This is a genomic window from Candidatus Shapirobacteria bacterium (genome assembly GCA_041659325.1).
In the GTDB taxonomy this organism is placed as follows: domain Bacteria; phylum Patescibacteriota; class Microgenomatia; order UBA12405; family UBA12405; genus JBAZYN01.
Genome location: JBAZYN010000002.1, coordinates 113911 through 335373, shown reverse-complemented (window position 1 = coordinate 335373; position 221463 = coordinate 113911). Strand labels below are relative to the sequence as shown.

Annotated in this window: 197 protein-coding genes, 4 tRNA genes, 2 rRNA genes and 1 other annotated feature (1 of these 204 only partly in view); of the genes, 87 read left to right on the top strand and 116 right to left on the bottom strand. The window is 43.9% G+C overall.

Annotated features, from left to right (window positions below):
• Positions 1-588 (top strand): amino acid--tRNA ligase-related protein (locus WC841_04800; GenBank protein MFA5828644.1); only part of this gene is annotated, 588 nt, incomplete at its 5' end.
• 9 nt (positions 589-597) lie between these two features.
• On the top strand, positions 598-765 hold the full coding sequence (locus WC841_04795; GenBank protein MFA5828643.1) for a hypothetical protein: 168 nt from the start codon (positions 598-600) through the stop codon (positions 763-765).
• 2 nt (positions 766-767) lie between these two features.
• On the opposite strand, the gene WC841_04790 is transcribed toward WC841_04795, so the two are convergent.
• The gene (locus tag WC841_04790; GenBank protein MFA5828642.1) at positions 768-2015 is read right to left on the bottom strand and encodes a S41 family peptidase; all 1248 of its coding nucleotides are present in this window, start codon (positions 2013-2015) and stop codon (positions 768-770) included.
• A gap of 9 nt (positions 2016-2024) precedes the next feature.
• The gene (locus WC841_04785) at positions 2025-2939 is read right to left on the bottom strand and encodes a hypothetical protein (protein MFA5828641.1); all 915 of its coding nucleotides are present in this window, start codon (positions 2937-2939) and stop codon (positions 2025-2027) included.
• Between the two features lie 128 nt (positions 2940-3067).
• On the opposite strand from WC841_04785, the gene WC841_04780 reads away from it, so the two are divergent.
• From WC841_04780 to WC841_04740, 9 genes are all read left to right on the top strand, one after another.
• Entirely contained in the window at positions 3068-3949 is an 882-nt protein-coding gene (locus WC841_04780) for a sugar phosphate nucleotidyltransferase (GenBank protein MFA5828640.1), read from the top strand.
• Positions 3950-3964: 15 nt separating this feature from the next.
• The gene (locus tag WC841_04775; protein MFA5828639.1) at positions 3965-4846 is read left to right on the top strand and encodes a sugar phosphate nucleotidyltransferase; all 882 of its coding nucleotides are present in this window, start codon (positions 3965-3967) and stop codon (positions 4844-4846) included.
• Between the two features lie 216 nt (positions 4847-5062).
• On the top strand, positions 5063-5662 hold the full coding sequence (locus WC841_04770; GenBank protein ID MFA5828638.1) for an LPXTG cell wall anchor domain-containing protein: 600 nt from the start codon (positions 5063-5065) through the stop codon (positions 5660-5662).
• Positions 5663-5829: 167 nt separating this feature from the next.
• Positions 5830-6081: a hypothetical protein gene (locus tag WC841_04765; GenBank protein ID MFA5828637.1), complete on the top strand. Its 252-nt coding sequence runs from the start codon at positions 5830-5832 to the stop codon at positions 6079-6081.
• 486 nt (positions 6082-6567) lie between these two features.
• A complete protein-coding gene (locus WC841_04760) occupies positions 6568-7242 on the top strand; it encodes a hypothetical protein (protein MFA5828636.1) in 675 nt (224 codons plus the stop codon).
• Positions 7243-7439: 197 nt separating this feature from the next.
• The gene (locus tag WC841_04755) at positions 7440-8222 is read left to right on the top strand and encodes a glycosyltransferase (GenBank protein MFA5828635.1); all 783 of its coding nucleotides are present in this window, start codon (positions 7440-7442) and stop codon (positions 8220-8222) included.
• Complete coding sequence (locus WC841_04750; GenBank protein MFA5828634.1) at positions 8152-10182, top strand: hypothetical protein; 2031 nt, start codon at positions 8152-8154, stop codon at positions 10180-10182. The genes WC841_04755 and WC841_04750 overlap by 71 nt, the downstream gene beginning before the upstream one ends.
• A 14-nt stretch (positions 10183-10196) precedes the next feature.
• Positions 10197-11429 carry a glycosyltransferase gene (locus tag WC841_04745; GenBank protein ID MFA5828633.1) on the top strand — a complete coding sequence of 411 codons (1233 nt, stop codon included), beginning with the start codon at positions 10197-10199 and terminating at the stop codon, positions 11427-11429.
• Positions 11429-14158 (top strand): hypothetical protein, encoded by a 2730-nt coding sequence (locus tag WC841_04740; GenBank protein ID MFA5828632.1) that lies wholly within the window; start codon positions 11429-11431, stop codon positions 14156-14158. Before WC841_04745 ends, WC841_04740 begins: the two co-directional genes overlap by 1 nt.
• A gap of 3 nt (positions 14159-14161) precedes the next feature.
• On the opposite strand, the gene glyA is transcribed toward WC841_04740, so the two are convergent.
• From glyA to dcd, 3 genes are read right to left on the bottom strand one after another with little or no spacing between them, the layout of a single operon-like run.
• A complete protein-coding gene (gene glyA / locus WC841_04735) occupies positions 14162-15409 on the bottom strand; it encodes a serine hydroxymethyltransferase (GenBank protein MFA5828631.1) in 1248 nt (415 codons plus the stop codon).
• A 20-nt stretch (positions 15410-15429) separates the two neighbouring features.
• Positions 15430-16200, bottom strand: a complete 771-nt coding sequence (locus WC841_04730) for a hypothetical protein (GenBank protein ID MFA5828630.1) — start codon at positions 16198-16200, stop codon at positions 15430-15432.
• Entirely contained in the window at positions 16197-16838 is a 642-nt protein-coding gene (dcd, locus tag WC841_04725; protein ID MFA5828629.1) for a dCTP deaminase, read from the bottom strand. The genes WC841_04730 and dcd overlap by 4 nt, the downstream gene beginning before the upstream one ends.
• Positions 16839-16862: 24 nt before the next feature.
• Here dcd and WC841_04720 point away from each other — a divergent pair, with 24 nt between their 5' ends.
• On the top strand, positions 16863-17306 hold the full coding sequence (locus WC841_04720; GenBank protein MFA5828628.1) for a deaminase: 444 nt from the start codon (positions 16863-16865) through the stop codon (positions 17304-17306).
• On the opposite strand, the gene WC841_04715 is transcribed toward WC841_04720, so the two are convergent.
• Together WC841_04715 and WC841_04710 are read right to left on the bottom strand one after the other, a co-directional pair.
• The gene (locus tag WC841_04715) at positions 17294-17812 is read right to left on the bottom strand and encodes a dihydrofolate reductase family protein (protein MFA5828627.1); all 519 of its coding nucleotides are present in this window, start codon (positions 17810-17812) and stop codon (positions 17294-17296) included. The genes WC841_04720 and WC841_04715 overlap by 13 nt on opposite strands.
• Positions 17809-18648 carry a thymidylate synthase gene (locus WC841_04710; GenBank protein MFA5828626.1) on the bottom strand — a complete coding sequence of 280 codons (840 nt, stop codon included), beginning with the start codon at positions 18646-18648 and terminating at the stop codon, positions 17809-17811. Before WC841_04710 ends, WC841_04715 begins: the two co-directional genes overlap by 4 nt.
• Before the next feature lie 70 nt (positions 18649-18718).
• Here WC841_04710 and WC841_04705 point away from each other — a divergent pair, with 70 nt between their 5' ends.
• Positions 18719-19363 (top strand): VTT domain-containing protein, encoded by a 645-nt coding sequence (locus tag WC841_04705; protein MFA5828625.1) that lies wholly within the window; start codon positions 18719-18721, stop codon positions 19361-19363.
• A gap of 5 nt (positions 19364-19368) precedes the next feature.
• Here WC841_04705 and WC841_04700 read toward each other — a convergent pair whose 3' ends face one another.
• A complete protein-coding gene (locus WC841_04700) occupies positions 19369-19557 on the bottom strand; it encodes a hypothetical protein (GenBank protein MFA5828624.1) in 189 nt (62 codons plus the stop codon).
• Positions 19558-19636: 79 nt separating this feature from the next.
• Here WC841_04700 and WC841_04695 point away from each other — a divergent pair, with 79 nt between their 5' ends.
• Together WC841_04695 and WC841_04690 are read left to right on the top strand one after the other, a co-directional pair.
• Complete coding sequence (locus WC841_04695; GenBank protein ID MFA5828623.1) at positions 19637-20380, top strand: SPFH domain-containing protein; 744 nt, start codon at positions 19637-19639, stop codon at positions 20378-20380.
• A gap of 48 nt (positions 20381-20428) precedes the next feature.
• Positions 20429-20938: a transposase gene (locus WC841_04690; protein MFA5828622.1), complete on the top strand. Its 510-nt coding sequence runs from the start codon at positions 20429-20431 to the stop codon at positions 20936-20938.
• 114 nt (positions 20939-21052) lie between these two features.
• On the opposite strand, the gene WC841_04685 is transcribed toward WC841_04690, so the two are convergent.
• Positions 21053-21265: a hypothetical protein gene (locus tag WC841_04685; protein ID MFA5828621.1), complete on the bottom strand. Its 213-nt coding sequence runs from the start codon at positions 21263-21265 to the stop codon at positions 21053-21055.
• A gap of 196 nt (positions 21266-21461) precedes the next feature.
• Here WC841_04685 and WC841_04680 point away from each other — a divergent pair, with 196 nt between their 5' ends.
• Complete coding sequence (locus WC841_04680; protein MFA5828620.1) at positions 21462-21716, top strand: hypothetical protein; 255 nt, start codon at positions 21462-21464, stop codon at positions 21714-21716.
• Between the two features lie 234 nt (positions 21717-21950).
• On the opposite strand, the gene WC841_04675 is transcribed toward WC841_04680, so the two are convergent.
• Positions 21951-22775, bottom strand: a complete 825-nt coding sequence (locus WC841_04675; protein MFA5828619.1) for a helix-turn-helix domain-containing protein — start codon at positions 22773-22775, stop codon at positions 21951-21953.
• Positions 22776-22813: 38 nt separating this feature from the next.
• On the opposite strand from WC841_04675, the gene WC841_04670 reads away from it, so the two are divergent.
• A complete protein-coding gene (locus WC841_04670; protein ID MFA5828618.1) occupies positions 22814-23695 on the top strand; it encodes a DMT family transporter in 882 nt (293 codons plus the stop codon).
• A 15-nt stretch (positions 23696-23710) separates the two neighbouring features.
• On the opposite strand, the gene WC841_04665 is transcribed toward WC841_04670, so the two are convergent.
• The 8 genes from WC841_04665 to nrdR all read right to left on the bottom strand — a co-directional run bounded on the left by WC841_04665 (position 23711) and on the right by nrdR (position 30222).
• Complete coding sequence (locus WC841_04665; GenBank protein ID MFA5828617.1) at positions 23711-24094, bottom strand: hypothetical protein; 384 nt, start codon at positions 24092-24094, stop codon at positions 23711-23713.
• 182 nt (positions 24095-24276) lie between these two features.
• A complete protein-coding gene (locus WC841_04660) occupies positions 24277-24543 on the bottom strand; it encodes a hypothetical protein (protein MFA5828616.1) in 267 nt (88 codons plus the stop codon).
• Between the two features lie 49 nt (positions 24544-24592).
• Entirely contained in the window at positions 24593-25246 is a 654-nt protein-coding gene (locus tag WC841_04655; protein MFA5828615.1) for an orotidine 5'-phosphate decarboxylase / HUMPS family protein, read from the bottom strand.
• 20 nt (positions 25247-25266) lie between these two features.
• Positions 25267-26199 carry a hypothetical protein gene (locus WC841_04650; GenBank protein MFA5828614.1) on the bottom strand — a complete coding sequence of 311 codons (933 nt, stop codon included), beginning with the start codon at positions 26197-26199 and terminating at the stop codon, positions 25267-25269.
• 118 nt (positions 26200-26317) lie between these two features.
• Positions 26318-26779 (bottom strand): ATP:cob(I)alamin adenosyltransferase, encoded by a 462-nt coding sequence (locus WC841_04645; protein ID MFA5828613.1) that lies wholly within the window; start codon positions 26777-26779, stop codon positions 26318-26320.
• Positions 26757-27020, bottom strand: a complete 264-nt coding sequence (locus tag WC841_04640; GenBank protein ID MFA5828612.1) for a DUF1653 domain-containing protein — start codon at positions 27018-27020, stop codon at positions 26757-26759. Before WC841_04640 ends, WC841_04645 begins: the two co-directional genes overlap by 23 nt.
• Before the next feature lie 228 nt (positions 27021-27248).
• Positions 27249-29726: an adenosylcobalamin-dependent ribonucleoside-diphosphate reductase gene (locus tag WC841_04635; GenBank protein MFA5828611.1), complete on the bottom strand. Its 2478-nt coding sequence runs from the start codon at positions 29724-29726 to the stop codon at positions 27249-27251.
• A complete protein-coding gene (gene nrdR, locus WC841_04630) occupies positions 29719-30222 on the bottom strand; it encodes a transcriptional regulator NrdR (GenBank protein ID MFA5828610.1) in 504 nt (167 codons plus the stop codon). Before nrdR ends, WC841_04635 begins: the two co-directional genes overlap by 8 nt.
• Before the next feature lie 93 nt (positions 30223-30315).
• Between nrdR and WC841_04625 the strand changes: the two genes are divergently transcribed.
• Positions 30316-31014, top strand: coding sequence for a hypothetical protein (locus WC841_04625; protein MFA5828609.1), 699 nt, complete (start codon positions 30316-30318; stop codon positions 31012-31014).
• 66 nt (positions 31015-31080) lie between these two features.
• Here WC841_04625 and WC841_04620 read toward each other — a convergent pair whose 3' ends face one another.
• The gene (locus WC841_04620; protein ID MFA5828608.1) at positions 31081-31881 is read right to left on the bottom strand and encodes a DUF459 domain-containing protein; all 801 of its coding nucleotides are present in this window, start codon (positions 31879-31881) and stop codon (positions 31081-31083) included.
• Positions 31882-31912: 31 nt separating this feature from the next.
• Complete coding sequence (locus WC841_04615) at positions 31913-33325, bottom strand: MBOAT family O-acyltransferase (protein ID MFA5828607.1); 1413 nt, start codon at positions 33323-33325, stop codon at positions 31913-31915.
• 77 nt (positions 33326-33402) lie between these two features.
• Here WC841_04615 and secE point away from each other — a divergent pair, with 77 nt between their 5' ends.
• The 6 genes from secE to WC841_04585 all read left to right on the top strand — a co-directional run bounded on the left by secE (position 33403) and on the right by WC841_04585 (position 38219).
• On the top strand, positions 33403-33705 hold the full coding sequence (gene secE / locus WC841_04610; GenBank protein MFA5828606.1) for a preprotein translocase subunit SecE: 303 nt from the start codon (positions 33403-33405) through the stop codon (positions 33703-33705).
• A gap of 1 nt (position 33706) precedes the next feature.
• On the top strand, positions 33707-34303 hold the full coding sequence (gene nusG / locus WC841_04605; GenBank protein ID MFA5828605.1) for a transcription termination/antitermination protein NusG: 597 nt from the start codon (positions 33707-33709) through the stop codon (positions 34301-34303).
• Between the two features lie 248 nt (positions 34304-34551).
• Positions 34552-34977: a 50S ribosomal protein L11 gene (rplK, locus tag WC841_04600; protein ID MFA5828604.1), complete on the top strand. Its 426-nt coding sequence runs from the start codon at positions 34552-34554 to the stop codon at positions 34975-34977.
• Between the two features lie 353 nt (positions 34978-35330).
• Positions 35331-35540: a hypothetical protein gene (locus WC841_04595; protein ID MFA5828603.1), complete on the top strand. Its 210-nt coding sequence runs from the start codon at positions 35331-35333 to the stop codon at positions 35538-35540.
• Between the two features lie 22 nt (positions 35541-35562).
• Positions 35563-36357, top strand: a complete 795-nt coding sequence (locus WC841_04590) for a hypothetical protein (protein MFA5828602.1) — start codon at positions 35563-35565, stop codon at positions 36355-36357.
• Between the two features lie 80 nt (positions 36358-36437).
• Positions 36438-38219: an ABC transporter ATP-binding protein gene (locus tag WC841_04585; protein ID MFA5828601.1), complete on the top strand. Its 1782-nt coding sequence runs from the start codon at positions 36438-36440 to the stop codon at positions 38217-38219.
• Here WC841_04585 and alr read toward each other — a convergent pair.
• Positions 38216-39307 carry an alanine racemase gene (alr, locus tag WC841_04580; GenBank protein ID MFA5828600.1) on the bottom strand — a complete coding sequence of 364 codons (1092 nt, stop codon included), beginning with the start codon at positions 39305-39307 and terminating at the stop codon, positions 38216-38218. The two genes, WC841_04585 and alr, sit on opposite strands and share 4 nt — an antisense overlap.
• Before the next feature lie 27 nt (positions 39308-39334).
• On the opposite strand from alr, the gene WC841_04575 reads away from it, so the two are divergent.
• Together WC841_04575 and murF are read left to right on the top strand one after the other, a co-directional pair.
• Positions 39335-40084 carry an alpha/beta fold hydrolase gene (locus WC841_04575; protein ID MFA5828599.1) on the top strand — a complete coding sequence of 250 codons (750 nt, stop codon included), beginning with the start codon at positions 39335-39337 and terminating at the stop codon, positions 40082-40084.
• Complete coding sequence (murF, locus tag WC841_04570; GenBank protein ID MFA5828598.1) at positions 40081-41475, top strand: UDP-N-acetylmuramoyl-tripeptide--D-alanyl-D-alanine ligase; 1395 nt, start codon at positions 40081-40083, stop codon at positions 41473-41475. The genes WC841_04575 and murF overlap by 4 nt, the downstream gene beginning before the upstream one ends.
• Here murF and WC841_04565 read toward each other — a convergent pair.
• From WC841_04565 to WC841_04550, 4 genes are all read right to left on the bottom strand, one after another.
• Entirely contained in the window at positions 41472-42644 is a 1173-nt protein-coding gene (locus WC841_04565) for a D-alanine--D-alanine ligase (GenBank protein ID MFA5828597.1), read from the bottom strand. The two genes, murF and WC841_04565, sit on opposite strands and share 4 nt — an antisense overlap.
• Before the next feature lie 373 nt (positions 42645-43017).
• A complete protein-coding gene (locus tag WC841_04560) occupies positions 43018-43587 on the bottom strand; it encodes a hypothetical protein (GenBank protein ID MFA5828596.1) in 570 nt (189 codons plus the stop codon).
• A 49-nt stretch (positions 43588-43636) separates the two neighbouring features.
• Positions 43637-44497, bottom strand: a complete 861-nt coding sequence (locus WC841_04555; protein ID MFA5828595.1) for a radical SAM protein — start codon at positions 44495-44497, stop codon at positions 43637-43639.
• Positions 44498-44572: 75 nt separating this feature from the next.
• Positions 44573-45637, bottom strand: coding sequence for a prolyl oligopeptidase family serine peptidase (locus tag WC841_04550; protein ID MFA5828594.1), 1065 nt, complete (start codon positions 45635-45637; stop codon positions 44573-44575).
• Between the two features lie 33 nt (positions 45638-45670).
• Positions 45671-45784: a sequence feature (ribosomal protein L10 leader region), on the top strand.
• A gap of 2 nt (positions 45785-45786) precedes the next feature.
• Here WC841_04550 and rplJ point away from each other — a divergent pair.
• On the top strand, positions 45787-46317 hold the full coding sequence (gene rplJ, locus WC841_04545; protein ID MFA5828593.1) for a 50S ribosomal protein L10: 531 nt from the start codon (positions 45787-45789) through the stop codon (positions 46315-46317).
• Between the two features lie 97 nt (positions 46318-46414).
• Positions 46415-46822: a 50S ribosomal protein L7/L12 gene (gene rplL / locus WC841_04540; GenBank protein MFA5828592.1), complete on the top strand. Its 408-nt coding sequence runs from the start codon at positions 46415-46417 to the stop codon at positions 46820-46822.
• Between the two features lie 86 nt (positions 46823-46908).
• Here rplL and WC841_04535 read toward each other — a convergent pair whose 3' ends face one another.
• From WC841_04535 to WC841_04520, 4 genes are all read right to left on the bottom strand, one after another.
• Positions 46909-48543, bottom strand: a complete 1635-nt coding sequence (locus WC841_04535; protein ID MFA5828591.1) for a CTP synthase — start codon at positions 48541-48543, stop codon at positions 46909-46911.
• 90 nt (positions 48544-48633) lie between these two features.
• A complete protein-coding gene (locus WC841_04530; protein MFA5828590.1) occupies positions 48634-49698 on the bottom strand; it encodes a sugar phosphate nucleotidyltransferase in 1065 nt (354 codons plus the stop codon).
• Between the two features lie 41 nt (positions 49699-49739).
• Entirely contained in the window at positions 49740-50105 is a 366-nt protein-coding gene (locus WC841_04525) for a four helix bundle protein (GenBank protein MFA5828589.1), read from the bottom strand.
• Between the two features lie 70 nt (positions 50106-50175).
• Complete coding sequence (locus tag WC841_04520; protein MFA5828588.1) at positions 50176-51192, bottom strand: NAD(P)-dependent oxidoreductase; 1017 nt, start codon at positions 51190-51192, stop codon at positions 50176-50178.
• Positions 51193-51454: 262 nt separating this feature from the next.
• On the opposite strand from WC841_04520, the gene WC841_04515 reads away from it, so the two are divergent.
• The gene (locus tag WC841_04515; protein MFA5828587.1) at positions 51455-51679 is read left to right on the top strand and encodes a helix-turn-helix domain-containing protein; all 225 of its coding nucleotides are present in this window, start codon (positions 51455-51457) and stop codon (positions 51677-51679) included.
• Between the two features lie 39 nt (positions 51680-51718).
• Here WC841_04515 and ruvB read toward each other — a convergent pair whose 3' ends face one another.
• The 4 genes from ruvB to WC841_04495 form a co-directional block, all read right to left on the bottom strand.
• Complete coding sequence (gene ruvB, locus WC841_04510; protein ID MFA5828586.1) at positions 51719-52687, bottom strand: Holliday junction branch migration DNA helicase RuvB; 969 nt, start codon at positions 52685-52687, stop codon at positions 51719-51721.
• Positions 52688-52726: 39 nt separating this feature from the next.
• Positions 52727-53299, bottom strand: coding sequence for a Holliday junction branch migration protein RuvA (gene ruvA, locus WC841_04505; GenBank protein ID MFA5828585.1), 573 nt, complete (start codon positions 53297-53299; stop codon positions 52727-52729).
• 147 nt (positions 53300-53446) lie between these two features.
• A complete protein-coding gene (gene ruvC / locus WC841_04500) occupies positions 53447-53911 on the bottom strand; it encodes a crossover junction endodeoxyribonuclease RuvC (protein ID MFA5828584.1) in 465 nt (154 codons plus the stop codon).
• A gap of 19 nt (positions 53912-53930) precedes the next feature.
• On the bottom strand, positions 53931-54656 hold the full coding sequence (locus tag WC841_04495; GenBank protein ID MFA5828583.1) for an alpha/beta hydrolase: 726 nt from the start codon (positions 54654-54656) through the stop codon (positions 53931-53933).
• Positions 54657-54834: 178 nt separating this feature from the next.
• On the opposite strand from WC841_04495, the gene WC841_04490 reads away from it, so the two are divergent.
• Entirely contained in the window at positions 54835-55986 is a 1152-nt protein-coding gene (locus WC841_04490; GenBank protein MFA5828582.1) for an FAD-binding protein, read from the top strand.
• Here the strand turns inward: WC841_04490 and WC841_04485 are convergent.
• The 4 genes from WC841_04485 to WC841_04470 all read right to left on the bottom strand — a co-directional run bounded on the left by WC841_04485 (position 55975) and on the right by WC841_04470 (position 58713).
• Positions 55975-56169, bottom strand: coding sequence for a hypothetical protein (locus WC841_04485; GenBank protein MFA5828581.1), 195 nt, complete (start codon positions 56167-56169; stop codon positions 55975-55977). The two genes, WC841_04490 and WC841_04485, sit on opposite strands and share 12 nt — an antisense overlap.
• 38 nt (positions 56170-56207) lie before the next feature.
• Positions 56208-56477 carry a hypothetical protein gene (locus WC841_04480; protein ID MFA5828580.1) on the bottom strand — a complete coding sequence of 90 codons (270 nt, stop codon included), beginning with the start codon at positions 56475-56477 and terminating at the stop codon, positions 56208-56210.
• Between the two features lie 8 nt (positions 56478-56485).
• Positions 56486-57343 (bottom strand): WecB/TagA/CpsF family glycosyltransferase, encoded by an 858-nt coding sequence (locus WC841_04475; protein ID MFA5828579.1) that lies wholly within the window; start codon positions 57341-57343, stop codon positions 56486-56488.
• Positions 57344-57711: 368 nt separating this feature from the next.
• Entirely contained in the window at positions 57712-58713 is a 1002-nt protein-coding gene (locus tag WC841_04470) for a rod shape-determining protein (protein MFA5828578.1), read from the bottom strand.
• Between the two features lie 108 nt (positions 58714-58821).
• Here WC841_04470 and WC841_04465 point away from each other — a divergent pair, with 108 nt between their 5' ends.
• Entirely contained in the window at positions 58822-60030 is a 1209-nt protein-coding gene (locus tag WC841_04465) for a PEGA domain-containing protein (GenBank protein ID MFA5828577.1), read from the top strand.
• A gap of 10 nt (positions 60031-60040) precedes the next feature.
• On the opposite strand, the gene WC841_04460 is transcribed toward WC841_04465, so the two are convergent.
• Together WC841_04460 and WC841_04455 are read right to left on the bottom strand one after the other, a co-directional pair.
• Complete coding sequence (locus WC841_04460; protein MFA5828576.1) at positions 60041-60436, bottom strand: hypothetical protein; 396 nt, start codon at positions 60434-60436, stop codon at positions 60041-60043.
• Positions 60437-60725: 289 nt separating this feature from the next.
• Entirely contained in the window at positions 60726-61982 is a 1257-nt protein-coding gene (locus WC841_04455) for a hypothetical protein (protein MFA5828575.1), read from the bottom strand.
• A gap of 314 nt (positions 61983-62296) precedes the next feature.
• On the opposite strand from WC841_04455, the gene WC841_04450 reads away from it, so the two are divergent.
• Positions 62297-62704 (top strand): hypothetical protein, encoded by a 408-nt coding sequence (locus WC841_04450; GenBank protein ID MFA5828574.1) that lies wholly within the window; start codon positions 62297-62299, stop codon positions 62702-62704.
• 151 nt (positions 62705-62855) lie between these two features.
• Here the strand turns inward: WC841_04450 and WC841_04445 are convergent, their stop codons facing one another.
• On the bottom strand, positions 62856-63389 hold the full coding sequence (locus WC841_04445; protein ID MFA5828573.1) for an NUDIX domain-containing protein: 534 nt from the start codon (positions 63387-63389) through the stop codon (positions 62856-62858).
• A 123-nt stretch (positions 63390-63512) separates the two neighbouring features.
• On the opposite strand from WC841_04445, the gene WC841_04440 reads away from it, so the two are divergent.
• The 3 genes from WC841_04440 to WC841_04430 all read left to right on the top strand — a co-directional run bounded on the left by WC841_04440 (position 63513) and on the right by WC841_04430 (position 65638).
• Entirely contained in the window at positions 63513-63995 is a 483-nt protein-coding gene (locus tag WC841_04440) for a GNAT family N-acetyltransferase (GenBank protein ID MFA5828572.1), read from the top strand.
• 28 nt (positions 63996-64023) lie between these two features.
• Positions 64024-64608, top strand: a complete 585-nt coding sequence (locus tag WC841_04435) for an NUDIX hydrolase (GenBank protein MFA5828571.1) — start codon at positions 64024-64026, stop codon at positions 64606-64608.
• Between the two features lie 256 nt (positions 64609-64864).
• The gene (locus tag WC841_04430; GenBank protein ID MFA5828570.1) at positions 64865-65638 is read left to right on the top strand and encodes a hypothetical protein; all 774 of its coding nucleotides are present in this window, start codon (positions 64865-64867) and stop codon (positions 65636-65638) included.
• A gap of 189 nt (positions 65639-65827) precedes the next feature.
• Here the strand turns inward: WC841_04430 and WC841_04425 are convergent, their stop codons facing one another.
• Complete coding sequence (locus tag WC841_04425; GenBank protein ID MFA5828569.1) at positions 65828-66460, bottom strand: HAD family phosphatase; 633 nt, start codon at positions 66458-66460, stop codon at positions 65828-65830.
• 83 nt (positions 66461-66543) lie between these two features.
• Between WC841_04425 and WC841_04420 the strand changes: the two genes are divergently transcribed.
• The 6 genes from WC841_04420 (at position 66544) to WC841_04395 (ending at position 69532) form a co-directional block, all read left to right on the top strand.
• Entirely contained in the window at positions 66544-67152 is a 609-nt protein-coding gene (locus tag WC841_04420; GenBank protein ID MFA5828568.1) for a non-canonical purine NTP pyrophosphatase, read from the top strand.
• A gap of 159 nt (positions 67153-67311) precedes the next feature.
• On the top strand, positions 67312-67902 hold the full coding sequence (locus WC841_04415; protein MFA5828567.1) for a hypothetical protein: 591 nt from the start codon (positions 67312-67314) through the stop codon (positions 67900-67902).
• 164 nt (positions 67903-68066) lie between these two features.
• A complete protein-coding gene (locus WC841_04410) occupies positions 68067-68660 on the top strand; it encodes a hypothetical protein (protein MFA5828566.1) in 594 nt (197 codons plus the stop codon).
• 14 nt (positions 68661-68674) lie between these two features.
• On the top strand, positions 68675-68809 hold the full coding sequence (locus tag WC841_04405) for a hypothetical protein (GenBank protein MFA5828565.1): 135 nt from the start codon (positions 68675-68677) through the stop codon (positions 68807-68809).
• Between the two features lie 340 nt (positions 68810-69149).
• Positions 69150-69226 (top strand) — tRNA-Pro (locus WC841_04400).
• Positions 69227-69460: 234 nt separating this feature from the next.
• A tRNA-Arg gene (locus WC841_04395) sits at positions 69461-69532 on the top strand.
• Between the two features lie 567 nt (positions 69533-70099).
• On the opposite strand, the gene WC841_04390 is transcribed toward WC841_04395, so the two are convergent.
• The 8 genes from WC841_04390 to WC841_04355 all read right to left on the bottom strand — a co-directional run bounded on the left by WC841_04390 (position 70100) and on the right by WC841_04355 (position 85588).
• The gene (locus tag WC841_04390; GenBank protein ID MFA5828564.1) at positions 70100-71344 is read right to left on the bottom strand and encodes a pitrilysin family protein; all 1245 of its coding nucleotides are present in this window, start codon (positions 71342-71344) and stop codon (positions 70100-70102) included.
• A complete protein-coding gene (locus tag WC841_04385; GenBank protein ID MFA5828563.1) occupies positions 71337-71906 on the bottom strand; it encodes a hypothetical protein in 570 nt (189 codons plus the stop codon). Before WC841_04385 ends, WC841_04390 begins: the two co-directional genes overlap by 8 nt.
• Before the next feature lie 3 nt (positions 71907-71909).
• Positions 71910-74612, bottom strand: coding sequence for a leucine--tRNA ligase (leuS, locus tag WC841_04380; protein ID MFA5828562.1), 2703 nt, complete (start codon positions 74610-74612; stop codon positions 71910-71912).
• Positions 74613-74634: 22 nt separating this feature from the next.
• The gene (locus WC841_04375; GenBank protein MFA5828561.1) at positions 74635-74907 is read right to left on the bottom strand and encodes a hypothetical protein; all 273 of its coding nucleotides are present in this window, start codon (positions 74905-74907) and stop codon (positions 74635-74637) included.
• Positions 74908-75112: 205 nt separating this feature from the next.
• Entirely contained in the window at positions 75113-77242 is a 2130-nt protein-coding gene (locus WC841_04370) for an FtsX-like permease family protein (GenBank protein MFA5828560.1), read from the bottom strand.
• On the bottom strand, positions 77229-78050 hold the full coding sequence (locus WC841_04365) for an ABC transporter ATP-binding protein (protein ID MFA5828559.1): 822 nt from the start codon (positions 78048-78050) through the stop codon (positions 77229-77231). The genes WC841_04370 and WC841_04365 overlap by 14 nt, the downstream gene beginning before the upstream one ends.
• Before the next feature lie 45 nt (positions 78051-78095).
• The gene (locus WC841_04360) at positions 78096-85328 is read right to left on the bottom strand and encodes a fibronectin type III domain-containing protein (GenBank protein ID MFA5828558.1); all 7233 of its coding nucleotides are present in this window, start codon (positions 85326-85328) and stop codon (positions 78096-78098) included.
• Positions 85325-85588, bottom strand: coding sequence for a hypothetical protein (locus WC841_04355; GenBank protein ID MFA5828557.1), 264 nt, complete (start codon positions 85586-85588; stop codon positions 85325-85327). The genes WC841_04360 and WC841_04355 overlap by 4 nt, the downstream gene beginning before the upstream one ends.
• 189 nt (positions 85589-85777) lie before the next feature.
• On the opposite strand from WC841_04355, the gene WC841_04350 reads away from it, so the two are divergent.
• Entirely contained in the window at positions 85778-86761 is a 984-nt protein-coding gene (locus tag WC841_04350) for a serine hydrolase (GenBank protein ID MFA5828556.1), read from the top strand.
• A gap of 81 nt (positions 86762-86842) precedes the next feature.
• Here the strand turns inward: WC841_04350 and WC841_04345 are convergent, their stop codons facing one another.
• The 4 genes from WC841_04345 to WC841_04330 form a co-directional block, all read right to left on the bottom strand.
• Positions 86843-87661 (bottom strand): MBL fold metallo-hydrolase, encoded by an 819-nt coding sequence (locus WC841_04345; protein ID MFA5828555.1) that lies wholly within the window; start codon positions 87659-87661, stop codon positions 86843-86845.
• A gap of 76 nt (positions 87662-87737) precedes the next feature.
• A complete protein-coding gene (locus WC841_04340; GenBank protein MFA5828554.1) occupies positions 87738-88325 on the bottom strand; it encodes a transposase in 588 nt (195 codons plus the stop codon).
• Positions 88326-88378: 53 nt separating this feature from the next.
• Positions 88379-89446: a ComEC/Rec2 family competence protein gene (locus WC841_04335; GenBank protein MFA5828553.1), complete on the bottom strand. Its 1068-nt coding sequence runs from the start codon at positions 89444-89446 to the stop codon at positions 88379-88381.
• Positions 89415-89708, bottom strand: a complete 294-nt coding sequence (locus WC841_04330) for a helix-hairpin-helix domain-containing protein (protein MFA5828552.1) — start codon at positions 89706-89708, stop codon at positions 89415-89417. The genes WC841_04335 and WC841_04330 overlap by 32 nt, the downstream gene beginning before the upstream one ends.
• Positions 89709-89817: 109 nt before the next feature.
• Here WC841_04330 and WC841_04325 point away from each other — a divergent pair, with 109 nt between their 5' ends.
• From WC841_04325 to WC841_04315, 3 genes are read left to right on the top strand one after another with little or no spacing between them, the layout of a single operon-like run.
• Positions 89818-90468, top strand: a complete 651-nt coding sequence (locus WC841_04325; GenBank protein ID MFA5828551.1) for a hypothetical protein — start codon at positions 89818-89820, stop codon at positions 90466-90468.
• Positions 90434-91183, top strand: a complete 750-nt coding sequence (locus tag WC841_04320) for a hypothetical protein (protein ID MFA5828550.1) — start codon at positions 90434-90436, stop codon at positions 91181-91183. Before WC841_04325 ends, WC841_04320 begins: the two co-directional genes overlap by 35 nt.
• A gap of 2 nt (positions 91184-91185) precedes the next feature.
• Positions 91186-92043 carry a hypothetical protein gene (locus WC841_04315; GenBank protein MFA5828549.1) on the top strand — a complete coding sequence of 286 codons (858 nt, stop codon included), beginning with the start codon at positions 91186-91188 and terminating at the stop codon, positions 92041-92043.
• 76 nt (positions 92044-92119) lie between these two features.
• Here WC841_04315 and WC841_04310 read toward each other — a convergent pair whose 3' ends face one another.
• The 4 genes from WC841_04310 to WC841_04295 all read right to left on the bottom strand — a co-directional run bounded on the left by WC841_04310 (position 92120) and on the right by WC841_04295 (position 97027).
• Positions 92120-92668: an endonuclease domain-containing protein gene (locus WC841_04310; protein MFA5828548.1), complete on the bottom strand. Its 549-nt coding sequence runs from the start codon at positions 92666-92668 to the stop codon at positions 92120-92122.
• 247 nt (positions 92669-92915) lie between these two features.
• Complete coding sequence (locus WC841_04305; GenBank protein MFA5828547.1) at positions 92916-93497, bottom strand: hypothetical protein; 582 nt, start codon at positions 93495-93497, stop codon at positions 92916-92918.
• A 198-nt stretch (positions 93498-93695) separates the two neighbouring features.
• Positions 93696-96443 carry a pyruvate, phosphate dikinase gene (gene ppdK / locus WC841_04300; protein MFA5828546.1) on the bottom strand — a complete coding sequence of 916 codons (2748 nt, stop codon included), beginning with the start codon at positions 96441-96443 and terminating at the stop codon, positions 93696-93698.
• Positions 96444-96772: 329 nt separating this feature from the next.
• Positions 96773-97027 (bottom strand): hypothetical protein, encoded by a 255-nt coding sequence (locus WC841_04295; protein ID MFA5828545.1) that lies wholly within the window; start codon positions 97025-97027, stop codon positions 96773-96775.
• 164 nt (positions 97028-97191) lie between these two features.
• Here WC841_04295 and WC841_04290 point away from each other — a divergent pair, with 164 nt between their 5' ends.
• From WC841_04290 to WC841_04270, 5 genes are all read left to right on the top strand, one after another.
• A complete protein-coding gene (locus tag WC841_04290) occupies positions 97192-98685 on the top strand; it encodes a hypothetical protein (protein MFA5828544.1) in 1494 nt (497 codons plus the stop codon).
• A 41-nt stretch (positions 98686-98726) separates the two neighbouring features.
• Positions 98727-99722: a hypothetical protein gene (locus tag WC841_04285; protein ID MFA5828543.1), complete on the top strand. Its 996-nt coding sequence runs from the start codon at positions 98727-98729 to the stop codon at positions 99720-99722.
• A 4-nt stretch (positions 99723-99726) separates the two neighbouring features.
• Positions 99727-100554, top strand: a complete 828-nt coding sequence (locus WC841_04280) for a hypothetical protein (GenBank protein ID MFA5828542.1) — start codon at positions 99727-99729, stop codon at positions 100552-100554.
• Between the two features lie 90 nt (positions 100555-100644).
• Positions 100645-108444, top strand: a complete 7800-nt coding sequence (locus WC841_04275) for a LamG-like jellyroll fold domain-containing protein (GenBank protein ID MFA5828541.1) — start codon at positions 100645-100647, stop codon at positions 108442-108444.
• A gap of 43 nt (positions 108445-108487) precedes the next feature.
• Positions 108488-108907 (top strand): invasin domain 3-containing protein, encoded by a 420-nt coding sequence (locus WC841_04270; GenBank protein ID MFA5828540.1) that lies wholly within the window; start codon positions 108488-108490, stop codon positions 108905-108907.
• Here the strand turns inward: WC841_04270 and WC841_04265 are convergent, their stop codons facing one another.
• Positions 108908-109342 (bottom strand): Ig-like domain-containing protein, encoded by a 435-nt coding sequence (locus tag WC841_04265; GenBank protein ID MFA5828539.1) that lies wholly within the window; start codon positions 109340-109342, stop codon positions 108908-108910.
• Between the two features lie 837 nt (positions 109343-110179).
• Between WC841_04265 and WC841_04260 the strand changes: the two genes are divergently transcribed.
• The 4 genes from WC841_04260 to WC841_04245 all read left to right on the top strand — a co-directional run bounded on the left by WC841_04260 (position 110180) and on the right by WC841_04245 (position 121236).
• A complete protein-coding gene (locus tag WC841_04260; GenBank protein ID MFA5828538.1) occupies positions 110180-117934 on the top strand; it encodes a hypothetical protein in 7755 nt (2584 codons plus the stop codon).
• 75 nt (positions 117935-118009) lie between these two features.
• The gene (locus WC841_04255) at positions 118010-118579 is read left to right on the top strand and encodes a hypothetical protein (protein ID MFA5828537.1); all 570 of its coding nucleotides are present in this window, start codon (positions 118010-118012) and stop codon (positions 118577-118579) included.
• The gene (locus WC841_04250) at positions 118560-119996 is read left to right on the top strand and encodes a hypothetical protein (protein MFA5828536.1); all 1437 of its coding nucleotides are present in this window, start codon (positions 118560-118562) and stop codon (positions 119994-119996) included. The genes WC841_04255 and WC841_04250 overlap by 20 nt, the downstream gene beginning before the upstream one ends.
• 37 nt (positions 119997-120033) lie before the next feature.
• On the top strand, positions 120034-121236 hold the full coding sequence (locus WC841_04245; GenBank protein ID MFA5828535.1) for a hypothetical protein: 1203 nt from the start codon (positions 120034-120036) through the stop codon (positions 121234-121236).
• 73 nt (positions 121237-121309) lie between these two features.
• Here WC841_04245 and WC841_04240 read toward each other — a convergent pair whose 3' ends face one another.
• From WC841_04240 to WC841_04190, 11 genes are all read right to left on the bottom strand, one after another.
• Entirely contained in the window at positions 121310-123340 is a 2031-nt protein-coding gene (locus WC841_04240) for a hypothetical protein (GenBank protein MFA5828534.1), read from the bottom strand.
• A gap of 68 nt (positions 123341-123408) precedes the next feature.
• Positions 123409-124725 (bottom strand): type II secretion system protein, encoded by a 1317-nt coding sequence (locus WC841_04235; protein MFA5828533.1) that lies wholly within the window; start codon positions 124723-124725, stop codon positions 123409-123411.
• A 27-nt stretch (positions 124726-124752) separates the two neighbouring features.
• A complete protein-coding gene (locus WC841_04230; protein ID MFA5828532.1) occupies positions 124753-125853 on the bottom strand; it encodes a M23 family metallopeptidase in 1101 nt (366 codons plus the stop codon).
• A gap of 196 nt (positions 125854-126049) precedes the next feature.
• The gene (rho, locus tag WC841_04225) at positions 126050-127396 is read right to left on the bottom strand and encodes a transcription termination factor Rho (protein ID MFA5828531.1); all 1347 of its coding nucleotides are present in this window, start codon (positions 127394-127396) and stop codon (positions 126050-126052) included.
• A 144-nt stretch (positions 127397-127540) separates the two neighbouring features.
• Positions 127541-130723 (bottom strand): hypothetical protein, encoded by a 3183-nt coding sequence (locus WC841_04220; GenBank protein MFA5828530.1) that lies wholly within the window; start codon positions 130721-130723, stop codon positions 127541-127543.
• Positions 130702-131358: a hypothetical protein gene (locus WC841_04215; GenBank protein ID MFA5828529.1), complete on the bottom strand. Its 657-nt coding sequence runs from the start codon at positions 131356-131358 to the stop codon at positions 130702-130704. The genes WC841_04220 and WC841_04215 overlap by 22 nt, the downstream gene beginning before the upstream one ends.
• 19 nt (positions 131359-131377) lie before the next feature.
• The gene (locus WC841_04210) at positions 131378-133210 is read right to left on the bottom strand and encodes a dockerin type I domain-containing protein (protein MFA5828528.1); all 1833 of its coding nucleotides are present in this window, start codon (positions 133208-133210) and stop codon (positions 131378-131380) included.
• 52 nt (positions 133211-133262) lie between these two features.
• Positions 133263-135041: a hypothetical protein gene (locus WC841_04205; protein MFA5828527.1), complete on the bottom strand. Its 1779-nt coding sequence runs from the start codon at positions 135039-135041 to the stop codon at positions 133263-133265.
• Positions 135042-135087: 46 nt separating this feature from the next.
• Positions 135088-136512, bottom strand: a complete 1425-nt coding sequence (locus WC841_04200; protein ID MFA5828526.1) for a dockerin type I repeat-containing protein — start codon at positions 136510-136512, stop codon at positions 135088-135090.
• Positions 136513-136531: 19 nt separating this feature from the next.
• On the bottom strand, positions 136532-138757 hold the full coding sequence (locus WC841_04195; GenBank protein MFA5828525.1) for a dockerin type I domain-containing protein: 2226 nt from the start codon (positions 138755-138757) through the stop codon (positions 136532-136534).
• Between the two features lie 211 nt (positions 138758-138968).
• Positions 138969-139106 (bottom strand): hypothetical protein, encoded by a 138-nt coding sequence (locus WC841_04190; GenBank protein MFA5828524.1) that lies wholly within the window; start codon positions 139104-139106, stop codon positions 138969-138971.
• Between the two features lie 173 nt (positions 139107-139279).
• Between WC841_04190 and WC841_04185 the strand changes: the two genes are divergently transcribed.
• Positions 139280-139627 carry a hypothetical protein gene (locus WC841_04185; GenBank protein ID MFA5828523.1) on the top strand — a complete coding sequence of 116 codons (348 nt, stop codon included), beginning with the start codon at positions 139280-139282 and terminating at the stop codon, positions 139625-139627.
• Here the strand turns inward: WC841_04185 and radA are convergent.
• The 13 genes from radA to WC841_04120 all read right to left on the bottom strand — a co-directional run bounded on the left by radA (position 139624) and on the right by WC841_04120 (position 153201).
• Positions 139624-140994: a DNA repair protein RadA gene (gene radA, locus WC841_04180; GenBank protein ID MFA5828522.1), complete on the bottom strand. Its 1371-nt coding sequence runs from the start codon at positions 140992-140994 to the stop codon at positions 139624-139626. The genes WC841_04185 and radA overlap by 4 nt on opposite strands.
• Positions 140995-141106: 112 nt before the next feature.
• Positions 141107-142579, bottom strand: coding sequence for a glycosyltransferase family 39 protein (locus WC841_04175; GenBank protein ID MFA5828521.1), 1473 nt, complete (start codon positions 142577-142579; stop codon positions 141107-141109).
• Between the two features lie 180 nt (positions 142580-142759).
• Complete coding sequence (locus WC841_04170) at positions 142760-142981, bottom strand: hypothetical protein (protein ID MFA5828520.1); 222 nt, start codon at positions 142979-142981, stop codon at positions 142760-142762.
• Between the two features lie 124 nt (positions 142982-143105).
• Entirely contained in the window at positions 143106-143552 is a 447-nt protein-coding gene (locus tag WC841_04165; GenBank protein MFA5828519.1) for a hypothetical protein, read from the bottom strand.
• Between the two features lie 107 nt (positions 143553-143659).
• Complete coding sequence (locus WC841_04160; GenBank protein MFA5828518.1) at positions 143660-144838, bottom strand: S1 RNA-binding domain-containing protein; 1179 nt, start codon at positions 144836-144838, stop codon at positions 143660-143662.
• Between the two features lie 207 nt (positions 144839-145045).
• Positions 145046-145162: ribosomal RNA gene (rrf, locus tag WC841_04155) — 5S ribosomal RNA — on the bottom strand.
• Between the two features lie 647 nt (positions 145163-145809).
• Positions 145810-146394: an LAGLIDADG endonuclease gene (locus tag WC841_04150; GenBank protein ID MFA5828517.1), complete on the bottom strand. Its 585-nt coding sequence runs from the start codon at positions 146392-146394 to the stop codon at positions 145810-145812.
• Between the two features lie 90 nt (positions 146395-146484).
• Positions 146485-149393: ribosomal RNA gene (locus WC841_04145) — 23S ribosomal RNA — on the bottom strand.
• Between the two features lie 237 nt (positions 149394-149630).
• Positions 149631-149704, bottom strand: a tRNA-Ala gene (locus WC841_04140).
• Positions 149705-149868: 164 nt separating this feature from the next.
• On the bottom strand, positions 149869-149991 hold the full coding sequence (locus WC841_04135) for a hypothetical protein (protein ID MFA5828516.1): 123 nt from the start codon (positions 149989-149991) through the stop codon (positions 149869-149871).
• Between the two features lie 66 nt (positions 149992-150057).
• A tRNA-Ile gene (locus tag WC841_04130) sits at positions 150058-150131 on the bottom strand.
• 35 nt (positions 150132-150166) lie between these two features.
• Entirely contained in the window at positions 150167-152632 is a 2466-nt protein-coding gene (locus tag WC841_04125) for a hypothetical protein (GenBank protein MFA5828515.1), read from the bottom strand.
• Positions 152633-152721: 89 nt separating this feature from the next.
• Positions 152722-153201 carry a GNAT family N-acetyltransferase gene (locus WC841_04120; protein MFA5828514.1) on the bottom strand — a complete coding sequence of 160 codons (480 nt, stop codon included), beginning with the start codon at positions 153199-153201 and terminating at the stop codon, positions 152722-152724.
• Between the two features lie 25 nt (positions 153202-153226).
• On the opposite strand from WC841_04120, the gene WC841_04115 reads away from it, so the two are divergent.
• Positions 153227-153913 carry a PHP domain-containing protein gene (locus tag WC841_04115; protein ID MFA5828513.1) on the top strand — a complete coding sequence of 229 codons (687 nt, stop codon included), beginning with the start codon at positions 153227-153229 and terminating at the stop codon, positions 153911-153913.
• Here WC841_04115 and WC841_04110 read toward each other — a convergent pair.
• The 4 genes from WC841_04110 to WC841_04095 all read right to left on the bottom strand — a co-directional run bounded on the left by WC841_04110 (position 153905) and on the right by WC841_04095 (position 158396).
• Entirely contained in the window at positions 153905-154897 is a 993-nt protein-coding gene (locus tag WC841_04110) for a hypothetical protein (GenBank protein ID MFA5828512.1), read from the bottom strand. The two genes, WC841_04115 and WC841_04110, sit on opposite strands and share 9 nt — an antisense overlap.
• 134 nt (positions 154898-155031) lie before the next feature.
• Positions 155032-156156, bottom strand: a complete 1125-nt coding sequence (locus WC841_04105; GenBank protein ID MFA5828511.1) for a hypothetical protein — start codon at positions 156154-156156, stop codon at positions 155032-155034.
• Positions 156157-156256: 100 nt separating this feature from the next.
• Positions 156257-157585: a sugar-transfer associated ATP-grasp domain-containing protein gene (locus WC841_04100; GenBank protein MFA5828510.1), complete on the bottom strand. Its 1329-nt coding sequence runs from the start codon at positions 157583-157585 to the stop codon at positions 156257-156259.
• A 1-nt stretch (position 157586) separates the two neighbouring features.
• Positions 157587-158396 (bottom strand): 7TM domain-containing protein, encoded by an 810-nt coding sequence (locus tag WC841_04095; protein ID MFA5828509.1) that lies wholly within the window; start codon positions 158394-158396, stop codon positions 157587-157589.
• A gap of 133 nt (positions 158397-158529) precedes the next feature.
• On the opposite strand from WC841_04095, the gene WC841_04090 reads away from it, so the two are divergent.
• The 8 genes from WC841_04090 to WC841_04055 all read left to right on the top strand — a co-directional run bounded on the left by WC841_04090 (position 158530) and on the right by WC841_04055 (position 164758).
• Entirely contained in the window at positions 158530-158862 is a 333-nt protein-coding gene (locus WC841_04090; GenBank protein ID MFA5828508.1) for a hypothetical protein, read from the top strand.
• Positions 158837-159229 (top strand): pilin, encoded by a 393-nt coding sequence (locus WC841_04085; protein MFA5828507.1) that lies wholly within the window; start codon positions 158837-158839, stop codon positions 159227-159229. Before WC841_04090 ends, WC841_04085 begins: the two co-directional genes overlap by 26 nt.
• Complete coding sequence (locus WC841_04080) at positions 159222-159575, top strand: hypothetical protein (protein MFA5828506.1); 354 nt, start codon at positions 159222-159224, stop codon at positions 159573-159575. The genes WC841_04085 and WC841_04080 overlap by 8 nt, the downstream gene beginning before the upstream one ends.
• Positions 159576-159580: 5 nt before the next feature.
• Entirely contained in the window at positions 159581-159949 is a 369-nt protein-coding gene (locus WC841_04075; protein MFA5828505.1) for a hypothetical protein, read from the top strand.
• 69 nt (positions 159950-160018) lie between these two features.
• The gene (locus WC841_04070; protein MFA5828504.1) at positions 160019-160402 is read left to right on the top strand and encodes a hypothetical protein; all 384 of its coding nucleotides are present in this window, start codon (positions 160019-160021) and stop codon (positions 160400-160402) included.
• Between the two features lie 91 nt (positions 160403-160493).
• On the top strand, positions 160494-160880 hold the full coding sequence (locus tag WC841_04065) for a hypothetical protein (protein MFA5828503.1): 387 nt from the start codon (positions 160494-160496) through the stop codon (positions 160878-160880).
• 22 nt (positions 160881-160902) lie between these two features.
• Positions 160903-163134, top strand: coding sequence for a hypothetical protein (locus tag WC841_04060; GenBank protein MFA5828502.1), 2232 nt, complete (start codon positions 160903-160905; stop codon positions 163132-163134).
• A 19-nt stretch (positions 163135-163153) separates the two neighbouring features.
• Positions 163154-164758 (top strand): hypothetical protein, encoded by a 1605-nt coding sequence (locus WC841_04055; GenBank protein ID MFA5828501.1) that lies wholly within the window; start codon positions 163154-163156, stop codon positions 164756-164758.
• A gap of 10 nt (positions 164759-164768) precedes the next feature.
• On the opposite strand, the gene WC841_04050 is transcribed toward WC841_04055, so the two are convergent.
• A complete protein-coding gene (locus WC841_04050; GenBank protein MFA5828500.1) occupies positions 164769-167000 on the bottom strand; it encodes a hypothetical protein in 2232 nt (743 codons plus the stop codon).
• A 62-nt stretch (positions 167001-167062) separates the two neighbouring features.
• On the opposite strand from WC841_04050, the gene WC841_04045 reads away from it, so the two are divergent.
• Positions 167063-168760 carry a hypothetical protein gene (locus WC841_04045; protein ID MFA5828499.1) on the top strand — a complete coding sequence of 566 codons (1698 nt, stop codon included), beginning with the start codon at positions 167063-167065 and terminating at the stop codon, positions 168758-168760.
• A 12-nt stretch (positions 168761-168772) separates the two neighbouring features.
• Entirely contained in the window at positions 168773-169348 is a 576-nt protein-coding gene (locus tag WC841_04040; protein MFA5828498.1) for a 50S ribosomal protein L11 methyltransferase, read from the top strand.
• On the opposite strand, the gene ftsH is transcribed toward WC841_04040, so the two are convergent.
• Complete coding sequence (gene ftsH, locus WC841_04035) at positions 169335-171338, bottom strand: ATP-dependent zinc metalloprotease FtsH (protein MFA5828497.1); 2004 nt, start codon at positions 171336-171338, stop codon at positions 169335-169337. The two genes, WC841_04040 and ftsH, sit on opposite strands and share 14 nt — an antisense overlap.
• Before the next feature lie 75 nt (positions 171339-171413).
• Positions 171414-171746, bottom strand: coding sequence for an RNHCP domain-containing protein (locus WC841_04030; GenBank protein MFA5828496.1), 333 nt, complete (start codon positions 171744-171746; stop codon positions 171414-171416).
• A 63-nt stretch (positions 171747-171809) separates the two neighbouring features.
• Here WC841_04030 and WC841_04025 point away from each other — a divergent pair, with 63 nt between their 5' ends.
• On the top strand, positions 171810-172226 hold the full coding sequence (locus tag WC841_04025; protein MFA5828495.1) for an endonuclease domain-containing protein: 417 nt from the start codon (positions 171810-171812) through the stop codon (positions 172224-172226).
• Between the two features lie 84 nt (positions 172227-172310).
• On the opposite strand, the gene WC841_04020 is transcribed toward WC841_04025, so the two are convergent.
• From WC841_04020 to WC841_03985, 8 genes are all read right to left on the bottom strand, one after another.
• Positions 172311-175463, bottom strand: coding sequence for a DUF4012 domain-containing protein (locus tag WC841_04020; GenBank protein MFA5828494.1), 3153 nt, complete (start codon positions 175461-175463; stop codon positions 172311-172313).
• Positions 175464-175858: 395 nt separating this feature from the next.
• Complete coding sequence (locus WC841_04015) at positions 175859-177085, bottom strand: oligosaccharide flippase family protein (protein MFA5828493.1); 1227 nt, start codon at positions 177083-177085, stop codon at positions 175859-175861.
• Positions 177086-177098: 13 nt separating this feature from the next.
• Positions 177099-178319: an O-antigen ligase family protein gene (locus WC841_04010; protein ID MFA5828492.1), complete on the bottom strand. Its 1221-nt coding sequence runs from the start codon at positions 178317-178319 to the stop codon at positions 177099-177101.
• 36 nt (positions 178320-178355) lie between these two features.
• The gene (locus tag WC841_04005) at positions 178356-178823 is read right to left on the bottom strand and encodes a R3H domain-containing nucleic acid-binding protein (GenBank protein MFA5828491.1); all 468 of its coding nucleotides are present in this window, start codon (positions 178821-178823) and stop codon (positions 178356-178358) included.
• A gap of 13 nt (positions 178824-178836) precedes the next feature.
• Complete coding sequence (locus WC841_04000; GenBank protein ID MFA5828490.1) at positions 178837-179613, bottom strand: YidC/Oxa1 family membrane protein insertase; 777 nt, start codon at positions 179611-179613, stop codon at positions 178837-178839.
• Between the two features lie 7 nt (positions 179614-179620).
• Positions 179621-179824, bottom strand: a complete 204-nt coding sequence (gene yidD / locus WC841_03995) for a membrane protein insertion efficiency factor YidD (GenBank protein ID MFA5828489.1) — start codon at positions 179822-179824, stop codon at positions 179621-179623.
• A gap of 72 nt (positions 179825-179896) precedes the next feature.
• Positions 179897-180223, bottom strand: a complete 327-nt coding sequence (gene rnpA, locus WC841_03990) for a ribonuclease P protein component (protein ID MFA5828488.1) — start codon at positions 180221-180223, stop codon at positions 179897-179899.
• Between the two features lie 13 nt (positions 180224-180236).
• A complete protein-coding gene (locus WC841_03985) occupies positions 180237-180368 on the bottom strand; it encodes a bL34 family ribosomal protein (GenBank protein MFA5828487.1) in 132 nt (43 codons plus the stop codon).
• A 217-nt stretch (positions 180369-180585) separates the two neighbouring features.
• Here WC841_03985 and dnaA point away from each other — a divergent pair, with 217 nt between their 5' ends.
• Both dnaA and dnaN read left to right on the top strand, forming a co-directional pair.
• The gene (gene dnaA / locus WC841_03980) at positions 180586-181941 is read left to right on the top strand and encodes a chromosomal replication initiator protein DnaA (GenBank protein ID MFA5828486.1); all 1356 of its coding nucleotides are present in this window, start codon (positions 180586-180588) and stop codon (positions 181939-181941) included.
• Positions 181942-182247: 306 nt separating this feature from the next.
• Entirely contained in the window at positions 182248-183372 is a 1125-nt protein-coding gene (gene dnaN / locus WC841_03975) for a DNA polymerase III subunit beta (GenBank protein MFA5828485.1), read from the top strand.
• A 13-nt stretch (positions 183373-183385) separates the two neighbouring features.
• Here dnaN and WC841_03970 read toward each other — a convergent pair whose 3' ends face one another.
• Genes WC841_03970 through WC841_03945 form a run of 6 tightly spaced genes read right to left on the bottom strand, consistent with a single transcriptional unit; the run spans position 183386 to position 192425 of the window.
• Positions 183386-183763, bottom strand: coding sequence for a hypothetical protein (locus WC841_03970; GenBank protein ID MFA5828484.1), 378 nt, complete (start codon positions 183761-183763; stop codon positions 183386-183388).
• On the bottom strand, positions 183760-184776 hold the full coding sequence (locus WC841_03965; protein MFA5828483.1) for a hypothetical protein: 1017 nt from the start codon (positions 184774-184776) through the stop codon (positions 183760-183762). The genes WC841_03970 and WC841_03965 overlap by 4 nt, the downstream gene beginning before the upstream one ends.
• Before the next feature lie 3 nt (positions 184777-184779).
• Positions 184780-188208: a peptidoglycan DD-metalloendopeptidase family protein gene (locus WC841_03960; GenBank protein ID MFA5828482.1), complete on the bottom strand. Its 3429-nt coding sequence runs from the start codon at positions 188206-188208 to the stop codon at positions 184780-184782.
• A gap of 29 nt (positions 188209-188237) precedes the next feature.
• Positions 188238-190751, bottom strand: a complete 2514-nt coding sequence (locus WC841_03955; protein MFA5828481.1) for an ATP-binding protein — start codon at positions 190749-190751, stop codon at positions 188238-188240.
• Positions 190748-191458 carry a hypothetical protein gene (locus WC841_03950; protein MFA5828480.1) on the bottom strand — a complete coding sequence of 237 codons (711 nt, stop codon included), beginning with the start codon at positions 191456-191458 and terminating at the stop codon, positions 190748-190750. The genes WC841_03955 and WC841_03950 overlap by 4 nt, the downstream gene beginning before the upstream one ends.
• 31 nt (positions 191459-191489) lie before the next feature.
• Complete coding sequence (locus tag WC841_03945) at positions 191490-192425, bottom strand: hypothetical protein (protein MFA5828479.1); 936 nt, start codon at positions 192423-192425, stop codon at positions 191490-191492.
• Between the two features lie 114 nt (positions 192426-192539).
• Between WC841_03945 and WC841_03940 the strand changes: the two genes are divergently transcribed.
• On the top strand, positions 192540-193469 hold the full coding sequence (locus WC841_03940) for a 5'-3' exonuclease H3TH domain-containing protein (protein MFA5828478.1): 930 nt from the start codon (positions 192540-192542) through the stop codon (positions 193467-193469).
• A gap of 37 nt (positions 193470-193506) precedes the next feature.
• On the opposite strand, the gene WC841_03935 is transcribed toward WC841_03940, so the two are convergent.
• Entirely contained in the window at positions 193507-194277 is a 771-nt protein-coding gene (locus WC841_03935) for a hypothetical protein (protein ID MFA5828477.1), read from the bottom strand.
• 48 nt (positions 194278-194325) lie between these two features.
• On the opposite strand from WC841_03935, the gene WC841_03930 reads away from it, so the two are divergent.
• Positions 194326-195459 carry a glycosyltransferase gene (locus WC841_03930; GenBank protein MFA5828476.1) on the top strand — a complete coding sequence of 378 codons (1134 nt, stop codon included), beginning with the start codon at positions 194326-194328 and terminating at the stop codon, positions 195457-195459.
• Here WC841_03930 and trxB read toward each other — a convergent pair.
• On the bottom strand, positions 195451-196392 hold the full coding sequence (gene trxB / locus WC841_03925; GenBank protein MFA5828475.1) for a thioredoxin-disulfide reductase: 942 nt from the start codon (positions 196390-196392) through the stop codon (positions 195451-195453). The two genes, WC841_03930 and trxB, sit on opposite strands and share 9 nt — an antisense overlap.
• Positions 196393-196476: 84 nt before the next feature.
• Here trxB and WC841_03920 point away from each other — a divergent pair, with 84 nt between their 5' ends.
• The 4 genes from WC841_03920 to WC841_03905 all read left to right on the top strand — a co-directional run bounded on the left by WC841_03920 (position 196477) and on the right by WC841_03905 (position 199764).
• On the top strand, positions 196477-197397 hold the full coding sequence (locus WC841_03920; protein MFA5828474.1) for a hypothetical protein: 921 nt from the start codon (positions 196477-196479) through the stop codon (positions 197395-197397).
• Positions 197398-197437: 40 nt separating this feature from the next.
• Positions 197438-198385, top strand: a complete 948-nt coding sequence (mutM, locus tag WC841_03915) for a bifunctional DNA-formamidopyrimidine glycosylase/DNA-(apurinic or apyrimidinic site) lyase (protein ID MFA5828473.1) — start codon at positions 197438-197440, stop codon at positions 198383-198385.
• Positions 198386-198418: 33 nt separating this feature from the next.
• Complete coding sequence (locus tag WC841_03910) at positions 198419-199021, top strand: HD domain-containing protein (protein MFA5828472.1); 603 nt, start codon at positions 198419-198421, stop codon at positions 199019-199021.
• 98 nt (positions 199022-199119) lie between these two features.
• Entirely contained in the window at positions 199120-199764 is a 645-nt protein-coding gene (locus tag WC841_03905) for an HAD-IA family hydrolase (protein ID MFA5828471.1), read from the top strand.
• Here the strand turns inward: WC841_03905 and WC841_03900 are convergent.
• Positions 199730-200290 carry a ferritin family protein gene (locus tag WC841_03900; protein MFA5828470.1) on the bottom strand — a complete coding sequence of 187 codons (561 nt, stop codon included), beginning with the start codon at positions 200288-200290 and terminating at the stop codon, positions 199730-199732. The genes WC841_03905 and WC841_03900 overlap by 35 nt on opposite strands.
• Positions 200291-200386: 96 nt before the next feature.
• Between WC841_03900 and WC841_03895 the strand changes: the two genes are divergently transcribed.
• The 5 genes from WC841_03895 to WC841_03875 all read left to right on the top strand — a co-directional run bounded on the left by WC841_03895 (position 200387) and on the right by WC841_03875 (position 203581).
• Positions 200387-200740, top strand: coding sequence for a BlaI/MecI/CopY family transcriptional regulator (locus WC841_03895; protein MFA5828469.1), 354 nt, complete (start codon positions 200387-200389; stop codon positions 200738-200740).
• A gap of 46 nt (positions 200741-200786) precedes the next feature.
• Entirely contained in the window at positions 200787-201950 is a 1164-nt protein-coding gene (locus WC841_03890; GenBank protein MFA5828468.1) for a cysteine desulfurase family protein, read from the top strand.
• Positions 201947-202372 (top strand): iron-sulfur cluster assembly scaffold protein, encoded by a 426-nt coding sequence (locus tag WC841_03885; protein ID MFA5828467.1) that lies wholly within the window; start codon positions 201947-201949, stop codon positions 202370-202372. The genes WC841_03890 and WC841_03885 overlap by 4 nt, the downstream gene beginning before the upstream one ends.
• 154 nt (positions 202373-202526) lie before the next feature.
• Positions 202527-203027 (top strand): hypothetical protein, encoded by a 501-nt coding sequence (locus WC841_03880; GenBank protein ID MFA5828466.1) that lies wholly within the window; start codon positions 202527-202529, stop codon positions 203025-203027.
• A gap of 23 nt (positions 203028-203050) precedes the next feature.
• Positions 203051-203581: a hypothetical protein gene (locus WC841_03875; protein MFA5828465.1), complete on the top strand. Its 531-nt coding sequence runs from the start codon at positions 203051-203053 to the stop codon at positions 203579-203581.
• On the opposite strand, the gene WC841_03870 is transcribed toward WC841_03875, so the two are convergent.
• From WC841_03870 to WC841_03850, 5 genes are read right to left on the bottom strand one after another with little or no spacing between them, the layout of a single operon-like run.
• Positions 203582-204013 (bottom strand): DUF296 domain-containing protein, encoded by a 432-nt coding sequence (locus WC841_03870; GenBank protein ID MFA5828464.1) that lies wholly within the window; start codon positions 204011-204013, stop codon positions 203582-203584. It lies immediately after the preceding gene.
• Positions 203994-204800: an HD domain-containing protein gene (locus WC841_03865; protein MFA5828463.1), complete on the bottom strand. Its 807-nt coding sequence runs from the start codon at positions 204798-204800 to the stop codon at positions 203994-203996. Before WC841_03865 ends, WC841_03870 begins: the two co-directional genes overlap by 20 nt.
• A gap of 4 nt (positions 204801-204804) precedes the next feature.
• Positions 204805-205515, bottom strand: a complete 711-nt coding sequence (locus WC841_03860; GenBank protein ID MFA5828462.1) for a Crp/Fnr family transcriptional regulator — start codon at positions 205513-205515, stop codon at positions 204805-204807.
• A gap of 10 nt (positions 205516-205525) precedes the next feature.
• Positions 205526-206125 carry a hypothetical protein gene (locus WC841_03855; protein ID MFA5828461.1) on the bottom strand — a complete coding sequence of 200 codons (600 nt, stop codon included), beginning with the start codon at positions 206123-206125 and terminating at the stop codon, positions 205526-205528.
• A complete protein-coding gene (locus tag WC841_03850; protein ID MFA5828460.1) occupies positions 206092-208404 on the bottom strand; it encodes an excinuclease ABC subunit UvrA in 2313 nt (770 codons plus the stop codon). Before WC841_03850 ends, WC841_03855 begins: the two co-directional genes overlap by 34 nt.
• Before the next feature lie 70 nt (positions 208405-208474).
• Here WC841_03850 and WC841_03845 point away from each other — a divergent pair, with 70 nt between their 5' ends.
• The 3 genes from WC841_03845 to WC841_03835 all read left to right on the top strand — a co-directional run bounded on the left by WC841_03845 (position 208475) and on the right by WC841_03835 (position 211038).
• Positions 208475-209260, top strand: a complete 786-nt coding sequence (locus tag WC841_03845; protein ID MFA5828459.1) for a MerR family transcriptional regulator — start codon at positions 208475-208477, stop codon at positions 209258-209260.
• Between the two features lie 155 nt (positions 209261-209415).
• The gene (locus WC841_03840; protein ID MFA5828458.1) at positions 209416-210045 is read left to right on the top strand and encodes a DUF47 family protein; all 630 of its coding nucleotides are present in this window, start codon (positions 209416-209418) and stop codon (positions 210043-210045) included.
• Between the two features lie 3 nt (positions 210046-210048).
• Positions 210049-211038 (top strand): inorganic phosphate transporter, encoded by a 990-nt coding sequence (locus tag WC841_03835; protein ID MFA5828457.1) that lies wholly within the window; start codon positions 210049-210051, stop codon positions 211036-211038.
• Positions 211039-211305: 267 nt separating this feature from the next.
• Here the strand turns inward: WC841_03835 and WC841_03830 are convergent, their stop codons facing one another.
• Positions 211306-212490, bottom strand: a complete 1185-nt coding sequence (locus WC841_03830; protein ID MFA5828456.1) for an AAA family ATPase — start codon at positions 212488-212490, stop codon at positions 211306-211308.
• A complete protein-coding gene (locus tag WC841_03825) occupies positions 212480-214405 on the bottom strand; it encodes a M3 family oligoendopeptidase (protein ID MFA5828455.1) in 1926 nt (641 codons plus the stop codon). The genes WC841_03830 and WC841_03825 overlap by 11 nt, the downstream gene beginning before the upstream one ends.
• A gap of 46 nt (positions 214406-214451) precedes the next feature.
• Between WC841_03825 and WC841_03820 the strand changes: the two genes are divergently transcribed.
• Both WC841_03820 and WC841_03815 read left to right on the top strand, forming a co-directional pair.
• Positions 214452-215504 (top strand): guanosine monophosphate reductase, encoded by a 1053-nt coding sequence (locus WC841_03820; GenBank protein MFA5828454.1) that lies wholly within the window; start codon positions 214452-214454, stop codon positions 215502-215504.
• A 9-nt stretch (positions 215505-215513) separates the two neighbouring features.
• Positions 215514-216209 carry a ribonuclease HII gene (locus WC841_03815; GenBank protein ID MFA5828453.1) on the top strand — a complete coding sequence of 232 codons (696 nt, stop codon included), beginning with the start codon at positions 215514-215516 and terminating at the stop codon, positions 216207-216209.
• Here WC841_03815 and WC841_03810 read toward each other — a convergent pair.
• Positions 216198-216389, bottom strand: coding sequence for a ribbon-helix-helix domain-containing protein (locus WC841_03810; protein MFA5828452.1), 192 nt, complete (start codon positions 216387-216389; stop codon positions 216198-216200). The genes WC841_03815 and WC841_03810 overlap by 12 nt on opposite strands.
• 160 nt (positions 216390-216549) lie before the next feature.
• On the opposite strand from WC841_03810, the gene WC841_03805 reads away from it, so the two are divergent.
• Positions 216550-218595, top strand: a complete 2046-nt coding sequence (locus WC841_03805; GenBank protein ID MFA5828451.1) for a hypothetical protein — start codon at positions 216550-216552, stop codon at positions 218593-218595.
• A 91-nt stretch (positions 218596-218686) separates the two neighbouring features.
• Here the strand turns inward: WC841_03805 and WC841_03800 are convergent, their stop codons facing one another.
• Both WC841_03800 and WC841_03795 read right to left on the bottom strand, forming a co-directional pair.
• Positions 218687-219964, bottom strand: coding sequence for a phosphoribosylglycinamide synthetase C domain-containing protein (locus tag WC841_03800; protein ID MFA5828450.1), 1278 nt, complete (start codon positions 219962-219964; stop codon positions 218687-218689).
• Between the two features lie 202 nt (positions 219965-220166).
• Entirely contained in the window at positions 220167-220808 is a 642-nt protein-coding gene (locus WC841_03795) for a hypothetical protein (protein MFA5828449.1), read from the bottom strand.
• Between the two features lie 47 nt (positions 220809-220855).
• On the opposite strand from WC841_03795, the gene WC841_03790 reads away from it, so the two are divergent.
• Positions 220856-221463, top strand: the 5' portion of a protein-coding gene (locus WC841_03790) for a hypothetical protein (protein ID MFA5828448.1). The gene runs 28 nt beyond the window's last position; the window shows 608 of its 636 coding nt (coding positions 1-608); the start codon lies at positions 220856-220858; its stop codon lies off the right edge, out of view.

Sequence of the window (221463 nt, the reverse complement as noted above, 5' to 3'; positions counted from 1 at the left end):
ATACTCAATTACCAAAATACCCCGATAGACCTTACTCCCCCCTGGCACCGTTTCACTCTTCAGCAACTTTTTTTAAAATATGCCAACATCGATCTTTCAAAAAATCTTACCCCAAAAAATATTATTAAGGCCGCCAAAGAAAAAGGCTACAACACTACCGGTATCACCACCTGGGAGCCGCTCTACACCCAAATCTTTATCAACGAAATCGAGCCCCATCTCCCCACCGACAAGCCGGTCTTTATTTTTGACTACCCCACCCAACTGTCGCCCCTGTGTTTGCCCTGTCCCGATACTCCCGATTTCTCCCAACGCTTTGAATTTTATATCGGTGGTATGGAAATCGGCAATGCCTATACCGAACTGACCGATGGCAAAATTATGAAAAAGAATTTTATTGCCGAATCCAGGTTCAGAAACACCCACCATCTTCCAAATCACCCCTACGATGACCGGTTTGTCACCGCTGTTTCAAAACTCCCCTCCTGCGCCGGTATCGGCCTTGGGGTAGACCGATTGTCCATGCTTTTTGCCAACACCCCCGATATCAGCGACGTGCTTTACTTTTCCACCCAAAAACTGTTATAAAATAAGCTTATGAAACCCACAAAAGAAGATATAAAAAATCCCCTTCCCGCTGTCCCAGTCAAAACGGCTCTTCCTCCACCGCCCAAAGCACCTAATGTTTTCAAACCAAATTTCAGCAACTTCAACAAAAACGTCCGCAGTGCTTCCTTTATGTCCAACAACCGCGGCCGAAGATAACTCTACTTACCCCAAACTTCTTCCACCGCATCTGTCAGTTCACCAAAATTAAAATACTGCATCAATTTCTCCTTCCACATTGTGTCGGCCATACTGATCACCGGCTCCACCCCCCTGCCCTCAATCGGCTGGCCATCATCCCTCAAAGTCAAACTATGCACCAAAAACACCGAAAATTTCTCCTCATCAGAGATTTGCTGCGTTAGGGGAATCACCCTTTCCACTGTTCCCCACCCTTTACTGCTCTCACCCATTAGCACTCCCACATTATATTTTTTTAGCGTTGCCGCCATCAACTCCGCCGTCGACTGGGTTCCCTTATTTATTAAAACCACTACTTTTTTAAACCTGACCAAGCCTGGTAGCCAACCCGTTTTTGTTTTGTAATCATCCTTGACCCCCTGATGGAAAAATTGATAGGCATACTGATCATTTCCGATAAACGGGCCCAAAAAATTCGGCAGTCCGTCAATCGCCCCACCCACATTGTCCCGTAAATCAACAATTAATGAATTAGCCTCTGTTTTGTCAGCCTTCTCCGTCACTCGTTTTAATTCATCAAAAGTTAACGGCGAAAACTTGGTAATGTGCATATAAAACACCTTGGGGCTCAACAGCTTATATTCAATTGTCGGCTCCGCCCCCGATACATCGTATACTTTTTTTGCCTCCGGATCAGACAAAACCTCATAGGCCTTTTGGGCCTCCGGTTTCTTTTTAAACGCCTCCGCTATCGCCGCCTCGCTTGCCTCCTTACCTACCCCTAATTCCTCGTATCTATCAACTGCCGGATTTTTGTTGTTTACATTGTCGCTCAGCGCCTTCTCCTCCTTGATTGTATATAGTCGGCTCCTTCCAAATGGTTCCAGGTTCGACAACACCATATCCGCCAAGGTTCCGCAAAACTGTTTCTTTTTGTCTTCGGTATCGTAGTTCTTCAACACCTCTTGGGTCACTTTCGTCACCGCCGCCCGGCTCTCGATCTTTCCTCCCACCGGCTGACTGGTAATTTTTTCGGTGGCCAGGGCAAACACTTTCGCCAGTTGCTCCTCAGTCAGTACGTTCCAATAGTTTTCCTTTATCACCGCAAACACTTCGTCCACAAACAAAACATATTTATCACTTTCAGGCTTTGAGACTCCAAGACTTTCAGACTTTGAGACTATCCTCTGGTTATAAAAATACCCCAAAACACCGCCCATTACAAAAACAACCATTACGGCCAACACTACTCCTAATTTCTTTGGCATATTCCCATTCTACTCCAAAGGTATCTCCTTAACTGCCTGCCTTAATTTTCTTTCTACTCTGACTTCGCCCCCGGATTCCCCGGTCTTCCGCTTTTCCTTATCGGGCATAGAAATTATAGTCTCTCCTCTCCCCAAGCTAAAATTTTGCACAAAAAATATCGATCCCACCGTAATCAAAATCGTATTAAAAAACAAAATATTTGTGTTGATTCTCTGCCCCCCCACATAATTCATCACCACCTGAATTATTAACCACTTCACCCAATACCACACCGCCGCCACAAACATCACCATCGGATAAAGCTCCTTTGAATTAAAATTTCCTCTCACCTTGTAAACCTTAAGTGCCATTCTAACCACAAAAACATACCAATAAACCTTTAACATCAAAAATATCACATATCCGGGAATCATCACCCACGGAAGTACCAAGTAAACCGTCTTCCCTCCGGCAATTATCTGGGGCAAATAGGTAGAAATCATGCTCCCAAGCTTATTCTTTGACAAACTAAAATTTAGCATCTCGGAGGGCTGTTCCAAAACATATTCCCCGTCCTGGCCAAGATACGATATATAGTTTTTCCCGGCAAATACCACCGGGTGACACAATTCATCATATTTCCCGCCACCTCCCGAAGCAATCACTTCCCTCAATGCTTCCGAATCAAAAACAATCCCGTCTCTGGTTTTATTATTAATAATCAGGCAATACGGATTTTCCCTATTAATCCTAAGTTTGCCCGCCTTCATCTCGATTACCGTATCATCGGCCACTGTATTCAAAAAACCATCCTCAATCAGCCCCGGCAGCTCCGAAAAAAATTTATCTACCCTGTCGGCCGGGAAATTTATGATGTACCAATCAACCAATACCGATACTACAATAAAACCCAATAACAAGACAAAAGCATTTTTAAACGCCACTTATTAAATATAGCATTTCTACCCACAATACTCTTGTAGTTTTATCAAAAATTTTTATGGTATGCTCAGGTAGTCCACAAAAAGCATCCCTTTGTTTCTGCTCCCATATTAATTTATTCCAAAAAAACATGTCAAAAATCACCAAAGCCGTTCTCGCCTGCGGAGGTTGGTCTACCCGTTTCCTTCCCGCCGTCAAAACCTTTGCCAAACAAATGGTCCCTATTTTGGACAAACCCCAGATCCACTATATTCTCGAAGAACTAGCCGGCGCCGGCATTACCGATATTTGTATTGTCCACCGTGAGGGCGAAGACAGCCTCAAAAAATATTTCACTCCCGATCTGGAGCTTGAAGCATATCTTCAGGAAACCGGAAAAGTTGCCGCTATGGCTTCATGGCATGAGCTTGTTTCCAAGTTCAATTCAATCCAGTTCCTACCTCAAACCAAAGATTTTCCCTACGGCAACGGTGTCCCGATTCTGGTTGCCAAAGATTTTATTGGCACCGATCCTTTTGTCTATTTATTCGCCGACGACCTTCACATCGAAGACACTCCCGGCACTTTTCTTTCTCAAATGATTGCCACCTACGAACAATACCAGCCTGCTGCGGTCGCTGCCGTCGAAGAAGTTCCCGCCCCCGAAATTGTCCGCTACGGGAGCGTAAAATATACTCCCGACCCCAAATATCCCCATCGTGCCTCTGCCATTTTCGAAAAACTCCCGGCTTCAGAAGCCCCGTCACTTTTTGGTGTCGGTGGACGTTTTGTTCTGTCGGCAAAATACATTGAAACTTTGCAAAACACCAAAACCTCCAAGGGAGAGCTCTGGTTAGCCGATGCCAACAATTATCTGGCCAAAAATGATGTTGTTTTAACCCAGGAGCTGCCGCACGGTGTTTGGATGACCACCGGTGATCCTCTTCGTTGGCTCAAGGCCAATATCACCATGGCCCTAAAGCACCCGGAATTCAAAGATAGCCTAATAGAATTTATGAAAAAATCACTTTAAAACTTTACCCCCACTATGACCAAAGTCACCAAAGCCATCATCGCCGCCGCCGGCCGGGGCACTCGTTTTTTACCGGTAGTTAAGGCCTATCCCAAAGAGCTTATTCCCCTCCTTTCCAAGCCCAACATCCAGCTTCTGGTCGAAGAAGCCATCGGCGCCGGTATCACCAACATCATGGTTGTTCAGCGCCAGGGCGAAACAGCAATTGAAAAATATTTCTCTCCCGACCCCGAGCTAGACCTTTATCTCACCGGCACCAACAAGCTCGATTACCTAGATAGCTTAAAACAAATCCGAAACTCCGCCAAACTTAGCTTTATTTTTCAAGACCCGAGTCTACCCTATGGCACCGGCTCTCCCATTCTGGCTTGCCGCCATTTCATCGGCTCCGACCCCTTCGTCTATATGTACGGTGATGATCTAACCGTCGAGTCCACTCCCGGCCAATATTTAAAAGAGCTCATCGAAATTTTTGAAAAATATCAACCGGCCTCACTTTTGGGCGGACAATATGTCTCCCGGGCAGAAATCGGTCGTTATGGCTCTATAAAATTTATCGACGATCCTATGTACCCTCAGCGGGTCTCCGCCGCTTTAGAAAAACTTCCCGGTGATCAGGCCCCCAGCACCTTTGCCCAAGGCGGCCGCTTTGTCGTTTCCGGAGCCAAAATATTCCCGGTTCTGGACAAACAAGGCCTGTCTAGGGAAAATGAGCTTTGGTTCACCGATGCCAACAATACCCTTGCCCAAACCGATGTCGTAATGGCCCAGGAGATCAAAAATGGTACCTGGATGACCACTGGCGACCCTCTCCGCTGGCTCAAAGCCAACATTGTCCTGGCTCTAAAACACCCCGACTACAAAGACGACCTTTCCGCCTTCCTCAAATCCCTCTAAAGTAACGCGGCAATCTTGTCCCAATCAAAATCCCTCTCGGCTTCGCCGCCTCTCCCTTTGACAAGGGAGACTTTAAAACTAGTGCCCCCTCCTTTACTCAAAGGAGGGGTTAGGGGTGGATTTTGATTTAATTCGTAATTGATTTATCATTTGACACCACATTTTTTGGATATATAATAACCCATATTATAATTTATTAATCATTTTAATAAACATATGAGGAAAAATATTGCCGCCTTTGTTCTTGCTCTGTTATTTTCTCTTAATTCCATTTCTCCAGTTCTTGCCGACGAAGAATACCGCAAAATCGAAGTCGACCTAAAAGCCAAAGGTTTTGCCGATTCTATCTGGGTAAACAACCTTGAACAGGACAAAGTCCTTTTTGGTCCGGGTGATAAATTCCAGGTTCAGATTACGGTCAAAAATTTGGGCAACCGTACTCAAACCCAAACAAAAGTAACCCAAACCCTTCCCTCGGTTTTGACCACCTCCGATCCCCTCACCTATACCATTCCGGAAATTAATCCCGGCAGCGAGGTTGTCAAGTACGTTACGGTCACCGTCAAAGACAAGCCTTTTGTCAACCAAGCCGTTACCAAAAGCGAAATCTCTGCCTATGCCAAAACCGAAATCGGTACCGAAGGCAAAGATTGGACCTACTTCTTTACCAACAACGGCACCAAAGAAATTCAAAAATCCTCCGACAACGGCGGTTTACCTGCCACCGGTACAAACCAATTAGTCTTGGGTACCACAATCGGTGTATCCCTGATTGGGATTGCCCTATTTGGTCGTAGATTCGCCCGAGGTTACTAAGCCACATATATTCTTAATCCGAAACTCCCCGCTTCATGCGGGGAGTTTTTATATCCCTATAACCTTTTTACAAATTACAGGTTACTGATTACCAATTACTGATTACAAAAATGTATCTTTTACTTCCCCCCTTGATATTATAGGATTCTCGTATTACAATATAGGTCATGAAATTAGAAACAATATTATCTTCTATATTAAAAACCGTTCTTGTCTTTGCCGGTTTATATCTGTTCTTTACTTCCTTTGTCACCCTCAAGGCACAACAGCTAAAAAATGATGCCGTCTCCGAATGTCTGAAAAGCTCAGGAACCTATGAATTCAATGACATCGAAAAAAATATCAAAAGCATCGCTCCACAAAAACAAATCTACGCTGTCTGTATGGCCGACAAAGGTTATGCCTCAACCTGGAAATAACCTACTAACCTATAACTTGACATAAAATTAGTTATAGGTTATAATATAGGCCGTAGACGCAGTTTATTTGAAGCACATTTAAAAATAGACAATAATTGTTAAAGGAGAGATGGGGAGTATGACGGGGCAACCCGACTTTGTACCCCCCAATTCTCCTTTGGCAGTTATCAACATCTACAAAGCGTAGATCAAGATTTCGCCAATTTGTTCTTTAAAAACCTAATTTCTTCATATCTCTCAAAATCTTTTTTGTTCTCCTTGGGCATCACTCTGGTGATACCGTTTTGGATATCAAATCAAAATCAACCTTCGTGGCTTTTGTAATTCGTAATTAATAATTCGTAATTCGTAATTGATTTGTATCCAGCACGGTATCACTAGTGTAGTGAATACATCTTATTGGGAGAATCCCAATCCAAAAGTAATGTTCAGAGCCAACTCACAAAGTGGGTCGGGCTATATTGTTCTGCCTTAAGGAGGCAAAAAATGACCGCAAGTCCCTTGGTGTATCGAAACCGTCTGCCGTTCTGGGTCTATGCGTTGATCGTCGTTCTCATTGGTGTAGCGGTGTGGGCCATTTGGTTCAGGACCCCCCCGGCCCCGGCTTTGACACTGGCGCAAAAGGTCGCCATCTCGTGCGATCGTAACCCGGCTCCGGACTCTGTGACGGTTGACGGCGCGACTTACCCGTGCTACACGGCCCCCGTCGTACCCGCGACACCCGTGCCCGTCGCACCTACCGCCGCTCCGGCCCTCGCCGAGCCCACGACCGTGCCCGCCGCCGCTCCGACCGCTGTGCCCGTCGCTCCGACCGCCGCTCCGGCCCAAGCCAATCCCATCTGGGATGGCAAGGACCCGCAAGGGAATACGGCTGGCGACATCGCCGACAAGCTCGGCATTCCCGTGAACCGCGTCCAGCGTCTCCAGACGAACCCGGCCGACAACGCCACCGTCCAGCCCGCCTGGAAAGTGCTCGCGGCGCGCGACGAAAGCGAAAAGTTCAAGTTCCCCCTTGGTGTCTTTACCGCGGGTAACGTGAACTTGTGGGACGGCGAAGCCGCCTGGACCTCGATCGCCGGTGAGCAACCGACCGTTGACAAGGGCGAGAAACCCTACAGCTCGGGCCTGACCTTCGGCGAAGCCACCATCTGGTGGAAGTAGCCTAAAAGGCCACCCACTCCCGGAGGAGATGCTGACATATGTCAATCTCCTCCGGGCCCGGCAGGAAAGAAAAAAAGAAAAAAGAAAGAAAAAAAAGAGAAAGAGAGAGAAGAAGAAATTAGGTTAGCGTCGTCCTATTGATGGACCTGATGAGTTCCGACTAAAATCGGAACGAAACGCTCCTCTACCCTACCCCCATGACCAAAACTATCGACTTTATCATTCCCGTCTACAACGAATCAATGCGTCTGAGTTCCACTGTTTCAGCCCTAAATTCTTTCGCCGCTCCAAAAGATCTCAAAGTAACCAAAGTTATCTTTATCAACGATGGTTCCACCGATAAGACTTTAGCCCTACTCAAATCCGCCAAAATCAAGTTTCCCAAAAAAATTGTTTCCTATCCAAAAAACATGGGCAAAGGTTTTGCCATCAAACAGGGTTTTTTGGCCGCCACCTCCGACTATGCCCTCTTCTTTGATGCCGACATGTCCACCCCCCTTTCCGAAATCAAAAAATTTATTCCTTTTATCAGTGCCAACACTTCCGTTATCCTTGGCACCCGCAAAAACGGTCATTCCACTGTTATCAAACATCAGCCATGGCTCCGTGAAAACTTAGGTAAATGTTTCACTCTTTTATCCCGAATAATTCTAAATACCAATGTAACTGATTTTACCTGTGGTTTTAAAGCTTTTAGTAAACCGGCCTATCAAACCATTGGCCGCCTTATGACCATCCCCCGTTGGGGCTTTGATAGTGAAATTATCTTTTTGGCTTCCCGTCTTAATTTTTCCATTGCTGAAAAGTCTGTCATCTGGGCCGACGAACCAAATACCAAAGTTCATCTCTTAAAAGACATCTTCCGCTCTTTATCGGAGTTGTTACAAATTCGTGTAAACTATTTTAAAGGTGTCTATCAACTTAAAGCAAAAAATTACAAGTCTCCTGGTCTGTGTTGTTGTCTCGCTTCTTTTAACTAAATTCTTCCAGCTCTCCCCCACCACCCGGGTTATCGGCGACGGCTACGACAGCTACGAATACCTGACCTTCCAAAATTTGGTCAAAGAAAACCTTTTGGCCTCCAAATATCCCCTTTCCCGCACCGACACCCTTCGCTACCCTTCCGGCTTTGACCTGAGTTACGGCTACGACGGTGCTTTCTCTACCTTTACCGGTGCCCTTATCAGCTTCTTTATCCCCCAACCCCTGGCCTACAATCTCACTCTCATCATAATTCTCACCTTAAACCTCTGGTGTTCATTTTTATTTTTTGTCAAACTTTCTCCGAACTTACCATCTGCCTTCATCTCCTCTCTCATTTTTGGCGGCTCCCCGTATGTTCTGGCCCGCCTGGGCTCCCACGCCAACCTGGCCTTTGTCGCCGGTTTTCCCCTTCTTGCTCAATCGATACTTTCCTTTATCAAAAAGATAAATCACCCCAAATCTTTTCGTCTAACCGACTTTCTTTACCCCATGCTTTCGGTTTTAATCATTGCTTTCGGCTCCCTTCAATACCTTCTGATTCTCCTTTACAGTTCAATTGTTATCATCCCTTTAATCTTTTTAATCTTTCCCCAACAATCTTTTGTTATTTTTAAACAATCAATTACTGTTATCTCAAAAAACATTCTTCGTTTTTTCTTCTCTACTCTTATCTTTTCCCTGATTTTCACTTTTTTCTATCAGGGTTATATTCGAGCCATCCTAACCGGTCAACTAGTTCACGACCCCGCAAAAATCACCCAATACCGACAATACGCCCAACCCGGTATCACCGATATAATTCTCATCAACAGCTACCAAAATTCAATTTGGTCAAAGTTCAATTCCTCTCCCCCTTCTATTGAAAAAGTCATCAGTCTGGGATTAATCGGCTGGATACTATTACTGATTTCCATCCTCAAAAAACCCTTTATTCGCTTCCGCCTAGTCATCCTTTTTTATTTTTTGTATTTCGCCCTTAGCGCTCTTGGCTTTTTCGCTTTACCCTTTTTTCCCGAAGGCGGGCGGCAAATAATTATTTTTTCGTTTTTGGCCGCCACCCTCCTTGCTCTCACCCCCTCCTTCTCCAAACCGTTATCCCTTTTCATTTTATTTCTCTTGATCATCGAGCGCTCCACCCTTTCGCCCATCTCCACCCCGATCCTGTCCCTGGCAGCTCGGGAACAAATTAACCGGCTTCCCGGCTTCGCCATTCTCAATCTTCCTACCTCAAAATATACCGCCTATTACAGCCATATCCCGGCTGTTACCAACAAAAAAATCGTCGACGGTTATTTTCACTATATGGCCGACAACCCCTCGGCCAACACCTTTCTCAGCCAAGACTTTCTCCGGCGCTTTATCTGCCAATCCGAAAAACCTCTTCCGGAAGACTACCAAATCACCCCGTCCGACTCTCAAGTCACCCTAGACCTACTCAAAAGCAATGGCATCAGAACAATAATGCTTCACAAAAACAGCAAATTCCTCTTCGACGAATGCACCGGGGTCCGGCAATGGTGGTACACTCTCTACCCCAAAACCGAAATTATTTCCACCCAAAATCAAAATCTTCAGGTAAAGAATTTTGAGTTTAACTCTTATCCAAAAATGTCCCTAAGATTTTTTGCCCAAGATCCGGGAGTTCTAACCATCCACGGCCTGTTAATTTACCCCAACATCCTAAATGATACCTATCTTTTGGACTCCGGCCTCTCTTCTTTTTACCCTACCTGGGAAAATGATCCCGGTGGTATCAAAACCACTTCCGACTTTCTCCATCACCAATCCCTTTCCGCCGGCGAATCCTTTTATATCCGATCAGACACCTTGCTCAACCAAACCGCTTATCTGACCGTCTGGTATACCTTCACCGGCGTTAAATCCTCTCCCTCCCCGGCTGCGCCCATTGAATTTGTATATGAAGATACCGATGTTCAAATTTACAAAATTAATTAATACTATACTTATATATGGCTAATCCGGATTTAGTAGTCGTTACTAGTTATCCCCCCCAGGGACAGGTTCACGGTAAGGGAACTGTTGGGGTTGCCTCCTATGCCAAAAATACTCTCTTGGCCATTTCGCGCCAAAAACCAAACATCCAAATCACCATTCTGGCCGAAATTCTTCCCAACCAACCTCTCGAGTACCGTGAAAACAATATTCATGTTGTCCGCTGCTGGCAAAGAAATTCTTTTCTGGCTTTTTTTCAAATCCTCAAAAAAATATCCCAAATTCCTACCACCAATACCCTAATCGAGTTTGAAATGGCCATGTTAGGAAGTCCTCTTCTAAACGTCTTTTTTCCCTTATTTCTTCTGATTCTCAAAGTCAGCGGCAAAATCACCACCGTAGTTCTCCATCAGGTTGTCCTCAATTTTAGTGAAATAAGCGGGCATATCGGCCAAAAAAAAGACAGTCCTCTCAACCCCATTCTTTCTTTCTTCGCCGCCGTTTTCTATAAACTGGTCATAAAAATTGCGGACCGGATTATCGTTTTTGAACAATTTCTCAAAGACCGCCTTGACCCTGATAACTCCAAAATTGTTATTATCCCCCACGGGGTTGAGCCCAAAAAACTCTATCTCAAACCGGAAAAATCATCCTCATTTACCATTACCACCTTCGGATTTTTAGCCTGGTACAAAGGCACCGACTGGATAGCCAAGACCTTCTCTGACTATCTTGACAAACATCCCAAATCCCGCCTCCGGCTGGTCATCGCCGGTGGCCCCAATCCAAACCACCTCGACAAAGAATACTACCAGGAATACCTAAAAAAGATCACCGTCTCTGCCGATAAACACCCGACGAGTATTGTCCAAACCGGCTTTGTCAACGAAAACGATATTATTAAATACTATTCCGAATCAGATCTTATTATTTTACCCTACCGGGTTGGTATGTCCTCTTCAGGCCCCCTCTCTCTGGCCTTTACCTACCACAAACCGTTCATGGTTTCCGCCCCCATCGCCCCGATTTTAAAAACCAAAGATATTGCCGATAGCTTCAAACTGTTCCATCTCAAAACAAATCAGGTTACCTTTTCGCTAAATTCCAAAAACTTTTTCCACCGTCTTTTAGCTCTCAAAAATTCCCCGGTCAAGCTCGACCACCTTTCTCTCTTGAGCCAAAAAATTTCCCAGTCACGCGCCTGGTCTCAAATTGGCAAAATGTATCTTAAAACCCTTATAATTGATTAATGTCCCTGGTTAAAAAATATTGGGCTCAGCTCCTCTTGTGCCTGATTCTGTTTCCTCTTTTAGCGGCCAATTTTTCGCCCGATACCTGGCTTAGTGGTTGGGACAATCTTCACCCCGAACTCAACCTCCCCGCCAACATCAAACGCTCCGTTTTTTCCGTCTGGCAGGAATACCAGGGTCTAGGACTATTAGCCGGCATGGCTCATGCCGCTGATCTCCCCCGGCAACTAATCCTTTTAATCCTTTCTCCCATAATTCCCACCCATCTTCTCCGTTATCTTTTTCACTTCAGCATGATCATCGCCGGATCTTTCGGCACCTTTTATCTAACAGCCTTTATTCTCAAGCCCCAAAAATCATCCCTCCCGTCCCTTTTGAGTTCCCTTTTCTACCTTCTCAACTTCGGATCGGTTCAATATCTCAATTTACCCTTTGAGCCATACACTACCTTTTGGGGCATGCTTCCCTGGCTCTTGTTGTCCCTTTTGATAGTCCTGGATCATCCCTCTCGCCGCCATTGGTTCATTTTTATCGCTGTCAACATTCTATCCATTCCCATGTCCTACGTTCAGACCATCTTCCTGGTCTATTTCATCAGCCTCTCTCTAGTCTTTCTATTTCATTTTCTCTCCACTCCATCTCACCATCGTTTTAAGGCTCTAAAGATCTACAGTTCTATTGCCCTGACCATATTTTTTCTAAACTCCTTTTGGCTGCTGCCAAACATTTTTTTCACCCTTACCAATATCTCTGTTACCCAAAATGCCATGATGAATCTAAAGGTTACTGATCAATTCATCGAACAAAACCAACACCGCGGCCATATAACTGACTTTTTGCTTCTCCAGGGCCAATACTACGATATAAAAGATTACCTTTCCGGAGTCCCCAAACCTCTCCTCGAAGTCTGGCATACTCATTTTTCCTCTTTTATCATCAGACTGGCTTCAATAATTCTTACCTTTACTTCACTCCTTGGTCTTTTCTCAAAAAATAAATACAAAAAAATATTTCTAGGGATCCTCCTCTTTTCCTGTGTGGGGCTTTTATCTGACACCCCTATTTTCAAGCAAGTTAATCTTTTTTTCAGATCAATCCCGGCTCTCAACCAGATTTTTAGAAACTCCTTTACCAAGCTCATCACCCCCGCTGTCCTTTCGCTTTCCGTGTCTTTCGGACTGGCAATTAATTTTTTAATTCACCGGTTTAGGCAAATTGGCCATACCACTACCCTACTTATTTTCCCCCTTCTGATCGCCGTCTCCTGGCCGTCATTTAAAGGCAACTTTATTCACCCCCGGATGAGAGCCAAAATCCCACCCTCTTATCTGGAATTGTTTCAATATTTCAAAGACATCGAACCATCCAAACGTATAATAAATCTCCCTCAATACAATTATTGGGGTTGGGAAAATTACAAATGGGGCCTTACCGGCTCTGGCTTCCTTTGGTACGGTATCGATCAGCCGATCCTTGACCGGGCTTTTGACGTCTGGAGCAGTGAATCGGAAAATTATTACTGGCAACTGCATCATGCTCTCATTACCAGAGATTCAAATCTTTTTGACAACATTCTCCTCAAATACAACATTTCCTACATTATTTTTGACGACACTATTTCCTTCCCTGATGCCGCCAACACCGGTCGTGTTCTCCGGGAAAACAAAGAACTAATCGAAAATTCAAAACTCATTTCTCTCAAAAAAAGCTTTGGCGATATCAACCTTTACAAAGTTAATCAAAGTCAGCTCCTTCCTCAAAATGTCGGCATCTTCAAAAACCTGTCCAATATCCAAAACCCGGAGCGTTTTTCCAATTTTGATCCGGGTTTCCAATCCTTTGGACCATATAAAACCGATTATTCAAAACCCTTTCAAGCCCAATTTCCCTTTGGCTCCCTCTTCACCGGCCGACCGGAAAATTATCCTTTCCGGTTTACCGAAGATCAAAACACCGTCTATTTAAACAATCCCCCTTACTCTGTCCAATTTACCCCTCAGTGGCTCGACTGCACCGGCTTTACTTCGGTTGTTACCGCTGTAAACACTGAAACGTCCGAATATTATTCCTGTGGCAATCTCGAAACCAAAAATGCTTACCTTCTCAAAATAAAAACCACCAATATCTCGGGGCGGCCATTCAATATTACCGTCTTTTCATCCCAAGACAACAAAATCTATATCGATAGCAAAATCAATCCGAATTTATCCGTCAACTACTTCTTCCTCCCTCCCATCTATGAGTTTGATAACGGAATCGGCATCAACTTTCGAAGCCTCTCCCTCTCCGATACTGCCAGTGTCAACCAAGTCGAATCCGCTCAAATATCTGTTGTTCCCTGGAATTATTTGATTACCCCCACGTCCAATCCTTCCGTCATCAGCCGACCAACTGTTTCCATCCCCAAAGTTCACCACCCGAATCAATCCTTTTACAAAATTTCTTTGGACAAACCACGTTCTGACTCCACTCTTTTTCTTGCCCAATCCTTTCACCCCGGTTGGCTTGCCTTTTATTTTAAATGTACGGGCAAACCGGTGTGTTTGCCCTATCCTATTTTTCTTCCCCATCTTTTAATCAACAACTGGGCCAACGGCTGGCAATTACAGGTTACCGATTACAGATTACCAGTTACCATTTATGTTTTCTTCTGGCCTCAACTCCTCCAATTCCTTGGTTTTGGATTATTTCTTATCCCCATCCTCAGGTTAATTAAGAGAAATTTCTGAATATCAAAACCTCTTCAAATACTCAACTATTTCCCCTTTTATTTTCTGTCTGTCTTCGCCCCCTATTACCCGAAAAATCCACTCAGATACTTTCTCAAAATCCGTCTCTTTAAATCCTCTTGTCGTCATCGCCGGTGTCCCCAGCCTAATTCCCGACGGCTTCATTGGCCCGGCCTCATCATGTGGCACCGTATTGGCATTGCAGATAATCCCCGCCTCTTCAAGCATTTCTGCTGTCTCTTTTCCTTTCCCCAACCCGATCTTCACCACCATCAAATGGTTCTCTGTTCCATAGACTTTCAGACTTTTAGACTTTAGACTTTGAGACAATGCCCCTGCATTTTTTACAACCTGACTAGCATATTCCCTAAATTCCACAGTGCCCGCCTCTCCGAAAGCCACTGCCATTGCCGCAATCTGATTTTCGTGCGGCCCGCCCTGCAATCCCGGAAACACCGCTTTGTCAATTCTCTTTGCCAGTTCCCCGTCTTTTTCTAGCCCTTTTTTAGTCACTCCGATAAACGCTCCTCTTGGCCCCCTCAAACTTTTGTGCGTCGTACTAGTCAGGACATGTACAAAAGGCACCGGGCTCGGGTGGACTCCGCCAACCACTAGCCCAACAATATGAGAAATATCGGCCACCAGCCATGCCCCCACCCTATCGGCGATTTGCCCAAATCTTTCCCAGTCCAAAATAAATGGATAAGCGGTTGTCCCCGCCATGATCATTTTTGGCCTGGTTTGATCTACTATTAAAGATAGTTTGTCATAGTCAATCCGTCCATCCGCCTCCACATCATATTGCACACTTTCAAAAAATTTACCCGAAAAGGTAATTTTTGGATGTCCGTGAGTTAAATGCCCTCCAGCTGATAATTTCAGGCCACAAATTTTATCCCCTCGCTCCAGTAGTGCCATCTGCACCGCCGAATTTGCCGGACTGCCCGAATACGGCTGGACGTTCAGATGTTCCACTCCCAATAACTTCTTGCCTCTTTCAATCGCCAAATTCTCGATTTCATCAACAATACTATTTCCCTGATAATACCGTCTGCCGGGATACCCCTCAGCATATTTATTAGTCAATACACTTCCCAAAGCCTCCCTCACCCCCTCGCTGGCAAAATTCTCACTGGGAATCAGGGCAATAGTATTCCTCTGCCTTTCCTCCTCTTTCTTAATCAAACTAAAAATACTATCTTGTTCGACTTTATACTTTCGACTTTTAGACTTTTGACTATGGTTATCCATTACTTAATTTTAACATTTCCCTATATTATTCCCACCTTTTTAACTTCTTCCAAAACCAACTTGTTTATTTTACTAATAGTTAATAACTTCCCATTTTTACAACAATTTATCTGCACCCAGGTTTTGTCAGCTGCAACCATTCTTAAATATTCGTCATACGCTCCTCTCTGGTGTTCAATACTTTTTTCAACCAAGTCCGCCCCCTTACCACCCACATAATTTCTCTCGGCCTTTTTTTTCACCAACTCAATGCTCACCTCCGGTTCAACCAACAACACTATTACCAGATCCGGTTTTAGAATTTTCATATCTTTCCAACCGGTATTCCAAAGCCAATCCCTGTATTTATTTTGAGCTTCTCCCTTTAACTTAGCCACTTGGTGAACGTTTGAAGTAAAATACCGATTTGAAATTACCAACCTACCACTATTAACCCATTTCTTAATTTGTTGACTTCCCCAATATTCGTCAATCATATATGGCAACACGGTCAAATAAGGGCTAATGTTTAGTGGGTTACCAAATTCACCAGTCAACATTCTTCCTATCAATTTACCCCAAATACTGGTTTCATAATGCGGATAGTCATCAGTTTTTACATCATATCCCTTATTCTCAAGATAATCTTCCAATAAACTAATTTGGATATTTTTAATACCCAACTCTGATACTCTATAACCCTTTTTTGTCAAAAAATCCTTGAGTAATCCACTCTGGACGGACTTCCCACTTCCGTCTGTCCCCTCAATTACAATAAACTTCCCTCTGGCCCTCTTTTTCTGACCACTCATTTCAAATCTATTTTATATTTTTCCTTTAACTCTCTTATTTTCCCGGCTTTTATTAATTCCGTTTCCTCCTGGTTTCTCTCCGGCAATACCCCCGCCGTTACGTCCTTACCATGATACCGGCTTTGGGCAATTTCTACTTCATTGTTAATTGAATAAAACACTATCTGGCAAAACCTTTCTCCCGGATACACTCTAATCACTTGGGTCCTGGTGTTATTCCTTACCGGAATTACCAAATTTCCCTCATACCCCGCATCCACAATTCCGGTCAAATCCAGAGACAACCCCCTCCGATTCACCGATGACCGCGGATACAACACCCCCATAATAGTCTTGGGCATTTTTATTTTCTCCAATGTTGACACTACTACATACTCTTCCGGCAAAATCTCAAAATATTGCCCCTCTTCCAAAACAATCACTTCAAACGAACTTTTCTTCTCTGTCCCCAGTCGATCCATATTTAATGCCACTCGTCCTTCCGACCCCAGACTCCACAATTTTGGTACCATAAAAGTCAACCCCAGTCGTAAATCTATCGAATGTCCCTGCAGCTGAAAACTATCCGCCGCCGGTACCAATGACAATTTTTCCTCTTTCATCAAAACTTCGATTTCCTCTTTGGTTAATACAGACATTCCAACCATGATAACATAATTATTATGGCTATTAGCTACCCTTATTTACCCCCCGGTAGACTTATCGAATATGTTCCCGCCAACCACCCCTTTATGCTTGCTGCCACTGCTCAAAAAAACTCAAAATCCTGTGTTAAACAGCCCACCGGTGCTATTGTGGTTAAAGACGAGCAGATAATCGGCCGTGGCAGTAACGCCGGCATTTCAGTCAAAGTTTGTCCGCGAGTCCAACAACATTACCCCACCGGGCAGGGTTACCATCTTTGTCGGGAAATTTGCCACCAAGAGGGGCACGCCGAAGTGATGGCCATCCAAAACGCCCTAAAAACCCATCACGACCCCACCGGCTCCGACCTCTACCTTGACGGCCACTGGTGGTGTTGTCAAAATTGTTGGGCTCATATTATCAAGCATAATATCCTTCACGTCTACCTTCGGGACGACTCATATCAAATCTACAGACGATAAATTAATTTGTATTTCACCACCACCCCATTGATTCCCAGCTTTTCTGATTCCAAAAGCTCTAACTCAACTTTTTCTTTTATCTTATTATCAAAAATCTCCAAGCCTTTTCCCAAAACCACCGGTATCACCGACAGCCAAATCTCATCAATCAATTTCTCTTTCAGAAATATGGTATTTATCTTCGCCCCCCCTCCGATTATCACCTCCTCATAGTTCCGATCGCTTAACTCTCTTATCGTCTCCCCCGGGCTTTTGTCTGAAAATTCAACCCGCCCTGCCACATCTTTGTACTTCGTCGGTTGCCGCGTCATCACCTTTATCAGCCTATCTTTCAATGGTTTCCCCAATACCTCATAGGCTTTTCTTCCCATTATTATTACTCCCGCTTTTTTGCTTACATCGGCAAACCATTTTTTATCCTCGCTTCCGGTCCATTTAAGCTCATCTGTCCCAGATTGGGCAATTTTTCCATCCACACTCACCGCATTCACCAAAATTATTTTCACAAAACTATCTGCAAACCATTAATTGGACTCATCGGCTTATATTGGCTTTTTATTTGCTCCACAATTTCTTCCGCCAAAGCCACCTGGGCGTCTTCAGCCCGCTTTAACCACTCTTTTTTGGGAGTCAACTTTATCTCCTCATGATCATTTTTCCGGCCGATTAGCTCTTTGGCCACTTCATAGTGAATATCGTAAACATGGGCATTGGAAATAGTATGAGTGTAAGTTCCCACTTCTACTCCCAATCTGGCCGCCAAAATACATTGTAGCAGGGCAAATCCACCCACGTCATGTGGGCATCCCAAGATCATATCGTTTGATCGAACAATATTGTGCATATTCAATTTGCCACCGATAATATTTACCACAAAGCAAAATGGGCAAGGCACATTTTTCTTATATCTCCCCCCCAAGCTCGACATCAGCCCGTCGTCAGCCGGATCCCAAGTTATCACCACTCCATGCCTCGAAGATGGTTGTTTTTCCAATAATTCCACCAGGCCCGCAATCTGATCACGGCCAAAATGATGCCGCCACCGATAACCATAAGCCGTACTTACTGCTCCATCGACATTAGTAAAATCATCCCAAATTTTGGTGAAATTATTTAAAAACTCCGACGGTCTTCGGCTCCCCATCAAAAACCAAATCTGTTCTGCCACAAAAATCCTTACCGGAATTCGTCTCAAGGTCAACACCGGAAATCCTGCCGTAATGGAAAAAGTCACCCCGGGCAACGCCTTGGTCTTGTGCCCTGTTCGCTCATTAATCTCTTCAATCCCCTTCTCCATTATTTCTCTCAAAGCCTGTTGATATTTCAAATCAAATTCTGTCATCTGTCCATTTTAACCGAATACCGTCTCAATTGCAGTTTACAGTTTGCCGTTTACAGTTTACAATCTTCCCATGACCCACATCCTCAACTCAATTCTTGACCTCATCAAAACCAACGCCCTCCTGGCCATGTTTGGCGGAGGTTTTATCGAACAAATCATCGTCCCCATTCCTTCTCCCATTATCACCATGGCCGGCGGCGCTTTAATCGTCGACAGAAACCTACCGATTTTTGAAGCCATCTGGCAAATCTTCAACAAAGTCACTCTTCCCTACACTATTGGCGCTACCCTTGGCACCAGTTTGGTTTATTTTATTGCCTTCTATGGCGGCAAACCCCTCATTGATAAATTTGGCAAATATATCGGTGTCAGCTGGAAGTTAATCGAAAAAATCAAAGCCGATTTTCAAAAAACAATCGCCGACGAGCTCTTTATCCTTGTCGCCTGCTCCATCCCGATTGTCCCCGTTTCGTTAATTACCGCCTTTTGCGGCGGTTTCAAAATCCCTCCCTCCAAATTTTATCCCATGGTTTTTGTGGCCTTGCTCATCAGAGCCACCATCCTGGGATTCATCGGCTTTGAGATGGGAGAAGCGTTTATTGGTCTGGCCCACGGGCTTGATAAAATCGAATCTCTCTTAACCGTTATCGGCGCCGGTTTAATGCTTGGCTTTCTTTTTCTCAAAAGAGAAAAATGGCTCAAGAAAAACGAATAAACCCTTTACCTGGTCGCCGGCATTTCCGCCTTGGTATGCCGTCTATTCCACATCCACACATCGGCAGCCACACCAACCGCCCCCAAAACAAACCCTCCTCTGCAAAACATGACAACGAAACCAGCTCCAACTACCAATTGAGCCACATCCACCACCCCATGATGAACCAAACCCCCCTCTTTTTTATCAGCCATACCTGATTCTACCACAAAAACCACGAAATAAGACCAAACCCCCATTGACCCCCGTGCCAACCTGCCATACAATATAACTATGGTACCAACATTAATTACAATCCTCATCGTCATTTATCTTCTGGCCAAATCAATCATCATAATAAACCAATATGAGCGGGGCATTGTCCTCACTCTCGGCACCTATTCCTACACCCTCAATCCGGGTTTAAAATTAGTCTTTCCCATTGTTCAGCGGGTTATAAAAGTCGACATCCGCATTACCACCGCCGACATCCCCCAACAGGAAGTAATTACCAAAGATAATGTCCCCGTCGGCATCAATGCCGTTGTTTACTTTCAGGTTATAAAACCCGAAGACGCTATTTTAAAAATCAAAGATTTTTCCTACGCTATTACCCAATACGCCCAAACTGCCCTCCGCGATGTTATCGGCGGGGTTGAGCTTGATGCTCTTTTAACCGAACGTCAAAAATTAAGCGATGAAATAAAAACTATAGTTGATCAGGAAACCACTGACTGGGGAGTTGACGTTACCGCTATAAAAATTCAGGACATTGAAGTCCCGGCCGATATGAAACGGGTTATGGCCAAACAGGCCGAAGCCGAACGTGAACGCCGCGCCACCATCATCAGAGCCAATGGTGAACTAACCGCCTCGGAAAACCTAAACAAGGCCATGAAAGGTTTATCCGAATCAGGCGCCATCTCTCTTCGTACTCTCCAAACCGTCGAAGCCACCATGGCCAACCCCTCAAACACTATTGTTTTCGCCCTCCCCATCGAAATTCTCGAAGGCTTCAAAAAATTGACCGGAAAATAAACATAGTCACCCATTTTTATGGGCGAATCATGATTCGCCCATACACTAATGGAAAATAAACGACACACAATCCGTCTATACCACCGAAATTACTCTCGACCTGGCTACTATTTTGTTACCATTGATACTTTTAAACATGAATTTATTTTTGGCGACATCAAGGATAATATATTTATATCCAACACCGTAGGAACAATTATTGATAAATGGATTAATTATCTTCCAACACGTTATCCCGAAATATACATCGATTGTTATCAACTAATGCCAAATCACATGCATTTAATTATTCTTATAAAAGGTAATTTTTTCGGAAAGACGATTTGTGTAAGGGCAAATTACGATTCGCCCACCCACAACCATCGCCAATTACTTCCTCAAGTTATTGGATATTTCAAAATGAACACTGCTAAAGAAATTATGGGAAAATCTTTGTTAAAAACAGAAAAAGTCTGGCTACGAAATTATTACGAACACATAATCAGAAACAAAAAAGAATTACTCGCCTACCGATACTACGTTAAAAATAATCCTAAAAACTGGTTTTTTAATAAATAAAATAAAAATTTGTGTATGGGCGATTCATGAATCGCCCACTTATACAAACACCATCGTCTTTGCCCTCCCCATCGAAATTCTCGAAGGCTTCAAAAAATTGACCGGAAAATAAACTTACCTTTGCCAGTCTCTGATCATTTCCCCTTCCCACCATCCAACAAAATTCCTAGTCGCAATTCCCGTCTGCCTTAATTCAAAGTCAACTCTCTGCCTTGCTTTCTCCACCGCAGGTTCAGAAAAATACCAAGGTACTCCCAAAACCACCTGCAACAAACCTGATACCGCATTAGTCATATTTATTACTCCCCCCAATTCTATTTTGGCCACTTCTTATTATAACTCCCCACAACCCCCGCTTCTCCATTATCGTTTATTGTTCTCATCAATCTCGCTTTCTTCCCCAAAATCCCAAAATAATTTATAGGTATAATCTAGACAAAAAAAATTTTGGAGAAGGATTGTCAGAAGTAAAATATTTATGATGGACATAACCCCAATATAGTAGTATCATCGACTTAAATTTATGAATCCAAACATAGAAAGATTGGCATTACAGATGATAAGAACCGGAAGAGAGTTTATAGAAACCGGTAGTGAAGATACTAGAAAACGATTTGGATCTTTGGCTGAATATAATCAAGCCACGGCAAGATTACGAGAAGCCCTATGCGACCCCCCGGCAGTAGTTTCATATCTTCAAGATTTAGGCAAACGACACAATGCTATAGCGGCAGGAGAAATAAAAGTGAGGGGAGTTAGACAGAAAACAACCTGGTAGGCAAAAATTAGCCAACAGAAATTTAATTTTATTTAATTTCTTTCAAAAGCTCCTCCACCAAACTCAAATCCCGCCATACCACTACAATATCGGCGTCATTAAAAACTGCCTTTTGACCGAACGTCAAAAATTAAGTGGTGAAATAAAAACCATTATTGACCGGGAAGCCACCGATTGGGGAGTTGATGTTACCGCTTTGCCCTCCCCATCGAGATTCTTGAAGGTTTTAAAAACTCACCGGCTCCCGATAACTTCTGCCGCTCCGTTACTGTTTTTAATCTCCATAATTTTGGCCTGGCTCCACAGGTTTTCAAAAATCTGTTTTTGCATTTCCACCATCGGCTCATTTATCATTTCCATGCAAAACACATCCTTTTTTTCCAGATAATGACATACTGCCATTATGTTGTTGTAGATAAATATATCCATTCTTACATCCACGATTTCTTTTGGAATATATCTCACCTGCCAATAGTTTTCCACCATTTCCACCACTTTGGTAAACGGCTCTATCAAAGTTTTATTGGTCAAAGTTCTGATCACTATTTTTCTTTTTACCAGCTCTTTTCTCAACTTCTCCGCCTCTTCCTGCGGAATATAGGCATCGGCCGTGGCTACCTCGTAGCTCAAAAACTCCCCCCGGGCATTTAGTAAATTCCAATTTACCTGCGACAGCCCCTTTTGTCCCCGATAATATAAAATCTTTGACCCCGCCACCCCGGCCATCGACCTCGTTTCCAACATTTCCACCAAATCTGGTAGATTCTTTCTTAAGCCCACCAATTCCCCTTCTCTTCGGGTTAGCTCCATTTGAAGCTTTAACGGTTCACTAGCCACAAATTTAAAGCCGCTGCTGGCTACCTGCGACACTACCATGCCGTTTTCAATTAGTCTGTCCAAAATTCTATACACTTTTGTCCTGGCCACCCCTAGCTCTCGGCTGATACCCAAAGCACTGGTAGAGCCCTTTTCCAACAAATATAGGTATATATTTGATTCTTCTTGGTCTAAGCCATAAGGTTTAAGCAGCTGATATATTTTGTCTGCTTGTTCGGACATCAGCTGTATTCTATCTCCCCTCAATCTTATAATCAACCATGACTCAAACCAAAGGCGCCGGTCTGATTGTTACTTCAGCCTTTTTTTATGCCACCTATGGCATTTGGTCCCGACTGATGTCGGCTAATTTTGGCGAGTTTTCCCAAGCCTGGACCCGGGCTTTAATTCTTCTGGTCTTTATCATTCTTTTAAACCATAAATTCAAATTTATCAAACCTCTTTCCCGCACCGATCTTCCCTGGTTGATCATTATTGCCCTGTCAGGTGGTCTTAATCAGGCGCCCTATTTTTATGGATTCAAATATCTGCCCATTGGTACCGCTACCTTGCTCTTTTATGCTTCTCTGGTCACCGGTGGATACCTTTTGGGAAAAGTCGCTTTTAAAGAAACTATCAATCTGATCAAACTCATTAGTCTCCTTTTGGCCTTTATCGGTATGTTTACCATTTACCGGTTTCAGCTCCAACCGGCCCAATATCTGCCTGCCCTACTGACTATTATCGCCGGCTTTATGGGCAGTGCCACCGTTATTCTTCCCAAAAAATTAGTCGGCAACTATCACGAATTCCAAATTATGATTGGCTATTTTTCCGTCGGTATAGTCGCCAATTTCCTCCTTGGCCTGATTTTTCACGATCCCCTGCCCGCTATAAACCTCTCCTTTCCGTGGTTGGCTCAATTCGCTTATGCCGCCGCCATGATCCTGGCAAACTGGGCGGCCATTATCGGTTATCGTCACTTTGACGCCAGTATCGGCAGCCTCTTGGGCCTGGCCGAAATTATCTTTGGCCTGCTTTTTGGCTTTATCTTTTTTCACGAAGCCCTCACCGTCACCACCCTCATCGGCACCTTTTTTATTCTTCTCTCGGCCATTCTGCCTCAACTTCTCAGACAAAATAAATCATTACATACCCAATAATTTTTTTTAATCAACTCATCCATTAGCTCCAGTATTAATACCCGGATTTTCCGCACTTTTTGGCAAGGAATTTAAATCAAACCCCGTCGGCGTAAATACTTGACGCCACACTCTGGAGATGTCCACATGTACCATATCCTTTGCTCCCAAAGATTGTCTGTACTTATCTTCATAATAACTGGATCGGCCAAGGTTCCCCATGACATCAGAACAAACCGCCGCCAATAACCTGGTACATATCCTTGAGGCCGAAAATTCCATCACATCAACCAGACCCAAATTCTGTCCCACCCGAATCTGGTCCATCTTTTCCTGCCATCTACCTACCGTCTGTATATCCCCTGCCTGAAGAAAATCCTTCGCATGAATCAATTCTTCAGCAATAATCCACCATACCAACTCCCAAGGTTCATCAAATATTACCTCCGCCCCATCCTCAGAAAAATTTCTTTTGCCTCCATCCGCGACATCTAATATTGCCGACTCGATAATTTCCCTCGATCGATTGATAACTATCGAACAGCCAGCTATGCCCGGATTTTCTTCGTCTTCTTGATAAATCGGATACGTTCTCGCCCATGTTACATTACGAACACCCCCTCTTTTTCAACAGCTATATGATCACCGAATAGAAACTCCACTCTCTGTATTTCATCATCTCTCAGACCTATCGTTTCCCCCACACAAGAAACTACGGCCAGTAGATCTCTCGCCTGCAAACCTCCAAAGCTGAAACTTTCAGATTGATCGGAAATAAACCTCATTCTTTCCGGCCACAACTGCCTCCCTTTTTTACTTCTCACCTCCTCTCCGAAGCGTAGATATAAACCAGATCTTTCTCGAGTCATATTGATATATAAAGTAATAGTGATTATACCAAACTCGCGTCTAAAGTGTTTACTTTACCTCTTTCAAAAACTCCTCTACCAAACTCAAATCCCGCCATACCACCACGATATCCGCATCATTAAAAATCGCCCTCTTAACCTCCCGTATCGTATCCCCGCCCGCAATTGAAATCATTACGTCAAAACTGCTTCTGATTTTGTTTATCTGAATATAGGGCACGGGCTTATCACGGTTAAAATCTTCCTCATCTACTCCCCGGTGCAATATCACTACATCCGGAAGCTTTTTAAGCCTCCTCAACACTTTCACCGGCGCCTCCACGTTCATCATATCCAGCATACTGTCTACTCCCAACTTCGCACACGAATCAACAAAACTGTTAATAGTTTCCAGTGGCGACTGGCCCAACGCCACTACTGCACTAGCTCCGGCTTCCCTGGCCATCATTACCTCCGTACTGCCCCGGTCCATTGTTTTCAAATCCGCCACCACATACGGAATTCCCTTCTGCCCCCACCACTTGGCCGCCCAGGCTGCCCGCACATCCCTTATTGCCGACAACCCATATCGTTTTATAAATGGCGTCCCCGCCTCAAGAATTACTCTTTCACTCACCGGCAATCTATCTATTACCCTCATCGCTTCATTAATTGTTGAGTTTAGGGCTACTTGCAAATATTTCTGTCGCCGATCAAGAATCATTAGCCAATGATACCAAATCCCTAATCACAAAAAGGGCATTTTTGCCCCGAATGCCATACCCCACATCTGCTGCAAAACTTATACCCCTCGGGGACGATTCCCTTCATCACCCTCACCCCCTCACCCCCGGAAACCACAAAATAGCCCTGTCCCTGGGCAAACTGACCGATAGTATTAAATCCTGCGCACCCGCCGGTTTTTACCTGAACCTTCATCATCTCTCCATACAAATATCTATCGATTGGAATGTCTGCCAACGTTATCATATTTCCTCTCTCAATCTCGGCCATCACTGCCGAAAATAACCGGAAGATTGTTTCCGAATGAAATAATCTCTCCTCACCAAACTCGGATCTAAACTCTGAAACTAATCTTGCCACCGTCTCACATATTTTCTCTCTCGTCACCTCCCCGCTCTCCTTCGCCACCTCCAACCTTTCAAACACATCAACCAACTTTTCATCCGTTTCCACCGGTCTAGCCAACATTTCAAATTTATCCGCTACCTCCCCTTTCCCGCCCAACTCCCCCCAAACTCTTTTAAAATCCTCTATCTCATCCGTGGTTACAAATCTCAACCAAATTATTTTATCTCCGTATCTTCTCCAGAAATCAACACAATTTTGCGGATAATCATATTTTTCATTTTTCGGACTAAAATTTACCACCATCTTGCCTTTCTCCAACCCAACCTCTATCGCCGCCATTGCCGCTTCCTCCTCCGGCCGGTTTCCACTTCTGATTAAATCAGAAATATACAATTCCGATTCCGCATCATATATCCGCCCCTCCCGCCATTGGTAATCTCTCCGAAACTCGACCAAATACGCTTCATACGCAGCCGTTTTAATCTCGCTTTCCAATACTGCCTTCCTCACCCCTAACGGCAACCCTGCCAAAAAACGAGCCTCGGCATAAGGATCGAATCCTTTTTCAAATTCTTTAATTATCATATTACTTTTGCTCGAAAGTCAACCCGCCGGTAGGAGGGTTTTAAGGCTCGGACTATAACCGTAGCGGCACTGTGAGGGAATTACACCCTACTTCATTTTTTTTCTTCTTCTTGTCGGTTTACCCGCCTAACTGGTCTTCCTGTTGGCGGGCTAAAATAAACAAGTAATCAGACAATCTATTAAAATATTTCAGCAAATCACCTCTAACTTCCGACATCTTACTTAAACCGGCCATTCTTCTTTCTATTCTTCTGGCCACCGTCCGTACCCAATTAAGATATATCGCTTCCTCTTTTTTAAACAACAAAAACTTTTTTTGCGCATCCAGTTCATTCTCCCCCTTTTTAATCTCCTCCTCCATAAATGTAGTTCGCAAAGCACACTCGCTAAATCTCACCCCGCACCCTAGTTCTCCCATTATCTTCACCAAATCCTCGGCAATATCTCTTAGATCTACTATTAATAGTACCGCCTGCAACTCATCAATCTCCCCCAGAGCTTCTATCAGGGCACTATCTTTGTCCATCATCACTCCCTTTACTAATGTCTTCCCCCCATCACCTGCTTTCGTTGTTATCATCTCCTATATATCGGAATCTCGGTTTAATAACTCCCTCATGTTCAACTGTTTCTAGAAACATCCCCAAAGGTCTAACCCAAATCAACTTCTCCCCGTATCGTGCCCTATAAACAACCACTTCTTCCAGAGTCTCACTGTGGTGAGCTACACCTACCAAGTCGTATTTTTTACCACTATAGTGTTCATAAATACCTGGTTTCAAAGACAACGCTTGTTCGCTCATCTTAATTTCATCCGGCATATTTTTTTTAATTAATAATTTTATAATTAGTATACTTCACGTCATTGCGCCTACCCGCCCATGGAGGGAGGATTCCAAACGACAAAGCAATCTTGTTAAGATTGCCGCAGTCATTCCTTCCTTCGCAATGACGTTTGACGTTATATTTTCCCCTCTTTCCTCAAAGAGGGGGCAGGGGGAGATTTTGATTTTAATTCGTAATTCGTAATTGATAATTCGTAATTATATTTACGAGCACTTACTGTACCCGCAAAACGGATTAGAACATTTAAAGCACCCCTCCTCCGCATACAACGGGCTTCCGCAATCCGGGCAAGCACTGAATTTTGAATCACCTGATTCCTGTCTATCCTTCATCTTCACCAGCACCTCCGCCGCCGTTTTTTTCTCTCCGTTTACCACCGGCACTTGAATTTCCGCCTTCTCCTCCTTAAACAAATCCAGCTGTTCGCCCTGAGAAATTTCCAGCAACGACTTTCCAACTGCATCAAACATACTCAATACCGCCAATTTTCCCATCCCCACTCTCTGTCCGCAGGCTATCCCCACCAAATCCTCGGCCACTTCCTCCAAACTGGCCCCATATTTCAGCGCTAGAGACGCTAACCGTCCGGTCACTTCTGCCGTCCCTGCCATGTAGCCTCCGCTTTTTCCCAAAGCCACAAAAACCTCTACCGGGCCATCCCCGGACTCAAAAAATACCGAAGTATAAACGTTGCCCATATCGCAAAGTTTTTTTATTCGTACCCCCCTGGCCGCATCTGGCGTTTTCTTCTTTTTTGGCATTTCTACTTCCGCCTTTTGACTTTCGACTTTGAGACTCTGAGACTTTAAGACTGTTTGTATTACCTCCTTTTCTCTCGATCCCGACCGATATATCGTAATTCCCTTAGTTCCTAGAGAATATGCCAAAAGATACGACTTTCGGACGTCTTCCACCGTCGCCTCTTTAGGAAAGTTAATCGTCTTCGAGACCGCATTATCCACATACTTTTGAAAAGCCGCCTGGATTTTTATATGCCACTCCGGTTCAATCTCCAGAGCCGTTCTAAATACTTCCTTTATCTCCGCCGGTATCTCCTCAATTCCACCCAAGACTCCCCCATTCCCGGCAATTTTTTTTACCAAATCCTCGGTATACAAACCCCTTTTCCGAAGCTCTTCCGTCAGTACCGGATTTACAATATACAAAGTTTTTCCCTCCACTGCATTTTTTTGATAGGCCAGAGAAAACACCGGTTCAATCCCGGAACTGGCATCGGCAATCATACTAATTGTCCCGGTTGGAGCAATCGTTGTCAGAGCCATATTTCTCGGTCTATAATCCGTTCCCGAATATACACTCATCGGCCAACTGGGGAAAACTCCCCGCTGATTTGCCAATTCCACCGTCGCCTTTTTTGCCTTTTCCTCGATAAACTTCATAAACTTTTCCGCCCATTCCAACCCCTCCGGGGAATCATACCGAACCCCCAGTTTGAACAATGCATCGGCAAAACCCATTACCCCCAAGCCAATCCTCCTGGTTTTATCAACCATCTCCCGAATTTTTTCCACCGGAAATTCATTAACTTCAACCACGTTATCCAAAAAATGCACCGCCATCTCCACCGTTTTTCCCAATATCTCCCAATCCACCCCGTTTCCAACCACAAATTTGGCCAGATTAATACTTCCCAGGTTACAGGCATCATAAGGCAAAAGCGGCTGTTCACCACACGGATTGGTCGCTTCTATCCGCCCCATCGATGGTACGGGATTAGATTTTGCCTCGTTCATTCTGTCAATAAAAACCAACCCCGGATCACCATACTGCCAGGCCAATCGGGTTATCAGGTTAAAGACTTTGTATGCGTTTAACTTCATTGTCTCTGTCCCTGTTCTCGGATTTATCAGTGGATAGCCCTCTCCTTCTTGCGTTGCTTTCGCCCAGTCATATAATTTCTTTACTCCCGCCTCCACTTGTCTCAGCCTCGCATCTACATCCCGGTTACCTTCTGCCGCTCTGATCTCTTCAACCACCTCTTCGGGGATAGAATCATCTGCCGAAAACTTTTTGTCACTCTCTATTTTGTCCATGAAAGCATTAGTTATCGCCAAAGATATATTAAAATTCGTCAAACTGTATTCGTCCAGTTTTACTACTGCAAACCTCAATACATCCGGATGGTCAACCGACAACATCCCCATATTCGCTCCCCGTCTTACCCCGCCCTGTTTAATCTGGGATGTCACATCGTTGTACGCCTGCATAAACGATACCGGCCCCACTGTTGTCCCACCGCTTGTTGATATATAATCCCCGCTCGGCCGTAATCGGGTAAAAGAAAATCCCGTCCCCCCCCCGCTCTTGTGGATCATCGCCATATCCGACATTGTTTTTAGAATCGACTCCATCGAATCTTCAATCGGCAAAACAAAACAGGCCGACAATTGCTGATGCGTTTTCCCAGCGTTAACCAGACACGGCGTGTTGGGAAAAAATTTCTGATCCGCCATTAAAAGATAAAACTCCCGAGCCGTACTGTCTACCTGTGTATCGTTTGCCCCAAAGCTTTTGTTCCCCCTTGCCACGTTTATCGCTACCCGCCAAAAAATATCCCCCACCTTCTCCAGGCTTGCTCCGCTTGGATCTTTCATCGAATATCGGGTCTCGGCAATATACCGGGCATTATCTGATAGTTGTGGTTCGGGTAAATTATCCATTTTTTTTATTAAAACCTTTGGAAATATTTTTTCCTTTTTTATAATCAACTATTAACTTTTCAAAATCATCAATCGACCTTACGTCCAAATACACGGTTGCAAACCGGATGTATGCTACCGGATCAATCCCTCTCAATTTCTCCATAACCATTAGACCGATTTCTCTGCTTGGAATCTCCACACTATTCCAATTTAAAAGCTTCATCTCAATCTCATCTATTAATTTCGTCCGCTGTTCTGCCGTCAGCTTCCAACAAGCCTTTTCAAAACACCTATCCAACTTCTCCCGGTTATAATCTTCCACCCGCCCGTCCTTTTTTATAACCTTCAGATCAACATTCCCCACCTCTTCATAGGTCGTAAATCTCTTACCGCACCCTACGCACTCACGGCGCCGGCGGGTAGCTTTCCCGTCTTGAGCATCGCGGCTCTCCAACACATTTGACTCTTGGTGTTTACAATATGGACACAACATATAGTGAATAGTTAACATCATACCCACTACTGGCAGTACCCGTCAACTACAAACTTTTGGTACACTCCCCCATCAAAACCCATCAAATAATTCAAATTAATATATAATATTTCCATGACACTAGACACAACCCCCTCCCATCCCCAACTGAAGGTAGAAATATCATCATCAGCCATAACCCCAAGGCCAGAAATAGTATCGGCGCTAGGCAAAGTCACAAATTTACCCCTCACTCCCGAAACTCCATCGGCCCAACTCCAAAGCTACACCGCAAAAGCCTGCAGTAGAGTTGCATTAGCTCTCTCCTCCGCAGAAAAGGGACCAGCCCACGCACAAGCAGTCTATGACGAACTTCATGTGTTCGCCGGAGCATCTACTTCCGGTGCGGGAAGACAGGAACTAGCTGATAGCCTGGCGCACAGACCAGGTATTCCGATAAATTCTGATACTTCATCAACCGACCTGTCAAATTTTGCTGATATCGCTATCGTTGACATAGCGGAAATCATCAAAGCCGGCAGTGAGGGGCAGGAAGCCGGGCAAAGAGCACACGACGCTCTTAGTGTTCTTGCAAGAGTATGTATTGTCGGCGCGGGGAGACAGGAATTAGCAGATACATTAACACGCCAGTCCCATCTCACCCTCACCCCAAACACTCCCACCCCAGAAATTCTTGAAAAAGTCCGTCAAGTTTGTGAAACTGTTGCCAACACAGTTGCTGAAAGAAGAACTGGACAGGAAGCCGCCCAAACAGTTTATGACTCCCTTCACGTTCTTGCCGGATCAGTAATAGCTTCCAGCAAAAAAGCGTAAACATCCCAAGGTGCTGCAATCCCATTGTAAACCAGAAAAAACTCAAACGACAAATAACACCCGTCCCTAATTGAAGTCTAGTTTATAATCATTTTGAATCTCTTCGACCACTAGCCGGCTCATAATTTTGGAACCATGGTTAGTCATATGGATTCCGTCATCTGTCTTTACCCGTTTTACTATTCCCTCGTTATCAGCCACCACCGATCTGTATTTACCTCCTTCTCCGACAAATCGCTCCCAGGTAGAAATATACTCAATATTTTCCCATTTTTGAGCCTCTTGCTCATATATCTGATTCAAATGCCTCAACCTTTCAGAAAAGACAACTTCACGGGCGGCCGGTTGCCCCACCCAATATATTTTTTCCGTTATATGGGAAACCAGTCCCATATATTCCGCTACCCTCTCCCTATATACTTCATCCCATTCAGGCTCATCTAGCCCAAAAGGGTTACCCTGCTTATCCAATATATTTTGACTGTCATTGGCCCCAAACATTACCACCAACACCTCTGGTTTATGTTCCACCACCAGATCAACGGTTTCCTTATACCAGTCAAAAACATCTCTTCTGTTTAACCCGGTCGAATATTTCCCCCTTCTTGCCACCTCTAGATTCGGAAAAACCACCAAGTCATTTGCCAGTCTCGGTCCAAACCCCTCCACTATCATCGAATCCCCCAAAATCAAAATCGAAGATAATTTTTTCTTGATAACAGGAGTCTCAGTAGGCCCTTGATTTTCCGCTACCGTCACCGACACCACCGGCTGAACTTGACCTAAAGAATTGACCATTCCTCCCTGTTTACCCGCTTCTTTAATCTTTAAAACAAATCCCATCGAAACCAATACCATTATCGCCATAAACCAATTTTCCCAAGACTGGCTTAGGTTTCTAAAAATTGAAATATGCGGCTGGGGCAACATAAGTACTAGGTCCAAATAAAATTATTAAATAAAATATCGCTATCAGCAAAAAATATCTAGCCACCCACGGCGCTTTTGTCAGCACTCCTGAAACTGTTTCCTGAATTTTACCTCCAAAAACACTCAATATCCCGGACAATACCAACACGCATCCTAATTTTACCGACCACAATGTCACCAAAGGCTCTCTTGAACCAACCAAATTCTCCAAATACCTAATTGAAAACCCTATATTTTTTGGATAAAAAATAATCCAGGTGATATTTATTAATCCGAAAGTCAAAAGCCACCCCACTCCTTTAAAAAGTGCTTTTATCCCTTTCGTTATCCCGACAAACTTTGGCCGGATTAAATTACCCAGAGCGTGATCTAGCACTAACATCACCCCATGTATTCCTCCCCAAACCAAAAAATTTACCCCCACCCCATGCCAAACTCCCCCAATTGTCATTGTCGCCAATAAATTAAAATATTTCCGGGGCATCCCTTTCCGGTTTCCCCCCAGCGGTATATAAAGGTAATCGCGGAGCCAGCTTGATAAACTTATATGCCATCTTTGCCAAAACTCCCCCACCCCCCCCGATCGATATGGATCGTCAAAATTTTTAGGTGTTCTAAACCCCAAGGCTCCGGCCACTGCCTCCGACATATCCGAATAACCAGAAAAATTTGCGTAAATAAAAAAACTCAGACTCACCATTCCCAAAAGCAAATCCACCCGCCCGAAACTCTGCGGCGAATTAATAGTTTGATTTACTACCTCAAATAAAGCCCCCCCGATTAGATACATTTTCAACCACCCGCCAATCATTAGCGTCCAAAACCTTCCCGTCTCCAATTTGTAAATATCAACTCCAAATCCGTTTAGCCGATTTAAATCCTGCTCAAACTCCCTATACCTGCCAATCGGCCCGGCAGTAATCTGGGGGAAAAAACTAACAAAAGCTATGTAATCCGCTAAACTTTTTACCCTTATTTTTTGCCGATAGCTATCGACTAAAACACTGATTATTTTAAAAGTAATAAAAGAAATTCCCACCGGCACTATTATTTCCGCCCCCACCCCCAGTCCGCGCCCGGCCATCCCCTCCGCAAAAACATTAAAATATTTATAAGCTGCCAGAAAAAGCACGTTAAACCCTACCGCCAACCCCAAAATTTCTCTTTTGGCTTTGTCCCGCTCCAATAATCTTATAAGCCCATAATTTATCAGTACGTCGACCGTCAATACCAAAACCCCGTAAATCCCAAAAAAACCGTAAAAAACAAAACTGGCAATTACAATCAAAGATTTATATACCCTCTTGTGGGGCCGTAAAACTATCGACAACCCCCACACCGCCAAAAAAAACAAAATAAACCTATTCGACAAAAATGACATTATTTACCTTAATATAACACCATCCCCGCCTGCGTTGAAGCTAACCATATTTTCCATTCTTCTTGCTATAATACCTCATGCAAAAAATCCGTCAGTTTATCAATGAAGTCAGGACAGAATTCAAAAATATCACCTGGCCCAAAAAAGATGCTTTAATTCAGCTTACTTTTGTGGTAATATCTATCTCAATCGCTATCTCCCTAATATTAGGCGGTTTCGATTTTCTTTTTACAAACGCCATTGGTTATTTAACCACTGGTCAAAACAAACAAAATACTACAAACCAACCGAGTCTGCAGGAAGCGGTTTCTTCACCCTCTGCCGCCATGGTCACCATAACCATTACAGAACCCACAGTTATACCGTCAACAACCAAATAATATGCCAAAAACTTCAACCAAAACCAACAAAAGAGAGTTTCTTTTTAAACTTTCCTCGTACGAACCCTCTTTTGATGCCAGATGGTACGTTATAAACACCTATTCCGGCCACGAATACAAAGTCATCGAAGCTCTCAAAACCAGGATCAAGACCATGAACCTCGAAGACAAGATCTTTCAGGCCATTGTCCCCATCCAAAGCAAAATGGTTATCCGCCGCGGACAAAAAGTAAAAACCCAGGAGAAAACTTTTCCGGGTTACGTCATTGTCCAAATGGAACTAACTGATGATTCCTGGATCACTGTCCGCACTACCCAGGGAGTCACTGGGTTTATTGGTATCAATAACCAACCATCGGCCATCTCTCAGGAAGAAGTCGAAAGAATACTTCAAACTACCGAAGAAGACAAGCCACGATATCAGGCTCCTTTTGGCATCGGCGACGTCGTCAAGATCACCAACGGTCCCTTCGCTGACTTCATTGGCACTATCGATTCTATTGATCAGGAAAAAGGCAAAATCCGCTGTCTCGTTTCCTTTTTTGAGCGCGAAACCCCGGTCGAACTTGACTTTTTACAGGTTACCAAAGAATTATAACCTCATGATTAATCGAGGCCAAGAACAATCAGGGTTAGGCTTACTACACCATGGATTCGCCGGTATTGGCATCGCAACCGGCGCGCAGATAATGTTAAGAATAGTGGATGGTTTACAACAAAACGGGCTCGATCAAGTGGCTGAGGCCTTAGAACCCCTTGCGGACTCTCCAGTTGCTCGAAAAATGGAGTCAGCAAAAATCCCCCTTGGTCAACAAATATTAGAATTTTTCTCCCGCAGATAATTATATGGCAAAAAAAATAACAAGTATCGTCAAATTGGCCCTCATGGCCGGAACAGCTAATCCCGCTCCCCCCGTCGGCACCGCCCTCGGACCAAAAGGTATCAAGATCATGGACTTCTGCAACGAATTTAATGAAAAAACCAAAGACATGAAGGGCTCCCTTATTCCCTCTGTCATTACCATCTACGAAGACCGGTCTTTCACCTTTGTCATCAAAAAACCTCCGGTCTCCGATATGATCAAAAAAATCACCGGTATTACCAAAGGTTCCGGCACCACCGGTCGGGAAAAAATCGGCAAAATCACCCAGTCCCAAATTGAGCAAATTGCCAAAGACAAATTGGTTGACTTAAATACCAAAGACCTTGAGGCCGCCAAGCACATGGTCGCCGGCACCGCCCTCTCAATGGGGTTCGAAATAACAAACTAAACTCCGTTTGATGATATAATTCGATACATAATCCTTAAGTAAAACCAACTATGGACGAAATTGAAGCAGCTCAAACATTCCCTTATAGCAAAGATGATTTTCCAGGCATTACATGTATCGTTGGGCTGGGTACCGAAAGTCCTCGATGCGATTTGGTCAAAGACAGAATAGCCATATGTCATCAAGCTATTCCTCTGCAGAGGGTAAACATTGTTGCTAAATATTCTTTCCAAGTTCCCGGCTGTGCCAAGTGCCGCACCTTCAGTCAAAACCAACCTAAACCCTAATTTTGTGCTATCCTAACTGATATAGTGATATAATTTGATAGTTAATAATTCATTCAAACATTAATTATGGCTACTAGATATTCTGCAGAAAATTTCCGCCATACCACAGTTATTATAGGTAACAGACCATATTGCGACAAGCTCTCTAAACCATGCCACCAAGCCATCCCCCAAAGAGCATTTTTTCTCTCCGAATATAATTTCCAAGTCACTTCCTGTACCGAATGCCTTACTCCCCGTCAAAATCAACCTAATGCTGATCTCGTGGTATCATAACTAGTTAAATTTTAATCAAAAAATGAGCAAAACCTCTCAAGAAATGAAACTCAAAAAAAAATTGAGTGAAACGAAATCCGCCTCTGGCGGAGATCTTGCTGTGGAAGTCCAAGACAAAGTCGAAGGGCGCAACGCTTCAGTTGAAGAAGTAAAAAATACTCCAGCCGAAGAAATTCCTACCCAAGTTAAAGAAGAACCCTCCGGTGAAAAAACTGTCAGAGTCGCCAAAGTTAGGGGCAAAAAATATCTTGCCGCCAAAAAAAACATTGACGTCAACAAATATTATCCTCTGAACGAGGCTGTCAAACTGGTAAAAACTACTTCCCTCTCCAAATTCGACGGCAAAATTGAGGCCCACATCACCACCTTTGACATTGGGACTGTTGGCGAAATCACTTTTCCCCATCTGGAAACCGTCGGCAAAAAAATAGTTGTCCTAAACGACGCGGTCCTTGCCGAAATAAAAGACGGCAAAGTAAATTTTGACATCCTTATTGCCACTCCCATTACCATGCCAAAACTTCTCCCTTTTGCCCGTGTTCTTGGCCCCAAAGGTCTGATGCCAAATCCAAAAAATGGTACCCTAACCGACAAGCCCGAAGAAGCCGTCGCCCGGCTCTCAGTGGCCAAAACTGCCGTAAAGACCGAAAAGAAAGCCCCCATTATTCACATTGTTGTCGGCAAGGTTTCCCAATCAGAAGAAGAGCTTTCCGCCAACATCAGCGAGCTTGTCAAAGTTGTCAACCCGGCTAAAATTAAAAAACTCGCCGTCTGTGCCACCATGGGCCCATCGGTTAAAATCGAAGTCATTAAGTAAACTTTTTTTAACTTCTCAAAGCCCCCCGAGTTCCCGAGGGGGCTTTTTGTTGGCTCCCAATTATGCTTTAATTACTCTGCATGCCCCCTGCCATTAAAAACGAAAAATACGCTATTTCTGATTTTCTAAAACACATTTGGTACTACACCGACCACTATCACCGCCGGATTATTTTTTGGTCAAGTGTCCGGCTACTAAGCACACTTCAGGGTCTGCTCCCCCCGCTGATTATTGCCCGCATCATCGACGGTCTCTCCTCAAAAGCTACCTCTGTTACCGATATTTTATGGCTTATTGCCGCCCTCACCGGCAATAACCTCCTTAGAAATATTCTCCGTCTAAAATCAAAATTCTGGGTCAATCAGTATGCCGAACAAGTCAGACTCAAAACCCGCCAACAAGAAACCTCCCGCCTGCTTGATTTTGATTTGGAATGGCATGAATCCCAGGCTTCAGGTAAAAAAATCACCGTTATCAGCAAAGGCGCCGACTCAATCAAAAGTTTTATCCGCTTTCTAAGCTCATCTGGTGGAGGCTTGGATATTTTTGTTGACGTTTTTGCCGTTCTGATAATTTTTTTAGGCTTCAACTTCAAATTTTTTGTTCTCGCCCTCTTAAACACTTCCATTTATCTTCTGGTCAATCAATACCTAAACCGAAACCTGGTCAAAAGATGGCATCGGCTTAATAAACAATTTGAAGGGGTTATCGGTAAAAATTATGAATATTTCTCCAATATTCATCTTATAAAAAGCCTGGGGATTGGAAACCAGGTCAATCGGGCAATTTTTAACCGTGAGCACAGCTACACCCAAAAAGCCATCCAATCTTCAAAAATGGGTTTCAACAAATGGATCATTATCAACAGCATCTCCCAAATATTTACCGGTATCAGCTTAATTCTTATCATTTCCGACATCTATTACCAGCGCATGTCGGTTGGCTCCTTTTTTATCTACATGGGTTATATCAATCGTCTGCAGGATGGTCTTTCCGGTGTCGCCGACTGGATTGATGAGCTTATAAACTACAAACTCGTTCTCTTTCGTATGATCCAGCTTATCAAGACCGGCAAAACCACCACCATCTGCGGCCATCTGGATTTCCCCTCTCCCGTCCAAACTCTTTCTATCAACAATCTTAGCTTTAAATACAAACTCCGGCCCGACAAAGTTTTAAAAAATGTCAACCTGGCAATCCACAAAAGTGAAAAAATCGGTCTGGTCGGCAAATCCGGCTCCGGTAAATCCACTCTCGTCAAGCTTCTTCTAAAGCTTTATCTTTCCAAAAAAGGCAGTATCAAAATCAACAATATCAACATAAAAAGCATCGCCACCGATAAGCTCCGGCCCAATATCGCCATTGTTCCGCAGGAAAGTGAAATTTTTAATTTGAGTTTTAAAGAAAATATCACCATCGCCTCAGAATCCCAAAAATTTAATCCCTCTCTCTACAATTTGGCTCTCACAATTTCTCAGTGCGAGCCGATTCTTGAAAAAATCAAACACAACCACAACCGGCTTTTGGGAGAAAAGGGCATCCGTCTCTCGGGCGGCGAGCGCCAAAGACTCGGCATCGCCCGGGCCATTTACAAAAATTCACCCATTATAATTTTTGATGAAAGTACCTCATCCCTTGATTCCATCACCGAAGAAAAAATTCTTCATAGCATCGAAGAATATCTAAAAGACAAAATCGTTATCTGGATCGCCCATCGCCTCTCCACCCTTCGCTTTACCAATAGGATTGTTGTTTTTGATAAAGGTAGTATTTGTGAAAGCGGTGGCTTTGACGAACTGGTAGCTCTCAAAAAACATTTCTACCAGCTTTGGCAAATCCAAAAAAGAACTAAAATGGATTAGTCCACTATTTCCCGCCTGACCGACGCGTTAAGTCGAACCATCAGCTCATAATCAACAGTCCCGCACACTTGGGCCATTTCTTTAAACGAATTTTTGCCCTCTGCCCCAATAACTTCCACCTCTTCCCCCTCGGTAATCTCCGTCCTCCCAAAGTTTACCGTGATCATATTCATACATATATTTCCGGCCAGCGGATAATATCTATCTTTGTATTTCACCTGTCCCCGATTACTCAATCCTCTGTCCAAGGCCTCATAATACCCCACCGGGATTACCCCCAGCCACCCATCCTCTTTCATGGTATATGTTCCCCCGTACCCGACTCTCTCTCCCTCTCTTACCCAGCGGGCCTTCACAATCGTCGACACCAGTCTTACTCCCCCCTCATAAAGCCCGATTCCCAGCCTTACCGCATTTATCCGGCTATCTTTTGTCCTAAAGGCCCCGGCACTTGCCGCCAAATGCACCCACCTGGGCTTGATTCCGTATAATTCCAATAGATCTATTGCTTTCTTGAATTTCTCCTCTTGTCTTTCAACCAAAATGTCACTTTCCGCCTGAGCCAAATGAGAAAACACCCCCTCCACTTCGATTCTCGGGTATTTTTCTAACACTTTGACGACCTCCTTTATTTCCTCTATCTCAAACCCCTGCCGATTCATGCCCGTATTGACCTTTAGATGTATTTTGATATCTTTATTCAACCCTCCCAAAACTTCCAAATCTTCCTTACTTTGGACTGATAAAGTAATTTTTCTGAAATCGATATATTTATAATTCTCCTTTTGTATTGGACCTATCAGCAAGACCCTCTTGGAGGACTTCTCCCAGATTTTTTGAGCCTCCACCAGACTGTCCGCCACCCAATATTCAAAATTTACACCATCCAGTATTTCTGTTATTTGTTCAATTCCACACCCATATGCGTTAGCTTTCATCACCGGCCAAAATTCCATCTTCTTTCCCATCTTCACAAAACTTCTATAGTTTCCCAGCATCTTCCCTCTCGAAATTTCTATCCGGTTAAACGGTTTCAATTTTTTCTCAAAAACCCGAATTATTTTATCAACTCTAAACCTCAACTTCATCGCATTATATTATAGAATATATCCAGTATGGATATTGTTATCGATCATAATCTGGTTCACTTTGAAATTGTCAACCCCAAAGCCAAAAAAGATTGCCTTGTTCTCCACGGTTGGGGCCAAAACGGCCACCTCTGGGCCAATGCAGTCTCCCATCTCCCTCCCGATTTTCGCTACTACCTTCTGGACCTTCCCGGTTTCGGTCGCAGCCCCCTACTCCCAATCAGTTCCGGTATCCCCCAATACTCCGATTTTGTTCTCGCCTTTATCAAAAAAAATAATATAAAACACCCAATTATTTTAGGTCATTCTTTTGGTGGCCAAATCGCTACCCATATCGCCGCCACTCACCCCTCGGTTATTTCCTTTTTGATTCTGATTTCTCCGGCTATTGACCGTCGCAAATCCCTGAAACAAAAACTCAAAATCTTCGTCTATCGCCAATTTAGCTTCCTCAAAGCCATCCTCCCCGAACCCCTTCTCTGCTTTTTACTCTCCCGCATTTCCTCCACCGATTATTACAACAGCTCTCCCGAGCACCGCGACATTCTCAAAAAAATAGTTAATTTTGATTTAATGAGCCAGCTTAATCAAGCAAAAATCCCCTCCTTTTTAGTTTGGGGGGAAAACGATACGGAAATTCCTTATTCCGGCCGGATTATTGCTAATCTTTTTCCCGACTGTCGGCTTTATATCCTCCAATCCGATCACAACCCTCATCTCAACCTCCAATCTCAGCTAATTCCTACCTTAAAACATATTTTTAGCCTAACCTTATGAAACACTTCCCCTTTTTTGTCTATCTTCAGATCCTCCAACTAGAATACTATCAGCCCACCAAACTCCTCCGCTGGTATCTTTCCCACCCCCTGACTTTTTCTCTACCCCAAATCACCCCCCTCAAAATTACCCTCAAAGTTAAGCTCCTCCTTATTTTATCTATTCTTCAATATTTTGCCTTGTCCTGGTTATTTCTTGACTCCTATTTTACCTCTTTAGTTTTTATTCTTTCCCTCGCTTTATTTTTTTTCACCCCCCTCCCACTGCTGATAGCGATCACCCTCCTGGCCCCTTTCGAGAGTATCCCAAAAAATCTCAAAATTCAAAAAGCCAAAAAACTTCTTGCCCAAGTCAACCCCCACACCATTGGCATTACCGGTTCTTTTGGCAAAACCACAACCAAAGATTTTCTCTTCCAAATTCTTGATGCCGCCTTCCCTACTCTCAAAACCACTCATAGCTACAACACTCCTCTAGGCATCTCCCAGTCGATCTTAATGGGACTGACCCGACACACCAAATATTTTCTGGCTGAATTTGGTGCCCATTACCCCGGGGATATTCAGAAACTTTCTACTCTTTTCCCACCCCAATCAGCCATTATCACCGGTATCGGCCCCCAACATCTGGAACGTTTTCGTACCATTCAAAATATCCTTGATACCAAATTTGAACTCGCCAAACATATCAAAACGAATCACTTATTACTAAATTTCGACAATCAATACATCCACAAATACCTCGACTCCCATCCCCATTTTCAATCAGCCCACACCTACTCCCTCGCCTCCCCAAAAGCCACTTTCTTTCTTAGCCAATTCCACTTTGACCAAAATGGCTCCGTCTTTACTCTCAATTATCACCAACAATCCTTCCGCTTTATTTCTCCGCTCTTTGGCTCCGGCAATCTATTAAATCTATTAGCCGCCATTAGTCAATCAATCTTATTAAAAATCCCCATTGAAACCATCCAAAAGAGTGTGGCTGTCCTTGCCCCCGCTCCTCATCGACTGGAGCTAGTAAAAATAAATCAAGCTACTGTCGTCGACAATACTTACTCCAGCAACTTTGATGGTTTTAATCAAATTATGTCTGATTTGTCCAATCTAAAGGGGACCAAAGCTTTAATTACTCCCGGGTTAGTCGAGTTAGGCCTGGAATCTGATTCCTTGCACCAAGAGTTGGGTAAAAAAATAGCCGATATTTTCGACGAAGTTATTCTTATTGGCCAAAGTCATCGAACTCAAAATATTACCCATGGGATCAAGCTAGTCAAACCAAACGCCATAATCCATGTTATAAACCGTCATGATTATTGGCCAACCGTTCGCAACCTAAGCACAAAATTCGACTGGATACTTCTCGAAAATGACCTACCCCAAAACTACTAAATCTTGCCTTTAGTTCCACTTGATCCGGCATATCCTGCCAAAATATTACTTTCAAATGTCGTCACCAATTTTTGCCGCCCTAGCCAATCTTCAATTGCCAAATTCACCAACCTATCCACCAAATCACCTATCTTCACTCCTCTCTTTTCCCATAAATAAAAAGCAATCGACCCGGGCATTGGATTGATTTCGTTAAAATATACTACGCCACCCTTATCCACCATAAAATCAATTCTGGCAATACCCCTTCCTCCGATAGTAGCAAAAAAACTTTTCGCTGCTTCTTCAATTTCTATTATTATCTTTTCCGACACCCCGGCCGGCATCAACCGTTGGGAACCCGCCATTCCCTGACTTTTACCGCCCTTGCTCCCCCGCACATATTTATCTTCAAATGATAAAACCTTACCGCTGGCTATCGGCTGCTCGGTTATCGACACTTCATAAGGGTTATTTCCCAAAATCGAAATGTTAACCTCGATGGGCCTTTCAATCTCTTTTTCCACCACCACTCGGTCATCATAAACAAGCGCCACCTCCAACAATCTTTCCGTATCTTTTTGGTTATCGGCTCTGCCTACGGCAATTGTCGAACCCCCGCCCGACGGCTTCACAAACACACTCTTCCCTAATTTTTTAATCTTTTCTAAAATCACTTTTCTATCTCTCTCCCAGTCACTTTTGACTACCAACACCTCCTCTGCTACCCTTAACCCGATACTGGTCGCCGCCATTTTTGAAATTGACTTATCCATTGCCACTGCCGATGCCAAAAGAGGGCACCCTACATAGGGTAAATTCACCAAATTAAGCCACCCCTGCACCGCCCCATCCTCGCCGTTTTTACCATGAAATACCGGAAATACCACATCAATCTTTTTGTCCGTTTCCTGCCACCAAGCCATTTTTTTCATAAGTATCTTCCCTCCGCTACCGGCCCCCATCTCTACCTTCTTTCCCAAGGTCCGTATCTCATTTAAATTTTTATAAAACTCCGGTTTTAAAAACCTCTCATCTCCCCAAAACCATTCACCCTTCTTGCTAATATAAACCGGCACCACCTCATGACCGGCTTCTTTCAGGGCGCTCATCACCTGTAATGCCGAAATGATCGCCACCTCATGCTCCGTACTCACCCCGCCATACAACACCATTACTCTTTTACTCATGTTTTAAATTATACCAGTTCTTTTAACTACCCCCTTACTGGCTCAAAACCAAAGAGAAAAATAAAAACCTAAGCTAAAAAAATTAACCACGATTTCGGGTCCAACCGACCACCTTTTCACGAACAGTCCTCCCTTCTTCACCAAATGTATCTGTGATCAAGGCCTTCACCATCATTGGTAAAACTGATATTTGTCTTACACTTTCTCTCGAAGACCTAACCAATGGAAACTGATCACATATTCTCTGATGGCCTGCTATCAATCCATGGCGACAATAAATGCGATCCAAGAAGCTACATCCTGTTCTTTGATCTGACGGAACTTCACATCTATTACTCATAGTTTTTACATAAAACTATAACAGCAGATTATATCACCCCTTAAATTCCTTGTCCTTTTTCATCTCTTTTTCAATCAAATTTCTCAAAAAGACCGACCTTGGCTCCATCCTCTTTTTTGCCACCCAATCGAGGTAATTCAATATTTTTGATGACACAAAAAAATTAAACCGGACATCACTTCCCTCCACCGCTTTTTTCAATGCTCTTTCCAGCTCGCTTGCCAAAGTATCACGCGAATAACTAACCAGATTAAAACTGTTGGATTTTATGGGTCCGAACATAAAGGACGGGTTTTTATTTTGGGTCAAAACCACCACCTGTTTCCCCAATTCGAGTGACAAGTTCACCAAATACCCCACCGACAAACTTGGCATTGATGCTTCAAAAACACAAATATCCGCCTTTTTGATATCTCTAATCGACCGATTATTATTTTCTTCCAACTCTCCCGTATTCATACTATAAAAATCTTTTGGGTCGACCTTTTTGATCCAATCACTGGTATGAATATAACCCAATTTCTTAATCTGCTCAAATATTTCCGTCACCTCTTCCGGATACTGTTCCTTGATCCTGGGGCTTGTCCCAAAATAGACTTTCATTATCACTTACTATATCCAAACCGACCAACTTTGTCAATACAAAATCTCCTCAATTTTGCCCCCTTTTAAATCTATATTTCCGGCTAACTTCAGTATTCCGGATAAAATTATCTACCGAAACTGATTTTCTCCACTTGTCAAAAATATCATCGTCAAAAATATGCCCAAGTATTACTTCTTCAAATATATCGCCCCTTTGAGTCGGCATAAATACTCTTCCATCCGACTCAACAAAAAAATAACAGGAATCTCTGTCCTCCATTTTTGACACCACTACCTTAAACTCTTTTGAGAATTTTCTCTCCAGACTATTAGTTGCTTCCAAAAACTCACTTTTGGTAATCTCCAAGTCTTTACGGTTTTTAAGGGCATTTTTATTTTGAGGAATAAACTGATACAACTTCCACAAGTCTACCTTATACTTACTGATCAAATTCCCTATCCGAAACAATTTGTCATAATTATCCCTTGTCACCACCGTCGCCACCCGGATTATTGGCCTACGCTCCAAGGTCATCAGGTAATCCAAAATTTTCAATACCCGCCCCAAATTCCCCGGTGTTTTATATCTTCGATTTTCATCCGGAAAATCAACTGTCAGACCGATCCCTCGGACAGCTTCTGCCACCAACTTATCATATTCAAAAAAATAGTCCCCATTAGTATCAATAAATATTTCAAACCCGTATTCTTTCATCAGGACAATAATTTCTTCAAAACCCTTTCTTAAAAGGGGCTCACCCCCGGTCAGATCAATCACCCTCACCCCCATTTCATAAAACATTTTCAACATCCTTTTTACCTCAACCATAGACATTTCCGTATTATTTTTATCCGGACCATAACAGTAAGCACAGTCGTTATTACAACGGGAAGTCACCCGCCAGGTAACAACCGGTGGTATTTTCATTGCCTGCATTTTATCCTAAAAACACTGCTTTTACTAGCCATTACCTATATATTTTTTACATACAGCCAATCTTTGTCAGTTTAAAAACTCCGTATTAAAAAATTCTACATCCCTCTCTACCGCCTCATCCCAATTCTTTTTCAAATTATGATCATCACCTTTGTAAATCACTAATTCCGCCTTTTTCCCCTCTGCCCTTAAGGCATTGACTACTTTCTCTTGCCACGCCACCTCACACCATTCATCTGCTGTCCCCTGTTGAATCAACACCGGCGCATTAATCCACTTATAATAATTTTCAAACGCATACCTTCGACTATCGTACTGCTTTTGGAACTCCGCCACCGCTTTTATCACCGCTTTTCCTCCGTCATCCAAATCCGACGCCGTATCCAACACACTTTGCGGAAACGGATTGGTCATTGGCGCCCACATAACCGTTGGATAATTACCCCCCGTGATTTCCAAAACCGATAACACAATTTGCCCCCCGTTTGAATGCGACCAAATCCCGATATTATTTGTGTCTACATACCCTAATTGTTTGACTGTCTCAATCAAATCCAATACCGCCACCACCTTTTCAAACCTGGCTTGAAGCATTTCCAGGCTCTCCTCGTCACTTCCTCCAAAACCTAAAAAATCCAAGCTCACTGTTACCCACCCCTGTTTTGCAAACTCATCGGCCGCTTTCCACGTTCCAAAGCCTGTATAGTATCCCGGCTTGTCTGCATACCCCCGCACCATTATAATCGCCCTCTTTTTCCTGCTATCCGGCGTCATAGGTATATTGATCATTCCCGTTATCCACTTCCCCTCACTCATAAATCTAAACTTCTTGGTTTCAAAATTCGTAATTCGTAATTGATCATTCGTAATTAATTTCCTCCGGCTCTCTACTTCAGGTATATTTCCCAATATTTCAAACTTTCGACTTTCGATTTTTAGATTTTCAGACTTTAAGACTTTAAGACTATTTCTTAAACTATCAAAATCATACCTCTCCAAAGGCAAAGCCACCCTATCGCTTTCCCCCACCAATGGATTTATGAAACCCTCTCCTCTCCATACCCTCCACCCCATCAATGCCAATCCCGACAAACCCAAAAATATCAACGCCCCGCCCAATATTTTCTTCACTATTTCATCCTATCACGGCCCTATTATTATGTGATACAATACTCTACTAAACCGAAGACAGTGGGTACAAAAATAAATCCCACCGAGGCAAAATATAGTTTTTATATTTTTTGCGCCTCGACCTTCGAGGCCATTATTATTTAAAAACTATGCCAAACCAACAAAAAATCAACCAGGTCGAAGACTTGGCAAAAAAATTGGAATCAGCCAAATCAGCTGCCCTGGTCCAATATCAGGGACTAAATGCTGCCGGCATCGCAGCCCTTCGCGACCAGGTTAAACAAAAAGGTGGAGTCATGGAAGTAGCCAAAAACACTCTGATCATCAGAGCCCTTATCAAATTCGGTATCAATCTTCCCGCTCCCCTCACCGGTCCGACCTCCATCGCCTTTTGCAATACCGATGAAATCGCTCCTCTCAAAGAAATTGAAAAAGTCAACAAAGAAAAGGAATTGACCCAATTCAAATATGGTATCTACGACAAAAAATTATTAACCGTCGACGAGCTCAAAAAGCTATTAACTCTCCCCAGCAAATCAGCCCTCATGTCCAATCTTGTTGGCAGCCTGATCAATCCTTTACAACGTTTGGTTTACGCTCTCCGCTTTAACCAAACCCAGTTCGTTATGACCCTCAAGGCCATTTCCGAAAAAAACAAACCCTCCCCCACCCTCCCTTGACAGGGCGGGAGCTATCTTCTTTTCTCCCCTGTCAAGGGGAGAACCAAAAGAGGGGTTTAAATAAAACAATTAATAATTAAAAATTAATAAAAAAATTATGTCAGAAGAAACAAAAGTTTCCGCAAAATTACAGAAAGTAATCGATTCTGTATCCGAATTATCAGTTATCGAGCTTTCCGAGCTTGTTAAAGCCCTGGAAGTTAAATTCGACGTCAAAGCCGTTGCTGCTGTCGCTGCCCCGTCTGCCGGTGCTGTCGCTGCCGGAGAAGCCGCTGCCCCCGCCGCTGAGGAAAAAACCGAATTTGATGTCACCATCACCAGCGCCGGTACCAACAAGATCGCCGTCATCAAAGCCGTTCGTGAATTCAAACCGGAACTCGGTCTTAAAGAAGCCAAAGACATGGTTGACGCCTGTCCGGCCAATCTTGGCACCATGAAAAAAGATGCTGCCAACGAAGCCAAGACCAAACTCGAAGCCGCTGGAGCAACAGTAGAACTTAAGTAAAATAATCGTCATTGCGCTTGTCCGCCTTTAGCGGAAGTTCGGCCCCGCCGAACGTGGCAATCTTGTTTTAATATAAAAATCCCCCCTTACCGGGGGATTTTTGGTAAATCACAAACAGCCTTTATAAATTCCACAAATATCGGATGCGGTTCAAGCGGTCTCGACTTATACTCCGGATGAAACTGTGTTCCCACAAAAAACGGGTGATTTTTTAGCTCCACTGCTTCCACTAGTTTCCCATCCGGGCTGGTTCCCGAAATCACCATCCCCGCCTTTTCCAACTTCTCTCTGAATTCGTTATTAAATTCATATCGATGCCGATGGCGTTCTTTTACCAAATTATCTCCATATATTTTCTCCAACAAAGTCCCCTCATTAATTTTACACGGCCACGCCCCTAGTCTGATTGTTCCTCCATACTGGTGTTTCTCCAGATATTCTTTTTGATCGGGCATTACATGAATCACCGGATATTTAGTTTTCGGGTTTACTTCCTCAGAGTTCGCATCTTTCAGCCCCAACACATTTCTCGCATACTCAATCACTGCCATCTGCATTCCAAAACACAATCCCAAATATGGTATTTTATTTTTTCGGGCATATTCCACCGCCTTGACTTTGCCCTCTACCCCCCGTAACCCCCACCCCTGGGGAACAATAATCCCACCGTAACCCTCAAGTCTCTTTTCTGCTCCGACTTCCTCAATATCCTCCGCATTTATCGCTTCCACCACCACCTTTACCCCGGCCACTGCACCCGCATGTTTTAGGGCCTCCAACACACATAAATACGAATCATTTAACTTAAAATCTCCGGTGGCAAAATATTTCCCCACCATCGCGATTTTAACCTCTTCCCTCGGATTTTTTAATTTTTCTACAAATTTTTTCCACTCCGATAACTTATTATTTTTATTCTTCTTTCTCAAATGTAATTTCTTAATAATCTTATCCGAAAACTTTTGTTTCTCTAAAAATATCGGTACTTCATAGATATTATCTAAATCCGGATTTACAATGATATCTCCATCATTCATATTACAAAACATCGCCAATCTTTCCCGTCGTTTCTGGTCGATTTCTTTTTCACTCCTAGCTACCAAAAAATCAGGCATAATCCCCATCGAATTTAGCAAATGAACCGATTGTTGGGCCGGCTTACTCTTTAATTCCCCCAAGCTCTTGATAACCGGTAAATATGACACATGAATTTGAATTACATCTTTCGGCTGTTGCAGCTTCATAATCCGGCTAGCCTCATAAAATATTCCATTTTGGTATTCCCCAACTGTTCCCCCCAACTCCACCACTACAATCTCCGCCCCGTTTACTTTTCCGGCTGTCTTTATTCTCCTGCTTATTTCATCCGTCAAATGAGGAATCGCCTCCACGTCCTCACCTTTGTATTCCATTGCCCGCTCTTTGGCTATGACTGTCCAGTAAACCTGCCCGGTTGTCATATAATTTTCCCGTCGGAGAGATTTTCCCAAAAATCTTTCATAATTCCCCAAATCCTGGTCTGTTTCTATCCCGTCATCACACACAAACACCTCTCCATGCTCTTGCGGGCGAATTGTTCCCGCATCAATATTCAGATACATGTCAATTTTGACATTGGTTACAACATAACCCCGAGACTCTAGCAGTAGCCCAATCGATGCTGCCGTGATTCCTTTTCCCAATCCGGACACCACCCCGCCGGAAATAAAAATATATTTCATTCTCCCATTCTACATATTCCCTACCCACCAATTCAACCCATTTCTTTCCCGACAGGTCTATAATAGAGTTGTTTTTTACCCCTCAACTTCCTAAAGTAACTCGATTCGGTTATCAGCCTTTAATTTATCCACCACCTGCCCCACCATCCCGCTTTTGTCTCTCTTCATAATCAAAAGCGCGTCTGCTGTGTCTATTACCACCAAATCCTCCACCCCAATCATAGCCACATATTTCCCCGCCGGCTTGCGGACAAAATTATTTTTTGCCTCAATTTCTTGCATATCCCTACTTTCGACTTTCAGACTTTCAGACTTTCGACTATTAAGATACACTGCCACCGACTCCCATGTTCCAAAATCAATCCATTTAAAATCATGTTCTACTACCTGGCCTTCTAAAAGCTCTGTATTTGTTACAAGCTCAATCGGTCCTTTCATCATTTTCGGATATTCTTCTGCCACCGCTGATCCGTTTATTATATTTTGCAGCGGTTGATACCAGTCAACTTCGGTATGTTTTTTAAACGACTCCATCCACGACCTCGGCGTCCAACAATAATGGTTGCTGTGCAAAAGTGCCCTCCCGTCCTTCAAAAATCCCTCCACGCTTTCTTTTGCATCCCTTCCTAGCCATTTTTCCATCCGCCAAATCACCACCTCTCCGGTATCAGGCACTCTCTCTCCCCTTATCAAATAATCCACTCCCATCATTGCATAAGGCGGCCTGTATCCGCCGGTCACCAACTTTCCTTCTTTTCTTACCAGCCGATCACACTGATCGATCATCTCAAAAAATTTCTCTTCCGGTTCCCGTAACACATCAGCCTGCACCAACATAAATGGCTCATCTTGAAATCCCCGTTTAAACAACATCGCCGCCGCCAAACCGGTGGCTGGGCCGTGGTTTCTCATCTCCGGTTCTATAAAAATATTATCTTCGGGTATCTCCGGTTCCTGTTCTTTGGCTATTATTGCCTGTTGAGCATTTGTTTGCAAAAATATCTCTTCCGGCTCAAACTTCTTCCTCAAAGTTTCATAATTAAGTTGGAACAACGACTTTTCCCCGATCAGCTTTAAAAAATGTTTCGGGCTTTTTTGCCGGCTCTCCGGCCACATTTTAGAACCAACTCCACCACAAATTATTACTGGCTTCATAATTTAGTCTTAAAGTCTAAAAGTCTCAAAGTCTAAAAGTCTTAAAGACTTGTTTCCTTTATTTTTAAACTTTTAATAAAACCCCACAACATTTTTGATATTTCTATCGAACTTTGATACAGCAATTTAAATCTATTGTCATCCAAATATTTCAAATCTCTTGCCAAGTATAACATTGACCTTGTTTCCCCCGAAGAACCTTTAGCAATAAATAAGAATTTAGCTAGATCTTTGTCTGTTCCTTTTTCAAAACCTTCGGCGATATTATTCATAATTGACACTGATGCTCGACAAATTTGATCTCTAAAAGAAAAATCCCGACAATCTTTCAGGTTTTTATATATTCCCAATGTCAAATCTCTCGATTTTTTCCAAACCAAACTGTCTTCAAATCTTTCTATTTTCATTTTTGCTTCAGACTTTCAGACTTTAAGACTTTCGACTTTAAAATAATTTAAATATTTTTACTTTCAGACTTTAAGACTTTCGACTCTCAGACTTTATATAGTTTCCTATACTCTCCACCGTCGCCGTCACAATCCGCTCGATTGCTTCTTTGGTGTTAAACGCATTATGCGGGGTAAACACCACATCGTCTCTGTCCCTCAACAAATGAAAGCTGACAATTTCCTTCAGATCATCCTTGCTTATCTTGTCCCCCATCACTGTTGATACCTTATCGACCAAACGCTCTTCCTCGGTTACATCCAATCCCACCCCGGCCAATATTTTGTTGTTCAAAGCCCACACTAGCGACTCAATCTCTACCACCGGCCCCCTTGAAACGTTTATCAAAAAGCTCCCTGTTTTTAAAAGCTTAATGTTTTTCTTATTAATCATGTGAAAAGTCTCCGGCACAAACGGCACATGAATGGTTACAAAATCAGCCTGTTTCAGACAACTTTCCAAATCGACGTACCTAAACCCCATCCTTTTTGCTAATTTGGGATCACGCTTGCGGTCCACCCCCAAGACCTTCATTCTAAAGCCCCTGGCGATGTGTATCACATTTTGCCCTATAGATCCGACACCTATCACCCCTATGGTCTTTCCCGTCAAATCCACTCCCGTCAACCCCTCGGTATTAAAGGTTCCCTCTTCCACCGACTGATGCGCCACTACAATTCTTTTGGTTACCGCCAGCAACAACCCCATCGCATACTCCGCCACTGTCCCGGACCCGTACGTTGGCACATTTACCACCGCAATTTTTCTTTCCAAACACTCCCTGCCATCAATGTGATCTTTCCCGGTGGATCTCGTCGTCACCAGTTTTAGCTTAGGCAATTTCGCCAACACTTCTCCCGTCAGCTTTGAATTCACTGACAGAGACAAAATATCATACTTTGCTGCCAGATCTATATTATCCTGAACCTCCCCTCTAAATATTCCCACCCCAAAGGTATCCAACTTTATAATCTGTTTTTCGATAACCTCCTTCTCCCAACTCTTTACCCCAAAAAACGCAATTTTGTACTGTTTATCTTCAGTCATAAACAATAATACCAAAATTTCCCCTTTCCGGCTTTCTCCTTTCAGACCTTGAGACTTTTGGACTTTAAGACTTTCGACTTTTAGACTCTCCAATTTCCTTTTCACCTATTCTTACTGATTACCAATTACCAATTACCAGTTACCGATTACCAACTTCTTGACACACAAATATCCAATATGTTTTACTGTTATCAGTTATTGATTATTTTGATGCAAGAGGAGCCACCATATGGATGAACAAACCACATCACAAGAGAAACTTGTGAAACAAAACCCCGCCCCGAAAAAGATCAACGGTGTCAGCATCGACAATCTTCCCGACCTTCTCACAGTCGCCGAAGTTGCCGACTTACTCCGGGTTAGCAAACTAACCATCAAACGCTGGGGAAAACGCGGCAAACTTCCGGCCATAAGAATAAACGCCCGTGGCGATCGCCGCTACCGCAAAGAAGCCGTACTCTGGCTATTGGGAATACAAACCGAATAAAAGCCCACCCCCGATGCCCCCTCGGGGAAAACCGCGAAACTACTCTACCACCCTTCCCCGTGGAGTCCTTTTCACCAATCCCCTTTTCATTAAGTATGGTTCATACACTTCTGTAATCGTCCCGACATCTTCAGTCAGGGCCGCCGCAATATTTTCCACTCCCACCGGCCCACCCCCATACTGTCTCTTTACCACATCCAAATACTTCCTGTCTGCATCAGACAATCCCATTTCATCCACCCCCAACATCTTCAAGGCCTCGCAGGTTTCTTTAGTCGTTATCAAGCCATCGTTGTTAATCTGAGCATAATCCCTCACTCTCCGCAGCAGCCGATTGGCTATCCGTGGTGTCCCCCTCGCCCGTCTGGCAATTTCGGCCGCCGCCGGCAATTCTATTTTTGTCTTTAACACCCCGGCTGTCCGCTCCACTATTTCCGTCAAATTATCTTCTTCATAAAAATCCAGTTGTTGTACATACCCAAACCTGTCTCTCATTGGCCCCGAAATCAAACCTATCCGGGTTGTTGCCCCCACAATCGTAAACCTCTGCAAATTCAATCTTACTGTTTTAGCCGATGGCCCCTTACCAAGCACGATATCCAAAACATAATCTTCCATCGCTGAATATAAAGTCTCTTCGACCAATTTGTTTAATCTGTGCACCTCGTCAATAAACAAAAAATCCCCCTTCTTTAGCCCCGTCAAAATTGAGGCCAAATCCCCCACCCGGGTTAAAGCCGGTCCCGAAGTAATCTTGATATTCGCCCCCATTTCTTTGGCCAACAGATTGGCTAAAGTTGTCTTTCCCAACCCCGGCGGCCCATAAAACAAAATATGATCAAGGCTCTCCCCTCTGGCCTTCGCCGCCTGCAAAAATATCGACAGTTGCTCTTTTAATTTCGGCTGGCCAATAAACTCCGCCAATCGTTGTGGCCGCAAGTTTGTCTCTACAATTTTTTCATCACTTTTTGGTTGGGGATTTAATTCTTCACCTTTTTGCACCTTCATATTTTTACTACCCATTTTACCAAATATAACCCAAAACTTTTATCCTAAATTTCTCAAACACCACGATAACTTATCCTCAATATTTTGCAATTCAATCGGTAATTTCTTCGTCACCCTTTCAATCTCTCTTCTGTCAAAGCCAAGCTGTTTTAAACTCATCACCAATTCATCCTCCAAAAGCGGTAAATCGGAATCTAACTGCAACTCCCCCAGTCCTCCTATTTTCGATTTCAAATCCACAATAATTCTTTGTGCTGTCTTTTTCCCGATTCCCTTAATTTTTTGAAAAAAGTTCACATCGGCATCCCCAATAGCTTTAATAATGCTTAAACACTCTATCTGGCCCACAATCTGCGCCGCAGTTTTTGGCCCCACCCCCGACACGGTTATAAGCATTTTAAAAAGCTCCACCTCTTCCCAGTTTTCAAATCCGTAAAGGCTTATATCATTTTCCGATACTGCCATATAGGTCTGAATCGTCCTCTCCTCCCCCTCATGTATATTTTGGCTTAACCTCATCCCAATCTTAACCAAATACCCCACTCCGTTAACATCCATTTCAACACTATCTCCCCAAACCCTATTTACTTTCCCCCTTAAGCTCGAAATCATACCCCATTATATCTTGTCCAAACTTCATGATGTGAAATAACAACTTCCAAGCGCACGGCGAACGCGAACGAAGAGAGCCCGAAGGTGTGCGAAGCAAAGCGGAGTCCGCCTATGGCGGAAGCACGAGAAAATTATATTACAAGCAAACTACAAACTTTTGTTTGTAAACAAATGAGTTAACCCCACCGCCACCGCATCCGAAGCATGCGCAGGAGACACCGCTTTCTCCAGTTTCAAAAAGTGCCTAACCATTATTTCCACCTGTTCCTTTTCTGCCCGGCCATAACCCACCAATGCCATCTTTACCTGTAAGGGGGTATATCCAAATACCTCCAAACCACATCTAACCCCACACAATTTAATCACCCCAATTGCCTCTGACACCTTAGTTGCTGACTTGGCATTCTTGGCAAAAAATAAAGTTTCCAGCGCCACCTCTTCCACCTTATATTTTTTTATCAATCGGAAAATTTCATTATAAATCTTCCCCAACCTCACTGCCGAGGCATCACTGATTTTAGTCACCAGGCATCCACACTCCACCAATGTTTCTTCGTCTTTTAACACTGCCCAACCAGTATTTGCCAACCCCGGATCAATTCCCAAAACCATAATCTATTTTACCCCCATTTTAAAACTCCAAAAAATCACCCAAAATCTTCAACATCCGGCTACCTATTAAATCATGGTGTCTCCCCCCCAAAATAAAAAAACGGCTGTTTTTCATTAACAGGTTTAACTTCTCTCCCTGTTCCACGGGCATCATTGTATCCTTATCCCCGGAAAATATAACTGCCTTATTATCCAATTTAGCCAACAATTCCGCGTTATCAATCTTACGGATTGTGTTTAATACTTCAACTATCCGGTCTTCAGACAATTCAAGTACCTTCTTCAAATTATCTTCCAATTCCTCTTTAGCCTGATCCACCCCGCTACCCCAACATCTATTTGGATTAATAAACCGGTATAACCGCAATAGCCATTTTTCATCAATCATTTTCACTAATTTTACAATCTTCCGTCCGCACAATTTCAATCCATGTTTCGCCAACCAATGGTCAGGAGAAAAGCACACTCCTGATGCTATAAAAATTAATTTCGCCTCCGGATAATCTTTTGCTAAACCCGGTAAAATCAACCCTCCTATGGAAATACCCACTATCACATCAGGGCACTTCCCCTCAAGGCACTCTATCAATCTTTTCCTCGTTTCTACCAAAGAAAAATTTCGGCCTGTTTTAAACAAATACGGACAATATACCTTATAACCTTTACATGTAAAATACCGCCATATTAAATCATTATCCTCAACCGGCTGCGGCCAGCCGTGAATTAGCAATACCGTCTTTTGCACTCTTCAGTATAACAGCAAAATTCCCACTCTTTCTTATAGGATAGCCCTATTAATATCCACTTTTCCACAATTATTATATATATCTTTTACTATACAATAAAACATATGAATATACCTATATTACCAATAAATAAATTCGTAATTCGTAATTCGTAATTCGTAACTGTATAATTCACCAATGGATTACTCCAAAATTTATTTTGATCTAAAAAAACACTTTCCCGACTTAGAAATTTATCAAAATCACCCCCTCGCCCCCTACACCACCCTCAAAATCGGCGGCCCCGCCGATATCTTTATCAACTCCAAAACCCAGGAACACTTTATATCAATACTTAAACTTGTATATCATAACTTGGACCAATTTGGCGCAGTCAATAGTTTTTCAGCGCACAGCGAACGCGAATCCGCCGAAGCGGATGAGCCCGAAGGTAGCGAGCACTGCAAAAATTCATTGACAAGCCATATAACCATCCTCGGCAATGGCTCCAATGTTTTAATTTCCGACACCGGCATCCGCGGTCTGGTTGTCAAAAATTCCTCTCAGGATATCAAAATTCTAAAATCTTGCGCTCCGGCTACTTTTTCCCCTACCTATACTCAAAGAATGGAAAATGAACCGGAAAAATATCTGGATTTTTCAAAAGTAAACTACGATGAATCCCACCTCCCCTCCCGCCTGGTTCGTCTCTCCTCGGGTACCCCCCTCCCCCTTGCTATCAACAATCTGATTGAACATGGATTGACCGGCCTCCAATGGTTTGCCTATATCCCCGGGACCATCGGCGGGGCTGTCTGGTACAACATTCACGGCGGCTCTTATCACTTCGCCGACTATATTCACTCAGTAAATACTTTTAACCTAAAAACCGGTAAAATAAAAACCTTTAAAAAATCAAATCTAAAATGGCAGTATGAAAAATCATTTTTCCAACAAAATCCTCACCTAATAATCCTTTCGGCTACTCTCCGTCTTTTTAAAGGCGATACCAATTTGGCCAAAAAGGTCGTCCAAGCCTGGATTAGCCAAAAGGTCAAAGTTCAGCCCATGAATTCTGCCGGCTCCGCCTTTGCCAATCCTCCCCTGGCAATTTGCCAAAAGATCTGGGGCGAGCAAAAATCAGCCGGTTGGATTATCGACCATGAGCTCGGGCTCAAAGGCCACGCCATTGGTGGCGCCCAAACCTCTCCTCTCCACGCTAATTTTATTGTCAATACCGGGCATGCCACCGCCAAAGACTATCTGAGTCTTGTCCGCCTAATCCAGTCCACCTGCAAACAAAAATTCCATTTTAAACTTGAAACGGAAGTAAAATTACTAGGGATTTAGTGGTGGCTGTGTATCAGAAACCACCGGTTGTCCCGGTATACTCCCACCACCAGACTGTGGTTTCTTTTTCTCTTCAATGACCGGATCCGGACTCAATACACCCCTATCATCTCCTGGCTTTCTCAAAAAACCCAATCTTCCGCCGATAGCAGGTTTTTGTGTTCTTCTTTCTTGTTGTATCATATTTCCCGATTATAACACCAAAAACAAACCGCTTACAATTAATTTATTTCCTTCTCTCTACCACTCCACCGACCGTCTTTACGTGCCTGTTTTCTGACTTGCACTTCAGGGGGCAAGACAAAAATCTCACTTGTCACCCCCTGTTTTCCTACCAAATCTTTCCTCAAACTCACGAGATTATTTATACCAACACCTCCACCAACCTTATCGGCGCGATATATAACCATAAAAACAGTCCTTCCCGTATCTATCGAAACAACCCGTTGCAATCTAAATGTTGCTTTTACCGGATCTTCTCTGTCTCTCATTTATTAAATTAATTGATAATCACTTTCCAAACAAATTGAGGCAAAACAAGCTGCCTCTTCCACCTTTTGGGCTCAACAATTAGAGAATACAGCCACTCCATCCCCATCCTTCTAACCCACCCGGGCGCCCGTTTTAAGTCCCCGCTGTAATAGTCAAAGCTTCTCCCCACCCCCATTGCCACCCCCACATCCAGATCCTTTATATTTTTATAAATCCACTCTTCCTGTTTCTGCATCCCATAAGCCACAAACAGAAGATCAGGTTTAAACTTATTAATTTGTCTTATTACTTCTTCATTCTTCACTTTTGGTCCTCCTGAGGACCAACCAATTCGTAATTCGTAATTCGTAATTGATAATTGTTTAGCCGTCCTCTCCGCCCTATCCCCCCACCCACCCAAGAAAAAGACTTTCAGACTTTCAGACTTTTGGACTTTCAGACAAGCCATCTTTATCATCAAATCCGCCCCCGCGGCCAGCTCATCTCTATATTTCCCCCTCAATATCTCCCCCCCAACCTTCACCCCGTAAAATATCTTCTTTAAGACTTTTAGACTTTTTGACTTTGAGACTTGCCTGCCGGCAGGCATGGCTTTCACCTTTTTTGCCCAAATCAGCCCAATTCCATCGACCACATTCATATCTGTTTTAGCCAACAATCCCATAAAATTATCATCCCCAATCGCCCTCATAACAAACTCCGGATTTACCGTCGCTATCCACTTACCCTTCTCACCCCGCGACAGCCATTGTTCTGCTTTTTTTAGCACTTCCACCTCGCCTCCGCCAAAAACCGGTATCCCATATATTTCCCAGTCTGATACGGCTTTTTTAAAATCTTCCCTCTTCCCTTTTTTAGTTCTCACTACCCTGATTTTATCAAAAATCAGGCTTTATTTTCCTCTTTATTTTTTTATAGGTTGTTTATACACACCGAGTATGTCATTTATCCTCACCGAAACCATTAATTATAAGTCCTTCTAGCTATCTATATCATCCTCCAAAAACCTTCAATACTACAGGCCTTCTGAAATAATTATAAATATATTCAATTTACGCTATTACGAGTAAAAATATTACTCACGAAACTGTCAAATATACTGGGAGTAACTCAACATTTACTAGATATCTGACCTTCATTCACTTTTCGTGCTATATTGATAACACTTTCTTAGTTTACCAATTACCGTTTACCAATTACCAATTACAATATAAGCCAAATATTTGAAATGTATCACCTTATCGCTCTATGATAAATTTCCAAATTTTCAATTGCAATCCCGGTCCCCTTTATCACACAAAACTGTGGCTCCGGAGCCACATGCGCCGAGACACCTATCTCTCTGGTTACCAGGATATTGAAATTCCGAAGTTGTGAAGTTCCGCCGCTCAAGACTATTCCCGTGTCCATTATGTCTGCCACCAATTCCGGAGGAGTCACCTCCAAAGTATCCCGTATAACTTTAACTATCAGATCCAGTATTGGTTTTATCGCCTCATGAATTTCATCTGAGTCAATCATCATACTTTTTGGTAGACCATAGATTGAATCCCTCCCGTTGACCTCCAACGTCTCAGTTTTCTTAAGCTTTATTGCACTCCCCAGGACTATCTTAATATTTTCCGCCGTCTGATCTCCAATAATCAAATTATGTTTCTTCCTCAAATAATCAGCAATCGCCATATCCATTTTCTTCCCCCCGGTTCTAGTCCCCCTATGTGTCACCACTCCCCCCAAAGCTATCACCGCCGCCTCCGCCGCCCCGCCTCCCACGTCCATAATCATATTTCCATGAGCTTCAGACACCGGGATTTTTGCCCCGATTGCCGCCGCCAAAGGTTCATCTATCAGGTATGCTTTTTTTGCTCCGGCCGCCAAAGTTGCATCCAAAACCGCCCTCTGCTCTACCTGAGTCACCCCTGCCGGAACACAAATCATCACCTCGGGCCCAAAAAACCATCCCACCCCCATTACCTGCTTCATAAAATACCTTAGCATCGCCTCGGTCACCTCATAATCAGAGATAACCCCTTCCTCCATCGGACATATAATCTCAATGTATTCCGGAGTTTTTCCCAACATTTTCTTGGCCTCGTTGCCCACTGCCAAAACTTTCCTGTCCTCTACCCCTACTGCCACCACGGTCGGCTCATTCAACACAATCCCCACCCCGGCCTCCCACACCACGCTATTTGCTGTTCCCAAATCAATTCCAAGTTTTTTAAAAAGTTTCATATTAAATACTACCCCCAGATTTCTTTGCCCGTCGAAGCATACTAGTGGGTGGGTTAAACAATTTCATCACCCCATTTTACCAATTCTTATTGCTTGTATAATACAGATATGTCTGACCACTCAACTAAAAAAAGCCTAATCACTATCCTTTCCGTTCTTTTTTTCGTCATCTCCGGCACCGTTATGATTTCTTTTGTCGCCCGCGGCTACACCCTCAATATAAATGATATGAAAAATGGTTCGGTCATAAACGCTAGTGGCCTTCTTTCTGCCACATCAAAACCAAAGGGCGCCTCGGTCTACATCGATGACCGTCTCTTCACTGCTACCGACGACATAATCAACCTTACCCCCGGCGATTACTTGGTTAAAATCATAAAAGACGGCTATCTTCCCTGGCAAAAGCAAGTTCGGATCAAAAAAGAGTTAGTTGTTCAAACCGATGCTCAGTTATTCCGCTCCGTTTCAGACATAAAACCGCTGACTTTTACCGGCGCCATCAACCCATCCATCAACCACGACGGATCAAGAATCGTTTATGCCGTTGCCTCCGCTTCAGCCTCCAAAGATAATGGTTTATACATTCTCGACACCATCAGCAACCCCATCCCTTTAGGTCGCAACCAACCACGGCAAATCGCGCCAAACTATGCCTACCTCAATTGGTCTGATTTCAAATTCACTTTTTCACCCAACTCCAGAAGCATTCTCGCCACCAACGGCAAGGCAACCTACCAAATCCCCATTGATTCTGTCTTTTCCCCAAAAATGCTCGTCGATGTTACCTACCAACTTGACCAAATCTATCTGGATTGGGAAAAACAGCTAGCCCAGATTAATCAGCCCAAATTAGACAAAATTCCCCTCGAATTAAAAGAATTAGTCTCCACCGAATCCGCCAAACACATTTCTTTTTCCACTAGCGAGGACAAATTACTCTATCTGGCCAAAACCAACCGTCAACTTCCCCAAAATATTATTACCCCACCACCGGTTCAAAGCATCCAAAAACAAAGCCGAGATATTACCCCCGGCAACTGGTATGTTTATGACATGAAGGAAGATACTAACTTTCTGATCGAAAACAGCAATGCCCTCACCAACATCGCCTGGATTCCAAACTCGGATAACCTCATGTACGTTCAGGACAACGCCATAAAAGTTGTTGATTACGACAATACCAATCAACACATCCTTTTTAACAATAATTTTAATCCTGAATCAACCACTCCCTGGGCTGATGGCAGTAAAATCGTAATCCTAACTCCAAGCTATTCAGGAGGCCAAGAAAACCTTTATACTCTTACCATTAGATAAAAACCATCTGTTATTCGCGGCAAAGCTGATCGTTTAGCCACTGTATCTCAGCATATGCCTGCTCAGAATCAGCATACAAACCGGTGGACAAACCTTCATTCACTCTGGCTACCGCCTCACTAACATGCTCTTCTGGCATGCACTCTGCCCCATCTGTTACTCCTGATACTTCTCCGTTGTCCATTTCGTCATACGGCGCTTCCAACTCTCCGGATACATATTCATCTGCGCTAGGAAGTGCCACTTCTGGCTCTTCGAGCATCTGTGCTTCACCCAAAACACTGGCTCCCCCATAGTCCTCAGAAACTTCCTGGCTTATTTCCACAAACCTCAAAGGTATCAGGGCAAAAATGGCTAACGAAAAACATACTATCAGTGTTCTGGTATTTCTTGCTAAATCTGTCATATTACAATCAGTCTAAATACTTCCCCGACAATAGTCAAGACTTTGTACTCCTGATTAGCAGGAAGATTTTAAACCTATCTGCATTGTATTTTTTGAATTCTTCAGAAATATGAGTAGCACAAAAGCCAACCGCCTCCATATGCACCCAGGCAAGAGTTTAGTCGGGTTAACATTGGCTGAAACGCCCGGGGTGCAGCGTGTTGGGATGGTAGTGATTGCGGAAGCGGTGTTGAGGCGGTAATTTCTATTGGTCGTTTCAAAAGCAAAGACCCGTGCGTTGTTCAATAAACTAACTATATTTTCTTAGCATCCCCTTTATTTTATGAGCCCGTTTGGCAACCAATAAATCGGCAGTGTTTTTTTCCCGGCCGTACTCTGAAAACACGAACCCAGAACCCCACGTTATGGGAACATCGTATGTGGCAGTAGCTCTTTTAATAAAAAATGGAGACATGCACATGGATAGGGCGATAATATTCCAGGCATGATAAAATCCACCGGCCCGGTTCGCCGGCATAAAGTCTTTGTATTCTGACATCTTATATGGGTCTCCTACAAAATTTAGCCCACCGTCGTCTCTGCCGACATGATCAACTACCCAATTGGCAGATAGGTGGGGAGAGAATTCATCTTTAAATATCCTGGTAGCCAAGTGGGCCCGATCATAATTCGGGTCACGTTTTAACCCATCCTCGGGGTCGTTTCTGGCGAGTATTTTCAGCCAAACCGAAGTATCCCAGGCACTGGATAAAATGTCTCCCTGATTTTGATGCAGGAAAAAGGCGAATAAAACGCTAGTTGAAATTGGTTCACTGCTTTTGGCTCGGGCATCTTCAACATAGTTCATTGCCCCAAAATACCAATCATGAAATTGATCTGCGATAAACTTATGCTGTTCTTCCGTTAAAGAATTGCTGACACAAGATCTAAAAACATCGAATTCGCTACCAAACTTTTCCGACATTGAATAACGGATGTTTCTGACAACACCCGTACCGGGGTCTGTACTTATCAATTCCTGGAGACTAGTGATATTTGCCCCGGATCCACCGATGAATCTGGCATAAGGCTTGTCAAATTTTTCGACGCCACAATCTATAAGCAAGTTTCTAAAAAAATCTGGGTTACCGGGTTCTCCCCGGGCATGTGGTATTTGCTTCTTGAGATTCACTGCTACTGATGGCACATCTAAATAGTTTTCCGGTTTCTGATAGTGAGGGGAGGGTAAATCGGGGTTACCTTTCCGCCAATGTTGGTAGATAGCAATCCCGCTGGATAAGACCTTGTCAGCGTTTTTTAACCATTCATTTTCTGGGGGGATATCCTCTTTCCGTATATGCTTGGGAGTTTCGCTGGTAATTGACCCAGTATTGGTCTCGCCGGTTACATAACCTTGATTTATCTCAAAAAGGGTCCGGCTGGCTTCTATCGGCTTGTGGGCTACGGCCGCAACGGCGGCTAAGCCAGTTGTAACAAGAAATTTTCGTCTGGATAATTTTATGCCACTTTTAACCCCGGCACTGCCGCCTTCTGATGCTTCGCCCATATCAACATTATCACCAAAAATTTATTTTTTACAACTTGTTTATTTTTTACCTTTCAAATACCACCACCCACGAACTGTCGTAGTAGCAAATAAAATACCTAGAGACAATAAAGCTAATTAAAATTGAAATTAAAAAAAGCACTTGCAAAAAACAATTCTCTTATTTATTGATGAGCGAGGCTAAACTTCGAGTGGCTAAACAATAAAGTATGGTATCCTTGAAACAAGGTTTGAAATAGCCAACTAGTATTTGCTTTTAAAACCACCTTGCTAGCCATCCCGGTTAGACGGATATATTTATTAATAAAAAAAATATGTCAGAACAAAATAAAACTGTGGAATCTGTTAAAAAAATCCAGGATTTTAGTGACGGTCTTATTATAGAACAAACTCCCAATTACACCCTTGTTTATGGGTATAAACCAGGAATGGAAGGACAAGAAGAAGGGGAAAGGACATTTCTGGTCCCAAAAAACAGACCGGCAGAAAAAGAACTGCTCCGCTTTGCTATTCAAAACGAAAACGCTTTAACCGAAATACCGTTCGGCAAAGAAGGAGAAGAAGAAATAAAAGCCATACGTTTTAATGGTGATATCCGTGAATTACTCGATAGTCTCCATAGTGATGAGGGACTACCAGAAGGCCCGTTTGGTGGTGGTATACCATCTCTTAGCCAATTGGAGGCCAAACTAAGAGTAGCGGATCTACCACCGCAACCTTAACATCCGGTGAGAAAATAGGAGTTTTTGAAAAATAGTATAAAGACAATACTTTTTTGGGAGAGCGATCGCCTATCACCAGTTCCACTAACATCACGAGGTTCCTTTTTTATCAGACTTTCTAGCAGGTAAATTGCTCACGAGATATTGATATTTAACTTCTTGATTCCTTCTCGACGTTTCTCTTTTCCAATAAGTTGAGAATGTCGATAACATAATCGGGTTGTTCCCACTCAATAAAATCAACCCCTGAATTCATTTCGACCGCATCAATTATCCGAGACAGTGGCACATTATCCCGAACCAAACCCTGTTTTTCCAAATCGATTATTTCTTTTCTGGAAAACCATTTCGTTGCTTTAATTTCATGTTCCCATCTCAAACCAATCTCTTCAAAACCTTCTCCATAAAAAACAAAACCTATAAAATAAACGGTATTTTTTATTAAACCATGGGCAATCGCCCCCAATCGAACGAAATTAGATCTACCTCCGGTTTCTTCAACAAGTTTTCTTTCCGCTGCCTCCCGAATGGTCTCGCCTTTATCCACCTCGCCGTGCGGAAAGGTCCATTTTCCCTTTGAGTGGGTATTTATATTACCCCAAACCTTGTCAGTCGCCTCCTGGACCAGTAAATATTTGCCGTCTTTTTTTACAAGGTAGTTAGCTAAAATTATTGGTCTTATCACAGCTTGATTTTATCAAAGAACCAAAAAGATTTCGTTATCTATCGGGATACCCGTCCGCAATTCCGTCACACACGGTTATTGGGGGGGGAATAATTTTAAAATCTATTAATCTATAATATTGTTATGATCCGGTTCTTACCCATATCTTCGGTAGTCAAAGGCGATTTGGGAAAAATAATATTTTTAAGTTACCAGTCATTGGTAGAAAGTAACCCGCAAAAATGGAGTGGTGAAAAAGTCAAATGGGATAAATTCGACCAAGAAGCTTTTACCAATCCAAATACTATTGGTATATGTGTTTTGATCACTTGGGTTGACGATAAAGTAATTGGGTTTGCATCGTATGAACCAAATATTGGTGAAATCGGCCATAATTGTATATTACCTGAATTCCGGGGCCGGGGTTATGGCAAAAAACAATTGGCAAAAGTACTAAAAATTCTAAAAAATAGAGGGTTAAAAAAGGTCATTGTTACTACCAGCTGTCACCCCTTCTTTAACCCAGCAAGAAAGAATTATGAATCACTAGGTTTTAAAGAAATTAAAAGAAGAAAAGGTGGGCCTGATCCTGAGTATGACTTAATTGATTACGAGAAAGAGGTTTAGTATCTATATGAATGTTTTATAATATGGAGTGCCAAAAAAGATATCAAGTAAAAATGTTGCTTACGAGGGACAGATTATCAGAGTAGAGGCAACCAACACGGCAGACGGAAGGATTTTTGAAAAAGCCAGTAGATCACCCGGAACAAGAATAATAATATACGATGAAATTAATGATCAGATACTGTTAAGCCAGGAGTACCGGCCTGAGTTAGGTGAAACTGACTATAGATTACCCGGAGGAAAAGTTAGAGACAAAATTAGGGATTGGGATGAAATTAAAGACAGACCGGACGTGCTTAGTTTAATTGGTCAAGCCTGTATGAAAGAGGCAAGAGAGGAAGTAGGAATGGAAGTGGAAAACATTGAATTGTTTACAAATTTTGGGAGTGGAGGACCGACTATCGGCTGGGATTTATATTATTTTGTAGCCACCAAATTTAAAGCCCTCGGTAAACAGCAACTAGAAACCGAAGAAGATATAAAAGCCATGTGGGTAAGTAGTGCCCAGGCGGCGGTCATATGCTTGTCCGGACAAATGAGAGAAGGTAGAAGTGTAGCCGCTTTATCACAATTCTTGTATCAAAAAGGGAAAATCCAAATTAGAAAAAGCTAGTTGACATGTTACCACCAGATTTATTGGATTGACCGCCACCGAATTAAATCACGCCTATCTGTTTTTCTATAAGCCTTCCTATAGAATCACTTTTTTCCCGAAAACTTCAGCTCATACCTTATATTTCGATACACCCAGGTAACAATTACATGAACTTATGGTGTATAAATAGGCATGATCTGTGACAGTAAAAATAGAATATGGTGATAGCTTACGATATCTTGTATATTATAAAAGAATAGTTATAATACGGGGTATGAAAAGAAAAATAATGATCATTTCCCTTATCGCTCTTGTTAGTTCCGCCGCACTTCTTTTGATACCTTTGATCCGGCCCACCATGGCCGATACATTTACCTTTTCCTGTGAAGAGTATAACCAGATGTACATCGAGTTCTGTCTGGGCAGAGGATCCCGCCTGGTTGATCATCCAAATGAAACTTCAAACTGTAGCCGTTTATCAACACTTCGGCAAACGTATTGCCCAAATTTGAATATAAAAAACAACTGGTGCATGGTTGATAATGGAGGCGATTATGCCAGAAATATCTCCCATAAAGTAACTTCATACGGTCCAGATGCTTCTAATGCCAGGCTATGGATTACCACAACAAAAGATGACTACCAAAACCAAACTGATTATTTCCAAAAAATTTTATGGCATGGAGCCAAGCCTTCATTTATAAAAGAAGTTACCCAAGTTCTTCCAAATGGCCGGACCAAATATTACTACCAGGTGCTACCTACCGGCAGCCAATGCACCGGCAATGGTAATAGCCTGGCTTGTACTTTTACTTATCCTAATATCACCAATATGGTTAGCAATTATGATTCGACTACCCGACGCTTTAAGTATATGTATGCAAGCAATTGTGATTTAACCACCGGCACCGATAAATGCACCGGATCACCAGAGTGCCGTTTTAATGCCTGGGCGATTTCAGGGAAAACTGTTGGCGGTTCCGAATGTTCGGGGCTTCGCTCCTGTGCTCTTGTCAATGATGTTATCAGCTGGGGCGGCGGTTATTAATAAAACCGTTTTTTGCCTACAGTTCCCATTGAGGAGCGAATATCACTCGTCTATAAACTTGTAAGGATGGTTTAGTCGTTAAAGGAAAGGTTTTACCTGGTACGTTCGCGCAATGCCTTTTTAGGACCTTATTTGAAATAAGCCATTGGAGGCCTCTTGTGCGTAAAAGTCGAACCCCGAAGGGTGGCTCTACAAAATTAACCGGAGATCCGTTAATTGCCCGATTGTCTTCCAGGCATACGGCTCTATCTTTGATCCTTCAAAAGTTATTCCGTGCCCCGATAGTTTAAAAATTTCGAAGTCATTATCTCCATCCCCCACACATACTACTTGGGTAATATCAATTTTTAATTCCTCACAGAGTTGCCGCAGTTGTAAACCTTTTACCTCTACATCACCACCCAGACATTTAATTTCTTTTAAATAGTTATTTTTGTCATAAACAAATGTGTTGTTGGCCAAATAGTGCGAAATTCCACACTCCCTCGCAACTCTCTCAACCAAAACATCAATTGACCCACTAATAAGAGCAAGAGTATAGCCTTTTGATTTTAGGTACTCTATTACCTCCTTTGCCCCAACACGATAGGTGTAGTTATAAATAACCTTCGATATATTCTCCCGTGTAGCTTTGCCATTTTTTATATAAATTCTTTCCAGTTCTTTTTGCCAATCAACGTATGTCAATTCCCCTTTTTGATAAAGAGCGAACAGGGCCTGATCTTCTTCAGCAGTCATCCCCATGGCCAGATTTAGTTCATACCAGGTGTTTTCAGAAATTAGAGTTTTATTTAGATCAAAGCAAACTAGTTGAAACTTCATTTAGATACACCGATTATACAAGGAATATTATCTTGTCCACATAGTGCCTGCCTCTCCCCTTGCTACCTTGCTATACTCAAAAAATGAAAGCAATACTCTTTGGCACTACTAATAACGCAAAAATTAAACAAATCGAAGGTGCCCTTGCTCCGGCTCACATTATAGTAAAAGGAATCACCGACAAAGGATTACTCCCGACTGTCGATGAAAACGGGAAAACAGCTGCTGAAAATGCCCACAAAAAGGCCATCGCCTACGCCAAGACGCTTGGAGAACCTGTTTTTTCTATGGATAACGCTTTATACATTAATGGCCTGCCACCAGAAAACCAGCCGGGATTAAATGTCCGGAGAATTAACGGTTACCCAAATATATCTTCCGACGAACAAATGCTTAAATACTACTCCGATCTAATACTTGGGTTGGGAGGAGAAGTTGGCGGATATTGGGAATTTGGCCTATGTATCGCCACCCCCGAAGGTAAAACTTGGGAAACAACAATAAAATCTCCCAGAACCTTTACCGCTCAACCCAGCCCACAAATAGTTGAAGGCTATCCCCTCGATTCAATTCAGATAGACCCCGAATCCGGCAAATATCTCTCTGAAATGACACAGCCGGAACGGGATTTATTCTGGCAAAAAACCATTGGGCAACCACTATTGAAGTTTTTCCGGTCTGTTGACATATAACCATCCCGAAACTACTAAATCCACTATTGTTTGATCTTTCTTTTTAATTAATCAAAAATTTACCCTACAACCCCAAAGCCCGTTTTATAATAATCAAGGTTGAATAATTTACCTGTAAATTATTGCTAATAGACACGTGTACATGTTAGAATTTCGTATATGAAAAGAGAAATCGAGGGCGCCCCATCTCTACTGGAGCTAACTCGTTCTTATCCTGACATATCCGTCGTAAGGGATAGGATTGGAGATATAAGAGTATATCAAGCTTTGCCCGAAGGCGGTGCAAGACTAGTCAGTGTCGGTCTACAAAGAGATGATCTTCACCATGAACGCCCCCCCTATGTTTATATATCTTCCAGAATTATACCCCAACCCGAAGGCGAAGATGGCCAAAATGACCAAATATCTTTTTCGGTAATACCATGGGAAGAAGGGTCTGTCCTTATAGGCTCGCCTATGGAAGGAGAATCTAAAGCAGGTTTACTTGAATTAGTTGACATTGCCAAAAAAGGCTTCAAAATGCTTGATGCCTTTTTGTCCACCCCAGTTGATAATCGGGATCCCGATAACCTCAAGTTCAGTGATGCATTACAATCAACACATGAGGATGATAAAAGACATGCAAGCGCGGCAGAGGAATCAAGAAGGGAAAATCCGACAGTTAGTACTATAGGTCCAGAACCTCATGAAAAGTTTGAGATTATGAAAAGCATCCTTAGTAGACCAAGCCTAGAAACCCCAAAAGGGTAGTTGAAAACCAGGGCAAACAAACACCGCCAGATATACCCACGGGGTGCCTACCCGCAGCTGCTAAAACATCAGTTTCCGTCGGCGAAAACATTATAGAACTATTGGTATAGATAAAAGGTGCTTTGGCTTAACATCAGGTCGTTGAATTGTGTTTATAATTGTATATGGGTAAGAACGATGAAACTCCTATCAAAATTACAGAAAGAGATATTCAGGTAGAGACTTTGGTTTGTGTGGATTTAGAAAGAAACATATGGATTAGGCGAGGTTTTCCCATGAATAGAGAGACGAGGTCGGTTGACAGAGAAGTAATGAGAAATTTATCGGGTCCACCTTATGTTTTTAAAGCGGATGTAATGAGTTTATACGACGAAAAACACCCAGAAGGGGTGATTTTAGAAAACGTCCAGGTAATTTTTATGCACGGAGGAAGAGAGGAGGGTGGAAAGTGGCAGTTTAGTTCCATAGAAGACGGATATCCCGTGGTTGAAACCGTAAGAGCAGTAAATAAATACCTGGAAGACAAGGGAGAACCTCCCGTCCAAGTGGTTATGGCGTGCAACAGGTCATCTTCGCCGGAAGGGATTAAGATAGGCGATTTTCGTCCGGATGAAAAAATAATATATGCCGTGGGGGAAACCGTCGGCCTAAGAACTGCCGGAATGTCAGAAGACGGAAAGATACATTTTAGCGCGAAAGCCAGTGATTTCTGGGGACTTGACCAATTAGCTCTTTCTCAAGAGATTGATATTTTATAGATATCTTTACGTTAATGCTCGATTCAATTCAGATAGACGCTGAGACCGGCAAACATCTCTCCGAAATGACACAGCCGGAACGGGATTTATTCTGGCAAAAAACCATTGGGCAACCATTATTGGAGTTTTTCCGGTCTGTTGACATATAAATTATCAAAAAACCCCTTTCTACTATCATATCCAATTCATTCTTTTTCCACCAAAACCCATATTGCCTCAAACTCATGTTTTCCCCTCACTTTTCATCAATATAAAACAATAAATCTTTTAGCACCGCCCCACTCCTTTTGCCAATTTTATAACCTCGTCATTTTCGCCTAACACATCAATATATTCCTATCCTATTCCTTCTATATAAATACATACCATCGGAAAAAACACCTCAAATAGGATATAATAGTCCTTGCAAAAAGGCTCTGGGAATTTCTGACAGAACCTTAACTTTCCATCCCTTTTTGCCTGTACATTAAGATATAAGAGAATCCTTATCGGGGTTTGGCGCAATTGGCTAGCGCGCAGCGTTCGGGACGCTGAGGCTGCTGGTTCGAATCCAGTAACCCCGACCAAGTTACTGGATGAGAAGTTTATCCCCCGAATGGGGGAAATCCAGTAACCCCGACCAAGTTACTGGATGAGAAGTTTATCCCCCGAATGGGGGAAATCCAGTAACCCCGACATCGGTCACCGTAGCAAATTTATCAAAGCGATGGCGACCACCCACTGCAGAACTTTAATAAATAACAAATCTAGTCGATACCAATTCGTAATTCGTAATTCGTAATTTATAATTATTTTACTCCGTCCCTATAGTTCAATGGATAGAATAGCCGCCTCCTAAGCAGCAGATCCGAGTTCGATTCTCGGTGGGGACACAACGTACAGTTCCTTTCAGGAACTTACGTTGTTGAAACGTTTATCAGCTTAAACTGATATTACGTTTCACAATTTTACCGCATCTTTTATACCTACTATACCCCTATCTCCGCACCTTACCGCTTATTCCCCGCACTTTCTCTTCTACTTTTTCTCTCAAAAATATATTTTCGGTAAAATTTCATATCCGCAAATAGGAGTGTCTGGTAACCTTACCTTTATATATCATATAAACCCTAACTACATCCTAATAACCGCACCCTAGTTATATTTCTGAAAAAAGGGCTCCCTCTACCTTCAAAACCACTTATTTCACCGCTTTGATTTTCACAAAACATTATTCTCTAAGCCTAAAATATCGATGTTCTTAAGTGATATACATTGTTCACAAAGCAATATTAGTCCTAGACTAACAATAATTATCCGAAAATATTCACAAACTATCAACCACTTCATATCAACTAGATCCGAAACATTAGGCACTATTTACTCATATATTTAGTCTGGCAGTCAAAAACCTTTTTGCTAAAAATACTCCAAATACTTACAATACTCTGTTAGTATTCTTATACTCTACTTTTATTCCCCGATACAGTTATCAATCTTACCTGATCTTTTGTCAGGTACTGGTCGGCAAGCTTGTAGACATCCTCTATTTTCACAGATCTGTACTTGGCAAGCTCCTCTTCGGGACTCATGATTTTCCCCTCCAAGAGCATCTTCTGGCCAAGGTAGCCAGACCAGAAATCACTTTGATCCATCAGTAACCTTATCCTCCCGGTCAAGTAATCCTTTGCCCTTACCAAGTCACTTTCATCAACCCTGTCCCCAACCGCCGTCATCTCCTCAATTGTCAACGCAATCGCCCTATCAAGCACCTCCGGCCTCACTCCCGCCTGAAAAGCCAAGTATCCTGCTTCCTCAAAACTATCACTTATCGAATGAATATAATATGCCATTCCCTCATCCTCCCTAATCCTCTGCTGCAGCTTTGAAGAGCTGTATCCACCAAGAATAATCTCTAATAGTTTCATCGCGTATCTTCTGTCATCTCTCCATGAAATAGTCGGCACCCCCACACAAAAATGACCCTGATTTGTCTCTTGTGTCTTTCTGATACTCATATTATCATTCAACACTATTTGAATGCTTGGTAGACCAACGCCTGATGCACTTGTAAAAGAAGAAAAATATTTTGTAGTTTCCTTAAAGTCCGTGTCTACATCCCCCGCAATCACAACCAATATATCATCTGGCATCATGTATCTTTCCCGGTAATCAATCAAAGTACCTCTATTAATAACAGATATATCCTTTTCCTCTCCCGATATGTTCCAACAACCAATTTTTGACTTTCCGTAAAGAAATTTTACAAATTCCGAAGATAATCCCATTACCGGATTATCTTTGTACATTCTTATCTCTTCAACAATCACCCCCTTCTCCTTTTTTATCTCTTCACCATCAAATTTTGAATTAAACAAAATATCCGCCAACAGCTCCAACGCCCATGGTACATTTTCTTGTACCGTCTTTATGTAGTAAGACGTATATTCATGACCCGTCCCGGCATTGTGTGCCGCCCCCCGACTGTCAATTTCATTAACTATAGATCTGGCACTAGGCCTCTTCATAGTTCCCTTAAAAGCCATGTGTTCCAAAAAATGGCTCATCCCATGTTCACCCGGGCCTTCATATTTCGACCCGATCTTTACAAACACCTCCACCGTCACCGACTTCAACCCCCGAAGTGGCACTACCAACGCCCTTATTCCATTATCTAGGTTAATAATTTCGTACTTTTTATTCATTAAGATGTTCTATACCCATAAAATCACAATACGGATTTTTTATATCCTCCGGAACCTCATAACCAGCCTCTCTAACTATTTCCTCCCCCCAACCAACCCTCCTTCGTAATTCTTCTACAATTTCGCCTTCGGCAATCCCTCTAAAAAAGAGCTGTTCTAGCTGAACTCTATACGCTGATATTTCAGCGAGTACTTCTGCAATACCAGAATCATCTCCATCGAGCCATTGCATAAATTGTTCGGGAGTAATACCTTCCCTAAAAACCCCGAGCCACTGTTCAGCATGGACTAACTCATGTATCACACCAACTTCCGTTTCCGGTTCCTTCGGCAAACCAAATTCCAATTTACCACTATCATACATAGCAAATCGAGGGAAGGCGGATTCCACCATCACTACTCCACCTTTACCTAATACCTCCAACATCTCTGATACTCTCTGGTTACTAATCAGACCTTTCCTGCTTTCCTCCACTACATTTATCATCGGCCCCTTATAAACGTCCTTTATATCTATCTCTTCTGCAGGAGTAGTCATCTCAGCAACATCATCTTCGCCCATAGACTACTCTACTACAAAATTAACCATCTTCCCCGGCACATATATTTCTCTGATAATCTTCTTTCCTTCCAGCCACTTTTGAATCTTTTCCAATTTCTTTGCCTCCGCAATAATTTCTTCTTTACTTTCAGACTTTAAGACTTTTAGACTTTCGACTTCTATCTGATCCCTCACTTTTCCATTAATCGCCACCGCTATTGTAATTGTCTTCTCAACCAAATACTTATCCTCTGCCACCGGCCAGGCAGAAACATGTACCGACCCCTTTTCTCCACACATGCTCCAAAGCTCCTCCCCCAAATACGGCGCAAACGGCGCAATTAATTTAATTAACGTTTTTATTTCCTCAATTCGTAATTCGTAATTATTAATTCGTAATTGATTTATTCCTTCCATCATCTTCGCTATCGCCGTGTTATAGCCAAATTCTTCTAAGTCCTTTGTCACCCCGGCCACCATCTTATTGATAAACACTTTATCCTCGGCTTTGCTAGCAGACACTATGTCTAATTCGTAATTCGCCTGCCCGCCGAGGTGGGTAATTCGTAATTGATCATTAATATATTTACTAAACCTATCCAAAAACCTCTTCACCCCCATTAAAGTTTTTTCATTCCATGCCATTACTGCATCAAACGGTCCCATAAACATTAGATAGCACCTAATCACATCCACTCCATATACCTCAGACACCTTTTCCGGCACTATTATATTTCCCTTCGACTTACTCATCCTCTGATTATCCGGCCCCAAAATCACCCCATGCGATACCCGCTTTATATACGGCTCCGGATACTCTTTGGGGACCACTCCCAAATCCCATAAAAACTGGTAAATAAACCGGGAATACAGCAAATGCAAAGTATTGTGTTCATCCCCGCCAATATATATATCAACCGGCATCCATTCTCTTAGTTTCTCTTGATTTTCAATAAAAATATTTCCCTTATTACTTTCGACTTTTGACTTTTGACTTTCAGACTCTCGCATATTAGGTAATAAATATGCGAGATAATACCAGTCAGATCCCGCCCAGTTTGGCATTGTATCCGTTTCCCTCTTTGCCTCGCCCCCGCATACCGGGCATTTGCACTTCACAAAGCTTTCAATTTTTGACAACGGGCTCTTCCCGTCCTCAGTCGGCTCATACGCCTCAACCTCCGGCAACTTAATTGGCAGTTGATCCTCCGGCACCGGAACCCAACCGCAATTCAAACCCCTCTGGCCTTCGGCCATCTCCCCTTGACAAGGGAGAATTTCTTTTTCCCCTGCCCTGTCAAGGGAAGGGGCCGGGGGTAGGGTTTGATTTTCTGCGCATTTTTCGCAAAAAATCATCGGTATTGGCTCTCCCCAATAATGCTGCCTGGAAAATATCCAGTCTCTTAAGTGATATCTGATCGATCTTTTCCCCCACCCCTTCTCTTCCAAATAATCCATAACCTTTTTTGTTGCCTCATGGATACCGAGTCCGTCAAGAAAACCGGAATTGACCATCTCCCCCTCCTCTTCCTGAACCTGTTCCTTTTTGATTATTTCCGATTTATCACCATCTTTACCTACTACTACTCTTTTCACCTCCAGACCAAATTGCTTGGCAAATTCAAAATCACGAATATCGTGTCCCGGCACTCCAACCACCGCCCCCGTTCCCACTGTTGCCAATACAAAATCCGTTATCCAAATCGGCATTTTTTTATTTGTTAAGTGGTTAATTGCATACAATCCGGTAAACACCCCCGTTTTATCCCTACCGGTTACTTCCCGCTGCCTTTCTAATTCCGATTTCCTCTTAGCTTTAACCACATAGTTCTTTATCTCTTTTAAGTCCTGATCCGTTTTTAGCATTCCGGTTGTCAACTTACTTACCAAATCATGTTCCGGCGCCAACACAATAAAAGTCGCTCCAAAATTTGTATCCGGCCTGGTCGTTGCCACTGTCACTGTTTCTTTCGTTCCTTCAATCGGATAAGTAATATCGATCCATTCTTTACGATCAATCCAGTTTATCTGCGCCTGTTTTACTTTATCGATAAAATCGGTATTTTTTAACCCTTCTAGCAGTCGGTCTGCATAATTAGTAATTTTTACCACCCATTGGGAAATATTTCTTCTTGAAACTTCTGCCCCACACCGTTCACACTTCCCATCCACTACTTCTTCATTTGCCAAACCGATTTTACATGAAGGACACCAATTAATCGGCATCTCTTTCTTGTATGCCAATCCCTTCTTAAATAATTGTATAAAAATCCATTGAGTCCATTTATAATAATTTGGATCAATCGTGCTTACTTCTCTCTCCCAATCAAAAGAAAGCGCCAACCTCTTCGCCTGCTCCCTAAACATATCAATATTCTCCCGGGCAATCTCTTGTGGTTTCCGCTTCATCTTTATTGCATAATTCTCAGTCGGCAGTCCAAACGCATCCCACCCCATAGGAAACATCACATTATACCCCTGCATTCTCTTAAACCTGGCATATATGTCTGCTGCCGTAAAACTAAAAGCATGACCAACATGCAATCCGCTTCCACTCGGATACGGAAACTCCACCAAAATGTATTTTTTATCTTTTTTACTTTCAGACTTTAAGACCTGCCTGCCGGCAGGCATGGCTTTCAGACTTTCAGACTCAGTGGCTCTATAAAGCTCCGGATGCTCATTCCAAAACTTTAACCATTTTGGCTCGATTTCAGCAAAATTCATGGCTTATTCTAGCACAATCAGGCTATTCCTCGGGTGCGGCTCTTTTCCTTCTAGACCGACTTGTTTTCCTTCTAATCGGTAATTCTACTGCCACCACCTGCGTATCGGTTGTACCCTCCGCTATCTCGTTAAATTCCTCCCTTCTGCATCCTGCTTCTCTCAACTCGTCCGATTGTGGTGCCACTAGAATTTTTCGTTTTGGTTTAGGCACTTTCCTGGGAGAAACCGGCAGTTCAATTTTTTCACCATTCTCCCCAATCAGCTCCCCGTGTTCTACTCCCCTGATTATTGGCATACCTAATTATATCTTCTGTTTATTGCAGATTACAAATTACCAATTACTGATTACAAACCCGCCTGCCGGTTTACCCACCATTGCGCTTGTCCGCCTCTGCCGGAAGAAGTGTGGCAATGACGTTATTTTTTCCCCCTCTTTATAAACTTTATGAACTTTATAACTTTCGACTTTAAGACTTTCAGACTTTTAGACTTTCTTTTTCTTATTCATACCTCAACGCATTCAAAGCCGAAATCATTCTCGCCCGTTTACTGGGATACCACCCGGTCACCATCCCCACCATAAAAGAAATAAACATAATAAAAGCTACAAAAAACCATGGCACATACGAAATATTTATCACCCCCTGCCCCTTTAGCACCGATACCGCCGACAATGTTATCGATAAAGTCCAACCCATCATAAATCCAAACAGCACCCCCAATGTCCCTCCTCCCATTCCCATAATCATCGATTCGGCCAAAAATAATTCTCTCACTTCTTTCGACAACATTCCCATTGACTTCATTACCCCCACCTCCCTGGTCCGCTCCAAAAGCGACACCGTCATAGTATTGAACATCCCCAACGAGGCCACCGCCAAAGCAATTGTTCCCAACAGCCCCAAAATCAATCTCAAAGTTCCAAAAATCCGCTCAATCCCCGCCACCGTATCTACCGTGCTAGTTGTTTTAAAACCAATCGTCTCAATCGCTTTTCTGACTTCAGCCAACTTAGCTTTATCAACCACCGTCACTTTGAGCTGTGAATAACTTTTAGCCCCTAAACTTTTTGTATCTGTCAAATGAAAATAATAAAAGTTATTGCCATCATCCTCCACCACTCCCATAATCTTGTACTCCCTCTCGACCGATTGCATCCTGCCACTTTTCCCCTCTACTAGTCCGTCGGGGATAATATATGAAACCATAAACTTTTTCCCCGCCGCTTCACTGGAGGCCAAACCCAACATCTTTAGCAAACCGGTGGTCACATAAGCCTCTGCCACCGGTTCCGTCGTGTACTCAATTTCCATCAGCTTATTTTTGTCCTCTCCAATCTTTCTTAATTCCACCCATTCTACCCCGGCCGAATCTGTGGCCACTATCGTCTCAAATAGGACCGCACTCGAACTGGCCTCTACCGCTACCAACTCCGCCGAGGTCGAAGCCGTCCGGCTAGCCGAGGCAGAAGAAATTGTCTCTCCCAAAATCTTGTTTTCCAACCCAAAGATATACTCGTCCAGATTATCCGCATTAAACTCTTCCATGCTCTGCGCCTCAATGATTAGATCCTCTGATTTAATACAGCCGATTGTCCATTTTTGCTTCCCCACTCCATCCAGATACGGAATCGCCACTCCCTTATCATCCACCTTCCAGAGAGGCGCCTTTGTCCTGACCCACTTAGAATAAGTTACTTCCTGATAGACATCTTTGCCCACCACGGCTGAATCGGCCTCACCATAGACCTCGCCCCACACTTCTTCCCCGATATACCCACCCTCACTTCTAATTACCTCACCGGCAGCCGTCGAATCCGTGTCACAATCTTCATACACCAAAACTTTCTTCCCCTCTGCCACATTAAATCTGATTACCCCGTCTTCCACCTTTTCCCCTTTTTGCACCCAAACCACTTCCTGTTCTATCCCCGCCACCTCCCCCTCACCCGAATATTCAATTGGGACCATCGACATTATGTCTCCATTTTTATTCTTAAACGGCTCCCCGTTTAAAAATTTGGCATTGACTGCTTTTAGATATCTTTCGTCAACCCCATACGTCATTACATCCAAAACAGAATTGTTGTATCTCACCTTCGACACCATCGACACCATCGGAATAACTTCCGCCACTCCGTCGAGACCCTTTATTCTTTTAATTATTTCATCATTCATCGTCAGCGATGCCGCCTTTCCCGACGATACGTCTGCCATTTTTAGTTCATCCAACCTGGCCACCTTGGAAATCACCATCCGCTCCAGCCCATACCCCATCGACACCAAAAACACGATTGCTCCCACCCCCAGGGCCACTCCTCCGATTGTCACCACCGTCCGATTCTTTTTCGATTTCATGTTCCTAAAAGCCAGTTCTACCAAATAGCCCCGGGAAACTTGGTTTTTTACGTCAAAATCAATCGACTTGGTTACCTTATCAAGTATTTTTACCAATATCTCTAAGTGTATCAATCTGGGCACAAAACCTAATACCCTTAGCCTTAACAAGCGGATAATTAGCGCCCTGGTTACATAGACATAAAGTATGGCAATAAACACCACATTGGACCACAAAAACACCCCTGTTGTTAAAAATTTTTCCTTAATTTTTATCAATCTATTTTGCCACATATTTTTCTTTATTACTGACTAAAAAATTCTTATCGCGAACCGTCGTTCTCGTTCGCAGACCTTTTTTACTTTTCAACTTTTGTGCCAATTCCATCGCCCCCTTCCCGTCCACTTCTTCTACTAGTTCCCCATCAATTATATGAAACAGCTTATTTGCGTATCTCAAATATTCCAAGTCGTGAGTCACCATTAGCACCGTTTTCCCTCTTTTTGTATTTAGCTCCGATACCAATTCCATTAACTCATCTCCCGAAACCGTATCCAAATTCCCCGTCGGTTCATCCGCCACAATCACCAAAGGATCAATCGTCAACGCCCTGGCCAAACTCACCCTTTGCTGCTGCCCCGAAGACAGTTCCGAAGGGTGGTGATGAGCCCAATTATCCAGTGTCACTGACTTTAGAGTCTCCAAGGCCAACGATTCCGCCTCCTCCTTGCTCATCCCTTTAAGCCTGTTTGGGAAACTTACATTTTCCAACACGGTTAGTGACTTTATCCAAATCGATTGCTGAAAAACAATCCCGATTCTCTCTTTTCTATGTCGGACAATCTCGTCTTCGTCCATATTGTACAAATTCACTCCGTCAATCCATACTTTGCCCGAGGTTGGCGGTTCCATCCCCAAAATAGCGTGTAACAAGGTTGATTTCCCACACCCTGACGGCCCGAAAATTATTGCAAAATCCCCCCGGTTAACCTGTAAGGTTATCCCCTTTAGCACCGGCAAATCCTGTCCCCCGATGTAGAAATTCTTTTTCACCTCTTCTACCTTCAGTATTGCCTCTCCTTGTCCTGTTCGCTGATACATTTTTAGTTTTTAATTCGTAATTCGTAATTCATAATTCGTAATTAATTATTTAGCTACTTGCGACAAATTATTAAAGAATCCAAAACTCTTTGACAAATTTTCTACCACCAAATCCAGGGCTGATCTGGTCGCCTTTGGTGTAATCACCACGTTATCATAGGACATTGTCAAATTTTGCACCCTATCCTCTGCCAAAACCCGCAAGTGGTATACCTGCCCCGGCGCCAAATCCGTCACTGTTACTGTGTGGTTCATTACCATAATCACATCTTTCTGAGTTTTACTCGGATAATCAGATCCGGTCCCGGCTCCGTACTCCACCTGAGCCGTCGACGGCTCATCGGTATCCCAGTATAAAGTAATTTGCGCTTTCGCCTCTTCGCCTACCCCGGCCACCGAAGCCTCTAGTCTTAAGTTAGAAATAGATGGCGGCCTCAAATCAGTCGATGTTGTAAATTTCTGAGGACTGGGCTCAGCGCTGTTTCCTATCACATCTTTCCCCTTTATTACAAACACATATGGCGTATCATCCAACAAATCTTTTATCATCATTTCATGATTTAACGTCAAAGGCAACGATATTTGATCCCGGGCCATTTCCGCCCTTCCTTCAGGATAATAGGTAATAATTGAACTGACTCCGGTATTCGTCTTCCATAAAAACCGCACCGTCGCCGTCGGCATACCCTTGACCTGCTGAATTTTTACCCCGCTAATCTTTGGTACCGGCAATGTTTCAAAGGTATAGTCATCGCTAGCAAAAGTATTACCCTCCTCGTCATTGGCGGCAATCCGCAAATGATATTCCGTTCCCTCGTCTAATCCCTCTATTTTTACCGTATAACTACTCGCCTCCCGGGATGTTGTTACCGTTTGCACCCCTCCGTAACTTATTGTTTTCCCGTACTGCACCGTCGCCGTTGTTGCATTGCTTAAATTAAACTCCACATAGACCGAGTACAATCCGGTATCTACCACTTTTACTGCCGACACAAATGGTGCCGCATTAGTCGTCAGGTTCAGCTCGGCCGAAGATCCGGTATTCCCATCCTCGTCAGTCCATTGAGTAATATAATAATACGTCGTTCCCGGGTCCAATCCGGTTAAAGTAATTTCGTGCAACGATACCTGGTCAGACGATCCCACTTCTTCCCCGTAAGTCCCCGATGTCTTTCCGTATTTTACAAACGAATTACTGGTTCTGTTTGTCGACCAACTTATTGTTGCCGACTTTGTTTTAATCGTCGCCGACGGGCTAGCCGTCATTGTCGGGGCTACCTTCCACTTTCCGTCCGGCTTATAGCTCACTGTCCCGGACGGGGCACTACATTCATTGGTCGAATCACAGGCTTTCACACAATAATAATATTTCACCTGAGTTAGGCCGATATCCACATAAGATACCCCTGTTGTTGACGACGCATATTCAAAGTCTGAAAAATCACTGGTACAAACTGCTCCTGTCGTTGTCGATCTATAAACCTTATACATTGATACCCCCGACCCGGTTGCCACCGGCGTATCCCAAGTCAGCGCCAATCTCCAGGCACTGCTTTCTTTTATTGACACATCAGAAATATCAATATCTCCCGGTGTCCCCGGTGCTGAAGTTGATGCCTCAAAATCTATTGAGGCACGATTTCTATAGTCAATATTTCCTGCTTCATCCATCGCCACCACGTATAAAGTGTTTGTATCTCTACGCGTTGCATATGCCCCTTTCGACAGATAAGTCACCGCTAATCCAACCTCATTAACATTGCTTACCGATGGCGTTTCATTAAACGAATAATAATACCGCAGCCCGCTTAATTGCCCAAAATACGTTTCCGGATCCGGGCTCGACCAGGCAAATGCAAACTCATTAACCGTATTACTTGTCCCCACATCAGGATAAGTCAGTCTTAAATCCCTCGGCGCTCCCGGCGCCGTCGAGCTCCAATAATATGACGAAGTGGTATATTCCGACACATTTCCTGCCAAGTCCTTTGTCCTCACATAAAAAGTATTTGTCCCTGTTTGGTAAGCTGCTATCCCCGCCACATTTGAGTCAGTGGTAAAGACTTCTGTCGCCCCTACCGAACCGGTTTTATAATAATATCCTTCTACCCCCGCCCCGGTATCACCGGCCCCACTCCAAGAAAAAGCAAAACTATTTGTTGCCGTGTATCCCGGTGGATCGGCTGTAATCGTTGTCGGATTAGTTGGTGGTGACCCATCATAACCAAACACAAATGTCGTCCCCACCTCACTGGCCACATTCCCCGCCTCATCTTTTGCTTTAAGTCTTAAATAATACAGGTTGCCCGTTGTCATTCCTGTTCCGGTATGCGCTGTTGCTATTGTATAAGTTGTTCCGGCTCCGGATACCGGATTAGCCGTCTCTCCCAAGCCAAAATAAACATAGTACCCATTTACTCCAGACCCACCGTTACCATCACCCGCCGCTCCGGTTTCTCCCACCCCCGGCCAATCAAAATAAGGGGCGGTTGTAGCATAAAAAGTCCCCGACACCAAAGTTGACCCCATTCCGCCGTTATCAAAAGCCGATATTATTGTCGGATTGGTTGGCGGGGCCGAATCCTGATAATAATTAATTTTATAGTCATATATTGTTCCCGAATACATCTTGTCTCCCGAGGCCAAATCAAACCGAACCTGAATATACCGCTTCGCCGTCGATCCAATTCGATAATAAAAATCACTCCCAATCTGTTTTTCCGATGATGCCTGCACCCAACTGCCCCACCCTACTCCATCGTCAGAAGTCCTCGTCCATACCATAAGTGTTGTATTTGGCGCCGCACTATAACCCACCTCTAAATTGGCATACCTAAACACTTCTCCCAAATCATGAGCCCCCGATATAAAAGTTCCGCTTTCACCCACCGATGAATTATCGGTCGAAATCACATAGGAATAGAGTCCATTGCTATAGGTATTCGTTCCCGCCCCGGCAATTACATACATTTTATCCCCGGTTTGGTTTATCGCCCCCGCTCCTCCGTAGGTTAAATTTGCCGGCATACTTGTCCCGATATATGTCCAGGTATTACTTATTACCGAATACACAAAACAATCAGCCGTATTTCCTCCCCGACAGCCATACATTTTATCACTCGCTCCTTTCACCAAAAACCCATCATAATTAAAGGTCATCCCCGTCGGCAATCTGGCAATCGCCGGCGACGAAGACCACACCCCCAAAGTTGGATTAAACATAAAAAATTCAGTCGTTCCGGCTCCTCGGGTAGCATAATAATTACTGTTGTATATCTCCAAATCCGACCCATACTGCATCGCCCTCGGCGTATTAGGCAGTGTCGACCACAAGCCGGTATTCACGCTAAATTTGTGAAATGTCTGCGTATTGCCACCCCTCAACCGATAAATATATTCACTCCCGTCAAACACCAGAGATGATCCCTCCCCGGCATCGGTGGGCATTGTTCCCCCGCTTCCCACCACCTGAGACCACTCATCAGTCGCTATGTCATAAACCATAAACTTTTTATCATAGATACTGGTTGAGGCATAAATTTTATTATTTACGCTATCATACACCAATTCTGACCCCCTAAATATCCCGGCTGGAACATCCGTCAATTTTGTCACCTCACCCGTGGTCGCATTATATTTTACAAACAAATTGTCATAATTTCCCCTGAAAATATACATATTGTTTCCATCCCCCCGAATTATGTCAGCCCCATCAGCAAAAGTCCGGCTATCCGACCCCCTCCACCAACCCCCAAATAGATTCCAACTCGGCACTACCCAGGAATTTTTGGCAATATTATACTTGTATATCGTCGTTGTCGATGCCCCTCGGGTCACATAAAGATACCCTCCTACCTTTCTCAAATTAGCCCCATATCCCAACCCCGCCGGCGCGTCTGATATCTTTGTCCAAACCTGTTCCCCCACATCATACTTATACAAAAATGGTTTATCCCATCCGGGGATATAAAACACTGCCCCGGTCCCCGAGTCATACTCGATCCTCGCCCCATAATAAGATAATGCCGGCAAATTTGGTAGCTGAGACCACGAATCCGCATTGACATCATAAACAGCAAACCCCGTTCTTAAATTTCCCTGAATCGCATAAACCCTGCTAGTCCCCACGTCATAAGCCAAGTCCCCTCCTAAGTTCACTAAATTATCGGCCTGATTTTCTGGTGCTCCAAAAACAACGTTGTTTGCCATCACTTCCCAGTTATCAATTGAAGCATCATATCTCATAAAAGTATCGTCTCCGTTCCCCTTCAGTGCATAAATATAATTTCCCTCGTCATACACCATTGCCGCTCCCGAATTCGTCTGTTGCAGTGTATCCATCGCCAAAGCATCAGACCACAGACTAGCCCCAATGTCATACCTCCAAAAAGTCGATGTCCCTCCTCCTCTCATAGCATACAAATACCCAGGCGGTCCTTCTACCAAAGCTCCTCCGGCCGCCACCGTTGCCGGCATTGTCGGTCCCACCGATACTACATCGGTAGACAAATCATAAATAGAAAATTCCTTTCCTCCGTTACCTCTCATAATATAAAGCTTGTTACCCATTACCGCCACATCGCCCCCGTTACCAACCGTAACATTAGCCTGTAACAAGCTCAACCTCTCCTGTTCCCAAAACCCACTTGTCCCCATCAGTCTGATTCTATTATTGCTAATATCCACCCCCGCCGTTGTCCCTATCGAAAATTCAGGCGTCGACGCTTGAGCAAAACTTATAAAAGGAGATACTCCGTTATAAACATACACAAATGCCTGCCAAGTATTGCTTACATTCCCGCCCAGATCTTTTGTTTTAATCAACAAACTATAAGTCCCGGTTTGCATCGGCATTGTTACCAAATAGCTAGAGTCCGTCTGATAGCTGCCGCTGATCGCCGGGTCGACCGTCGCCGTTGTTCCGGTCCCAAAATACACATAATACCCTGCCACCGATGTTTCTGTGTCTCCCCCCCCACTCCAATCAAAATACGGTTGGTTATAAGAATAGCTCTGCCCGGAAGTTAATCCTACTCCGGCGACCTGCTGTGACAAACCGCTAATCGACGTCGGATTAGTCGGCACTCCGGTATCCCCAATATAACTCACCGTAATATCATTAATTATTGGTGTCTCACTCCCCCCGCTTGAAGAATGCATCGAAACTCCTATTTGTAGGTATCTATTTATGGGGCTGGAGATCCCCATCCCCACCGCCTCCTGCCATGGCGACCAACTAGTCTGGTTACTACTACTTCTGGTATACACCGACACCGACGAATCACCGGGGGTTGTCTTTCCCACATTTATTCCCGACCAACCCGCCGCATATTCCAAATCAATTGTCCCGGAATTCCAACTCCCCCCACCCGGATACCTACTGCTCCCTATCGAGTAACTTCTGATCCACAAAACATTCGCCCCATTAATCGAATACAAATTCCCTGCCCCGTCCGACTCCAACGATCCTCCGTTATAAGGCCCGCTATCAGACGCATTGTATCCGGAAATATCCGCCAGACGTCTCCACTCACCTGTTGCCAACGTATATTCCCAAATATCCCTCTTGTAGTATCCCGCCTGGAAATACATCTTTCCACCATAATATGTCATATCTGTCCCATAATACGGAGAGAATGGCAAATTTCCCAACACCGTCCAGGCATCACTGGTAATATTGTATTTTAAAAATTTTGCAACCCCGTTTCCGGCAATATAAAACAATTCCGTCGTTCCCACTCCAATAATCCGCGACCCATATCCCGCCTCTGCATCATCCGGTAAATCCGTCACTCCAACATCACTCCAAACATTGCCGGGCATATCATATCTCATAAACGTTCTGGTTCCGACTCCCCGGGTAGCATAAATATAATCACCGCTCCCTGGGTATGCCAATCCCGCCCCATAATTTGGTGCTATCGCCGCCGGTATTGTCGCCAAAGTCCCCCAGCTTCCTCCCACCCCCACCGATGGACTAAAGCTGAAAAAGTTTCTTGCCCCACCTCCCTGAAGATAATATAATAGTCCATTTACCGCTACCCCTTTTGTATCCGACGAAAATACCGATGAGCCCACCGCCATTGTCTGCCAAGTCGCTCCCACTGCCCCATTATACCTATACATTGCCGTCGTCCCTCCGCGATTGTAATACCAATATCCATCGGAATATATCAAATCCGACCCCGTCCCCGGTGCCGCCGGCAAATCTGTTGGTCCCGGAAAGCTATTGGCCCCCGGGTCATATTTCCAAAAGTCGGGGGTTCCGTTGCCCCTAAATACATAAACCTTGTCTTCCGCCGCATTATAAACCGCTCCCACATATCTGGTTATCTGGGGAGTTCCCGTTAAAATACTCCACTGCGTAGTTCCCACGTTAAATGCCCAAAAAGTACTTGTCCCGATTCCTCTGGGCACATAAATCACGGTTCCGCCAATATCGCTGTTGCTATCCTCGGTCATCGTCTCCGGCAATGTTGGTCCTATCGACCAGATACTTGTTCCCAAATCATATATATAAAAAACGTTTGAACTATTACCCCTCGGGGTATACATTTTATTGGTTTCACTGCTATATGACAAATCAGCTCCATACCTGATCGTCAAAGGAGTACTACCAATCGGAGTCCACCTGTCCGCTTGCACATCATATTTCCAAAAATCATTCGTATTATGTCCCCGCAGACAATAAATCTCATTCCCATCAGTTGACAGCGATGTCCCTCCATATGTTATATCCAGTAGCATTGCCATCTCCTCCCAGGTGTCATTGACAATCGAATATCGGCTAAACTCCCGCTGGTATCCCCCAAAGACCGCATATACATAATCACCCAAAACCACCATATCCGAACCGGGATATGCATAGTGAGGTGCCGATGCCAAAGTTTCCCATTTATCCTCCGCCGGTATATACCTGGCAAAATAATTATCCGCACTAGCTATCACATATATATAATTTCCATCCGAAGCTATCGGCGACTCATTTCCCAAATTAACGTTGGGCACCGTAAAAACTCTCGGCCCCCAGGAGCCGTCAGCCTTTAACTTAAGCTGCCCCTGTTTTGAATCCGCCTCCATGTTCATATATCTTCCCCCGTCAAAATCTGCCGTTGTCGTCAACACCCTGTCTGCCGCCGACACCTCATTTCGATTATTCCACCAATAATTCCCACCAATTAACCCCACCCCCAATCCCACCGCCCACAAAACCAGAACAATTACTATTTTTTTAAATTCGTAATTAGTAATTCGTAATTCGTAATTGATAAATTTCACCCCAGTACCTCCTCTACCGCTTTTTTCAATTCCCGCTGACTAATTGCTTCCAAGTTCAGCTTCCACCTCAACCCCCTACCGCGTTCGACACGACCCCAGGCCTCGATCAAATGCTGACCGTTCAAAACTTGTCGCGACAGCGACGAAAATACTCCTCCCAACGCTTTTCCGTATAAACGCAAATTACCCGATGATTCCAATGCTTCCACAATCCCGTTTTTACTCGCCGCCAACACCCCCAACGCTTTTAGTTGGTTCATACTTAATCTATGAATTCTCTGTCTCCACTTGTCCACTAATTCAGTCTATACATCCACTTTATCCATTGCAAGCGCTAGATACTACTGCATCTTTATTTACCATTTATTCTACATTATCTATTACTTGCTCTACATGCACTTTACTATTAATAAAACCCAACCCTCACCTATATACTAGACAAGAGTGCCATGAAAACATTTATCCGTCGACATTACCCAAAAGCAATTATGATTATTGTTTCCTTTGCCGTCGGCTATATCATCTCCCCTCCGGGCAATTCTCTCGTCAAAGAAATCCGCCTTAAGGGCAGTTATCAATACACCAATCCCCTGCTGGAATGCGACTCTGTTAATTTAAGCAACGCCACCAACCTAAACCACCTCCGCGACCAAATAAAAAACGCCATCTCAACCGAGACTAAAACCGGTAATATCTCCTACGCCTCTGTTTACTTTCGGGATCTCAACAACGGCCCCTGGTTTGGTATCAATGAAAAAGATGATTTTTCCCCGGCTAGTCTTATCAAGGTCCCCCTAATGATCGCTTACTACAAACAAGCCGAAACTGACCCCACTATCCTGGAACAAAAAATTACCAACACGCAAGTTGATGATGCCTCCAATTCCCAAAATATCATCCCCGAAGTCACCCTAACCCCCAACCGGTCTTATTCTGTCGATGAACTCATCGACATCATGATCACCTACTCCGACAATCTCGCCTACGAACTTCTCCTCAAAAACATCGACGGTCGTTTCGTCTTTCAGGTTTACAACGATATGAGTATTGATATTCAGACAAAACAATCCGGCAATCCGGCCGGTAATATTCTCTCCGTCAAGGATTACGCTTCTTTCTTTCGCGTCCTTTATAACTCTTCGTATCTCAACAAAAATATGTCAGAAAAAGCCCTAAAGCTGCTCACTCAATCTAATTTTAACCTTGGGATTGTCGGTGGCACTCCAACCAACATAGAAGTTTCCCACAAATTTGGCGAAAGACAGTTTCTTGATATCGAAGAAAAGCAACTTCATGATTGTGGCATTGTCCATCTCCCCCAAAAACAATATCTTCTTTGTATTATGACCCGCGGTCAAGATTTTACCAAGCTCGCCAGTTTCATCAAACAAACCTCCGCCACCATTTTCTCTGAAATTAACCAAGAGAATTAACCTAATCTCCCCTTATTGCATCGCTCCGCCCATGCCTGCAGATTTACACTCCATACCAGATTACAGATTACTGATTACTGATTACTGATTACTGATTACAAACTCTATCTCCCCCATCATATCAGTTCTTAATATCTGTATCCCCCTCTCGTTAAGCCTTTTTATCACCTCCTCCGCCGGATGCCCAAAATTATTTTTTCCCACACTAACTACCGCCATATTCGGCTTTACCGCTTCCAACAATTCCTCGCCCGTAGCCGTATCCGACCCATGGTGACTCACCTTTAATACTACTTTCAGATTTTCAGACTTTGAGGCTTTAAGACTTTGAGACTTTTCGACTATCTGTCTCCACACCAGTCTTTGCTCCACTACCAACGGCGCATCTCCCATCATGAAAAACACATAGTCCTTATAACTTAACACCCCAACCACCGAATTAGCGTTATCCTCATCCTCTCCTTTTCCCTCAACTCCCTCCGTTGACAGTATTTCAAAACTCATCAATCCATATTTGATGACATCACCGCTCTTTAAATTACCTGTATAATTTATTTGTTCAAAACCCGCTTCCGGTTTAGTGCCGGAAAACACTTTTTCAATCTTGTAATAATTCAAAACATCTCTTATACCACCGGCGTGGTCCAAATCCCAGTGGGTTATTACCGCTAACTCCAGTTGCTTATCCCCAAACGGCAAATTATCCTCCAAACAATTCAATACCTTTCTGTTCTCGGGACCTGCATCTATAAGCATCTGGAAATTACCATAAACCACCAGTGCCGCATCCCCCTGACCGACATCACAAAACACCATTTTAAAATTATTGTTTGGCCTGTTAACCCACCACCAAATTCCCAGCCCTATCAGGCTAACTACTAATAATATTTTAATTTTCATAAATTATTCCTAATTTTGTACGGGCGGACCGGTGTGTCCGCCCTAAATAAACATCGCCTATCCTGCGTACATATTGTCACAAAACCTGCCCACCGGTAGACATGTTTGCCTTAATATAATTCTTGACCTTTATATATTCTTTTTCATTTCTGATAATCCTTTCATAATAATTTCTTTGCCAAATTCGCTTATCAAATTTCGGCCAATTGTTTAATGTTCTTTCCTTAATATATTCATTGGTGGTTATTGTTTTAAACCATCGAATAACATCTCCTAATTTAATGGGAATTTTCTGTACGGGTGCATCATTTGGTTCGACACATCGGTCGACCCCTACCATTTTCTGTACGGGCGGATCATTTGGGCAGGCACATCGGCCTGCCCCTACGATTTTCTGTACGGGCGGACCGGCGTGTCCGCCCTTATTAATATTTTTAATCACAATTATTCCGTGTATATGATTAGGCATAATCACGTATTCATCCAAATTAATTTTATTATCAAAATGATTAGACAATTCGTTCCACCAATAATCCATCATAATTCCAATATCATTTATTTCCGTGTACGGACGGACGACGCCTACCCGCCTCTGGCGGGTGTCCGCCCTAAATAAACATCGCCTATCCTGCGTACATATCGTCACGAAATAATACCCACCCATCGAATAATCATATCCCTTCAATCTAATTGATTTTCTATTTCCAAATATCATTTTTATCCTTTTGGGTCGACACCCCGGTCGACCCCTACATTATTCTGTGGGGGCGCATCAATTGGGCCCGCCCCCACGATTTTCTGTACGGGCGGACCGGCGTGTCCGCCCTTTCTTCTTAACAAAAACCACCCCAAAATCAAATACCACCCCGCCAACATCAACCAATTAAATTTCACTTCAAAACTCGCCCATTTCATATTCCCCATCCACTCCGTTATCACTACAAAATATTTCAACAGGGGCAAAATTAATATCAACACCACCTCGCCCAAAAACGGCCAAATCAACCCCGCCGCCACCCCCACTCCGCCCACAACAAATACTGTTTCCGCCAAAAACATTACCAAAAGATTTGTAAAAGGCGATATCAGGCTAATTTTTCCAAACACCATTGCCATCACCGGCGTAATCCACAAGCTCACCCACACCGTCGTGATAAAATTACCAACCATATTTAATATATATTTATTTTTAATTCGTAATTCGTAATTGTTAATTCGTAATTGACTTATTACTCCAATAAACGCCAGAAACGACAGCCAAAAACTAACCCCACCAATCATTGTCCGGTCAGCAATCACCATCATCGCTACCACCAAAATCAAACTTCTCCAAACATCGAATTTTCTTCCCAAAAGTTGCGCCCAATATAAAATCGAGACCAACAAAACTGCCCTGATTACCGGTGGTTCCCACCCTACCATCCCGGCATACCCCCATACCAAAGTCAATACTCCCACAATTGTCTTTTTCCGCCCCAAAAATTGGGCCAAATTTTCAATCAATAAGCTGCTTAATAACACCACATTTGTCCCGCTCACTACCACCAAATGCACCACTCCCGACACCTTTAAGTCTTTCCAAAAATCTTTTTCAAACCCACTTCTATCCCCCAGAAGCATTCCGGCCAACAATCCCGCCTCCCGCGGCGGCAAACTTTGATTTATTACCCCAATCAAACTATCCTTATTTATAAACTTGTACATCGAAACCACCCCCATTCCCACCAATACCAATCCCGCCATTACCATCCATTCAGATAGTGATCTTGTCCTTAATTTTTTCAAACAATTTCTCTCCTATCCCGCTGACTAACTTAATTTCCTCTGTATTCAAAAAACCACCGTTTTTCTCCCTATACTCTATTATTCTTTTAGCTATCGCCGGCCCGATACCAGGCAAAACGTCCAACTCTTCGGCCGTGGCCTTGTTGATATTTATCCCTGTTCTAATTCCTGTTCCCGCCGCCGACGGGGCCACCACTACTCCCTTTACTGCTCCCTTCTCCACCACCACTTCAGAAACCTGTTTTTGGCCCTCGATTTCCATTCCCACCCCCAACGCCACCATTAATATCCCCAAAACCAAGATTAAATCAATAATCCACTTGGACCTCCACCATTTCTTGCCCATCTCCAAAAATGCTACCATAATATTAATGCAATCCATTGCCTATTTTTTCATCACCACCACTCTTGCCTATCTCTTTTCCATTTCCCCCTATACTCATCTGACCCCTCAGCTAATCGCTCTCCTGGCTATCATCACCCTCGGACTCTCGATTTACAAAAAAACTCTATACCTCAATCTTATCGGCGCTATTGTTAACGTCATTATTTTCACCACCGGCGGTCTCAATTCCCCCGGCTTTTTTCTCGTCTACTTTCTTTTATTTATTTCTGCCTTCCGGCTTTCGCCCTCCTTCACCCTGGCGTACTCTCTAATCATTATTATTTTTCTCTCCCAATCTCTAAACTCCGCTTCCTCCCTCATTCCTCTTCTTTCTCTTCTCCTAATTGATCCCCTTGCCTGGTTTGTCAGCCGTCAGTATTTGGAAAAGACTACCCTTGATCGCCAGATTTCCCAGGAAGAAACCGACATTCTCCTCTGGCATTCCCTAAAATTTAAAGGTTTCATCAAAAACACCACCGATTCCATCACTAACCTTCTTGGCAGCTCCGACCTTACCTCTTCCCAAAAAGTCTCTCTGACAAAAATAAAAAACGACCTAAAATATATATCCAATTCCTCCAATAAAGTATCAAACTATATCAATGAAGATAGCGACAGAACCATTGATGAAATCTAAAATCTTTCTAACTCTTTTCTTATTACTAATTACTAATTACTGGTTACCAATTACCAGCCACGCTCAACGTTTCTCCTCCGATAGCTACATTATCGACATGGGGAATTTCAACATGACCTCCGGCAAAAAATCCTCCACTACTTATCAGCTTACCGACACTGTCGGTCAATTTGCCCCAGGGAAATTCAGCCTTGACGGTGGCTATATTGTCAAATCCGGTTTTCAATACATCTACGATCTTTTATTCGATTTTTCTTTCAAAATCAACAATCCCGACCTGGCCATAAATTTTGGCACCCTTACCCCCGACATCGGCACCACCCAAAGCCATACTGTCACTGTCTCCTCTCCTTCCGGCCATGGCTATGATATCTATGTTTTGGAAAACCACCCCCTGACCCTAGTCGGTTCACAAACCACCATTCCCGATACTTCCTGCGACCAGGCCACCTCGTGTACCGTTTCTTCCTCCAATGTCTGGAACTCGCCCACCGCCTACGGCTTTGGCTACAATGTTTCCGGCATCGGTGCCACTTATTTCCCCACTTCCAGCCACTACCGTCCCTTTGCCACCTCAGGCCATATTTTTATGTCTGAAAACGTCCCGTCCCGAAGTCGGACTGCTTCTATTACCTACAAAGTCAACATCCTAGCCACTCAATCCGCCGGCAACTACGAAAACGCCATTACCTTTATTGCCATTCCCAAATATTAACTATGTTTGATATTACCCTAAAACCAGCCCAAACCGAATTCGTCGTTCTCCCCGGTGGTGTCATTACTCAGGTTTATAACGTCACCAATAACTCCAACACCAGCCTTGCCGTCGACGCCTCTGTCCTCCCCTGGAAACCAACCGGACCCGACGGTTCCGTCACCTACGACAACGTCGCTTCCACCAATTACCTTCAGTTTTCCCTAACCAATCAGGATAACCGGCTTGATAGCCCCTTTGTCCTGATGCCAAAATCCACCCGTCAACTTGTCCTCAAAATTGAAGTTGCCCCCGATGCCAACCTTGGTGATTATTACTACACCTTTTTTATCTCGCAGCGACAAACCTCTGCTACCTCTGGTTCTTTTTCCGGAACTTCGGGTAAAATCGGGTCTCATATCCTTCTCTCCGTTTCCCAAACCGAAAACCCCGCCACCGATATTTCTGTTGATAACTTTAAAGCCACCCCAAAAATAAAAGATATTTTCTTCACCCCTGTTACCTTCTCGGCTCAAATTAGAAATGACTCCGGCTTCTATTTTAAAACTATCGGTGACCTTACTATTTCCAAAAATGGCCTCGTCATCAAAAGAATCGAGCTGAGCCCTCTCAATGTCCTTTCAAACCACCGCCGTAATCTCCAGTGCCAGGAAAGTTGTACCATCTCCCCTCCCTTTTGGCCGGGTGCTTATACCGCCACCATCAACTTTGACCCCTCCATTTCCGCCAAGTCCTTTTCTACTACCTTTTTTGTCTTTCCTTTTTCCCTGCTGATTTTGCTGATTATCCCTGCACTAATCTTCATCATCAAAACCCAATCGTCATTACGAGCAAAGCATGGCAGTGTTACACGTTCCTAAATCTACCCCCACTTCGAACCTTACCCCAAACCCTTCCCCTGTCGACCGGCAAACCCTACCTCCAAACCCCTCAGTCCTACGGACAGCTCCCCTTGACAGGGGAGCATCTAATAAATTCATTAATTTCTTTTTCTACTTTTCCAATATCATTTATCACATCCTTATCGCTTATTCTTAACGTTTTAATTCCACAGGTATATAAATATTTATCTCTTAGACTATCTCTGTCCTTCCTAAGGTTATGAGAATCACCGTCTATTTCAATAGCTAAACTTAATTCAGAACAATAAAAATCAACGATAAACCTGTTTATTGGTTTTTGTCTGGTAAATTTATAACCTAAATTCTTTTTCCTCAATAACTTATTCCATAATAATTTTTCACTTTCTGTTTCATTTTTACGATTATTTTTTGCTGCCCATGTTAAAGAATCCCTATATTTCAAATGATATTTTTTAGTTTTAGCCTCAAAAATAATACCGGTTTTCATCCCCGTCCCATTTTCTCCCCTGTCAAGGGGAGAATACAAGAGGGGTTTGAATTTTAAATCCTCCTCTTGATAGGGAGAAGATGACATATTATGCCTTGACCTGTCAAGGGAAAGGTTAGGACAGGGTTTAAACACAAAAGGGGTTTTAATCTCAAACCCCTCAGTCCTACGGACAGCTCCCCTTGACAGGGGAGCGTTAAAAAAGGGTGATTTAAATTTTTTCTCTTTTCCCAATTAAAAAATCATCTTTTTAAAACAGAAAAAAGAAAAACACACACACCGGCCCGGAAGAGAAACAAAATCAAAAATAGAAAGCGTAGCGCTTCCCACCTTCTCCTTTGCCCTCTTCCGGACCTCCTAACGCCAGACTGCGCCCGCCGAACTAGTTCGCTGGTTTCCTCCCCTCAAGAGAGAAGAACACCAGGTTCATGCTTAGACCTTCGTCCGTATAGGTCGCATTCGTGACCTTCCACACCAGGTCTTGGATTCCCATATCGTTGGTCCCCGCAATCCGCGAAAGCGCTTCTGTGATATACGTCTTATCCTCTTCACGGATGCTTGGAACAAGACCAAAATCGACCTCTACCTGCTTCACCGCGCCAATACGGGTATTCCCATCCCAAGGGTAGAGAATATATCCTTTTTCCCACCCAAACACAGAAATGGCAAAATCCCCAGATCTGCGCTGACCTCGCGCCTCATCCCAAACCGTACCCTCGGTAGAGTCTACAATCTCCACGGTCAAACTCCAGAGTGCATCGTCCGGAAATGACTCGAGTGGCAGTTGCACCAACACTATCGTCGGCACAACCTCGACTTCCGCTTCAGTCATCCCTTCGAGGGTGTCTGCAGGCACAGGCGCAGGCGCAACACCCGGAGTAACCTCACACCCAACCACCAACATAGCCAGCAGCGCGACGAATAGCAAAACATAGCGCTTCTTCACAATCATCTCCTTTTTCATAACATAAGTGATCTTTCACGACCCAAAAGTAAAAAATACCTGATTTTTCACTTTTGGACCGGAAAAACCACTTGTCTGGCATCAGTTTTTAAGGTACTTAAAGAACACCCCCATTATATCATATTATAGGATTTATTTCAATACCCATACCAAAAACCCCGCCGTTTAAGCGGGGCTTTAATTCCACCTTCAAGAGCTTTATTTCTTTTCTTCCACCGCCGCCTGAGCTGCTGCTAATCTGGCAATCGGCACCCGATAAGGCGAACAGGATACATAATCTAGTCCTATTCTATGGCAAAATTTTACAGTATCAGGATCTCCGCCCTGCTCACCGCAAATCCCTACGTGCAGATGCTTTTTAGTTCCCCTACCAAGCTCTACTGCCATTTTCATCAATTTACCTACTCCCACCTGATCAACGCTCTTGAAAGGATCTTCCACCAATATTTTTTGGCTGATATAATCCTTCAAAAACTTTCCGGCATCATCTCTCGAAAATCCATAGGTCATCTGGGTCAAATCATTCGTCCCAAACGAGAAGAAATCAGCCTCTACCGCAATCTCATCAGCCGTTACTGCTGCTCTCGGAATCTCAATCATTGTCCCAATCTCATAGTCAAGCTTTACCCCCATCTCTTTCATGGTTTCCTCAATTGCCGGAACCAATCTGACCTTAAGCCACTTCAATTCTTCCACATCACCCACCAACGGAATCATGATTTCCGGCTTGATTGTATGGGCAGACCGATGTGTCTGCCCTTCTTTTGACACCTCGCAGGCGGCTGTCATTATTGCCTTTACCTGCATCACAAAAATCTCCGGGAAAGTAATTCCCAATCTACAGCCTCTGTGTCCCATCATTGGATTAAACTCATGCAAAGAATCTATTTTCTCCTGCAATTTTTCGGTAGTTATTCCCATCTCTTTGGCCAAAGCTTCAACATCCTCTTTCTTTTGAGGTAAAAATTCGTGAAGCGGTGGATCCAATAATCTTATTTTCACCGGCAGCCCCCTCATAATTTCAAACAATTGTTTAAAATCATTTTTTTGCATTGGGAAAATCTTTTTCAGAGCCACTTCCCTCTGCTCCAAAGTATCCGCCACAATCATCTGGCGGACCGCAAAAATCCTATCCTCGGCAAAGAACATATGTTCGGTTCGGCAAAGCCCGATCCCCTCCGCCCCAAACTCCCGGGCTGTCTTTGCATCCTTGGGTGTATCTGCATTGGTTCTTACTCCCAATTTTCGATACTTATCCGCCCATTTCATAATCTGCTCAAAATATCCCGATAACTCGGGCGCCATTGTCGGTACTTGGCCCAAAAGCACTTCGCCTGTTCCTCCATCCAGAGTTATTATGTCCCCCTCATTTACCACCAAATCACCTACTTTAAACATCTTTCCTGCTTCTAGCACTATTACGTTCTCAGCGCCAGACACACAACATTTACCCATACCTCTGGCCACTACTGCCGCATGAGAAGTCATCCCGCCCCTGGCCGTCAAAATCCCCTGGGCTGCATTCATTCCCGAAATGTCCTCTGGGCTTGTTTCCTGACGAACCAGTATTACTTTCTCTCCTTTTTCTTTGGCTTCAACTGCCGCCTCGGCATTGAACACCACTTTTCCCGAAGCTGCTCCCGGACTAGCCGGTAACCCCTTGGCTATTACTTTAAAATTTGCCTTGGCTTTTGCATCCAATGTCGGGTGAAGTAACTGATCTAACTTGTCAGCCTCAACCCGAACCAAGGCCGTCTTTTCGTCAATCAACCCTTCCTTTACCAAATCACACGCCACTCTAACCATGGCCGCTGCCGTTCTCTTGCCGTTCCGAGTCTGCAGGATAAACAAATTTCCATTTTCAATCGTAAATTCCACATCCTGCATATCTTTATAATGCTTCTCCAACTTCTCAAAGATGTTGATCAACTGGGCATACACCTTCTCGTTATCTTCCTTCAGGGACTCCAAGTGCTTTGGCGTTCTTATTCCCGCCACCACGTCTTCTCCCTGAGCATTCATCAAATATTCTCCGTAAGCTTTGTTTTCTCCGGTTGAGGGATTTCGGGTAAATGCCACCCCCGTCCCACAGTCATCACCCATATTTCCAAACACCATGCTTTGCACATTCACGGCCGTCCCAAATATTTTCTTTTCATCGATTTTATTTAGTTGGCGGTAAACATTGGCCCTAGGGTTATTCCACGACCCAAAAACCGCATTAATTGCCCGCCACATCTGCTCTTTGGCATCTTCGGGAAATTCGCTGCCTTTCTCAATTCTGTAAATCTTTTTATAACCCGATACCACCTCTTGCCAATCCTCGGCTTTCATTTCCGTATCGGCCTTTATCCCCTTTTTGGCCTTAACCTCAGTTATCACATGCTCGAACTTCTCATGCTCCACCCCATCGACTACATTGCCAAACATCTGCATAAATCTTCGGTACGAATCCCACACAAACCGCCCATTTCCGGTTTTTTCAATCATTCCCGCCACCACTTTATCATTAAGACCTAAATTTAAAATAGTATCCATCATCCCCGGCATTGAGGCGGCTGCTCCGGACCGAACCGATACCAAAAGCGGATTTTTTGCATCCCCAAACCTTTTTCCCGTATTTTTTTCCAGTTTCTTCAGTACTTCCTCAACCTCTTCTACCAGCCCCTTCGGATATCTGTCTTCCGACTTTCCGGCTTTCAGACTTTCAGACTTTTCGACTTTGAGACTTTCGGACTTTTCGACTTTGAGACTTTCTGCATAATATTTACAAACTTCAGTTGAAATCGTAAAACCCGCCGGTACCGGAATCCCCAAGTTTGTCATTTCCGCTAAATTTGCCCCTTTTCCGCCCAATATAAACTTCATATCCTTGTCACCCTCGGCTTTTCCACTACCAAAAAAATAGACGTATTTTTTCATTTTTTCTGTTTTTGATGTTTTCATACTTTCGACTTTTAGACTTTTAACTTTTAGACTCGTTTACTTTATCCTTTTGACCACCAAAAATCAACCTATTAAATACACACCTACAACCTCACTTATAAAAAACTCCGGTCTCTCTCAACCTTGCCAAAGAATTAAACCCTCAAACAGCTTGTCTATACCTGAAAACGATTGTGTCCCCTTTCGGTTTTTCTACAATAACAGATACTGGCGAGTCTTTAACCATCACCACACTTTCCCCTTTCGATTTTTGTTGATCAATCACCTCACCCCTTCTAAAAATCTCTGCCACCACACCTTGCCCCCCTATACCTGCATTTTCATTAAAACTAAGCCCCCCGGACGCACTTTTCTTTACAGACCCTCCCACCAACTTCTACCCTCGACCCGAACATTTCTAGGCTTACCCTAAAGCCCCCTTCCGGAACCCACACTTGCCCAATAACACCCGAAGTCGGGCTTGAGCAATTATCAACTCGTATTCCATCTATTTCGAAAAGATCTCCACTAGAAACTACAGCGACAACTCCTTCCCCCTCCAAAGATTCTCCTTTTCTCAACACCTCAACTTCATACTCAGCCATAACCCATTATAGACCTATATTCTTTAAAAATCAACCTATTAAATACACATCCCGCCCCAACTCCCTTTGTAATAAAATTTACCCACCTACTCATTGACAATAGTTAATAACTTGGTCTATCTTTAAGGTATAGGAATTATTGCCATTTTTATAACTATTTATAAATGAAACGTACCATTCGTGAGCTCTCCGTTTTTTCCTGCCTGTTAATCGTTTGTTTTTTCTTTTTTGCTCGGACCAAAAAACTCGAATCCGCCCCCTCCACCAACGTCAAGGACGTTCTCTCCACCTCCCAACTCTCATATTTTGCCCGGCTTAGCGCCGGAAGTTCTGCCGGCGACAATGTTATCAGAGTATCAATGACCGCTGGCACCGCCCCATCACTTAACACCTCCAATTTATTCGTGGGAGACACCATCGCAATCGGTTTTACCGGAGCTGACCTAAACGGTCCGATGACCGTCTATACAGTTCGGGACATTGGTAATACCGCCTCTATCCAACTAAATACCGGCATCGGTGTTAGCAATAATTTTGCCGGTGCTGCCATTGTCGCCACCAGATCCGCCGTCCATACTGTCCATTTCACCCCCAAATCCACGTCTCCGGGAAACAAATGGCAGTTTCTCATCAAAGCCACCTCGGTCACCGGTAAAGAAGCCGACGGTATTCCCGACCAAGACGGTTTTGACCTCGGTCAGGATGTCGGTGGCACCCAAACCGGCCTGGGTACCAGGGTTAACCTTGCCGATATTACCTGTCCTTTTGGCGTTACCGCTTCCGCCACCGGTACCACCGCCGTTATTACCAATGGGTCGACCACCAGTTCCTTTCATATCATCGAATGCGCCCTTGCTGCTGGCACCACCAATCCTGTTGATGTCGGTGTCTCCATGGTTATTGGAACAGACCTCGCCACCGGCAGTCAGTTAATTAATCCGAGTGCCTCTTCTAGCCACACCCCGGGTCAGGCCGATTCTTCCGGAGACACATATTTCTATTACGTTCGCCATACCGACAGCACTGGTGCAGTATATAGCTCCGACACCACCGCCGGCCGAATTGCCTTGGTAGAAGCAGTTCGTGTTACTGCCACCGTCGACCCGACACTTACCTTTACCATCGGCACTTCCGGAGTTCTAAGCGCCGGAGACTCACTTTGCGGTTCCCCTCTAAGCGCCGCCGCTCCCAACACTACCGCTACCGCTGTCAATTTCGGATCTCTAAACTTGTCCGTATTCAACGATCTCGCCCAACACCTGTCCTGTGTCACCAATGCCGACAACGGTTATGCCGTCACAGTTTTTGAGGAAAATAATATGAAAAATATCAACACCACCACCACCATCCCCGACACCGACTGCAATGGTGGCTGTTCATTCACCACCGCCGCCGCCTGGACGGCCGTTGACACGGCTCGGTCAGAGTGGGGTTATTCAATCGAAAATATTAATGTCGGCACCTCCATCTTTGATTACAACACAGGCTACAAATCTTTCGGTATAGGCTCCACCAGTGCCCAAACCATTCTCTCTAGCGCCAGTCCGCCCACTACCAGCGAAACCGCCTGGGTTTGTTATCGCTTATCGGTTACCAACTTCCAAGAGGCCGGAAATTACGAAGGCAAATTGGTATACACCGCCACGGCAACATTTTAAATTTGTAAACGGTAATCTGTAATTAGTAATCTGTAATTAAAATGAAAACAAATCAAAAGAAATTATCACAAATTCTGGCCCTATTTTTGTTACTGATTACCGGTTACAAATTACAGGTTACCCAGGCAAATGCCCAATCCGCCCTTGGCCTTTCCGCTATTCCCCCCCGACTTGAAATCTCCCTCAATCCGGGTGAAGTCGTCACCAGAGAAATCAAAGTCCGAAACGAATCCTCCACCGAAAGAGTTATTACCACCATCACCTCAGACTTCATTGTCAACACCGACGATGGCACCCCGGTAAGGGTCGCCACTGATGAAACCCAAAATCGCTGGGCCGCTAGCAATTGGGTTCAGGTCTCCCCCTCTCAGATAAAGCTTAAACCCGGAGAAACAAAATCATTAATGTTGTCAGTCCTGGCTCCCGACGATGCCATCCCCGGCGGTCACTATGCCATGGTTCTTCACAGTCCCCAAAACGAAGCTGTCCTGGATGCCACCGGCTCTTCCATCGAGACCAATGTCGGTACTCTTGTTTACATCACCATCGCCGGAGACATAAAGCAGGACGCTCAAATCACCGATTTTTCCGCCCCCATCTTTCTTGAATATGGCCCCGTCGATTTCACTACCACCATAAAAAACCTCTCCGATATCCATATCAACCCGATTGGCCACATCGCTATTTCAAATATCTTCGGCAAAAACGTCATTAATCTCCCTCTCAACAACACCAACATTTTCCCCTATACTAGCCGAACTTTCGAAAATACCTTTAGCAAAAAATGGTTATTTGGTCGCTACAAAGCCAACCTTCAGGCCGGCTATGGTACTGCCGGAGGCCTATTGGCCGCCACCATTTTCTTCTGGGTAATCCCATGGAAGATTATTGTCCTGGTTGTCGCCACCCTCGCCCTTTTGCTCATCTTGATAAAACTGATCGGCCAAACCAATCCGCCCAAAAAGGACGCCCAAAAAGTCGAAAAACTCGAAGAAGAACTCTCAGAGCTCAAGAAAAAATACAAAGACAGCAAATAATCCCATGAGCTTCATCCTGTTCCTTTTTTTTCTGGCACAGGCATTTACTCCGAAAGACTCTCTTGCTTCTCTGTATACCGTCCAACCGTCAGCAGTTTTGGTTTCCGCTTCAATCGGCGAAAACGAAATCACCGTCTACGGCTATACCTCTCCTCTCTCAAAAGTAGAGATGGAAAGCACCAATGTTTACTCCCAGACATACAGCGATACCACCGGTTATTTTATATTTCTCAAAACCCTCTTACCAAAACTACCCTCAGAACTCTGTTTCCGCTCCACCGACGATAGTTTTCGTCAATCCGTTCCCGTCTGTATCCCCCCTCCACCGGAAACTAACTATCACACCGAAACCGGCCCCATCCTCCTCTCTCCCACCCTGACAATTGACACTGCCAAAATAAAACCAAATTCTACCGCTCTTGCCTCCGGCCAAGCCATCCCCGACTCAGAGATAAAAATTGAATTTTTCAAGGTGACCAACTCCGCCCTTTCTTTTCCAAAAGAAGTTCAAGCCTATTCTCTCCCATCCCTCACCACCAAAACCAATACCGCCGGAAATTATGAATTTAACCTCCCCACCGCCTACTCCAGCAATTACCGCCTGTACACCTCTGTAAAATATCTTGACAGCAATTCACCGAAATCGAATACTCTTCTTTATACTCTTCCCTCCCTTTGGTGGTTCTATTGGCAGCAATACTACTTCTTTATCGTCCTCATCCCCGTCTTCCTTTTAACCCTCTTTATCTTTTTCATTCTTTTATTCAAATCTCACAAAATTGAATCCACTCTCCAAATCTACCCCCGCTTCGTCCCCCGCCTACCTTACTAATTTTCTACTTTATTACTTTTAGACCTGCCTGCCGGCAGGCATGGCTTTTAGACTTTCGACTTTCCGACTTTCAGACTCTATACTTAATTGATGTCATTTCACAAAAGGGCCAGCTCTTTTTCTTACAAAACCCTTCTTATTATCCTTGTCTTTCTTCTCATCCCTATTGTTCTTCTCATTCGTATCAATCAAAAAAGAGCCTCTATTAAAGCCGCTTCTTGGCCTGTCACCGCCGGTGAGTGGTTAAAACGCAAACAGCTTACCCTGGCCAACAACTCCGGCCAAACTCTCGACGCCAATACCACCTATTCCCTTACCCTCAATACCAAAGCTCTAGTTGATTCCGGTGACCTTCAATCAGACTGCGCTGATCTTAGAGTTTATTATCAATCTCTCACCACCAACGCTCAGTTAAACTACTATGTTGATCTCCCCTCCTCCGCCACATGTGCCACCTCTGCCAGTACCATTATTCATTTCCCCCTCCAGGCGGATATGGCCAACTCTGCCGTCGATCCCAATTACTTTCTTTACTATTCCAACCCAAATGCTGTTGACGCCTCGTCCATTTCCGCTTTTAATATTGGCTCCAAACAGGCTACCTTTTATTGTGGTTTCAACGGCAACACCACCTGCGCTACCGCCTCCGGTACCACCACCCCCACCACTTCCTCCGGTGCCATTCGCTATTCCGGAGCCAATAGTGCTTTAAGTTTTGGAAGTGGAGACAATGTAAGCAAAACAGGCACCCTATTGTCCGGCTCAAATTTTTTTACTGTAGAATTTTGGTTTAAAGCTGCCGACAACCCGATAAGCTCGCAAATTATGTCGCTAACAAACGGAGGAGGAGACGGAGGGTCAGGCGTTTTTCATTACTGGGGAGACGGAAGACATGACATTCAAGCATATACTTTTAACGGTTGTAAAGATTATAGCGCTTCAAGCGCAAACATAACTCATAATCTCTGGTATCACATCGCCATTGTCCGAAACGGTGCCGATATAAAATATTATTTAAACGGCAACAATTATGCTACCGGAACCGGGCTTTGCACAACACCAACCATATGGTCAGGATTTAATATTGGCTCCAATAACTACAACGGGATTGTTGACGAAGTAAGAGTTTCCAGTGTCGCTCGTTACACCACCGACTTTACCCCCCAAACCACCCCCTTTGTCCGCGATGAATTCACCAAACTTCTTCTTCATTTTGACGAAAACGGGGATGACCCCAGAAACTCCGGCAAGGCCATCGACGATTCGGGCAACGCCAACCACGGCACTATCACCGGTGCCAAATATGTCGGTGGGCTTGTTGGCATCGACTCCTCAACTCTCGACACCGGCACTCTCCCCACCCAATCTTATGCCGCACACCCGGGAATTTTTCTGGAAGAGGCCACTACCAACAAAATTACTAATCCCAGTTTCGAACACGGCACATATAGTATTGGCTGGACCGATGGTGGAAATGATTTTTCCACCTTTACCCCAAATATCGCCAAAAGAAATGCCGGCACCGGCGCCACCGCCCCTTTTGCTGCAGGCGTTCTTATCCAGGGAGATCGCTGGGGAGATGCTAACGGAGACTCGCTCGCTTTCCCCCTTGGTTCTCAAATTGCTGGCAATCTTTATAACCAATTCGATAGAAAACAAGGAAGTATTACCTTTTGGTACACCCCGGAGTTTAATTCTGATGACGACACCTCAGTACATGGATTATTTGCTTTTAGTAGCGATTGGAACGGCATAGAACTAGTGTATGACAGTAGGGTGGGTTATAAATATTTTTCCTTGGGAGTAGACGAAAAATATGCAACTAAAAGCCAAACCTTAGTTGCCGGAGCCACCTATTTAATCACAGCAAGATGGTCGTCTGATTATAATCTTGATGGAACAAATTACTTAAGCATCTCTGTGGGTGACTCTCATTCTTATGGGGGAACCTCTGCCCCAACTATTGATGCTACGAATTCAAATATCTATATCGGGAAAGGAATTAGCGGCGGTATCGGGGTAGCAGATGGAATTATCGAAGGTTTAACTATCTATCGTCGTCCCCTTTGGGATGGCGCCTATGGCATAAACGCCGGCAACGGAGATGAGATAGCCTTAATCCACGGTAGCGGAATCGGCAAAGATCCCGCTACAATAACCGGTTCTTGGGACGTCGTCTTTGCCCTGCCTACCAACTCTTCGACAGGGACATTGGGTTTAGGCACAACAGCAACCGGAGAGGCCTGGTCCCACCCCCATGCTTCCAATGTGCTATATACATCGACTACCAATACAGGTGGATTTATGATGAGCGGTACTGCCCCCAATGATGGCTGGAACGTAATCCCTTGGTATAAAGTGGGTGGCACAACCGGGCAAGTGGCAGCTTATCAGGCAATTGGAGCTGGAAGTTCAGCGGCAAGTTATGTCAATCTGGCTAATCCGGGAACATACAATCTAACCTCCGGCACCGCACCCACATGGTCAGCTTCAACAGGCTGGACATTTAACGGAACCAACCAATTCTTAACAACAGGTTTAACACCTTCTGCAAATACCTGGAGCTATCTAGTAAGATTCTCTGATGCGAATACCTCTGATTACTGGAGAGCTATTATCGGTACAACCGATAACAATAACTGGTCCGTTGCAGTATACCCTATAGCTGGGGGTGGCGGCTATAAAGCATATTACAACGGACATTATGATAGCTTATATCTCTCCGGTGCGGTAGCTTCCGGCGTGATGGGCATGTCCTATAACAAAGGTTACCTTAACGGAACCTCAGAACCAGGTACTATACCAATAATAAATCCGCCAAATAAAAACCTATATATCGGGGCAAAAAATACTAATTCCGGAGCCGATTCTTTCCTACCCGGAAAAATCCAGGCCGCCGCCATCTACAACACCACCCTCACCGCCGACCAGGTAGCAAATGTTACGGATGCTATGGAGACACTTGATGCGGGTGGCACCTACCTTTCGGTAGCCCCTCTGGCAGCCAGCGAAAAAATATATGCAGGCGGCTATAAATTTACCACTACCGGTGCTAACCAAGGTATTAGTACAACGAAAACAGGTCTTACCGCCGGCCAAAATTATGTTGTCAGAGCTATCGCCAACAGTGGCGATGGCACTGGTCAACCCAAAATCTTTATTTATGATGAAACAAACGGGGCAGATATTACTAGTTACACCGGCACTGTAGGCTCCGGCAGAACCGCACCCGACGTAATGTTATTTACCTTTGAACTACCGACAATTGCAAAACATGGAGTATCTGCAGATTGTACCTCCATAACAGTCAAGCTCGTTAATGCTGCTAACTCGGGCACTGTTCATTGGCATCAAGTAGAATTACTGCCAAATCAGGTCAACGGACCCTCAATGGAAACAGGCTCCGGAACTCCGTGGTTACCAACGGGTTTTACAATTACAAGTGGAACCGAAGGCGAAGCCGAACAAGAATTATCTGATGTTAATTCTGGTTTATCAGCCTGGCAAATCAACGGGATGAGCACATACGGGAAAAACGGTACTTACGACCTAGATACAACGTTCTCTACGGGATCGTTTATAAATGTTGGTTTTGCTGCAAAAGGAGCATCGGATGCCAACTTTGGATTTCATGAATGCCCAGACCCCTATAGAAATATGGTCGCCACCAGTACCGGAGGCAGTACATGGAAAAATTTCTTTAATGCTGTCAGAATGCCAACCTTATGCGGGGAAGGATCTTATCTTTCTTTTTACTCTTGGACTGTAGGCATCGTTGACGATCTATATGCTTTTCGGCTCTCCGACGTTTCTCTTACGGTTACCCCGGCAACTTCTACCAATTCTCTCGAATCCAACCGAATCCGAATCGACGGTACCGATACTTACACCCATACCCTCCTGGGAACGGGCACAACGATTGGTTCAGTCGTCTTTGATTACACTCCCCGACATTCCGCCTCAATCATTAATAAATTCGGATCTACCATGCCATATATAGCCGAATTTTACGGCGATTCCGATGACTATATCAGGCTATATTGGTCAGCTGCCAACACCATCAAACTTGATTATTCTATGGTTGGCTCCACCGCCAGTGCCACCTGGGACGCCAGTGCTGTCACCGCCGGTACCACCTATCAAATGTCCATTGGTTATACCGGTGGCGGTACTATGTCCTTTATCCTTGACGGCACCTCCCGAATCTCTTTATCCTCCATCCCGGCTAATTTTGGCACCGCCCCTTCTACTGCCTTTTGGGGCACCAACCAAACTGGACTAAATCAAGCTGATGCCACCTTTTTACCTCAGCCCGCCAGCTTTATTCAAAACACCATCTCTCCCTATTTCAAATTTGGGGCAAAATCAACCACCATCAATAACTCACTTGCATCTGATCCCAGAGGTTTTGTAATACCCATCAACACCGGCTCCACCGCCACTCACACTCTCTCCGCCTACGTCTACGATGGTACTACCGGCAACATGGGTGGGGCTGTTTCCTCGACCGTCGCCCAACTAATTTTCAATGGTGTTGCTGTTGGCACTACCTATGTCGATGCTGGTGGTGGTTGGTGGCGACTCTGGTATCGGGGTACAGCCGGTTCCGATTCTCAAAACTACGGCCTTCAGGTTAAATCCGGAAAAACTATTTATGTCGATGGTTTTCAGTTGGAACAAAACCAAACCCTAACCACTTATACCGACGGTAATATGGGAATAGGTTATTCTTGGACAGGAACTGCCAACGAATCAACCAGCACCAGAGCTATCGCTCAAACAATTTACAATACCGCCATCCCTACAAACGATACTACCGGAACCGTCAGCCTCTGGGTTAAACCTAATTGGAACGGATCCGACGGCCCCGCTGAACAATGGGACACTTTAACTTATCTAAAAATAGGTTCGGGAGGTTACGGCTGGGGAAATGGGTTTTTTATAGGAAATTACTCTAACAATCCCGGCGACACAATAAGTAGTTTCAGAGTCGGTCATTATGGCACAGGCAGTGGCACCGCTACTGTTTCAACCACTATCACCAAAGATAAATGGTATCACCTTGTTTATACCTGGAACGAAACAACCGCCCAACTGTTCGTCAATAACGTCGCCAGTTCAGCCATTACCTTTAATACCCACACCGATGATGGCCGAGTGGATTTCATTCCTACCAGTTACGGCTCACCACATAGCACCACCATTTCTAACGCTAAATTCTATGACGATCCTCTTACCGCCGCCGAAGTCGCCGACCTTTACTATTCCGGCCTCGGCTCTCATCAACAACAATCAGGCTATACCGAGCGCTTTACCGACGGCGAACCGTCAACCTCTTATTGGAAACTTGACGAAAATACCGGTACTATTCTCAATGATTCTATCAACATCAACCACGGGGCTCTGGGCTCCGGTAGCTCCTCACCTACCTGGGCTATTGGCACCTCCTGTGCCGTCAACTCCTGCCTTAGTTTTGATGGTTCCGATGACTATGCCATCGTCAACGGCAGTCTGACCGGTTTAAAAAGTCTTTCCTTTTGGATCAAGCCGTCTGCCTCTTCTACCCCGATTTTTGATTTAAATGGCATCCAAACGGTTACTCTAACAAACAACATTCTTCAAGCCAATGGCCTTACCTCTCCCTCTATCTATGTCAATGGCGCCGCTACCTCTGCCGTCCCTTCTGATATCTGGTCCCAGGTTCTTATCACTTCTTCGACTTCTTTTGGTCTCTCCTCTCTCAAAATTGGCCAATCAGGCGCCGACTTCTTTTCCGGCTTCCTGGATGAAATCAAAGTTTTTCCCTATGTTCTGTCCTCTTCTGAAATCAAAAAAGAAACTAATCTTGGTAAAGCTGTCGTCATTGGTGAAGAACCCGGCCAACCGGTAGTCACTCCCATTTCCAAAAAACTCGTCGCTCATTGGAAATTTGATGAAGGCTATAACACCATCGCTCATGATTCTGTCGGGACTAACAATGGCACATTCGGCACCGGCTCCTCCGCCCCCAATTGGTCCAACGATGGAAAATTCGGCAAGGCGTTAAGTTTTGATGGCAATGATTATGTCACCCTCTCTACAGGTGCGGAATTTGATCTCACCAGTGTAAACCCTTCCATTTCTCTTTGGTTTAAAACAACCGCAAGCAGCGGAACACTCTACGGGGATTATGCTGCAAATAATACACTCAATGGTTTCCTTACAATCTCCGGCGGAAAAGCATCAGGCAGTTTTAGAGATGGTGGAACTTTCATACTCTCTGTCGGCGGGACAAAAATTGTTAACGATGATAATTGGCACTATGTCGCCTTAGTCAAAACAAGCGATACAACTTTAAGTTTATATATTGACGGTAAGTTGGATGCAACAGGATCTAACTCAAGTTATAACAATTCCAATCTCATAGGTGGAGTTCTCCCCAGTCTTGGAAGGAATCCTGAATATAATAATGATTTTTATACTGGCCTCCTTGACGAAGTCAAGATTTACAACCATGCTCTCACCGGCGACGAAATAAAACAGGACTATAACCTTGGCTCGGCTGTTGTCTTTGGCACTCTCTCCTCCGGCACCGGCAACACCGCTCCCTCCTCTGCCGCCAGCCAGGAATATTGTATCCCCGGCGATAGTGCCGCCTGTTTACCACCTGTTGGTAGGTGGGATTTTAATGAGGGTGTCGGCAACTCTACTTATGACACTAGCGGAAACAATAACACCGGTGAAATAGTAAATGCCAGCTGGTTATCAGGAAGAATCGGTAAGAGTTTGCGTTTTAACGGTGTAAATAACTATATCAAAAACATTCGAATTCCGATACGGACTTCCGGTAATCAAGTTCATACTATCGCCTTGTGGTTTAAAACTTCCGCCGCCTCATCCGGACCGCTCATCCAGTTTGGAGATGCCAATCTCCCCGCTACTTCTGCAAACGCAGACGAAGCTATCGGCTGGAGAAGCGCGAACGGAGTTCTGTCGGTCAGCAACTATTGTAATAACTCCAGCCACTTATACACCAATTCCCAGGCTTCGTATAGGGACAATAAATGGCATTTTTTAACTTATGTCGTTGATGGTACTTCTTCAAAGTTATTTGTCGATGGAATTCTCAGGGGACAGAACACCTCTGTGACCAGCAGCAATATCCAAACCTATGCTTCAAATCCATATATGGGAATCGGATTAAGAACTAGACCTTCCGGTTCGGATATTGATAACGACGATTTTGCCGACGCAATAATTGATCAAATCCTGGTTTATAACTACGCTCGTTCCCCCGCCCAAATCGCCCTTGACTACAACCACGGTAGACCAATTGCTCACTACAAAATGGACGAATGCCAGGGCACCGCTGTCCACAATTCCTCCTCCGACACTTTTCATGGTACCCTTTCCGTTGGTGCCTCCGGCACCCAAACCTCTGCCGGTACCTGCACTACTTCCGGTGTTTGGTTCAATGGTGCCACCGGAAAGATAAACAGCAGTCTCAACCTTGATGGTTCTGATGATTATGTCTCTGTTGGTGATATCGGTACCAGTGCTACTGCTGTCAGTTTCTGGATTAAACCTTCTTCTACAAGTCAAAGTATTCTTGAATTATCCGCCTCCGACAGTATCGCTATATCCTCCGGTACTATTACTGTTACCGGTTTTGGTACCGAAACTGTTTATGTTGATGGTCGTCTATCCTCCACCATTCCCGATACTAACTGGCACCACATTACTGTTGTTTCCTCTGCTTCTCTTCCTGCCAATACGGTTAACCTAGGCAAAGTCGGCTCTACATACTATTCCGGCCTCATTGACGATGTCCAAATATATAACTACCCTCTCACACCTACTCAGATAAAAACAATTTTTAATTCCAACGCCGCCATCAAGTTTTCTGACTGAAGGAAGTTGCTAATTAATCAGCAATCATCGATAATTAACCAGGATGTCAACCAAGTCCCTGCTTACCATCGCAATCCTCCTTCTCGCTCTCATTGCCGTCACCTATCTGGTCGTTCGCCCCGCTATCTATTCCGGCCGGGCCACCGGGCTCAACAGCACTAGTCCGATTACTTTAGAAAACTCCTATCTTTTTGCCTCCCCCCTCCAGGCCAAGGCCGATGGTAAAGAAAAAATCCGCATTACTGTTTTTTTACTGGACGGTCGGGGCATGGGCGTCGGAAACCAGGAGGTAGAGCTGACCAAACCTCCAGCGATAAATTTAACTGATATCCAGGCCACCAGCGACGACATGGGAAAAAGCGTTTTCGACCTTACTTCCTCCACTCCCGGAAAATATGAAATTGTTGCCAAGGTAAACTCAAAAGAAATTTCCCAAAAAGTAAAGGTTACCTTTACCCCCTAGCTAGTTTCCTCTAAAAGTCACCACCACCGATTTCTCCATCGGTGTCCCATCCACACTCGCCGCAACAGTTACCTGACCCTCTTTATTCGACGTCAATGTAAAACCGGTCTTGCCCGTCTGATCTGACTTTTGCGCTTCGGGCGACACTTCCGCTTCCACCCCTGTCGTCGACAAAGCCACCATCTTTCCCGCCACCGGCCTCCCCTCAGAATCACCCAAAAAAACATTCACTCCACATTTATCCGTCCCGTCAGCTTTACACAATATCTTTGATCCCAAAAGATAGGAATTTGACATTGATATTTTCGTTGCCGGTGCCGCCTTTGTCATAGTGACCAGAATCTTTGGTACTACAAAAGTCGCCAGAAAATATACAAAACCGATACCAAAAACCGCTGCCGCTACCAAAACAACATTTCTCCTCTTACTGATCATATAAAAATATCATATCACATCTACCACAAATCATATTATAAATTACCTTTTTGGCAATATTTACTCTAAGCTGCCAACAAAATATTTATCCTTGTTTAGTCTTTTCTTAGGGTTATTTTGCATAAACACCTTACCCGATTATTCCCGTTTTCCTTACCCCGACGACAGATTGACCATATTATTAATTTTATATATCACTCTATTACATAAGCTAACCCTATGTATTCTGTTAGTTCGCGTTACATTTTTCTCAGATTCATCTAATTTCATCACTTGGTCTATTTTACTACATCATGTCTTCATCTCCGCAAAACCGCCACCGTCAATACTGATGATACTATTTGCCACACACCGGCTCTCCTTAAACTATTCTCACCAACCCCATCAAACCAATAGATAAAAAACAAGTTTGGTATGTCTTATTACTATCTTTTAATATCAGAATATCTATTCCGCATTTCCCCGCATCTCAATATTTTTCCACCTATCCACTTTATTATGTATTTGATTGTATATGTTTTTAAATGATAGTAGTTCTATTCGTGTATTGTCGCCCCGTGAAATTCAGATTACAGATTACTGATTACAAATTACCAGTTACAAGATACTATCATAACGTATCATTTTCCCCTAAAAACCGACTATTGACAGCTTTTTTCTAATAGTAGATAGTTATTCTATGTACCCTATCAGACGCCACTTAAAAACGTATAAAAAATACCATTTTATACCTGATTCTTTATCACCGCACCCGCAAAGCCCTTTGGTAATTATCGCCGAAAAGTTATTCCCCTTTCTCATAATCGCTGCCAGCTTTATCTGGCTCTGGAAATAATCATGGGTGATCGACAAAATATTGAGCTTGTGCTCAATAGCTTCCATTCCTGGCTTGAAAAGCGCAGTTACAATCCCAATACGATTCGTAATTATCTAGTCGATACCAGGAAATTTATCGCCTACACCGAGGAGAGAGTTGTCAACATATTTTCCAAAGCTGCCTTTGGCCAATACGTCTCCTATCTTTCCACTCAAAACAATTCCGCCAGACGCCTGGCATCCTTAAACAAGTTCTGCCAATTCGCCCTTGATCAAAAACTGATTACTTCAAACTTTTTCAAGTCCGCCCTAAAAAAACACCAGAGACCTTCTCCAACCAAGCTTGTCGAGAGCTTCAAATACTACCTAAAATCTCAAAACACGCCTCAATCAAATATAAGAAAGTATATCAAAAACCTACTTAACCCACCCACTCCCTTACCAGGTGTAAAACGACCAGGCTTTTCTCTTTTTAACCAATACCTTCTCGTCTCCATAATTCTTATCATCCTCTCCGGCCTCGGCTATGGGCTCTACTCACAAACCATTCTCAAAGCCAAAAGGCAACTTGCCTATTCCACCGCCAACGCTCCCAAAAGTCCCACCCGTCAATTTTCCTTTCAGGGTCGTCTAACCGACCAGGATGGCAACCCGATTAGCTCCGAAACTGGCATCGTCTTCAAATTCTTTGACGACCCCACCCTGGGTGTCGGCACTTCACTTTACACCTCTGAAACCGGCGCTAGCCAAGTAGTTACTCCCGATACCAACGGTATATTTTCCGTAATTATAGGTAAAACTCATGGTTTAGAAATTCCCTCTAGCGTTTTTTCTGAACACACTGCCGTTTGGCTAGAAATCACCGCCGACGATGAGGTCATGGATCCCCGTCAGCAAATCGCCACTGTCGCCTACGCCTTAAACTCAGAAACACTTCAGGGATTAGGCATTGGTCCCTCCGGTGTCGCCTATCGCAACAACGTGGTCGTCCTCGACGAACAGGGCAACCTAAATCTTGGCGATAGTGGCGCCTATGTCCCCACTATCAAAGCCACCAACGGCTCACTTGGCATCGAGGGTCAGGGGGTATTGATCAAGGCCACCGACGGCAGCGGTGGCGACATTACCATCAACCCCGATGGGGCCGGAGTGATTCAATTTTTAACAGAAGGCACCACTCCTCCTGCCGGTATCGGCGGCTTCATCGATGCCACCAACGCCAATTTAGCCACCGGAAACTTATTCAGTGGCCAGGTGGGCAACCAACTTCGGGGCTACAACTTTCTTCAATTTCAAAATTACAATACCGGCCTCGGCGACACGTCTGAGCTTCATACCCGCTTTGAAGTTACTGCCGCCGGAAATGTCTATGTTGGCGCTACCCTCAGTTCTACCAATATATCAATCGGCAACACTCTCATCTCAGCCACCGCTACCCAACTAAATTTACTCGATAACTTAGCCGCCACCAATGGATCAATCATCTATGGAAATGGTACAAAACTAGCCAATTCGTCTGTGGGTAACTCCGGCCAAATCCTTGCTAGCAATGGCGCCGACACTCCTACCTGGATCGACCTGCCTGAAGGTGTTGCCTACACCGCTAGCACCGGGATCACTCTTTCGGGAAACGATTTTCGTCTTAACCTTGGTTCCAGTAATGTCTGGACTGGTTATCAGACCTTTAATGGTGGGATTGGTGTCAGTGGTAGTACCACTCTCACTAATTTGACTGTCGGTGGTACCTTTGTCTCTGTTGGTAGCACCAATACTGTTACCAATCTTTCTGCTGATTATCTTGATGGTATCTCTTCTGCTGGTTTTCTCCAGATCGGTGGCACCGGTTTCTTTAACATGGCCACCAATGGTCTCCAGGCTATTGGCAATACCGGAATTGGTCTAGGTGGCACTCTTGATCAAAATACTAATATCGGTACTTCTTCCTTCTCTTTGTCATTTTTAGGTCTGGGGAATAGTCAAAGTCTGTATATCGCTTCTAGTGGTAACGTCGGCATTGGCACCACCGCTCCAACCAACAAACTCGAAGTAGTTAATCCTGCCGGGACAATACAACTGTCCATAAATACACTGTCAACAGGTGATGTCACCATGAGGGGGAAAAGTGATGGTAACAATGCCGGAGATGCCTATATTATTGGTGGTGCAGGAATTAGCAATGCCAACGGAGGAGAGGTTTATATCAGAGGTGGAACCCGTGGAGGGGGTAGTGGCTTCCGTGGCGGGAATATTTATCTGGAGGGAGGACAATACGACACAAGTGGCGCTGGGTATGGAGGAGATGTCTATGTCGGTAAACAAACATACACCGGTAATACTATTGGTGGTAATGTCTATATTTACGGCCAAAACACAGGTGCCTGGGGGAGCAGAAGCGATATTGGAAATATCGAACTCCTCGCCGGTGCTGTCGATTATTCTGCCGGCAATGGTGGTCACATTTCCATAACAGCAGGTCGAGCCGGTTCTGCTGCCAACGGCGGATACGTAAATCTTATTACTGGCGCTGGTGGATCATCTTCTGGTAATTCAGGTGCTCTAACATTAGGAACAGGTAATATTACCAGTGGAAGCTATGGTGTTATAGATCTTAAACAAGGAGAAAACTACAGAATCAGAATAGATAGCAATGGTGACGTCGGCATCGGTACCACTGATCCTCTTTTCAAATTACATGTGGTCGGCGATGGTTACTTCACTTCCGGGTTAGGTGTTTCCGGTAATGTCGGTATCGGTGGGACTCTATCTCTCACCGGTACCAATGTTGCTGTTGGCAGTACTGTTCTCTACATTGACAGTTCCGGTATTATCACCAAAGGTGCTTTACCGGCCGGTACTGTCTATACCGCCAGTAATGGTATCACTCTCTCCGGTGCTGACTTCCAGCTTAACCTTGGTTCCAGTAATGTCTGGACTGGTTATCAGACCTTTAATGGTGGGATTGGTGTTAGTGGTAGTGCCACTCTTACCAATCTGACTGTCGGTGGTACCTTTGTCAGTGTCGGGAGTACCAATCTGGTTACCAATCTTAATGCTGATGTTCTCGATGGTCTTCATGCTGCTTCTTTTGTCGGTATCGGTTCCACTGGTGACTTCATTACTACTCTGACTGGTGGTTCCGGTATTCTTCTTTCCGGTTCCGGTATTGGTAGAACCATTACCAATACCGGTGTCTTAAGTATTAATTCCAATACCGGAGCCTTTACTCTCTCTAATGGTTTAACCAACTACACTAATGCCATTGGTCTGGGGGGCACACTTGATCAGGCTGGCTTTACCAATATCAACATTGGTAGTGGCTCCTCCGGTCTCTCAATCTTAGGTGTTAATAGCAATACTCAGGCTCTGACCATTAGAGAAAATGGGTATGTGGGGATAGGGACAACCAATCCGGGTGCAAAACTAACTCTCTCCGGAGGTAATTTCCTTCAAACTATCTCCGGTGTTCCGGAAGCGCTCTCCACCTTCTCTATCGGCGAAACTGCCTATGATATCGTCGTTTCCGGCCAATATGCTTATGTTTCCACTTACACCGGAATGATTGTCCTCGATATTTCCAACAACACTTTCCCGGTAATCACTAACGATTATAACACCGCCGGTTTCCCCTCAAACGCCATTGCCATCGCCGGAAAATACGCCTATCTGGCCGACGGGGTAAACACTGATCTTCAGATTATCGATATCTCTGATCCTCAAAATCTCAGTATCGGCGGTACCGTTAAAACCGGAGGTGTTTCAAAAGATATTTACATCTCCGGAAAATATGCCTACCTCGCCGATTATAAGCAAGGCCTCCAAATTGTTGATATTACTAACCCCGCCCGCCCCATCGAAACGGGAGAATATGTGACCAACCCGGGGCTATATAACGGAGTTTCTGTAGTAAACAATTACGCCTATGCCGTCGGCAGCGCCGGTCTGGATATTCTAAATATATCAAATTCCACCTCTCCATCCCTTGTTAGCACCCTGTCCCTCGGTGTTACCGCATTAGACATTTATGCTGATGGTAAATATGCTTACATCGCCGCCAACACTAGTGGATTACTCGTTGTAGATATCTCAAACAACACCTCCCCCGCTCAAGTTGGCTCATATAACACTGCAGGAAATGCCAACGGTGTCTTTATTGCCGGCCGTTACGCTTATGTTGCCGACGGCACCTCCGGTCTGCACATAATCGATATTAGCAATCCCGCTTCGCCTTCTCTGGTAACTACCTATGACACCCCCGGCAATGCTTACAAAGCTTATGTCCATGGAAAATATGCCTATATCGCCGACGGTACTTCCGGTATTGAAATTATCGATATCAACGGTATAGATACTCCCGCTATCAATGCCGGCAATATCCTTACCAACAACCTAAATACTTCTGAAAATGCCAATATCGGTAATAATCTCTATGTTAGAAACGGCCTAAATGTCGGGTTTGGCGGTATTTACTCTGCCGGAGATGTTAGCTTAACCGGTAGCCTCAACCTTACCGGTACTATTCTTGCTTCTGGTTCTACCGGTACTACCGGTCAAATCTTATCATCCACCCAAACAGGCCTTCAATGGATCGATGGTATTGGTACCACTTATGCCGCTGGTGTCGGTCTGACTCTCTCATCTGACAATGTCCTCTCGGTTGATTATGGTTCCGGGTTAGGTCTCAACGGTAACAAGATTATCAATACTGGTGTTACCTGGTTAACCGGTACTGCCAATCAGATCAGTGTCTCTGCCAATACCGGTGCCATTGGTCTCTCCTTACCCCAGAACATTGATACTGCTGCCATGGTTACCTTTGGTAACTTACGGATTGGTACTTCTCTCTCCACTGTCGGTAATGTCGGTATAGGTGGGACTCTGACTTTATCTGCTTCTACTGTTGTCGGTTCCGGTACTACCGCTCTCTTCATTGATCCCACTACCAATGTCGTTACCAGAAGAGTCCTCGGGAGTATGGCTTTTGATTCCGGTACTTATGATAACTATCGAAACTGGGGACTCCAAACCAACAGTGGTGACACTACTCCCGTTACTTCTCTCTCTCAGGTTAACTTTATCAATGGAGTTGGTATCAGTATTTCTCAGGTCGGTACCTCTATTACCATTACCAATACCAGTACTGGTACTACTTATGCGGCTGATAATGGTCTCCATTTAACCGGCAATATTCTTGGTCTCGGAGGCACCTTAACCGATACCGGCTTTACCAATATCAACATTAGTGCCGCTTCCTCTGGTCTCTCTTTCTTGGGTATAAATAACAATACTCAGGCTCTAACCATTACCAACACCGGTTATGTGGGGATTGGCACCACCAATCCTACGGCAAAATTAGACATCTACGGCGGACTGGTGCACCTCACTGGTGCGGCCAACTCTAATAAATTCTTAAAGCTTCAGAACTATGAAAGCACCGGTTATGCTCAGATATATCAAAGTGCCAGTGCTTTACATTTCGACACCTTAATCGACAAAGATTTCCGCTTTTACACCACAACCACTACCGGCGCAACCAGCGTTCTCAAAGTTTCGAGCGACTATTCTACCCAATTTAATGAAGTTTTAAACCTAACTGCGGCCGGAGACCTTACCTTAGATGGAACCATAAACATTAGTGGAACGGGAACCAACATTTTTGCCGGCGGCATCGGTATTACCGGCAACCTCACCGTCGGAACCGCCGGTATCTTGTCCGCCCCAAAATATTATGACTCTACTGCCTCTGAGTACCCAATGTTTTATCTGGACTTAAACAATGCCGACGCCAACAGTTCCTCACTCTCTTTAGCTAACCTTGGGTCTATCAAATTTGGGGCCTTTTATAGCGGTGGTTGGAAACACAGCAGTTCCGATCCCGCCGCCAAGATTGAAAGTATTGGTGGTGCTGCCGGCGGCCTTCTTTTAAACGTTGGCAATACCGGCGTTGGCAGCACCGCAAACGCTGTTGTTTGGGACAGGAGTGCAATTTTTTTGAGCACCAATGGCAATATCGGTATGACCGGAAACGTCACCATTGGTAGTTCCCTTACCGTCAACAGTACTCTTAATGTCGGCGGCACCTTAATAGTTCAGGACGGCGCCGGTAAAATCACCGTTGGTCTTATCGATCCTCCCTACACTATCAATGGCTCAAAATATGCCACCTGGTTAACGGCCATGCCCGGTCAAAAAGAAGAAGTTGTCGGCAGCATCAACACCTCTCAATATGTTCCGCAAGTCGGCTATCGGGGTGGTTTTAAACTAACCTCTCAGCCCGTCGGCTCTGACCTCTGGCTATTCAGCAAAACCACCAACATGGCCGAAAATATCAGCCGGCTAACCGTTCTCTTAACTCCTTCCGACAGCTCTAAAGTTTGGTACGAACTTGATGAAGCCAACAAAACTATTTATATCTATTCTTCCTCCCCATCCAAAATTTCCTACCGTTTTACCGCCCCCAGATGGGATTTTGTCGACCAAGACAACACCCGCCAATCCGATGAGGTTGGCTATATCATCGACTCTCCCGATGAAATTGACAATCTCGATATCCAAACCTCACTCAACCCCGCCGACTATCAGCACAACCTATCCCTAAATGGCGATGGTATTTATACTCTCACTGATTCTCAAAACAATGTCGTCAAAGAAATCGGCAATTTCTTCTCTGCCACCATTGCCAACCTCAAAACCGGCGCCATCACCGCCAAAGACATTGTCACCGACAACCTCACCATCCGGGACAAAATTGTTTCTCCCCTGGTTCAGGTAGATGATTTAGAAGCACTAAACATCACTACCGAAAATATCGAAGTCAAAACCGGCTATATAGATTCTCTGATTTCCAAAAATATCAAGACGGACAACCTGGAAGTCAAAGACGCCACCATCACCGGCACTCTTTATGCCGACAGTATCGTCGGTCGCGAAGGCTCCTTTGGCGACCTCATGACCGAAAAAATCTCCTCTCTTAGAGCCGAAATCCAAAAATTAATCACCGCCCCCCCTGAGGCTACTCCTTCCCCGCTTTTAGCCGAGTCAAAAGAATGGATTACCGATATTGCTTCCGACTCTGCCAAGTTAACCGGCAGCCTGACTCTAACTGACAACTTAGTCGTCGGCGGTAAACTAGCCATCAATGGTGATTCTCAATTAGCCAATGCTTTCATCACCGGCACTCTTTCCGTCGGTGATGTCATTATCAAAGATAACTACATCGACACCGCCAATACCGCTCTCTATCTTCAACACTCTGGTATTGGCTCGGTTCACATTCTGGCAGACACTTTAGTTATTTCTGATACCGGTGAAGTCACTGTAAACGGCCAACTTAATGTTGGTGGCAACATCACCGCCACCGGTAATATTACTACTAAAGATGCTACTGTCTCTGGGTCATTAATTGCCAATATGTTAGCCACTCAAGACGCCAGCATAAGTGGAAAATTAACCGCTAAAGAAATCGATACCCAAAAAATCAGCATCGCCACCGAAAGCGCTACCATAATAGCAGCCGACTCCGCTTCCCCTCAAGCCTCCTCCTCTGCCCAAATCAGTTCCAATGCCGCCGCCGGCACTCTCACCCTCCCCGCCGGGAAAACCGAGCTTACCATCGTCAACAACAAATTGACTCCAAACTCCATGGTCTATCTGACTCCGGTTGGTTCAACCAGAAACCAGGTTATCTATCTAAAATCAAAATCAGCCGACTCATTTACTATTGGCCTCGACCAAGAGCTCGACAAAGACATTGATGTCAACTGGTGGATTATAAATTAGGTATCTGCATACACCCCACCCACCCCGCTTGACATTAATCTCACAAATAATAATACTTAATCACCGCCAACCGACATGATTGACCAACCTCATCAAAATAGTCACTATCTCGCCAAAGACACCGAGCTTATTTTCCTTATCCTGATTTGTGTATTTCTCATCTTTCTGATTTTTGGCATCTTTTACTACAATCTCAATCTCAAGTCCAGAAAAAAAACTCCTCTCATCTTTAAAAATAATTCCCAAAATACCTCAATTTCTCCAACAAAAGCTACCCCCACCCTTAAACCATCAAAACCGACCCTTCGCGGATATCAGGAATTTACCGTTCAAAGTACCAAAAAAACCGGTCCCATTCCCTATCACCTAACCATCGATCCCTACGATCCCCAAATTGCCGGTCGCCAAACTGTCACTATCAAACTAAAAAGTGCCCTTCCCATTACCAAAGCCTTTTACGAACTTACCACTGACACCACGCAAACAGCTGCCATAAACCTAAAACTCATCTCCGGCACCCCAACCGATGGTACTTGGCAGGGTGATTCCATCATCACTGATTCTTACGATTATACTTATTATATGGTTTTCCAGGCTCTCGACAGCCAAAACCAACTTCTAAAATATGACTTCCCCATGCGCTAAATCCATCGTTGCAATACTAATTATTATTAATGTTTATTTTTTTAGTTCTTCATCATCAATTTTTGCCGCCTGCACCTCCGGCACTACTTCCTATAGCGCCACTGATGGTAGTAGCTGCAATGTCACCAACCTTTATCTTGATAATGGGGCTCAGGGGGTAGCAAATTCCTCCACTCTTACCTTAACCGGCACCAATACTAGCCTGGTTATTGGCGGCACCCTGGTTGTTGGTAGCATTGACCTAAGAGGTTGTACCGACTGTTTTCTTACCCTCTCCGCCGACAAAAAAATATACCTTAAATACCGCCCTTATCTATCCGATACCGACAACGATGGCTATCCGGGTTCCACCCTCCCTGTCGTCGCCCTCACCCCTCCGGCCAATGTCACTCCAAAAATCGGCATCTCCTATCCAGATACTATCGATTCCGACCCAAATACCTCCTGTCCTTCCGGGGCCAATCCCGCCGGCACCTGCAACAAATGTGTCACCGGCGCCGTCGCCAACCAATCCGCCGCAGAAGATTTATTTACCGAATGTGCCGCCACCTACACCACCTGTTCCGCCGACAAATGTATCCGCACCGGTCCCAGTGGCAACTGCGACAATGCCGGTGCCTGCGATACCGCCAACGGCACTATCAACGTCGCCGATGGCTATGTATGTAAATCAGCCGGTACTACCGCCGTAGATATTATCCCCGACATCGGTACCAGTGCCGGTACCGGTTATAGCTGCACCGATTACACCTGTTCCGGCACCATTTATTATCGTGCCTGTAGCGGGACTGGAAGTACCAGGTCCGATAATACCGGCGCCGGTTCCAGCGCCGTCAGTGTCGGCAGTAGCAAATATATTACCTCTGCCTGTATTGCTACCGATGGCAACTGTACCTCCGGTGCTGGTTGTACCACCTTCTACCGTGACGCTGATACCGATGGTTATGGTGTTGGTACGTCCAGTGTCGGCAGCTGCGGTGCCGCCCCGGGCGGATATGTCGCCTCCGGCGATGATTGTTGTGATGTTGTTGGAGTTGGCAAAAGCTTCAATACCGGCGTCACCGCTTATTACGCTGCCAGTACCGCCTGCGTCGGGGCCAGCTCTCCATGGGATTATAACTGCAGTAATACTCTTGAAAGGGAAAACGTATATGGTTATTACTACAGCACCAGTGCCAAATGTTATTGGACAAGCAGCAACTGTACCTCTGGTTCCCTCGGGTATACCTGTCGTACTGCCGCCAATACTCCTTGCGGAACAAGCACATATCTATGTTCCAACGATTGCACTGTGAAATCTAATATTGGCAGCTCAGCTAGTTATAGCGGCTCTTGCGGTACCTGTAAAGCAGTCACCGGCGGTGGCAACAAAGCAACTTGCATTATCTCGACCAGTGCTACCGCCAACTGCCATTAACTCCTAAAAATTTCGAAATTATCCCTTAAACTAATTTATGGATCTCACCCCCGACCAAATCCAAAAACTTGAATCCCTCGGGGTTAGACCACTTTCTACTACTCCCCCAAAAAATACGAGACCCTCCCTTATTCCTCTCATCTCCATTTCCGGCCTCACCCTCATATCTTTTGGCTCCCTAATTTTATTTAAATCCCAAGATTCTGCTAATTCTAATCAATTACAGATTACAGATTACAGATTACCAGTTACATCTCCTTCGCCAACCCAAGTCCCCAAATCAATTCAACACTATCTTCTGACCTCCCAACAATATTTCAGCCAAGCTCTCCAATTGCAACAATCATGTACGGGCGGACCGACGTGTCCGCCCTCTCAACCAACTATCATCAGCCTTCTCAATCAATCCATCTTATCCGCCACCGATTCCATCAAAGAATTCCCTCAAGACTACCGGGGCTATTATCAACGCAGCCGCATCTTTCAATCCCTTGCCGGCTCAAAACCCGAGCTGATTAATCAGGCCATTTCCGATCTCTCCTCCGCCGAAAAGCTCAACCCCGATTCCGCCGAAATTACCCGTGATTTGGCCTCTATGTACGCCAAAAAAGGTGATGCTGCTCAAACCCTTGCCTATCTCACCCAAACAGTTGTTCTGGAGCCCACCAAAGCCCAAAATTTTTACGATTTAGCCCGTCTCCAACAACAAACCGGCCTGATCCCCCAAGCTCTTCAAACCTACACCACTCTTCTGCCCTTGATTACCGATCTAGATCAAAAAACCCAAGTTGAAAATGAAAAACTCGCACTGGAAAAATTAGTCTCCCAAAGCTCTAGCGATTCAAAACAATTACCGATTACAGATTACAGATTACCAATTACGTCACCATCCCCCACCATCCATCTTCAGGACAATCCTCCCATCATTCAGGCAGACTCCGGCTTGCCTATCGGGACAGGTCTGATTATCGCCGCCCCCGAAACATCAAAAAGCATCAATGTTGAAAACCTCACCGACACTAATTCCTTTTCCGGCCAAACCACCCTTCCTTCAGCCACCAAAGAAATCAATCTTCAAAATAAAAACCTTGCTCCTTCCTCACAGGTCTATCTCAGTGTAATAAAAGGTGGCAAGCACCAGAGTCTCCGTGTAATTTCCAAAACCAACACTTCATTCACTGTCGGTCTTGATTCCCCCATCCCTGAACCGATTGAATTCAAGTGGTGGATAATCAACTAATTTCCCGATTTCTTAATTTCTTCCTGTTCAAAAAGGCATCTTCAATCGTCCCCTTATCAATTTCGGTCGCATTTTAAGGCGATCCGGTTGGTGTCATTGTCGGTCCGGTAGTCGTTGGCGTTGGTGTTACCACTTCCACCGTCGGTATTGGCAGAGTCTCCGGTGGTTCCATCTCTTCATTTGGAACTGTCACTTTTCCAGCAGTCGGCAGTGGTTCAGACGTCTGCAAAGTCTCGGCCTGCTTGGCAGTCGTCGCTTTCGCAGCATCAGCCTGCTTCTTCATCGCCTCATCCAGTTCCTTTTTCCAATCCAAAAGTTCTTTCGTTGCTTTTTCGTAATCACCTGAATCCACGGGTACTAACGCCACCGCCTGAGAAAGTCTCTGGACCGCATCTGCCAACCTGTTACTTTTTTTGGCCGTATATGCCCAGTTATACCAACCATTGGCATAATCGGTTTTATTGACCACCACTTGTTCAAACACCCTATCAGCTTCATCATACCTTCCGGCCGCAAACAGCAACCATCCCATATCCAATTTAATCAACGGGTTAACCGGATCCAACGTCGCCGCCTGCTGATATGCCTGAAAACTCCAATCAGGCGCTCCGTCTACCAATCCCACCAGGGCCTTATAAATTGCTGCCAGATTTGTCCAATAAACCGCATTGTTACTTTCCAGGGCTACCGCTGATTTTGCCTCCCTCACTGATTGTTGAATCAAAGTCGATGCTTTTTGTTTATCATCGTCGGTTACATCTTTGTTTGACAACATCACCTGAGCTAGCCCCAAATTCGTTTGTGAATAAATTCTTCTGTATTCCGCAAAGGTGTTATTTTGTCCGATTGCTTTAATCTGCAAATCATAGGTCAACCCGCCGTTATTCTTCGATGAAGCCACAAAGGACTCCCTCAAAAACATCTCTCCTCGCAAAATTTTCACCCAATGATATCCGCCAAAAATCGCTCCACTCGTCAAAATTAAACCCAAAATCCAAGGCCCAATATTAAGGTTATTTTCGCCCACATTCAAAGTTAATTTTATTTCCCGGCTCTCAAACAAACCTCCCGCTAGTAACCACATCACCGCAAACCAGATCATCAAATCCATTGGTAGTATGACAAACAAAATCAAAAACATCCCCACCAACCAAAAATCACCTCTTCTTTTCGTCTTGGCCCAAGCACTAACCAACATTACTACCAGCAACAGTCCCACAATCCCCAGTTCCGTCCATATATTCAATATTCCCATCGAGGATGTATTAAATCCGTTCGCCCAATATTTTGTCAAATTATATTGTGCCGGTCGGTACAGACTAAATGCTTCGGAAAAATTCCCAAAACCGACTCCAAAAAATGGTGACCGCTTCAGCGTCTCTGCTGCAATTACCCAGGAGCTGTTTTTATCCAGCATCAAAAGACCGCCCGTCGCCAGTCTATACACATCCAAAAGCAATACCAGTCCGAAAACCGCTGCCATTACCGCCTCAACCATATACCCATCGCTTCCGTCTTTATTTTTTAGTTTCGCCAACAATCTTTTTACCCACTGGCTCACCAGTAAAAGCATAAATGCTACCTCGCTCATCAGTGATCCCGTCACAGACCACCCCTGCCCGATAGACAGGATCGGGTTATCCTTCGGCAATAAAATTGGCAGCCTAGCCGTGGGAATCATAAAAACCACCATAGAAGTTATCGCTACCACCACCCCCGATACCGACAAAAACCACAATTGTTTATTAGTCTCCTCTTTTTCCGATACCTGCAACCACAGAAAAAACCAAATCAGCATCGCCACCAAAAAACCCCACCCCATCGGCGCCATCATCGTTCTCATCTGCACTCCCACACTCAGCCTCGTCCACACAATCCCCGCCCATACAGTCAACCCCAATACTAGCCAAAAGGGCTTGTTTACCCTGATACTATTTTTTTTAGTGATCAGTATTTCTGCCACCCACAAAACCAGACCGATTAGTGCCGTTACTCCCAAAAACCAGCTCTTTCCAAATCCAAATATATCGGTAACTACCGGCAAAAAGAAAATCGGAAACAACATAATAACAATTCTTACATACCACTTCAATATCTTCTGCATGAACTCAGAATAACAAACCCCACCTCAATCCACAAATACAAAATATATCTTTTTACCGCAAATTTATCTTATCGACACTTAACTGTCTGTTGCCACCCGAGAGAAGTACAAACCCCGGGCGCTGTCATCCAGTACGGGGTAATATTTTCACAAACACCTGTTGCCGATTTTCTTGAATACACCTGGCCGTCATCAAACACTGACAGATCCTCATCGTCGCAAAGATAATAGTTTTTACCACAGTCAGCCTGAGTTATATATTGAGCGTCAAATCCCAGATATCCGGTTTCCGATGGCGACCATCCTGCACAATCAGGCCCTCTGTATCGAAAATATCCCCCGGATTTTAGCCTTCCCGCAAGTGACACAGAAGTCGCCCCTACCGCGAATGTAACTGTACCACTACAATCATAATCCCAAGTGCTCCCTACCCCAACACAAGATGCGTGAGGAGTTGAATAATATGCCGATCCCGGTCTTATCAAATTATTGTTATCACAACAATCGCTATTATCAATAACATATCCTGCCACACACGATGCACATCCGGTATTATTGGCCACCCCCGGATCACCGTACCCATCCGTATCCCAATCTCTATGACACACCGGATTAGTGCAAGTTGATGTTGGTGTCGGTACTATCGGTGTACTTGTTGGTGGCGGCGGTGAAGTGGTCGGTGCCACCGGTGTACTGGTTGGTGGGACTGGTGTACTGGTTGCCGACACGGGTGTACTGGTGGCTGCCACTGGTGTACTAGTTGGTGGTATTGGTGTACTAGTGGGAGGTACCGGCGTACTGGTCGGTGGAACTGGTGTACTAGTGGGAGGTACCGGTGTACTGGTGGGTAACGCCACTATATCACAATTCAATCCAAAATCCCCATAAGATGTATTTGAGCTAAAAACCACATAGTGATAAGTCAGTCCGTTACCCGCTCGATAACCAAAATTAGAATTCCGGCACGACGGATTACCCGGGCAACCCGGACAATATTTGTTATATTCCGAATCCTCCACGTTCTCCAAATTCGAAAAAATAGCTACTTTCTTCCCCCCATCCCTCGTTTCTACATAATATGGCAAAGCCGGATTTGTATCCACCGGTGTTTGCTTCATATATGAAGTCCCGTCACTGGCCGTCAACCCCACTCCCCAGGGGATACTACTATTAGAGGGAAAGACCCCCGAATCGTTGTATACCGTCAGTATCGCTTTATAAAGTGAATTCAAATCTGCCTTCCTCCGAACATCGTTCGCCTTTAGTTTCGACTGCCTGTATTGGCCAAAGGCAATAACCGACAATACTGCCATTATCGATATCGCCACCAATAACTCAATAATTGTAAAACCTGCCTGCCCGCAGGCATGGCCATTTCTTCTCATCTACACACTAACTTTATCAGATATTCCCTATTTAAGCACTGTCAACGGATCCAATTTCCCCTTTGGACTAATCACTTCAAAATGAAGATGAGGGCCGGTTGATCTTCCGGTGCTTCCCATCACCCCTAATTTCTGCCCCTGCACCACCCTCTGCCCTGCCTGAACCACCAACGAGTTACTCAATAAGTGTGCATACAAAGTTTTATAGCCATTACCGTGATCAATAATCACATAGTTGCCATAACCTCCGGCATTCCATCCCGCCGTCACCACCGTCCCGCCCTGAGCTGCTTGGATGTTCGGTCCGTCTTTGGAAGCAATATCAACTGCCGTGTGATACCAAGACGACCTCTGGCTGATACGCCCCGCAGTTGGCCACATAAAATTACCTTCCCCCTGAACTCCCGGAATTGGCGCCACCGTCCTGGCCACGTATCTGGCCTGATCAATAACTACTTCCTTCGGTTTTATTCCGTCCGGCACTATCAGCTCCTGACCGGCATACAAAGCAAAAGTTTCATCGTTGCTAAATGTATTAAAAGGGTAATCAATAATGTTTTGTGCGTCAACCTGTAATTTTTTGGCTATACTATAAATAGTCTCTCCTCTGGTAACCTTATACCTCATCCCTGTTACAGGAAGTATCTTTAGTATCTGTTTCGGCTTAATTTGATCTACTGACTTTAAGTTATTTTCCCACATAATTGTGTCAATCGACACCCCAAACTTCACCGCAATCGCTGATATCGTATCCCCCTCCTCCACCCGATACTCGGTCGTTTCCCCTTTTGGCAAACTGGATATTTGCGTCTCCGCTCCCCCGATTTCGTCCGCCGCCATAATCAAATAATTACTTCCTCCGGCATCTTTATTTCCCGAAAATGTAATCAGTTCTTCAACTTTTCCGGAAAACACTATCACCAGAAACGACAACGCCGCCATACTGACATTAACAAAAGTTTGGCTAAATCGGCCTCTCTGCCGGTACATCATCTTGCTCAGGCTATTTTTTATAATTCCTGCCCACCCCAACCACACCGCCAACACCCCTTCCCAAAAACGACTTTGGTCAACAAAAAACTCTCTAATTAATTTTGATTCTTCTTCAAAAAATTTTTTATTTATCATCTTTAATCTTTCAGTCTTTCAGACTTTTAGACTTTCGACTTTTAGACTATTAATCTTTCAGTCTTTCAGACTTTTAGACTTTCGACTTTTAGACTATTAATCTTTCAGTCTTTCAGACTTTTAGACTTTCGACTTTCCGACTTTTAGACTTTCGACCTGCCTGCCGGCAGGCATGGCTTTAAGGCTGTTTGTCTCTCTATTTTTTCCCCACTTTTGCCAAAAATTCATCATTATTCTTTGATTTTAACATCTGCTCGATAATCATCTCTGTTGCTCCGTTACTGTCATCAATAACATCAAACATCCTCCGGATTGCAATAATTTTACTCAGCTCACTTTCACCCAAAAGCAATTCCTCCTTCCGCGTCCCCGACTTTAAGATGTCAAACGCCGGAAATATCCTTCTCTCCGCCAACCTTCTGTCAAGCCTCAGTTCCATATTTCCTGTGCCCTTAAATTCCTCAAAAATCAATTCATCCATTTTTGACCCGGTATCAACCAAAGCCGTCCCGATAATGGTTAGCGATCCTCCGTTTTCAATTTTTCTTGCCGCTCCAAAAAATTTCTTCGATGGATAAAGCGCTGCCGGGTCAAATCCTCCCGACAGTGTTCTTCCTGAAGTCGGAATCGCCAAATTATAAGCCCGAGCCAGTCTCGTGATCGAATCAAAAACCATCACTACGTCTTTCCCCAGTTCTACCAATCTTTTTGCCCGCTCAATCGCAATCTCGGCCGCCCTGGTCTGTTCTTCAGGTTTCTGATCAAAGCTAGAAGCAATTACCTCTCCTTTTATGAATCTCTGCATATCTGTCACTTCCTCCGGTCTTTCCCCCACAAGTACTGCCATTAGGTGAACTTCAGGATAGTTTCTTGTCACCCCTGCCGCGATCTCTTTTAGCAAAACCGTCTTTCCTGCCTTTGGCGGCGACACTACCATCCCCCTCTGTCCGAAACCAATCGGGCAAAACAAATCGATAATCCTCGTCGACAATATTTCCTTGTCCGTCTCGAGCTTTATCTGTTTTTGGGCATATATTGGTACCAAATCTCTAAAATCCGGTCTTCTACCGGCTGAAGCCAACTCCATTCCGTTTACCTTATCAAGCCTCACCAACCCCCAATACCTGTCCCCATCCTTGGGTGATTTAGCCACTCCGCTTATCAAATCCCCAAACCTCAGGTTGTATCTCCGAACCTGCATCGAGCCGATAAACACATCCTTTGCTGATGGATTAAACTTAGGCCTAATATATCCCTGTCCATCCTGCATTATCTCCAAAATACCGTTAATGTTTTCAAAATTAGAATTTAATTGCGCCTGTACTTGTGGCTGTGGTTGCAACTGAGGCTTTACTTGGATTGGTTGTGAAGCGATTCTTACCGGTTGTTTTATCTCCACCCTCGATCTTGGCACCTCGGTTTTTTCAACCTGCACCGGCTTATCTTTGGCTGCCGCCACTTCCGGCAGAGCAACTTTTACTTCTTCGACCGCTGTAACAACCTTAACACTAGCCTCATCAGGCTCGCCAACTTTCTTCAGCATTTTTTATTTTTTGAAATTTCTAAATAGGGGAAAAGTACAATAACACACATCGTGCGGGAAAAACTCATGAAACAACTAATTCTAAGGTATTACTCCCCTCTTGTCAAGTCAATATCCGTCATCATCTCTGCCCATCTCATCTCATCACCAACACCACCACAAAAAACGGAAACATGATTTTGGAGTTGGAGTGACGGAAGCAGAAGGAGTAGGCTTGGGAGGGACAGAAACAGTCGGGATTGGGGTCAAAGTTGGCTCCACCTCTACCTCAAGCGTAGGTGATTGAGCCCCCAGAACAGAGGAAGTTTTGGCAGAATTTGACGACACCATAACCTTCGGTTTGAGAATTAAGGAATTAGGGTAGTATCTGGCCGTTCTTTTTCCGGTTGTGGTTTTGGCGGTCAATATTTTGCTCCACTCTCCGGGCTGACAGCCCAATTGGCCTCTGACTTTAAAGTAATAGACCGTATTGGGTTTAAGATGGTAAACCGTGTGATTTTGTTCTCCTTCCCGGCCAAGAGTCACTTGCTCCCCGTGTTCTTCGCCGTTAGTATTGACCGAAGAAAATGAAATATAAAATTGGCTCGTATTGTTAATCGGGGTAAATTTCATGGTGGCCGAGGTGGCGAAGGTATAAACTTCAAACAGATCGGGCGCCGAAAATGGTTTTGGATCACCACACTCCGGAGTCAGATTAGCCGCAGAAACAACTTTGTTTTTGCCCACCAATACAAACAACGAAAAACCTGTCGTACTGCACGTCACCCGTCGCAAACCGGTATTTATTTGGCAAGAAGAAAGTTGGCTCCAGGCAGCATCATGATACCGGTAAATCGTTAAAGTCGATTCATCAATATCATTTCCCAAATCACTCTGGTTGTAATTAATGCTAATACCCAGCGGTTGGCTAAAACTGCCGACCGCCTCAGTAGTCGCCAAATCAAACGCCCGAAGTTCATAGATATAACCACTCACCGGATTATAGTCGGGAGGCGACGGAATCAAAGAAAATGTCGTAAATTTATTAAATTGTTGAATTTGGAAACTAGCCTCAGAGACACCAATCGAAGAAGCAGGTATCGTCAGCGAAATTCCCAAATTATTACCCTGAGAATCAACAAATTGTTTCGGGACCTCCCCGCCCGAAATATCGGTAATTACTTTGTCAAACATCGACTCGGAGGCAGCTGCTACCGTACAACCTGTCGTTGAAAAAGTCCCATCACTGCTGAATTTTTCATTGCCCTCGCTATCAACAGATTTCGCCTGATAATGATAGATAGCACAGGGCTGAAGTAAAGATAGTGACACCCTATGGTTGGTCACCAGCGGCGAAGTATCCGTCACCGTCGTCGTTGTCCCATATCCGGAAGTTAGTCCGTAATAAACCTGAGACGACGCTGCTTCTTCCGTCACCCAGGTAATCGTCACTCCGGTATCAAGAGAAGAAGTCCCGACATTCGTGATATCCGGAGTCGGTGCCAAAACCGTAAATGTCGTCGAGGCAAAATTGCCCCGAACCGTATATGAAATATTCTCATCATAAGCCCTTACATAAACGGTGTGTGATCCGTTCGCAAGGCCGCTAATTTCGCAGCTATAATCCTCCAATCGACTGTCAAAAGCCCCGTCATCAGCCGTACACGCGCTCCATGTCCCTGTCAATTGATTGCTGTCCACCCGGTATTGAACCCCGCTTATATTAGTCACCGAATTCGTCGCTCCCACCGAACCGGTCAAAACCACCGTCGACAACGGCTGATTGTTGGAAACCGCCTCAACATCAATAGTATGCGGGAAATTCAAAATGGTATAAAGCGAACCGGATTCCTCCCGGGAGTTGTACCCCGTCATAAAAGCTCCCACCAAGATATCAATAGAACCGTCAAGATCGACGTCTTGAAGACTAGCCCCCGGTATCCCACCCAAATCAGTTGTGTCAACACCCGAATATTTAACATTGTAATTGGCCGAATCAGACATATCCCGGCTCACTCCCACCCCGCTACAATAACTCGCCGCCCCGTAAATTACATACACTTCCCCCTCCCCCCGCCTATCAGTCATCGATGCTCCCAAAACCATATCATCCTTACCATCATTATTTATATCTGCCGATTCAACCACATAGTCACCAAAATTATCATTTTCGTTAATTCCATCAAACCTGACATTATAGTTACTAGCCACCGATGTCTCGACAATATTACCTGTCGTAGCTAATTTACTCGCCAAGCTGTTCCCACAAAAAAGGTAATCCACCCCCGTCCAGCTATTTACTCCTGAAGCGCCGACAATCAAATCCCTCTTCCCATCTGCATCAACATCTCCGCTGCCAAAGTTTATCATCGCCAAATAGTCCCAGGCGGCGCTTCCATCAATCCGGACATTAAACACCGAGGTATTCCCCACATTAATACTGCTTCCGCTCGACTTATAACCGGTCAGTAAATTCCCGGAAAACAAATACAAAGATCCGGCCCCCGCTCCGTTACCGCTATCTCCCCCCCTCGATCCCACTCCCAAATCATCTTTTCCATCGCCATCTATATCACCAAGCACCCTCAACACATAACCAAAGGCATCACCGGCAACTGGCTTATCGATCAGCAAATCATAATTATCACTATCCGCCAAAGACAAAGTTGTCCCCGAAGCTAATTCGCTAAATTTTTCATTAAAAATTACATAGGCCTTGCCCCACTCTCCGATAGCGATATCAGGGCGGTCGTTACCGTCAAAATCACCCACGCTCAGCATTCCGGTACCAACACCGGAAATCTTCACGCTATAAGACGATGAATTAGCCAAAGATCTGGTATTTCCTACCCCCAGGTAATTAATAAGTTTGTCGTTCAAAATAATAAAGGCTCCGTCTGTCGGATCACCCACCACAATATCCGGCTTACCATCATCATCAAAGTCAGTCACCTCAAGTCCATAGGGAAAATAACTGTCATCAGTAAAATGATCAATTCTCAAACTAAACTTTGTCGACCCAAATAAATCCCATGTTTTACCAATTCCGACAGAAGGCAACAAAGTCCCGTTCACAATAAATAAAGATCCCGTATGGCCACCACCATAATCCGATCCAATCGAGCCAAAAATATAATCATTTATTCCATCATCATCCAAGTCAGCTACCCTAAGTACCCTATCTGGAATATGGTCATGCCAAGCCTGCCCGTCAATTCTCTGATTCCAACTGTCAGGATCCGACATTTCATAAGTAGTGGCAGCCAAACACGTGACCGGAGAAACCCAAAAAAACACCGCCAAAAAACAGCCAATCACCACCCTCATCACCTGCACCACCCGAGCCACCTCCAAAGGAAAAAGCAGCTTCCGGATGTTTTTTGTGATCCACCAATGTCATAATTTGTCCCCATCACACTCCCGACTGCCAATGAGCTATCGGCCGAACCCGGCATCGGGTTATAACCGGCCACAAATACCCTCTCTTGTGGTACGTCGATCTTTCCCGTTCCCTCGCGAACAGGGGTAAACTTGATTGTTGCCACTCTGAAAATTCCTGATTTCAACTTGTCTATTTCCATCCCCGTACTCAAAGCCACTATCTTCAGGCAGCTCTCATTTGCCCCTTTCTTTGTCAGCGAAGCCATTACTAATGTCTTAAACGCTTCTTGATTTAATTCAATCAAACTCTCAAGTTTTTTTTCGTCCAACACTAGCTCCGACCCGAAGCACATTGTTATATCCGCCGAGCTGACCTTGGCAAAGTCATCAGACCCGCTAACCTTATCCGTTTCTAGCCACAACTGCACCGGTACTTCTTTCCCCATATCTGCACTTATTACCTCCGGTTGTATCGTCACCTTTACCCCCGAAAAATAGGCTGACTTTCTTATCTCCTGCCTCTTTCCGGCCAAAAACACCCCTGCCACCACCACTGCCAACAAAAACAAAATCACCCAAAAAGATTTAACTTTAACTGCCATAAATTATAATACCATTTTTTTATCGCCCGGCCAAAAACCCCACCTTCCAAGCACCAAAGTCCCCAATCGTTACTCTTCCGTCCTTATTAAAATCAGCCGTCTGTTGACCACCCCCGGCTAAAAATTCCGTCTTCCAGGTAGCAAAGTCAGAAATGTTTACTACTCCGTCGCAATTAGCATCACCTGATCCTTTTTTGGAACACGCGGGTGTAACAGTGGCCGTCGCTGTCGCCGTTGGCCTGACGGTCGGTGCTCTGGTAGGTGGTGGATCAACCGGCGGCACCAGAGTTGGTGTCACTCTCACCCCCGTCGGAACCAAAGTCGGCGCCACCACCCCCTTCCCTGTCACCACAAAACTATTTGCAATCAAATACCTTCCCTTTGCCGACTCATTGGCCGACTCGGTATTAATCAAGGCAAACCTTTTCTTTTCTCCATTGGGGTCAGTAAAACCCAAATATACTTTATAAGCCTGGCTCGAGCTATCGCTACTCCCCCCCAAATTTAGGGGAATTTCCACCGCTACACTGACATCTTTTCCAAAAAATAGTTTTGTCGTTTTCCATGTATTAGTTGCCAGATCATCTGGCAATACCTGCTCAATACTACTGCCATCGGCCTTCACATACTCCAAAAATAATTTATACGACCCTGCTTCCCACTTTTGTCCCTGTTTCAAAGGCGCCATCAGTGGGGCCGACCCCGTGTTTTCCCATTTCATTGTCAAATTCACCCTATCGCCCACCCTGGCGCTCCCCGCTCCCAAATTAAAACTTACCAGTCTAATTTGTGCTCCCAAATGACCCGCCACAAATTGATTAGTCCTCTTTACCATTGCATCACTGCAAAACAAATCGTCGCCATAGATACAGTAATAACTATTTCTTTCCCGCCACAATGAATTCGTATAAGTCACTTCATAGTTATCCTTACAGGCCCCGTCAGTATTTGGATCAAACCCCATATTTGCTCCTTTACAATTTACACTTGGACCCCACGGCTCCTGCCCCGTTTTTGTCACGCTCCCCGACCATGAGGCCAGTTCATAATGATACCCGCAATTCGAGGTCCGGTGGCCTATTCCTGCCGCTTTTATCATCAACCTCATCCCGTATTTTGCAAGCTGACTGTCATACTGGCTATAATTACATTCGGTATATTTGCACGACCCCTTGATCATCATCAAGGCGCTTTTAGGAAATGAACTGGCATGAATATCAATCATTGCGCTTACCGCCTCATTCACCTTTGTTCCAAAGCATCCATAATCCCCCGCTCCGCATCCTGCCGCCCCCAACCATACGTTTAAGTCGTTATCATTTAACCACCACTCCGGCGCCGCCCAATTACCTCCCACCGCCATCTCGATATATTCAATTTTATCCAACACTCCCGCCTTCTCAAATTCACTGTTCAGAAGCGTCAGAAACTCTTTCACTCTGGTTCGATACTCCGAATCCCAAATATCCGGATAATTTCCCCGGCTATAAACAATCCTCTTAATCTTCAACCAGGCGGGGTACACTATCGCTTCGCTTTGATTAGCGTTATACAAGGCCATATGAAGATACATATTTTTCCCCGATTTTAGCCTGTTAATAAGCTTATCCAGCTCTTCCCGATTCCAACTATCTGATTTATTCGCCAAAGTCCTGGGGTCCCTGGGTTGCAAAACCCCCCAATACACTATCCACCCCGTCCCTTTAACCGACTCCGATGTCCCCTTATCATAATGGCACAAAAACAGCCCCTGACCGGGGTTATTATATCTGGCCGCTCCTTGAGCAAAAACCAATCCCTGGCATAGCCCAAAAAAAACCAAACATGCCAACAGTATTACCCTCTTAATCACAAATTAAGTATACACACCCTTCCCCGACAAAACAGCTACTATCGCGCCTGCTTTAGTTACAACACCTATAAGCTGTTAAATCTTTCCAACCGCATTGCGTCAATGTTTGCGAAGTAGAAAGTTTCGTGCAGGCCACCCCTCCGCAATTAGTCTTGCAATTTGCCCCGCTCCCGTAACACCCGCCTCTGCAAGTCCTGGCTATGGGAGTATTTGTCGGACGCAGGGTTGGCGAAGGAGTCGCCGACGGCGTAGAACCTCCCCCCACAATGGGTGGTGGCGTTGGCCCGTTACACAAACTGGTGCTTCCATAAAATCTTTTTTTTCCATCCCACCTGCTACAATAAGTCCCGGTGTTGGTAAACGTCTGTCCGCTTGGACACGCCACCCAGACCGTCGGACCATCTATATATCCTGTATCCCCGGAACTCCCCAGTGCAAACCAGTTTCGGATTGATTGCCCACCGGCTCCCTGCGTCCACGAGCCTGGTTGGCAAGCCGGAGTCGGAGTTGGGGTCGGCCCATCCCCAAAACAATTGCTAGTTATTCCATAAAACTTTTTTTTACCGTCGCGCCTTGAACAAAAGGTTCCCGTATTTGTAAATTTCTGTCCGTCCGGACACGTCACCGGCACCGCCGGTCCATTTACATACCCCGTATTTCCATAACTTCCCAAAGCCAACCAGTTAAGAGTAGACGGGCTAGCTGTTTGAGTCCACGCCCCGGGCTGACAATTGGCAGTGGCCGTCCCGTAAGTTTCATTGACCAAGTCGTTCACATTTTCTGGGTACAAAAAGTAATACCACCAGTTGTTTTTCATATAAAAACTGCTCCCATTGTTGCTTACCAAGTTAATTCCTCCCTGTTCTCTCGGTATACTTCCCAACCAATATTCCCCCCAGCCTGCCGGTCGGTTGTCGCCGCATCCCCATCGATCACAATTAATACTCTCTCTTGTTCCTGTAAAATTCGGAATATTTTTCCAGTCCCCACAGGTAGAGGCCTTGTAAGTTTTATTAGCATAATTATAACCCGCCGTTGCATTATGCGGGAAATGGCTGTTACCACAATATGCCCCTGTCACCGGAAATATTCCTCCCGGCCAAGGTGCATATAGCTTCATTTCTATAAAATTTTCCCAATACCTGTTCCTGTCATCGGCCCTCCAGTTCAATACAATATAGCCCATTGTTCTCTCGATTCTGTGGCCGTAAATATGAGCAAATGAATCGGTGGTCCACCCCGAAGACATCACCACATAGTTTTTAATACATTCAGGCAGCGTAAATACTCCTCCGTTAACCTCGAAGCCATCCCTCGGTCCGATCATAAAATTCTCGTAGGTAGTGATATATGGTGGCGCTGCCATCCAGATTTCATCAATGTTATTTTCAGCTGCCAGCCGGCAGATGTTGTTACTTCTTGCCCAATCTATATAGTCAAAATAAAACTTCTGCTTTTCACATACCTTTCCCGGATCCCCGGAAGCACAGTTAGTATACTTCGAAAAATTATAAACATAACCATTGGTGTACTTCGGAAATGTAGATATCTCAATCTTTTTTACCACCTCATAATTAATCTTATTGTTAGATAATCTCTTAAACGCGTTTATGTTTGCCCCTATCCCTACTTCCAAGGCCTGATCGGTTGTCTTCCCCGGAAACTCGTATCCAAAAAACCGTTGGATCATATCCTGGCCGTCTTCAACCGGATTCAACTCGACAAACAGCACTCTCATATTAAAATTTGTTGGGTCTTCCACCGCCCCCGCTCCTCCGGCCCCCGGCATTAACCACATTAAAAACAAAAATATCAGAATTTTTATTTTCATATAACAAATATTATATCGCTTTTTTACTGTTTTTCAACCCTATCCTCTATCGCTCCGAAAACCCCACTTTCCAAACCCCAAAGTCCATAATGTTTACTTTTCCGTCTTTATTGAAATCGGCTGTCTTTTGTCCGCCGCCAGTCATAAACTCTGTTTTCCAAATTGCAAAATCGCTAATATTAACTACCCCGTCGCAATTGGCATCGCCTGATCCCTTTTTAGAACACGCGGGGGTGGTAGTAGCAGTGGCCGTCACCGTTGGTCTGACCGTCGGGACTTTTGTCGGTGGTACTACCGTCGGCAACACCGTCGGTACCGCCGGTGTATTGGTCGGCACCCGTGTCGGCACTACCGTTGGTTTGGCCGTCACCGTCGGCGCCACCCCGCTAGTCTCTTTCAAAAATCTTATTGCATTTTCCGGGTACAAAAAGTAATACCACCAATTATTTTTCAAATAAATACTGACTCCCGAGTTGGAAACCAGGTTAATTCCCCCCTGTTCTCTCGGCATACTCCCCAACCAATATTCCGCCCAACCTGATGGTCCGCTGTCGTAACATCCCCACCTGTCACAATTAATACTTTCTCTTGTCCCCGTAAAGTTTGGGATATTCTTCCAATCTTTACAGGTAGAATCTTGGTAGGTTTTATTGGCCGTATCATAGTGCTTCGTGGCATTATGAGGAAAATGGCTGTTACCGCAATATGCCTCTCTCGCCGGTGCCACCGCCCCCGAGCCATAAGACAGTCCGTACAAGTCCGTTGCGGCAAAGTTAGTCCAATATTTTTTAACATCCTCCGGCTTCCAATACTGTGTCATATACCTCATGGTTGCCTCAATTCTATGTCCGTAAATATGAGCAAAAGAATCAGTCGACCACCCCGAAGACATCACCACATAGTTTTTAGTACATTCCGGCACACTATATGCCGTCCCGTTCACATTAAACCCATCCTTTGGCCCGATCATAAAATTCTCCCAGGTAGTAATAAAAGGTGCCGATGCCATCCAGATTTCATCAATATTATTTTCCGCCGCCAGTCGGCAGATATTATTACTTCTTGCCCAATCTATATGGTCAAAATAAAATTTCTGTTTCTCACACTCCCCGGCTGTATCCGTGCCATCTGTACACTTCTTGTACTTGGCAAAGTCATAAACATATCCGTTGCTATATTTTGGAAACGCCGAAATATCCACTTTTTTTACTACCTCATAATTAATTCTGTTATTCGACAGTCTTTTAAGTGCGCTAATATTCGCGTTAATCCCCAAATCCAGTCCCTGATCGGTCGTCTTTCCCGAAAACTGCCACCCGAAAAATCGTTTAATCATATCTTCCCCGCCTTCAACCGGGCTTAGTTTCACAAACAACACTCTCACATTGTATGTGGTCGGATCCTCCACCCCCCAAACCGGCCTCATTGCCAAATTAAAAAAACACAAGATTCCAAAAACAAAAATCATCATATCTTAATTCAGTATACCCCTATCTCCCCAAAAACCCCACCTTCCAACTCCCGAAATCAGCGATTGTCACTCTGCCGTCGCCGTTAAAATCAGCCATTCTTTGAACTGTGCTTTGGATAAACTCCATTTTCCAAACTCCAAAGTCACTGATATTCACTACCCCGTCACAGTTAGCATCTCCCGATCCCTTTTTAGGACATACCGGGGCCAGAGTCGGAGTTGGTGTCGACTCTCCTCGTGTCGGAATCGGGCCAGTCGGCGTGTTTGTTGGTGATATCGATCTCGTTGGCGTCGTCGGGGCTCGGGTATTGGTTGGAGCCGGATTCGTCCCCTGACTACAACACCTATATGCCACCGCATTATCCCAACCACACTGAGTCTTCGTGTCGGCGGCAGATAACTTTGGGCAGGTAAATCCGCAGTTTGTCGTACAGTTGGCCAGACTACCATAACATCCGCCGCTGCACCCCACTGGTGCTGAAGTTGGCGTCACATTAGGGTTCCGGGTTGGTGTCGGACCGGCCGGTCGCGGTGTACTTGTCGGGTCACCATAAGGTGGAGCCGTAGTCGGTACTGCTGTTGGGTATGACTGGCCGCCGGACCCCGGAACTTTAATTATTACTGCCGAATAGGCTGGCACCGTGTATTCAAATTCCCGCCCAATTCCAATCGACCCTGCCGCACTTATCACCTGGCTCTCATCCGTTGGTTTAGTTCCATCCGCAAAATTATTTCCGTATGCCGTCAGCTTATACACTTCCGCCTGTTGTCCCGAATAGGAAAAATTAGCCAAATTTATCCTCACACTTACCCCCCTGGCCGCTCCCACATCACTGGGAGGACTTCCCCCCGGCTTAAATCCCGAACCCGATTTATTAATCAGCATTATTCTCAAATTGCCCTGTTTGTCTATCCCCGCGTGTGAGTTCACCAGTTGTGGTTTGTCCGATGTTGACCCCACCACTCTTTTTGCAAAATACTTCGCCGAAAATCTATATGCCCAATAGTTAGGTAATAATATCGGATTACTCGACCCCATCATTATCACTGTATAGACCCCGCTTCCCGGCGCCACATGGGTATGCTTCGAAATATGGCTCACTCCGGCTTCGGCCAATATTCCCATTTCATCCAAATGCCAAAAGGCTGATCCCCACGATTGATTCACCTTAGCCGTAATCTTTTCCCCCTCCGAGGCACTACTACTTGTCACGCATGCCCCCGATGGATTTAGTTCACCCACCCCAATCCGCGCCCCCCGGGTAGTTCCATATTTTTCCATTATTGCCCTGGTGCCGCTCACTATAGAATACGGATGAGTCATTTTTTGGGAAGCCACCCCAAAGCCGTCCCATTTCAGCAAAGCATTCCCGTCCACATTGTAAACACTATCACCCTCGCCGCATGTATACGGATACCAATGCACCGTAAACATATCAATTCTCACGTTAGGATCCGTTTTATTCACCGCATCAATTATGCACTCAGTCAGCATTGTACTTGTGTCCTTTACCTTCGACTCGTACCGAAATAGCTCAGGAGCATGAAAAACTGCGTTAGGGATTTCCGACAGCACCGCTTTTGTCGCCGTCGGAATCAGTGTCTTACCGTAATAATCACAATTTCCCTGGTTTGCCGGTGGTTCATTTCCAATGTCCCAAACCTTACAATGATTATCATTCCCCCATACTGCCTTGCACTGATCTTTCACAAATTTCGCCCTCGCTTTTATCTTCTCATAGCTCGTATCTGCCTGATATCCGGTTATCATCACCCCGCCGCCGATATCCATGGTTGTTTTTGCATCCTGCAATCCGTATGCCCCAAACATTGGTTCGCACCCGGTCGCCTTACAAAACTTAATAATATCCACCACTTCATCATTGGTCAGACCAAAATAGTCGTTTGGTTCCATATTCTGAAAACTATGAACTCTCACTACTGTCCCCGAGTCAAACTCTGCCCCATTCACCGAACTTGGCATCATTCCCTTATATGCGTTGATCAAACCACTGCTATTCAAAGAAGTTGCCGACCCCGGATCACGGCTATTCCCTCGGTTTAGCAAATATCCTCCCATCAGCTGAGCAAAATCATTATTTTTTACCTGATCCGCTTGTATGGATACGCCGACTTCTGCCGCCTCGCACTCAAATCTCATTGTCAAAAACCCAATTGCCAATACTACTCCCGCCACTATCAGCCTCAAATATCTCCCTAACATCGTCCCTCCATTCTCACTCATAATTAAGATAATACAACATCGCTCGATACTTTTCTTACTCCACTTGACAATCTGCTCCAAAGAGCCTATCTTAAGAACTGAAGAAACAACAATATTCGTGTTCCACCTGCTTTGAGAATATCGATAAAGTTGTTTCTTTTTTTTTGTTTTTTAAGTCAAAAGTTAAGAGTAGCAGACCTGCCCCCTCTGCTACTCTTGACCCCAAACTCAATCACATCAAAATTAATTTTCCCCTAAGCTTAGCCATTTCTTTAATCTGCTTCTCTCCCCATTTCATCTCCCCAACTGTCTTTTTCTGCGGCTTTTTATCTCTCTCCCCAAACATTTTTTTCCAAAACATTTTAAGCATTAATCGAATATAGCACTCCTATTTTTGACTGTCTATAACCCATAATAAATAACTCACCGAAATACGCATTACCTATATTATTAACTACATAGTTTTCTAAGTTCAATCTATACACTTTTGCACCCTTTTCAACATCATGTGGAAAACATCTTTTTACAATGTTAAACTCCGCTATGGCCACCAAAATAGAAATAGAATCCAGGGCAATCGCCTCCGGACCCTATCGCAAACCTCCCGAAGTCTTAATTCTTAGTGGATCAAGAAATGTAGGAAGTCCTGATCTAGCTAGGTTCGGCCTACTCAGTATCACTGACGATGACAAAATTGGGAAAACCATTATCGTTACCCAACCGCAAAAAGATAAATGTTTCGTAACCACTTCCCTTGGCCACCGATATCCTGTCACCGTTGGAAGTTTTTATATTCTTCCAGGAGGCCGCGTGACAATTGACAATGGTCCCGTCAATTCCGCCGATGAGGCCCTTTCCAGAGCCACTATAACCAGCCTCCCGAATTCCTAAACTAAAAGCTTTAAATCTCTTACCCCATCTACTTCCCCCGCCTCCCACCCCAAACTCTTTGCCTCTTTGATTCTTCTTTCCCAATTCCTCACTTTCTTCACCTCTCCCAACAATGATACTTCTCCAATAAAAACTAGTGCCCCCCGTCCTCCCTTGTCAAAGGGAGGATTAGAGGAGGGATTTCGTTTTAGTGGTAGATTTTTATAACTACTCCACATTGCCGCCAATATCGCTATATCAGAACCTGTATCATCTATCTTAATCCCCCCTGTTACTGATACAAACACATCATATTTATAAAGTGGCATCGCCAAAATCTTTTGCGCCACCGCAATCAACAATTGTCCCCGGTTATAATCAATTCCCGAAAATACTCTTTTCGGCATGGGCGCAAAACTTTCCACCACCAATGCTTGTATTTCTACCAATATCGGCCGGGTCCCCTCCATTATCACTGTCACCGCTGATCCGATTTTCGCCGCCCCACCCCCCGACACCAGATTAATCTCATCACTTCGAATTTCCCTCAATCCTCTTTCTTCCATTTTAAACACCCCCACCTCATCCGTCGGCCCAAATCTATTTTTAGTCACCCGCAAAATTCTCAGCTCTGAATTTTTGTCTCCTTCAAAATACAACACCGTGTCCACCATGTGCTCGAGCATTTTTGGTCCGGCAATATCCCCCTCCTTGGTCACATGTCCTACTATTATAATAGTCACCCCCAATTTCTTGGCCACCTCCACCAATCTGAAGGTTACTTCCTTAATTTGTCCGGGGCTGCCCGCCACCGAGGCCGCTCCCTCCGTCAGCATTACCTGAATCGAGTCGACCACCACTATTTTGTATACATTTTTTGCTCGTTCCAGAAACTCAATCACTTCATCTGCTGAATTAGTTTCCAAAATATCAAACTTTTTCGTATCCAGCCGTAATCTCTCCACTCTTAGTGCTATTTGTTCTGCCGACTCCTCCCCGGCCACATATAACCCCGAAACATTTCCCATCAATTGGGTCAAAAGCGTACTTTTACCTATCCCTGGCTCGCCGGCAAAAAGTATTACTTGTCCCCGCACAAATCCTTTACCCAAAACTCTATCAAATTCGGATATTCCCGCAGATATATAAATACCTTCCCCTCCTTTCGTCAAAGGAGGGGCTAGGGGTAGATTTAATTTTCCCAAATTTACAACCTGTGTCCTTTCTCTTTTTTGATTTAATCTTTTTCCCTTTCGACTTTCGACTTTTAGACTTTTGACTTCTTTCAGCGTATTCCACTCCCCACAGGCCGAACACTGTCCGCTCCACTTTCCAAACTCATTCCCACAATTTGAACATACAAAAACCACTTCGTTCGTTTTTTTCATCCCTTTATTTTACCAATTACAGGTTACTGTTTACTGATTACATTGCTTTTCTTCGTTTCTAGGGCCTCAGGTGAAACCACTTCTTAATTTATAGTATCTTAAGGGCAAATAATTATCTAAAAGCTGCGTCCTTAATCAAAAATGGATTTGGTGCTATTTTTTGCTCTTCAGCAGATAATATATATTTTTCCACCAATATCCCATTTCCAAATAATTTTAGCTCTGCCGGTTTTGTTTTAATTTTCACATCACTTTCCCTCCAAGTTTCCCGGCTCCAATTGTTCTCTATTGAATTTGGGCCCATCAATAAACAGGTTATTTCTTTCTTTACGTTCAAATCTCCAATAACATCTTCTTTTATCTTCAAATGATCCATCATATATCTCAATGAATAACCATATAGATCCGAGCTATAAACAAAATAACCAAAATTATTGCCGCAGTGATCCACTACCCAATTCCCTGCTTCTACGTTTGCCAACCAAGTGGCCTGATCTTGGCGATTTACATCTCTGGAATAGTTCACCGTGTCTTTTACCGCCCTAATCAAGTTTACCGATACTATCGACACTATCAACACCCAGTATAACCGCTTGTTAAAATAATTTTTCAGACAGGCAATCATCATTGCCATCGCCGAGATCAAAGGTAAATAGTAAAAATCTACCGATTCTATTTTCATTACCATCAACACTCCCCATAAAACCACCACTGTTCCTCCCCACAACCACCATGAATCATATTCATTATTTCTATTTTTAAATTTTATTAAGCTTACCCAAATCACCCCAATTACCGCAAACCAGGCCAATATTTTATTTCCTGTCATTAATTTCCACCAATTAATCATATCTGGCCAATTAAATGCCGAAAAGTCTCCCGACATCCCCAGAACTGCTTTTGTTTGTATCCACTCGTGCCTCAAATCGAATATCAAATATGTCGAAAATGGCACCAACAACAACATATATATCCACATATTCCGCCATTTTCGGCTTCTAAAAATCTCAAATACGCTATATATTATCAACACAGAAAGCATTGGTAATCCAAAGACAATTTCAAATTGAACCATTGCCCCGCCAACCAACAGCCCCAAACCCAAATATTTAGTTTTCTTTGTTCTTATATATTCTCCGAAACAATAATAAAATAGCGGAAAAATTATTACTGCCCCATATGAATTAATCGTCGCATGACTATTTAAAATAGTCGCACTACCCACCAATACTGTCGCCACCATCGCTGTCGTTTCATCCGTCATCCTTCTTCCTGTTTGATAAACCAACCACCAACTGAGTATCAATAATATCAACCAAAAAATCGCCATTACCACTGGATTTCCCGCCCCTATCAAAAATACTGGCAAGCTTATATACAACCACAAAGGTCCGTGAAAAAAACCGGACAAACTCGATCTGGGTCCGATTAATGTCAGATGCCGGTTGTCCACGATATCTTTTAGCAAATACATATCTCTTCCCACATCTGAATGAAAAAGTAAATTATTCTGTATAAGCCACCAACTACTCAGCAATAAACAAGCAACCATAATTCCCCAAAACCACATCCGATTTTTCTCCATTTATTTATTTTACCAATTACCGGTTACTGTTTACTGATTACATTGCTTTTCTTCGTTCCTAGCCCCTCTGGTGAAACCTACAAAATTTTACCGTTATGTACGGAGAAATCTTGACTCAGAGAAATCCGCACATCAAAACCAGAGTGCACCAGTCCGCTTATCAACCCCTTATCCGCGCCTTTACTCTAATACCATCGAACATCGGGTCACCCTAACTGCTGTTGTTGGTGTTACCGCCCCACTTTCAGATTCCAACCAAGGTAAACCCTCTTTACCCCCAGAACGACCACACCCCTCACACTTCTTTGTCCAATAACCCTCACTTTCCACAAAAGTCACCCTCGCCTCACCATCAGAAACACTACATGGAAGGTTTCTTCGTATTACATCTCCGACTGCCATATCGCATTATATCATACCAAAAACCCCGCCGATTCGGTGGGGCTCCCAAGATCCCTCCTTGCCCTGCCCGCCTTTGGTAAAATCTCCATTATCCAAACCACATATATTGTAACCCTCCATAAATTCAGCCTTTCTTACGCGACGTTGCTTCTACAACACAGTCAAGGACCACAATAGACTGATAATTTGGATAACCATCGCCTCTTTTCGATTCCTTGGACCATCGCTCCCTTTCTCTTGCCTTGATTTCACTCACTAACACCTCCGCAGCCTCCACATCGCCCGGATCAAATTTAATAGCAACTAATGCATCCGCCGTGCCTTTCCTGACAATACTTTCCTGTAAATTAAGTTCACACGACCTATAACGGAGCCCCGATACATCCGACCCTTCTCCCCTTAATCTATCCAACTCACTGGATGCTTCGGCTGTCTCCAACAAATACTTCGATCTTAGCGCCACCGCCCTGACAATCTCTGGATCAATCCCTGATCCTTCGATCTCCTGCCTTAATTTTTCTTTCAATGATAAAGAAGATGACGGCAGTTCTACAGGTGTTTCATTCGACATACCCCATACTATCACAGGACAATCGGTAATAAAAGCCCCGCCGATTCAGCGGGGCTTTTTTCAAGCTTTCTACTTTCAGACTTTTAGACTTTCGACCATTAGCTTACCTATTTATAAATCACATTCTTCTTATCCATCGCCACCAGTCCCAAAGAAATTTTTCTCTTCGCCACATCCACGCTTTCTATATATACCTGCACCTTTTCGCCTTCTTTCAAAACCACTCCGCCGATAAGTTTTGATATGTGAACCAATCCCTCCACCCCGTTTTCCAGTTTTACCAGGGCGCCGAAATTAGCAATTCTTACCACTACTCCTTCAAGCTCCTTCTCTTTCGGATATTTTTCCTCAATCTTTTCCCACGGGTCAGACGACATTCTCTTCAAGGAAAATTGCAGTCTTCCCTCACTCTTGTTAATTAATTTTACTTTTATCTTATCTTTGGCTTTAAACAGCGATGACACATTTTCCACTTTTTCCCATGAAATTTCAGAAATATGCACCAATCCCTCCAAGATCAATTTCTGTTCTCCGGCCATAAAACTAATTCGAACAAAAATTCCAAATGGCTCCACCCGTACCACATCGGCCTCAAAATCATCACCGATTTTTAGATTCTCAATCGCGTTCACTTCTTCGCCCACCTTACCGGGCTCAGACACCAATCTTTCCGAGAAAACTAGTCTATTTTTGGCCTGGTCTACTTCCAAAACCTTCGCCTTAACTTTCTTCCCCAGCATTTTTTCCGGATCGCCATCGTATTTACCGCCTATTTGAGAGCCCGGAATAAATCCAAAGAATCCAAATGGCGCCACCACCACCGTTCCTCCGCGGTTTAGTTCTTTCGCAAAAACCGTCACTTCCCCACCGCTCTTTTCTTTATCTTTAAAATAATTCCAACCATAACCCGAGGCGGCTCCTCTGATAGATACCAAAATTTGTCCCTTGTCATTTTCCGGAGATTTAATCTGAACTTCTATCTCATCTCCAATTTTCAAATCTGCCACATAGTCTTTCACAAATTCAAACTCTTTCCCCATTACCACCGCATCAGTTTTCCCGCCTACGTCGATAAATATCGCCTTATTTTTTATCGAAGTTATTTTTCCCTTAATATCCTGACCTTTTTTAAGCCCTAGTGGTATTGACCCCTCCAGTTTCAACAAATCCGCCATGGAAAAAACCTCACCTACTTTTGACTTTGAGACTTTTCGACTTTGAGACTTTTCGACTTTGAGACTTTTCGACTTTGAGACTTTCTGACTATCTTTATTTTTTTTAGCCATATAATAAAAAATCCCCTATATCAGGGAATAAACGGGATTGTCTACCCTAAATAAATTATTAACATAAATCTTTTTTTAATCTATTTGAATCAATTCTCTTAAGTCTCCCTTGTCAAAGGGAGATTTAGAGGGATTTTGCCCTTTTTATTTGCCCTTTTCAAGGGAAATACCGGTTTATCCGGAAAGGGTTTCGTTTTAGTTTCTCGATTTCGGCCACGACCTATCTTCAAAGTCCCTTGTGGGAAGCCTATTGTCAGCGCTGAGGCGTTTCACTTCTCTGTTCGAAATGGGAAAAGGTGGTTCCACCTCGCTCCAGTGACCGAAATCCAAAAACTAAAATCAACAAAATATAAAACTTCTTTCTTGACCTCTAAATTGAGCTGCCACCGGTTTCTAGGCAACAATCGATCTATTACCTAAAAACCGTAGTTAATAATAAATTTCTTCAATCTATCCTTTGCTTAGCTCAAATCCTTACGGACCTTACACACGCAAAGTATTAACCGGTAGTCTCCCGGCGATTTCTCGTCCCTTGCGGGACCACGATTCCTTATCTTAGGGTCAGCTTCCTGCTTGAGATGCTTTCAGCAGTTATCTTATAGAAACGTGGCTACCCAGCGATGCTCTTGACAGAACAACTGGCACACCAGGGGTTTCCTCGTCTAGGTCCTCTCGTACTGTAGACGAATCCCTTCAAGAATCGAACGATTACTGTGGATAGAGACCGAGCTGTCTCGCGACGCTCTGAACCCAACTAACGCAGCGCTTTAATGGGCGAACAGACCAACCCTTGGCCCCTTCTTCAGGGCCAGGATGCGCCAAGTCGACATCGCAATGTCATTCCATAATTTCTTATGGTCTTAGACTATCCCTTCATCCTCTTGTCTCAATATGATTGAGAGTAGGAGCTAGCGTATTATCCATTATAAAATAATGAATCTGTCTCCCGATATACATCGGAAAACAAGTCGTTACGGGGTCATAACAATTGGCAATTTATACCTAAGTTCGGGCAAAATATATTTTTCAATAATTTTTACCATTTTTTTTGAACTTTCGCTTCTTACACGAATTCGAAAATAAATTTTATCTTTGTTTAAAGTCGATTTAATTCCAAACTGATCTTCCAAAAGAAATATCAGCCGGTTTTGTTCATCAACCGTAAACTGTTGAGTATTTAAATAAATAGATGATCGGCTTTTAGACCCATCATCCATAAACCACACAGCTAAACTCAAAGCATTTAATTTTAAATTATCGGGAATTGTTTTCTTCCCGTTAATAAAAAATTTATTATAAAACGGAGTTAAAATCGGTAAACTTCGGGTAAAGAAGCGGTAAGCTTCTCTCTTTCCATTCCCTCTTCTCCATTTTGGCGGAGTTATTACCAAATTTTTTAATTGGCAATATTTCCAATCCACTAATACTTTTTGTGAATAGGCATGATTTACCTCAAGATATGCATTTATTTTCTTTCTCATTGTACCGTCTCCTAAAAGACTTCCAATAAGAATGGATTTTTGCACTTTCGTTAGACTTCCCACGGTATTGACCATTGAACATATAAGAGTAACCCGAAGGTTACCCGAATGTCAATTAAGGTGTTCACCGTTATGAGCTAGATATTAAGTTTTTTGAAAAAAACTTATAAAAAACCAAAAAGACCCATTGATTAACAAACTAACGGAATTACTTCCGCCCACCCCGACAGCCTTTATGGCTGAGGTGCCGAACCGCATCGTCAATATGAACTATCGGATGCGACTAGCCTGTTATCCCCAGAGTAGCTTTTATCCAGTAAGCCCGTGCCCATACCAAATGGGTCACGAGGATCACTAAAACCGTCTTTCGACCCTGATTCCGAAATCAAATTGTTCGGAACTTCGCCTTGCGGCGAATTCGACTAGTAAGTCTCACAGTCAAGCTGGTTTATGCTTTTGCACGTCCAGTCCGATTTCCTGCCGGACCAAACCAACCTTAGTGTACCCGCGTTACTTTTTTGCAGGTGCCTGCCCCAGGCAAACTAGCAACCATACACGGTTCCCTCCCGGGTTTCACCGGGATAGGTTAGACTCAAAAATAACAAAGGGAGGTGTTCCATTGACGTCCACGATCTTACGATCGGGACTCCCTCCTACGCTCGACAATCATTATATTCTTATCAATGTAAAGATCTAGTAAAGCTTCATGGGGTCTTTTTGTCCTACAGTAATTAAACGGCATCTTCACCGCTCTTTCAATTTCACTGGATAGATGATTAAGACAGTTGCACAGTCGTTAAACCTTTCATACGGGTCGTAACTTACACGACAAAGGACTTCGCTACCTTAGAACAGTTAGAGTTACTGCTGACGTTCACCAGGGCTTGTATCGAAAACTATTCCGATTGCTCGGAACTATTCTCTCATTTAACCTTCTGGCACCGGTCAGGTTTCAGCCCCTATACATCCCCTTACGGGTTAGCAGAGACCTGTGTTTCTGATAAACAGTCGCCATGCATTCTTTTGTTGTAGCCTCGATGTTATTCGAGGCAGGGTATCTTGCAAAGCTTACACCCAGTTAATTTGCCAAGTTCCTTAATCATCTGTCTTCCAATCGCCTTAGTCTTCTCGACTTATCCACCAGTGTCGGTTTGGGTACGAATTCCCTAAATTCTATTTGCGACGCTTTTCTCGGACATATGGATGCAATTCAATTGTCTTCTCACGAAAACTCTTATTCGTGCTTCACTTTATAACGAAAAGGCGGATTTTCCAACCCCTTCTTGCTAAACACTTAAAAGCCCGATCACGCGGACTCTGAATCTTCCAACTGTCGTCACGCCCCAACTTAAAACGAATTCAAGGAAGGACCGGAATATTAACCGGTAGTCCATCCACTACGCCAGCACTACACTGGCCTCGTGTTAGGATCGCCTAACCCTCAGACGAACAACGTAGCTGAGGAAACCTTGGATATTTCGGCGTGCCGGATTCTCACCGGCATTTCGTTACTCATGCCTGCATTCTCACTTCTGACCGCTCCACATAGGCTTTCGCCACAGCTTCACCGCTGTCAGAACGCTCTCCTACCGACCAAATGCGCAACACTAGAAATTACAAAATGAAACTCAAATACTAAGTCGACTTATAGTTCACTTAATTCTTTCAAACTAACAGCATAAATATTCATTTTCAAAGATTATCTTCTGACTTTATTTATACTAATTTTTGTAATTCCTGGTGCTACGCACCTGATCCTCCAACTTCGGTACCATGTTTTAGCCTCGTTACATTTTAGGCGCGATTTTTCTACCATCCCTACGGACGGTCGATCAGTGAGCTATTACGCTTTCTTTAAAGGATGGCTGCTTCTGAGCCAACCTCCTGACTGTCTTAGAAAAATCACTACCTTTCCCACTTAACATGAATTTAGAGACCTTAGATGTGAGTCTGGGATCTTCCCCTTTTGCCCGGCCAGCTTATCCCGGTCGGACTGACTGCCAAGCTATACTCTTCGGTATTCGGAGTTTGGTTAAATGCCAAAGGATTGCTCCTTTAAACATTCATCCAGTAGCTCTACCCCCAAAGAGAAACACTTGACGCTATACCTATATATATTTCGGAGAGAGCCAGCTATTTCCACTTTCGATTGACATATTACCCCTAACCACAAGTCATCGGACAGATTTGCAGCTCTGATCCGTACGGGCTTCCTGCCAACTTTCGTTGACATTCACCCTGCTCATGGTTAGCTCAAGTGGTTTCGGGTCATCTCCAATTACCTAATCGCCTTATTCAGACTCGCTTTCGCTTCGCCTTCTCCCGCTTAGCGGGATTAAACTTGGTAATTAGAAACACTCGCAGGCTCATTCTTCAATAGGCACGACATTACTCATGCCCCGCGCTCTAAGTCGAAAGTCTTAAAGTCCAAGGTCTTTAAAGTATTTTTTTACTTTTAGACTTTTAGACTTGCAACTTTTAGACTCAAGGTGCGAAGCACAAGCTCTGTCTGTTTGTTAGCAAATGGTTTCAGATCTATTTCATCCCCTTACATAGGGTGTTTTTCACCTTTCCCTCGCGGTACTAGTTCACTATCGGTCTGCTAAAGTATTTAGCCTTGGAGCTTGGTCGCCCCAGATTCCCGCGACATTTCACGTGGATCGCGGTACTTAGGTATTCAACTAAAACAGTACTCGAAATTTAAAATACGGGGCTTTCACCGTCTTCGGCCGTCCATTCCAGAACGTTCTTCTGTTTCTTCCTGTCATAAGGTCGAACCCTGCAACCCTCTTAGTCTTGCGACTAGAGTTTAGGCTCATCCGGTTTCGCTCACCGCTACTAACGGAATCTCATACGATTTATTTTCCTCCGGGTACTTGGATGTTTCTGTTCCCCGGCTTACCTACCTCAACTTGCGTTGGGTACCCCAATATTTCTAATGGGGGAGTTTCCTCATTCGGACACCATTGGATCATTACTTGTTGACAGCTCCCCAATGAATTTCGCTATCTTCTGCGTCCTTCTTCGGCTTTAGCAACCTAGGCATTCACCATTTGCTTTAACGAAATTTATTATTTAACTTTGGCAACTCAATTTAGTTGCCAAGAAATTGTTTTTTATTACTTGTTGATTCAAACAGATTGTTAATGTACAGCAATCAGTCTAAAGGAACAAAATTTGTTCCCTTATTTCTAACTGCTTCCTCAACTTTAAGACTTTAAGACTTTTGAACTTTCAGACTTAGTTGTGGATTTATCCTAACAACGTTGGACGTAACGTTTTGCTTTGCAAAATTGTACGTTCTTACGTTGTGGACCTGGGGAGAGTCGAACTCCCGACCTCTTCATTGCAAATGAAGCGCTATAACCAACTAAGCCACAGGCCCAAGGCCTTAGTCCAAAAATAAAAAGAGCCGCATCTTGCGGCCCTATGAGTTCAAAAATACTACTTCCTCAAAAATTTTTGAACTTATATTTCTTATTCGTCAACATCCGCAAGTGTTCCTATTCTACCTAAATACGGTTAATTCGTCAATAAGACAAATTTCACTTACCGATTAAACTTTTCAAAAGCAAATTTTATCGTTCGCCCTACATTTTCCACACTTCCAAAAGCAATCAATCCCACCGCCGCAAAGAAACAAAACACCTTCAATACAGTAAACCTACTCATAGCTTAATTGTAACATAGCCTCATACCCCCACCCTTTACTTGTTCACAATAACTCTCGCCCATATGTGGGTGATAATAGACTCGAACTATTGACCCCCGTCTTATCAGGACGGTGCTCTAACCAACTGAGCTAATCACCCTCATCTTCCCCCAATTCCGGTTAGTATAGCATGGTCTAATACATCTGTTCCAACTTATCTTTTAGTGTTTGTTTAAAGTAAGCAGTATCCATCCCGTTTACCTTGCAGTTTCCATCCATATCGGCCTGCAGGTAATCACCATCACCTACTTCGTCGATTCTGGTTGCGGCCGCCTTCACGAAAGAATAATCTCTTCCGTCCACTACCCCATCCGGAGCTCCCACTGTCTCACCTGTTACATCACCCGGCATCAAAGGATAACCGCTGAAATCATAGACCGGAGTAGCCGACTCATTATCAGTCATTACGATATTTCCGCCGGCATAGGCATAATAAACATTCTGGTTATTAACTCCATACTTACTCTGTAGATGCTTTGGCCCCTTAAAGAAAATAGCCACTTTTTCATAATAAGGAAAATCTGTCAAAGTTAATTGGCCCCTATAGACCATGGCGGTACTAATAGATGTGTCCCTAACCGGCCTCTGCCCTTGATATACCTTAGTCGTTCCATCCTGAGCAACAGCCGTAATTACCACCGGCCAATCAGTCGCACACATATTACCGGATATTACATCCCTGTAGGAGATCATATATTTCAGAATCGGCCACCCGGCGGTTGCTGGTACTGGAGTCGCCGTCGGTCTAACTGGTGTATTTGTCGGTCCGACTGGAGTACTGGTCGGTTGAACATGTCCGGCTACTGGGCAGTCAATTTTGTAATACCACAAAGATTCGGTAACCCCATCTTCAGGAGCAATCCTCACCTTAATCTTTGTTGAGGTACCAGGTCCAAAATTGAGGACAACCTCCTTAAAATCATCGTTATCATCCGCTACTTCAAACAATTTTGTCCCTTCATAGAACACTTCTGCCTTATCGGGTAATGCATACAACGCCCAAGAAAAGGTAAAATGACCCGAAGTCATTCCCACTTCATACTCTATCTCGCTCACCCCTTGTCCTGCCAGTTCATCGTTGCCACAAACAGGAGTTGTCGGTTGCGCAGTCGGGGAAGGTGTCCATGGGGTATTAGTTGGCCTCACTGTCGGTGTATTAGTTGGTTGCTGTATCCACGGAGTATTTGTTGGTTGCTGTATCCATGGGGTATTAGTTGGCCTCACTGTCGGCGTATTAGTTGGTTGCTGTATCCACGGAGTATTTGTTGGTTGCTGTATCCATGGGGTATTAGTTGGCCTCACTATCGGTGTATTAGTTGGTCTAATCCATGGCGTGTTAGTTGGCCTCACTATCGGTGTATTAGTTGGTCTAATCCACGGCGTGTTAGTTGGCCTCACTATCGGTGTATTAGTTGGTCTAATCCACGGCGTATTAGTTGGTTGCTGTATCCATGGGGTATTGGTTGGCCTCACTGTCGGTGTATTGGTTGGAACACTCCCCCCACCAATAACAAATCTAAGTGGAACAATATTTCCCACTCCTATGCTCTGGTCCGCCTGTCCCGGAAAATAACCCGCCGCCATATTCTCATAATTAGTATCCAAAGTAACTACCGCTTCTCCGTTCACTAGCGCTCTAAATTTGAATCTTGCCAAACACACATTTCCTGTCGCAAACTTAGTGTCATCAGTTTCCATAGATACACCGGCCAAGTTAATCGTTCCATTAGTCTCGTCTACTCTTTTATCCAACAAATCACTTTCGGCCCCAAACAGCGCCGAATTACAGTTTGCCCCCAAACCGGCCACCCCGCTAGTTAATATTGGCGTAATCGATTCAAACTTCAACAAATTTTTATCGTATTTTAGTCTAAAATCAACCCCGCTCAGCTTTTTCGTCCCAATTGCAAAATTCAAAAATCCCTCAACCGACTGACCGACCACTACTGCCTTATTTTGTGAATCAATTGGGTAAAAATTTACATCTCCCGTCACCGACGTCCCGCTAATTGTATAACTTGCCCCTCTCTTTTCCGACACCTCCAGGCTCATATCAGTTGCCCCGGGAGCAGGATTATATCCTCCCATTGTCACCGTATTAATTATCACTTTTCCGCTTCCGGCTTTTGCCCCCCTAAACCTCACTGTTGCCGCCTGAAAAGTCCCTGATTTCAAACTGGCAGGCTGTATCCCGGTAGTTATCAAAACCATTTTTAAACATTTGTTTGTTCCGTCCACAGAAGTTGGCAGCGTTTGAATTTGTTTAAAGGCAACACTCTTAAAAGCTGCAGTGTTCAGTTGCAAATCCTCATCCAAAGTATCAGCATTCAAAACCAATTCGTCACCATAACACACGGTCGCGTCAAGTGAGCTTACCTTCGCCAGTTCCGCAGATCCGGCAATTTGGTTACTCGTCACCCAAACTTGAACCGGCACCACCGCCCCCACCTTTCCGGTAATCATTTCCGGCAATATATTCACCCTGGCTCCGGCAAAATAAGCTCCTCTCCTTGTTTCCTGGCTCTTCCCGGCCAAATACACCGCCGCTCCCAACGCCAATAACAGGACCAAATAATACAAGACCTTTGGTTTCTTGTTCACAATAAGTATGTTAAACGTCTAATAATTAACTTTACCACAAACAACGTCCGGTTTTACAATAGTTAGTTTCTATTTAGAACAGACTTCGTCTACAATAATTTTCCGAACACCTGCATTGTTTTCAAATTCTCTCCGCTGCCAATTTCTCCCTTTGCAAGATAGCCCATCTTTCGATAAAAACCCCACGCAGTATCTCTGTATCGGAAAGCGCTTCTAACCAACAATTCAGAATATTTCTGTTTTTTTGCTTCATGTTCAATAAAATTCACAAGCATTTTACCAACCCCCTTACCTTGCCGTTTCGTATCAACATACAATATTTTTATCTCTCCCGGGTTACTTGTTTTCCCAAAAAATAATATTTTCGGTAAAAGGTTGCTCAGACCAACAATTCCGACAGCATTCTTATCTTCCACCGCCACCCAAAACTGCATATTAAATTCTGTCCTCCCATTAATCTCATTTGAAATTCTTGCCACATACTTATCCACCTCCTCCCTGTCAGTCCACTGTTCCAGAATACTTTTAATTTGTTCCAAATTCTCTGCTTTAGGTTTAATAATCTCCACCACATCAGTATAGAATAGAAAAAGGATGGTTACCAAATATTATCCCTACATTCTTCTTTTCACGTTACTACTAATAATAGTATTCCACGTTTTTGTCAACCGTCCCGAAATGCTCCAATCTCCAAGTTTAGGCAACCTTCACACCCACACCACCTGTTCCGACGGCCACGATGATTATGAAACCATGATTCAATCTGCTCTCGATCTTAATTTCAAATTTATCGCCATCACCGACCACAAAATTTGCCCCGAAGTAATCCAAAGGTGTCTTTCCGAAACCAGAATCTATTGCATACCTGGGCTAGAAATTACCTCCAATCGCACTCATCTTTTAGCCATAAATATCACCAAAACTATTAATCCATATCAGCCAATAACCAAACAGGTGGCCGAAGTTCACGCCCAAGGTGGCCTCGCAATCGCCGCTCACCCTTATGTTGAAATATTTAAATACACCCCCGACGAGTTAACCGGCTCTGGTATTGATGCTATGGAGTGTACCGACACTCCAAACGAGCCCCATCCCCTGCCATGTATCTTTACTAGCGATGCCCATCGCGCTTCCGCCCTAAAATTCCAATACTTATCCTGCATGGGCCAAATCAATACCTTCTCCGATCTCAAAAACGCCCTCTTTTCTTCTTCTTGTTCCCGCTCTTTTGTCCCAAACACCAATCTCTTCCCTCCCACCCCCACTCCACTCTTACCCTGAATTTCTCTTCAAAAACATCTCCACCACTGCTTTTGCTACATTAATTCCGGTTGCTTCCTCAAACCCCTTAAATTGGCACTGCCTATTCACCTCCAAAATATAACTATCATAATCTTCTTCTTTGAAAATCCCCCTTTCCTCAAAGGGGGAGGCTCCAACTTTAGTTGGAGAGAGGGATTTCGGACTCTTCATTATATCCACCCCGCAATAGTCCAGTCCGCAAACCTTTGCCACTTTCTCAGCCAAAATCCTGTCACTATCCGACAAATCCCAAGCCTCCACCGCCCCACCCAGGCTATAATTACTTCTGAATTCATTCCCTCTTGCCATCCTCTTCATCGCCCCGATTACCTTTCCGTCCAGAACAATCACTCGGATATCCCATTTTGTCGGCAAATACCTTTGCCACAAAAACATCCCCACATTAATCTCGTCCATTTTCATCACAAATTTCTCTAATTCCAAAAAGTTCTCAAACTTTCTTACCGATTTCCCCTGATACCCTCTCTCATGCTTAGCAATCATAGGCCATCCCAAACCCAAGTCTCCCTTGTCAAAGGGAGATTTAGAGGGATTTAATACCTGCTCTTTAGTATAAAAAATTTTAGTCGCGACTACGGGAATTTGATTCTCCAAAAATACCGCGTGTTGAGCAATCTTCCCCATTCTCGTCCACCCCAAATAACCCGCATGGTTAGCACAAAAAATCCTGTCCTGTAGTAATCTTATCGCCATATTTCTCCCCTCCGTATATTTTCCGCTTATCGTCCCCGCTACTCTAAACCACATCCCCAAAGTATTCTCTTTCGTCACCTCCTCCCCTTTGACAAACACCCTACTTCTCTCGTTCAAATCAAAGCTCAACTCCCGATAAAGCGCCCTGTTCACCTCCACTCCCAACTTTTTTGCCTCTTGCTCCAACCTATCAACCTCAAACTGACTTTGTTTCAGCGACATTGTAAATGTAATTATTTTTTTATTCATATTTTTATAATTTATACATTTTGACGAAACATAAAGATTTTTCGCGCGCAATCATGTCAAGCAAAGTGCGTGCGAAGCTGAGCGGAGTCCGCCTCTGGCGGAAGCACTGCAAAAATTTGATTATACACATTAACTTATAAACTTATTAAAAATTTAATGATTTCTTTCGGTACATCAATTCCCGTCGCTTCCATAAATCCCCTAAACTGTGGCCCCTTATTCACTTCCAGCACCACATAATCATTAGAATCCCCACTCATTTCCCCATCCTCAAAACTTCGACTTTTGACTTTCAGACTTTCAGATTTTAAGACTTTAAGACTATTAGATTTTGGCTTTTCCATCACATCCACCCCCGCCACCATCAATCCACAAACTTTTGCCGCCTTCACTGCCATCTTTTTTATTGACTCCGGCAAATCCGCCACTTCCACCTTTCCCCCCACCGAATAATTATTACGAAACTCCTCAATACTTTGGCTGCTTCTTTTCATCACTCCCAGCACTTTCTCGCCCAAAATCAGCAGCCGATAATCACCGCTGTTCGGGATAAATTTTTGAACCATATATCGCTTACCCTCTACCGTCTCGGATTTCCTCAATGCCCGCACCATCTTTTCCATCTCTTCCAGGTTATCAATTTTAAACACCCGGCTCCCCCTATCCCCCCCGCTCCCCTTCAAAATTATCGGAAAATTAAAATCCAACGCAAAGTCCGAAGCCAATAAATTTTTCTGATCCAAATCAGCTTTCGTCATCAGTGTTTTTTTTACAACATTGAACGTGGCACCACATTCACCGGAGGAAAAAAAATGCTGATCAGAAAACTGTGTCTTATTTTTCATCATCTCATACAGATACCACAAACTTCCGTATATTGTTTTTGGCACCCCTATGCCTGCCTTAGCCAACTCCAGCATTTGATAAGCCTTACAGGCATCAGACGGCCTCCCATTTTTTACCAAAGGGTCAACCACCGTTATGTCCTTCCCTTTCACAGCATCCAAAATTAAACTTACTTCTTCCCAGTGTTTCCCCGTCGTTCTGAAAAACAACACGTCATATTCCGAAACTTCCCAGGTTTCGTTCATCCTGGCCTTATCTCCTCTTATATATACCCCCTTACCCGCTTCAAAACAAACCCTATTATAAGAAACCAGATCCAGCTGTACCCGGAGTTTCCTCGCCGCCATCCTCAGCAGCCTCAGGTGATGGGTGATCTTTCCTCCAAAAAATATTGCTATTTTTTTATTTTTCATATATTAAAAATAATTTGAAAATGTAATTTTTAGAGCGTTGAACGTGGCAACACATTCACAGCGAAAAAAATTATATTGAAAATTATTTCGTTTATTTGAGTTATTGTTTTTCATTTTGTTTTTTTGCCGAAACCAAAAAACCCTCCAGATCTTTTCTCCCCAACAGAAATTTCGTTCTCAATTTATGTCTGTCGGCTACATTCACCGCCGTTACCACCTTTTTCCCTTTAAGCCAAAAAGTCAACCCAATCACCGGCCTGTCTTTATGCTTTCCCAAAGATGATCGATAATGCCGATAATACAACACCCTTTCGTCAGACAATAATCCCAAACTTTCCGCCAAACTTCTGTCAATCGAGCTTCTGAATGCTCCTGTATCAATCTTCGCTCTGACTTCTTTTACTAGCTTTTTGCCCTTCCCCAACTTAATTTTAATCATTTCCAAAGGTCCTACCGTTTTTGCTTTCTCCTTTTCTTCTACTTTTTCAAAAAAACTCTCTCCAAACAAATACTTTGCCAAAGTTATTCCGTGATCCACACTCCGGACATCCATCCCTTCAATCTTTTCAATTCTCGATTTCAGCCCTGCCTTATTACACAACTGAATTGACAGTCCCGGTCTAGCATTTACCTCCAAAATCATCGGCCCTTTTTCCTTATCAAGCACGATATCCACTCCTATAAATCCAAGTCCCTCAATCGACATTTGTACTTTTATCGCCGTCTCCAAAATCTCTCTCCAAAAAGGGATCTTAATCCCGTTAACTTTTCTTTTCCGTTTTTTCCCATAGTCATAAATCTTTTCAATCTGCCCCCCCTTGCCCTCAATCCCGAATGTTGTAATCCCGGTGGCCAAATCAATCCCGAGGCCTATCGCCCCTTGTTGCAGATTTGCCTTCCCTCCGCTTTTATCAGTCGGCACCCGCAGCATCGCCATCACTGGTACCCTATTGTAAACAATCACCCTCACATCCGGCGTCCCCGACCTGGTAATTGACAAAAATAATGGATGAATCTTTACTCTCTCCTCGACCAACACATAATCAGGCATCCCGTACAAGCTGTACCGTCCTCCCAAAATCTCCTGGCAATGTCGTTTTATATCTTTAGTATTAACCATCTCTCCGTTCATCTTTTGCCAATCTCCCGCCCACTTACCCCTTCTCCGGATTATCAGAATCCCCTCTCCTCCATACCCGGAAACCGGCTTAATCACAAAATTACCTTCTAGCTTTTCCCATTTAAACGCCGTCAGTTCTTCTTGATTTCTAAACCTGGCAATCAGCTTCGGTACCCCTACCCCCGATTTCATTAGAAGCCTCTTTGTTTTTAGCTTGCTATCGGCAACCATTCTCGCCCCGGCCGTATTCTTTCTCAAATACACCTTATTTCTCTCATTTTTTGTCAAAAACTGCTTGTACTCTTTCAAATTAAACATTTTTCTTTCTGATCGCCTTTTTAAATCTTTTTACCTCAGACAGTCTAATTCCGGTGTAGTTTCCTACCCCCAAATTTACTACCAGTACTATTAGTATTACCCATTCGGGGTTCAAAATTACCAATCTTTGCACTTCCGGAACGTTCATCGTCACCGCCCCAATGATTGCCAGCACCAACGTCCCAACTGCTAATCTCTGGGCTTCATTTCTACTCTTCACCAATTGTGTCCGCACAAATTCCTCACACAGCATTATCATAAATAGTACCGGAAATATCGAAATATTACTGATATCGATTATCTGTACCGAAGAAGAAATCAGCATCAGCCCAAAGGTCCCCACCGAAATCAACAATAAATTAATCGATCTCGCCGGCCAAAAGTGAAGTTTTAGTTTCCGCAAAGCCAGTCCTCCAAAAATTGATATCATCAAAATCATCGCAAACAACAATAGTCCCCCTATAATCCCTGTTGCCAAAAATGTCACTGCAATCATTGTCGGCATAAAAATCCCATACCCTGAAAGTCCAAACACATAATGCAGTACCGACACCAATGTCGCCACCAACGGTAGCAACAGCAGCATCACAATCAAATTGGGTTCGATTCCCTTATCTATAGCCATCCGAACCATTGTTTTCCCAAAATTCAAAAATCCAAATCCCGAGTTTTCCTGTAATTGCACCGACTCCAGTAAATATCCGTTACCGGATGCCGCCTGTATCGGTAAACACCCGAAAGCCAAAAACAAACTCAGCGCCAACACCGGAGCAAAAACACCAAAACAAATATATTTTCTCATGTTTTAGGGGGAAATTATAAATTAATATAAGGGATAAATTGTGGCGTATTATAACATCATTTTTCCCATTCAATACAGAAAAATTATATCAATAATCCTTGCAGTCAGTATCACCAAACAGTATAATTAGTTCATGAATCGCTTGCTAGCTGCTGTAGACATAAAAGATACCCCCCTTGGTGGGGGCAATACCCTCGGCGGAAGCTATCCGACTTTTAGCGTAATTGTCAATATCATTCTGAAAAACTCCATCACTATCGCCGGAACCGTCCTCCTCGGCCTTTTGATTTTCGGCGGTGTTACCTATATAATTGGTGCAGGTAATGGTGACCCAAAAAAAGCTGCCCAGGGGCAACAAGCCATAACTAGCTCGTTTATCGGATTCGGAGTAGTCGTTTTTGCCTATTCCATCATCCAAATCATACAAGTTATTACCGGACTTGAAATCCTTAATCCACTTTTTTAAACCCTCAATCGTCCAAGCCGCCGTTGACCCCGGAGGCGGTGGCAGCCCCATCATCGGCACCATCAAGCCCCCCATAGACGGCAACCCTTACTTTGAAGAAGGCGGTATTTTTCTTTTAATTGGCAACATCTTTAAACTTGCCGGCACCATCGGCGGTCTTTTCTTTATCATCCAGGTAATATTGGCCGGCTACGAATATATCACCGCCGGCGGTGATTCCAAAAAAACCGAAGCTGCCTGGGCAAAAATCTGGCAAAGTATCCTGGGGATTATCATCATTGCCTCTGCCTTCACCCTCGCCGGTGTTATTGAGCGTATTACCGGCATACCCATTCTTACTCCAAACGTCTATGGCCCTAATGACTAGACTTCTCGCCATCGCTTACGATCCCTATGTCGGCCCGGGAATAGTACCCAAGGATGGCACCCAAGCCACCACTAATCTCGAAAATACCGTCAGCGTTGTTCTTGGCATGCTTTCCGTTGTTGCCTTAATTTATTTTACTATCCAAACCGTCTTCGCCGGCTATGCCTTTATGTCCTCCAAAGGCGACGAGAAAAAACTCGAAGAAGCTCGCCACAAAATCACCAACGGCATTCTCGGTATCGCTATCGTTATTTTTGCCGTCGGCCTCGGCTCTCTTCTGGGCAAAATTCTAGGACTCGAAAACATCTTCAATCTGGACACGTTACTAAACGATCTTCATCTATAGATCATATGATAAATTTTCAACTCGTCAAACCGGCCTATGCCGTCATTTGCAACAAGCTCCTAAATCCCGACTGCGGCAGCTCAGTTCAGGTCAGTGACCCTATAGGTTATTTCGACCGCATTGTCCGGGGGATACTTTCTGTTTTTATGCTTGTCGCCGTTCTCTATTTTATTTGGCATTTCTTAATGGGTTCCTACCACTACATTGACTCAAGCGGTGACCCTAAAAAAATCGAAGAAGCCCAAAAACAACTCACCTATGCCCTAGTCGGGTTAATTGCCTCCTTCTCGGTTTTTGCCATCTTAAAAGTTATTGGTATTGTTTTCGGCATCACTTCTCTTCAAACTTTATCTCTTCCCGTACCAACTCTTTGATTTTAATTTGCAAACTGATACAATATTCTAAATAAATTATCAATTAATGTAAAAATAGAACAAAAACATATGTTCACCAAAATAAAAAACAAAATCACCTATGCCGTGATTGCCGCTCCCTTATACGCTGCAGACGACGGTAAAATTACTGTCGGCCCCCAAGAAGGATCTCAGTGGGGCGATCTTCAGGCTCTCACCGTCGGCAGAATTGTCTCCGGAGCCATCAGCCTGGTCATGCTTGTAGTTGCTTTAGTTTTCTTCTTTATTCTTATCATGGGTGGTCTCAAGTGGGTAACTTCCGAGGGTGACGAGAAAAAAGTCGCCGCTGCCCGTGCCCAAATCACCAATGGTCTGATTGGTCTGGCTATCGTCTTTGCCGCTTTCGCCATCATGAGACTAATCAACGTCATCTTTGGTGTCGATATCCTCAACCTCGAAATCAAAGCCTGGTAATTTGCTCTTAGTTGAAATTCAAAACCTCTCCCGACAAAATCGGGGGAGGTTTTTGTTTTCCCTGCCCCCCACCAAAATGTTATAATCACATATGTTAATCGCGTTTCTCATGTTATTTTTATTCCATCCTTCCACTATTCTCGCCCAAACTACTCAGGAATGGGCCACCAAAGACGCCCGCTGTGTTGGTAGCGGAGACTTCACTGATGTCGCCACTATTCAAGGGCTAGAGTGTCTCTTCTACAATGTCCTCCAGGTAATCGTTTTCTTCGCCGGTCTGGCTTTTTTCTACATGTTTATCTCCGGCGGCTACAATTATCTTTTCTCCGGCGGCGATTCCAAAAAAATCGCCTCCGCTTCCTCCACTCTTACCATGGCCATCCTCGGTCTGGTTGGTGTCATTGGTTCCTGGCTCATTCTCAGTCTTATTGAAAAATTTACCGGAGTCGCCATCACCAAGTTCCTCATCCCCGGCTAAATCCCAATTGTTATAATTACTTGTGTTCAAACGTCTCTTCGGATTATTGACTCTGTTTTTCTTATTAAATAGCTCTCCTGCCTTCGCCGGCTCTCCTGGAATCAATCTTATCAATGACCCAGCAAGTGCCAATTGGGTCGCCGATCCGGCCGTCAAAAACTGGATGACCATCATCCCCGAAACCCCCGAAGGTTTGGCCCGCTTTGAAAATATTTCCGCCTCAAATGTCGTCATCCGCATCCACGCCAACTGGACCAATATTGGCAAAAAAATGCTTAGCGACGATGCCAGCCAAACCCAAGCCGCCAACGATTGGTGCCGAGTCATAAATTCTTACGCTCCGGGCAAAACCGTCTACATCGAACCCTTCAACGAACTTGAACAGGATTACGAAAGAGAAACTTTAAGCGGCATAATCAGTCTTGATGCCGCCATTGAACGAGCCCATAGCTTTATTACCAAATTACAATCCTGTCTGACCAGAGGGCCAATTATCTCTCCTGCCCTGGACCCTCAAAACGCCAATTTCCCCAAAACCAGTGCTGCTTTCGGCCCCAGCTTTTCCATCATCTCCTATCACCCTTATCGGGAAGATACCGCCAAAAATTACAGCTCGGGTCCTCTTGCCGGCAAACAGTTTATTTTTACCGAAGTTGGCGTCGACAACGGCGGAGTTATTTACGACGATTGCGAATTTATCAAATTCTTTTGCGGTAAAGGTATTACTGCTTTCTGGCAGGGCCAAGGCGATATCCTTGCCTATACCCTCTTTACCTTCTCCCCCGGAAACTATGCCGGTAGTTGGCGGCTCACCAATCCCAAAGTTACCGATGCTCTCAAGGCCAATTGCCCCGACGACATCATCGAGAACTGTGCTATCGATCCCGATGCTACCATCTACAATCCCAATACATCCTGGGGTTATCCCCCCCCCATTGACCTAAAAGAGGCCGTCCGAGGCGTCCCAAACGAAGCCGACCCCCGACACCCCGAAGATAAGGCATCTAAATTTTATTCAAATTCTAACGAAATAAATTTTTCCACATGTACCTACAAAGTTTCTGCCAGTGAAACTATTAACCCCAAAGTTGCCAGTGTCGGCGTTTCCGGCGCCGGAAATACCTATCAAAGACAGGAAGTAAACGATATCGAACAAATCAAAAATGAAAGGAAGACTAACCCAAGCCCTAGAAATAGCTCTATCCATCTCGCCAAACAACAGCCTCCGGATTTCAACGCCACCCCCGAACAGCTCAACGATAGATTTCTAAACTACGGCAACCAGGGGGACAATGCTACTGTCCGATACATGACCGAAGACGATAAGTTATACCTCAAAGGAATCTTTATCGAAGATGCCTGCCGCTCCCTGGATGGTCTCCACGATGTTATTTCCACCGACGAACAACTTGCCTGGAGTTGCCCCGACGGCCCCAAAAACCTTTTTCCCAAACCCTCAGATGCCTCCTGCCGTCCCGTCACGGTATGTGAAGTCGGTTGGAATTATTACAAAAGGGGTATAAATACCTCTTACGAAAAGCCGGTAAATTATACCCTCAAAAAAATCCCTCTTCCTGGGGACGTCGTTGCCATCATGCTTCACCAATTCGAAGGCGGCGGTTATCAATCAATCTTTGGAAAAAGTTTCTCCCCCCTCTCCGACAGCGCTTATGATACCCTTTACCGGCAGATGCCCATAGTTCCCCGTGGTTCGATAAACACCCAAGTTTTAATCAAAGACGATGAAACCGGCGAAGAAACCAAAAAAGATCGGACCATCCCCCTTGGTTCTGTTCTCTCAAGCCTTCAGGTTTCATACGCTCTTGGAATTTTTAATCCTCAGGAAGATCATGCCTCTTTTCAAACCGAACCCAGTGAATGGGTTTGTACCAAATATCGCCCCGGCGATCCTTCTGTTGACAAGCCCACTCCCCTTACCCTCTGGATAAAAATTCTCCAATTTTTCGGCGTGGTCGAAAATGAGGCAAAAACTTTTTCCGGCGAAAAGGAGGTCACCCTCATTCTCCCCGCTAGCTTGGTCGACAATCTGAAAACCGATACTGGTTACCTCAAGCTCGGCCTTCCTGCCGAAGATCAGGAAAAATATGAATTGGATAAATCCCCTAATTCCAGTACCGGTAAAGAGGAAATCACCCGCGATTTTGGCCAGAAAGACGTCGCTGCCCGCAACCTCTTCGATCTTTACATGAAACCTGAAGATTGGAAAAAAGTAAATACAGATCAACCTTTATAATTTCATGCTAAAATATTTTATGAACATCAAAGCCACCCTTAATTGGCTAAACCGTCGCGAGCATCGGATAATCCCCAAAATTTCTCCCGTCCTAAAATTCCTTATAATCGCCTTTCTTCTCATTGGCAGCTCCATTTTAACTACCAAAATCAAAGCCCAAGAAGTCTCCTATCTCGAAAAAAAACAGGATGCTCGTGATGCCGGCGGCAACAATGAACGTTGGACCATGGAAAGCCTCGGCAGTATTTCAACCGGAGTAATCGAAGGTATGGTCGATAAAATCCCGGAAGGCATTTTCAAAGGCGAGGAAACCAGTTATATCCCGGGTGGCATGGTCGGTTCCATAAACCGCATGACTGCTTCCCTCTATATCCCCCAGGCATCCGGAATTCAATATATTGCTCAGCTCAAAAATAATCTCTTGGGAAAACCGGCCTATGCTCAGGGAGTCGGTATCGGTTTCAATGGTCTTCAGCCCATTCTCCCACTTTGGCGAGGTTTCCGAAATGTTGTCTATTTAATTTCCTCATTCCTATTTGTGATTATCGGCATTATGATCATGCTCCGGGTCAAAATCAGCCCCCAAGCCGTAATTACCATTCAAAGCGCCATTCCCCAGGTAATAATTACTCTCATCCTGGTTACTTTCTCCTATGCCATTGCCGGCCTAATAATCGACCTTTCAATCTTCCTCCAGTCTTTCGGTCTCGCTGTTCTTTATCAGGCTACAGGAAAAACTAATCTAGACGACAATCTAATTGACCAAAATTTTTTTGGCGGTATTCTAAAAGCCCTGGGTCTCAAGGAAGGTTGGACTTTCAAGCTTTTTTCCGAAGCGGGATTGGCCACTGTCGGCGACCTCATGCTCCGCATGGCCCCCAAGGCCTCTCTGGCCGCCCTGGGTGGCGTAATCGGAGCCATAGTTGGTGGATTAGCCGGACCGGCAGGAGCCTTAACAGGAGGAACCATCGGAGCTGTTTTCATGCTTTTGGTTATCGTCATTGCCGTCATGATCTGGCAAGTCAAATTTTATTTCGGCTTAGTCAAATGTTACGTCACCATTCTTTTCCAAATTATTACCGCTCCTTTTGTCATCGGCATAGGTGCTTTTCCCAATGTGAAAACAGGATTTTCCACCTGGTTACTCCAACTAGTCGCCAACATTTCCGTTTTCCCTATTTCCCTATTGTTTTTAGTTTTAGCCAACATAATCATTGACAATACCAGACACGAATACGGTATCTGGAAGCCTCAACTTTTAGAATCAGGTGGACTAGTGGGATTCATGGTAAATCTTGCCACCATCCCCTCCGGTGGTCTTTTACCCGTCGCTGTTGGTCTTGCTAGCCTTATGCTTCTTTCCAAGCTCCCCGATATGATCCCTCAGTATATTTTTATGATTAAACCATCTCCGTGGGGAGTGGCTATTGGTGAAAGCACAAACTTAAGCAAAAACCCAATTGCAAGATTCGGAAAATCCTTTATAGGTAATAAAGCTGCCACTAGTATTGCAGATCCTAAGACCGGTGCTTCAAGAGGAATTGTCGGCGGATTAATTGAAGGAACTCTCGGCCCAGGAAGCGCTCAGGCGGCTTCGGATGCAATCAGAAATGTCGCAAAATAAAAAACTCTATCTACTTTCTACCTAACCACCTGGCCACCCCCTTCTTTATTCCAGATTGCCCGGCCTCATTTGCCATTCTATACCCGGCTACTCTCCGATTTAATATCCCCATTCTTGATTTATCAATCCCAAAAAAGCGTCTCAGCCTTTCTCTCTCTAGAATATTTGTCCCAGCTACCAAACGAGTAATCTCTGAACCACCCAACAAATAGTCGTTTGTTAAATCAGGTCCGGGCTGAGTCATCCTTAAAAAAGGTCCTTCAAAAGGCCAAACTCCAGTGGACCCGCCTATCGCCATTGCTACTAATTCAGTTGTAACAACGGACGTTCCATTCTCACGTAACGCTCTTGTATCGTTAAATAACTCCTCCCTCCATTTCGTTGTCACATTATCAACTTCATTAATAGTCCTAAATTCAAGTGGTGCTTTTCCTGTCATATATAAAAACATCCCCCCCGCCGCCTTGATTTGATCTTTTCTCCAGTCAAAATATATATCTTTATCCACGTCATTCAAAACCACCCTTCTTCTTTGATATAGGGCCTCTCCCATCTTCACCATAACACCTCCTTCTGTCTTCACCTTTTGATCAAAAAAGGATCCTGCAAGAAGTCTTGGAATAATACCTAACCTCTCCGCTTCGCTTTGCATAGCTGCTCTGTTTCCACCCGCCACTGCCATTAGATATTCTCCCCACGGACCCCCCCACAACTCTTTTCCTAATTTTGCATGAAATTTCGTTTCCGGCCTCTGTATTACCCGTACAGCATCAGACTCCCAGCCCAATATCCGTTTCGTATCTGCCAGTGAAAAAACCCCGCCCATTTCCATAATATTCATTGCTGTTGCCACTGCCAACTCTGCTGATTCGAGACTTCTAAAACCAAAAGCGCTATTGCCAAACAAGTTAGCCGCCATACCCTTTTTGTAAGCAACCTCATCATCAACAAGCCTCTGAACACTCCTCGAATAATCTCCGTTGGGTTCCGACGAAAATACATAAACCCGGCTTGTTTCAGTTGCATAATAATAACTGCCGTCGCGGTTTTGTTTGGGAACTTCAACCGGAGAAGTTTCCATGGGCACCATTAGATCTCTCATAATTTCTCCGCATACCAGATTCAACTTCAATGCCCTGTGTTCAAATAAATACTTCAATGTCTTCTCTGGCAATCCCTGCATACTCAAGATCTTCTTACCAACCATTTCTACAGAAGTACCATATTCAGAATCATTTCTCTTGTTATAAACTGCCACGAAAAACTTTTCCGTAATCCCCAAAAGCTTTCTCCAGTCCTCAACCGAAATGGGCTTTATCCATTCAGGAGGTTTATATTCCCACATCTGCGGACCCCTTTCTCTAGGAGCTGAAATTCCCAAAAATGAATCTAAAAGCTCTCTTAAAGACACTTCTCTTACTGCCTCTTGCAATTCACCCTGTGCTTTTTGATAAGCTGCCAAGTCTCTAAAATAATCTTCTTCAGCCTCATCTCTTGGAACAACCATAGGCTCTCCGCCTCTCACCCTATCTCCCATCGCCCTCCCCACCCCTTCCGCCACCTGATCTGCAATATTACCTCCTACCACACCCCCCCCCATCGCCTCTGCTTCTGCCCCCAAATAAGCCGACACCCTCATCATTTCTTCATCACTCCTTACGTCCAAGTCTTCCAAATTCGATAACTTCACAATCGCCTCTCCCAAATTTAAAGCCAATTGTTTTTTTCCGACCTCACCCGCCGCCTTCAAACCTCTTCCTCGACTATCCAATTTATCCAGTATTGCCCTGATATCTAAATTATGAATTTCTAAATTTCTCACCCTTTCTCCAATTCCCTTCAATGGTCTCGGCAGCTGATCCTCAATTTTCTCAACCGAGCCTTCTTCCAACGCCGTCCTCAATCCATCATTATCTCCATATTTTATGGCAATATATGCCGCATCCGCCAAAATATCCAAACGCCTCTCCGCCAGATCCCTGTTTACTGTTCGCTGGGGATCTCTGCTTGCCTCAACTAATCCTTGGGCTGTATCACACCTCCACTCCCCTGGCGCCGCCAAACCATTTACCACGCTTATCAGCTCTGCATCCCTCCTCCTCGCCACTACCCCCCCTTGTAGATTTAAAGCATTATTAATCCTTTGTGCCACCCCATCTATCTGCTGCATTCTCTGCTGATCACCAATATCTGTCCCCCAAAAGGCTTTTTCTCTGTATAAATCAGGGATCTTTTCTATCATGCCAAAATTATAACACTATTCAATTTCTATCCCCTATTTTGTTTCTGTATAATATAGACACTATGAACAATCCCGTTTCCATCACTCCGGGCATCGACGCCATCGACCTCCATGTCCGCTCTTACCGTTCCGCCCTCAAAGGCACTCTCGAAATCACCATCAACTCTCTATCCAACTCTCAGCTAAAAATGAGGCCCATACTTCACCCAAACGGCGAAGACCCCCAAATTTTTGATACCGCCGCTTTTGTCTACTCAGTCTTCCGCCTGCCGGAAGAAATAGACCGTTCTCGAAAAGTTATAGTCGGCCAAACCCCGGGGGTTTTCAAAAACGCCGGCTTCCCCAACGTTGATTCCTGGCAAAAAATTTACACCCCCGGCCGCCGCCGCACCACTCATTTCAACCCCAACAGTCGCATTTTTGCCTCCTTTGCCGCCTCCATCTCCGACGTTGATGATCTTACTAATCTTCTTATCGCCTACCAAACCGAATGGAACAAGCTCCACACCATCCTTCACTCCAAATACAAAACTTATCTCTCTTTAAAAAAAGATCTAAAAAACAACCATCTTTTGGAAAACATCAATATCTCTACTTCAGACTGGCAAAGTTTCGTCAAGGCCTTAGGCCCAAAATGGCCTATCCGCCTCAAAAGAATTTACAAAAATATCCTCAACCTTCGCATCCAGCTTCTGGCCGGGTCCTGGGTTGACTATGCCAAAACCACCCAAAAATGGTGGAAAAACGTTGCTACCACCGTTTCTCCGAAATTTCACATATCCCGGCAAAAAATTTATTTCATCTCTAGCAACACCCATAGCATCATAAATCTCTTTACAGGCTTTGTCCTAAAAAACAAAAATCTCATCCTAGACTCTCTAAAGAAGGACCTCCCCGAACTCTACAAATATTGGGATCAAATAAAAAACCACCAGTACTTTATCGACCCAAATGACTTTTTGTACTTTGCCTCAAAATTCTATCTCTCCCTGCCTGAATTCAACAAAGATTATCTAAAATATCAGGAAAAACTTGGCGTCATCACCATAAAAAGCTCCCATTTTCTCGACATCAATACCCAAATCTTTCCAGTAAAAAATCTCCTCAAATCACCCCATCTCGACAATCGCCTGAAAATCACCAAACCCTCAAAACTAGCCGATTCCCCGGCCATTATCTTCAACATTGATTACCCCCTAGGTTTTGCCGCTTACCACGTTTTGAGCGAAATTCTGGAAAATGTCAATCGTATAAACGGAGTCTATATCCTCGGCAAAGCCGCTGTCCTAAACAGCGAAGTTGGCGACATTCAAATCCCCCGCATGGTTTTTGATGAGCATACCCAAAATTCTTATATGTTCAAAAACTGTTTTAATTCTTTCTTTCCCTTTACCAACAACCAGGGCTCCATTCTTACCAATCAAAAATCCGTCTCCGTCCTGGGAACCTTCTTGGAAAACGAAGCTCTCCTCCAAAAATATTCCGAAAACAATTTAACTGTTATCGAGATGGAATCAGGCCCATATTTAAATGCCATCACCGAAGCCACCTACGATCAGCAAACGCCCAAAAACACCATAATCGATCTCAACAATGCTCCCTTTGATGTCGGTATAATCAACTACGCCTCGGACACTCCCTATTCAAAGGCCAAAAATCTTGGCAACCATCATCTCCGCCTCGACGGCGCTGAGCCGGTTTACCTCGGCTCTCTCGCCATTCTTCAGCGAATAATCAATCTTGAAGAATCGACCACCTAACCTCCGCCTGAAATGCTATCTTTAATTATGTTTGATGTTTTTGTTGGTCTTTTTTTAATTGCTTTGTTAGCCCTAATCAAAAAATCACAACAACGTGATCGAACCACGCCCGATGGTGCTCCCTTTGTTCCTCTGGAACCCCTGGTCGTTGACCATATTATGGATTTGGCCAAAATTCAACCCGGAGAAATATTTTACGACTTAGGCTCCGGTGACGGTCGCTTGGTTATTGCCGCCGCTTTGCGTGGTGCCAAGGCCTATGGCATTGAAATTGATCCTTTTCGTGTCTGGTATTCCCGTCTTTGTATTTTTATTTTTGGTCTCTCCCATCGAGCCCATATTATCCAAAAAAGCTTTTTTGAAATTGACCTATCAAAGGCCAATATTATCACTACCTATCTCCTCCAGGAAACCAACGATAAATTGTATCCCAAGCTAATCAAGGAAATAAAAACCGGCACTCGTCTGGTTAGTGCTGCTTTCAATTTTCCTAAACTTAAACCGGTCAAAATTGATCCCCGTGGGCCCATTTATGGTCCTCTTTTTCTCTACCACTACAAGCCAAGAAAAACTTCTATCTCTTCATAAAATCCTCAAATTCATCCTGGTTTAAACTCTCTTTTTCCACCAATACTTTAGCGAGTGACTCAAGCTTCTCTTTCTTACCACTCAAAATCTTTTTTGCCCTCTCATAGGCCGTAGTTATCAGTTTATTAATCTCCTCATCCACCTTTGTCTGCATCCCGTCCGAAATTTTGGATGGTTCCATCCACATTTTCCCATAATCATTTGCATCCACCAGTGGGCCAAGGCTCACCGGCCCCAAATCCGACATTCCCCATTCAATCACCATATTCCTGGCAATATTGGTCGCATGAGAGATGTCTGAAGATGCCCCGGTGGTAATATCTCCAAAAGTCAGCTCTTCTGCTGCCCGCCCCCCCATTGCCATTGCCATTAATTTTACTAATCTCGATTTTGTTTCGTGAACTATATCCTTCTTTGGCGGAATCAGGGTAAATCCCAACGCCATCCCTCGTGAGACTATCGAAATCCTGTGAACCGGGTCCAGCTCCTCCACATAGTTAACAATTGCATGTCCGGCCTCATGATAAGCCGTCATTTTTTTATCTTCATCGGTCTGTGCCCTTCTTTTTTCTGACCCCAATTTTACCTTCAATGCCGCTTCTTCAATATCTCCCATGTCAATTTTTTCTTTGTTTTCTCTGGCCGCCTTAATTGCTGATTCATTTAACATATTTTCCAAATCCGCTCCACTAAAACCAACCGTCCTTCTTGCCACCCTATCCCAATCTATTTCATCAACAAAGGGCTTTTTTCTTGCGTGTATTTTTATAATTTCTTTTCTTGCCTCAATATCCGGCATTTCCAATATTACTCTTCTGTCAAATCTTCCCGGCCTCAATAGTGCCGGGTCCAACAGATCTCCTCGATTTGTAGCCGCCAAAACCACCACGGCCGTATTTGCCTCAAATCCATCCATCTCTACCAAAATTTGGTTCAAGGTCTGCTCTCTCTCTCCGTGTCCCCCCTCCAAGCCTCCTCTGGCCCGGCCAATCGCATCAATTTCATCAATAAAAATAATCGCCTTACCGGCTTTTTTCGCCGTCCCAAACAAATCGCGCACCCTGGATGCTCCCACCCCAACCAACATCTCCATAAATTCCGAGCCCGCCATTGAGTAAAATGGTACGTTCGCTTCACCCGCCACCGCCTTGGCCAAAAGCGTCTTCCCGACTCCTGATGGCCCTACTAGCAAAACTCCTTTTGGTGCTCTGGCTCCCATTTTCAAATATTTCTCCGGATGTTTAAGAAAATCCACCACTTCTTCCAAATCTTTTTTTGCTTCTTCCACCCCTGCCACATCTTTAAACGTCAAATTTTGTTTTCCTTTTATAAAAAGTTTGGCGGTTGACTTTCCAAATCCAAAAACCCCGCCCGCTCCTCCCCCGGCTTGTCTAGAAAAAAGCCAAAAAATCAAAATCAGCGGTAAACCCACCGTCAAAAGTAATCCAAATATTTCCCCCAAAAGCTTCCACCCTTTTTGGTTTTCTATTTGTATTTTGACCTGTGAAATATCTACTCCCTCCCTTTGCAACATTTCCACCGCCGAAGCACCGGGTTCCTTCGATACCACCAACACCCTGCTGATTGCCCCGTCTTTTATTTCCGAATCAGTCTGTTTAAGTTTTACCAAAATTTCATTATCTACCACCGTTATTTCCTCCGCCTCACCCTTTTTTATTGCCGCCACCGCCTCCGACAGGGGAGCTTTTACAATCTCTTCCGGATTCAAAATCTGAAATATCGCCGAAAACAGCCAAAAAGCCAAAACCAAATATAACATCCATCTCAAAATCTGTTTTGGCCCGATTTCAATTCGCTTTATTCTTACTCCCGGCGGCAACTTATCCAATACCTCCTTAGAAATTCCCAAATCTTCCAAATTTTTCCCACTCTTCTTGTCATCCTTTTTTTGCTGCCCGTCGGCTTTTTTCCCTTCACCCACCCCTATCAGTTTTTTTATTTTATCAACCAAAGATTTTTCCTTAACCATAGCTTCGATTATATCATTAGCGCCGCCCAGGTTTCTTCACTCCTTTATCACAGTATCCCTCTCTCCGCTCATAGACTAAACGTTTCTTATCAAGTCTAAAAGTTTCTCTCTATTATCGTCCTTGCCCTTCCCTCGGCCGCCATAACCTCCGGCGTCGGCGGCTCTCACCCAAAATTCATGCCCACACTTCTGGCATCTATAATTTATCCGGAATTTCCCTTTTTCGTAACTTGTTTCCGTAGGTTCCATCCCGCCGCCGCACTTACTGGCTCTGTCTCCGGGCAGTACCTCATCCACATGCTTCCCCCACAAACATTTCGGGCAATGATCCGTATACCCATCCCCCGTGACCTTCTCCCCGCACCGCTCACACACAAAATCTTCTTTTTTTCTTATAAAATTCCTCATACCAGATTATATCTCTCAATCCCTCTAAATCTCCCTTTGACAAGGGAGACTTTATAATAAAGTATGAAAAAAGTTGTAATCGAAGCGTTAAACCCACTACATGGAAGTATTAATTACTTAAAAGAGTTAAGGGGTTTGTCAAGAAAAAACAGAAACAATCCAACAGAAGCCGAAGAAAAAATTTGGAGAGAATTACTAAGAAATAAAAAAACCGGTTTTACTTTTTTAAGACAAAAACCCATTAATCGATTTGTTATTGACTTCTATTGTTCAGAATTAAATTTGGCCATTGAAATTGATGGTAATTCCCATGATAAAAAAATAGGTTACGATCAATCCAGAGATAAATTTCTAAAACAGATAGGAATAAACACTATTCGCTTTACTAACGATCAAATTCTATTCCGAATTAATCAAGTTAAAAACATTTTAAATCTCTCCCTTGTCAAAGGGAGAAGCGGCAAAGCCGAGAGGGATTAAAGCTTAGAAGCCTCCCTTGCCTGCCCACCTTCGGAGGGTCAAAGGGAGAAACATCCGGCCACCGCCGGACGTGAGGGATTGATTTTATCTCCCCAGTTCCACCCCCATTTTTATATCCATATCCAATTTTGTGTTAAACAAAAGTTTATTATTAACCATATTCGCCGCCGGCTGCACTTGTATCGGCTGCCATCCTAAAGGAAAAGAAACCAACGACACAAATCCCGTATCACCGTACCCAGACTGTTTCTGGATATACCCAAGGTACGAGAATTTATCCTTTATCCCCAAATCAATTTTACTTACGTATCTAATCTCTACAGTTCTTTTCTGCCCCACCGGTACCGGCACTAAAAATCCTATTTCTTTTTTATTATAAATTTGTGATATCTTCATCTCCCCTGCCCCCACCACCGATTTCTTTCCTGGTTGTGCCGAATCCGAAATACTCACCTCCGCCAGATTCGTATCTTGTGGTATATAAACCCTCAAATAATTTTTATAATCCCCACCCGGCCAACTTTTATTTTTCGCCGTGTTCTCGTAGTTAATTTTCAGCACCCTGCTGATGGCCATTTGGGTAATATCAACCGTCTGCTCAATCCCTCTGTATATATAATAATTGGCCTTGTTCACTCCAAAGTTAGATTCTGACAAATACAAATAATCGGCATAACACCGGTCAGTCAGGCACTTTCCCTGGTATATCGCCCCGTCCCACCCCAAATCTGCCGCAATTTTCGCCGCCTGCTTTTCATGCATTACCAGTTGGATTTCGTTTTTATCAAACTGCTCTAATATTTGGAGATATAGCTCCAGCATCTTTTTCGAATCCAAATTCCTGATTTCTTCAAACAACTGTCTTCCCAGTCCCCCCAAAAAGCTAGCCTTCTGTTTAGAGCCGGGGAAAAACTTATTTTCTGCATAAAATTGAGCTTGTTCATATAGGTTGTCTTTACCTATTTTTTCACCAAAATCAACCACGTAGATCGGCCCGGTAACATCCAGTATCGCCTTGGCCACCGCCAAATTAATCCCTATCACCCCATCCACCTTTCTTCCCGTCTCCTTCTCCAAAAACCACTCAATATCCTTATTGGCATCCACAAAATCCACCTTCCAGTTAGAATCTCTCAAAAACCACCCCGCCTCCCCCAGGTACTGTTTAATTTCCGCCGGCGGTTCAACATGGCCTTTCAACTGTCCGTCTGCCTCATAAACGTCCCTTATATCCAGGTTAAGCAGTTTTCCCCCCTCAAAACTCAGCATCCCCCACGACCCGATAAACCCTCCGCCTGCCCGAAGCTCATTTTCGTTTTGAAACAGTACCAGGTATTCTCTCCTTTTTCCGTCACTTCCCAAAAACTCTTTCAAGATATTCAGTCCCTTCCTTGAAGTTCCTATTACCGATCTGGCCATGTTTAAGCTTTTAATCCCCTTCTGCACTTCCGGTCGGAATCGGGCTGGCAACCAGTTCCAGTCACCATTAAGCCTAGCCTGCAGCAACCCAATCTCAGTATCAACCTCCACCATGCCTTTATTTAGAACTTCAAGTTCACTTTCCCAGGAAATCTCTTTATCATCAAAAATCGCCCCGCTAACTTTTTCCATTGCTTCCGCTATCGGAATCGCCTTTTTCTCAATCACCAACACTCCCTCCTCTACCTTTAGCCCAGTCTGTAAATTCCTAAAAGTCTTCATCCTATTTAGCCCCCAATCATCGATCTGGTTGTCGATTTTTTTCAAACCGGCAATCGTCGTCTCTGCTTTTTTGTCAGCCTCAGCGTATTTTTCTTCCTCAATATATTCCCTGATTTTAGAGATATTTTTAATCCCGGCCACCACCTTTATCCCCCACCCGACCGGAATCGAAAACATCCCCAACCCCAAAATAATCATCACCAAAAATCCGATCTTTTTAAAGTTTATTATTCCTGTCCCGCCTTTTTTTTCTCTCGTTTTACTACTTTCAACCTGCCTGCCGATTAACCCACCGAGGCGGGCAGGCCCGTCTTTTAGCTCGTTTTTTATCTCTATCCTTTCCTCGTCCTCTTCTATCACTTCATCTCTCTCCAGTGGTGTGGTTTGGGTATATTGTTTTGCCAAAGATTTAATCTCTTCACTATAAATTATCTCCTCCTTCGCCTTTTTTTCCTCTTCTTTCTCTTTTGCCCTTTTAAATTCTTCCTCTATTTCCTTTTTGTATTTTTCTGCTTTCCTTTCTTCTGCCTCCCTACTCACCTCATTCTTTCTTACCGTCTCTTTTTTATCTTTTTCTAATTCGTAATTCGCCTGCCCGCCGGGGTGGGTAATTGGTAATTCGTAATTGGTTTTTTCCTCCTCCACCATCACCTCAAACCTCGATAAATTCTTCTCCTTTTTTATTTTCTGACTTTCAGACTTTTGGACTTTCAGACTTTTGGACTTATTGGCTTTCGACCCCTCTTTCATTTTTTTCCTGCTTTCTTCATCAATTACCGAAAAAAAATACTGCAAAGTTTCCACCACTCCCTCTCTAAATTCCACCCCGGGATGCCATCGTAATTTTCTCCAGTTCTCTTCTATCTCATACTTACCTGGAGTCTCAAACTTATAATCCTTCTGGACCACCTTAAACTTAGTCATCTTTGCCTCATCAATCAACACCTTTGCTACTTCCCCCGAGTCACTCTCATTGCCAAATATCACATATTCCTCCTTCTCGGTTCCCGATAAAAAGCTTGCCCTCAAAACCACTTCGGTCAAATCCACAATATTCAACAACCTGAACTTTGTTCCCAAAGCCGGCAAAACCAAATTTTCATTCTTCACCGCCCCCGACACCGCCTCAACTAAAAAATTAATTCCGGTCCTCCCTCCCCCATCATCTGCCATCCCCGGGCCATACACCCCCCGTGCATCTATTAGCCTCCAGTTAATATTCGCCCCAATCAAGTCGTTTTTTATTCTTTCCGCTTTTTTTTGGTCGTTAATGCATATCTCTGTTAATTTAGCCGAGTTCTTCAAAACTAAATCAAAAATATTTTTATCTCCCTCAAAATCAAAAACATAATTCACCTTCCCCTCATAATCCCCTCTCCCCGCCACCCACCTAAAATTATCATTTTCCTCTATCCCCGACACATATTCTCCCACTCCTACCACATATATATCTTTAAGCAGCAATTCCTTTACCAAAAACTTCGCTCCAAATTTTTCTATTCCATAAACTATTGCCACTGGCCCCGACGAATTCATAGTTAATATTCTAAATCAATTTTCTCCACATTAGTTCCCAAAAAGCGTGTTGCGGTAATATTTCGGTATATATGCGGTTATTAACAAGTTTATTTGTCATTACATCATAGATGCTTAGGTTTGGAATACGTAAGAACGTGAAAAAAACGTAATAACGTCATCTTCTTGTTCCCCTCCTTTCTTCAAAGGAGGGGATAGGGGTAGATTTTGAATTTCATCCCAAAAATTTCGTCCCAACAAAAATATATTGTAGGGATTAAAGAGAAAATATCGTTATTACGACAAACCAATTAGTACATCAAAAACACCCCGTCATTACCTTGCTGCAAGCTTCTCGCCACGACTCTATATCAAAAAGGCGGCCTTTCCGGCCGCCACACATTACAGATTACAGATTACCGATTACTAATTACCAATGTCCCTATCATCAAAATACTCCCCAAAGCTTCAGTCATTACCGTCACTCCCGCCGCTCCGTAAACTCCAAAACGCGGTATCGCCACCAGGTTGGCCACCACATTAAACACCAAAACTATCACCCCAAAAACTAGCATGGTTTTCTGTTTACCCCTGGATATTAGTGTAAACCCGGCCAAATGACCAAGGTATGAAAAAAACACCGCCCCTAGCAAATACCTCAAAATCACCGCCGATTCACCATACTCAGAACCCGCTAGTACCGCAACAATCCACGGCGCCAAAAAATACACACTCGTTATCACCACTCCCGCTCCCAAAACCAATAGCCCCAAAGAAACTCCCACTAATCTTTTTTTGCCACCCGCTACACTTTTCCCCGACAACAAAGGAAATATACTTCCGACAAAAAAGTATGCCGGTTGCAATAGAGTAGAGTATATTTTGTACGAAAGTCCGTACCAGGCTACTTCTCTTACCCCCACCATCCTCTCGATCATCATTGAGTCCACTGCCCGGTCATACGACGAAAAAATCAGAAGATACAACCCCATCGGCCAGGCCAAAATAAACATTTTTTTAACAAACCCAAAATCTATCGGTTTTATCTGCTTTCGGTCGATTACAAAAAACACCGCCTTTAACCCCAAAGCCAGACTGATAGCTCTTGACACCAACACACATCCAAACACCAAAAACAGGTTCAATGGCCCGGAAACAGAATACAGCAGTCCCAAAAACATTACCGGAAATATTGTTTCCGCCAACACTTTCACCCACATCTGCATCCGAGTCTGCCACACGACCTCTATACTTCCGGCCACCGAAGTAAACCAAATCATAAGAAGTGCCACCCCCGCTTCAAGTCTGATACCCGAAAAACCCCGCCAAAAAAACACCAACCCCAGTCCTGCCACAAACGCCGATCCTGTCAATAAAAGTCGTAGCCACATAATCTGAACCCATATTCGTCTTTTCTCATTCTCGCTCTCAGCGCCCGCCGCCTCCTTAATCCCGATAATCCTGGTTCCAAAATCAGCCAAAGAGTCAATTAAAACAAATACCGAGGTGATCAAAATATAATTTCCATACCCTTCCACTCCCAAACCCCTAGTCAACAAACCCGTTGTCAACAGGCTTACTCCAATCATTACTACCTTCCCCAACACCTGGACTACCGTATTTACAATCGGCTTCTTCATCATAATCTATTCTACTTTACAAAATAGCCATCACCACCACCAAAAACCAGGAATTTTGGGGTAGCGTTAGCCAATAGTGATCAAACATCCCCGTCACCAATATTGCCACCCAAATCATTTTCTGGGTTAAAGCCACTCTGCCCCGGTTCAATCCCGATAAAAACAAAAACACCCATATTAATCCAAAAAACCCAATTTCACTTAGTACCAGAAGTCCTATGTTATGAACCGGTTGCAACCAAAAATAGCTTTCACTTTTTTGCATCTCCGGTAGCCTTACAATAAAATTCCCCAACCCCACCCCAAATAGCGGATTGATCCGCACCATTCTCATTGCCGACATGTTCAAGCTGATTCTTTTGCTCAGACCCTCTTTATCCCAACCACCCAAAAAATCACTACTTCGATAATTCACACTCACCACCGCTACCAATAAAACAAAAATCCCGATCAGCGTTATCCCCACCCCCACCACCTTCTTTTTATCCCGTGACTGCAAATAAGTCACCGCCATTATTACCAACATAGTTAGAATCCACACCAGTCTACTTCCCGACACTACTATCCCCACTACCGCCATCCAGGTAATCGCCCACCAAAAAGTCCTGTTTATCTCCTTCTTTTTGCCAAACCAGATAATCAGACTAACCAACAAAAATCCCGCCAAACTATTCGGGTGTGAAAAAGTCCCATAGGCCCGAACCAATCCCTGTCCCAAAACCGAAATCTGCGCTACCCCCAAAGTTGTATAGGCAAATCTCCTTTCTCCCAAAAAATATGCCCAGCCATTTACACTCGATCCGATCAAAACCTGCCCTAACCCCAGTAAACTTTCCAGAATTACCCACCAGGGGATAGCTTTGGTCAAAAATTCCTCCACCCTTTTTCTATCCTTTCGAAAAACTACCCAGGTCAATACCAACTGTCCCAACCTAAACCACTTATAAACCGCCACCATCTGGTTTTTTGCTATCAAAATATTAACGGCCACAAACATCAAAAATATAAAAAATTTAAATGTAATTTTGGTCTCTATTTTTTTCCCACTCCAAACATAAAACCCAAACCAGCTCACCCACAACAGATCCAAAAAATATAAAACCGGCGAAAAATAATCGACCCTTATTCCCCACACATAGCTCCATTCCGGCCAAAAATGTTTCCCCAGTTGGGTTGGAATAAAAAGGATAAAAAGAAACAAAAACAACCTCTCACCCCAAAGCAAAAACCTCTTCACGCCCTATACTACCATGCCCATCAACCTATTATCGCTTTACGCCTTTTTAATCACCACATGTCTATCTTCGCCCTCGCCCTCGGATTCCGACACCACTCCCTCGATAGTTGAACACGACATATGGCAAATTCTTCTTTCATATGAACTCATATTAGCCAGTGCCACACTCCGGCCTGTCTCCAAAACTTTTTCCGCCAAGTTTTTCACCATCGATTCCAATCTGGTTTTTTGCTCCTCTCTGTAATTATTTACATCCAAAAGTACTCTCAGCCACTCGCCCAATTTACTTTTTACCATCAAAGACAACACTGTCTGAACCGCCGCCAAATTTCTTCCCCTAAAACCGATTAAACTTGCCGGATTTGCCACCGTTACTCCCACTAGTACCTGACCTTCTTCATCCTCAATATCTTCTACAAAGGCATTCTCTACCTCCAGGTTCATCTTGCCAAGTAATTCACAGGTAAGCTGCAAAATTGTTTCGTTTCGCTCTTTGTTATCCATAGTCGCTATTTTATCACGCTTTATTCACTCTGTTGGACACCATTTGTTGTACAAGCATTACCGCCGAATTTACAAACCAATATAACAAAATTCCCAAAGAAAAACCCCAACCTATAAACACTGTCATCAGGGGCATCATATAAGTCGACTGTGTTCTCATGGCCGACATCATATCATCTTCTTTATCCTTCGTTTTTTCAATTACCTCCTTGTCGGTTTCTGCCGCCGGCATCATCATTTTGGCGCTCAAAAACTGCAATAATCCCGATCCGATTAAAAGCACAAAGGGCAATATTAAACCCACTCCTATTCCATCTTTAAACAATTCTGAGGGAGTTTTAATCAAGCTCGATCCAAAAAAATCTATATTGAATTTAAAGCTATCGTCAATTTTAAATTGCTGCAACAAATGGTTATTAATCTGCTCCATACTGCCTTTTCCGGCCGAATACGAAGTAACCATATTAAAAGCCGAAAAAAATATCAGCAAAACTGCGATTTGCAAAATCTGCGGCAAACACCCTGATAGGGGATTTATCCCTTCCTGCTTATACAAATCCATTTGCGCCGTTGCCAATCCCTTCTTGTCACTCCCGTATTTCTCCTTAAGTCTATTTAGTTTTGGCTGCAAATCCCTCATTTTGTTTGCCGACTTTAAACTGGGCAAAACCAGGGGCAGCAAAAGCAATCTGATCAAAATTGTTACCACCACCACCGACCAACCCAAATTTCCAAATAGGTAATAAAACCCAAAAAGTGCGTTAACAAACGGTGCTGCAAAAATATTCATAATGCTCCTATTTTAACAGATCGATTCCGCCCTTTCCCCGGGGATTACATCTCACCACCCTCTTCCCCCCCAACCACAATCCCTTAACCACCCCATATTTTTCTACCGCTTCATATGTATATTCAGAGCAGCTAGGTATCATCCGGCAGATATACCCACGTGAAATATATCTCTTATAAAACCTCAATATTATTAGGATTAATTTCTTCATTTCTAATATATTACCGATTACCAATTACAGACCTGCCTGCCGACAGGTAGGTTACCAGTTACTAATTACTGGTTACAGATTACCAAATACTTTTCTTACCTCCCCCTCCACTTCCTCAAATTTTTTTCCAAGCAAGGTCTTTTTCGCCAAAAAAACCCCCCAAACTCCCACCTTTATTTTATCCATATTCATCCGTACCCCTTCTGCCAATAGCCTTTTTATCCTGTTTCTGTCAACCGCCCTCTTGGAAATCTTTTTGGAGATAATAAAACCAAATTTATTTCCATTCTCTGAGTTTAAGTAATTCAACCCAAACAAAGGGGACTGAATCATCCGTCCTCTCAACCTGACGTCCTGAAAATCCTTTTTTTTAGTCAACCTATCTTTTTTTTGGAGCACAAACTATTTTACTCTATTTTGCCAATCTCTTTCTTCCCGCTGATCTTCTTCTTTTAATTACATTTCTGCCGTCCTGAGTCGACATCTTTCTTAAAAACCCCTGTTTTCTTTTTGTGCTTTTTACTTTTTGTTTTCCTTCTATCATAAATCCTATCTTAACATATTTATCACCAATTACCGACCATCAATTACCAATTACTGATTACAGATTACTGATTACAATAATTAAATTTGAAGTTGATTTGACACATTGTTAATTGTGGAAAACTCCTTTATCATCATGTGGATAAGTCAACCATCCCCCTGGTGTAATGTTTATATTTTATCGATGATGTCGTTATTTTTTAACTATCAAAAAATTAATGCCGCCTCTTCACGAAATTGAGCGAATTTGGAAAAATGCAAGAGAAGAACTAAAGGTCGTCCTGGCTCCGGCCGTCTACCAAACCTTTGTTGCCAAAACTCAGCTCATTGCCCTAAAAGAAAATCAGGCTACCATCGCTTGCCCCAACACCTATCTTGTTGATATCAACAAAAAAAGATACTACGATCTCTTCAAAAGCGCCCTGGATAATCAAACAAAAACCAAAAACTCTCTTGATTTTATTCTTCAGGAACCAATTTTAAATAGCGACGTCCTCGCCAACTCTCCCTTGTTCAACTACGGTTCTCAAAAAAACCGTTCCCCTCTCTCCAATCTTCATCCGAAATATACCTTTGAAAATCTGGTTGTCGGCAACAGCAATAATTTTGCCTACGCCGCCGCCCAGGGGATCATAAAAAATCCGGGTCTGGCCTACAATCCGTTTTTTATTTGGGGTGGAGTCGGGGTAGGCAAGACTCATTTAATGCAGGCTATAGGCCACGAGCTCTTAAAAAAAGACCCCGACTTAAAAGTCAAATATTTTCCCGCCGAAACTTTTGGCAATGAGCTAATAAGCGCCCTCAAGTCCAAAGACATGAACAAGTTCAAAGACAAATATCGAAACCTTGATTGTATTCTGGTCGACGACATTCAGTTTTTGGCCGGAAAAGAATATATCCAGGAAGAATTTTTTCACACTTTCAACGCCCTCCATATGGCCGGAAAACAAGTCGTATTAACCTCCGACCGTAAACCCGCCGACATTGACAAAATCGAAGACCGACTTGTCTCCCGTTTTATGGGCGGTCTGACCGTCGACATCCAACTGCCCGATTTCGAAATGCGTGCCGCCATCATCAAACAAAAAGCTGAAGAAAAGGGGATAAAAATCGATTCCGATGCCGTTAATTTTATGGCCGACAGCATCACCTCAAACATTAGAGATATCGAAGGTAAGCTTCAGGAAATCATTATTCAATCTATCTCCCAAAAAATAGACGAAATCGATCTTGAATTTGTTCAAAATTATTTTTCACCTCAATCCCACAACTCCTCCTCCCTCACCAGAAATGACATCACTCCCCGGCATATTATCTCTGTTTGTGCCAAACATTTCGGCATAAAAACCGGCGACCTTTGTGGTTCCAGTCGCAAAAAAGACCTGGTCACTGCCCGCCACTTAACCGCTTTCCTTTTAATCACCGAAATCAACCTGCCTCTCGAAGAAGTTGGCCGGCTTTTAGGTGGTCGGGATCACACCAGTATTATGCATGCCCGGGACAAAATCCACACCGACTTATCCACTAATCCACAAACCCGTTCGGTTATCAACCAAATCAAGTCCGCTTTTTAGTCCGTCTCTGGTTTTCCACATTTTGCCCCCACTTATCCACATTATTATCCACAACTTTTCTTCCCCTTTTCCCCCGAAGTTTACCCAAACCTAAACCGCCCTTATAAGACGCCACCCCCGTTTTTATCAACATCGTCCGTAAATTTCAAACTTATAAACCTTTTTCCTAGCTTGCCTCAGACTGTTTCTTCACTTACCCACCCTCTCTACTAATAACTACTACTATTTTGTAAACTAATCTTTGTATTTTATTTACCGCTTCAAACTTCACCTCCTTAAGTCTTCCTTTTCCTGTTAATATAAGGCATGAAAATCTCCCTTTTGCAAGAAAATCTAAACACCGCTTTGGGGCACGTTTCTCGCTTTGTTTCTTCAAAAACCCAACTTCCTATTCTTGGCAATATCCTTTTGTTTACCGACAAAGGCCGTCTCCGGCTTTCCGCCACCAATCTTGAATTAGGCATTAATTACTGGATTGGCGCCAAGATCGACCAAGAGGGGAGTATCACCGTTCCCGCCAAAGAGATTACTGAATTTGTTTCATATTTACCTACCGGAAAAATAGACTTAGATTTGAATCCAAATAATTTACTCACTTTAATTTCGTCAAAGGCCGAATCCAGTTTTGCCACCACTCTGTCCGCCGACTATCCCGAAATCCCTGGTATTAATCCCGATACTTCTTTCGAGTTGGATTTGACCGTTCTCTCTCAGGCTATTTCCCAAATTGCTTATTCTGCCGCCATCGACGACACCAGGCCGGTCCTAACTTCAATTCTCTGTCAATTTACCCCCGAAAGTCTGAAATTAGTTGCCACCGACGGTTTTCGCCTTTCCCTAAAAGAAATAAAAATTGTCAATCCGATTAAACTAAAACCGGGCGTTGACAACCTTACTTTTCTCATCCCCGCCAAAAGTCTTATCGAAGTCACTAGACTGGCTAAAAACACTAAAACTATCCGCATTGGCTTAACATCAGACGAACACCAGGTAGTCTTTGTCCTGGACGATCTAGAGATAGTTTCCCGGCTCATTGAAGGGGACTACCCCGACTACAAAAGAATCATCCCCGACTCCTATGCCACCAAAATTTCTCTCGACCGCGAAGAATTACTTCAGGCCATAAAAATCGCTTCGGTTTTTGCCCGAGAGTCTGCCAATGTGGTTCGTTTTTCCGTTAAAAACAATCTTCTTGAATTAACTGCCAACGCTCCTCAAATTGGTCAAAACAAAGCCTCAGTTGAGGCCAAAATTGAAGGGGATCCTTTGGAAATTGCTTTCAATTTCAAATTCGTCTCTGATTTTTTAACCAACACCAAAGGCTCGGGGATAACCATCGAACTTAATGAATCTTTGACCCCGGGATTTTTTCATGACCAGTCCGAGCCGCACCTGACTCACATCATTATGCCTGTCCGTCTTCAGGACTAGGGGATTGTCGCGATTATTCCCACACAATTACATGCGTTTCCGGACTTATCTCGTTTTCTTCCAACCATTTCTCTACTTTTTCGATACCGGCACTTTTTTCACCTTTTTCAAGGGATACTTTTAATACCAAAGGTTCTGTATATTTTTCCACCACAAAACCATCTCCGGTATAGGGCAGCAATTTCCACAAAGGATAACTTTTTTCAAAATCGATATTGCTGCTAGTTGGTGTCGGTGCCAACGAGGGAACGGTAGTTTTCAAAAGTTCGCGACTGTCGTTTTGCCTTTTATTGCCGGCTGTATATATTATCCGGGTTAGCAGCATTAACAAAGCAATTACAGCAAGAATCGTAATCAAAAGATAATCTCCAACCAGGTCTTTTAGTTTCATTTATAAAGCCCTTCCTCTTTTAGTGCCGGAACCGCCATCGTAACCACGACCGGACCCGACAACAGCTTGCTGTTTCCCTTAAAAAAAACATAGGGCAACAAATAATCACTCTCAGGTGTAAGGATATATCCAAGATAGCCTCCCGTAATGTTAACTCCCCCAATTGCCTCCTCATATGAAGACATATCGTAATCTTTTTCTCCGTCAATATCAACTATTTTGTAGTTTTCGGGAGGAATCCTCTTTAGTTCTTCTTCCGTTTTGACCGTTAACGAATCCTGTTTGCTAGTTTCATCAAAAGCCAAATCAACCGAAAGATTGAGCAAGTTTCCATCAGTAGAAAATCTAGCAATGATCGGAAATCCCGCAAAAGAATACACGGGATACCCGCCAACTTGGTAGTTGCCATTAATTTTTACAATATCAGCCTTTTCTCTTGAAGAAGCCACAAATCTCGGCCCCGCCAATGTTTCGTACTCAGTTCTTTCAACCGTCACCTTTATTTCTGGTTTAAGGTCAAAACGCTTTGTTACCAAATCCTTTAATCTTTCTCCGATCTCTTCAACCGGTATAGTCCGGACTACTTTAATCATCGGATACACCAATAAATTTTTTGAATATTTAATGGTTCGGCTTGTTTTATTGATATCCAGAGTGGTGTTATTTTCCGTATTGTTGTAAACCAAAAAACTTTCCTGGTCTACCTCTGCTTTCCCCTCAAACCCAAAAGACCTTGCTGTTTTTTCGATCATGGCATCATCAACCTGTTGGCTGCTGATTTTGTAAACCGCCATCTTTTTCTCTAAATCAAGTTTTGTCACTCCCCAGGAGACCGACTTTGGACGCGCGGTGCTCGGGTCGTTTATTGGTTCCGTTGTCCCAAGCGATATTTTGCCGGTTTCTGGTTGTTTGGTTATTGTAGACTTCTCCCTGAAAAACGCAATTCTAATCATTCCCAAAACCAATATCGTTGTCACAACAATTAAGAAAATATTTTGCATCTTTTTATTCATAGGTTAGGGGATAGAAACCAAACATTCATAATAATGACTGCATTTCAGAGGTACTGGTTTCGGAAGCCAGTCGTTAATTTGTCCGCCGGTCAGCTCATAGTGAAGATGGGGGCCTGTCGAGTTGCCCGTGTTATCAACGTAACCGATTATTTCTCCTTGTTTAACTAATTTTTGCTCCGTAAATATTAAACGGGGCATATGCGCATATCTGGTTATAATTGAGACCCCATTACATACCCCCATCACGTCAACATAAAATCCATAACCACTTCCTTTTCCGCCCCCCGGAAAAGCCAATCCGTCATGTGTCGCATAGATTGGGGATCCGGATATAATACTTATATCAATTGCCTGCGTTCCTCGGTGAGACCACTGTCCCAGTGGTCCCTGGGTTACCACTCCGGAATCTGTCGGCCATATCCCCGGGCAACTTTCGGGAATAACAATACTGGGATCTCTTGTGGGCAACGGTAAATTCGGAACAAATATCTCCCAAGGCTCGTTACCATAATCATACACTTCTACTCCCGAAGGCGGCCCCCTGGTTACCTGAGCCGACACATTAATCGAGGTGATAAGAGAAAATGTAATTATGCCAATAAAGACCGCCACAATCACCTTACTAAACATTAGAGCCATTGTTGCCGCCCACCACCCGGCAAAGGCCATAGGAACGGCTGCTATCATCACCCCCAGTGTCGCTCCGGCTCCCAATAGCCACCCAAAACCTTTTCCAAATTTGTCTTGAAAAAACTTTTTAATCCCCAAATTCAATCCCAAATTACCAATTATTCCCGCAATTGGTTTAAAAAATCTATCAAGAATCGGCTTTATAACTTTTTTAATTCCCACCACCGCTAGGGCGCCTATCAAAATTATTTGCCCCACCAGTGGCACTGCCTGAAAAGCCGCCACTGCCCCCGCCAGTGCTCCGGCCGTCCCGCCCCCAACCACCGATCCCGCTTTCACCCCTCCGCCGATAATCCCCCTCAGGATCATCGTCAATCCCTGTCTCATTCCGTTTTGTCCTATCACCACCAGTGATTGTCGGACAAACTCTCCCATTGCCTGCCCGCCAATCTTTTCGATCACCGATATTCCGGCCTTTTCCAAACCAATCTTTTTAACCAATCCGTTGGTAAAACTGCCAATCGAGTTTGAGAGTCCGGTAAATTTTTGGGCAAAGTTCAACAGATGTTGGACTTTAGGGTTATCTTTTATAAACCTCATTACCCCGTCAAGCGATCTTATCGCCGGAGACTCAAAAGGCACTTTTAGCCCTCCAAGTCCATCCTTCAACCGATAATATTGATCACTGAATTTTTTAAATTGACTCGGTGACATCCGGACGATTTTTGTAATATTGGCTAAATCACCCCACGCGTTATTAATTACCCCCGGGCGTAAATCCCGTCCTTCTGCAAAAGCTACCGCCTCATCCTTATAAGGCTCTATGCCGGATTCTGCTCCCCGAAATCGAGCCACAAATCCGGAAAACTCGTGTACGGCATTCATTTGGTTAGTCGTCAGCACAACACCCCTATTTGCTCGAACTATTCCTAGTTCTATTTGATTTCTGATCTCTTCCTGTCTGATTATTTTTATATTTTCTCTGTCAGACATTATCAGCCAATCAACTTCCTTTCCGGCCTTCTTTACTGCCATCCTAACCATCGGTATTTTTTCCGCAGGTATCCCAAGCAGGACTACCACTCTATCAGTAAGGTTTCTGGCTAGTGGTTTTTTGGTTGTACTCTCTTCAAGGGGCAGACCTTCAATAACAGCCGCCTCCATTTTCGGCCTTATCATCGATTTAAATGATTCTTCTCTTGGAGATAATTTGGCCGCAATAGTCTTGTCTGTTTTCAATACCGTCACTAGCCTGTCGGCGACCTGATCCGCCTTAGCCTTATCCCACTGTCTGCTTCTTTCCTCCGCCCTCGCCATCGCCGATACTATCGGAGCATCGCTTTCGGGGATCTCCAATATAGCGCCAACCCTTTTTTGTATCCGCGAAAATACCGTCCGGGGATCTGCTTTTCTCGCAGCATTTTCTTCTACCACTGCTGCCTCTATCTCTGTCATCTTTGCCTCTGCCTTTGGCCCCATTTCAACAAACACTCTAGTTATCGCCTCAACTTTTCCAGGACTCCATCTTTGCAATTCCCTCGCCACCTCCTCCTCTACCGCCATCCCGATTGCTACTCCAGACCTGGAATCAGGATCGATTTTCTCCGCAACCTTACCCGCCACTGTTTCAAAATTACCGTCAGCTACTGATTTTTGAATTTCTTCCTTCACCACTTTTGTGATTTCAGCCGCTCTTGCTTTCACCGTGTCCCGCACCGCCGGTATTTGAGCCAACGCTTCAACCACAGACTCTGCCGCGCGGCCATAATTCACTTCCTCCATTGCCGCTACACTGGCGACACTGACCGCTTTTTCGACAAGGCCAACCTTTGATGGCGGTAAATCAAGATTATCAATAATTAGTTCAGACAATTTTGGCGTTCCCTTTACGCCGCCTCTATCTGTTTCTGCCGCATCCACCGAAACTTCCCCCAATCTGTTACCACCCATGACCTGTTCCGTAACCTCTTTTCCAACCGCCTCTCTTAGCCCCTTCTCTTCCTCCGCAGTTACGTTGGGTTTGACTTGTATTATTTGATCTACCAAATCTATTGTTATTTTCTCGATTCTTGGACCAACTTCTATTTTGGCGGTAATATCCTTAAATTTTTGTACCACAATCTCTCTGGAATAGTCTCTTATGTCTCCTTGGGGCACCACACCTAACGCTTGTTCTGCAATTTTAGGAATGTCATCAGAAAGTACCTTATTTAAAACAGTTTTTTTAACTATCTTCTCAGCAATTCCTTCCGCCGCATCTTTATCCACTCCGGCCGCCTCCAACTCTATCTCCAATTCCAGTCTCCCATCAGTCACGATTTTTTCAATCAGACCTTCTTTCGCCCCACTGGCTACATTTTCCTGGTGAATTTCGTATCGTCGTTGTAAAAGTGCCGTAATTTTTCTACCACTCTCCCTTTCAACCCTCCTTGCTGCTTCGTCAGGTGTCAAACCCGCCTGAAGGTGTCTGTCATATTCCTCTAGTAGCGCTCTCATTTCCGCCGCTGGCATCCTTGCGTTGCGGAGATCTTGTTCGGCAGTTGAAAAGGCTTCTTCAATTCGCCGACTTAAAACCTCCTCCTCGACTGTTGCCATCAGGTGTTCTAGCCTCTCTACAATATCCTCAATCGGCCCGGGCTTTTCAGCGTTAATTTTAATTCCGACCGCTTCTATCGCTCTTATTAACTCCGGATCACCCTCAAGGTTCCTGTCTTTGCTCCCCAAAATCAGTCGAAGCCCGTCAATTACGTCGCTTATTGTTCTGAATCTGGCCGTCGTCTGTCCGAATTTTCTTCTCTCCATCACCAAAGATTATAGCAATTTCAGCCGGATCAGTTGCTAAACAACTTATCATAATCCATTTTTGTTTTCCCGTCATCGGTGGCGGCCTTAACCTCTTCCTTCGGCTCCTCAAAAACCGGTTTTGTTTTTTTTGAAAGTTGTGGCGGTTGGGGAATCTTTGGTTCTTCCTGGTTTAAAAAAATAGGCCTTTTTGGTTCCAAAACCAATGGTTTATTACCAACCGTTTCACTTTTTATAAGCGGCCCAGTCTTTATTGGTGGTGGGCTAGTTTGCCCCGCCGTTTTTGCCGGGGTGTATGACTTAAACAAGTCCTGATATTTCGGCAAGCTAGACGATGTTTCTGCCATCCTTTTAGCTTCTGCCTCGGCTTTCTGCCTTTCTTCTTCGGCAATTTTTTTCCGGTGTTCGCTAATTTCATTTTTTTCCTGTTCCGCCATTTCGGCCAGTCTCTTTTTCAGTATTTCTTCCTGCTCATCTGGTTTGTTTGTTTCCACCACCGTCTGATAAATGGTCCCCATTGCCGGTTTTCCCTCCGCAGGAGTCTTCTCTTTCGGTATGGCTACTATTTGCGGTGCTAGTTTAGTTTTGTCCAAGGCAGCAGTTTCCTGCTGAGGCTTGCTTTCCATCTCAGGTTTTTTTATTTCCTCTACTGGTTTCTTTGCTTCTGTCGTAGGAATCAGCGCCACCGGTGGCTCGACCGTTGGCTCAGGTATCGGGCTTTGTCCAAAACTTTTCCCCTGGTTTTTCATCTTCAGAATCTCTTCTGGGTTTGACGTAATCAGCCGGTGCTCATCCTCAGATGCTATTACTCTGATCGCTACATGATTTTTTCCGGCAAAAAATATTCCCTCGCCCTTATCGGCCGTCAACAGCAACTGTTTTTCCCCCTCCGACAAATAAAAAACATCGCCCACCTGATCAATCGCCGCACTGTGCTGTTTTAAAAGAATCTGAATGGCACTATTAGTTACAATTTCTTTTCCGTAAGGAGTGGCCAGAAAATCGTCAACGTCCTGTGTAATTGTTGTTACTCCGATGTAATATTTTCTCCCTCGCTTTACAATTCCTCTCAAAAATGCCGCCGAATCCTCATACTGCATGAGATACCACGCCTCATCCACTATCAATATCCTTCTTTTTAGCGTCTTTTTTACTATCGTCCAGATATAGTCAAGAATAATGTGCATTGCTACCGGCCGGAGAGCATCTTCCAAATTTCTTATTCCGAAAACCACAAACTTATTGGTCAAATTAACCGTCGTTTTTTGGTTAAATATTCCCGCAAAAGATCCCTTGATGTATTTTTCAAATCTTGCCGCCAGGTTTTGAGCCTGCTTGTCCTCCATCCCGATAAGCGATTTATACAAATCTTCCACCAGTGGCGGTTCCCTTGTTTGGGTTTCAATGTCAGGCGTGATTCCCTTCATTTTGTAGGCATCCATTGCCGCCCTATCCAAAATCGACTCCTCGATCGGATCCATAGCCCCGATCATTATTTTAAAAAGTTTATGAAGCGCCAAAATCTTAGAATTGAGCGCGTTTTCTCCTTCTTCCACCACCAATGACAGGTCAAAAGGATTTATTTTGGATTCCTCTCCGTAGCCAAAGGCAATATATTGCCCTCCCACTGCTTCGCATAAATCCCTATATTCATTTTCCGGATCGATTACGATAATCTCTGTCCCCAACATCAGTGACCGGATCGCCTCAAGTTTAATCAAATATGATTTTCCTGCTCCGGCTGAGGCAAAAACCACCGAATTATAGTTTTGCATCGAAAACCGGTCAAAAATCACCAACGATCCGTTATGCTCATTAATCCCATACATTATTCCCTTGTCGTCAGACAGATCAGACGAGACAAACGGAAAAGTTGTTGCCAGAGAAGTTGTATCCATGTTTCGGGTAATATTCAGCTTGTCAGAACAAAGGGGAAGTGTGCTCATAAAACCCTCTTCCATTTGCAAAGTAGCTTTTTTGCTGATTATCATCAGCGCTCCCAATGCCGCCTCAAGATTTTTATTAATCCTGTTAATTTCTTCCTTTGAGGTAGCTGAGATTGTCACATATAGTCCAAACTGAAAAAATCTCTCTTCTCCCTTCACCAGATCGGCCTGAAGATTTAGGGCATCCTCAAGCTTGGCCTGTGTGGACGGGTCTACGACCCGGCCTCTTTGGATATCTGTGTTAATTTCTGCCTCCATTTCCGCAATTTTTCGCCTTAAGTCATCCAAAATCTCTTTTCCATCGGTTGGGTAAATAAACATCGACACATTCAGAGACGCGTCGAAATTAATCAAAGGCGACAGCCAGTTAATTCCAACAAATCTCGGGTATCCGGTAATAAACAATGTCCTGTAGTATTTACCATCAATCCTTATATGTTCAAAATCAACTTCCAACGATCCAGGCGCAATAATATCCTTCGTCGACACCAATCCGTCCACAAACTGCCTCTGTCCGGGTTGTTGCTTCTCCGTGGCGGTTGGTGCAATCGGAGCCACCTCAGTCTTCTTTTCTGGTTTTTTAAAAAAATTGATCATATTTTTGCATTAACCACCGGCGTACCGTAACTCAGCGTCTGAATCTTTTGGTTTGCGGCCGTTTCTTCATTGTAAAGCCTATAATACAATTCGATTAATTCTTTTGTATTCAACACTTTTATTTCCAGTCCCAACCGCGAGAACAGTCTTATCAAATGGTCTCTCTTTGGTTCCAGGCTCGCTTTTGCTTTTTCCAAAATATATTCTTTGGTAAACGGCAATCCGGAGCTACCGCTTTGTTGTTTCATGAAAGGCAAGCTACCCACCATCTGTTTCGAGGCTGACTTAATCCCAAGCTCTATTATCGAAAAGGGAACCACCGCATAAAATGATTTTGACAACACATCATTCTTTCTTACTGTCTCTTCTATAAACTTCCGATACTGTTTAATTCGCTCCCGAAGTAGTGTGTTGACCTGTTTCCCCTCCGCCTCCTTTAGGTTATTGAGATACGAGGTCACATCTTTTGTGGATGTCTGGATTACGATTTGAATCGGAAAATTCAATGAATTTAAAATCCCCCCATAGGCAAACACCAGGGCCGACTGCTCCCTTTCTGACAAAAGATCAAAATTAACCGAGGACAGTTGCATCACCATGGCACACGAACCGTCCTTCAAAAGAACAATCCCATCAATCACATCCTCAATCGGCAGATGATCTTGAGTTGTTCCTTTAATCGCAATCTTTAATGGGTCGACCGGCATATTATTTTAATAATACCTTAGTTTCAAAACTTTATTTAGCCAATATTTTTATTGGCTGAACTAATTGTCCCGTTAAATCAAGTGAAATCCTGTCAAAATCATAATTGTCCTTTTCGGTTGTTATCAAATATTTGCCGCTGGTTAACTGTGTTGACGATTTAAACTGTCCCAACGGATTTGTTTTTAGTACTCTCGCCGGATTTCCCTGCGAATCCAATATCTCCACGATTGCTCCCTCCACTATTTTTCCTTCCTTGTCCGTTACCATCCCCACGATTAAATTAGGTAGCTCCGGGATGTCGGGCATTGGTATTGCTCCAAAAACCGCCTGGCCGGTAGCCTTGAGTTTTTCTGTTTTCAAATCAAGTTTGGCCGCCGCCTCTTTCCAGCCCTCTCTTTCGGATGCTTCACTGATTGCTGTCTCGCCACTACCCTGCCCAACCGACGCTACTTTCGAAGCCTCCATTGTCTTTCCCATCGCCACCTTGTCCGCCACCGCCCCAAGCTCCTGTCCTTGATTGCCCTGGTCTATCGTTTCCTTTTTAACCGAAGGCAGTGATTGGATAAACTCCCTCACCTTATCCTGGCTTTTCATCGCCAAAGGCGCTTGACTGGCTTCGGCCGCTTCCCGTTCTTCCTCTTTGGCTTTTACCATGTCAATATCAAGCCAATTCTGATTAGCCCTTTTTTTATAAAGAAAAATCGTTGGCGCATATATTGATTTTAAAAAAGCCCCAATCCATGTTTCCAGAGGCCTGTCCTGGTAGGGAACAAAGGCCAGTGCCAATCCTCCTCCTGCTGTTATCGCGATCAGTGGCCATTTCACAAAAAATATCAGCTTGGTGCTGTTTATCAATAGTGCCAAAATTACTCCGGCGGCCGCCTTGGCAAACTGTTTCAGTGTCATTTCTCCTACCAATTTAAATTCGTAGGATGATATCTGTTGTGGAATCGCGTGCTGACTCATCACCAAATTTTACCCTATCAGCACCTGTTTTATCTAAAGGAAACTTTGCTTAGCAAATAAAGTATTGTCCGTCGCGCAACTTACTGCCCGCCCAAAGCATTGTATAATTTCTCCATGTCTCATCTTGTTATTGTCGATGGCCATGCTATTGCTCACCGTGCCTATCACTCTATCCCACCCCTTACTACCAACGGCCAGCCAGTAAATGCCATCTATGGTTTTTACTCCATGATTTTGTCCTCAATTGAAATTTTAAAACCAAATTATCTGATGGTTTGTCTCGACTCCCCGGGTCCCAATTTCCGCAATCAGGAATTTATTGGCTATCGGGCCAAGCGTAAACCCGCCGATAGGGAATTAATTTCCCAACTTCCGCAGTTGCCGAGTACTCTCAAAAAAGCTGGCATTTCCCACTACGCCATGGGTGGTTTTGAGGCCGACGACTTGATTGCTACTCTTGCCATTAAATCTCTCAAAAAAAAATCTAAACTAAAAATTACCATCATCACCGGTGACAAAGATCTAATGCAACTGGTTGGTCCGCGGGTTAATTTGTTTGTTCCAATCCGCGGCCTTTCCGAAACAAAAATTTACGAACCAAAAGACGTCAAAGAAAAATTAGGTGTCAATCCCAATCAGGTTATCGATCTCAAGGCCCTGATGGGGGATATGTCCGACAATTATCCCGGTGTTGCCGGCATTGGCCCTGTCGTTGCCGTCGATCTTTTAGAAAAATACCAAACTTTAGACAATATTTATGAGCATCTAGGCGAAATCAAACCATCTATCAGGGAAAAGCTGGAAAAGGACAAAGAAAATGCCTATTTATCCCAAAAACTCGCCACATTAGTTACCAATATTCCTCTAAAATTTACCCTCAAATCCGCCCGTTGGACTGAAAAAAAATTTGAAGACCTTCTCCCCTTATTCCAAGAATATAATTTTCGTTCTCTCATCACCCGTGCCACCAAAAAGCTCGGTCTCAAACCCAAAAAATCTTCCAAAAAAATTATAATTGACTCCAACCAGGCCAGCCTTTTTTAACCATCACCACGTCATTGCGAGCGAAGCGTGGCAATCTTTACACGCCAGAATCTTTTTGTGCCGCCAACAGCCACTCTATCGTTGCCACCACATACCCCAATCTTTTTCGATTTTCTTCCTCTGACGCCTCTCTTTCTTTTTTAAAACCCTCCGGTTCTTTCGCAAAAATAAACGGGTCTTCCCATTCCAACCAATCAACCTTCTTTACTATCAATTCGTCTTTTAGTGGCAAAATAAGCTCCGCTAATACCGTAAAATCAGAAGACTTCACCTTTTCTGCCGCCGTTTTCAACAATCCTGCTCTTACTGCCAAATCACACCAGAAAAAATCCAGTTCTTTTCCAAAAAGTATCTTTCCCAAATTGGCTGCCATTGATTCAATTGCCCGATAATTTATTGGGTGCGTCGACCAGGCAAAATCCGATCTTTCGTAAAGTATCGGCCTCTCCTCTTTCCTCTCCTCTTCCATGTCTTTCAAAAATTCATTTTTATGCTTCACTATCGCCAACGCCAATCTGTCCGGGGTGCAAACATGAATCACCTCATCTTCCTCACTCCTCTCCAGGGCCGTCCTGACCGCCTTCATATAATGATCTCCCACCATTGTTCCCGGTTCATTTTTACACAGCTCAAAAAACCCGTCTCTTCCCATTTTTTCCACCCGCCTCTCCTGAGTTTCTTCCGTCTTTGGGGTAATGCTAACTACTGCCCGGCTAAATATTTCCTGCAAGGTTGGCGTTATTTGTTCCACCAAGTCAAATATTATTCCGGCAGTATCATGGATGGAAAAAACGACCGTGTGTTTCATTGCCTCTTATTATAACGTTATGTTTTCCGCTCTAAGTTATAATCAGTCATGAGAATCGCTCTTGTTCATGATTATCTCAAAGAATACGGCGGGGCCGAATCAGTTTTTGAAACACTGTCCGACATTTTTCCCGGTGCTCCCATTTACACGTCCCTTTACTGCCCCTCCAGTTTTGGCCCTCACCGTGCCCGCCTGGAAAAAAAATGGTCACATCGTATTCACCAAAGTTTTTTTCAATACCTTCCCTTTGCTTCAAAACTTCTCAGCCCTCTCCGTTTTCTTTCCCCTCTGGCTTTTAGACTTTTTGACTTTTCGACTTTTGACTTAATCATTACTTCTGCCACCGGCGCTTTTTTCCCCAATTCTTTAAATAAAAAATCCGCCGAACTAATCTGTTATTGTCACACCCCGCCCCGCTATCTTTATGGATTGGCCACTGCCCGCGACGTGTCAAAATATCCGCTTTTAAATTTACCTCTCCAGATCCTTCTTCACTTTTTCCGTCTTTTAGATTTCAAATATGCCCAAAATGTTGACCAATTTATTGCCAACTCCGCCACCACCACCGCCCGTATCCAAAAATTCTATCGTAAGGACTCAATAATAATTAATCCCCCTGTCGACTTACCCGTTTTGAAAGTCTCCCTTGTCAAAGGGAGAAGCGGCGAAGCCGAGAGGGATTTAAACAAGCGTTTTTATCTTACAGGAGGAAGATTGGCTCGCGCCAAACGCTACGACATCGCCATTCAAGCCTGCAACGCACTCCACCTTCCTCTCAAAATTTTTGGCCGTGATTTTGCCGGTTATGAAAGTGAACTAAAAGACATTGCTGGCCCGACTATCGAATTTTTAGGTGAAGTTACCCAGGCGCAAAAAAGTGAACTGTTGTCCGGTGCCAAAGCTTTTATTTTTTGTTCCGACAACGAAGATTTTGGCATTGTTCCCGTTGAAGCTATGTCTTATGGTTGTCCCGTAATCGGTCACAACAGTGGTGGTACCGCCGAAACCGTCATTGATGGCAAAACCGGTGTTCTGTTTGATGATTTAACTCCGAAGTCTTGTATTTCCGCTATCAAAAAGTTAGACAAACTCAAAATATCATCCCAAGACTGTATCTCCCGGGCCCAAAATTTCTCCAAAGCCAAATTCGTAGAAAAAATAAAAAACCAAGTTTTATCTTGAATTCAGCCACCTTTCCGCGTCCATTGCCGCTCTGCCCCCATCCCCGGCCGCCACAATTGCCTGCCGATATATAGTATCCGAACAGTCGCCGGCGGCAAATATCCCCTCTAGACTGGTCATCCGTGAATACTGCGTGTTTTTCCCCACCACCACATGCCCATCTTCTCCCAATTCCACCACTCCTTTCAAAAATTCGGTCGCCGGCACCCGGCCGATAGCCACAAATATTCCATCAACCGGTAAAACCCTTTCTTCACCCGTCACATTATCTTTAATCTTGATACTCTCTACCTTCGTCTCACCCCCAATCTCGACCACTTCACTGTTCCATATTTTTTCAACTTTTGGATTATCAATTATTTTCTTCTGTACCGATGGGCTAGCTCTAAATTTGTCCCGCCTGTGAATTATATAAACCTTACTGGCGATTTTTGCCAGAAATGAAGTCTCTTCGCAGGCCGCATTCCCTCCGCCAATCATCGCCACCACCTTGCCCTTATAAAAAATTCCGTCGCAGACCGCGCACCCGCTCACCCCTCTTCCAATTAACTCCTTTTCTCTCAATAGGCCCAGCCACTTCGCCCCTGCTCCGGTTGCCACAATCACCGCCCTTGTTTCGATCTTTTCCCCGCTCACCAGCTCAACTTCAAAAGAGCCATCCGCCTTTTTTTCCACCGACTTTACTATTCCTTGTCGTACTTCTGCCCCTAGTTTTTTTGCCTGAGCCATCATGTCCATCATCAGTTTTACCCCGCCAATTCCATCAACAAAACCAGGGAAATTCTCTACCACGGTTGTTACCGTTAGCTGCCCCCCGGGCTGATTTCCGGCAATTACCAAAGTTTTGAGTTGAGCCCTCACCGTGTAAATCGCCGCTGTCATTCCCGCCGGCCCCGAGCCGATAATTACTGTGTCATAAATATTTTCTTCCATAACTTCGATTTTACCATTGCGAAAAATTTTTTCTAATTCTTGATACTGGATACTAAATACTAGATACTTGATACATATAACAACATGAGCCGCAAATCACGCCAAGTTTTCGGTTTTATTCTGAAACTAGTCACCAATAAGTCCCGATTTTTCTTCTGGTTAGTTATCCGCTTTATCTCAGCCATTCTCCCATTGGTTACTATCTACCAGTTTTCCGGAGTTATCAAACTCATAGAGCAGCACCAAAATTTGGCCCAAATTTCCCTGGCCGTTTTTTGGATATTTATTATCCGTATTGCCGACAACTATCTCCGTCTTTTATCAATCACCAAATTAGAATACGAAATTGCCAACATTTCATTTGATATCCACAATGTTTTTTTAACCGGTATTCATTGTGAAACCAAAGAGGATCGCCACGCCGCCGTTCAGGCCGTTCGTAATTTTGCCGATGCCTCCTCTGTCACCCTAAATCTTATCAAACAGCCTGGCATCGACAGTCTTGTTTCTGTTATTTTTATCCCCGCCATTCTTATGGTTCTTGATTTCCAGATTTTCACCGCCACCATTGCTTATATTCTGGTTTATTACTTTATCGACTACTATTCTACCCAAAGGTACGCCAATTTAAAAGATATTCTCAATGGCAAAACTGAAGCCTATTATGCCAAACTCCAGGACAGCGGCGATTTTGACCTGGAACAAAAAACCTGGACTCGTCATTTCCGTCGTCTAACCGCTTTTGGTTTTGCCGAATGGTCTCTTCTCCAGAATACTGCCGTCTTTTTCTACTCGGGTATTCTTTTGTATCTAATCGGCCTTACCGTTTCCGGCAGCCGGCAATTATCCGACCTTGTGTTGATTATGGGCTATGTTTCCCAAACCCAAGTTCTCCTGAATTCTTTTTCTTCAATCCAGGACAACATGTCTGATATGCGTGTCGGTCTGGAACGTCTGGCCAAAAACAATTCTATCTCCGCCATCGATCTGGACGACCTGACTTAATGATGTTTTCAATTCGTAATTCGTAATTTATAATTGATCTATGCCTGAATTACCCGAAGTCGAAGTCATCCGCCAATTTTTAGATCAAAAAATTAAAGGTCTTATTGTCGCCAAAATAGATATTCTTACTCCAAAGTCGTTTATTGGTAATCCCGAGCAAGCGAAGCGCGTCGAGGGGCAAAAAATTATCAGCATTTCTCGCATCGGCAAGCAATTATCATTAATTTTGGACAATAATTTAATTCTTTTATTCCATCTTAAAATGACCGGCCAAATCATCTTTTCCCCTCTCTCTCCCTGTCCGCCTGTGGCGGAAAAGAGGGGATCGAGGGGAGATTTTGTTTTTGGTCATCCTACACCATTCCGAAGCCTTGGCGAAGGATGGCCTAACAAATCCACCCGTCTCGTCCTCAAACTCTCCCCCCCTGCCTGCCCGCCGTCAGGAGGGTCAAGGGAGGGGAGAGGGGAGAGTTTTTTATTTTTCAACGATCAACGCAAATTTGGCTGGGTCAAACTTCTCTCTCCAGACGAGCTTGCCAAATCCCAATCCAATCTTGGCCTCGATATTTTTTCTCCCAAATTTTCTCCTAAGTATTTTTTTGCACAGCTCCAACGATCTTCAGCTCCCGTCAAAACCGTTCTTCTCGACCAATCAAAATTCGCCGGCATCGGCAATATTTATGCCAATGATGCACTTTTTTTATCCGGCATTCACCCCTCCACCCCCTCCCGTCAAATTTCACGCTCCAAAGCTCTATCGCTTTTTCGCTCTCTCCTCTCCATCATGCATCAGTCTGTTCTGGCCGGCGGTTCTACCGCCAAAGATAATGGCTATATCAAACCCGACGGGTCCAAAGGTTCAAACCAATTTCATTTTCGCGTTTACCAAAGGGCAGGGCAGCCCTGTCCAAAGTGTAAAACTCCAATAGTTTATACAAAAGTCGGCGGCCGCGGCACCTTCTTTTGCCCTAAATGTCAAAAAGAATAAAATAATAATTATCAGAGTGATACAATTCTGACTATGCCGGGAAGAATAAAAAGCTTAAGAGCGGGGGTGGAAAATTACGCTCTTAAATTTCTTGAACAAGGAAGATCAGGGTGGGACATAAAACACACAAGAGCAGTTGCCTTTTACGCCGAAAAAATAGCCCTCTCTGAAGGATTAGACGCAGAAGTTCTTTATACAGCCGCTTGGTTACATGATGTTGGATACTATGGATTATTTGAAAATTCTGACTCGACACAGCACTCCCAGATTATGGACAAAAAACTGCTCCACATGACAAATGGAGCAAAACTCGCAAGAGCATTTTTCCAGATGTCCGAAATTACTCCTTTGTATACCACCGAACAAATAGAAGAAATCATTCATTTGGTCGAAGTACACGATAATCTTGAAGTAGTCGGGAAAAGCAGGGAGGAGACAGTTTTAGTAGAGGCGGATACTCTTGGAGCAATCGATTTACAAAGGCTATCTCCGACTTTTAAAAAAGAAGACGGATTAAAATATATAGATGGTTTAAAAAAGAAAAGAATCCCTAAGTTTAAAACAGATCTTGGGAAACAATTCCTTTCAAAGCTTCTTCCGGCCTTCATTGAATATTTTGAAAAAATGGAATCTTAGTTTGTCTTCACCCACCCCAACGCCCCAACGGTTCATATCAAGTAAATGGTTTTTGGTACAAAGAACAGGCGAGCCCTGCCAACGGTTATAATAAACCTATGATCAAAACTATCGTTTTCGATGTCGGTAACGTGATATGGGATTACGAAGTTCCTTGTCAACGCTTTCATGTCAATCTTGCCAAATTTTTAAATATTACTCCTGCAACTTATCGCCGGGAATATGAAAAAGTTTACCAGGATTTCGAAACTGATCAGCTTCGGCTCTTATCCTGGTGCCGCACATTTAACCCGAATGTTAGCCAAAAACAATTAGATGATATCTTGAGCAAATTTCTATCCCCCACAATTTATAAGAAATATTTAAACCGTGATGTCGTAAATTTAATAAAAAAACTAAAACCTTATTATTCCCTGGGTTATCTTTCCAATGGCGAAAATTACTATATTCCCTACATCTATCGACCACTCAACCATCTTTTTCAGTTTCATATCATCTCTTGTCTGGTAGGTATCCGCAAACCCGCCCCTCTTATTTATCAGGAAATATTTAAATACGTCAACTGTCACCCAAATGAAGTTATTTTTATCGACGACAAACCCGAAAACATCGCCGGAGCCAAAGACCTGGGTATTAATGCCCTCCTTTTCATCGGATATAGCCAACTTTTCTCCGATCTCTCCCAATATCTACCAAAAGAAATTATCTCTACCTTACCAGCCCCAACGGTTCATACCAAGTAAGTACCTTTTTGCACAACGGGCAGGTTGGCGGTGGTGTTTTCCCAAAATGAATATACCCGCAGTTAAGGCATTTCCATTCCAGCTCTTTCTCCTGATTATAAAGTGTCCCAGCATCCATATGTCGAGCCAGGATTATGTATCTTTCTTCGTGTTTTTCCTCGGTTTCCTTTAGCTCCTCAAACAGTCTGGCTGCTTCTGTCTGGCCCTCTTCTTTTGCCATCTTTTCAAAATCAGGATACATCGTTGTCCACTCATATTTTTCTCCCTCTGCTGCCATTTTTAAATTTTCCACCGTCTTGCTTGAGTAGGGAAGTATTTCCAGGTTTCCGCTTATCATCACTTTTTCTGTAATCATCTCAAAAAGTTCTTCGGCGTGGACTCTTTCATTGTCCGCTGTTTCCTCAAAAACTCTGGCAATCCACTCGTACCCTTCTTTTCTGGCCATTTTGGCAAACGTTAAATATTTATTTCTCGCCTGGCTCTCCCCGGCAAACGCTTTCAAAAGATTTTCTTGTGTCTTTGTCATACAAACCATTGTAACATCCTGCCTGCCCCTCCATTTCAAAGGACGTTTATAATTTATTCTGGTAAATTATATTACGTCCTGCTACAATCGTAGTATATGGAATGTAACTGTAACTCCACCAAATGTCATCTCCTTGGCAGTCTTGAGCAAAAAATCATGGATATTCTTTGGGCCTCCAAAAATCCCCTCAAACCCCAGGAAGTTTTGTCCAAACTCAAGGAAAAGTATGCTTATACCACCGTTATGACCGTCCTCAAGCGCATGGCCGAGAAAAAACTTGTCGGCCGCAAACTTGTCGGCAAAGTTTACTTTTACTCTCCCAAAAGCACAAAAGCAGTTTTTAGTTGCCACTGCCTCGAAGACCTGTTCACCCGTCTTTTCAAAACCTACGGCAAACTGACTGTCGATTCTTTCAAAAAAATCGCCAAAACTTCCGGTTACAAACTCTAATTTTCTGGCTTGACAATCCGCCCGGATAATACTACACTCGTAGTAAGTGACCACCAAACCAATCTATCTTGACAACGCTGCCACCACTCCCATTGACCCTCGGGTTATGTCGGCCATGCTGCCCCACTTCAAAAATAACTTCGGAAACCCCGCCTCCCTCCACTCTCTTGGTCAAAAAGCCTCACTGGCCGTAGAATTAGGTAGGGAAGTAATTGCTTCTGTTATCAATGCCAATCCGGAAGAAATTATATTTACTTCTTCCGCCACCGAAAGCAACAATACTGTTCTCAAAGGTATTGCTTTTGCCAATCGCACTCGGGGAAAACATATTATCATTTCTTCAATCGAACATGATTGCATTTTGGAAAGCGCCAAATGGCTCGAGAAACAAGGTTTCGAAATCACCCGTCTTAAGGTTGACAAATTAGGTTTTGTAAATCCAAAAGATGTCAAATCTGCCCTCCGCCCCGACACTATCTTGCTTTCCGTCATCCACGCCAACAACGAAATCGGCACGATTCAGGATATTGCTCAAATTGGCAAAATATGCCGTAATCACAAGGTTTATTTCCACACCGACGCCGTTCAAAGTTTTGGGAAAATCCCCCTTGACGTCGATGCTATGAATATAGATTTACTCACCGCCTCCTCTCACAAAATCTATGGCCCCAAAGGTGTTTCCTGTCTTTATATCCGCAAGGATACCAAAATCGAGCCTCTTCTTCATGGCGGGGGCCACGAGTCAGGCTTACGCTCTTCCACCGTTAATACTCCCTTAATCGTCGGTTTCGCCGAGGCCGCCAAACTTTGTCTTCAGGAAATGGAAAAAGAAGCCAAACGTCTTTCTGCCCTCAGGGACAAATTAATTTCCGGTATTCTTTCAACCATTAGCTACTCTTGGCTAAACGGTGACCCTGTTCAAAGATTGCCAAACAATGTCAATATTTCTTTTGCCCGGGTAGAAGGGGAATCGCTTTTAATGGAGCTGTCGTTTGGAAAAATTTATTGTTCTACCGGTTCTGCCTGTTCTTCAAGAAGCCTTCAGCCAAGTCATGTCCTGTTAGCCACTGGCCTGAAGCCCGAGAATGCCCATGGTTCCCTTCGTTTTAGTCTTGGCCGTTGGACTACTGCAGACGACATTAATCGTCTTCTCCAAATTTTGCCCAAAATTGTCAACAGATTTAGAAACATTTCTCCCTACAAACTATGATCACTTCCTCATATTCCCCGCAAGTTTTAACACACTTCCGCCACCCTCACAATTTTGGCTCTCTGAAAAAACCCGACAGTATCGGCCAAGTTGGCAATCCCGTTTGTGGTGATGTTATGAAAATTTATCTAAAAATCGGCCGGGACAAAGAAGGCGAAAAGATTATAAAAAATATTAAATTTGAAACTCTTGGTTGTACCGCCGCTATTGCCACCAGTAGCGTCGTTACCGATCTGGCCAAGGGTAAAACTTTAAAATCTGCCCTCCAAATTACCCGGGATGACGTTATTAAAGTCCTAGGCCGCCTCCCCGCCACAAAAGTTCATTGTTCGCTTTTGGCCGTCGATGCTCTCAAAAAAGCCATCAATATTTATCAAGCTAAACCACTTGACAAACCACTAACAAAAATACTACACTTGTAGTAAGCAGGTGGTTCACGAAATATTTTAGTTAATATTTAAAAGGGAATAAAATGACCGACAAAAAAGTCTGCGATTGCGATTGTTGTTGCTGCCCGCCCGCCTGTGACTGCGGTTGTGGCGACAAAAAAAAGAAGTAGTTTATAATAAACACCACATGCTGTTTATAACCTTATTTCTAACAATAATTTTAACCGGTCTGCTTTTCGCCGTTCCTGCCTCTGCCCAATGTCCTGTTTGCATTGTTACTGTTGGTGGAGGTATGTATCTTGCCAAAAAATTAGGCATTGACGATCTTCTAATCTCTGTTTGGATTTCTGCCCTCAACGTTGCCATCACTTTCTGGATGGCCCCAAAAATTAAAATAAAATATGTCAAAAATCCCTATTTTCTATCGCTCATTATGATGGGTTTAACCCTGTTTTATTTCCAATTTACCGATCAAATTGGCGGTGTCACCAACCGTGTCCTGGGTGTCGACAAAATTGTTCTTGGCCAATTTGTGGGCCTGTTGACCATGTATTTGGGAAACTATTTATATGACTTTACCAAAAGAAAAAACCACCATCGCACTCTTTTTCCCTACGCCAAAGTTGTTTTTCCGGTCGGCCTGGTCATCGTAACCACACTTCTTTTTAAATTATTTTTCCGCCTCTAAGCAATTAGTTGCTAAAATACTCCATGATCAAAAATACCGACCTTCAAAAATTCATGTCCAAGGTTAAAGATCTCGAAAAAGGCCATCAGCTTGATCTGTCTTCCGACGAAGACTTGTCGGTTGCCATCATGAATCTTATCTCCATCGAGGAACACATGTTTTTTACCGCCCAAAAAACCGGTAAATCCCAGTATCTTGACATTCTTCATCAAGCCCGCGAGATGCGCAAGGAACTTCTCAAAAAAATAATCAAAGATTATGAGGGCGAAGTCTGGTGTATTAGTAAACACTTGCTCGCCACCTCTATGCGTTTAATGGAAGTTGGCACCAAAGCATTGACGAAAGGGGACAAAAAGGGAGCCGAAGACTTTTTTAAAAAGGCCTATGATCTCTACAATCTTTTTTGGGGTCTGAATCTTGGTATGGTCAAGCCCGATTCAAAAAGCCTGACGGCAGACGATACTAAAAACAAGCCTGTAGAGGTCAAAAAATCAGACTTTCTTGGCAAAATCAGTGGTGTTGTCGGTAAAATCCTTGATTGCTGTCGGGAATAATTACTGGCCTGACAAATTCAATATCTTCAGCCCCGTCTCTTCGTCAAACTTCTTTTTGAGGCTCGCTTCAATCGGTGTAAACAAAATCTCGCATGCCCCGCCAATTCGGGCTTCAACCAAATGCCCGCCCCTCATTTCTCCGTCCGGCCGCCCAACACTTATATGGGCATGAATTACCAGTTCATTTTCCGGCCCCAAAAATACATTTCCCAAAAGGGATATCATCTCCAGTGGCTCCTCGAGCACAAACGAGCTATATTTTTTGTCCACCACGCTATAGTGGGCAATTTCCGCCCAATCCGGCGCCCCAATCCCGCTAAACCAACCGTTTTTTATCCCCTCAAGTTCACAAAACTTTTTTAGCTCTTCTACAATCTTTTCTCCTTTCACGATTTTAACAATCATTCCCTGATTAGTTTTTTTGTATTCCATAGTTCTTCTTAAATTCTAACATTCCCGCCCTTACTTGTTTTAAATCTTGTCCACCCATCCCTTCTCTCGTTAGTAAATCAACAATTCTCTCCGGTATCTTTTCGTTACAAACCATTTTTCCCGTGACCTCAAAATTTAAATCCCAAAACCATGTTCCAAAAAATAAAATCCAATCCGCCTTGGTCACAAGATATTTTGTTTCAACCTTTATTTTATCCACAAAACTGTCAACTATAATTTTACACGGCTTCCCTTTTGAATAACCCAACCTTTCGGCCATCCCTGTCAATCTTTCAATCACTCTTAGTATTGCCAGCTTATCCGCATCTCGAATTAACTTTGCATACGCATTCCCTCCTAAATACTCTATTCGGCTGTGATGAAATATTGCTTCCTCAATTATTTCGTTACTAAAACCGGCCTCCTTTATCATTTGGCACCCCAGACTCGCGTGGTCAACCCCCGATACTTGGTCAGAAAATGTATTTTTATGTGCCTGCAGAAACCTCCCTATATCGTGTAAAAAACATATTAACAAACCCAGACTAAAATCCCACTTCTCGTCTGGTGAGCCATTCATAATGTCTTCTCCCGCGGCTACCACTTCTCTGGTGTGTGTTGTCTTGCCTACCACCTTATCTTTCACTCCTTCGCTTTCGGCTGCATCAAAGTTTTCCATCATTACCCCTGTTGCCCAGATCGTTACCTCTTTCGGAATATTTTTTCCGATTACCAAGTCTTCCAGATATAGTTTATTAACCAAATCCAAAACGCTTTCTCTGTTCACAATATTAAACTGTTGTCGCTTTTTTCAGTTTTCCGAAATCAATAACCGTTATCCTTTTCCCTTTATTATCAATTATTTTCTGTTTTTCCATTTTCAAAAGTTGCAGTGTTACCGTCTCCCTGGTCAGTCCTGTCATACTGGCAATCATTTTATGAGTTACCGGAAACTTAATAACCGTAAAAAGATTTTCCTTTGCCCCATATTTTTCTGCCGCCGAAGCAATAAAACTTGCCACTTTAGAATACGCATTCCCCGAGATTAGCTGTTCCACACTAACATTTAAATCTAAAAACGCGCTCAATATGGCCTTCATTAACGTGCTGCACATTGTGCAGTCGCTTTTAATAAACTTAACCGCCTCTTTTTCCGGCGCTATCCACATTTCCACCGGTCCGATCGCCTCAAAATAATATCTGTTGGTTGATCCTGTCATCGAATAAACCAGGGAAAAATAAAACAATGGCTTAAACATCTGCAAGATTATTTCTTTTCCGCTATCGGATAGGGTATAGACTTTTACATATCCTTTTTTGACAAAAACCAATCCGGGAAATTTTTCTCCGGGGCGGACGATTATTTCTCCGCTTTTGTAGCTTTTTAGCTTATATTTACCAAAAAATGATACTAATTTCTTTTTAATTTTCTCGTCCATCGTCTTTCTTTTCAAAAATAGACTATGGCAATTATACCCCCCACCAACTCTATTATGAAACACCTATTACAGGTTACTCGTCTCCCTGTATGGTTAAATAATCCACTGCCTCTGTCATCGTTTTAAACACCGGGATCTTATTGTCGGTCGCATATTTTCTCAAAAACTTTCGATATTCCACCATCTTCTCGAAATCCTTACTGGTTGCGCCACCACCATAGTGGTATTTTTCCCTTTTCAAAATATTTTTTTGGTGCCTTTCCCAGGTTGGAATTACGATAGCATCAGGTTTTATCCCAAAAAAAGATGCTCCCACAACCCACAATCCTAGTTTTTTTGCTTGCATTGTTATTACGTCACTTTTTCTATCAACTTCATCGATAATCTCTGTCCCCTCTGCCCACCAGGCTCGTTTTGGCGCCGCCCCGGTTTTGGTCCACAAAATATCCCCGTCAATCCAGTGTTTTTCTCTTTGGTGTTTTACAAAGTACGTTTTCCCGCAGCCCGACGGCCCCACGATAAACAACCCCCTTCGATGAACTATATATTTCTCCATAAATTGCTCAAAGACTTTCTCACCCCTTTTAAAACAAACCGGATCTATCTTTCGCAATAACTCTCTTTTTTCGTTTATAGACATCATAAATACCTCCCGGTCCACGATTTCTCGCATTTTTTAATATCCTCTACTCTCCCTTGAGCCACAATCTCCCCTCCATTTTTGCCGCCTTCCGGCCCCAAATCTATTATCCAATCCATCTTTTTTATCACTTCAGTATTGTGTTCTATTATCAACACCGTGTTTCCATTGTCGATCATCATATTTAATAAATTTAAAAGTTTCTCTACGTCGGCAAAATGAAGGCCCGAAGTCGGTTCGTCCAGTATCAAAAATTCTCCGGCATCTTTTAGTCGGCTTGCCAGTTTTAGCCTCTGCGCCTCACCTCCCGATAATGTATCCAAAGTCTGTCCCAACTCCAAGTAGTCCAGTCCCACCTCTAAAAGTAGCTTTAATCCTTCTTTAATCACTTTTGATTCAAAAAACTCATTAGCTTCGATAGCTGTCATCGCTAAAACTTGAGCAATATTTAAATTTTTATATTTAAAATTTAAAACCTCCTTTTTGTATCGTTTACCCATGCACTTATCGCACCTCATCCTTACCTCACCCAGAAAATTCATATCCATATCGACAAAACCCAACCCCTTACATTCTTCACAAGCCCCCTTTTGGCTGTTGTAGCTAAATTTCGAAATACTCTCCGAGCACTTTATGGCAAATAATTTTCTGATTTCATCAAAAACTCCCACGTAAGTCGCCAAACACGCCCTCCGGTTATGTCCGATTGGCCTCTGGTTGATCACTGTCACTAAATCCGGATATTGAGTCTTAATTTCTTCCACTAGCGAGCTTTTCCCTGCCCCCGATACTCCCGTCAACCCCACCATCATCCGCAGTGGTATGTCAACATTAATATTTTTTAAATTATTTCTTTTGGCATTAACAATTTTTAAATAATTTATTGGTTTACGCCCCTCCTTTATCAAGGGAGGGGTTGGGGGTGGGTTTAAGTATTGTGCCGTTAATGTTTCACTTCTCAAAAACTCATCTTTTGTTCCTGCAAACACAATTTTTCCTCCCATCTTGCCTCCCCCTGGCCCTACTTCCACCATATAATCAGCCGCCTCGATAATTGTTTTATCGTGTTCTACCACCACTACTGTGTTACCACCATCTCTTAATCTTCTCAAATTTTTCACCACCATTTCCAAATCTCTCGGGTGTAGTCCCGCCGTTGGTTCGTCTAACACATATATTGTTTCGATCAAATCACTTCCAAGTTGTCGTGCTAGCTTAACTCTCTGCGCTTCGCCTCCCGACAACGTATTTGTCTGTCGGTTAAGCGACAGATAACCAATTCCCGCGTCTGTCAAATACCTAAGTTGCTCTATCAACCTCGGTTTTATCACCGTTGCGTTTCTATGATCAATTTTTTCAATAAAATTGACTGCTTCGCTTATCGGCATATTCGCCACTTCGCCAATATTTAAGCCGTTTATCTTTACTGCCAAGGATTCTTTTCTTAATCTCCACCCCTGGCATTCCGGGCAGTCAACATATCTAAAATATTTAACTTCTTCACTATTTGCTTTTCGATAAACACTTGTTCCCCTCCCCAAGAGGTGAGTCACCACTCCCTTAAACGTCCAATTAATCACATTATCCATCCCGCTTTTATCAATCACCACCTGCTTTTTGGCATAGAGAAGCTTTTCCCTTTCTTGGGTCGTATAATCCTTTACTTTTTTATCCATCTCAAAATAATTTGTCGCCCTAATAATTTTCCACCACATACTTCCCACCCGCCAATTGCTATACAATATCGCCCCCTCATTCAAGCTTTTATTCTCATCTACTAGCCTATTGATATCAATCTCCATCGCCCTTCCTAAACCCTTGCATCTTGGACAGGCGCCCAACGGATGATTAAACGAGAAATACGACGAATCAAAACTAGGTTGACCGACTCTCGAATACAACAATCTTAAGTAGGTATAGGCCTCTGTCACCGTCCCCACCGTCGATCGCGGACTGGGATACACTCTGTCCTGGCTAATAATAATCGTCGGCGATATCCCTTTTATTTCGTCTACCTGTGGCCGGTTGCTTTTTGAAAGATATCTTCTCGCCAAACTGCTCAAACTCTCAAAATATTGCCTTTGCCCTTCTCGGGCAATGATATCAAAAGCAATCGTCGATTTGCCCGACCCCGATACCCCCACAAAACACACAATTTTATTTCTCGGTATGGCCAAATCTATATTTTTTAAGTTATTCTCTCTCGCTCCTTTTATTGTTATATATCTTTGTTCAAGTCTCCCTTTCCTCAAAGGCCATGCCTGCCGGCAGGCAGGGAGAAACGGCGTAGCCGAGAGGGATTTTGTATTCATTTATTTGACAATTAAATTTAATATAGGTTATAATAGCCTATTACGTAACGTCATAGTCAATAGGTAATCTATGAATACTCTCATTACCGCCGGCCAGCTTGCCAAACTGGCCGGCACCACCAAAAGAACCATCCTCTGGTATGACCACTTAGGTATAATTAAACCCGTTAGAGTTTCCACCGAAGGTTATCGTTACTATTCCGAATCTCAGGTGTTGGAGTACCAAATGGTGTTGTTGTTAACTACCCTAGGCGTTAGTCTGCGGGAAATTAGTCACAAAAATAATCTAAAAAATCTTTTTGAAGAAAAAAAAGACTCAATCAAAAATCAAATCAACAATCTTCAATTCAATCTAAAGAATCTGGAAAAATTTATGGCCAATCTTGCTCTAAACAATACCCTGATCAAACCGGAGATAAAAAATCTCCAACCTTTTAATGTTTATTACATAGAGAAAACTGGTCCCTATGTAAACATCGGCAAATATTGTCAGGAATTATCTGGAATGTTTAGTAAAAAAGGTAAAATTTTCACTACCCTCGCCATTTTTGACGATCCCACCTATCAGCCCAAAAAGTCCTTAATTAAAATTGCCGTTTTAGCTGCTCCGGGAATGTCTGTCAATCCAAGCTTCAAAAATGTCGTCAGATCTACGAAGTTTAACCCCGGTAAAGTTATTACCTTCACTCACAATGGAGCCGGTGAGTTACTGTCGCTTTTTTGGAAAGAGCTCGAAAAATATTGCCGTCTTAATAAAATAAAAGTCAATAAAAATATTCCCGATTTCGAAATCTATCGTCATGTTAATTCCGACCACAAAAAACAGTTTTTCGAAATCTATCTACCCATCTTTTAGTCTAAGTACTTTTCCCGGAATATTTTTGACTATCAAATTATTCTACAAATATAATTTATCAATCAGGCCGAAAAGTTTTTTCTTAATTTACTCGTCCAAAATAGCCAGATACCTTCATGCTACAATTGCTAAAACTTTCTAAAGGTTAAATTTTTATGAATCTAAAGGACTGGCTCCTCCCAAAAGAAAAAATATTTTTCACCTATCTTGAAGAACAGGTGGACAATGTCGTCGTTGGGGCTGATTGCTTGCAAAAATTAACCACCGATTACTGCGACGTAGGCTTATCTCTAAAACAGATGAAAAAGATAGAGCATCACGGGGATCAGATTGTCCATCGCTTTTACCAGAAGCTTAATCAAACCTTTATTACTCCCATTGATCAGGAGGATTTGACTACTCTGTTTTCAGTGTTTGATGATATTCTGGATAGAATGTATTCGGTCGTCAATCGCCTCTACCTTTACCGCATCACCGAAATCCCACCCGAAATAGGAAAATTTGTCCATATACTTGTTTGTCAGCTAAGCCAAATTAAAAAAGCTGCTTTTCGAATTCGTAAGATGGCCGGATCGGAAATCGATCAATGTTGTATTGAAATTCACCGTCTCGAAAATACCGGTGACCAACTTTACGACCGGGTTTCGGCCGATCTTTTTCTTCGGGAAAACGATCTGAAAACCATTATAAAGCTTCGGGAAATATATAGCCTTTTAGAAGAAGCTATTGACAAATCAGAAGATGCCGCCCTGGCTATTCATCAAGTCATCACCAAAAATATTTAAATTATGTCTGTATTCTTTGTCCTGGCTATTATTTTGGCTTTCTTTTTTGCTTTTTGGAATGGTCTTTCTGACGCCGCCTATTCAATTTCTACGATAATTGCTACCCGGGTTCTATCCCCTCGTCTGGCGGTGCTTTTTTCAGCCGTCGGTAATTTTACCGGGCTATTGTTCGGAACTGCTGTTGCTCAAACGATTGGCCGCGGTATTGTTGATCCGAATCTGATAAACGACAAATTTCTTTTTTCTGTTCTTTTGGGAGGTCTCCTTTGGGACATTTCTACCTGGTTTTTTGCTCTCCCGATTTCGGAGTCCCATGTTTTGGTTGGATCCCTGATCGGAGCTGGTTTAGTATCTGCCGGCTCCGCCGGCGTTAAGTTCAACTCGATTCTCGATAAGGTTTTGGTTCCTATGATAGGTTCGCCGGTGATAACGTTCATAGTGGCTTTTCTTTTAATCCGTCTGGTCTCTCGGATTTTTGTTTCTACTCACCCCAAAAAGGCCAATCGTATATTTCGTTCACTTCAGCTCATATCCTCCTTTACTACTTCGGTTAGCCATGGCGCCAATGATGGCCAAAAAGCGATGGGGATTGTCACAATTTTATTATTTAACGCCGGACTAATCAGTAGTTTTTCTGTTCCGCTTTGGGTTATGCTTGCCTGCTATGGTCTATTGTCACTGGGAACCCTCTTCGGTGGTTGGAAAATTGTCAAAACTATGTCCAAAGGCATTACCAAGCTCAAACCCTATCAGGGTTTTTGTTCCGAGGCAGCTAGCACCCTGGTTTTGTTCTCGACCGCCCTGATTGGCTTTCCGGTCTCTACCACTCAGGCAGTTTCCGGCGCTATTATGGGTGTTGGTGCTGCCCGTCGGAAAACTGCCGTTCACTGGACTATGGCTCGAAAAATTGTTATTGCTTGGTTTCTAACCATGCCGGCATCCGCTCTTCTCTCTGGTTTAATCTATTTTATTGTCTCCCGGCTTGTTCCCTAGATCCGGCCAAAGAGAATCTGTGTATCGAACAAATCCATTTGTTGGCCAATATCAAAATCGTGGGTAGACACAGTCGAATTTCTCGATCAATTTAATCAATTATTATCAGCCCAATCTGAAACCGACGGTGTCATTTTGGCCGCTCCAACCTCCTCCCATTTTCCGCTCACTCGTTTGGCACCAACCCTTCTGTTCCTCGTCCTATTACCCTAACTCCCATCCTTCCTTATCCTCACGAAAAATAGGCGATATTCGTAATTTGTTATATCAGACCCCAACAATCGTTAACTCCTCTTCTGCCCTGGTCACCCCCGTATACAACCATCTCCTCCATTCTTCGTCATCCATTTTGGCAAATCTTTCCTCGAATAAAAGCACTTTTTTTGCCGATCCGCCTTGGGCTTTGTGCACCGTCAGCGCGTAGCCAAAGTCAAACAAATCAACTTCCTCCTCGATCGGTTTCCCCTCATAGTTTCTGGAAACCGGATTATCGAATTGGTCTGCCGCAATCAATCCTTCAAATACGCTCTCATCCTCCATTACAATTTCCGCCTGGTACCATTTTTTTTGACCCTTATTATCATACTTTGGCTTTATGGATTTTATCTTTCCTGTCATCCCGTTAAAAATATTTTTCTGCCAGTTATTTCTCAAACATATTACTTTGTCTCCTGCTTGCGGATCCTGGCTTTCAAACATCTTTTTCTCCCTAATGGCTTTGTTTAGCTTAATCCGGCTTTGGTTGTATCCCACCAGGACCATCAGCTCATCATTATAGTTATCAAGCTCTTCTTCAATTAGGTAGCCGGTATCGCTTCGATACCTGTCCATTTTCTTTACTTTGGGGCTATAGATTTTGGTCGGAATTTTCCCCTCCAATCTCGCCATCATCGATAACTTAATAATCGGATTATTTTCCGCTTGTCTATGTATTTGTTGGAGTTTCAAAATAGGTCTGTCCATCAGGTTAAAATGTCCCTCAATTGGCGGCAATTGTCCATGATCTCCCACAGCCAAAATCGGTAATCGATATGATTTTAAATCCTCCCAGATTTTTTCATTTACCATGCTTGCCTCATCCACCACTATCAAATCAGTTTCCAGTTTTTCTCTTTTCGTCCACCCAATAATCCCTCTTTTTTCGTCAATTATAGGGCAGTATATCAGCGAGTGGATAGTGCCCACGCTGTCACCTTTAAGCTGTGTGATGTGCTCGGCTAGTTTTTGTCTCAATACCATCGCCGCCTTTCCGGTAAAAGCACAAAATGCCACTTTTTCGTTGGGTCTTTCTTTCCTTATCCTGTTTCTGATTTCAGCCACCAGTGTAGTTTTCCCTGTTCCCGCATATCCGCCCAGAGTTACAAAATCCGCCCCCTTTTTTCTCCACCACTCCAATATTACTTCAATCGCCCGCACCTGATCTCTTGTCGGCGAAAAATTATCAGAAGTCATTATCACTTAATCGGCTACTCCACTCTTTTATAAGTTCAAACCCTTCCTGCCAAAACTGCTCCGACTCGATATCAATCCCGACATTTTTCAAAATCAATCCCGGATCCTCCGACCCGCCGGCTGTCAATATTTTTTCTATTTTTGGCACAAAACTTTTTCCCTCTTTTTTATATCTTGAAAAAAGTGAGTACGACAAAAGCTCTCCGAAGCTATATGCGTAGCAATAAAAGGGAGTTTCGACGATATGGGGGATATAGGACCACTCACTTCCAAAAACTTTGTCCACAAAAACACTTTCGCCAAATTGATCCTCTAAGGTACTCAGCCAGAGCTTCGACAATTCGTCGGCACTTATCCCTTCCTGAACTGTCTCGTGTGCCTTTATTTCAAAATCAATAAAATATGACTGCCTCATTATAGTTGCATAAGAATCCGCTATTTTTTCAACCAACATCTCCTCTTTCTCTTGCTTACCCTTAGTTTCTTTAAACATTTTTTCAAACAAAATCATCTCTCCAAAAGTCGACGCTGTCTCTGCCAATGTCAATCCGGCGTGTTGGCTAGACGGATAGTGGGAGTTGGCATAAAGGCTGTGAATTCCATGGCCCAATTCGTGTGCCAAAGTCGTCACATCTCTAAATCTTCCGGTATGGTTCAGCATTACATACGGAGTAACCGCCGGTCCGACGTTAGCACAAAAAGCTCCGCTTCTTTTTCCCACTCTCGGGTGCGAATCAATATGATTTTCTTCAATAATTTTTCTTCCAAAATCAGCAAATCTTGGGCTAAACTCCTCAAACGCCCCCAAGACCATTTTCTCCGCTTCCTCAAAACTTATTACTTTAAGACTTTTAGACTTTAAGACTTTCAGACCTGCCTGCCGGCAGGCATGGCTTTCAGACTTTTTACTGATGGGTGCATACAAATCAAACCTGCTTAATTTTTTAACCCCAAGTTTTTTGGCCTTATACTCAAAATAGTTTTTAAAAACCCCTTTGTTTTTTGCCACCACTCTCAGCAGCACCTCAACCGATTTGTCACTAACTTGGTTGCCAAAATTTCTCATCGAAAGCGGGGAGGCATATCCCCTGATTTTTGCCTCGTAATCCCAGTCTTTCGCCACTGCCTGATAAATCAAAAAAAATTTATCCAGATTTTCTTCATGTTTCTCTAAAAGTGCCCGGTATGCCGCCTCTCTTAACTCTGCTTTTGGCGAGTGGAACAAAGCCGTCAGCTCCGCCTGTGTTTCTATAACTTTCTCAACCATCGGCTGATCCGCCTCAGGCAAAAGACTATCAGACCTGCCTGCCGGTTTACCCGCCGGGGTGGGCAGGCATGGCTTTTCGACTTTAAGACTTTTCGACTTTAAGACTTTTAGACTGTATTTAAACTCCGTCTCTATTATCGTTCGCAGATCCGCCAGCGCTTCAACACCGCTCACATCCTTGTTGTCAACAATGCTTTCTTCCTTCTCAGACAAACTATGTTTTGCCGCTTTTCTTGAATAATCCAAAACATATTTCAAATCAGGTACCCCGGCAAACAGCCTTTGGGCGTTTACTTCATCCAGTCCGCCGTTAAACCCTTTTACCCAATGATAAATTTTCCTTACCCTATCCGTGTATTTTAGGGAGATATTATTAGCTCTGCTTTTTAATATTTTAGCCTTTCGGTCCTTTTGATCGGTTGACTCAATCAGCTCCGGCAAAGTTATCAATCTGGATAATTTTTGGCTGAGGGTCTCGCAATATTCCGTTATTTCCCGAAATTTTTCCAAGCTCATCCCGTTTGACAATTCCGCCACATACTCGTCGATTTTCTTTAGTGCTTCTTCGATTTCCCTCTCAAGCTCATCAAACTTGTCTCTTGGCAATATATCATCAAGATTCCATCTCACTCCGCTATGCGTTTTCACAGTCTTATTCTAACAGGTAGACCTATATGTTACACTCTTACCTGGCGTGCAAAAAATACCTCAAGCTTTAACCTTTGCCGATGTCTTGTTGACCCCCCAAAGATCTGCCGTCAAATCCCGCAGTCAGGTGTCCCTAAAAACTCACCTCACCCCCAAAATAGAAATTAACTTTCCGGTTATCTCTATTAATATGGATTGTATTACCGGAGTCAATATGGCTCTCGCCATGGCCGAGTTTGGTGGTACTAGTTTTTATCCCCGCTTCGCTCCGCCGGAAATTCAATCAAAGGAAATAAAACAAATTATTGATGCTGGTTTTATCGTTATCCCTGCGGTTGGTATCAAGCCCGGAGAGCTAGATAGGGTATCCGCTCTTGTTTCTGTTGGTGCCAAAGTTATCACCATTGATGTTGCTCATGCCCACCAGGAATCATGCCTTGAATTTATCCAAACTGTCAAATCAAAGTATCCGGATCTGGAAATTATCGCCGGCGCTATCGCTACTTACGAAGGGGCCAAAGATCTTTTTATCGCCGGCGCCGACTCGGTCAGAGTCGGTATAGGTACCGGGTCGATCTGCACCACCCGTATTGCTACCGGTTCTGGTATGCCCCAAATTACCGCCGTTTTGGAGGCCGCTCGGGCCGGTCGTGAATTTGGTAGGCCCATAATTGCCGATGGTGGTATAAAAAACTCCGGAGATATCGTTAAGGCCCTGGCGGCTGGTGCCAATGCCGTTACTGCCGGTAAGCTTTTAGCCGGTACCGACGAATGCCCTGGTTCTGTTATCGACTCCGACGGCAAAAAATACAAGGAATACAACGGTTCCACCTCCCGTGCCGAAAAAATCCGCCAAATGGGAAAAAATCCTGCCGAAAAATCAGCCGACTATGTCGACTTTGTCGAGGGTATCGAGGGCTGTGTTGAATACCGTGGCCCCGTGGCTGCCATTCTTGGCCAAATTGACAAGGGGGTTCGTTCCGGTCTTAGTTATAGTGGCGCCTTCAATATCGACGAACTCCATCAAAAAGCCCGTTTTGTTCAGGTCACCAATTCCGTTACCTTCGAAAATAACAATCGGGGAGTCATTACCCGCTAAACTATCCTAATGGTCGTTAATCCGGATTTTAGTTACGAGCGCTCACTCCTCCCTTCCGGGGTCCGCTATCTTTTAGGTATTGACGAAGTTGGCCGTGGTCCTTGGGCTGGTCCTGTCACTATTGGCGCCTTTCTCCTGGATCTTGAAAAGTTCAACCCAGATGAATTTATCAAGCTCGGTGTCCGTGATTCCAAAAAAGTTACCAATAAAAATAGACAAAAAATATTTTCATATTTTCAACAAAACAATTTCACCTTTCAGGTTGTTTCCGCTTCATCTTCAAAAATCGACGAAAGGGGAATCGCTCCTACCATCAAAGGTTTAATTTTGTACATCCTTGACCATTTTCGCGGCCAATTCGATTTCTGTCTGGTCGACGGAAATTATCAATTCAACAACCTCTCCCTTGTCAAAGGGAGAAACCCCGAGTTTAACGAGCGGAGAGGGATTAAATCAATTGTCAAAGCCGACTCTTCCTGCTTTTCTGTCGCCGCCGCCTCAATCTGTGCCAAAGTTGTCCGCGACCAAAAAATGGACCAATACGATCAAAGTTACCCCGGTTATGGTTTTGGTCAAAACAAAGGTTATGGCACCGCCGCTCATTTTTCTTCTTTGCAGAAATTAGGCATCTGCCCCATCCACCGCAAAAGCTATAAACCCATAAAATCACTATTTTCTCCAATAGATTTTCACCTACCCCCTTAAACTTCTTACCTTTATCCCGGCCGAGTATTTACTGCTCCCCTGTCTTGACCTTCTTTTTAGCCACTGCTTTACAAGCATCCTGAAAAATTCACTTTTGCTAGCATATCCCCCCTGGGCTACTCCTTCCTCGACCGCCTCAACCAACTGTTTTGGCATTGATATGTTTACTATCGATCTCATATATTAATAATAATTATATCTCATAAGGCATCATATATAATCACTAAATTGTCCACTAACAAAATCAAAAAACGGTCGCTTTCAATTTTTTTGATATCTCAGCATTATTCGCCAATCCAAGTCCTTGACACTAAATATCAAATCGTCATAGTATTAAACTATGAAGATAAAAAATCTATTCAATCAATTTGGTTTAACACAAATCCCGCTAATAATTGGTCTGGTTATCATGGCTCTGGCCATCCCCATCGCCACAAAACTGTCTCAATCAAATCAAGACACCCGTAATCTCGCCGCGGGTTGTGTTTCGACGACTTGTGATGGTGCCACCTCTGAGTCCAACTGTTGGTCCCATGCCGGTAGCGGTTGCGCCTGGATAAGCGGTAAGTGTCAATGTAATACTTCTACAAGTGGAGTTACCATCACCGGTAATTGTGACAGCTTTACTGTTACTGGTGGTACCGTCAATCTTGCTATCGCCAACTGTAAGCAGGAATATTATCCGGGCAAAACCAAAGAGCAGTGTCAGGCAGACGCCCAGCAGGGTGTCGGCTGTGCCACTACCACCAAAAGTTATGGTCCCGGAAAATACAGTCTTACTTCAAGTGTCAAATGTGGAGTTTATCAGGTTGATGCCAGTGGTAATGGCTGGAGTTGTGCCAAAAAAGGTTGTAAGTGGGACAGCGCCACTTGTAGTGGTACCACCACCGTTACCTCCACTCCTACTCCTCCCACCACCAAATTAAGTTGCAGCGCATCTTGTAGTGCCGACGCCCAATGTTCCACCGGCTATTGTGCTATCGATCCAATCGTTGGTGCTATGGTTTGTCGAAATCGAAATTGTCCGGATTACGCAGACTGTCAGTGTCAGGTTGGCTGTAATCAGTCTTGTAGTTCCGATGCCCAATGCTCCACTGGCTACTGTTATACCGACACCATCACCGGCACCAAGCGATGTCGTAATCGAAGTTGTCCGGATTACACCGCTTGTAGCTGTCCTACAACCATCACCCCGACAAAGACTCCCACACCTCCGACTACCAAATTAAGTTGTAACGCATCTTGTAGTTACGATGCCCAATGTTCCACTGGTCATTGTTACACCGATACCGTTACTGGTACCATGCGATGTCGAAATCGAAGCTGTCCTGATTATCCGGCCTGTGTGTGTTCTCCCACCACCGTTACTCCCACCATTCCCAGGACCACCATAACTCCGACAAAGACTCCCACGCCCCCGCCGCCAAAGTATCCGGTTTGTGAAGACTGTAAATGCACTATGTCATATAGAGAGCCGGACATGTCAAACGGTGGCGATGTCAAGTGTAGTTACTTACCGATAGGGGCAGGCTGCTGTAGCTCCTGTGACCGTCTCGTTAGGGTTACCGATTTTACCGTTAGCAACGAGAATCCGGCCCCCGGTGAAACCATTACCCTCAAGGCTAATGGTGTTTCTACTCATGCGCCATTAACCTACCGTTTTAATTACTACAGGCAGGATGCCATCGACTCTTTGGCTGTAGCCATCGGTTACGGCTGTGCCAATCATGATGGCAGTAAACTATATCCGGTCAAAAAGATGTCCAATCAATACTGGACCCAGATCGGTACTATTGTTCCTACCCAAGACATGGTCGTTTCGAGCTTAAGCATTCCTTTCAAAAATGCTAGCTCAGCTGCCTGGAGCGCCCACGTCATCATTACCGATAGCGCCGGCTTAGTCTCCGACAATAACTACGATCTTGATTCCAGGCCCAATGAGGCTCATCACATGTACAACCTCCCGACCAACCCGGTCGCTTGTTCCAAGGGGGGCCAAAGGTCAATGCTGGTTACCAACAACACCAGAAAGATTGACTTTGACTTTGATGTCAGGCCAAGACTGCTAAAGGGTGTTACCTACAAAGTCTGGGGCGCCACCGATGGTGACGGAGTCTATGCTATGAGTTGTTACGATCGCTACAAGCCGGTAGAAATCGAAGTCTACAAAAGCAACGTCACTGCAGAAAACGCCGGTGATTTGGGCAAAGCAGGCTCTATAAACAGTCGTACCTGGACAATCCCGACCACCGCCGAAATTGGTAGCACCTATGTCGTCATGGTTGAAGTCGGTGATCAGGCCTCCATCAAAAACTATCGGGTCCCTGCTACCACTATCTTTGACTACGCCGCTGCTGTAATCAGAAAAACTGTGGTCGTCAGATAGCCAGTTTCGACCCCGGCTCTAACATAAGGATTAGAATTGAACTAAAAAAGCCCCGTCCAAGACGGGGCTTTTTGGTTTAACAGTCGGTTTTTTATATCACTCCCCACATCAAAAGCTTATCGCCTTCTTCGTACCATCGGTCTCCGATATCTTTTCGATAATACATATTTGGTATTAGGATGTTATCGATTCTTCCATATGCCTGCCTCTGGGCATCTCTCATCGTCAACCCCGTCCCCACCACGATCAGCGCCACTCCCGAGCCTCCCGTCACCACCCATTCCCCTTTAACTATTTTTACGTCCTCGATGTGAATCCCCTCATAGTGATCCATTTTTTTAAAGACAATAGTTGCTTTTTTGGAATAAGAATTAAAGGTTTTTTTGTCTCTAAATGGATAAGGGGGGACCACTACTCTTACCCCCACCTGAAATCCTTTTCTCACCTTCAAATCAATGTCTTTGCCGTTTGCCAAATCATAGAAAAATTGGCCGATTGGCGTAATCATCGAATCATATTGAATGCTGATAGTCGGATATCCGAATCTTGATGTAAATTCCAGCGGGTAGATCCCGTTTCCGTTTACTATACAGTTTAAATCGATATATCCTACATAACCTTCTTTTGCCAATGTTGGTTCCATTTTTAGCAAGGTGTTATCAAAAAGTTTGTTCCCATCACTCCAAAACATACTGGTTCCCATCTCTCCTGTTGCCGGTCCGATATTCCCCGGAAACAATTTCTTGTGTTCAAAATTTATATTTATTGGTTTAATAAACTTGTGGCCGTTAAAAAAAGCCCCAACCGCCACCTCTACCCCTGTCACCCTCTTTTGTAGCTGAAATTGTTTTATTTCTTCTGACCATACTTTTTTATATGATTGCAGTACTCTCACTACATCGCCGCCATCCTTCTCCATCCCCACAAACAGTAACCGCTTAATGTTTGCTGCCTCTCCGCATGGCTTAATCACATACTCGTCAGGATTTTTCTGTACATAATCAATCGCCTCATCAAAGCTAAAAAAATCCTGGTAGGGAAGAATGTTTACCTTGTGCCTTTTTAATTCTTCCTGTCCAAACGAGCGGTCATCCTCCAGTCTGTCTGTATAATGCGTTCCCCCGATTACTTTTTTACCCCGCTCTCTCAGTTCATGAGCAATCTTCCCCTGTCCCAAAACGTCATCAAAGACAATTACATCCGCCCACTTAACCTCTTTTTCCCAGTTGTTGGTCTTTGGTACAAACCCGTCCCCGATTTCCTGCTCGCTCTTTTCTTCAATAAAATACTTCGCTTCGTGCCCTTCCTTGATAATTTGCCAGGCAATATCCGAGATTAATGCCTCCTTCGAAATGAACAAAAATTTCATTTTTTTCTTGTTTTATTTTTTAAATTGTTAATCTAATTTCTCTCAAAAAAATCTATGTAAAAGCAAGCATATAATTATTCCGTCCAATTGCAATGTATCAAATCCGTGCCTGAAATATATATGGAAAATCAGCCAGCTTTTGGCATCAACCCAAACAATCCTTGAAACTCGACTAGCTTTTGTCTAAAAGCTATCCGTCTCTTTATTTATAATTTTTTATCTCTAATGCTATCTCTGCTGCTAAACCAATCAGCTCATCTGCCGTCAACCCCGAGTCGGGAGATCTGCCGATAGAGATAAACTTCTCATCACCCAGTACCAAATAAAGACTGTTGAGCGCTCCATCCTCCTGCCATACCAACAAGTTTCTCATCGGAATTTTTTCGCTCGTCTCTGTCTTTCTCCCCATTGATTCATGGCCCTTCTTTTGGTTTTCAATTGTTAAATATTCCAGGGATATCACCACATACTCATCGCTTTCGTTTAGAAAATACCGACAATTATAAAGTCCGCCAATATCTGACGGCTCGATTCTGGTTATCGTTTTTCCCAACTTATTCTCCACAAATTCCCTGGTAAACTGTCCGCAAATATCCTCCACTATATAATAACTTTTATCTTCTCGAGATGGCTCGCCGGGGTATTCTACAAAACAATTATTAAGCCTCTTGCCCTTGTCTCCATATCCTTCAATTTCCACCGCTTCTTCCGTGCAATTTCCGCTTCTCTCCTGAGGTTTGGGTACGTTTTTTGCCCCCTCTGCCGTACCTGTCTCTTTTTGCAAACATCCCCCGGCCATTATTCCAATGACCAAGATTAAACCTATTCCCATAATTTTCTTCATTACCTCATTTTACCCCCACAATCTTTTTTTTGTAATATAATCGACCAATGAATCGTACACCCGAAGGCCACTTGCTAATAATCACCGGGCCCTCCGGGGTAGGCAAAGATGCTGTTGTTGACGGATTTCGTCGTAGAAATCCTGAATATAAATTTTTAGTCACCAGTACCACCAGACCACCTCGTCGGGATTCTTCTGGCAATCTAACCGAGGTTGATGGTATTGATTATTTTTTTGAGACTCGTGACCAATTTCTCCAGGGGATAGAAGAAGGGGACTTTGTCGAATATGCCCAATACTATGGTGACCGAAAAGGTCTTAGGCGCAGTCAAATTGAACAGGTTGCGAACGGTGGCAATATGATTTTAAGAGTTGATCCTGTCGCCGCCGCTAATTATGGAGCTATGCTCGAGAAGCATGCTCCCGATCTGGCTAAAGTAATCATTCCCCGTATGACCAAAGTTTTTATCGGGACTCCTGACCTATGGACTCTAATGCGCCGTAGAGCCGCCAGAGACCAAGGCGGTCGCCGTCAGCTTATAGACAGGCTTAGGGTAGACTGGGAAACCTGGATGTCTGTCAGGGGTGAATATATAGATCAAATGGTTATAAACTACGACGGAAAACTGGAGGAAACGGTACATTTTGTCGAGGC

Coding starts and splice junctions, on each gene's coding strand:
- WC841_04595 (MFA5828603.1), top strand. CDS start 35,331: ATGGCTACTAGATATTCTGCAGAAAATTTCCGCCATACCACAGTTATT.
- WC841_04270 (MFA5828540.1), top strand. CDS start 108,488: ATGTCAACCAAGTCCCTGCTTACCATCGCAATCCTCCTTCTCGCTCTC.
- WC841_04245 (MFA5828535.1), top strand. CDS start 120,034: ATGGATCTCACCCCCGACCAAATCCAAAAACTTGAATCCCTCGGGGTT.
- WC841_03905 (MFA5828471.1), top strand. CDS start 199,120: ATGATCAAAACTATCGTTTTCGATGTCGGTAACGTGATATGGGATTAC.
- WC841_04655 (MFA5828615.1), bottom strand. CDS start 25,246: ATGATTCTTGATCGGCGACAGAAATATTTGCAAGTAGCCCTAAACTCA.
- secE (MFA5828606.1), top strand. CDS start 33,403: ATGCAAAAAATCCGTCAGTTTATCAATGAAGTCAGGACAGAATTCAAA.
- WC841_04365 (MFA5828559.1), bottom strand. CDS start 78,050: ATGTATCAGCGAACAGGACAAGGAGAGGCAATACTGAAGGTAGAAGAG.
- WC841_04385 (MFA5828563.1), bottom strand. CDS start 71,906: ATGGGCGAAGATGATGTTGCTGAGATGACTACTCCTGCAGAAGAGATA.
- murF (MFA5828598.1), top strand. CDS start 40,081: ATGAAACACTTCCCCTTTTTTGTCTATCTTCAGATCCTCCAACTAGAA.
- WC841_04565 (MFA5828597.1), bottom strand. CDS start 42,644: ATGAGTAAAAGAGTAATGGTGTTGTATGGCGGGGTGAGTACGGAGCAT.
- WC841_04575 (MFA5828599.1), top strand. CDS start 39,335: ATGGATATTGTTATCGATCATAATCTGGTTCACTTTGAAATTGTCAAC.
- WC841_03930 (MFA5828476.1), top strand. CDS start 194,326: ATGAGAATCGCTCTTGTTCATGATTATCTCAAAGAATACGGCGGGGCC.
- WC841_04585 (MFA5828601.1), top strand. CDS start 36,438: ATGCCCCCTGCCATTAAAAACGAAAAATACGCTATTTCTGATTTTCTA.
- WC841_04345 (MFA5828555.1), bottom strand. CDS start 87,661: ATGAAAATTAAAATATTATTAGTAGTTAGCCTGATAGGGCTGGGAATT.
- WC841_04195 (MFA5828525.1), bottom strand. CDS start 138,757: ATGAGTGAGAATGGAGGGACGATGTTAGGGAGATATTTGAGGCTGATA.
- WC841_03965 (MFA5828483.1), bottom strand. CDS start 184,776: ATGAATAAAAAGATGCAAAATATTTTCTTAATTGTTGTGACAACGATA.
- WC841_04250 (MFA5828536.1), top strand. CDS start 118,560: ATGACTTCCCCATGCGCTAAATCCATCGTTGCAATACTAATTATTATT.
- WC841_04185 (MFA5828523.1), top strand. CDS start 139,280: ATGGCCACCAAAATAGAAATAGAATCCAGGGCAATCGCCTCCGGACCC.
- WC841_04650 (MFA5828614.1), bottom strand. CDS start 26,199: ATGATAATTAAAGAATTTGAAAAAGGATTCGATCCTTATGCCGAGGCT.
- WC841_04745 (MFA5828633.1), top strand. CDS start 10,197: ATGGCTAATCCGGATTTAGTAGTCGTTACTAGTTATCCCCCCCAGGGA.
- nusG (MFA5828605.1), top strand. CDS start 33,707: ATGCCAAAAACTTCAACCAAAACCAACAAAAGAGAGTTTCTTTTTAAA.
- WC841_04230 (MFA5828532.1), bottom strand. CDS start 125,853: ATGATAAATAAAAAATTTTTTGAAGAAGAATCAAAATTAATTAGAGAG.
- WC841_03900 (MFA5828470.1), bottom strand. CDS start 200,290: ATGACAAAGACACAAGAAAATCTTTTGAAAGCGTTTGCCGGGGAGAGC.
- mutM (MFA5828473.1), top strand. CDS start 197,438: ATGCCTGAATTACCCGAAGTCGAAGTCATCCGCCAATTTTTAGATCAA.
- WC841_03875 (MFA5828465.1), top strand. CDS start 203,051: ATGATCAAAAATACCGACCTTCAAAAATTCATGTCCAAGGTTAAAGAT.
- WC841_03985 (MFA5828487.1), bottom strand. CDS start 180,368: ATGATAGAAGGAAAACAAAAAGTAAAAAGCACAAAAAGAAAACAGGGG.
- WC841_04535 (MFA5828591.1), bottom strand. CDS start 48,543: ATGAAATATATTTTTATTTCCGGCGGGGTGGTGTCCGGATTGGGAAAA.
- dcd (MFA5828629.1), bottom strand. CDS start 16,838: ATGTCTGTATTAACCAAAGAGGAAATCGAAGTTTTGATGAAAGAGGAA.
- WC841_04215 (MFA5828529.1), bottom strand. CDS start 131,358: ATGGCAGTTAAAGTTAAATCTTTTTGGGTGATTTTGTTTTTGTTGGCA.
- WC841_04740 (MFA5828632.1), top strand. CDS start 11,429: ATGTCCCTGGTTAAAAAATATTGGGCTCAGCTCCTCTTGTGCCTGATT.
- rho (MFA5828531.1), bottom strand. CDS start 127,396: ATGCTGAAGAAAGTTGGCGAGCCTGATGAGGCTAGTGTTAAGGTTGTT.
- WC841_04105 (MFA5828511.1), bottom strand. CDS start 156,156: ATGAAAAATAAAAAAATAGCAATATTTTTTGGAGGAAAGATCACCCAT.
- WC841_04695 (MFA5828623.1), top strand. CDS start 19,637: ATGGTACCAACATTAATTACAATCCTCATCGTCATTTATCTTCTGGCC.
- WC841_04440 (MFA5828572.1), top strand. CDS start 63,513: ATGATCCGGTTCTTACCCATATCTTCGGTAGTCAAAGGCGATTTGGGA.
- WC841_04645 (MFA5828613.1), bottom strand. CDS start 26,779: ATGATAACAACGAAAGCAGGTGATGGGGGGAAGACATTAGTAAAGGGA.
- WC841_04135 (MFA5828516.1), bottom strand. CDS start 149,991: ATGAGTAGGTTTACTGTATTGAAGGTGTTTTGTTTCTTTGCGGCGGTG.
- WC841_04095 (MFA5828509.1), bottom strand. CDS start 158,396: ATGAGAAAATATATTTGTTTTGGTGTTTTTGCTCCGGTGTTGGCGCTG.
- alr (MFA5828600.1), bottom strand. CDS start 39,307: ATGAAGTTGAGGTTTAGAGTTGATAAAATAATTCGGGTTTTTGAGAAA.
- WC841_03870 (MFA5828464.1), bottom strand. CDS start 204,013: ATGGAATACAAAAAAACTAATCAGGGAATGATTGTTAAAATCGTGAAA.
- WC841_04110 (MFA5828512.1), bottom strand. CDS start 154,897: ATGAATAAAAAAATAATTACATTTACAATGTCGCTGAAACAAAGTCAG.
- WC841_04560 (MFA5828596.1), bottom strand. CDS start 43,587: ATGAAAGTCTATTTTGGGACAAGCCCCAGGATCAAGGAACAGTATCCG.
- WC841_04040 (MFA5828498.1), top strand. CDS start 168,773: ATGCTATCTTTAATTATGTTTGATGTTTTTGTTGGTCTTTTTTTAATT.
- WC841_04320 (MFA5828550.1), top strand. CDS start 90,434: ATGAAGATAGCGACAGAACCATTGATGAAATCTAAAATCTTTCTAACT.
- WC841_04780 (MFA5828640.1), top strand. CDS start 3,068: ATGTCAAAAATCACCAAAGCCGTTCTCGCCTGCGGAGGTTGGTCTACC.
- WC841_04015 (MFA5828493.1), bottom strand. CDS start 177,085: ATGATGAAGAAGCCGATTGTAAATACGGTAGTCCAGGTGTTGGGGAAG.
- WC841_03800 (MFA5828450.1), bottom strand. CDS start 219,964: ATGAAATTTTTGTTCATTTCGAAGGAGGCATTAATCTCGGATATTGCC.
- WC841_04710 (MFA5828626.1), bottom strand. CDS start 18,648: ATGACAGAATTTGATTTGAAATATCAACAGGCTTTGAGAGAAATAATG.
- WC841_03880 (MFA5828466.1), top strand. CDS start 202,527: ATGCTGTTTATAACCTTATTTCTAACAATAATTTTAACCGGTCTGCTT.
- glyA (MFA5828631.1), bottom strand. CDS start 15,409: ATGGATAACCATAGTCAAAAGTCTAAAAGTCGAAAGTATAAAGTCGAA.
- WC841_03830 (MFA5828456.1), bottom strand. CDS start 212,490: ATGACTTCTGATAATTTTTCGCCGACAAGAGATCAGGTGCGGGCGATT.
- WC841_04795 (MFA5828643.1), top strand. CDS start 598: ATGAAACCCACAAAAGAAGATATAAAAAATCCCCTTCCCGCTGTCCCA.
- WC841_04080 (MFA5828506.1), top strand. CDS start 159,222: ATGACTAGACTTCTCGCCATCGCTTACGATCCCTATGTCGGCCCGGGA.
- WC841_04075 (MFA5828505.1), top strand. CDS start 159,581: ATGATAAATTTTCAACTCGTCAAACCGGCCTATGCCGTCATTTGCAAC.
- WC841_03815 (MFA5828453.1), top strand. CDS start 215,514: ATGGTCGTTAATCCGGATTTTAGTTACGAGCGCTCACTCCTCCCTTCC.
- WC841_04770 (MFA5828638.1), top strand. CDS start 5,063: ATGAGGAAAAATATTGCCGCCTTTGTTCTTGCTCTGTTATTTTCTCTT.
- WC841_04030 (MFA5828496.1), bottom strand. CDS start 171,746: ATGAGGAATTTTATAAGAAAAAAAGAAGATTTTGTGTGTGAGCGGTGC.
- WC841_03850 (MFA5828460.1), bottom strand. CDS start 208,404: ATGAATACAAAATCCCTCTCGGCTACGCCGTTTCTCCCTGCCTGCCGG.
- WC841_04340 (MFA5828554.1), bottom strand. CDS start 88,325: ATGGGTGGGTATTATTTCGTGACGATATGTACGCAGGATAGGCGATGT.
- WC841_04370 (MFA5828560.1), bottom strand. CDS start 77,242: ATGTGGCAAAATAGATTGATAAAAATTAAGGAAAAATTTTTAACAACA.
- WC841_04005 (MFA5828491.1), bottom strand. CDS start 178,823: ATGGATAACAAAGAGCGAAACGAAACAATTTTGCAGCTTACCTGTGAA.
- WC841_04520 (MFA5828588.1), bottom strand. CDS start 51,192: ATGACTGAAGATAAACAGTACAAAATTGCGTTTTTTGGGGTAAAGAGT.
- WC841_03840 (MFA5828458.1), top strand. CDS start 209,416: ATGAATCTAAAGGACTGGCTCCTCCCAAAAGAAAAAATATTTTTCACC.
- leuS (MFA5828562.1), bottom strand. CDS start 74,612: ATGAATTTTGCTGAAATCGAGCCAAAATGGTTAAAGTTTTGGAATGAG.
- WC841_04160 (MFA5828518.1), bottom strand. CDS start 144,838: ATGGCTAAAAAAAATAAAGATAGTCAGAAAGTCTCAAAGTCGAAAAGT.
- WC841_04115 (MFA5828513.1), top strand. CDS start 153,227: ATGGTTACCAAATATTATCCCTACATTCTTCTTTTCACGTTACTACTA.
- WC841_04485 (MFA5828581.1), bottom strand. CDS start 56,169: ATGATACAACAAGAAAGAAGAACACAAAAACCTGCTATCGGCGGAAGA.
- WC841_04675 (MFA5828619.1), bottom strand. CDS start 22,775: ATGTCCGAACAAGCAGACAAAATATATCAGCTGCTTAAACCTTATGGC.
- WC841_04765 (MFA5828637.1), top strand. CDS start 5,830: ATGAAATTAGAAACAATATTATCTTCTATATTAAAAACCGTTCTTGTC.
- WC841_04690 (MFA5828622.1), top strand. CDS start 20,429: ATGGAAAATAAACGACACACAATCCGTCTATACCACCGAAATTACTCT.
- WC841_04790 (MFA5828642.1), bottom strand. CDS start 2,015: ATGCCAAAGAAATTAGGAGTAGTGTTGGCCGTAATGGTTGTTTTTGTA.
- trxB (MFA5828475.1), bottom strand. CDS start 196,392: ATGGAAGAAAATATTTATGACACAGTAATTATCGGCTCGGGGCCGGCG.
- WC841_03845 (MFA5828459.1), top strand. CDS start 208,475: ATGAATACTCTCATTACCGCCGGCCAGCTTGCCAAACTGGCCGGCACC.
- WC841_04660 (MFA5828616.1), bottom strand. CDS start 24,543: ATGACTCGAGAAAGATCTGGTTTATATCTACGCTTCGGAGAGGAGGTG.
- WC841_04260 (MFA5828538.1), top strand. CDS start 110,180: ATGGGTGATCGACAAAATATTGAGCTTGTGCTCAATAGCTTCCATTCC.
- WC841_04390 (MFA5828564.1), bottom strand. CDS start 71,344: ATGAATAAAAAGTACGAAATTATTAACCTAGATAATGGAATAAGGGCG.
- ppdK (MFA5828546.1), bottom strand. CDS start 96,443: ATGAAAACATCAAAAACAGAAAAAATGAAAAAATACGTCTATTTTTTT.
- WC841_04465 (MFA5828577.1), top strand. CDS start 58,822: ATGTCTGACCACTCAACTAAAAAAAGCCTAATCACTATCCTTTCCGTT.
- WC841_04000 (MFA5828490.1), bottom strand. CDS start 179,613: ATGAATATTTTTGCAGCACCGTTTGTTAACGCACTTTTTGGGTTTTAT.
- WC841_04490 (MFA5828582.1), top strand. CDS start 54,835: ATGGATTACTCCAAAATTTATTTTGATCTAAAAAAACACTTTCCCGAC.
- WC841_04615 (MFA5828607.1), bottom strand. CDS start 33,325: ATGTCATTTTTGTCGAATAGGTTTATTTTGTTTTTTTTGGCGGTGTGG.
- WC841_04150 (MFA5828517.1), bottom strand. CDS start 146,394: ATGGTCAATACCGTGGGAAGTCTAACGAAAGTGCAAAAATCCATTCTT.
- WC841_04700 (MFA5828624.1), bottom strand. CDS start 19,557: ATGGCTGATAAAAAAGAGGGGGGTTTGGTTCATCATGGGGTGGTGGAT.
- WC841_04620 (MFA5828608.1), bottom strand. CDS start 31,881: ATGGCGATAATGGTATTGGTTTCGATGGGATTTGTTTTAAAGATTAAA.
- WC841_03920 (MFA5828474.1), top strand. CDS start 196,477: ATGAGCCGCAAATCACGCCAAGTTTTCGGTTTTATTCTGAAACTAGTC.
- WC841_04020 (MFA5828494.1), bottom strand. CDS start 175,463: ATGAATTCGTCGGGGCCAGTGGCAATAGTTTATGGAATAGAAAAATTT.
- yidD (MFA5828489.1), bottom strand. CDS start 179,824: ATGAAGAAATTAATCCTAATAATATTGAGGTTTTATAAGAGATATATT.
- WC841_04760 (MFA5828636.1), top strand. CDS start 6,568: ATGACCGCAAGTCCCTTGGTGTATCGAAACCGTCTGCCGTTCTGGGTC.
- WC841_04460 (MFA5828576.1), bottom strand. CDS start 60,436: ATGACAGATTTAGCAAGAAATACCAGAACACTGATAGTATGTTTTTCG.
- WC841_03935 (MFA5828477.1), bottom strand. CDS start 194,277: ATGAAACACACGGTCGTTTTTTCCATCCATGATACTGCCGGAATAATA.
- WC841_04470 (MFA5828578.1), bottom strand. CDS start 58,713: ATGAAACTTTTTAAAAAACTTGGAATTGATTTGGGAACAGCAAATAGC.
- WC841_03940 (MFA5828478.1), top strand. CDS start 192,540: ATGTCTCATCTTGTTATTGTCGATGGCCATGCTATTGCTCACCGTGCC.
- ruvC (MFA5828584.1), bottom strand. CDS start 53,911: ATGGTTTTGGGAATTGATCCGGGGTTGGCAAATACTGGTTGGGCAGTG.
- WC841_03795 (MFA5828449.1), bottom strand. CDS start 220,808: ATGAAGAAAATTATGGGAATAGGTTTAATCTTGGTCATTGGAATAATG.
- WC841_04170 (MFA5828520.1), bottom strand. CDS start 142,981: ATGGCAGTCGGAGATGTAATACGAAGAAACCTTCCATGTAGTGTTTCT.
- WC841_04290 (MFA5828544.1), top strand. CDS start 97,192: ATGAAACGTACCATTCGTGAGCTCTCCGTTTTTTCCTGCCTGTTAATC.
- WC841_04070 (MFA5828504.1), top strand. CDS start 160,019: ATGTTCACCAAAATAAAAAACAAAATCACCTATGCCGTGATTGCCGCT.
- ruvB (MFA5828586.1), bottom strand. CDS start 52,687: ATGAAGGTGCAAAAAGGTGAAGAATTAAATCCCCAACCAAAAAGTGAT.
- WC841_04680 (MFA5828620.1), top strand. CDS start 21,462: ATGAATCCAAACATAGAAAGATTGGCATTACAGATGATAAGAACCGGA.
- WC841_04590 (MFA5828602.1), top strand. CDS start 35,563: ATGAGCAAAACCTCTCAAGAAATGAAACTCAAAAAAAAATTGAGTGAA.
- WC841_04415 (MFA5828567.1), top strand. CDS start 67,312: ATGAAAAGAGAAATCGAGGGCGCCCCATCTCTACTGGAGCTAACTCGT.
- WC841_04165 (MFA5828519.1), bottom strand. CDS start 143,552: ATGTCGAATGAAACACCTGTAGAACTGCCGTCATCTTCTTTATCATTG.
- WC841_04555 (MFA5828595.1), bottom strand. CDS start 44,497: ATGAAAATACCACCGGTTGTTACCTGGCGGGTGACTTCCCGTTGTAAT.
- rplJ (MFA5828593.1), top strand. CDS start 45,787: ATGCCAAACCAACAAAAAATCAACCAGGTCGAAGACTTGGCAAAAAAA.
- WC841_04255 (MFA5828537.1), top strand. CDS start 118,010: ATGATTGACCAACCTCATCAAAATAGTCACTATCTCGCCAAAGACACC.
- WC841_04175 (MFA5828521.1), bottom strand. CDS start 142,579: ATGGAGAAAAATCGGATGTGGTTTTGGGGAATTATGGTTGCTTGTTTA.
- WC841_04055 (MFA5828501.1), top strand. CDS start 163,154: ATGAACATCAAAGCCACCCTTAATTGGCTAAACCGTCGCGAGCATCGG.
- WC841_04755 (MFA5828635.1), top strand. CDS start 7,440: ATGACCAAAACTATCGACTTTATCATTCCCGTCTACAACGAATCAATG.
- WC841_03955 (MFA5828481.1), bottom strand. CDS start 190,751: ATGATCAATTTTTTTAAAAAACCAGAAAAGAAGACTGAGGTGGCTCCG.
- WC841_04325 (MFA5828551.1), top strand. CDS start 89,818: ATGCAATCCATTGCCTATTTTTTCATCACCACCACTCTTGCCTATCTC.
- nrdR (MFA5828610.1), bottom strand. CDS start 30,222: ATGATGTTAACTATTCACTATATGTTGTGTCCATATTGTAAACACCAA.
- WC841_04330 (MFA5828552.1), bottom strand. CDS start 89,708: ATGGAAATCGAGGGCCAAAAACAGGTTTCTGAAGTGGTGGTGGAGAAG.
- ruvA (MFA5828585.1), bottom strand. CDS start 53,299: ATGATTTCGAGCTTAAGGGGGAAAGTAAATAGGGTTTGGGGAGATAGT.
- WC841_04240 (MFA5828534.1), bottom strand. CDS start 123,340: ATGCAGAAGATATTGAAGTGGTATGTAAGAATTGTTATTATGTTGTTT.
- WC841_04720 (MFA5828628.1), top strand. CDS start 16,863: ATGGCTATTAGCTACCCTTATTTACCCCCCGGTAGACTTATCGAATAT.
- WC841_04295 (MFA5828545.1), bottom strand. CDS start 97,027: ATGGCTGAGTATGAAGTTGAGGTGTTGAGAAAAGGAGAATCTTTGGAG.
- WC841_04375 (MFA5828561.1), bottom strand. CDS start 74,907: ATGCCAATAATCAGGGGAGTAGAACACGGGGAGCTGATTGGGGAGAAT.
- WC841_04045 (MFA5828499.1), top strand. CDS start 167,063: ATGAACAATCCCGTTTCCATCACTCCGGGCATCGACGCCATCGACCTC.
- WC841_04530 (MFA5828590.1), bottom strand. CDS start 49,698: ATGAAGCCAGTAATAATTTGTGGTGGAGTTGGTTCTAAAATGTGGCCG.
- WC841_04200 (MFA5828526.1), bottom strand. CDS start 136,512: ATGATGATTTTTGTTTTTGGAATCTTGTGTTTTTTTAATTTGGCAATG.
- ftsH (MFA5828497.1), bottom strand. CDS start 171,338: ATGGTTAAGGAAAAATCTTTGGTTGATAAAATAAAAAAACTGATAGGG.
- WC841_04275 (MFA5828541.1), top strand. CDS start 100,645: ATGTCATTTCACAAAAGGGCCAGCTCTTTTTCTTACAAAACCCTTCTT.
- WC841_03960 (MFA5828482.1), bottom strand. CDS start 188,208: ATGGAGAGAAGAAAATTCGGACAGACGACGGCCAGATTCAGAACAATA.
- dnaA (MFA5828486.1), top strand. CDS start 180,586: ATGCCGCCTCTTCACGAAATTGAGCGAATTTGGAAAAATGCAAGAGAA.
- WC841_04090 (MFA5828508.1), top strand. CDS start 158,530: ATGAATCGCTTGCTAGCTGCTGTAGACATAAAAGATACCCCCCTTGGT.
- rplK (MFA5828604.1), top strand. CDS start 34,552: ATGGCAAAAAAAATAACAAGTATCGTCAAATTGGCCCTCATGGCCGGA.
- WC841_04730 (MFA5828630.1), bottom strand. CDS start 16,200: ATGAGTGGTCAGAAAAAGAGGGCCAGAGGGAAGTTTATTGTAATTGAG.
- WC841_04640 (MFA5828612.1), bottom strand. CDS start 27,020: ATGCCGGATGAAATTAAGATGAGCGAACAAGCGTTGTCTTTGAAACCA.
- WC841_04265 (MFA5828539.1), bottom strand. CDS start 109,342: ATGATCAGTAAGAGGAGAAATGTTGTTTTGGTAGCGGCAGCGGTTTTT.
- WC841_04235 (MFA5828533.1), bottom strand. CDS start 124,725: ATGAGAAGAAATGGCCATGCCTGCGGGCAGGCAGGTTTTACAATTATT.
- rplL (MFA5828592.1), top strand. CDS start 46,415: ATGTCAGAAGAAACAAAAGTTTCCGCAAAATTACAGAAAGTAATCGAT.
- WC841_04625 (MFA5828609.1), top strand. CDS start 30,316: ATGACACTAGACACAACCCCCTCCCATCCCCAACTGAAGGTAGAAATA.
- dnaN (MFA5828485.1), top strand. CDS start 182,248: ATGAAAATCTCCCTTTTGCAAGAAAATCTAAACACCGCTTTGGGGCAC.
- WC841_04670 (MFA5828618.1), top strand. CDS start 22,814: ATGACTCAAACCAAAGGCGCCGGTCTGATTGTTACTTCAGCCTTTTTT.
- WC841_04285 (MFA5828543.1), top strand. CDS start 98,727: ATGAAAACAAATCAAAAGAAATTATCACAAATTCTGGCCCTATTTTTG.
- WC841_04205 (MFA5828527.1), bottom strand. CDS start 135,041: ATGAAAATAAAAATTCTGATATTTTTGTTTTTAATGTGGTTAATGCCG.
- WC841_04775 (MFA5828639.1), top strand. CDS start 3,965: ATGACCAAAGTCACCAAAGCCATCATCGCCGCCGCCGGCCGGGGCACT.
- WC841_04410 (MFA5828566.1), top strand. CDS start 68,067: ATGGGTAAGAACGATGAAACTCCTATCAAAATTACAGAAAGAGATATT.
- WC841_03805 (MFA5828451.1), top strand. CDS start 216,550: ATGAAGATAAAAAATCTATTCAATCAATTTGGTTTAACACAAATCCCG.
- WC841_03835 (MFA5828457.1), top strand. CDS start 210,049: ATGTCTGTATTCTTTGTCCTGGCTATTATTTTGGCTTTCTTTTTTGCT.
- WC841_04315 (MFA5828549.1), top strand. CDS start 91,186: ATGTTTGATATTACCCTAAAACCAGCCCAAACCGAATTCGTCGTTCTC.
- WC841_04635 (MFA5828611.1), bottom strand. CDS start 29,726: ATGGATAATTTACCCGAACCACAACTATCAGATAATGCCCGGTATATT.
- WC841_03910 (MFA5828472.1), top strand. CDS start 198,419: ATGCCGGGAAGAATAAAAAGCTTAAGAGCGGGGGTGGAAAATTACGCT.
- WC841_03950 (MFA5828480.1), bottom strand. CDS start 191,458: ATGCCGGTCGACCCATTAAAGATTGCGATTAAAGGAACAACTCAAGAT.
- WC841_04065 (MFA5828503.1), top strand. CDS start 160,494: ATGTTAATCGCGTTTCTCATGTTATTTTTATTCCATCCTTCCACTATT.
- WC841_04305 (MFA5828547.1), bottom strand. CDS start 93,497: ATGAAAAAGGAGATGATTGTGAAGAAGCGCTATGTTTTGCTATTCGTC.
- WC841_04705 (MFA5828625.1), top strand. CDS start 18,719: ATGACCCACATCCTCAACTCAATTCTTGACCTCATCAAAACCAACGCC.
- WC841_04280 (MFA5828542.1), top strand. CDS start 99,727: ATGAGCTTCATCCTGTTCCTTTTTTTTCTGGCACAGGCATTTACTCCG.
- WC841_03810 (MFA5828452.1), bottom strand. CDS start 216,389: ATGAGATCGATAGTAAACATATCAATGCCAAAACAGTTGGTTGAGGCG.
- WC841_04480 (MFA5828580.1), bottom strand. CDS start 56,477: ATGAGAGACAGAGAAGATCCGGTAAAAGCAACATTTAGATTGCAACGG.
- WC841_04450 (MFA5828574.1), top strand. CDS start 62,297: ATGTCAGAACAAAATAAAACTGTGGAATCTGTTAAAAAAATCCAGGAT.
- WC841_04430 (MFA5828570.1), top strand. CDS start 64,865: ATGAAAAGAAAAATAATGATCATTTCCCTTATCGCTCTTGTTAGTTCC.
- WC841_04455 (MFA5828575.1), bottom strand. CDS start 61,982: ATGGGCGAAGCATCAGAAGGCGGCAGTGCCGGGGTTAAAAGTGGCATA.
- WC841_03895 (MFA5828469.1), top strand. CDS start 200,387: ATGGAATGTAACTGTAACTCCACCAAATGTCATCTCCTTGGCAGTCTT.
- WC841_03945 (MFA5828479.1), bottom strand. CDS start 192,425: ATGAGTCAGCACGCGATTCCACAACAGATATCATCCTACGAATTTAAA.
- WC841_04405 (MFA5828565.1), top strand. CDS start 68,675: ATGCTCGATTCAATTCAGATAGACGCTGAGACCGGCAAACATCTCTCC.
- WC841_04425 (MFA5828569.1), bottom strand. CDS start 66,460: ATGAAGTTTCAACTAGTTTGCTTTGATCTAAATAAAACTCTAATTTCT.
- WC841_04525 (MFA5828589.1), bottom strand. CDS start 50,105: ATGAAAATAGAAAGATTTGAAGACAGTTTGGTTTGGAAAAAATCGAGA.
- WC841_04025 (MFA5828495.1), top strand. CDS start 171,810: ATGAAAAAAGTTGTAATCGAAGCGTTAAACCCACTACATGGAAGTATT.
- radA (MFA5828522.1), bottom strand. CDS start 140,994: ATGAAAAAAACGAACGAAGTGGTTTTTGTATGTTCAAATTGTGGGAAT.
- WC841_03855 (MFA5828461.1), bottom strand. CDS start 206,125: ATGCGAGAAATCGTGGACCGGGAGGTATTTATGATGTCTATAAACGAA.
- WC841_04420 (MFA5828568.1), top strand. CDS start 66,544: ATGAAAGCAATACTCTTTGGCACTACTAATAACGCAAAAATTAAACAA.
- WC841_04355 (MFA5828557.1), bottom strand. CDS start 85,588: ATGAACCAACTAAAAGCGTTGGGGGTGTTGGCGGCGAGTAAAAACGGG.
- WC841_04190 (MFA5828524.1), bottom strand. CDS start 139,106: ATGCTTAAAATGTTTTGGAAAAAAATGTTTGGGGAGAGAGATAAAAAG.
- WC841_04350 (MFA5828556.1), top strand. CDS start 85,778: ATGAAAACATTTATCCGTCGACATTACCCAAAAGCAATTATGATTATT.
- WC841_03885 (MFA5828467.1), top strand. CDS start 201,947: ATGATCACTTCCTCATATTCCCCGCAAGTTTTAACACACTTCCGCCAC.
- WC841_04050 (MFA5828500.1), bottom strand. CDS start 167,000: ATGATAGAAAAGATCCCTGATTTATACAGAGAAAAAGCCTTTTGGGGG.
- WC841_03970 (MFA5828484.1), bottom strand. CDS start 183,763: ATGAAACTAAAAGACCTGGTTGGAGATTATCTTTTGATTACGATTCTT.